Raw genomic sequence first — 228,703 nt, 5'->3', positions numbered from 1 at the left:
CATCCCGGCATGCCGATGGGCATGGCCGATGTCGCGACCGTGCTGTTCAGCGACTATCTGAAGTACGACCCGACCGACCCCAAATGGGCCGACCGCGACCGCTTCGTGCTGTCGGCAGGCCACGGCTCGATGCTGATCTATTCGCTGCTGCACCTGACCGGCTATGCCCGTCCGACGCTCGACGACATCCGCAACTTCCGCAAGGTCGGGTCGCCCTGCGCCGGGCACCCCGAGAATTTCGAGCTGCCCGGGATCGAATGCACCACCGGCCCGCTCGGTCAGGGCCTCGCCATGGCGGTCGGCATGGCGCTCGCCGAGCGTCACCTCAACGCCGTATTCGATGACTCGATCGTTGATCACCGCACCTGGGTGATCGCGGGTGACGGCTGCCTGATGGAGGGCATCAACCACGAGGCGATCGGCCTTGCCGGGCATCTCAAGCTCGGTCGCCTGATCGTGCTGTGGGACGACAACGACATCACCATCGACGGCAAGGTGTCGCTGTCGTCGAGCGAGAATATCCCCGCCCGCTACGAAGCGACCGGCTGGCATGTCGTCGCCTGCGACGGGCACGATCCGGCCAGCATCGCTGCGGCGTTCGACGCCGCGCTCGCCGACCCGCGCCCCTCGCTGGTCCGCTGCAAGACGGTGATCGGCAAGGGCGCCCCGAACAAGGGCGGGACCAGCAAGGTTCACGGCTCGCCGCTGGGTGCCGAGGAAGTTGCCGCCGCCCGCGAAGCGCTCGGCTGGAACCACGCTCCGTTTGAAATTCCCGCCGACATTGCAGCCGCGTGGCTCGACGCGGGCAAGCGCGCCGCTGCGCCCAAGGCCGAGTGGACCGCACGCCTCGCCGCCCATGCCGACCGCGCCGAGTTCGAGCGCCGCATGGCGGGCGACCTCCCGGCCTTCAACCTAGACAGCTACATTGCCGATCTGCTCGCCAACCCGCCCAAGGTCGCGACGCGCAAGTCGAGCGAAATGGCGCTCGAACCGCTGACCGAAAACCTGCCCGAAACTGATCGGGGGCTCGGCCGACCTCACCGGCTCCAACAACACCAAGACCAAGGCGACCGGCCCGCTCACCGCCGAAAACTATGCTGGCCGCTATGTCTATTACGGCATCCGCGAATTCGGCATGGCCGCCGCGATGAACGGCATGGCGCTGCATGGCGGTATCATCCCCTATGGCGGCACCTTCCTCGTCTTCTCCGACTATGCGCGCGGCGCGATCCGCCTGTCGGCACTCCAGCGCGCGCGCGTCGTCTATGTCATGACGCATGACAGCATCGGCCTCGGCGAAGACGGCCCGACGCACCAGCCGATCGAGCATCTGCAGAGCCTGCGCGCGATGCCCAATCTCAACGTCTGGCGTCCGTGCGACGCGGTCGAAACTGCCGCCGCCTGGCACCTGTCGCTGCGCACCACCGATGGCCCGTCGATGCTGGTCCTCACTCGCCAGAATCTCCGTCCGCTTGTCGCTGAGGGGCAGGTCGCCCAGATCGCCAACGGTGCCTATCGCCTCGAGGCAGCGCAGGCCGAGCGCAAGGTCATCCTGCTCGCCACCGGTTCGGAAGTCGAGATTGCGGTCGATATCCGCGCCGCGCTTGAAGCGCAGGGGATCGGTGCCGATGTCGTCTCGATGCCCTGCACCGAGGCGTTTGACGCGATGCCCGCCGCCTATCGCGACGACATCCTGCCCCGCAACGTGCTCCGCGTCTCGATCGAGGCGGGCAGCACTTTTGGCTGGCAGCGTTACACCGGCATCCACGGTCTCAATTTCGGCATCGACGGCTTTGGCGCGTCGGGTCCGGCCGAGGATCTTTACCGCCATTTCGGGCTGACCGCCGACGCGATCGTGCCCCAGATTATCGAACGGCTTGCCGTCTAACTTGCCGTCTAAGGAGAGACGAATGACGAAGGTTGCGATCAACGGATTCGGACGCATTGGCCGTCTGGTGGCGCGCGCCATTCTGGAGCGCCCCGACAGCGGTCTGGAACTGGTGACGATCAACGACCTGGCGGACGCCAAGTCGAACGCCTGGCTGTTCAGCCGTGATAGCGTGCACGGCAAATATCCCGGCACCGTGAGCGCGGACGGCGATGACCTGATCATCGACGGCAAGCGCGTGAAGGTGACCAAGGAGCGCGATCCCGCGAACCTGCCGCACGCCGCCAATGGCGTCGACCTCGTCCTCGAATGCACCGGCTTCTTCACCGACCGCGCGTCGGCCCAGAAGCATATCGATGCCGGCGCGAAGAAGGTGCTGATCTCGGCCCCGGGCAAGAATGTCGACCTGACCGTCGTCTATGGCGTCAACCACGACAAGCTCGAGGCCGGCCACACGATCGTGTCGAACGCATCGTGCACCACCAACTGCCTCGCGCCGGTGGCCAAGGTGCTGAACGACAGCATCGGCATCGAACGTGGCCTGATGACCACGATCCACGCCTACACCAACGATCAGAAGATCCTCGACCAGATCCATGACGACATGCGCCGCGCCCGCGCTGCGGCGATGAGCATGATTCCGACCACCACCGGCGCCGCGCGCGCGCCGTGGGTGAGGTGCTTCCGGAGCTGAAGGGCAAGCTCGACGGCTCGTCGGTGCGCGTCCCCGTGCCGGACGGCTCGCTGATCGACCTGACCTTCACGCCGAAGCGCGACACGACCAAGGAAGAGGTCAACGCGATCCTCAAGGCCGCGTCGGAAAGCGGCCCGCTGGTCGGCGTGCTCGCATTCAGCGACGAGCCGCTGGTGTCGATCGACATCGTCCACAACCCGGCATCGTCGACCATCGACAGCCTCGAAACCGCAGTCATCGACGGCAAGCTGGTCCGCGTGGTCAGTTGGTACGACAATGAATGGGGCTTCTCGAACCGCATGGTCGATACCGCCAGCACCATGGCGAAGCTGGGCTGAACCCGACAACCACACTGCCGCAAGCGGTAGGGCGCAACATGCTCCCCTCCCGCTTGCGGGAGGGGCTGGGGGAGGGCCTGTCACCCCGCTGAACCATCGGATTGGCAGGCGGCCGCTTTCCTACAGCCGCCCCTTTCGGTTAGGGTCGAACCATGACGCACAGTCACTCCCTCCCGACCCCGACCGGCAGCGCCACGTGTCAGCCTGACACGCGCATACACATGGCGAAAAACGTCAGACTTGTCAGGAACGGGTATGAAATTACCCGCTCAACCGGAGCGATCGCATGACCGGCCGGATTGCAGGCATTGCCCGCCACGCCATCCCAAAGGGGCCGATGGAGACCATCGACCACGCCACCGTCACGCTCGAAGGCGGTATCGGCGGCGATTTTCGCGGCGCGATGAAGGGCCAGCCCTACAAGCGCCAGGTCAGCCTGATCGAGGCGAACGACTGGGACGCCGCGATGGCTCAGGTCGGCCACTCGATCCCGTGGGAACAGCGTCGCGCCAACCTGCTGGTCGAGAATTTCGACCTGCCCCAGACCCCCGGTACCCGCATCCGCATCGGCGCGGACGTCGTCCTCGAAATCACCTGCGAGACCGAACCCTGTGAGCGGATGGAGGCGCTGGCCGATGGGCTGCGTGCCGCGCTCACCCCCGATTGGCGCGGCGGCGCGCTCACCAAAGTCATCACGCCCGGCAGCATTGCCGTCGGCGACAGCATCAGGATCGAAGAATGACCCGAGCCTTCAAGACCCTCGACGATATGGGCGACGTTACCGGCAAGCGTGTGCTGGTGCGCGAAGACCTGAACGTCCCGATGGCCGATGGTGCGGTCACCGACGACAACCGCTTCCGCGCGGCTGTCCAGACCGTCGCCGAACTCGCCGATCGCGGCGCAATCGTGCTGATTCTCGCCCATTTCGGCCGCCCCAAGGTGCCGAGCCCCGAACTCTCGACGGCTCAGCTTGCCCGTCCGTTCAGCCAGGTGCTGGGTCGCCCGGTGCGGTACATCGACTGGGAGGGCGACGCCGAGTCGGTCGCCACGCTTCAGCCCGGCGATATCGGCCTGCTCGAAAACACCCGCTTCTTCGGCGGCGAGGAGAAGAACGACCCGGCGACGGTCGACCGCTTCGCCGCGCTCGGCGATCTCTACGTCAACGACGCCTTCTCCGCCGCGCACCGCGCCCATGCCTCGACCGAGGGGCTGGCGCACCGCCTGCCCGCATTCGCCGGCCGCCAGATGGAGGCCGAACTCGACGCACTCGACAAGGCGCTCGGCAACCCCGACCACCCCGTCGCGGCAGTGGTCGGCGGGGCCAAGGTCTCGACCAAGCTCGACGTGCTCAAGGCCATGGTGGGGAAGGTCGATCACCTCATCATCGGCGGCGGCATGGCCAACACCTTCCTCGCCGCGCGCGGCGTCGATGTCGGCAAGTCGCTGTGCGAGCATGAGCTGGCCGGCACTGCGGATGAGATCTTCGACGCCGCCGACAAGGCCAATTGCACGATCCATCTGCCCTATGACGTGATGGTGTCGAAGGAATTCGCCGCCAACCCGCCGTCGCTGCGCACCTGCAACGTCCATGAAGTCGCCGCCGACGAGATGATCCTGGACATCGGCCCGGCGGCGAGCGAGGCGCTGGCGGACGTGCTCAAGAATTGCCGCACGCTGGTCTGGAACGGCCCGCTCGGCGCGTTCGAGACCAAGCCGTTCGACACCGCCACCATGGCGCTCGCCCACACCGTCGCCGCGCTGACCAAGGAAGGGTCCTTGGTCTCGGTCGCCGGGGGCGGGGACACCGTCGCCGCGCTCAACCAGGCCGGCGTCGCGGGCGACATGAGCTTCGTCTCCACCGCCGGCGGCGCGTTCCTCGAGTGGATGGAGGGCAAGGAACTGCCCGGGGTCGCGGCGCTGACGCGCTGACGGCATTTTTTCGGTCGCTTGGCTATCGTTGTCAGGCTTTTCAGCCGCTTGTCGCGCTGCAATAGGCCGCGCAACAAAGTGTCGGAACAGGGATGCCAGCGATGAACACCGCCGAAATGACCGCCAAGATCGCCGAAGGTAGTGGCTTCATCGCCGCGCTCGATCAGTCGGGCGGTTCGACGCCCAAGGCGCTGGCCGGTTACGGCGTTTCGGACGACGCCTGGTCGACCGAAGAGGAGATGTTCGGCCTGATCCACGCGATGCGCAGCCGCATCATCACCTCGCCCGCCTTTTCGGGTGACAAGGTGATCGGCGCGATCCTGTTCGAACGCACGATGGACGGCCAGGTTGATGGCAAGCCGACCCCGGCAGCGTTGATCGAGCGCGGCGTTGTCCCGTTCATCAAGATCGACAAGGGGCTGGAGGGCGAGGCGAACGGCGTTCAGCTGATGAAGCCGATGCCCGATCTCGACGCGCTGCTGACCAAGGCCAAGGGGCTCGGCGTGTTCGGCACCAAGGAGCGCTCGGTGGTCAACCTCGCCAACCGCGAGGGGATCGCTGCGGTGGTGAAGCAGCAGTTCGAGATCGGCGCACAGGTGCTCGGACACGGCATGATGCCGATCATCGAGCCAGAAGTGAACATCAAGTCGCCCGAGCGCGCTGAAGCCGACGCAATCCTCCGCGACGAAATCCTCAAGGCGCTCGACGCACTCCCCGAGGGGCAGCAGGTGATGCCTAAGCTGTCGATCCCCGCGACCCCCGGCCTGTTCGACCCGCTGGTCGACCATCCCAAGGTGCTGCGCGTCGTCGCCTTGTCCGGTGGCTACAAGCGCCCCGAAGCCTGTGCCGAGCTTGCCAAGAACCGGGGCATGATCGCCAGCTTCAGCCGCGCGCTGCTCGAGGATCTGCGCCATGGCATGAACGACACCCAGTTCGATGCGTCGCTCGCCCGCGCGATTTTCGATATCCACCGCGCCTCGACCAGCAAGGCGGTCGCCGCCTGAGCGCAGGGGGCGTGAAACGGACGCTTCCCGTCGCCCGTTTCGCGCCCTATCAGCGGCGGCATGATGATCGACGATGACGACCTGCCCCCGCTCGGCCCCGAATTCGCCGCCCAGTTCAAGCGCGACGACAAACGGCCGCCCTGCCAGCTCTATCTGATTTCTCCTCTCGACGTCGGCGGTACCTTCCCCGACAGGCTGGCGCGGGCACTCGACGCCGGGCCGGTCGCGGCCTTCCAGTTCCGCGTCAAGGACGTCGATCAGCACGAAGCGGCGCGCCTCGCGGATCCTTTGCTGCGGATCTGCGCAGACCGTGAGGTCGCGTTCATCGTCAACGACAGCATCAGCCTGGCCAAGCGCCTTGGCGCCGATGGCGTGCATCTGGGCCAGGGCGATGGCGATCCCCGCGAAGCCCGCGCCGTGCTCGGTCCGGCCGCGCAGATCGGCGTCACCTGTCACGACAGCCGCCATCTGGCGATGGAGGCCGGGGAGGCCGGGGCCGACTATGTCGCCTTCGGTGCCTTCTATCCCACCACGACCAAGCCGACGACGCACCGCCCTGACCCGGCGATCCTGTCGTGGTGGACGACGGTGTTCGAAATCCCGTGCGTGGCGATCGGCGGAATCACCCCCGCCAATGCCCTGCCCTTGATAAGCGCAGGCGCGGACTTCATTGCGGTGTCGAGCGCGGTGTGGGCGGGGGACGAGGCTGCGGCGGTGCGGGACTTCGCTCCGCTTCTTGGCGGCTGACCGGCAGGCGCGGAAACCGCTGCGCCGTTGCGCCGTTCTACCCCCGAACCGGTAGGAGAATTTGCGTGGGCAAGGGTGTTGCAGGATTGGTCGGAGCAGTCGCCCTCGCGATTGGCGGTGCGGTGGCGGTGCATGCGCAGAACAGTCCCGCGGAGAAAGCTGCACCCGCAATGCCTGGGCTGAGCCGCGATATCCTCCATGTCCAGGTGATCCTCGACCATCTCGGCTTTCCACCCGGCCCGCTCGACGGGCGTGAGGGACAGGGGCTGACTGCGGCGCTCAAGGCGTTCCAGATCACGCGCCAGATCCCGGTCACCGGCAAGACCGATGCGCGCACCTTGCAGGCGCTGCACGCGCACCGCGCGATCCGGCCGACCCGGATCGTCCGGCTCACCGCCGACATGCTTGCGGGTCCGTTCGTCCGCCCCTGGCCGCGCGACCCGCAGGCGCAGGCGAAGCTCAAGACGATGGGCTATCGCTCGGCGCTGGAAAAGCTGGCCGAGATGTTCCACACCACGCCGCAGGTGCTGATCGAACTGAACAGCGCGGACACCAGGCTCGCCGTCGGGGTGCCGGTCGAGGTGCCGAACGCGATTCCGCAATCGCGCGACTATCCCGCCGACCTCAAGCCCGAATGGCGCAAGACGCTGACCGACCTCAATGTTAACGCGGTCCAGCCCAGGGCGAACCGCGTCGTGGTCGACAAGTCCGACAAGGTGCTGCGTGTATTCGATGCCAAGGGGATGCTCGCGGCGCAATTCAACGTCACGGTCGGGAGCAAGCGCGACCCGTTGCCGATCGGCAGCTGGAAGATCAACGGCGTCGCGACCAATCCGGAGTTCCACTACAATCCCAAGCTGTTCTGGGACGTTAGCGACAAGAAGCCCGACGCCTTGCTCCCGCCCGGCCCCAACAGCCCGGTGGGCGTGGTATGGATCGACCTCAGCAAGCCGCATTACGGCATCCATGGCACGCCCGAACCGCATCTGATCGGGCGGAGCGAGAGCCATGGCTGCATCCGCCTGACCAATTGGGACGCGGCGCGGCTGGCGCTGATGGTGACACCGGGGACGCCGGTGGTGTTTCAGGAATGAGCCGGCTGCGGATCGTTTTGTGGCTGCTGGGAGGTTGCGCGGTCGCCCTGATCGCTTTCCTCGCCGCGACGATCCGGGTGGTCGAGCCGAGTGCCGCCGACGCCCGCCCATCGCAGATTGCGAAGCCGACACCAGCCCCCGCCCCGGTCGTCGCTCACGGCCCCGGTCTGATCGTTCCTGTCTATGGCGTCCCGCGCAGCGTTGCGCGGCAATTGGGGTGAGGCGCGCGGCGGGGGGACGCGGGCGCACCAGGGGATCGACATCATGGCATCGGCGAACACCCCGGTGATCGCTGCGGCCGACGGGCGGGTGGAGAAGCTGTTCTACTCGAACGGCGGCGGGGGCATCACCCTCTACCAGCGCTCAACCGATGGCGGGTGGATGTATTATTATGCCCACCTTGCCGGCTATGCGGAGGGAATCGCCGAGGGGCGGGTGCTGCGCGCGGGCGAGACGTTGGGCTATGTCGGCGACACCGGCAATGCCGGGGCGGGCAATTACCACCTACATTTCGGCATCGCGCGCATGGCACCGGGCGAGCGCTGGCATCAGGGGACGCCGGTGGACCCGTATCCGCTGCTTGCCGGATCGCGCGTAGATCGCTAAGGGCCGCGCCTGTTCTTTCTCAGCACTGTAGGCGATCCCCATGAAGATCAGCGGCGTGGACATCCGTCCCGGCAACATCATCGAATATGAAAACGGCATCTGGCGCGCGGTGAAAATCCAGCACACCCAGCCGGGCAAGGGCGGCGCCTATATGCAGGTCGAGCTCAAGAACCTGCGCGACGGGCGCAAGAACAACGTCCGCTTCCGCTCCGCCGAGACGGTCGAGCGCGTGCGCCTCGACACCAAGGATTTCCAGTTCCTCTACCCCGAGGGCGACGGCCTCGTCTTCATGGACAAGGAAACCTATGATCAGGTGACGCTGCCCCGCGACCTGCTCGGCGACGCTGCGGCGTTTCTGCAGGACGGAATGGACGTCGTCATGGAGCTGTATGACGAGGAAGCGATCAGCGTCCAGCTGCCCGACACCATCGAAGCGACGATCGTCGAGGCCGACGCGGTGGTGAAGGGGCAGACGGCATCGTCGTCCTACAAGCCCGCGATCCTCGACAATGGCGTGCGCATCATGGTCCCGCCGCACATCGCGAGCGGCACGCGCATCGTCGTCGATGTGTACGAGCAGACCTACGTCCGCCGGGCGGACTAAAGGCCCTCTCCCTTTGGGAGAGGGTTGGGTGAGGGTGGCTTGAGACCAACCTCACCCTCACCCTCCCATCGCTGACGCGATGGGCCCCTCCCTCTCCCAAAGGGAGAGGGGTATTGGAGCGTTTATGGTTTCCCATTCCGGCCTCATCACCGTCATCGAGCGTGCCGCGCGCAAGGCGGGGCCGCGGCTGCGGCGTGACTTCAACGAAGTCCAGCAGCTGCAGGTCAGCCGCAAGGGGCCGGCGGACTTCGTGTCGATGGCCGACAAGCGCGCCGAGGACTCGCTGATCGAGGAACTGCGCAAGGCGCGGCCCGACTGGGGGTTCCTGGTCGAGGAGCGCGGCGTGATTGCTGGCGATCCGGACAAGCCGCGCTGGATCATCGATCCGCTCGACGGCACCACCAACTTCCTGCACGGCATCCCCCATTTCTGCATGTCGATCGCGGTCGAGGATCCGCATGGGCCGCAGGGCAAGCCCGAAATCACGCATGGCTATGTCTATCAGCCGATCACCGATGAAAGCTTCTGGGCCGAAAAGGGCCGAGGCGCGTGGTTGCAGGGCCAGCGGCTGCGCGTTTCGTCACGCCGCGACCTCGCCGATGCGCTGATCGCCACCGGAATCCCGTTCCTGGGCCATGGCAATTTCGCGGAGTGGAGCCGCATCTTTGGCGCGGTCGCCCCCGAAGTCGCCGGCATCCGCCGCTTCGGCTCGGCCGCGCTCGACCTCGCCTGGGTTGCCGCCGGTCGCTATGACGGCTTCTGGGAAAGCGGCCTCAAGCCCTGGGATACCGCAGCGGGCATCCTGCTGGTCAAGGAGGCTGGCGGCTTCGTCACCGATTTCCGTGGCACCGACAATGCCCATGCGAAGGGCGAGATTCTCGCCGCGACCGACGCGATCCATTCGAAGCTGCACAAGCTGCTCGCCGGATCGCTGCGGTGATCCGCGCGGGGGCGTGGCTGCTGGCGCTGGGCGCTGCGGCGGATGCCCCCATGACGGTCTATTCCGCACCACCCCAGCACCGGTTGGTCGAGGGGGTTGCGACCGATGGCGAGACCATCTGGCTGTCGAGCGTACTGGATCGCAAAATCCTGATCCGCCGCGCGGGTGCCGATGCCAGGATGGCGATGCCTGCGGGCACGCTGCACCCGATGGGGCTGGCCTGGGATGCGCGCCGCAAATGGCTGTGGATCGCGACCGACTGCCCCGATCTTCCCGATGTCGCGAAATGCGAGTCCGGCGCTCTGGTCGCGGTGGATCGCAAGGGACGGCTCAAGGCGAAAGTCTCGCGCGGACCGGGCTTCCATCCCGGCGACGTCTCGGCCGCGAATGGCGAGGTGTTCGTGTCGGACGGCCTGAACGGCGCGGTCTATCGGCTGCGCGGCGGCGAGCTCGACCCGCTGATCGCCCCCGGCGTGGCCCGTTCGGCCCAGGGAACCGCGCTCACCGCCGATGGCACGCAGCTGGTAATCGCCGACTATGGCCGGGGCATTGCCACCGTCGACCTCAGCACCAAAGCGCGGACCTTGCTTCCGATGGCGGGGGACAAGCCACTGCGCGGGCTCGACGGTCTGGTCCGCGTCGGCGAGGATTATTACGCGATCCATAATGGCAGCACTCCCGGTTCGCTGATCCGCTTTCGGATCAACGGGGCGCAGATCGAGGTGACCGTCGCGCATCGCGGCGCGCCGCTTGTCGACCCGACTCAGCTCGCCCGCGACGGCAACCGATTGCTCATCGTCGCTGATGCCGGGTGGCCGGGTGCGAGCAAACCGGACCAGCCGCCGCGCGGGTCGGACACATTGGTCGCATTTTCCCTCCGCTAGTCGGTTAGTTGCGAATGATTCTCAAGGGTTTCCGCCCTTGATGCCCCCCAGTCATCGGCCTAAAGCGACCCCAAGATTCCGCAACCGCGAGGGCCGTCTTGGTCGACCTGTCCGAATATCTGCCGATCCTGCTGTTCCTGGGTGTGGCGCTGGTGCTGTCGAGCGCCTTCGTCTTTCTGCCCATGATCGCGGCCCGCTTCACCGGCGCGCATCAGCCGACGCCCGAAAAGCTCACCGAATATGAATGCGGCTTCCCCGCGTTCGAGGATTCGCGCAGCCAGTTCGACGTGCGCTTTTACCTCGTCGCGATCCTGTTCATCATCTTCGATCTTGAAGCGGCGTTCCTGTTCCCCTGGGCGGTGACGGTGTTCGATCTTGGGTGGGCTGCGTGGATTTCCATGATGATCTTCATCGCCGAACTCGGCCTGGGCCTCGCTTATGCGTGGAAGGTCGGGGCGCTGGATTGGGAATGAGTAACGTGAACCAGACTTCTCCGATCCTGAACGCGCAGGGGCAGCCGATGGCGGGCGGCGCGATCGTTCAACCCGATCAGTCGTTCTTCAACGACCTGAATGGCGAGCTCAACGACAAGGGCTTCCTCGTCACCTCGACCGAAGATCTGTTCCAGTGGGCGCGCACCGGCAGCCTGTGGTGGATGACCTTCGGCCTTGCCTGCTGCGCGGTCGAGATGATCCATGTCAATATGCCGCGCTATGACATGGAGCGGTTCGGCGCCGCCCCGCGCGCATCCCCGCGCCAGTCGGACGTGATGATCGTCGCGGGTACGTTGTGCAACAAGATGGCCCCGGCGCTGCGCCGCGTCTACGACCAGATGTCGGAGCCGAAATACGTTATCTCGATGGGCAGCTGCGCCAATGGCGGCGGCTATTATCATTATAGCTACAGCGTCGTGCGCGGGTGTGACCGGATCGTGCCGGTCGACATCTATGTCCCCGGTTGCCCGCCGACTGCCGAGGCTCTGCTGTACGGCGTGATGCAGCTTCAGCGGAAGATCCGCCGCATCGGCACGGTGACGCGGTGAAGGCCCCGGCTCCGAAATACGCCGCCAATGACGGCGTGATCGCGGCTGCGCAGGCGGCGCTGGGCGACATGCTGGTCGAGGCGACCGATCTGGTCGGTGAGGTCAATCTGACCGTCGATCGCGCGCGGTTGCCGGAGGCGATGATCGCGCTGCGCGACGGCGCGGGGCTGCACTATCAGGCGCTGATGGAGGTTGCCGGGGTCGATTATCCCGAGCGCGCCGAGCGGTTCGACGTCTGCTACATGCTGCTCAGCTACACCCGCAACCACCGCATCCGCGTCCGCGTGACGACGGACGAGGTTCAGCCGGTGCCGTCGGTCACCTCGATCTGGCCGGTCGCCGGCTGGCTCGAGCGCGAAGTGTACGACATGTACGGCGTGCTGTTCGAAGGGAATTCGGACCTGCGCCGCATCCTTACCGATTACGGGTTCCGCGGCCATCCGCAGCGCAAGGACTTCCCGCTCTCCGGGTTTGTCGAGCTGCGTTACTCCGAAGCCGACAAGCGCGTGGTCTATGAGCCGGTTCAGCTGGCGCAGGACTTCCGCAATTTCGACTTCATGAGTCCGTGGGAAGGGGCGGAATATATCCTGCCCGGCGACGAGAAGTACGTCGCGCCGCCACCGCCGCCCGCTCCCCCCGCGCCGCCGCCCGCCGTCAAGGTCGAGGAAAAGCCTGCCGCCGCGCCCGCAGCCAAGGGTGCGCCGACTCCTGCAACCGCCGATGCGGTCGCCAAGTCGGATGCTGCCGACAAGCCGGTCAAGGCGCGCGTGCGCAAGCCCAAGACCAGCGACGGTCCGCAGGACACCGGCATCGGCAAGGCGTCGCCCGGTGCCGGCCCGGCGCCCGCAAATCCCGATGTTGTGAAGAAGCCCCGCAAGCCCGCCAAGCCGCGCGCGAAGAAGGGGGATGAGGCATAATGGCCGAATATCTCGACGAAATCGCGGGTCGCACCGATGCGGGCGATCCCAGCACGGGCGACACGGCGATCGCCAACTACACGATCAACTTCGGGCCGCAGCACCCGGCGGCGCACGGCGTGTTGCGCCTCGTCACCGAACTGGATGGCGAGATTATCGAGCGGATCGATCCGCATGTCGGCCTGCTCCATCGCGGCACCGAAAAGCTGATCGAGTACAAGACCTATACCCAGGCGCTCCCGTACATGGATCGCCTCGACTATTGCTCGCCGCTGGCGATGGAGCACAGCTTCGTGCTCGCGGTCGAAAAGCTGCTCGACCTGGAAGTACCGGTGCGTGCGCAATATCTGCGCGTGTTCTTTGCCGAGCTGACCCGCATCTGCAACCACATGCTCAACCTCGGCGCGCACGTGATGGACGTCGGCGCGATGACGCCGAACCTGTGGATGTTCGAGCTGCGCGAGGACTGCCTCAATTTCTTCGAGCGCATGTCCGGCGCGCGCATGCACCATAATTACCTGCGTCCCGGCGGCGTGCATCAGGACGTGCCGCTCAAGCTGCTGACCGATATCGGCGACTGGCTCGACACGCGCCTGCCGCAGCTGTTCGGCGACGCGATCAGCCTGGTGGCGGAGAACCGCATCTTCAAGCAGCGCAATGTCGACATCGCGATCGTCAATCGCGACGACGCGGTCAAATGGGGCTTTTCCGGCCCGATGATCCGCGCCGCCGGTATTCCGTGGGATCTGCGCAAGTCGCAGCCCTATGACGTGTATGACCGCATGGATTTCGAAATCCCGGTCGGCACGCGCGGCGATTGCTATGACCGCTTCATGGTCCGCGTCGAGGAAGTGTACCAGTCCGCGCGCATCATGAAGCAGTGCCTGAACGATATGCCGTCGGGCCCGATCGCATCGCTCGACCGCAAGGTGGTGCCGCCCAAGCGCGCCGAGATGAAGCAGTCGATGGAAGCGCTGATCCATCACTTCAAACTCTATACCGAGGGTTTCCACGTCCCCGCAGGCGAAGTGTACGTCGCGACCGAAAGCCCCAAGGGCGAGTTCGGCATCTACATGGTCAGCGACGGGTCGAACAAACCCTATCGCTGCAAAAATCCGCCCGACCGCATTCAGCCACTTGCAGGCAATGGACTTCATGTCGCGCGGGCACATGTTGGCGGACATCACCGCGATTCTGGGCGCGATGGATATCGTGTTCGGGGAGTGTGACCGGTGATTGCGCGGCTAGCAGAGTGGTTGGATGAGCGGGGGGACCTCCTGAGCGCCGCCAATCTCATTTTTCTGATCGGACCTGCAGCGGCGGTTGCGCTCTTTGCTGTGGTGATTTGGCGCGAAGTCTCTCAGGGCGCCGCGTTTTGGTCCGTACTTGTGACCGGGTTGGTTGTTGGCGCAGGATACTATGCCGCGTTGATGCGCGCTGTCGCTCGCCAAGGCGAGCGTCGGTATCAGAAGGACGTGCGGGAAAGTCTTTCTTCGGAATACAAAAATGGCTGACACCCTCACCCTCCACGACGCGGCCGTGAGCACCCGCATCGCGACCGCGCACGAAATGATCGCGCATTACAACGCGCAGGATGCCGACGCCTATGTCGCGCTGATGACCGACGATGCCTGTGAAGCGGGCTATCGCGGTGCGGTGCTGCGTGAAGGCAAGGAAGGCGTCCGCGCGGGGCTGAAGGCGATGTTCGCCCAGTTCCCGCACAACCGCGCCGACATCCTCGCCAGCTATGAGCTGGGCGAGACGGTGCTGCTCCACGAAACGGTCTCGCGCGCGCCCGATGGCGAGCAGTTCGAGGTCATGTCCATCTACACCTTCAGCGGCGACAAGGTGAGCCGCGTGGAGTTCATCCGGTGAGCGTTCTCGCAATTCTTTTGCTATGGCGGCGAATGGCCCATCTGAATCGGTGCGGATCCGTATCAGCCATCAGTTTATCGCTGCCGTAGCGAAAGATCGCGATCCGGTCGCCACCGGCGTGGTCCAGGCGCTGACGGCCGAGCAGGCGGCACAGTTGAAGGCGTTCAAGTCGTGCAAGCCTGCTGTGCTGTCTCAGCCCCGCGCACCGAACCTCTCGTCAATCCTTTGGAGGTGTCGGGAGGATCGCAAGGAGGTGATGTGGGTGACCGAACTTCTGTTCGACGGGTCAAAAGTTGTCTCGATCGAGATTTTCCCTGCCTCCTCGCGGCCGGGCATAGGTTGAACTGGTATGGCTGACGCAAACGCAATCGAAGACACGCCGGAACTCCGCGCACGCTGGGGCGGGTTCGCCTGGACGGCGGAGAACGCCAAAAAGGCGGCGACCATCCGCGCGCGCTATCCCGAGGGGCGGCAGATGAGCTGCACCATCCCCTATCTCGACCTCGCCCAGCGTCAGGTCGGGGCGGAGACGGATACGCAGGGCTGGCTGCCGATCCCGGTGATCGAATTCGTCGCGCGTGAGCTCGACATGGCGGTGATCCGCGTGCTCGAGGTCGCGACTTTCTACACCATGTTCAATCTGCAACCGGTCGGCAAATATCATGTGCAGGTGTGCGGCACGACGCCGTGCTGGCTGCGCGGATCGGACGAGGTGTTCGCCGCGTGCAAGAACCGCGGCATGGCCAAGGGCAAGACCACGCCCGACGGCTTGTTCACGCTGACCGAGGTCGAGTGCATGGGCAATTGCGCCTCCGCGCCGATGGTCCAGATCAACGACGATAATTTCGAGGATCTGAACTACGACCGCACCGTCGCGATCCTCGACGCGCTGGCGCAGGGCAAGAGCCCCAAGGCGGGCACGCAGGAGCCCGGCCGCCACACCGTCGAGCCGCTTGGCGGCCCGACCACGCTGACCGCAATGGTGTCCGAAAACCACGATTACAGGAGCGAATGGTGAGCAAGAACACGATCTTCACGATCCTCGCCATCATCGGTGGCATCGTCGTCGCAATCTGGGCGCTGAAGCTCGCCGCGAAGCTGTTCGTGCCGCTGCTCGTCATCGGCGCGGGCGTCGCGATCTATCTCGCGGTCAAGGACAACAAGCGTATCGGGGGGGCCGCGCTAAGATGCTCGCGGACAAGGACCGGATTTTCACCAACCTCTACGGCTATCAGCCGTGGACCCTGGACGCTGCGATCAAACGCGGCGCGTGGGACAATACCAAGAAGCTGCTCGAACTCGGCCCCGACACGATCATCGAGAAGATCAAGGCGTCGGGCCTGCGCGGGCGCGGCGGGGCGGGGTTCCCGACCGGCATGAAGTGGAGCTTCATGCCCAAGAACCCGACGCCCGAGCGGCCGAGCTTCCTGGTCATCAATGCCGACGAATCCGAACCGGGTTCGTGCAAGGACCGCGAGATCATCCGCCACGACCCGCATTTGCTGCTCGAAGGCGCGCTGGTCGCGGGCTTCGCGATGCGCGCGCGTGCGGCCTATATCTATATTCGCGGCGAATATATCCGCGAGGCCGAGACGCTGTTCAAGGCGATCGAGGAAGCCTACGCCAAGGGCCTGCTGGGCAAGAATGCCTGCGGTTCGGGCTATGATTTCGACGTCTTCTGCCATCGCGGCGCGGGCGCCTATATCTGCGGCGAAGAGACCGCGATGATCGAGAGCCTGGAGGGCAAGAAGGGCCAGCCGCGCCTCAAGCCGCCCTTCCCGGCGGGCGCGGGCCTTTATGGCTGCCCGACCACGGTCAACAATGTGGAATCGATCGCGGTTGCGCCCACGATCCTGCGCCGCAGCCCCGAATGGTTCGCGAGCTTTGGCCGTGAGAACAACAAGGGCACCAAGCTGTTCCAGATCAGCGGGCACGTCGAAAAGCCGTGCGTGGTCGAGGAAAGCATGTCGATCCCGTTCCGCGAGCTGATCGAAAAGCATTGCGGCGGCATTCGTGGCGGCTGGGACAACCTGCTCGCCGTGATCCCTGGCGGATCGTCGGTGCCGCTGGTTCCGGCGGCGGAGATCATGGACGCGCCGATGGATTTCGACGGCCTGCGCTCGCTCGGATCGGGCCTGGGCACCGCCGCCGTGATCGTGATGGACAAGTCCACCGACATCGTCGCCGCGATCAGCCGCATCAGCTATTTCTACAAGCATGAGAGCTGCGGCCAGTGCACCCCGTGCCGTGAGGGCACCGGCTGGATGTGGCGCGTGATGGAGCGGATGCGCACCGGCGACGCCGACATCAGCGAGATCGACACGCTGTTCAACGTCACCAAGCAGGTCGAAGGCCACACCATCTGCGCGCTCGGCGACGCGGCGGCATGGCCGATCCAGGGGCTGATCAAGCATTTCCGGCCCGAAATGGAGCGCCGGATCATCGAAAAGCAGGGCGGGGGACTTTCGCCAATGCAAGAGGCAGCGGAATAATGCCCAAGCTGACCGTAGACGGGATCGAAGTCGAAGTCCCCGCAGGTGCCACCGTGCTCCAGGCGTGCGAGGCTGCGGGCAAGGAAATCCCGCGTTTCTGCTATCACGAGCGCCTCAGCATCGCGGGCAATTGCCGCATGTGCCTGGTCGAGGTGAAGCCCGGGCCGCCCAAGCCGCAGGCGTCGTGCGCGCTGCCCGCCGCCGACAATCAGGACGTCCGCACCGACAGCGCGATGGTGAAGGCCGCGCGCGAAGGCGTGATGGAGTTCCTGCTGATCAACCACCCGCTCGATTGCCCGATCTGCGATCAGGGCGGCGAGTGCGATCTGCAGGACCAGTCGATCGCGTACGGGCGCGGGCACAGCCGCTACACCGAGAACAAGCGCGCGGTGACCGAGAAGTACATGGGCCCCATCGTCAAGACGGTGATGACCCGCTGCATCCAGTGCACCCGCTGCGTCCGCTTTGCCGAAGAGGTCGCGGGCGTGGAGGAGATCGGCGCGATCTATCGCGGCGAGAATATGCAGATCACGTCGTATCTGGAGAAGGCGGTCACGTCCGAACTGTCGGGCAATGTCGTCGACCTGTGCCCGGTCGGCGCGCTGACGTCGAAGCCCTATGCGTTCGAAGCGCGGCCGTGGGAGCTGAAGAAGACGCTGGCGATCGACGTGATGGACGCGGTCGGCACCAATATCCGCATCGACAGCCGCGGTCGCGGCGTGCTGCGCGTCCTCCCGCGCATCAACGAAGACGTGAACGAGGAATGGGCGCACGACAAGACGCGCCACCATGTCGACGGCCTCAGCTTCCGCCGGCTCGACAAGCCCTATGTCCGCAAGGACGGCAGACTGGTCGAAGCGACATGGGACGAGGCGTTCGCGGCGATCGCCGTCGCGGCCAAGGGTGCGGGCGACAAGGTTGCCGCGATCCATGGCGACCTGCTCGATTGCGAGACGATCTTCGCCGCCAAGAAGCTGGTCCAGTCGTTCGGCTCGACCCTGCTCGAAGGGCGTCAGACCGGCATGGCGTATGACACGTCGTCGTTGTCGGCGGTAAATTTCAACACCACGATCGCGGGTGTCGAAACGGCGGACGTGATCCTGCTGGTCGGAACGAACCTGCGCTGGGAAGCGCCGCTGGTGAACACCCGCGTGCGCAAGGCGATCAAGCGCGGCGCCAAGGTCTTCGCAATCGGGCCGGAAACCGACCTGACCTACAAAACGACGTGGCTCGGCAACGATCTCGGCCTGCTCGGCAAGCTGCCCAAGGCGGCGGCGGATGCGTTCAAGGATGCGGCACGCCCGATGGTGATCGTCGGCGGCGCGGCGCTCAAGAACGGGCATGGCGCGGCATTGGCGCTGGCGAAGAAGCTGAACCTTGTGCGCGAAGGCTGGAACGGCTTCAACGTGCTGCACATGGCGGCGAGCCGCATGGGCGGCTTGATGCTCGGTTTCGCGTCGAAGGGCGGCATTGCCGACATCGTCGCGGCAAGCCCCAAGCTGACCTTCTTCCTCGGCGCGGACGAAGTGGATTTCTCCAACTTCGCCAACAGCTTCAACGTCTATATCGGCCATCATGGCGACAAGGGTGCACATGCGGCGGACGTGATCCTGCCGGGCGCGAGCTATGCCGAGAAGCATGGCACCTATGTCAACCTGGAAGGCCGGGTCCAGCGCAGCGAGAAGGCGGTTTCGGCCCCCGGCGACGCGCGTGAGGATTGGACGATCCTGCGCGCCCTGTCCGAAGTGATGGGCAAGACGCTGCCGTTCGACAGCTTTGGCGAACTGCGCGCGGCAATGGCCGCCGAAGTGCCGGCGCTGGGCAGCGAAGGGCTCGCCAGCTTTGGCTGGAACCCGCCCGCGCTGGATGCGAAGGGGGAATGGGCCAAGGGAGAAGAGGAAATCGCTTACCCGATCGCCGACTTCTACCTGACCAATGCCATCTGCCGCGCATCGCCGACGATGCAGCGCTGCTCGGCCGAACTGATCCACGGCGAGGATTTCGCGGAGGCGGCGGAGTGATGCGCTCCTCATTCGTCACCCCAGCGAAAGCTGGGGTCTTGTGCCGCAAGCGCGCGCTCTATTCTCTTGAGACCCCAGCTTTCGCTGGGGTGACGGGTATGTTCGCATGACCGACTTTTTCCAGAACACCCTCGGCATGTCCTTCGAATGGGCGTGGTTCGTCGCGACGATCGCGGGCATCCTGCTGATCGCGCTGCCGCTGATGCTGGCGGTGGCGATGATCATCTATGCCGATCGCAAGATCTGGGCGGCGATCGCGCTGCGGCGCGGTCCGAACGTCGTCGGCCCGCTCGGCCTGCTCCAGTCGTTCGCGGACGGGCTCAAGGTCTTTCTTCAGGAAACCATCATCCCGTCGAGCGCGAACAAGGGGCTGTTCCTGCTCGCGCCGATCATCACCTTCACCGTCGCGCTGATCGTGTGGGCGGTGATCCCGTTCCAGGCGGGCGTGGTGCTGTCGAACATCAATGTCGGCCTGCTCTACATCCTCGCGGCGTCGTCGCTCGGCGTGTACGGCGTGATCCTGGCGGGCTGGTCGTCCAACTCGAAATATCCCTTCTATTCCGCGGTGCGCGCCGCGGCGCAGATGGTCAGCTATGAAGTCTCGATCGGTTTCGTGCTGATCGCGGTGGTGCTGTGGGCGGGGACGTTCAACCTGACCGGGATTGTCGAGGGGCAGCGCGGCCATGTCCTTGGCCTGTTCAACGGCTATGGCTTCAACCCGCTGCTGTTCCCGATGGCGGTGGTGTTCCTGATCTCCGCCCTCGCCGAAACTGCGCGCGCGCCGTTCGACCTGACCGAGGCGGAGGCGGAGCTGGTCGCCGGCTACCAGACCGAATATTCGTCGATGAGCTTCGCGCTGTTCTGGCTGGGCGAATATGCCAACGTCATCCTGATGTGCACGCTCAACGCGGTGCTGTTCTGGGGTGGCTATTTGCCGCCGATCGACTGGGCGCCGCTCTATGCGGTGCCGGGCATCATCTGGCTGTTCGCCAAGATCCTGTTCTTCTTCTTCGTCTTCTCGTGGATCAAGGCGACCGTTCCGCGCTACCGCTATGACCAACTGATGCGCCTGGGCTGGAAAATCTTCCTCCCGCTGTCGCTGTTCTTCGTATTCCTGGTTTCCGGCTATCTGATGCTGGACCGCGTTGGAGTTCCCGCATGAGCGTCGCCCAACTCGTCCGTTCGTTCACCCTGTGGGAGTTCGTGAAGGCGCATGCCCTCACGCTGAGGTATCTCTTCAAGCCCAAGGCGACGATCAACTACCCGTATGAGAAGAACCCGCTCTCGCCCCGCTTTCGCGGCGAGCATGCGCTGCGCCGTTATCCGAACGGCGAAGAGCGCTGCATCGCGTGCAAGCTGTGCGAGGCGATCTGCCCTGCGCTGGCGATCACGATCGAGGCCGAGCCGCGCGAGGACGGCAGCCGCCGCACCACGCGCTACGACATCGACATGACCAAGTGCATCTATTGCGGGCTGTGCGCCGAGGCATGCCCGGTCGATGCGATCGTCGAGGGCCCCAATTTCGAATTCGCGACCGAAACGCGCGAGGAGTTGATCTATCACAAGGAAAAGCTGCTCGCGAACGGCGACCGCTGGGAACGCGCAATCGCCGCGAACCTTGCCGCCGATGCACCCTATCGTTAAGCGCGCGGCACCAAAGGGGCACATGATTCCGTGATTCAAGCAATCGCCTTCTATCTCTTCGCCGGGGTGGTAATCCTCTCCGCCGCGATGACGATTACCGCCCGCAATCCCGTTCATTCGGTGCTGTGGCTGATCCTGGCGTTCTTCAACGCCGCCGGGCTGATGGTACTCGCAGGCGCCGAGTTTATCGCGATGCTGCTGGTCATCGTCTATGTCGGCGCGGTCGCGGTGCTGTTCCTGTTCGTCGTGATGATGCTCGACATCGACTTTGCCGAGCTGCGCGCCGGGTTCGTGCGCTACGCCATGTTCGGCCTCGCCATCGCGGTTGCGCTGGCGGCGGAGATCGTCATCGGCACCTTTGCGTGGAGCGCGGGCAAGATCGATCTGGCCAAGCGCGTCGCCCCGATCGACCCCGACACTGCACTCGGCCAGGTGTCGAATATCGAAGCGGTCGGCATGCTGCTCTACACCCGCTATCTGTATCTGTTCGAGGCTGCCGGCTTCATCCTGCTCGTCGCCATGGTCGGCGCGATCGTGCTGACCCACCGCCAGCGCGGCGGGGTGATGAAGCAGAATGTCTGGCGCCAGATCAACCGGCGTCAGAAGGACGCGACCCGCAACGTCAACCAGCCCGTCGGGCAGGGGGTGGAGCTGTGATCGGAATCACCCATTATCTCGTCGTCAGCGCGATCCTGTTCACCATGGGCGTGCTGGGCATCTTCATGAACCGCAAGAACCTCATCGTCATCCTGATGGCGATCGAGCTGATCCTGCTCAGCGTGAACCTCAACCTCGTCGCCTTCTCGTCGTACCTTGGCGACATGGTGGGTCAGGTGTTCGCCATGTTCGTGCTGACCGTTGCGGCGGGTGAGGCCGCGATCGGTCTCGCCATCCTCGTCATCTATTTCCGCGGCCGCGGCACGATCTCGGTCGACGACGTCAATCGGATGAAGGGCTGATGCGCGTGAAGAAGCTCGTCATGCCAGCGAAAGCTGGCATCTCCCTCCTCCAGCGTGCGCCCTCGTGGCACGAGACCCCAGCTTTCGCTGGGGTGACGGGGTTGTTTTGATGTCTTCGATCCATTTCATCGTTTTCCTGCCGCTGCTGGCAGCGATCGTCGCGGGGTTCAGCAATCGCGCGTTCGGGACAGTGTTCCCGAAGATCGTCACCACCGGCGCGCTGCTGATCGCGGCGGGGCTGAGCTGGCCCGTGTTCATCGGGTTCATGACCGGCGCGAACGAGCCGCAGGTGGTTCAGGTGCTGACCTGGATGCGCTCTGGCGATCTCGACGTCAGTTGGGCACTCCGCGTCGACAGCTTGACCGCCGTCATGCTGGTCGTGGTCACCAGCGTCTCGGCGCTCGTCCACCTGTATAGCTGGGGCTATATGGAAGAGGACCCGGATCAGCCGCGCTTCTTCGCGTATCTCTCGCTGTTCACCTTCGCCATGCTGATGCTGGTGACCGCCGATAACCTGCTGCAGATGTTCTTCGGCTGGGAAGGCGTCGGTCTCGCCAGCTATCTGCTGATCGGCTTCTGGTTCAAGAAGCCGTCGGCCAACGCCGCCGCGATCAAGGCGTTCGTGGTCAACCGTGTCGGCGATCTCGGCTTCATGCTCGGCATCTTTGGCGTGTTCCTGGTGTTCGGCACCATCTCGATCCCCGAAATCCTCGAAGCTGCGCCCGGCATGGCGGGCAGCACGATCGGCTTCCTGGGCTATCGCGTCGACACGCTGACCGTGCTCTGCCTGCTGCTGTTCGTCGGCGCGATGGGCAAGTCGGCGCAGCTTGGCCTGCACACTTGGTTGCCCGACGCGATGGAAGGCCCGACCCCGGTTTCGGCGCTGATCCACGCGGCGACGATGGTCACCGCGGGCGTGTTCATGGTCTGCCGCCTGTCGCCGCTGTTCGAACAGGCGCCGATCGCACTCGGCTTCGTCACCTTTATCGGTGCGGCGACCTGCCTGTTCGCCGCGACGGTCGGCACGACGCAGACCGACATCAAGCGCGTCATCGCCTATTCGACCTGTTCGCAGCTCGGATACATGTTCTTCGCTGCGGGCGTCGGCATGTATGGCGCGGCGATGTTCCACCTGTTCACCCACGCCTTCTTCAAGGCGCTGCTGTTCCTGGGTGCCGGCTCGGTGATCCACGCGATGCACCATGAGCAGGACATGCGTTACTATGGCGGCCTGCGGAAGCACATCCCGGTCACCTTCTGGACGATGATGGCGGGCACGCTCGCGATCACCGGCGTCGGCATCTACTGGCTCCATGCCGGGTTCGCGGGCTTCCACTCCAAGGACGCGATCCTCGAGGCGGCATACGCATCGGGCTGGGGCCAGGGCGCGTTCTGGGTCGGCGTGTTCGCCGCACTGCTGACGAGTTTCTACTCGTGGCGCCTGATGTTCCTCACCTTCTTCGGCAAGCCGCGCTGGACCCAGTCGGAGCATATCCAGCACGCGCTGCATGACTCGCACGGCCATGACCACGCGCATGACGAGGCGCATGGCCACGCGGTCGCGCATGCGGAGAACCCGCCGGCGCAGGAAGATGCGGGTCACGAGCCGCATGCCCATGCGCATGGCGCACATGAGACGGCGGACGGGACCGGCGGCTATCATCCGCACGAAAGCCCGCTGCCGATGATGATCCCGCTGCTGGTGCTCAGCCTCGGCGCGGTGTTCGCGGGCTTCGCGTTCAACAAGTTCTTCATCCAGCCCGAGGCTGGCGAGATCTTCTGGAAGGGCGCGGTCGCGTTCGACGAGCATCTGGCGAACGCGATGCACGAAGTGCCGTTGTGGGTGAAGCTGTCGGCCAGCATCGTCATGCTGCTCGGCCTGTTCGGGGCATGGGTCGCGTACATCAAGTCGCCGACCATCCCGGCGCGCTTCACCGCGACCTTCTCGCTCCTCTACAAGTTCCTGCTGAACAAGTGGTATTTCGACGAGCTGTACAATGTGCTGTTCGTGAAGCCCGCCTTCTGGTTCGGTCGCCTGTTCTGGAAGCGGGGCGACGAGGGGCTGATCGACCGGTTCGGCCCCAACGGCTCCGCTGCGGCGGTCAGGTTCGCGGGTGTGTGGAGCGGCCGCCTCCAGTCCGGATATGTCTATAGCTATGCGTTCGTCATGCTGATCGGCCTGACCGCAGCCGTTACCTGGGTGATCACGCGATGAGCGGCATTCTCTCCATCATGCTGATCGTGCCGCTGGTTGCGGCGGTCGCATGCCTGTTCACCACCGCGAACAATGCGCGCTGGATCGCGCTGACTGCGACGCTGATCGACCTGGTGCTCGGCGGCGTGCTGTGGGCGAATTTCGAGATTGGCGGGCCGCAGTGGCAGTTCGTCGAATATACGCCGATCTTCGGGCGCTTCGCCTGGGCGCTGGGCATCGACGGCTTCGCGCTGCTGCTGATCATGCTCAGCGTGTTCCTGATGCCGATCTGCATCGGCGCCAGCTGGACCGCGATCGAAAAGCGCGTGCCGGAATATATGGCGGCTTTCCTGATCACCGAAGTGCTGATGATCGGTACCTTCGCGGCGCAGGACATTTTCCTGTTCTACATGTTCTTCGAAGCCGGCCTGATCCCGATGTTCCTGATCATCGGCATCTGGGGCGGCGCGAACCGCATCTACGCGTCGTACAAGTTTTTCCTCTACACGCTGCTCGGCTCGCTGCTGATGCTGATCGCGATGATGTACATGAGCATCACCGCGGACACGACGTCGATCCCCGAACTGATGGCGTATGACTTCCCGGTCGATGTCCAGACCTGGCTGTGGCTGGCCTTCTTCGCGTCGTTCGCGGTGAAGATGCCGATGTGGCCGGTCCATACCTGGCTTCCCGACGCGCACGTGCAGGCGCCGACCGCCGGTTCGGTGATCCTGGCGGGCGTGCTGCTGAAGCTTGGCGGATACGGCTTCCTGCGGTTCAGCCTGCCGATGTTCCCGGAGGCTTCGGCGCAGCTGATCTGGCTGGTGTTCGGCCTGTCGTGCATCGCGGTCGTCGTGACCTCGCTGATCGCTCTGGTGCAGAACGACATGAAGAAGCTGATCGCCTATTCGTCGGTCGCGCACATGGCGATCGTGACCTTGGGCCTGTTCACCTTCAACCGTCAGGGGATCGAGGGCGCGATGATGGTCATGCTGGGCCACGGCCTGGTATCGGGCGCCCTGTTCCTGTGCGTCGGCGTGATCTACGACCGCCTGCATACGCGCGAGATCGACCGGTATGGCGGCCTTGCGATCAACATGCCGAAATATGCGATCCTGTTCATGCTGTTCACGATGGCGTCGGTCGGCCTGCCGGGCACGAGCAACTTCGTCGGCGAACTGCTGGCGCTGATGGGTACCTACCAGGTGTCGACGCTCGCGACGCTGATCGCGACGACCGGCATTATCCTCGGTGCTGCGTACATGCTGTACGTCTATCGCCGCGTCGTGTTCGGTGACCTCACCAAGGACGACGTCAAGGCAATGCCGGACCTCAACAAGCGCGAGATGGCGCTGCTCGCCCCGATCGCGGCGGCGGTGCTGTGGATGGGCGTGTACCCGGAAAGCTTCCTCGCGCCGATGCGCGCCGATGTCGCGACGCTGCTTGCCCGGATCGAGCGCGCACGTCCGGCGGGTGACAGCCTTCCGACCCCCGGCAATCCCGCAGCGGCCAGGGCCGCGCATGCCGAAGACCATAAATCGGCCGAGCACGGAGCGGCACACTGATGGACTACGCCGCACAAGTTTCGATGGTCCTGCCCGAGATCGTCCTGTCGGTCGGGGCGCTCGCGCTGCTGATGGTCGCCGCATGGGGCGGTCAGGCGGTGACGCGCGCGGTGAGCTGGGTGTCCGTCGCCGTGCTGATCGGTGCGGGCATCGCGCTGACCGGCCCCGCGTCGTCGGGCGGCACCGCGTTTGATGGCCTGTACCGCGCCGACCTGTTCTCCGCCTATGCCAAGGCGCTGATCTTCTTCGCTGCGGCGGTCTCGATCGTCATTGCCCCGCGCTTTTTCGCGCGCACCAGTGGCGAGGATCTGCGCCCCGAATATCCGATCCTGATCCTGTTCGCGACCGCGGGCATGGGCATGATGGTGTCGGCGAACGACCTGCTGACGCTGTATATCGGGCTCGAGCTCAACAGCCTTGCCTCCTACGTGCTCGCCAGCTTCATGCGCCGCGACGAGCGTTCGGCCGAAGCTGGCCTGAAATATTTCATCCTCGGTTCGCTCGCGTCGGGCATCCTGCTCTACGGAATCAGCCTGGTGTACGGGTTCAGCGGGACCACGGTGTTCGGCGACATCGCGTCGGCTTACGCTGCGGGTGAGAGTATGGGGCTGCTGTTCGGCCTGGTGTTCGTCTTCGCTGGCCTAGCGTTCAAGATGTCGGCGGTACCGTTCCACATGTGGACGCCGGACGTGTATGAGGGTGCACCGACGCCGGTGACCACCTTCTTCGCCAGCGCGCCCAAGGTTGCGGCCATGGCGCTGTCGGTCCGCGTCGCGATCGAAGCGATGGGTCCGGTCACCAGCGACTGGCGCCAGATTGTGATCTTTGCGGCGCTTGCCTCGATCGTGCTCGGCGCGGTCGCGGCGATCGGCCAGCAGAATATCAAGCGCTTGCTTGCCTACTCCTCGATCAACAATGTCGGCTTCGCGCTGATCGGTCTGGCCGCCGGTACTGCCGAGGGCGTGGCGGGCGTGCTGACCTATCTCACCATCTATGTGGTGATGACGCTGGGCAGCTTCCTCGTCGTGCTCCAGATGCGCGACGCGGATGGCCAGCCGGTCGAGACGATTGCCAGCCTGTCGGGCCTGTCGCGCACGCGCCCGGCATTGGCGGCGGCGCTCGCGATCTTCATGTTCAGCCTGGCGGGCATCCCGCCGCTGTTCGGCTTCTGGGCGAAGTTCGCAGTGTTCGAGGCGGCGGTGCGCGCCGACCTGTTCTGGCTTGCGGCGATCGGTATCGCTGCGTCGGTGATCGGCGCCTTCTATTACCTCAAGATCGTCAAGACGATGTACTTCGACGAGCCTGCCCCGGCCTATGCCAAGGGTGACAGTGCGCTCGAAGGCGGGCTGATCGCCGCTGCGGCGATCTTCGTCTCGCCGCTCGGTTATCTGCTGATCCCGGTGCTCGGCGCATGGTCGATTGCGGCGGCGCGGACGCTCTTCTGATCCGCGTCGTAGCCGAAACCGGTTCGACCAACGCCGACATGCTGGCGCTCGCTGCGGCGGGCGCGAGCGAGGGATCGTGGTTGCGCGCCGAACGCCAGACTGCGGGCAAGGGGCGTCAGGGCCGGGCTTGGGAATCGCCGGTCGGCAATTTCTACGGCAGCACCCTCGTGCGCGTGCGTCTGACCGACCCGCCGGCGTCGGCGCTCGCGCTGGTCACGGTCGTTGCACTCGAAGAAGCAGTGCGCGTCTTCCTGCCCACCGGCGCGACGATCAAATGGCCCAACGACCTGCTGATCGACGGCGCAAAGTTGTCGGGCGTGCTGTTGGAGCGCGCGAGTGACGCCGTAGTCGTCGGCATCGGCGTCAACCTGGCGCATTACCCTGAACTATCCGATCGCCCTGCCACCAGCCTCGCCGCGCAGGGTGTGGCGGTCGACGCCGCGAGCTTTGCCGATATGCTCGCCGACAGCTTCGCCCGCTGGCTGTCGCGGTGGCGCGGCGAGGGGCTGGAGCCGGTTCGCCAACGCTGGCTCGACCGCGCGCATCGCAAAGGGACAGCACTCACCGCGCGGCTCCCTGATGGCACCAGCCATGACGGCCTGTTCGACGGTCTCACAACCGATGGCGCTCTGATCCTGCGCTTGGCCGATGGGTCGCGGCATGTCATTCATGCCGGTGACGTCTTCCTGATCTGAAGGACAAATCCATGCTGCTCGCGATCGACGCCGGCAACACCAATGTCGTCTTCGCCCTGGTCGAGGGACGGGAGGTCAAAGCGCGCTGGCGCATCGCCACCGATCCGCGTCGCACGGCCGACGAATATGCCGTGTGGCTGAGCCAGTTGCTTGCGCTGGAGGACTATGAGCGCGGCGTCGTCAGCGGCGTCATCATCGGCACGGTGGTCCCGCGCGCCCTCCACAATCTGGAGGTGCTGGCGCAGAAATATTTCGGCTGCACGCCACTGGTGGCGGGCCGCGACGGGTGGCCGATCGCGCTGGATGTCGAGGAGCCGCAGAGCGTCGGTGCGGACCGCGCGCTCAACATCATTGCCGCGCATGAAAATCACCCCGGGGACCTGATCGTCGTCGACTTCGGTACCGCCGCAACCTTCGACGTCGCCGACTATACCGGGGCGTACAAGGGCGGAATCATCGCGCCGGGCATCAACCTGTCGCTCGACGCACTGGTTACCGCCGCCGCCAAGCTGCCCCGCATCGCGATCGAGGCCCCCGCAAACACAAGCGTCATCGGCCGCAACACGGTCGATCAGATGCATATCGGCATCTATTGGGGCTATATCGCGATGATCGAGGGGCTGGTCGCGCGGATGAAGGCCGAAATCGGCCGCCCGGTGAAGGTGATCGCCACCGGCGGGCTTGCGGTGCTTTTCGAGAAGCAGACCGATGTGTTCGACGTGATCGAACCCGACCTGACGATTCAGGGCTTGGCGATGCTGTGGGAGCGGAAAGGCACCTAGCCACGAAGTCGCTCGGCCCGGCCCCTTCGACTACCTGCAAGGCAGACGCTCAGGACATGCTTGTGCCGGGGTCCACTTGTCCCTACGCCCGGCCCTTGAGCCTCTAGCTTCGCGCTTGCCTCCCCCGTCGTGGACCCCGGCACAAGGCCGGGGTGACGACGGTAGTGGATAACGAAAGATCAGATGACCCCCGGTAAAGAACTCCTCTTCCTCGCGCTCGGTGGCTCGGGCGAGATCGGCATGAACGTCAATCTCTATGGCTGCCACGGCAAATGGATCATGGTCGATTGCGGCGTGATCTTTGGCACGCCGGACTATCCCGGCATCGACCTGATCCTGCCCGACCTGCAGTTTATCGAGGAGCGGCTGGACGATCTGCTCGGCATCGTGCTGACCCATGGGCATGAGGATCATATCGGTGCGCTGCCGTACCTTGCGGGCGAGCTGGACGTGCCGCTCTATGCGACACCGTTCACCGCGGGCCTGATCCACGGCAAGTTGGACGAAGAGGGGATCGCCGACCGCGTCGAGCTGAACGTGGTGCGCGAGGAAGAGCCGTTCCAGATCGGCCCGTTCGGCATCCGCTATGTCCCGCTGGCGCATTCGATCCCCGAGGGGAATGCGGTGCTGATCGATACGCCCTATGGCCGCGTGTTCCACACGGGTGACTGGAAGATCGACGAGACCCCGGTGATGGGTTCCCCCTCGACCGCCGAGGAACTGACCGCAGTCGGCGACGAGGGCGTGCTGGCGCTGGTCTGCGATTCGACCAACGTCTTCAACCCGGAAGCATCAGGCTCCGAGTCCGCGGTTCGGGAGGGGCTCGACGAAGTCATCGCGGGCATCAAGGGTCGGGTGCTCGTCACCACCTTCGCCTCCAACGCCGCGCGGCTTCAGACGCTGGGCGAGGTCGCCAAGGACACCGGTCGCGCGATGTGCGTCGCGGGGCGGTCGCTCGACCGCATCCTGCGCGTCGCCAAGGCGACCGGCTATCTCCGCGATTTCCCCGAGACGGTCGATTTCGAGACGGCGATGAAGCTGCCGCGCGACAAGGTGATGATCATCGCCACCGGCGGACAGGGCGAACCGCGCGCCGCCCTGGCGCGCATCGCCGACGAGACACATCAGCTGAAGCTCGAATCCGGCGATACCGTCGTCTTCTCGTCCAAGCAGATCCCCGGCAATGAAATGGCGATCGGGCGGATCATGAACGTGCTGGCGGGCAAGGGGGTCGAGATGATCACCGACCGTCAGGCGTTCGTGCACGTTTCCGGCCACCCCGGTCGCCCCGAGCTGGCGGCGATGTATGACTGGATCCGCCCCGAAATCCTCGTGCCCGTCCATGGCGAGATGCGCCATATCGCCGAACAGGCGCGGTTCGGGCGCGCGCATGGAATCCCCCATGCGGTCGTGCAGAATAATGGCGAGATCGTTCGCCTGGCGCCCGGCAAGCCCAAAAGGTCGGCAATGCGATTGCGGGCCGGCTCGTCCTCGATGGCGACGTCATCCTGCCCGCCGACGGCACCACCATCAACGAACGGCGCAAGCTGGGTCTTTACGGCCAGATGTCCGTCGCGGTCGCGATCAAGGCTAATGGCAAGCTCGCCGGCCGGCCCGAGGTCCGCATCCAGGGCGTTCCCGCGGAAGAGGATCGCGACGCGCTGATCGCCGATGCCAGCGACGCTGCGGCCAAGGCCGTCACCGAAGCGCGCGGCGGCGACCGTGAGAAATTGCGCGAGGCGATCCGGCTGGCGGCCCGGCGGGTCGCAGTGCGCTACACCGGCAAGAAACCGGTGATGGACGTGATGCTGATCGAGGTGTGATGCAATGAACTGGTTCAGCGCGCTCGCTATCTATTTCCTGTTCTGGTTTCTGGCGCTTTTCCTGGTGCTGCCGTTCTTCGCGCGCACCGGGGTCGAGGCGGGCGAGCCGCTGGTCAAGGGCCAGGCGGAAAGCGCGCCCCAGCGCTTTCAGGCGGGGGCAATCGCCAAATGGACGACGATCGTCGGTACCGCGCTCTTCGCCGCCTTTTACCTCAATTATGTCAACGGCTGGATCACGGCCGACATGCTCGATTACTGGAACTGAGCGAAAAACTCAGTTCTTCGTCTGCGTCATCCGGTCGACCCAGGCGATGCCGATCGCCGATGCAATGAAGGCCATGTGGATCACCGTCTGCCAGATAACCGCCTGCTCGGTGATCCGCCCGTTCGGCTGACCCAGCGCCCCCGCCTCGATGAAGGTGCGCAGCAGATGGATCGACGAGATGCCGATGATCGCCATCGCCAGCTTGACCTTCAGCACGCCAGCATTGACGTGGCTCAGCCATTCGGGCTGGTCGGGATGCCCCTTCAGGCCGAGACGCGACACGAAGGTTTCATAGCCGCCGACGATCACCATCACGAGCAGGTTGGAGATCATCACCACGTCGATCAGGCCAAGCACGACCAGCATGATCTGCTGCTCGCTGAACTCCCATGCGTGCTGGACGAGGTGGATCAGTTCCTTGATGAACAGGAACACATAGACGCACTGCGCGACGATCAGCCCGACATAGAGCGGCAGCTGGAGCCAGCGCGAGCTGAAGATCAGCAGCGGCAGCGGCTTGAGGCGGACAGGAACGTCGCTGGGCGAGGGGAATTCGGTGCTCATGGTGCGCTGCAATAGGGCAGGCTGCCGGGTACGATCAAGCGGTGGTTAGGTCGAGTGCGTAGAAGCGGTTGAAGTCGGTTTCGACATAGTCGGCAAAGGGCGGGCAGGGGGTAAAGCCATAGCGGCGATACAGCGCATGTGCCGCGTCGAACAAAGGACCGGTACCGGTTTCCAGCTTCAGCGCGGTATAGCCCCGATCACGAGCGAGACCGACGATATGGTCGAGCAGCGCAAACCCCACGCCGCGCCCGCGCGCTGCTTCGCTCGCCCGCATCGATTTGACCTCACCGGTGGTCGTATCGATCTGCTTGAGCGCGCCCACACCGAGCAGCATGTCGCCATCCCATGCGCTCAGGAAGGTGATGTCCGGGGTCTTGAGCCCGGACAGGTCGAGGAAATGACAGGTCCCCGGCGGCGAATGATCCGACATCTCGCGCGCATGCAGGTCGAGCAGGGCGATTACCTGCCGATCGTCAAGGTCGCCCTCGTGGATGATCATCGCCCTAGATCTCGTCGATCATGCCCGCGAGCGTGTCGAGGCATGCATGCGCCAGCGCCTTGCATCGCTCTGGCGACCAGCCGAACTCGGCGTCGGGGCTGGGGTCATGGTCCTTGAACGGCATTTCCAGCGTCATCGACACCGCGCCGAACCGCTCGGCGAGCTGGTTGGTCGACATCGACAGGTTCGCCTGACCCGGGGCAGACTTGTCATAGCCTTGTTCGAGCTGGAACAGCGGCGTCGCGGCGGCGAGGCGGCGGCCGAACTCGTAGAATTTCTCACCGAGGTTGTCGGTCCACGACGGAATTCCCTCAAACCCCGCCAGGAAGTTCGCCGGGATCGCCTCGTCGCCATGCACGTCCATGGCGAAATCGACGCCCGTTTCGTCCATCGCCCCACGCACGAGGAAGACCTCGGGGCTCTGCGCCATCGTCGGGGAATGCCATTCGCGATTGAGGTTCACCCCCGCCGCATTGGTGCGCAGATGGCCGCGGAAGCTTCCGTCCGGGTTCATGTTGGGGACGATGTGGAACGTCGCCTTGGCCCGCAATGCCTGCGCGATCGCATCGTCCGGGTCGGTCAGCTTCTCCAGCGCCCCCTCGGCCCACCATTCCGCCATCGATTCGCCGGGGTGCTGGCGGGCATAGAGCCACACCTGTTTCGGTCCCGTGCCGAGCGTCAGCAGGTCCATCGCCCGCCCGTCGAGCGTCTGCCCCAGCTCGCGATGTGTCACGCCGGGCTTGGCCGCCATCCGCGCGATCAGGTCGGCGTGGCGCTCCATGCTGTACGGCGCGAAATAGGCGAACCACGCGACATCGCTGTCGAAGCTGTGGGTGAAACTGAACACGCCATCGGCATAGCTGCCATCGGTCAGGCGCCAGGTTGTGCGGTCCGTGCTGACGCGAGCGCGGTAGCCGGGCCAGCCGAACGCATAGGCGGCCTTGCCCGCATTGGTGATGCGGAACGTCAGCGTCCGCCCCTTCGCGCCCGCGACGCGGAAGTGGAACCACTGGAAGAAGTCGGACTTGTGGTCGGCGACGATCTCGACATCGACGGTGTCTCCATCGATGTCGATCAGTCGGATGTTGCCGCTGTCGAACGCGGCGTTCAGTTGGATGCTCATTTCACCGTGATAGTGATACCCGACTGCCCCGGAAAGCCCTTGAACAGCGCATTGGACAGCTTGGTCGCGGTGTCGGTCGGCTGGGTGCCGTCGGCGGCGCCGAGCGTCTCGGTCATCGCCTTGCCCTCCCAGATCACGGTGTTGTCGCCGCGGCGACGCAGCTGGACCGAGAGCTCGGAGGCATAGACCGTCCTGGTCTTGCTGCCGATTCCGACGCTGCCGCCTGCGCCGACGCCAACGTTGCCGCCATAGCTGCCCCCGCCGATGCCGATCGTCACCGGCGGACGGGTGCGCACCTGCCCGCGATCGGTGCGGCGGAAATCGACCGTGGCGAGATAATCCGATTTCGCCGAATCGGGGGCCGCCGCGAACCCCATACTGCCCATCGTCGCGGCGACCGCGTCGAGATACAGCTGTGCCTCCGGCCCCGTCGCGTTGCCGCTCACCGGCTGCACCGACACGGTGCCTGCCGGAATCGGTTGGGAAAGATGGTATCGGGTTACATCGACCGGTGCGGAGCCGCCCATCCTGGTGGAGCACCCGGCCAGAGTGGCGGCGGAAAGGGCGAGGGCAAGCACAGCACGGGTGTTCATCGGACACATCCTCCTGCCGTGCACGCGCCACGGCTCTACGGTTCAACATCGTTACGGGGATGTCGGTTCCGTTGCCAAGCTTTCCTTGACTTGACGGCCCGTCCCGACTAGGCGAGCGCCTCTTTTCCGGCACCCGCCATAATTCGAGATAGTAGAGAATCGGTCATGAAGATCGTGAACAGCCTGAAGTCGCTCAAGGATCGTCATCGCGACAACCGCGTGATCCGTCGTCGTGGCCGCGTGTACGTCATCAACAAGACGCAGCGTCGCTTCAAGGCCCGCCAGGGCTGATCCCGGCGCAGGCAAGAGGGCCATGCGCGCCGTTATCTTCGATATCGGCAACGTCCTCTTCACCTGGCATCCGCGCTATCTTTACGAGCGCCTGATCGGAGACGATCGGGCGCTCGAAGCGTTTGTGCGCGACGTCGTCACGCTCGACTGGCATTTCCAGCATGATGCGGGGCGCAATTTCGCAGACACCGCGGCCGAACTGACCGCGCTGTTTCCGCAGCACGCCGAACTGATCGCCGCCTGGGGCCCGCGCTTCAACGAAAGCGTCGGCGGGCCGGTACCGGGAATGCACGAACTGGCTGCAGAGCTTGACGTGGCGGGCGTGCCGCTGTTCGCGATCACCAATTTCAGCCACGAATTCTGGCCGCCCTTCCGTGCGGAATGGCCGCAGCTGTTCGATCGCTTCCGCGATGTGGTTGTCTCGGGCGAAGAGAAGCTGGTAAAGCCCGATCCCGCAATCTACCACCTCGCGCTCGCCCGCTTCGGGCTCGAGCCGGGCGAGGCTGTGTTCATCGACGACAATGCCGCCAATGTGGCGGGGGCAGAGGCGCTCGGAATCCGGTCGGTGTTGTTCACCGACGTGACGGACGCCCGGCGCGAACTGATCGGCGCCGGGCTGCTGAGCGCTTAGCTCCGCCCCTTAAGCTCGTCCCCGACCAAAGTCACCACGTGCAGCACGTTGGTCGAACCCGGCGTGCCGAACGGGACGCCGGCGCACACCACGACGCGGTCGCCCCCCTTGGCGATACCGTGGCGCATCGCCATGCGCTTCGCCTTGGCGACCATGTCCTCGAACGAATCGACATCGCGGGTGTGGACTGCGTGGGTACCCCACAGGAGGCCCATGCGGCGTGCAGTCTCGGCCTTCGGCGTCAGCACCAGGATCGGCACCGACGGGCGCTCGCGGGCGATGCGGCGGGCGGTGGATCCTGACATGGTGAAGCAGATGATCGCGCTGGCCGACACGTTCGCCGCGATCGACTTGGCGGCCTCCGCCAGCGCGTCGGCGGTGGTGGGATCGGGCTTCATCACGGTGAAGTGGACGCGGTCGCCATGCGCCGGGTCACGCTCCACCGAATCGGCGATGGCGTCCATCATCGTGACCGACTCGATCGGCCACTGACCGGCCGCGCTCTCCGCCGACAGCATGATCGCATCGGCGCCGTCATAGACTGCGGTCGCAACGTCCGAGACCTCTGCGCGCGTGGGGGATGGCGAGGTGATCATCGATTCGAGCATCTGCGTCGCCACGATCACCGGGCGGCCCATGCGGCGCGAGGTTTCGACGATCCGCTTCTGCATCGGCGGCAGGTTCTGCGGCGGCAGTTCGACGCCCAGGTCGCCGCGCGCGACCATCACGCCGTCGCACGCCTCGACGATTTCGTCGAGCCGCGCGACCGCGCTCGGTTTCTCGATCTTGGCGAGCAGGGCAGGGCCGTCGCGCCCGATCAGGCGGCGCGCCTCGGCCAGATCCTCGGGCCGCTGGACGAATGACAGCGCGATCCAGTCAACCTTCTGCTCGACCGCAAAGGCAAGGTCGCTGCGGTCCTTTTCGGTGAGGGCGGCGAGCGGCAGGACCATGTCGGGGACGTTCAGCCCTTTTGAGTTCGACAGCGTGCCGCCAACTTCGACCCGCGTGTCGATCCAGCCGTCGCCATAGCCGATCACGCGCAGCACCATTTTCCCGTCGTCGAGCAGCAGGCGCGCACCTTCGGTCACCGCCTCGAAAATCTCGCGATGAGGCAGTTCCACGCGGGTTGCGTCACCCGGTGTCTTGTCACGGTCGAGGCGGAAGGTTGCACCCGTCTCCAGCATCACCTTGCCTTCGGCGAACTTGCCGACGCGCAGCTTCGGCCCCTGAAGATCGGCGAGGATCGTGGTCGGGCGGCCGGTTGATTTTTCCAGCGCGCGGATCGCCTGGATTACCGGCACCTTCGATTCCTGATCACCATGGCTCATGTTGATGCGAAAGGCATCGGCACCGGCGGCGTGAAGCGCGGCGATCATTTCCGGCGTGTTGCTGGCGGGGCCGAGCGTCGCCAGGACGCGCACCTTGCGTGACCGCGGTGCCATTGCCTTCGTCATCGCCGAATTCTCCATCCCTTGTCTGTGCCGGTCCCTAACGCCAAATGCGCACTATTCAACTGCGGAGGCGCAATCGTGACAACGTTAGACAATATCGACGACCGCATTGCCGCACAGGCCTTTCGCAAGCTGGTCCGCCATCTGCGCCACCGCACCGACGCCGAGAATATCGAACTGATGGGCCTTGCGGGCTTTTGCCGCAACTGCCTTGCCGACTGGGTGAGCGAGGCGAGCGGCGGCGAGCTCGACCGCGAAGCTGCGCGTGAGGCGGTGTACGGCATGCCCTATGCGACGTGGAAAGCGCAGCATCAGAGCGAGGCAACCCCTGAGCAGATCGCCCGGATGGAGGCGAGCGTCGCGCGCAACAAGCAGGAAGCCGAACTGGACGCGGAACTCAACGACAGCTTCCCGGCCAGCGATCCGCCCTCGATCACGATGCGCGGAGGCTAGTCAGTATCCCATGTTACCGCCTAGGCTGCGGTAAACAGGGAGAGACTGATGCACCGAATCGCCGCCGCCACGCTTGCGCTGCTCGTCGCCACGCCGCTTGCAGCCCAGACCGCAGCTCCAGCGAAGGTCCAGTATATCCACGCCGGCACACTGCTCGCCAAACCCGGCGAAGCCCCGCGCGGGGCGAGCACGATCGTGGTGCGCGACGGCAAGGTGGTCGAGATCCGCGACGGCTTCGTCGCGCCGGAGGGCGGGGCCGAGCTTATCGACCTCAAGGACCGCTATGTCCTGCCCGGTCTGATCGACATGCATGTCCATTTCTATTCCTCGGGCTATCCGCTCCAGTCGCGGATGGAGGGCAATACCAAGGATCTGGAGGACCAGTTCGTCGGTGCGGCTGGGCGTGCGCGCGCAACGCTGGAGGCCGGGTTTACCACCGTCCGGGACCTGGGCGGCGAGGCGCGCGGGGTGCGTGCGCTGCGCGACGCGATCAACCGCGGTGAGCTGGCCGGGCCGACGATCATCAATGCCGGGCGGATGATCTCGGTCCATGCCGGGCATGGTGACGCCAATGGCCTGAATCGCGAAGTTGCGCATCTCGAGCGCGAGGAAGCGAACCATCTGTGCAACGGCGCCGACGATTGCCGCCGCGCGACCCGCGACCAGATCTTCACCGGGGCGGAGGTGATCAAGTTCGCCGCCTCGGGCGGGGTCGGATCGAACATCGCGGGCGGGCTGGAGGCGCAGATGACCTTCGACGAGATGAAGGCGATCGTCGACACCGCGCACGCATTCGGCCGCAAGGTCACTGCCCACGCGCACGGCAAGTCGGGGATCGACATGGCGATCCGCGCGGGCGTCGATTCGATCGAGCATGGCAGCTTCATCGACGATGAGACGGTGAAGCTGTTCAAGGACAAGGGCGTCTATCTGGTGCCCACCATCCACGCCTTTGAAAGCGTGATCCGTCAGGCGCGCGCGGGCGAACGCCCTCCGGCCAGCGCGGCGAAGGCGGAGGAAGTGTCGAAGGTGGTCAAGCAGAGCCACCGACGAGCGATCGCGGGCGGGGTCAAGATCGCGTTCGGCACCGATTCCGGCGTCGGCCCGCACGGCACCAACGCTCTCGAATTCACGTACATGAACCAGGTCGGGCTGGCCCCGGTCGCGGCGATCCGCGCGGCGACTGTCGATGCCGCTGCGGCGTTGGGGCAGAGCAACCGCATCGGTGCGCTCGCCCCGGGCATGGACGCTGACATCATCGCGGTCGCCAGCGACCCTGTCGCCGATCTGCGCCAGATGGAAAAGGTCCAGTTCGTGATGCGGCGCGGCGTGGTGTTCAAGGCAAACGGGAAGCGGACGGCGTTCCCGGGAGAGTAAGGCTCAGCCCGAACAGGCGGGGCAGCCGGGGTCCTTGGGCAAGGTCAGCGTACGGAAGCGGAGTGCCAGCGTGTCGGCGAGCAGAAGCTTGCCCGCGCTGTCCTCCCCAAACGGATGGATCGCGCGGATCACCTCCAGTGCCGCGAGGCTGCCCATGATCCCGGTCAGCGCGCCGAGCACGCCCTGTTCGGCGCAGTTGATCCCTGCCGTTTCCGGATCGGCGCCGACGAAGCAGCGATAGCAGGGCTTGTCCGCCTCCCAGCCGCGGAACACGCCGAGTTGTCCCTCGAACCGCCCGACGGCGGCGCTGACCAGCGGCACGCGGTGGCGGAGCGCCGCGTCGGTGACGAGCAGGCGCGTCTCGAAATTGTCGGTGCCGTCGAGGACAACGTCGCTGCCAAAGATATGCTTGTCGACATTCCCGCCTTCGAGGCGGAGTTGCCAGGCACGTATCTCGACATGCGGGTTGATCGCCTTGGCACGTGCCACCGCCGCGACCGCCTTGGGTTGGCCAGCATCTTCCGTCCCAAAAATCGTCTGTCGCTGCAGGTTGGACAGGTCCACGCGATCGTCATCGATCACTGCAATCTGCCCGATCCCCGCTGCCGCCAGATACTGGATCGCCGGCGATCCGATCCCGCCGGCCCCCACTACCAGCACCCGCGCCGCCTTCAGCTCCGCTTGGCCCGCGCCGCCGATTTCGGGCAGCACGATATGGCGGGCATAGCGTTCGAGTTCGGCGTCGGAAAAACTCATTGCCGCCAGGCGAAGGTCACCGTCGCGCGGTACCATGCGGTGCCGGGCGCGGCGGTGCGCTGGGTCAGGTTGTTGCGGGAGAAGCCCGCGACCAGTCCCGCGGCATATTGCTCGATCGTCGGACAGCCGATCGCGCGCGGCACGGTGGTGCGCACGCCTTCCTCATCGACCAGTACCGCTACCTCGACCCGTACCGCAGGGCGGCCATCGACCAGTCGGCGCGCGCGACATTTGCGTGCGCGCACCTGTCCGCGCGCCCAGTCATGCATCGCCGGGGTCATGTTTGGCGGTTCGCGATAGGGCACGGCCGGCAGGCTCTCCCAGTCGATCGTCGCCGGCGCGGGTGCGGCCTGCGTCGCCGTGGGATCGCCCTGCGCGCCGGCGAGCGCGAGAAGTGCGGGGAGGATCACCGACCCGTCGATCCAAATCCGCCGCCGCCCCGTGCGGTCTCGTCGAGGCTCGCGACCTCATCGAACGTCGCGCGCTGGACCGGGGCGGGGACAAGCTGTGCGATGCGCTCGCCGCGCACCACGGCAAAGGGCTGATCGCCGAGATTGGCGAGGATCACCTTCACCTCGCCGCGATAATCCTCGTCGATCGTGCCGGGCGTGTTGAGGCAGGTGATGCCGTGCTTGAGCGCGAGGCCGGAGCGCGGACGAACCTGCACCTCGAACCCCGGCGGGATCGCGATGGCGAACCCGGTGGCGACCGCGTGGCGCGCACCTGGGGCGAGGACCAGATCCTCCGCCGCGACGACGTCCATACCTGCGGCACCGGTGGTGGCATAAGCGGGCAGGGGCAGACCCTCGCCATGGGTCAGGCGCATCAGGCGAATCGTGATCGGTGCGGACATCAGTTGCGCCTCGGCAATGCGGCGGCGAGGCGGCGGGCAGCCTCGATCACCTGCGGGTCGTCAAGCACCGGGGCGGTGCGGTCCGGAATGATGCGGAAATCGGTGGCGATGCCGCGCAGGCTCAGCGCCTCGGCATAGCTGCGCGAGAAGCGCGCTGGGACGCGCGTGTCGGCACCACCGATCAGGATTGCGGCGCGCAGTCCCGGCTGGATTCCGCCCGCGGTCTGCAACGGGTCAAGGCTGACCAACTTTTCCTTCCAGCGCGCTTCGCTCGGCTCAAGCCCCGCGCGGTATTTTCGCCACTCGGGCAAGGCGCAGGGGCAGGAGACCAGGACGATTCCGTCGACCAGCCCTGGCCGCAGTCCCGCAAGGTTCGCGACCACGATCGCACCGCCTGCTTCGCCGATCGCGACCACACGCGCACGGCGATAGCGGTTGCGCAGTGCGGCGATCGTGTCGCCGACAGCGGCGATCCGCTCCGCACTATAGTCGTCGGTGCTGCTCGCGCCGCGCGTGCCGGGTGACTGGCCGCCTGCGCCGTCGGAATAGCCGGGGCGCAGGAGCCGGACGACAGCGCTGCCCGGCTCGGTCGCCGCCAGCGTCCGGGCAAAGCCGTCGGTGTTGATCGCCGTTCGCACGCCATCGCCATGGACAACGACATACAGCGTCGGTGCCATGCCCGGCTTCGCGCCATAGCCTTGAGTGAACAGCTTCGGCGCAGCGGGCGTGCTCGCGCGGTCAGCGGCGCAGCCCGCGATCAGCAGCGGCAGCAGGGCAAGCGACAGGTTAAAGCGCATCGGCGATCCGCTCCGCCAGCCGTCGCGCCACATCGGCCTTTGCAAGTCGTTCCCAGCTTTCGACGCCCGACGCCGTGACAAGATGTACAAGATTGGCATCGCCCCCCATCACATCGCCCGAAACATCATTGGCGACAATCCAGTCTGCGCCCTTCCGCGCGCGTTTAGCGACCGCATGTTCGACCACCCGTTCGGTTTCGGCGGCGAAACCGATCAGCAGGCTCGGGCGGCGGTCGCTCTTGGCCAGCCCTGCAAGAATGTCGGGGTTCTCGACCAGCGCCAGCGCCGGGGCGGCTTCGCCCTTCTTGATCTTCTGCTCGGCCGCATCGCCCGCGCGCCAGTCGGCCACGGCGGCGACCATCACTGCGGCATCAACGGGCAGCACAGCGTCGACTGCCGCCGCCATTTGCTGTGCGGTCTCGACATCGACGCGGTCCACGTCCGCCGGGGTGGGGAGCATCACCGGGCCGGACACCAAGGTCACCCGAGCGCCCAGCGCCGCGAGCGCTCCGGCAATCGCGAAGCCCTGTTTCCCCGACGACCGGTTGGCGATGTAGCGAACCGGATCGATCGGCTCATGCGTCGGCCCTGCGGTGACCAAGATATGCTTGCCCTTGAGACGCCCGGAGGACGGTGCGAGCGCGTTCTCGATCGCGCGCAGTATCGCTTCGGGCTCGGGCAGGCGGCCGGGGCCGAACTCGCCACACGCCATCGGGCCCTCATCGGGCCCCAGCACGGTCACGCCGTCGTCCCGCAATGTCGCGACATTGCGGCGGGTCGCGGCGTGCTGCCACATCCGCACATTCATCGCGGGCGCGGCGAGCACCGGCTTGTCGGTGGCGAGCAGCAAAGTGGTGGCGAGATCGTCGGCGATGCCCGCCGCCATCTTCGCCATCAGGTCGGCGGTGGCAGGGGCCACCACCACGAGATCGGCGGCGCGGCTGAGCTGGATATGCCCCATCTCCGCCTCGTCCTTGAGGTCCCACAGCGTGGTATAGACCTGGTTCTCGGACAGGGCGGCGAGCGTCATCGGCGTCACGAAATGCTGACCACCCGCAGTGACGACGCAGGTAACCGAATGTCCCGCCTTACGGATCAGCCGGACCAGCTCGCACGCCTTGTACGCCGCAATGCCGCCGCCGACGATGAGGAGAATGCGCTTCATCACGAAACCTTTGTCACGATGACCCGCCGCCTGTCGAGGGCACGGACCCACAGGTCGCGCAGCCCGTCGGGGGCGAATGCCAGGCCGATCAGGAAAGCGGGAGCGATGATCAGCCCCCAGTAGAAGGTGTCGAGCCGCGCGAACAGGCTGATGACCAGCGCATAGGCGCTAAAGGTGGCGAGCGCGCGCAACGCCAGCGGATCGCGCCAGCTCGCCCAGCCGACCAATGCCAGTGCGACGAGGATCGCGGCGAGCGCGGGGGGAGCAGTTGCACCCCCGTCGCCAACGTCATCGCCCGAACGAACAGGCCAAAGCCGTTGAGCCCTGCCCAGCCCGGCGAGGCAGCATCGAGCGGCCCGGTGACGCCGTGGACCGCCACCGCATGCGCGATCAATGCCACCGTGAACAACCCGAGCGCTGCGGCCCACCCCGCTGCCTCGCGCTTGTGTCCCTCGGCAAAGGCGAGCGCGGCCATCACCACAACATAAAGCGCCGCCGTCTCGCGGATCAGCATCGCCAGCGCGCCGATCGCCGCCGCCTCGACCCAGCGGCCGGGGCGGCGCAGCGCGAGGCTGAGCGCGACGAGAAGCCCCGCCCAAATCTCGTGAAACGCGACCAGTGCGGACTGGACAAAGGCCAACATCCCCGCGGCAAGCAGCCCCAAAGCCACCGCGCGCGCGGGCCAGCGCGGCAGGGCTTCGGCGATGCGGCGATACCAGCTCCACGCGGTCGCGGCGGCGAGCGCATAGAGCAAAGCGATGATCGCGAGCGCGGGCAATGCGCCCTGCACCACCGCCAGTCCCGGCATGCGAAAGGTCAGGAACGGCCGCAGCGGATAGCTGCCCGCGCGCAACGCATCGGCGGCGGAGCGGTAATAATCCTCGCCATGCGCCACCGCCGCGACGATCGATTCATACAGCGCGACATCGCCCTGCCGGTCGGCTCCCGCCCCGGTCGCGCCGGGGGCGGGTACCGGCACGAACAGCACGGTGAGCGCGCCAAGGATCAGCAACGCGACGCCCGCCGCAACCAGCCGCGCCCGCGCTACCGGCAAAGCGGCGAAGCGGCTGGGGGTGGAGAGCCAGAGCGGGGCGCGGGTCATGCGGTCTCCCTAGCGGGCCGGGTGACTTTTGTCAGGCAAACAGCAATGTCGCCGCGACGCCTGCCCCCGCCGCGAGCAGCGCGACCACGCCGTACCGCCAGCCGCCGCCGACCCGCACCACCTCGATCTCGCGCAGCGGTGGGGCAGGGGGCGCGCCGCCCGGGTCGGGGAAGTGGCGTTCGATATTGCGGATCAGCTTGGGCAGCCGCGCGAGCGTCTTCAAATCCTCCGAAATCCGGTCGGCAAGGAATGCTTCCGGCCCCAATTCGGTGCGGATCCATTCGCGCACGAACGGTGCGGCGCTGTCCCATAGATTGATGTCGGGGTGGATGCGGGTTGCGACGCCCTCGACCATCACCATCGTCTTTTGCAGCAACAGCAAATGCGGCTGGGTCTGCATGTCGAAATCGCGGGTGATGTTGAACAGGCTGTCGAGCATCATGCCGACGCTCATGTCCTTGACCGGCAGCCCGCGCATCGGCTCGCCCACCGCGCGCAGCGCGGTCGCGAACTCGGCGACATTGTGGTGCGCGGGGACATAGCCCGCCTCGAAATGAATCTCCGCGACCCGGCGGTAATTGCCGGTGATCAGGCCGTAGAGGATCTCCGCCAGCCACACCCGCGCGCGCCGGTCGATCCGCCCCATGATGCCGAAATCGATCGCCGCGATCCGGTCGCCGGGCAGGGCGAACAGATTGCCCTGATGCATGTCGGCGTGGAAGAACCCCTCCGAAATCGCCTGGCGCAGGAATGCGCGGACCAATGTGTTCGCCAGCCGCTCGGTATCGTGTCCCGCCGCGATCAGCGCGTCGCGGTCGGACAGCTTGATGCCGTCGATCCACTCCAGCGTCATCACCCGCCCGGTGGTGCGCTGCCAGTCGATCGCGGGAACGGTGAAGTCGGGCTCCGCCTCCATCGATTCGGACAGTTCCGACGCTGACGCCGCCTCGCGCCGCAGGTCCAACTCGCGCGCCGTCCAGCGCTTGAAGGTTTCGATGACGAGACGCGGGCGCAGCCGCGCGGCTTCACCGCCCATGCCCTCGACCTGAGCTGCGGCCCATTCATAGGTCTCGATTGCGCGTGCGAACTCGCCTTCGATGCCCGGCCGCAGCACCTTCACCGCGACCTGGTGGCCGTCGGTGGTGATCGCGCGATGGACCTGCGCGATCGACGCGGCGCCGATCGGCACTTCCTCGATGGACGCGAACAGGTCGGTGATCGGGCGACCAAAGCTCGCCTCCATCGCCGCGCGGATGACCGCAAAGGGGACGGGGGGCAGGGCGTCCTGCAGGCGCAGCAGGTCATGCGCCGCCGCCTCGCCGATTAGATCGGGCCGGGTGGCGAGCGTCTGGCCGAGCTTGATCGCCGCCGGGCCGATCGCCTGCAGTGCATCGGCATAGCGCGGCACTTCGGGAACGCGCGCGCCGAACCGGGCGATGCGCGCCATGCGGCGCACCGGGCGTGGCGTATTGCGGTCGCGCTCGATCCCGCGCAGCGCGCCGTGACGCGCCAGCGTGCGGCCCCACTTGAGGAGGCGCCACAGATGAACGACGGGAGCGGTCAAATCTTCCAGCCGCTATGAATGGCGACCAGCCCGCCCAGCATCGGTTCGACCCGCGTCTGCACGAAGCCGGCGTCTTTGATCATCTGCTCGAACGTCGGCATGTCGGGGAATCGCCGGATCGATTCGACCAGGTAGCGATAGCTGTCGGCATCGCCCGCGAGCAACTCGCCGAGCTTCGGCACCAGATGGTGCGAATAGGCGTTGTACACGTCCGCAAACCCGGGCCACAGCGTGGTCGAGAATTCGAGCACGAAGAACCGCCCGCCCCGGCGCAGCACGCGACGCGCCTCGCGCAGCGCGGCGGGGATGTCGGTCACGTTCCGAATCCCGAACGCGATCGTGTAGGCGTCGAAGAAGCGGTCGGGCCATTGCAGTGTCTCGGCATTCGCCTCGCTCCACACCAGTCCGTCGATGCCGCGCTTGGCCGCGCGGTCGATGCCGACCGCCAGCATGTCCGGGTTGATGTCGGCGACGGTCACCGCCGCGCCATGTTCGGCCATGCGGAACGCGATGTCGCCGGTGCCGCCGGCCATGTCGAGGATCGCCTCGCCCTCGCGCGGCTTTACGCGGCGGACGAATACGTCCTTCCAGATGCGGTGCAGCCCGCCCGACATCGCGTCGTTCATGATGTCGTAGCGCGACGCCACGCTGGAGAACACGCCGCCGACGCGGCGGGTCTTCTCGTCGGGCGCAACCTCTTCATAGCCAAAGGAGACGGTGTCGGTCATGGCCAAGCCCTTAGCCGCCCTTGTGGGCGCGGCAAAGCCCGCTTAGCTGGACAAAATGCCCGAGCTTCCCGAAGTCGAAACCACCGTTCGCGGCCTGACTCCCGCATTGCAGGGGCAGCGGATTGCGCGCGTCCAACTGCGACGCCCCGATCTGCGCCGTCCGATGCCGGTCGATCTGGGCCAGCGGCTGACCGGCGCGACCGTCACGGCACTCGGGCGGCGTGCCAAATACGGCCTGATCGACACCGATCGCGGCGACACGATGATCTTCCACCTCGGCATGTCCGGGCGCTGGCGAATCGATCCCGCGGAGTTGCTGACCCACGACCATTTGCTGATCGAGACAGAGGCGGGACGTCGGCTGGCGCTCAACGACGCGCGGCGATTCGGGTCAGTCGATCTGGTCGAGACGGCAGATGTCGGCGCGTGGCCGCCCTTTGCCGCACTGGGGCCGGAGCCGCTCGGGCCGCACTTCACCGCCGATCATCTGCTTCAGGCGCTTGCAGGGCGCACCGCGTCGATCAAGCTGCTGCTCCTCGACCAGCGCATCGTCGCCGGGCTGGGCAATATCTATGTGTGCGAGGCGCTGCACGATTCGCGCATCTCGCCCAGGCGCAGCGGCGGATCGCTGACCCGGCCTCAGCTTCAGCGGCTGGTCGGTGCGGTTCACGCGGTACTCAGAATCGGCGATCGCGGCGGGTGGATCGACCCTGCGCGATTATGCCCAGCCGGACGGCGAGCTTGGCTATTTCTCGAAGCAGTTCAACGTGTATGGCCGTGAGGGCGAGCCATGCGCGTGCGGCGGCACCGTCGCGCGGTATGCCGAGGGCGGACGTTCGACCTTCTGGTGTCCGAAATGCCAGAAATAGGAGGAGGTCGCGGGGCGTTCCAGCCCGTTACCGGTTGACCGAATCGTCCACCGCCGCTAAGGGGCGCGCTTTCCCGAGGCGTGGGACGGAAATCCGCGCCTCTTTTCGCATTGAAAACAGGAACGAAGATTCATGGCGAACACGCCGCAAGCCAAGAAGCGCATCCGCCGCAACGCCAACCGCGCCGAAGTAAACGGTGCCCGCGTCGGCCGCATCCGCACCTTCATCAAGAAGGTCGAAAGCGCGCTGACCAGCGGCGACAAGGCCGCGGCGGAAACCGCGCTCAAGGCGATGCAGCCGGAGCTGGCACGTGGCGTGGCCAAGGGCGTGGTTCACAAGAACACCGCTTCGCGGAAGTTCTCGCGCCTGACCAAGCGTCTCGCCGCACTCGGCTGAGCCCTCGGGCAGCATGAAGTGATCGCCCTGCCGGCCCCGTGCCGGCGGGGTTTTTTCTTTTGTCACCAGACCAATTTCATACGCACCGCACGCAGATCGCGGAATTGCAACGAGTCGCGGTGTCACGGCGATGTAACGATTCAAAAAAACCGCAGTAAAACAGCATGTTAAAACTGAAATAACGCATTTCCGGGGCTGACAGTGAGTCAACCCTACTTATTTCAGATTCTTTACATGCCCCCCTCTTGATCGACTCAGAAATGCGTCCCTAAAACGGACTTCCACCGCGGCGTTCACGTCGGTGGAATCAGCTTAGGCGCCAACCAAGTGCGGATGTGATTCCGGCTGCGGGAGGCTGTTGCCTGAGCGAGATGCGTGCGGGGTGAACCTTGCGCGCGCGGGGGGATGGCATGTGCGCGGCGCGCACCTGCAGGTGTTGGCAATTGAGGGGCAGCGACGAACTATGGATCAAGCCAAGGCCTGGACACGCGTGCGCGGCAATCTGCGGCTTTCCGCAGGCCAACGATTGTTCGACCAGTGGCTGAAGCCGATCGTCCTGATTCCCGGCGACGACGCAGAGACGGTCCGGCTCGGCCTTCCGTCCGCGTTCATGACCAACTGGGTCAAGAATCACTACGCCGACCGTCTGATGATGGAATTCCGCGCGCAGCTTCCGGGCGTGCGCACGGTTTCGATCGAGACGGTCGATGCGCGTTCGAATCGCGAACTCGCCGCAGCGGCCCCGGTGGCTGAAGCGGCGGTGCCCGCCACGCCCTCGGCCCAGGCCGGAGCGGGCGGTCAAGCGATCGGGCGTCCCAATCTCGATTCTGCGCTTCACCTTCGATCGGTTCGTCGTCGACACGACCAACCGCGTCGCGTTCAACGCCGCCAAGGCGCTGGCCGAGCCGGGCAAGCCGCGCTTCAGCCCGCTCTACCTTCACAGTAACACCGGCCAGGGCAAGACGCACCTGATGCATGCGATCGGCCATGCGTTTCTCGACGCCTGCCCCGATGCGTCCGCGATCTACATGCCCGCCGAGCGCTTCATGTTCGAATTCGTCCGTGCGGTACGTGAGCGCGACACCTATGCCTTCAAGGCGCGACTGCGCGGCGTCGATCTGCTGATGATCGACGATCTACAGTTCATCGCGGGCAAGGAATCGACCCAGGAGGAATTCTTCCACACAGTCGACGAATTCATGCGTGAGGGCAAAAGGCTGGTGATCGCCGCCGACCGCAGCCCGCTGGCGCTCGAGGGGATCGAAACCCGTCTTGCCTCGCGCCTCGGGTCGGGCCTCGCCGCCGATATCAAGCCCGCCGAGCTGGGCCTGCGCCGCACGATCCTCGACCGCAAGCTGGAAGACATGGCGGGCGCAACGGTGCCGTCCGAGGTGCTTGACCTGCTCGCAGCGCGGATCAGCTCGTCGGTGCGTGAGCTGGAAGGTGCGCTCAACCGCCTCGTCGCCTATGCGCAGCTCAACAGCGAGGTCGTGACGATCGCGTTCGCCGAGAGCGTGCTGGGCGAAGCGCTGCGCGGCAGCCAGCGCCGCGTCACGATCGACGAGATCCAGAAGGCAGTGTCGTCCCATTTCGACGTCAAGCAGCTCGACCTGGTGTCACAGCGCCGCGCGGTGGCGATCGCGCGCCCGCGCCAGATCGCCATGTATCTGGCCAAGCGCCTGACCACACGCTCGCTTCCCGAAATCGGCCGCAAGTTCGGCAACCGCGACCATTCGACCGTCATCCACGCCGTCCGCCGCATCGAGGAACTGCGCGGCACCGACAGCGAAATCGACGGCGCAGTACGCAGCCTGATGCGGCAGCTAGAGGCTTGAAGCTCAGCGTCCCCGTCCTGGGGACGCCGGGGTGGGGGGTAATCCCCCGGAACATCTACCCTCCACCCCAAGCTTTGTCGCCGATGGCGAGGCGGGAGCGTGGGTGCCGTATGCTGACGATTCTAGCGCGGCAATTCATCCAGAAACGCCGCGACGTCCGCCAGATCGACCTGCTTGTCGAGATAGGTCTGCCCGATCCCGCGCGCGAGCAGGGAAGGGCAGGGTGCCGGCGTCCATCTTCTTGTCGTGCAGCATATGGCCGACCAACGTCTCGCCCGATGCGGTGATCCCGGCACTGGCCAGATCGTGCGGCATGTTCATTTCCCGCAGATGCGCAGCGACCCGTTCGGCGTCCTGCCCCGGACACAGGCCGCGCCGCGCCGAATAGGCAAAGGCCAGCGCCATGCCTGCCGCGACACCCTCGCCATGCAGCAGCGCGTCCGAAAAGCCGGTCTCGGCCTCCAGCGCATGGCCGAACGTATGGCCGAGGTTGAGCAACGCGCGCACGCCCGACGTCTCGCGCTCGTCCGCCGCCACGATCCGCGCCTTGGCGGCCACCGAATGCGCTATGGCATATTCGCGCGCCGCCGGATCGCCGGACAGCAAGGTCGCGCCATTGGCCTCGCACCATTCGAAGAACGCGAAATCGTCGATCAGCCCGTATTTCACGACCTCGGCATAGCCCGCGCGCAGGTCGCGTAACGGCAGCGTGTCGAGCAGATCGGGGTCGATCAGTACCAGCGACGGTTGGTGGAACGCGCCGATCAGATTCTTGCCTGCACGGCTGTTGATCGCGGTCTTGCCGCCGACCGAGCTGTCGACCTGCGCCAGCAAGGTCGTCGGGATCTGCACGAACTTGCAGCCGCGCTTCAGGATCGATGTAGCGAAACCGACCAGGTCGCCGATCACCCCGCCACCGAACGCGACGACATGATCGCCCCGCTCGATCCCGCGCTCCAGCAGTCCGTCGGTCAGCGCTTCGAGCTGCGCCCAGCTCTTGGTCGCCTCGCCGGCGGGCAGGACGATGATGTCACTCGTCAGACCGCCATTGTGCAGCAACGCCGAAAGGCGCGCGGCGTGCGGCGCGACATTGGCGTCGGTCACGATGACGAACGGGCGACCCCGTGACAGCAGAGCGAGCTGTTCGGCGGCCTGCGTCAGCAGCCCGCTGGCGATCCGAACCTCATAGCTGCGCGCACCCAGCGCGACCGGAACGATCTTCATCGGCCCAGTTCCGCCAGAATTGCGGACACGGTTGCCTCATGCGGCGCCGCCTTGCTCACCACATGGATCGGGGCGAGCGCATAGATCGGGTTGCGGATGGCGGCGAGTTCGGTGAGCACCTGTAACGGATCCTTTCCGCGCAGCAGCGGGCGATGGTCGCGCTTGGCGACCCGCTCCGCCAAGACCTTGGGGGCGGCGTCCAGCCAGATCGCGGTTGCCTGGTCAAGGATCAGCGCGCGGGTTTCGTCATTGAGGAACGCGCCGCCGCCGGTCGCGATAACCTTGGGTTCGCCATCGATCAGCCGCGCGATCACGCGCCGCTCGCCGTCGCGGAAGTGCGGTTCGCCGAATCGCTCGAAGATTTCCGCGACGGTCATTCCCGCCGCTGTCTCGATCTCTGCATCGGCGTCGACAAAGGGGAGTTTGAGCCGTTGGGCGAGGCGGCGGCCCACCGTGGTCTTGCCCACGCCCATCAGTCCGATCAGCACGATCGGGCGGGTCAGCGGCTCGGTGGGCGACGGACGGGTTTGCAGCATGGTCGCGGGGGCTATACAGCGAGCATCGCGCTCGGGCAAAAGGCCCGTCGCCTGCATATAGAACCGCTTTGAGGGGGTCGATGTCCCGTTCGCTCATCATTGTCATCATTGTCGCTATCCTGTTGATCGGAGGACTGTTTTTCCTCGCCGGGCGCGATACGGAGAAACAGCCGGTGCGCGTCGAGAAGGTCGTCCCGCTTGACAATCTCTCGAACTAAGACCGCGCTCGCCGCGGTTCTGGTGGTCGCTGCCGGCGTCGGAATTCCCGCGCTGGGGCAGGATCGACCCGAATCGCTGCTACCCCCCGGCTTCGACGATCCGGTTCCGGCACCCGCGCCTGCGCCTGCGCCCGCCCCCGCACCGGCCCCGGCACCCGCCACCGGGCCGACGACCGCGCCACGCACGGATGCGGTCGCTGCGCCTGCGGGTGAGGCCGGCAACGGTACGGCTGCCGCCGGCGGGGTCGCGCCTGAGGCGACCGGTGAGATCGATTACGCAACGATCGCGCGTTACGAGCTTCCCGATTTCGCCAAGCGCTCGCTGGCACAGGTCGGGCCGTCTTCGCCCGCGAGTGATGGACTGTCCGTCACCGCATTCGGCACTGCCGATGGCGGCTTCCTCCAGACACTGATGCGCCGCACCGATGCGCCGGTCGCGTCGCGCTGGCTGTCGATTGCGCTGCGCCGCGCACTGCTGTCGCGCGTGAATACGCCACGCGGCCTCAACGGGGCAGATTTCGCGGCCGAGCGTGCCTGGCTGCTGATCCGCATGGGGGAGGCGGATGCCGCCCGTGCGCTGGTCCAGTCGGTCGATGTCGCCAACTATACGCCCAAGATGTTCCAGGTGGCGATGCAGGCGATGCTCGCCACCGCCGATCCGGGCGGCATGTGCCCGATGGTCAGACCCGCGCTGGACTCCGCGCCCGACCGCAACTGGCGGCTGGTCGAGGCAATTTGCGCTGGTCTCGACGGCGATCCCAGCAAGGCGGGCCCGCTGATCGACGCGAGCCGCCGCCGCATGGGTACCTCGGTCGATGTGCTGCTCGCCGAGAAACTCGTCGGCATGGGCGTGTCCGGCCGCCGCGCGGTGACGATCGAGTGGGATGCGGTCGACCGGATCAGTGCGTGGCGCTGGGGCCTCGCGGTCGCGTCGGACACCGATGTTCCCGAACGGCTCTATGGCACCGCCGGGCCGCAGCTGCGTTACTGGCGCGCGACCGCGCCGATGCTCGGTCTGCGCGACCGTGCCGCTGCGGCCGAAGCGGCGGCGAGCCAGGGCGTGTTCTCGAGCCAGGCGTTGACCGACCTCTATGGGGAGATCGAGGCGCAGGAAGATGCGTCGATCGCCGAGGTCGCGGTCGCGCGCGACCTGCGCGCCGCCTTCACCGCCGCCACTGCCGCCGACCGCGTCGAGCGGATGCGGCAGCTTTGGGACGAGGCACAGGGGCCGCGCGCCACTTATAGCCGGTTGATCCTCACCGCCCGCGCCGCCGCGCGCCTGACCCCGTCCGCCGAGCATAGCGCCGACGCCGATCGCCTGATCGCATCCATGCTAAGCGCGGGACTCGACCGTGCCGCATTGCGCTGGAAGGAAATCGCTCCGCGCGGCAGCGATGGCTGGGGCATGCTGCTGCTCGCGGAGCCGGGGCGCGCGGTCGCGGTCGACGATGTCGAGGCGTATCGCAACAGGGTCGACTCCACCAATGGCGCGATGCTGATCGCCGCGATGGCTGGCATGGGCCGCATCCCGACGGGAGACGGCGAGCGGCTGATGCGTGCATCGGGCGTCGAGTTCGGTGCCGCAAACGCATGGACCCGGGCCATTGCGCAGGCAGCGGATGCGAACCAGCCAGGCACGGTGGTGCTGCTCGCCGCGGTGGGGATGCAGAGCCGCGTGTGGGAAGGGGTCTCGCCCGAGGCGTTGTACCACATCACCCGCGCGCTGACCCAGGTCGGGCTCGACGGCTATGCGCGGATGATCGCCGTCGAGGCGATCATCCGGCTTTGAACGCGATCCGCCCCGGGGACGACCCGGCGCTGATCGAGCGCTTTCTGGAGATGCTGGCGGCCGAAGCCGGGGCCTCGGCCAACACCATTGCGGCCTATGGCACCGATTTGCGGTTGGCGTCGGAGGCGCTCGACGGTGGGCTGGCGTCGGCGGATCGCGCGGCGATCGAGCGGCTGGCGGAAGAGTGGCGCGACCTTGCCCGCGCCACGGTGGCGCGCAAATCCGCCGCGCTGCGCCGCTTCTACGGCTTCCTGCTCGACGAAAAGCTGCGCGCCGACGATCCGGGCAGCGCGCTGCCCCGGCCCGGAACCGGGCGCGGTCTCCCGAAAACCCTGTCCAGCGCCGATGTCGAAGCGATCTTCGCGGCGATTCAGGCGCGGATCGATCGCGTGCCGCCCGATCCCCGCGACCTGCGTATGCTCGCGCTGATCGAGCTTCTCTACGGATCGGGACTGCGTGCGAGCGAGCTGGTGTCGCTTCCGCGCGGCGCGGTTCAGCCCGACAAGCCCTATCTGATCTTGCGCGGCAAGGGCGGGAAGGAGCGGCTGGTCCCGCTCTCGGATCGCGCCCGCGCGGCAGTGGCGGCGTGGCGCGACCATGTCGATCCGGCGCGGCCCTGGCTGTTCCCTTCAGGCAAGGGGCATTTGAGCCGAATCCGCCTCTACCAGATGGTGCGGGAGATCGCGGGCATGGCGGGCATCCCGCCCGACCGGATCAGCCCCCACGTCCTGCGCCACGCCTTTGCCACGCATCTGCTGGAGGGCGGGGCCGATCTGCGCGCGCTGCAGGCGATGCTGGGCCATGCCGATATCGCGACCACCGAAATCTACACCCATGTCGACAGCGCCCGGCTGGTGAGCTTGGTCAACGAACGCCACCCGCTTGCCGATGCCCGCCGCGTTGACGCGAAGCGCGACCGGGAATAGTGCCGCGTCGATGGCTAGTTTTCTTGAATTCGAAAAGCCGATCGCGGAGCTTCAGGCCCGGATCGACGAATTGCGCGACGCGGCGGCGGGCGGCGAGGTGGATATCGAGGCCGAGGTCGCCAAGCTCCAGACCAAATCCGACCGCTTCCTCAAGGACGCCTATGCCAAGCTGACCCCGTGGCAGAAGACGCTCGTCGCGCGCCACCCGGAGCGCCCGCACTTCAAGCACTATGTCGCGCGGCTGATCACCGACTTCATGCCGCTGGGCGGGGACCGCGCCTTCGCCGACGATCAGGCGATTCAGGGCGGGCTGGGCCGGTTCCGTGGCCAGCGCGTGATGGTGATCGGCCATGAAAAGGGCGACGACACCACCAGCCGCCTGCGCCACAATTTCGGAATGGGCAAGCCCGAGGGCTATCGCAAGGCGATCCGGCTGGTCGAGCTTGCCGACAAGTTCGGCATCCCCGTAGTAACGCTGGTCGATACGTCCGGCGCATTCCCCGGAATGGAGGCGGAAGAACGCGGGCAGGCCGAGGCGATCGCCCGTTCCACCGAGGCATGCCTAAATCTCGGCGTGCCGATGGTCGCCTCGATCCTGGGTGAGGGCGGTTCGGGCGGCGCAGTCGCGCTCGCAGCGGGCAACCGCGTGCTGATGATGGAACACGCCGTCTATTCGGTGATCTCGCCCGAGGGCTGCGCGTCGATCCTGTGGCGCACCGCCGACAAGGCCGCCGACGCAGCCGAGGCGATGAAGGTCACCGCACAGCACCTCAAGGAACTGGGCGTGATCGACACGATCGTGACCGAGCCGCTGGGCGGCGCGCACCGCGATCACGCAGCAGCGATCGACTCGCTGGGCGACGCAATCGAGTCGGCGCTCGAGGAGTTGTCGGGCCAGAGCGCCACCGCGCTGCGTCAGGGTCGTCGCGCCAAGTTCCTGGCGATGGGCCGGGCGTAACCTTCGGCTTGCGGCACCGGCCCGCTCCACCACCCGGCCTCCCGCCGACAGTTATTTTGGGTGGCCGGGCGGGGGAGCGGGCCGGTGCCGCGCTGGCGCAGCCAGCCTACAAACAAAGGGCGGCGGACCTGTTGGTCCGCCGCCCCCTGTTCAGTCGTTTCGAGACGAAGGGTCTTACGACGCCTTCATGTTCGACGAAACGTTGGTGAAGGTCGTCTTGAGCTGGTTGCCCAGGCCCTGCATCGCGGCAATCGCGGCGACGGCGATCAGAGCGGCGATCAGGCCGTACTCAATGGCGGTCGCGCCCTTCTTGTTGCCGAAAATCTTGCGGATCGTGTTCATACCGGTCTCCATCCTGTTCGAAGCTTCAGTTTTCCCGGCTGCCCCCGGAGAGCCCGGTTTCAGCGACCCGAAATTAAGTGACGGAAGTTAACAAAGGCCTTAGGCCGCACGGCGTGGACGCCGAAAAGATCAGCCGGGGTTCTGGACCTTGTTGCTGACATTGTTCCACATGCCGGTGGTACCGCTGGCCAGCTCGCTCAGTGCGGCGATCATGACGAGGACGATCAGGGCGAGAATGAATCCATATTCGACCGCCGTCGCGCCGCGAGTGCAGCGCGATAGCCGGGTCAGCAATGAATTCACTGGACGCATCGTGCGACCTTCCCCTGTGGACGTAACGGAATCTACGGAAACAAGATTAACGAAATGCTGAAATCGGACGCTGGAGCATCGGGAAAGCCCATTTTGACCGTCGTGGCTGCAGCTATGCTGGATAGCGACAGCCGCGTGCTGGTGCAGCAGCGTCCACCGGGCACGTCGATGGCGGGACTATGGGAGTTTCCCGGCGGCAAGGTGGAGCCGGGCGAGCTGCCCGAATCCGCCCTGTGCCGCGAACTGCAAGAGGAACTCGGTATCTGCGTCGATCCAGCGCAGCTGGCACCCGCGACTTTCGCCAGCGAGTCGCTCGGCGAGCGGCACCTGCTCCTCCTTCTCTACACGCTGCGCGACTGGAGCGGGGTTCCTGCAGCGCATCACGCCACTGCGCTGCGCTGGGTTGCCCCGCTCGATCTGCACAGCCTCGACATGCCGCCTGCGGACAAGCCGCTGATCGACCTGCTCGCGGCGATCCTCTAGCCGGACGTCGTCGCCGCTTTCCCCATCGTGCGGCGATGGGTGAATCAGGTGTCGGTCGCGAGCGTGCGCTTCCAGTGGCCGGCCAGCCGGTCCTTGACTGCGAGCTTCAGCTTCTTGAGCCGCAGCAGGCGGAACCCGTCCGGATTGCGCCGCCGCGCCTCGCGCCGGATTTCCTCGTCCAGCTTCCGGTGAACAACGCTCAAACGGTACAACATGCCACTCATCATAATGCCTCCTGTCGATCTGCAATCGATCGGATGGCCGTCAGCGGGTGGAAGCGGTCGTAATAAGCCCAGCCTGCATCGGATCATCCGATGCGGTCCGACATCGCGATCTGCTCGATCGCCAGAGGGGCCCGGTCCGCACCCTCAGTATTGGATCGACCGGGCGTCGCGTCAAGAGATCAGGGTTTCGGGCGCAATGCGTCGGCGAGCGAGGCGCTGGCGGACCCGCGCCGCGCGGGCTTGGGCTGGCTGGGGTCGGGTGCCCAGCCTGTGACGAAAATTGCATCAAACCGCTCGCTGGTTCGCCCCTCACCATCGGCGCGCGCGGCAAATGCCTCGGCCGCCCGAGCGACAGTCGCGCGGGTCAGCGGCGCGGGATCGCGCAGCAGGCTGGCCGCCCCCATGCCGCGCAGATCGCGGACCAGATCGAACAGGCTGGCGTAGCGCACCTCCAGCGTCTCGACGTCGGCCACCGGCAGCGCAAAGCCCGCGCGCACGAGCAAATCGCCCGCCGCGCGCACATCGACCTGCGGATGCACCCGCGCTGCGGGTCGGTCCCCCTCGGCCTCCAGCATCACGCTGCGTAGCGTCGACAGCGTCGATCCGCCCAGGAACGCGCCCATGAACAGCCCGTCCGGGCGCAGCGAGCGGCGGATCAGCGCCAGCGCCCCGGGGAGATCGTTGACGCTGTCGAGCACCCCTGCCGATACGACCAGGTCATAGGCACCCTCGGGCGAATGCGGTCGATCCTCATCGGCCTGTACGCCGCCGGACAGTGCGGCAAAGCGTGCACCCGCATCGATGCGGGTGACCACAGCTCCGGGTGGCGGCACGAATGCGCCGTCGAAGCTGCCAAGGTCGAGCACGTCGCGAAACTCGCGCCGCACCGCGTCCAGCCGCTCGGCGATCCCGTCGAGCATCCATGCGCGGATGAAGTCGAACCCGGCAAAACCGGGAGCGGCGCGGTCGCGGCGCAGGCGGCGGCGGTTGCGGTCGAAAATCTCGGGCGGGGTCGGGGCAGGGGACACGGCGCGGCTTGTGCCGCGTCCCGCGCCGCGCGACAAGTGGCGCATGGGGCTGCGCGAACCGTTGCTCGACCTGATCGGCCTGGCGCTGCCCCCCGCGCTGCCCGGGCTGCGGCGATGTGGTCGATGCCGATCATCGCTTCTGTGCAATCTGCTGGGGCGGCATGCGGCTGATCGCACCGCCCTGGTGTGCGACCTGCAACCTGCCGTTCGAGCATGACCGTGGCGCGGCGGCGCAATGCGGCGCATGCCTGTCCGACCCGCCGGTGCATGACGGGGTGCGCGCGGCGGTCGCCTATGGTCCGGCGGCGCGGCATCTCGCGCTGCGGCTCAAATATGGCGGGCGGACAGGCTTCGCGGTCACCGCCGCGCGCGCGATGACACGGCTGATGCCCGAGGATGCCGAACTGCTGGTGCCGGTACCGCTTCACCGCTGGCGCATCTGGGGACGTAGGTTCAATCAGGCGCTGCTGATCGCGCGCGCGCTGGGGAAGGACGCGAACGTCCCGGTTGCCCCCGACCTGCTTCGCCGCGTCAAGTCCACTCCCTCCTGCGCGGTCTCGGCCCGCGCGGACGCGCCAAGGCGGTTGCGGGTGCCTTCGCGCTCGCCCCGGAAGCAAAGGACGCGATCCGCGGCAAGGCGGTCATCCTGGTTGACGACGTCCACACCAGCGGAGCCACGACCACTGCCTGCGCGCGCATCCTCAAGCGCGCCGGCGCGCACAGCGTGACGATCCTGTGCTGGGCGCGGGTGGTCGACGACGCGGACGCGGATTGACAAGCGGGGTCGCGAACCACAACTCGGAATCATCATGGCCAAGATCGAAATCTATACCAAGGCATTTTGCGGTTACTGCCACCGCGCCAAGGCGCTGCTCGACAGCAAGGGCGCGGACTATGAGGAGCTCGACCTCACAATGGGCGGGCCGAAGCGCGCCGAGATGATCCAGCGCGCCAATGGCGGCACCACCGTGCCCCAGATTTTCATCGACGACGTGCATATCGGCGGCTCGGACGATCTGATGGCGCTGGAGCGAGAGGGCAGGCTGGACGCGCTGCTCGGCACCTGATTGATGCGCGCCGCGATCCTTCAAATGACCAGCGGGATCGACCCGCTCGCCAATGCGCGCACGCTGACCGACGCGGTCGCAGCGGCGGCGGGGGAGGGCGCGGCGATGTTGTTCACCCCCGAAATGTCGGGCCTGCTCGACCGGGATCGCAAGCGCGGCGCGGCCTCGATCATGGCGGAGACGGACGACCCCGTCCTCGCCGCCGTCCGCGACGCCGCGGCGCGACACGGCATCTGGGTTCATCTCGGTTCGCTCGCCCTGCGCGGCGAGGATGGCCGCTTCGTCAATCGCGGATTCGCGATCGACGCCAGCGGGACGATCCGCGCCTCCTACGACAAGCTGCATCTGTTCGATGTCGACCTCCCAACCGGCGAGCGCTGGCGCGAATCCGACGCCTATGTGCGGGGCGACCGCGCGGTCGTGGTGGACACGCCGCTCGGCCCGCTTGGCCTGTCGATCTGCTACGATATCCGTTTCCCCGACCTCTACCGCGCGCTCACCGATGCCGGGGCGACCCTGCTCGCCGTACCTGCCGCCTTCACCCGCCCGACCGGCGCCGCGCACTGGCATACATTGCTCCGCGCCCGCGCGATCGAAGCGGGGGTGCATGTCATCGCCGCAGCCCAGACCGGCACGCATGAGGACGGCCGCACCACTTTTGGTCACAGCCTCGCGATCGATCCCTGGGGCGAAGTGCTGCTCGACATGGGCGAACCGGCGGGCCTCGGCTTCGCGGAAATCGACCCTGCGCGCGTCACCGACGTGCGCAGCCGCGTCCCCGCGATCGACCATCGCCGCGCCACCCCGCCGGTGACCCGCGCATGATCGTCTTCGACCTGAAATGCGCCCGGACCCATGTGTTCGAGGCATGGTTCGGGTCGAGCGCCGATTATGAGGACCAGCGCACCCGCGGCCTGCTGTCGTGCCCGATCTGCGGCGACGCGCACATCGCCAAGGCGGTGATGGCCCCCAATGTCGCCGCCAAGGGCAACCGTGCCGCCGCTGCCCCTGCCGCGTCGCCCGACCCCAAGGCGCTGATGGCTGCGCTCGCCCAGGTCCAGGCGACGATGCTGGAGGGCTCGCAATGGGTCGGCATGTCCTTCGCCGACAAGGCGCGCGCGATGCACGCCGGCGAGGAAACCGTCGCCCCGATCCACGGCCAGGCCAGCCTTTCCGAGGCGAAGGCGCTGATCGACGACGGCGTCCCCGTCGCCCCGCTCCCGCTCCCGGTGATCCCGCCCGACCAGCGCAATTGACCCCGCCGCCCCGTGCTTCTAACCAGCCGCACGGCGTCCCGGTAGCTCAGCAGGATAGAGCAACGGTTTCCTAAACCGCAGGTCGGAGGTTCGAATCCTCTCCGGGACACCAGGCGCTCAGATCAGCGACAGCTGTTCGGCGCGCCCGCCTCGAGATCCAGGCACCGCCCGTCGATCTCCTTGGGATCGATCTTCAGCCCGATCACGCTCGCCAGCGTCGGGAGAATGTCCACCGTCTCCACACCGTTGGGCTGGTCGAATGGCGTCACGCCCTTGCGCCAGAACAGGATCGGCACGCGGCGGTCATAGTCCCAGATGCTGCCATGCGTCGCGACCGATCCGCCCGGTACCGGGATCGGCGTAATCCGCGGCTTGAGCGCGACGTAGAGGTCGCCCGAGCGACCGGGATAAAAGGATGCACGCACGCGCTGGATCAGCGTCCAGCTTTCCGGCGGCCCGTTCGGGCTGGGGGTCGCCATGATCTCGTCGCCGGTGAACACCGCCGCCACCTGCGGGTGCGCGCGATACTGCGCCACTGCCTCCGCCAGCACCTTCGCGCGCAGCTTGGGTGCGAGCTTCGGGTCGACATAGATGTCGCCGAAATTGCCGCCCCATAGTACGCGCCGATCGCCCAGCTTCAGCTTCGCCGCGACCTTGTCGCTCATCGGCTTGGACGACAGCCCGCTCTGCGCGCGCGCGGCGTCGGTGATGCCGTGCAGCACGTTGCGCTCGGGCAGGTCATGCCCGCCATGATCGGCGGTCAGCACCACCTGATAATCGACCCCGCTCTTGTCGAGCACGTCAAAGAAGGCGCCGAGATCGCGGTCGAGGCTGGTGAGTTGCAGGCACATCTCGGTGCCCTCGGTGCCATAGCCATGGCCGACATAGTCGGTCGCCGACGCCCCGACGATCAGCACGTCGGTCGTCGCGCCGCGCCCCAGTTGCATGTCCTCGAAAAACGCGGCGGCCAGCGCCAGCGTCGCGCCGTCCATCTCCGGGGAAGCGCGAAAGGCGCGGCTGTCGCCCGCCTCGCGCGCGAAGCGCCCGGTGCCCACCGTCCGGCTGCCCGCCGTCACCGCAACATCGCGCGGCTTGCAGTATTCGGGCAGCTCCAGCGCGGGCTGTGCCTTGGCGATCTGGGCGGTGATCGCGGCGTTCGCCCGCGCCACCACCGGTGCTTCGGCAGTGCCGGTGTAGCTGACGAAGCCCTTGCCACCCCACCAGTAGGTGTGATCGGCGGTCCTGCCGCCCATCATCACCGCCGCGCGATCCTTGCCGGCGACCGACACCACGCGGGTGCCGGGGGCGACTGCCTTCAGCCGATCGCCCAATGTCGGCACCAGCAGATGCACCGGGGACACCGTGTATTTGTCCGACGTGCTGCCCGGGACACTCTCGTCCTCGGCGCAATAGATCGTCTTGTCCTCGCGCGCGGTCTTCAGGTCCACCCAGTCATTCGCGACGATCCCGTTTCGCGCGGGCCGCGCTCCGGTCAGGATCGTCGAATGGCCCGGGCAGGTCTCGGTCGCCGCATGGCTCTGATAGCCCGAAAACACCACGCCCCGCGCCAGCCGCGCCAGCCCGCCGGTGAAATAGGGCCGATAGCCCGCGAACAGATCCGCCGAGAACTGGTCCACGGAAATGGTGACGATCAACTTGGGCGGCGGCGCGGTGGGTGCCGGGGCAGGGGCGGCTTCCTGCGCCGCCACCGGAACGGCGACGAGCATGGCAGTGGCGAGCAATCGAGCGAGCATGGTCCCTCCGGCATGGCAAATCAGGCCGCGCCCGCTATGTTCGCAAGACTTCGGCACGGCAAGGGCTCGCAATGCGCAGATCCGGTTTCGCTTTGGTGACATTGTTGTTGGCGTTGATCGCGGTTCCTGTCGCCGCCCAGCCCGCCGGACAGGATAACCTCAAGGTCGACCTGATTGCGGAGAGCGACGCCCCCGCGCCGGGGAGCGAGGTCACGATCGCCTTCGTCGTCAAGCCCAATCCTGGCTGGCACGGATATTGGAAGAACCCGGGCGATGCGGGCCTCGACACGCGGCTCGACTGGACGCTGCCCCAGGGGGTGACGGCCGGTGAGCTGCGCTATCCCGTGCCGACGCGGCTGATGATCGCCGGGATCATGAACTATATCTACAAGGGCAATTACACCCAGTTCGCGACGCTGAAGATCCCCGCGGGCCTGACCCCCGGCACGAAGCTCCCGATCGCGGTTCGCGCCGATTACCTGATCTGCACCGACGAAATCTGCGTCCCTGAAACCGAAAACCTGACCCTCAACCTCACCGTCGGCGACGGCACCATCACCCCCGACCGCCGCGCGCAGTTCGACGAGTGGCGCCGCCTGCTGCCAAAGCCATTGGGCAGTGAGGCAAAGTTTCAGGTGACCGATGGCACGCTCCGCATCGCGATCCCGTTCCCGGCACCGGTCGATCTGTGGAAGGACGCCTATTTCTTCGCCCAGACCCCCCGATGCAGTGACCTATTCCGCGCCGCAGACGGTCACCCGCGACGGCGACACGGTGATCGTCACGGTCAAGGCCGGGTCGAAGGTGCCCACACGCCTCGACGGCATCCTCGCCACCGGCGAGCGCGACGGCTTCGAACTCGTCGCCGTCCCCGGCACCGTCGCCGCCGAAGCTGCACCGCAAACCGCGATCGACTGGTCCGCAGCCCTGTTCGCGCTGGGCGGCGCATTGCTCGGCGGGCTGATCCTCAACATCATGCCCTGCGTCTTCCCGATCCTCAGTCTCAAGGCGCTGAGCCTCGCCAAGAGCGGGACCAGCGAAGCGCATGCCCGTGCCGAGGGGCTCGCCTACACCGCTGGCGTCGTCCTCGTCGTCCTCGCGCTCGGCGGGCTCATGCTCGGCCTGCGCGCGGCGGGGGGCGAGCGTCGGCTGGGCGTTCCAGCTCACCGACCCGCGTGTCATTCTGCTGCTCCTGCTCCTCGTCCTCGGCATCGCGCTCAACCTGGCCGGTCTGTTCGAGCTGATGACCCCGAAGTTCGCCGGTCGCCTCGCCAGCGGAGGCAGTGGCGGCGCATTCATGACCGGCGCGCTCGCTGCATTCATCGCCACCCCCTGCACCGGCCCGTTCATGGGCGCAGCGCTCGGCGCGGCGCTCGTCCTGCCCTGGTATATCGCGCTCATCATCTTCCTCGGCCTCGGCCTCGGCCTCGCGCTGCCATTTCTGCTGCTCGGCTTCGTCCCCGCATTGCGCCGGATGCTGCCCAGGCCCGGCGCGTGGATGGATACCTTCCGCAAGATCCTGTCGGTCCCGATGTTCCTCACCGCGATCGCGCTCGCCTGGGTGCTCGGCGGGCTGACCGGGGTAAACGGCATGGCCACTGGCCTGATCGTCGCGCTCGCGCTCGGCGTGGTGCTGTGGGCGCTCGGGCGGCGACAGGCGCGCGGGGCCGGGAACGGCATCGCCTGGGCGATGAGCCTCGCGATCCTGATCGGCGGCATGTGGCTGGTCGGTCGCATCGAAAAGCCCGCCGCCGCCGCAGTCGCCGCGTCGGGCGCACAACCGTTCAGCGAAGCCAAGCTCGCCGATCTGCGCGGGCAGGGCAAACCCGTCTTCGCCTATTTCACCGCCGACTGGTGCGTCACCTGCAAGGTCAATGAAAAGGCCGCGATCGAGACCGACGCTGTCCGCGATGCCTTCGCCAAGGGCGGCGTGACCGTCCTTGTCGGCGACTGGACCGATGGCGACCCCGCGCTAGGTCGCTTCATCGAACGCCACAACCGCGCCGGCGTGCCGCTCTACCTCTGGTACCCCGCTGGCGCGACCGAGCCACAGGTCTTGCCCCAATTGCTGACTCAAGGCATGTTGACCGGACTGACGGGGGGCAAATGAAACCGCAGATCAAGGAGATGAGCCGATGAACCGACTGATCCCATTCGCTGCCGCTGCCCTCGCGGCGCTCGCCATTCCGGCCGCCGCCGAACAGACGACGGGGCAAAAGGCGACCGATTTCAAACTGACCGACGCCAGCGGCAAGACCGTCCAGCTCAGCGACTTCAAGGGCAAGACCGTGGTGCTGGAGTGGAACAACCCCGGCTGCCCGTTCGTGCAACGCCATTACGAAGGCAATATGCAAAGACCCAGGCCGCGGCGAAGGCTGGCGGCGTGGTGTGGCTGACGATCAACTCGAGCGCGCCGGGCAAGCAGGGCCATATGGACGGTGCCGGCGCCAAGAAATGGGTCGGTGAGAAGAAGGCCGCTCCCGCCCATTACCTGCTCGACCCCAAGGGGATCGTCGGCAAGGGCTATGCCGCCAAGACCACCCCGCACATGTACATCATCGACGGCGCGGGCGTGCTCCGCTTCCAGGGCGGCATCGACGACAAGCCCGCTGCGCGGGTCGAGGAAATGGGCGCGGCCCGCAACCACGTCCTCGCGGCGCTGGGTGAGTTGAAGGCGGGCAAGCCCGTCTCGGTCGCCCAGACCACGCCCTATGGCTGCTCGGTCAAATACGCCGAGTGATGGGCTTTCCTTCCCTGTGATAGGGGGCAGGGGAAGGAGAGAAGGCCGGGGGAAACCCCGGCCTTTTTTGTTCCTCCCCCTCCCGGGGAGGATTTAAAGTAAGGCCCCACCTGCACTTCACTTAGCCCCTCCCGCTTGCGGGAGGGGTTGGGGAGGGTCTTCTTCTTCTTCTTTCTCTTTTCTTCTGCGGCCGCCTCAGCCGCCCGAAGGCAAGAAAAAGACCCTCGCCCACCCCTCTCCCGCAAGTGGGAGAGGGATAGAAGGCGACCGCCGACAAACCAAATCGTCACCCCGGCCCCCGGGCCGGGGTCCACCCCACTCCCACGCGCAGCGACCAAGCATCAACTCCCCCACGCCAGCCTCCCGGTGGACCCCGGCACAAGGCCGGGGTGACGGGACGGGCTGGAATTGGGTGGAAATCGGACATTGAGAAGGGGCGAGAGGAGAGTATCGTGGCACCTCGTTCGCTCGGGGGACCTATGAAGCTTTTATCTGTTGCAGCCGCTCTACTCGCTGCCACGGGGCTGTCCGGTCAGGCTTCGTCTCCCAAGTATGTAGAGGGGCATGTGTGGGAATACCGCACGCGACCGCAGGATGCTGGGTCGTTACTCAAGGTGCAGCGCGTCGAGATGATGGGTGCCGAGAAGGTCTATCACATCAGCGTCGTCGGCGTTCACTTCGCAACGCCGGGTATCGCGGGCATTTTGCCGCACATTCCCGTTTCCGAGGAGACGCTCGACGCTAGTGTTACGAAGCTATCAGCCGAAAAGCGCGAATTCCCTACTTCCGCCTTGGACGAGGGTATCGAGGAATGGCGTAAGGCACAGGGCGGCGTTTTCACCATCCCAATATCTCAAATTGTCGGCATCATCGACGATCAAATGGCGACGGCGCAGATGCAAGCACCGGCAAACCCGTAAGGCTCGTAACGTCCGCAACGGGGTCGTTAGCAGTCAGGCAGCTTACTCCAGAGTCCGCGTGCTAGCTTGATTCAACAGCCGGCCCCTTCAATCCCGGTGGAGGCGGCGCATCGTCTCCGTCCGGATCGCGGCCCTGTTGACGGTCCAGCATCCGCATGATCGGTGTCACGGTCAGGCCGTGCAGCAGGATTGAGAGCAACGCAACTAGACCGATGATCGCCCACAGCCGTTCGGCTTCGGCAAAGGGGGCATGGTTCAGGGCGTAGGCCAGATAGTAGAACGATCCGACGCCGCGGATTCCGAAGAAGGCAAGGGTGAGCTTCTCTGAACGGTCAGCCGGGAAGCGGGTGAGGCCGATCAGTCCTGCGACGGGACGAACGACCAGGATGATCGCCACTGCGGCCACAGCATCCTGCCATTGCAAGGTGCGCAGCATGCCGCTCACCAGCGCCCCCCGAACAGGATCAGCAGCACCATCATCGCCAAGCGCTCCACCTGTTCAGTAATGTCGTGCATATCATGATGAAAGTCGTGGTGATGATGCGACCGGCGCAGGGTCAGCGCGGTGACGAACACCGCAAGGAAGCCGTAGCAATCCAGCATTTCGGTTAGACCGTAGGAGACAAAGGTTGCCGCAATCGCGATGAGTCCGTCGCCGGTCTTTGCCAGCTTGGTTTCGGATGGGACCTTGAAGGTGAGCCAACCGAAAATCCAGCCGATCGCCCAGCCGCCCGCGATACCGATGCCGATCTCCCATAGCACGCTATGAGTGAGCCAATCCTGAAACCATGCCTCCCCCGTGCTTGCCGAGATGGCCAGCGCAATCGCCAGATTGACGAACGGAAAGGCTAGGCCGTCATTGAGACCTGCTTCCGAGGTCAGACCAAAACGCACCTCGTCCTCTTCGCCGGTCTTGGGTGGACCAACCTGCACATCTGCCGCCAGCACGGGATCGGTCGGTGCAAGGCAGGCGCCGAGCAGCAGCGCCGCGATCCAGCTCAACCCGAGAAACCAGCCGCCGATCGCCGTGATCGCGGCGATGGACAGTGGCATGGTGATGGCGAGGAGCCGCCACGTCACGCTCCATCGTCGCCAGCTGAACAGCCGATCGAGTTTGAGGCCTGCCCCCATCAACGCGATGATCACCACGAACTCGGCAAAGCGCTCGGTAATTTCCGGGTAGCTAAGAGGCAAAGGCCGCAGCGAGACGGACGGAAGCAGGAAGATTGCGACACCGATGGCGATGCAAAGGATAGGCAGCGAGAGCGGTAGCCGCTTGAGCGCCAGTGGCAGCCAGGCGACCAGTGCGATCAACACCCCTGTAAGCGTCAGCCCGATGATGTAGGGCTCAGGGCTGGCGAGTGCAGGCATCGAAGCTCAACTCAGAAATGACGCACATAGTTCACGTGATCAGTCGCGACGTCGGCAGACTGCCGTATGAGTCAGTAATGCGCGCCAAGATCGGACATTCAGGGCTTGACCGCAGCTCCCACAAACCGATTGCTCGCTTTCGCGAGTTGCGGTGGGTGTGGATGTCAGGAAGTGGGTGGAAAGCGGTCGTACCAAATTAAGCGGGAGCAATAGCAACGAGTACATCGCCATCTTCACGATGCTGAACTTCACAGTGCACAATCGTTCCGGGTGGATAGCGCCAGATTTCATCATCAGACACTGGCCCGACAACTTCGAACCGGCCATCTGCAAGTAATACAGAACTAACAGGGGACCATATGTCCGCTCCCGCTTTCTGCATTGGTATCAGAATGGCGGGCAAGTCGACGAAACCCTCTTCCCAATGGTCATGGTCCAAAGCGTATTTTCCGATCTCAAAGCCGGCTGGATAATCTCGAAACCCGGGTTGGGACGAGAGCCGATCAATCGCGAGCTTCGCACTGGCTTCGCTTCGGTAAACGCCAATGAGCTTCGCATCATCTCCATATTCATCGTCTTCGCGAATGTGGTGCAGAAGATACACGTGTTCCATAGACACAGCCTACCAAGCACGTCTGCAAATGCCAGCGTTTGCTCCGACGGTAATGGGGTCGTTTGCTGCCATCCATCGGAGAGCCGTTGGCCCTGCACTTTGTTGGATACAAGTTGGAATTTTCATGATCTGTTCCGATCGTGAATCTGACGCGTGCTCCCTCACTATTCGATATTCTCGTCAGGGAGACGCGCGGGCGTCGTCCCCGCGTCGCGTACCTGTCGCGTGGCTGTTGTCAGTCCGTCGTGCCACTGTCTCCGCCCGGTCGCGGCCCCGTCGCGCCAATGTCGCCCCGCAGTCGCCTCCCCGCTCCAAACCCGTCGCCTCCCAGTCGCCTCACCCCAAAACACCCCCCCTTATCGTCAGCTTCGTCGGAACACCCCGCACCTGACCCCCTTGTGCATCGCAGCAAAGCATTGCAGCATGGAACTTGTCCGACACCTGGGCACTATGGAGGCTTGATGGGGAAAGGCCGCGCGTTCGACGAAATCTGGGGGCAGGGAGGTCCGGCAAAGCCGCGACCCGAATTCGCCGAACTTGCCCGCTGGATGGCCGACACCCCGCATGCCGAACTCCACCGCCGCCAGCAATCGGCCGAAGCGACTTTTCGCCAGCTCGGCATCACCTTCGCCGTCTATGGCGACACCGATGCCAGTGAACGGATCATCCCCTTCGACATCGTGCCGCGCATCTTCATGCACGACGAATGGGCGCGGCTATCCGAAGGGCTGATCCAGCGGGTCGAGGCGATCAACGCCTTCCTCCAGGACATTTATGGCGAGCGCCGCATCCTGAAAGAGGGCGTGCTGCCCCCGAGCTGGTGCTGACCAACCCGCAATTCCGCCCCGAGGTCGCCGGCATCCGCCCGCCGCACGACGTGTGGGCGCATATTTGCGGCATCGATCTGGTCCGCACCGGTCCGGACGAATTCTTCGTGCTGGAGGATAATGCCCGCACCCCGTCGGGCGTGTCCTACATGCTCGAAAACCGTGAAGCGATGATCCGCCTCTGCCCCGAACTGTTCCGCGATTTCCGCGTCGCGGCGGTCGACAGCTACAGCGACATGCTGCGCGAAACCCTGGTCTCGGTCGCCCCCGAACGGCGGCGCGGGGGAGAGCCGGTCGCGGTCGTCCTGACCCCCGGCCATTTCAACTCGGCCTATTACGAACACAGCTTCCTCGCCGACACGATGGGTGTCGAACTGGTCGAGGCCGCCGACCTGCTGGTCGATGACGATGTCGTCTATATGCAAACCATCGCCGGGCGGGTCCGCGTCGATGTCATCTATCGCCGCATCGACGACGATTTCCTCGACCCGCTGGTGTTCCGGCCGGATTCGATGCTCGGCGTCCCCGGCATCATGTCCGCCTATCGCGCCGGAAATGTCGCGCTGGTCAACGCCCCGGGCAACGGCATCGCGGATGACAAGGCGATCTACAGCTACATGCCGGAGATCGTGAAATTCTACTCGGGCGGCGAAGCGAAGCTGCCCAATGTCGAAACCTGGCGCTGCCGCGAGCCCGATGCGCTCAAATACACGCTCGACCATCTTCACGAACTCGTGGTCAAGCTGGTCGACGGTTCCGGCGGATACGGCATGCTCGTCGGCCCGACCGCATCGAAGAAGGAGATCGAGGCGTTCCGCGCCGCGCTGGTCGCCGAACCGCACCGCTATATCGCCCAGCCGACCCTCGCGCTGTCGACCGTGCCGACGGTGACTGAGACCGGCCTTGCGCCGCGTCACGTCGATTTCCGCCCCTTCGTCCTCACCGGCTCCGACGGCGTCCGCGTCGTTCCCGGCGGCCTGACCCGCGTCGCGCTGAAAGAGGGGTCGCTGGTCGTTAATTCCAGCCAGGGCGGCGGGACCAAGGACAGTTTCGTGCTGATGCCCGACGGGCCGGTGCAGGGACAGGAACAGACGCAGGTGGTCGGCTGATGCGCATGCTCTCCCGCACCGCAGCGTCGCTCTACTGGCTCGGCCGTTATGTCGAGCGCGCGGACTTCATCGCCCGGCTGGTCGAGGCAACCGTGCGCCTCGACGCCCTGTCCGCCCGCCCGGCGGGGGAGGCCGCCTGGGCGAGTGCACTGCGCGTGACGTACACCGAAGAGGCGTTCGCCGTGGCGCATCATTCGGTCAGCCAGCAGCCGGTGGCGCATTTCCTGACCCTCGACATGAGCCATTCGGGGTCGATCGTCCGCTGCCTCGAACAGGCGCGCAACAATGCCCGCGCTGTCCGTACCGCACTGACCCGCGAGGCATGGACCGCGATCAACCGCCTGTGGCTGCTGTTCGCCAAGCGCGTCAGCCCGGGCGGCACCGCGACCACGCTGGCGCTGGTCGAGGGGGTGATGGCCGAAGCGCGCGGGTTCGAAGGCGCGATCCACCGGATGATGGGCAATGAAGCTACGATGCTGATCCAGCTCGGCGCCGCGATCGAGCGCGCCGACAACACCGCGCGGCTGCTCGACGTGAAGTACCACTTGCTGTTGCCCGAGGGCGAGGCGGTCGGCGGCGTCGTCGACCGCGATCAGTGGACGACGATCCTCCAGACCGTGTCGGCAGTCACCGCCTATCGCTGGCTCTACAGCGACGGCCTCCGGCCCTCGAACGTCATCGACCTGTTGATCACTCGCGCCGAACTGCCCCCGCAGCCTCGCCGGATGCGTCGAGGAAGTGGTCGAGCAGCTCAACGCGCTCGCCAAGCGCACCGGCCTTCAGGGTGAGGCCGACCGCATGGCCCGCGCGCGCATTGCCCGGATGCAGAAGACCCGCGCGCACGAAGTGATCGTCAGCGGCCTGCACGAATATCTTCAGGCATTCATCCGTGAGAATGCGTTGCTCGACGCCGCCATTGCGCGGCAGTTCAGGTTCATCTGATGCGGCTCGCGATCGACCACCACACCCGCTACCGCTTCAGCACGCCGCAGCAGCGGCTGGTCCAGACACTACGCCTGACGCCGGGCGACACCCACGACCAGACCGTGGTGGACTGGCGCATCGACGTCGATTGCGATGTCCGGCTGCGCGACGCGATCGACGGGTTCGGCAATCATGTCACCATGCTCTATGCCGAGGGGCCGATCGCGGAGATTGCGATCAACGTGGCCGGACAGGTGCTGACCGTCGAGGCGGAGGGGGTGGTGCGCGGAAGCAACGAGCCGCTGCCGCCGCAATTGTTTCAACGGACCACGCAGCGCACGACCCCAAATGCGGAGCTTGCCGCACTGGCGCGCGATGCAGCGGCCGGCGGCGCGGCGCTCGACCAGCTTCATCGCTGGAACCTCGCGCTCGCCGAGCGCTTTCCAGAGGCCAAGGATCTGCCCGACACCGGGGCGAGCGCCGCGGAGGCTCTGCTGGCCGAACCCAATGCCCGCGACCTTGCGCATATCTTCATCGCCGGCGCGGTCTCCCTCGGCCTCCCGGCGCGCTATGTCTCGGGCTATCGCCAGTGCGGCGAGGGGACCTGCCCCGCGCATGGCTGGGCGGAAGCCTGGGTCGAGGGGCTGGGCTGGGTCGGCTTCGACCCCTCGGCGGGCATCAGCCCTGACGCCAATTATGTCCGCATGGCCACCGCCCTCGACTTCAACGGCGCTGCGCCTGTGGCGGGCATCCGACAGGGCGCGGGGATCGAGGATTTGTCCGTCGAGCTGCAGGTCGAAGCGATGAACGGCGACGCCTAACGCTTCGATATCCGCCAATTCACCGCCACCTTCTCGCGAAAGATCTCGGTGTAGTTGGCGAATTCCCGCGCCGCTCCGGGGGTGAAGCCGGTGCTCCGTGCCAGCCGGTCGAGCGGGAAGGCAATGCTGGCCGTGATATGGGCGATCGCCTCGCCCTCCTTGCCCGGCATCTGGCTGAGGCAGCGGGCAAGGCCAAGGCTGGCGACCGCGCCAATCCAGCTGCGCCGGTCGAGCAAGGCGGCATAGGCCGGCCGCAACACCGGCTCCGCCTCGCCGCATCGCCCCAGCCGGGCGAGCAGCGCGCCGCGATTGACCGCGATCATCTGGCGGATCTGGTTGGTCTCGGTGAAATGCGCCCGGGCAATCCGGTCGGCGCGTTCGACCGTCCCAACCGCCTCGGCATTGCGCTTCTCGAGTGTGTAGACCATCGCGAGATCGCTCAGAACACCGACGATCGCGGGGTGATCGGCGCCGCCTACCGCTTCAATGACGGCGATGACCTCGCGATAGCCCGCAGTCGCCTCGGCATAGCGCCGGGCCACCACCCACGTGAGCGCGAGCTGAATTTGTCCCATCACCCGCAATTCGATGAGTGCGGGTTCGGCCGCCGCCGCGATCACCGCCTTGGCCGCCGCCTCGGCTTCGGCGGTACGCTGAAGGGTCAGCAGTAGCTGCACCCGCTCAACCTCGACCCGCAGTCTGACTGGCAGGGTTTCCGGGCCAAGCGCCGCATACATGTCGAGCGCCTCGCGAAACCCGCGTTCGGCTTCCTCGAAATTGCCCGCGCCATATTCCACCTTGGCGGCAACCCAGCGCACGCCGGCGGTCTCGACCGGGTCCTGCGCCGCCTGTGCCAGAACCAGCGCCCGCCGCGCCATGTCGCGCGCGGCATCGTAATCGCGGACCGCGACCAGGGTCATCGACAACATGCCGAGCAGCCCCAGACAACGCAGCGGATCGTCGCCGCCGGGGACGCAACGTTCGATATAGGGGCGGGCCGTGCGCGTCATTTCGCGCGGGTCCTGTAACCGGATCGCGCGCTGCACCTCCTCGGGAAAGGTCGCGAGCACCGCCGCGATGGCATCTGCCTCGCTCACCACCTGGGGTTGCGGGGACGCATCCACCTGACCCGGAGCAAGTCCGGCCATCGCAGCCAGAATGACGAAAGACGACGCCATCACCCGTCCCCCCTCACTGCGCAGCGTGAAGCAGTGGGTTGGTCAGCGCAAGCGACGAGTCAGGTCAGGCGAAGGCGCGCAGCTTGAGCGACTGGGGCGCGGCGGGAGCCTCGGGCACCGTCGCGGAGGCATCTTCGGGCATCGGCGACCAGCCGTTCGGGCCGAGCACCTCCATCGGACGATAGCGCGTCTTGTACGCCATCCGCTCGCTGCCCTTCACCCAATAGCCGAGATAGACATAGGGCAGCCCGGCGCTGCGCGCGCGGACGATGTGGTCCATGATGATGAGATTGCCCAGACCCTGGCGCTCGGGATGGTCGGCGGCAAAGAAGCTGTAGATCATCGACAGGCCGTCGGCCTGCTGGTCGGTGATGCACGCGCCGACCAATGCGCCGCCCAGCTCCTCGGGCTCGCGATACTCGATGACATAGGTGCTGACCGGCGACTGCTCGACCATGTCGGCATAGTCGGTCTCATCCATCATCGTCATGCCGCCGCCGGGATGGCGCGCGCTGAGGTAGCGGCGCAGCAGCGCATATTGCTCCTCGGTCGCCCAGGGGCGGCAGGCGGTGACCGACAGGTCCGAATGACGGCGGATCAGCTTGCGCTGGGTCGCGTTGGGGCGGAATTGATCGGTGACGACGCGGACCGAGAGGCAGGCGTTGCACCCGACGCAACTCGGCCGATAGGCGACCGACTGGCTGCGGCGAAACCCGATCCGGCCCAGCGCGTCGTTCAGTTCGCCGGCATGCGGGCCATTGAGCTCGGTGAAGATTTTCCGCTCCTGCCGACCGGGAAGGTACGGGCAGGTCGAGGGGCTGGTCACGAAAAACCGTGGGAACCGGGTCAGTGCGGTCACGAATTTCAGCCCCTTCTTCGCCGATGTTCCAACTGGAACGGGGGCCATTATGAAGCGGTCGATTCGTCCTGAAAAGCGGATTTACCATGAAAATGGGTTAACGCCGCGCAAGTGATCTTAATGGGTTGCGCGGCCGCAGGACGTGCCACCGCTCCGTTATAGGCCAGCCGCGACTCGGCGGGAAAGGGCGCGCCGACTCGCTTCGCCGCACGTGCGATTCAATTCGTCCCTTTGTCGTGGATAAATGTCAGTCGAGTTCGACCATGCTGACCGCATAGCCAGCCGCCCGCAGCGCCGCCATCAGCCGGTCGAGATGCGCGCCGTCGCGGGTCTCGCACTCGATATCGGTGATCAGCCCCTTGGCGGGAAGCGAGGTGAATACGCGCTGGTGGTACACCTCGATGATGTTGACGCCCTGTTCGTGGAAAATGCGGCTGACATGGAACAGCGCGCCGGGGCGATCCTGCAACCGGATGCGCAGCCGCGCCAGGCGACCCGAGCGCGCGAGATCGCGCAGGAGCACGTTCGCCAGTAAACGCGTGTCGATATTGCCGCCGCACAGCACGACGCCGATGGTCTTGCCCGCGAACCGCTCCGGGTTCGACAGCAACGCAGCAAGTCCCGCCGCGCCTGCGCCCTCGACCACGGTCTTTTCGATCTGGAGCAACAGGCTGACCGATTCCTCCAGCTTGCGCTCGCTGACCAGCACGATGTCGTCGACCAGGGCCTCGACCACTTTCATGGTCAGGCCGCCCGGTTCGCGCACCGCGATCCCCTCGGCCAGCGTATCGCCACCGATCGGAAGGTCGGTGCCCTTGATCCGGTTGTACGCGGGCGGGAACAGCTCGGCTTCGACCCCGACCACCTCGATCGCGCGATCCGCTGCCTTGGCGACGGTCGCCATGCCGGAGATCAGCCCGCCGCCGCCGATCGGCACGATCAGCGTGTCGATGGCGGGCGCGTCGGCCAGCATCTCCAACGCCACCGTGCCCTGACCAGCCATGATCCGCGGATCGTCGAACGGATGGACGAAGGTATAGCCGTTCTTCGCCTCCAGCTGGCGCGCATGGGCATAGGCCTCGTCGAACGTCTCGCCCTCCAGGATCACGCTCGCGCCATGCCCCTCGGTCTGGGTGACCTTCACCGTCGGGGTCGGCTTGGGCATCACGATCGTGACCGGGATGCCCAGGCGGTTGCCGTGATAAGCCAGCCCCTGCGCGTGGTTGCCCGCCGACGCCGCGATCACGCCCTTTGCGCGCGCCGCATCGTCCAACTGCAACAGCGTGTTGAGCGCGCCGCGCTCCTTGTACGCCGCAGTGAACTGAAGGTTCTCGAACTTTAAATAGACCGTAGCGCCGGTCAGGTCCGACAGCGTCTTGCTGTGCAGCGTCGGCGTGCGCACGATCGACCCGCCAATCCGCTCCGCCGCCATCTGCACATCGGCCAGAGCGAGGGGAAGGGGAGTGGGGTCGGACGCAGCCTGAGTTGCCATTGTGAAACTTTCGCAATCCCGGAAACGCCGCCGGGCCGGTGGCGCGGCCCTAGACCATCTGGCGCGACGGGGGAACACCGCCTATTCGAAAGTCCCGCGAAGGCCAGCTTCACCTCGGCCCCGCATCGGAGACCCATGTGCGCCTTCCCGTTTCGCTCGCCCTGATCGCCGCGCTGCTCCTGCCATCCCCCGCACTCGCCGACGCGCTGGTCGACAATGTCGATGGCATGACGCTGAATGAGGAGGGGGAGGTGGTGCGCTTCACCGGCATCGTCATGTCGCCGGATGGCAAGGTCGTGAAGCTGCTCAAGCGCGGCGAGAAGCGGCCCGAACGTCCCGACTGGCGCGCCGACCTGAAGGGGCGCGTGGTCATCCCGGGCATGGTCGACGCGCATGGCCATGTCATGAGCCTCGGCTTCCGTGCGCTCGCACTCGACTTGTCGGCGACCAAGTCGCTGGCGGAGGCACAGGACGCGATCCGCCGCTATGCTGCCGAGAATACGACCCGCCGCTGGATCACCGGGGGGCGGGTGGAATCAGGAAGTGTGGGGCCTGGGCCGTTTCCCGACTGCAGCCGAGCTGGACGCCGCGACCGGCGAAGTCCCGACCTGGCTGGTCCGCGCCGACGGTCATGCCGGCTGGGCCAATAGCGCCGCGATGAAGGCGGCCGGGATTACCGCCGCGACCAAATCGCCCGCAGGTGGCCGGATCGAGCTGGTCGCGGGCAAGCCCGGCGGCGTGTTCGTCGATGCGGCGATGGAGCTGATTGAAAAGGCGCTGCCCCAGCCGACGCCGCGCGACCGCAACGCCGCCTTCGTCAAGGCGCAGGAGATCCTGTTGTCGATGGGCGTCACGGCCAGCGCGGACATGGGCACCAGCATCGACGATTGGCTGACCTATCGCCGGATGGGCGATCGCGGGCTGCTGCGGATGCGGATCATGTCCTATTCGGACGGGGTCGAAACCGCGCTGCGCGTCGGCGGCAGCGGCCCGACGCCGTGGCTGTATGACGACAAGCTGCGGATGGGCGGGATCAAGCTCTACACCGACGGTGCGCTCGGCTCGCGCGGGGCGTGGCTCAAGGCGCCGTATTCCGATGCACCGGGCAATAGCGGGCTGCCGTTCCTCACCGATGCGCAACTGTCGAACCTGATCGTGCGCGGCGCGATGGACGGGTTCCAGTTCGCGATCCACGCGATCGGCGACCGTGCGAACCAGCAGGTGCTCGACGCGATTGCCGAGGTCAGCGACACCTATAAGGGCGACCGCCGCTGGCGGATCGAGCATGCCCAGGTGGTCGATCCTGCCGACCTCGCCCGCTTCGCCAGGCTGGGCGTGATCGCGTCGATGCAGCCGGTCCACCAGAGCAGCGACCGCACGATGGCCGAGGCGCGGGTCGGCCTGGCGCGACTGGCCGGGGCCTATGCGTGGAAGTCGATGCTGACCAACGGCACGCGGATCGCGTTTGGCTCCGACTATCCGGTCGAAAGCCCGAATCCGTTCGAGGGTTGGGCGACCGGCTTCACCCGCCAAGACGCACAGGGCCAGCCGTTCGGCGGCTGGCGACCGGAGGAAGCGTTGACCCGCGAACGCAGCTGGCGCGCCTTCACGCTCGACGCGGCCTATGCCGGTTTCGCGGAAACGAAGTTCGGGCATCTCGCGCCCGGCATGCGTGCGGACTTCATCGTCATTGATCGCGATCCGCTGTTGGCTTCGCCGTCCGAGCTGCGCAAGGCCGTCGTGATCGAAACATGGGTTGGCGGCGAGCAGGTCTATCGGCGCGCGGGCAGCGACGCTTCTGGCGGGCGGTGAGCTAGTTACGCCAAAACCATTCGGCCCGCCCATCCGCCGCGCGACCTCGAGGGAGAGGGTCGCGCGACGAAGGGCGGGCCATTCGCGCTCTGGGATGGAAGCGCGAAAGGGGTAGGCGGCTATGCGGCCAGGTTCAGCGGGGCTGCCACGTGGCTTGCACCCGACACCGGTTGGAACGCGCTCGCATGCTCGGCAAGGCGGTCGGCCTCGGCGCTCAACGTGCGGGCGGCGGCAGAGGTTTCCTCGACCATCGCAGCATTCTGCTGCGTCGCGCTGTCGAGCGACTGGATTGCGCCCGATACTTCGCTGACCGCCGTCGCCTGCGACCGGCTGCCCTCGGCCATCGTGCCGAGCAGGCTGTTGACCTCCTCCACATCGGTGGCGATGCCGACCAGAGCGGAGTCGACGCGGCGCACCGCCTCGACCGCACCTTCGATATCGACCTGGGTTGCGGTCAGCTGTTCGCGGGCTTGCTTCGATTCCTCCTCGGCGCGCATCGCGAGCGCGGAGACGAGATCGGCGACGACCGCGAAGCCACGGCCTGCCTCGCCCGCGCGACCCGCCTCGACGGCGGCGTTCATCGCGAGGACGCGGGTCTGGAAGGCGATCTTGTCGAGGCCCTCGATGACGTCGTCGATGCCCTTGGCGCTGTCGGAGACGCGGGTCATTGCCTGCATCGCTTCCTCGGCGACCGAACGGCCCGAGACGACCGCGCCATGCGCGCGATCTGCGCGGGTGACGGTGTCGCCGGCTGCGACCGAAGCGGCGCGGACGCTGCCGTCGATCTGGGTGACGGCTGCAGCGGTTTCCTCGATCGACGCAGCGTTGCTCTCGGTGCGGCGGGCAAGGTCGTTGGTGGCGCTGGCGATTTCACTGGTTCCGGTGCGGATCGCCTCGACACTCTGGCTGACCGCATGGACCAGGTTGCGCAGACCCGCGATCGCGCTGTTATAGTCGTCGCGCAGGCCGCGATAGGCCGGAGCGACATCGGCGTCGATGCTGTGCGATACGTCACCCGCCGACAGCCGCTTGAGCGCGCCGCTCAGCAGGTCCACGATCTGCTTCTGCGCAGCATCGTTGGCGCGCTTGGCAACGTCGGCGGCTTCCTTGGCGATGGCCGCGTCGCGGAAGACGTGAAGCGCGCGGCCCATGTCGCCGATCTCGTCGCGGCGGTCGCCGGTCTCGGCTTCGACCGCATGATCGCCGGCGGCGAGGCGGCCCATCTTGCCGACCATGTCGGCCACCGGCTTCGCAATCGACCGGTTGAGCAGAAAGGCGAGCCCGCCCGACAGCGCCAGCATGATCGCGATGCCCAGGCCCAAGGTCCAGCGGACCCCGGCCCGCAGGCTCGCCTCTTGCGCATCGGCGGCTTCGACGCGCGCCTTCTGCGCGGCATCGAGTGCCTTGATCGCATCGCGGATGCGGGTGAGCTGCTTCTTGCCTGCCAGTTCCTGCGCCTCCACGCGGGTCGCCGGGTTGCGGGCCAGCGCAATTGTCGGCTCCAGCTTGTCCTTCTGCCACTCGGCGGTCGCGGCGGCATATTCGTCGATCAAGCCGTTGAAATCATGACCCTGCGACACGGTGCGGATTTCGTCCACTGCCACATTCACCTTGTCGCGATTTTCGACATAGGTCTCGTAAAACGCCGGCTGGCCCAGGATAGTGAAGCCGCGCACGGCGTTCATCTGTTCCAGCGTCAGATAGAGCAGGGTCTGGCTGGCGCGGGCGCCGGTATGGGCATTCGCTTTTTCGGTCTGCGCCGTCTCGAGTCCACCGATAGCGTTGACGATCAGCGCGCTGACGCCGCCAAAGGTGAGGAGGAGGACGAGGAAGGAAGCGGCGAGTTTGCGCCAGATCGGCCAGTTCTGCATCGGATTTCGTGCCTTTGATGGTGTCGCGGGGGGGATCGTCGAAGCGGTCCCGTGTCCACCCAATATAGACCCGGCCCGGCCCTTTCGGTCGGCATGTGCCCCGGAATCACGTGCTTAGGGGGCGCGGGGATTCCCGCTGCGGCGGCTTAACACCCTGCTAACCATCAATTTTGCCTGCTCGCGACCGGATCGGTGTCCGACCTCCCAAAATGCAAGGGCGGACCGCGCTGTGCGGGCCGTCGCTGGGCCTGCGTCTAGGACCTGGCTGCAGAAGCGGCCACTCTTTCCAGAAGGAATATGATCATGGGCTTTTCCGTTAACACCAACGTTGGCGCAATGGCGGCTCTCCAGAGCCTGAATTCGACCAACAAGTCCCTGGCTACCACCCAGAGCCGCATCAACACCGGCATGAACGTCGCGTCGACCAAGGACGACTCGGCCACCTTCGCAATCGCTCAGACGCTTCGCGGCGACATGGGCGGCCTGAAGGCGGTTGGTTCGTCGCTCAACCGTGCGAAGAGCACTGTTGACGTCGCGGTGGCCGGCGCCGAGCAGATCTCCGACCTCGTCAACCAGATGAAGTCGAAGGCTATCGAGGCGTCGGATGCGGGTCTGGATGCAAACAGCCGCACCGCACTGGCGAATGATTTCAATGGCCTCAAGGATCAGATCAACACTGTGATCGATTCCAGCGAGTTCAACGGAACCAATCTGCTCAAGGCGGCTGGCGGCACCGTCGCCGCGCTGCAGTCGACCGATATGGCCGCTGCGACGCTCGACGTTGCGAACCAGGACATGACTGCGGTCGTGACCGCGATCGGCGCCACCTTCACCGACGCCGCAACGGCGGAGACGATGGTCGGCACGCTCGAGACCCAGGCTGCTGCCATCAACACCAAGATGAGCACTCTGGGCGCTGCCTCGCGTAAGATCGAGGGCCAGCAGACGTTCGTCGGCAAGCTGTCGGACGTTATCGAGAGCGGCATCGGCAACCTCGTCGACGCCGATCTGGCGAAGGAATCGGCACGGCTCCAGGCGCTGCAGGTCAAGCAGCAGCTGGGCGTTCAGGCTCTGTCGATTGCCAACCAGGCGCCGCAGACGATCACGTCGCTGTTCCGTTAATATCATCTGCCCTGACAAAGGCGGGTCGGGATGCGCAAGCATTCCGGCCCGTTTTTTTGGTCTTGCCCCCACATGCCCACCGGCGGTGACCGATTCGTGCCTTTGATTTTTGCGACGAAATTCTCCGTATCTACACCCGTGTCAGTGATGACCTTTCTATAACATTCGCATGGTAACCAGCGCCCCCCGCATTCGTGAGATTATCGACGCCACCGGCATTCGCCTTCGTGTGACGATCGAAACCGGGGCACGCGGCCCGTCGATCCGTCTCGGCCGCCCCGACCTCGACGCCGAAGTCCGGCTCGACGTGCATGGCGCGGACCTGCTCTGCGGCTATCTGGTCGCCGCGCGTCTTGCGGGACGCCAGCAGCTTCCCGACGAAAGTTCGTTTGGTCCGCTGCCCGCGATCTTCAGCCTGACGCACGACCCGGTGGTCCGGATCGAGGTGCGCCGCCATCTGCTCGACGATGCGTTGCTGACCATCCCCGCGACGATGTGGGACCGGCTTTATGCCGAACTGTGCATCGTCGGTGCGCATGCCCGCGCGCTCGGTTGCCTGTCTGCGACCAGCGCCGCTGCCTGACCGGGGGCAGAAAAGACGCGCCCGCGCGACCGGAACCCACCCCGTATTACTACGATAGGTAATCGCGCAGTATTTCGCTCCGGCAACGAAACCGGCATTTGGTTAGCGAGATACTAGCGCTCGAGGACAGGGAACGAGCTGGATGGATCCGCGTGAAACGCACAAGCTGAAGAATGATCCTGACCGCCGCGCGTGGGGGATGGGTCCGCAGCCCGAGTTTCGTGTGTCTGTTACGCTGACGCTGTCCGACGCCGATCGCCTGTGGCACGCCGCGCGTGAGCGTCTGCTCGCTGCACCGGGCGGCTGCGAGGCGATGGTCGAGGAGACGATCGGTCCGGTCGAAGCGCCGCAGCTCGCCGATTGCGTCGCGCTGCTTTGTGCGCCCTCGTTGGTGCCGGGATGTTCGGTCGACGATTACTGGGTCGACGCGATGCCGGGTCTGCCCGGCCAGGACGCGATCGCGGCCTGACATGAAATTGGGGGCGTGCACATTGCACACCCCCCGCGATATCCCCCGAAGAAGGGGCCGGTGCGATCCCTCCGCCGGCCCCTTCGATCGTTTTGGATCAGCTGTGGTGCCAGACAGCTCCCTTTCTCGGCACGGCGGCCGGAGCAGGGAGCTGCTGCAACCTCGACCCTTATCCAGCCACCGGCCCGTCATAGGGGCGACGGGCATAGTAGCCGAAGCCCGCGATGACCGCGTAGCACAACGCCGGAAGCGCAAAGGCGATGGCCAGGCTTCCGGTCATATCGGCGATCGCGCCCGTGGCGAGCGGGATCACCGCACCGCCAAAGATCGCGATATTGATGATCCCCGACCCGTCCGCCGCACGGCTGCCCAGCCGTTCCGACGCCAGCGCGAAGATTGTCGGGAACATGATCGAGTTCATAAGGCCGACTGCGAGTAGGCTGTAGCCCGAGACGTTGCCGTCTGTATTGGTCGAGATCAAAATCAGTGCGACCGCGCCGATCGCACAGAATGCCAGCAGCTTGCCCGGGCTGATCACGCGCATCAGGCCCGATCCGATGAACCGCCCGACCATCGCGCCGCCCCAGTAAAAGCCGATCAGCTTTCCGGCGGCTTGCTCTGGCAACGCCATCACGCCCGGCTGCATCAGATAGTTGACGATCAGCGATCCGATCGACACCTCGGCACCGACATACAGGAAGATGCAGAGTGCGCCGAAGCCGAAGCGCGGGCGACCTAGCAGGTCCAATCCCGCAAGGCCCGCGCTGGCCTCGTGCCGCTCGCCCTTCAGGCGATTTCGGAACAGCCAGACTGCGCCCGCGACCACCGCGAGCGCGGCGGCGATGCCGAGATATCCGTGCATGATCGCCTTGCTTTCAGCGACGCGATAAGCCTCCAGATCGGAGCCCGACAGTTGATCGGCGGTAACCGTGGCAAGGCTGCCCAGGATCAGGATCGACCCGACGATCGGAAAAATCGTGGTGCCCAGTGAGTTGAACGCCTGAGCGAAGGTCAGACGGCTATGCGCCGTTTCCGGCTTGCCCAACAGCGAGATCAGCGGATTTGCGACGACCTGAACGATCACCACCCCGCTCGCCAGCACGAACAGCGCGCCGAGGAACAGGCCATAGGTCGCGGTCTGCGACGCGGGAATGAACAGCAGGCAGCCGACCATCATGATGACCAGCCCCGCCACTGCGCCGCGCATATAGCCCAGCTTCTTGACCAGCTTGGCGCCCGGAATGCCGATCACCAGATAGGCGGTGAAGAAGCAGAACTGGATCAGCATCGCCTGGGTGTAGTTGAGCGTGAACAGCTCTTTCAGCTTGGGAATGATCACGTCGTTGAGCGATGTGATGCCGCCGAAGATGAAGAACAGCGCGAAGACGAAGACCTGAAGGTCCGGGGCATTGACCCCCTGTGTGCTCGCATCGCCCGGTTGCGGGTCGGTCGAGCTAATATCCATGATGGGTGCGGCCAATGGCCCTCTCCTGATAACGTTGTCAGCTGGCCGAGATGTTTAACGCGGCAAGCGCGAAAGGCGAGGGGAAACTGCTCTGCGCAACAGTCGAATGCGTCTTCAGGTGAGCACGACCGTCTGGCTCCCGTTGCCGATCACGCGGTGCTCGGCGTGCCAGCGGACGGCGCGGGAGAGCACCGATGCCTCCACCTCGCGGCCGATCGCGACCATCTCGTCGGCGGTTGTCGCGTGGCTGACGCGGCGCACGTCCTGCTCGATGATCGGGCCCTCGTCGAGGTCTGCGGTCACGTAATGCGCGGTCGCACCGATCAGCTTGACCCCACGCGCCTTGGCCTGGTGATAGGGCTTCGCGCCCTTGAAGCTGGGCAGAAAGCTGTGGTGGATGTTGATGCACCGTCCGTCGATGCGCGCCGCAAAATCGTCCGACAGAATCTGCATGTAGCGGGCAAGCACGGTCAGTTCGGCCCCGCTGTCACCGATGATATCGAGGAATCGCCGCTCCTGCGCCGCCTTGTCGGCGCGGTCGACGGGCAAGTGATGATAGGGGATTCCGTGCCATTCGACATAGTCGCGCTCCTGATCGTGGTTGGACACGACCCCGACGATGCGGATGGGCAGCGCGCCGATCTCGACCTTGTGAATCAGGTCGATCAGGCAATGGTTGAACTTCGACACCGCGATCAGCACCGGCATCGGTTCGGCGATGTCATGGACTTCCCAGTCCAGCGCCAGCGTCGCGATTACCGGGGCGAGGTGGAGGGACAGGTCGGCAATCACCGCCCGGTCACTCGCCAGTTCGGTCCGGACGAAGAAGATGCCGCTGTCAGGATCGCCATAGATCGCCGCTTCGCGAATGTCCCAGCCATTGGCCGCCAGCAGCGACGAGACGCCGGCAAGGATGCCCGGCTGGTCGGGACAGCGGAAGCGGAGCACGCAGCGTGTACAGTGTGCAAGGGTCATTGCGCCTTCCAGTCGCTACGCGCGATCAGTTCGAGCAGATAGGGCGCATAGCTCTGGTCGGCGATCAGCAGATAGGTGGGCGAGTCATCGGTGCGGACGAGGAATATGCCGATATCGCCGAAGCGGGTGCGAAGTGCGGAGCCCGTCGTCATGGCCGCATCGCGCAGATCGAGCGCGGTATAGGCAGCCAGGCAGGCGGTCGCCGCGGGTCCGTTCAGGCGGAATGCGATCACCCCATGGGTCAGGTCGAGACACAGCGCGGTCTGGTCGCACATTGTCGCTTGAATTCGGCTGAGGTGCGGTCCGGCCTCGCCGCTGCTGTCGGTCAGCAGCCATTCGCCGGGTGCGATGGACGCAAGAGCGACACTGTCCCTTGCGCTGAAGCAATTCCTGGCTGGAGCGGGCACGCCAAACAGTGCGGCAAGCCGAGCCTCTGCGTCAGGCGCGTCGCGAATCTGAATCTTGACCAGTGTCAGCGCGCGGTCGATCCGACACCATGCGGGCAGGATGGGATCAGACATCGAGCCGCGCTCCTTCGGGGTCGTAGCTGCAGACCGGCGCGATGCGGGCCTCGCGCCAATTGTCGAGATCCCAAATGCGGACGCTTTCGCCCATTCGCGCCTGTCCCCGCACTATCATTGCCAAGGCCAGCGGCTTGCCGAGCGTCGGCGACCGGATGCTCGATGTCACCCAGCCGTCACCGGGCTGTAACCGCGTCGCTCCCGCGGGCAGCACATGCGCGCCGATGGGAAGAGGTGCGGGGTTGTCGTCGCTCACGGTGAGGCCGACGAAGACGCGGCGATCGTCGCGCAGCCCGTCCGGGCGGTTTGCAGAGCGGCGGCCGACAAAGTCCGTCGGCTTGTTCCGCATGATCTCGCCAAAGCCGATATCCTGCGGCAGCGTCGTGCCGTCGGTGTCCGCCCCGATATGGAGATAGCCTTTCTCGATCCGCATGGTCATCAGCGCCTCGACCCCGAACGGAGTGATCCCCTCGGGGGCGCCAGCGGTCTCCAGTGCGTCCCACAGCACTGCTGCCTTGCGCCACGGGACCGCAAGCTCGAATGACAGTTCTCCTGTGAAGCTGACCCGCGCGATGCGGGCCGCAATGCCCCCAACAACACCCTGCTTTGCGGTCATGTGGGGAATCCCTCGCGCGACACATCCATGCCGCCCCCCAGCCGCTCCAGCACGGCGCGCGACCGGGGGCCGACGATGTTGGCGACCGCCCAGCAGGTGGTGACATTCTCGACCAGCACGCGCAGATGCGTCCATTCGCACTGCAGCCATTCGCGGAACAATTCGGTGACGGCGGCGGCGTGGCCGCTGGTGGTGCCGACCAGGAAATGATCCTCGGCGATCCGCGTCACCACGCCATCGTCGAACACCACCCCATTCTCGGTCAGCAGGATCGCATAGCGGCAGCGTCCGGGCTTCAGCGTGCCGATGCGGTTGACATACATACGGTCGAGAAATTCGGCGGCGTCGGGGCCTTTGACCTCGATCTTGCCCAGCGGCGAGGCTTCGAACAGCCCGACTCCGCTCCGCACATGCACCACCTCGCGGTGGACGGCATCGGCCTCGGTCTCGCCGGGGCGCAGATAGGCGGCGGGGCGCATCCAGCCGCCATATTCCTCGAACGCCGCGCCCTGCGCCGCGTGCCAGTCTCGCATCGCCAGATGGCGGCGGGGACGCAGGCCGTCTCCGATGCGGTGGCCGGCAAGGACGCCGAACGGGATCGGGTCATAGGGCGGGCGGAATTTGGTGGTGCCGATCGCCTCGATCGGCTTGCCCAGCAAATCGCTCAAAATGCCGATGCCGTTGACGTTGGACGTCTTGCCCTGATCGGATGCCATCCCGAGCGTGGTGTAGCGTTTGAGATGCTCGACCGACCGGAAATTCTCGCGCGCGGCGAGTGCGATATCGGCTGCGGTCACGTCGTTCTGGAAATCGACCCATGAAGCGTCGTCGGGAGTGTCGTGTTCGGAGATCGACCACAGGGGCGGATGGCGGGACTCCAGGGTGCGCTCCGCCTTCGTATTGCGCGCGGTGGCAACAGTTGCGTCGGTCTGGAGCTCGCCCGCCGCGCCACCGATGCTGAGCTGTGCGCTGGAGCGTTCGGGAACGAAGCTGTGGAGGCCGGGATCGAGCTTGAGCCGCCCGCCGCCCTGCGAATGCAGATGCACCGCCGGGCTCCATCCGCCCGACATCAGCAACAGGTCGCACGATAGCGTCACCGTCTCGCCGACGATCCGCCCGCCGGGAAAGACTCGCCCGAGCCGCACCGCGCGGACGGCGTTTCGCCCGATCGCTTCCGCCGGGGCAGTGCGCAGGTGGATGGCGATGCCCAGCGCCTCGGCGCGCGCGATCAGCGGCTGGGGAGGGGAGGGGCGTGAATCGAGAATGGCTGTGACCGTCGCACCCGCCCCGGCCAGATCGAACGCAGCGTGCCACGCGCTGTCGTTGGTTGTCGCCACGACGATCTCGCGCCCCGCCACCACGGCGTAGCGATGGAGATAGGCGCGGGCGGCACCTGCCAGCATGACGCCGGGGCGGTCATTCCCCCGGAACACCAGGGGCCGCTCGATCGCGCCCGTGGCCAGAATCAACCGGTCCGCGCGGACCCGCCACAGCCGCTGGCGCGGGCCGGTACGTTCGGCGATGGGCAAGTGATCGGTCAGCCGCTCGCACAGCGCGACGAGCCCGTGATCATAATGGCCGGTCGCCAGCGTGCGGTTCATCAGCGTGACGTTGGGCAGCGCGGCGAGCGTGCGCAGCGTCTCCGCGATCCACTCTTGCGCGGGTCGACCCTCGACGCTCTCGCGCGTGCCCGCCAGCCGCCCGCCCCAATGCGCGCCGCCGGTTACGAGCATCACAGACCGGCCCGATGCTGCGGCATGTTGCGCGGCGGCAAGCCCGGCAACGCCCCCGCCGACGATCAGCACGTCGGTATGCGCCGCGGCCTGCGCATAGCGGTCGGGGTCGGGGGTTTGCGGCGACGCGCCAAGGCCCGCAGCTTTGCGGATCAGCGGCTCGAACAGCCGCCAGCTCGGCCAGATGAAGGTCTTGTAATAGAAGGCCGCCGGAATGAAGCGCTTGAACGCGCCGTTCACCGCCATCAGGTCCAAGTGCAGACTGGGCCAGGCGTTGACAGGTGCGGCTTCCAGTCCGGCATACAGCTCCACATAGGGTGCCTTGAGGTTCGGGCTGGCCTGTGCGCCCTGTTCCAACTGGACGATGAAGTTGGGTTCGTCGAGCCCGGCGGCGATCAGTCCGCGGGGACGGTGATATTTGAAGCTGCGCCCCACCATCCGGACGCCCGATGCCAGCAATGCCGACGCAAGCGTGTCGCCGGCATAGCCGCTATAGCTCCGCCCTTCCCACCGGAAGTTTAGCGGACGGCTGCGGTCGATCGCACCGCCCTGCGCGAGGCGATAGCCGCTCATCGCTGCCCCTCCGGCACTGGGCGGGGATCGGTGATGCCGTACACGGCGGTGATGCGATGCGTCACCGTGTCGCGCGCGACGTTGAACCACAGGCCGCAGCCAAAGCGGTGGTGCCAGCGCTCGAAGCTCGCCCCCTGCGCATTGTCGCGGTGGAACAGATAGTCGGCCCAGTCCGCGTCGTCGGTCGCCTGCGGATCTTGCGGGCGCACGATCGGGCTTTCGCCACCGCAGCGAAATTCATGCTCCGCGCGCGGGCCGCACCAGGGACAGTCGATCAGCAGCATGGGACCCTCAATGCGCGATGCCGGATGCGGCGGATTCATCGATCAGCGCGCCCGTGCGGAAGCGATCGAGCGAAAAGGGGGCGGCCAGCGGATGCGCCGCGCCGGTCGCCATGTGGTGGGCGAGGCAATATCCGCCGCCGGGGATCGCCTTGAACCCGCCGGTCCCCCAGCCACAGTTGAGGTACAGACCCTTGATTGGGCTTTCGCCCAGGATCGGAGTCGAATCTGGCGTCACATCGACGATACCCGCCCATTGCCGCAGCAATCGGACGCGCGAGAAGTGCGGGAACAGGTCGATCAGCCCCGCCGCTGTATGCTCCAGCACCGGCAGACTGCCGCGCTGGGCATAGGAGGGGAACAGGTCGAGCGCGCTGCCGATCACCAACTCGCCCTTGTCAGACTGGCTGAGATAGGTCCCGGTCGACGGCGCGAGGACCACCGTGTCGAGCACGGGCTTCAGCGGTTCCGACACAAACGCCTGTAGCGCGTACGACACGATCGGCAGCCGAAACCCGGCGCGTTTCGCCAGCACGCTGCTGTGCCCCGCCACCGCCATGCCGACGCAATCGGTGGCGATGTCGCCTCGGCTGGTGCGCAGGCCGACGATCCGGCCTTCGCGCAGATCGAACCCGGTCACTTCGCAATTCTGGATGATGTCCACGCCAAGCGCGTCGGCGGCGCGGGCATAGCCCCACGCGACGGCATCGTGGCGGGCGGTGCCGCCACGCGGCTGGAACAGCCCGGCGACGATCGGAAAGCGGGGGGAGGGGTTCAGGCCGGGAACGCGCCCCTGGACCGCGTCGCTGGAATGAAGCTCGGCATCGACGCCGTTGAGCCGCATCGCGTTGACCGACCGGCGCAGCATCTCGACCCCATGCCGGTCATGGGCAAAGCTCCACATGCCGCGTTGCGAGAACATGATGTTGTAGTTGAGCGTGCGCGACAGTCCTTCGTACAGGCTCAGTGAGAAATCGTAGAAGCGCGCGCTTCCGGGGAAGAAATAGTTCGAGCGGATCACCGTGGTGTTGCGCCCGGTGTTGCCGCCGCCGATCCATCCGCGCTCGATCACCGCGACATCGCGAATGCCGTGATGGGCCGCGAGATAGTAAGCAGTCGCCAGCCCATGCCCGCCGCCGCCGATGATCACCGCCTGGTAGCGTTTGCGCGGCTCTGCGTCGCGCCATGCGGGCGTCCAGTTGCGTTGCCCTGTGAAGCCCGCGCGCAGGAGTGACCACGCCGAATATCGTGTCACTTGCGCTGCTCCCCCTGTTTTCCGCGAAGCCGACGCATAAATACACAAGTGTATTTATGCGTCGGGGCGATTGCCGATTTTTGCTGTCAGGCGGGGGCGACCTGCGGATTGGCGAGCCGCCGCGCGACCAGCGGCATGCACAGCGGGATAGTCAGGATGCAGCACAGAAAGCCGAGAATCCCCAACGTCGAATAGGAGCCGAAATCGGCGACCAGCCCGCCGATCGGCGCGCCGATGGCAAAGGCGAAGCGCTCCCAGCCGCCACCCATCGTCCCGGCGCGGCCCGACGGATCGATCGCTGCGGCGACGCCCAGAAAGACCGAATATTGGTACATGTAGAAGATCCAGTAGGTCAGCACCCCGATCGCGAACGTGACCGCCCCGGTCGCGAATCCCATCAGCAGGCACGAAATGCCGGTGCCGATCAGTCCGACCATCATCGACGCGATGCGCGGCGCGCGTCCGCCCAGCCATGCGGCAACGACCGTTCCCGCGATGCCGCAAAGCGCGCTCAACGACAGGATCGTGGCGGTGGTAGTGGGCGCGATCTCCAAACCCTTGGCGATCCGCTCGGCAAAGCTCCACAGCGCCCCGGTTCCGAGCGAATAGCCCGCCCACATCAGCATCAGCGCGAGGACCGCCGGCTGGCGGAGCAGGCCAGCGGCGTCGATCGCGGGCAGTTCTGCACGCGCACGGAATGCCAGCATCATCGGCATGGTGACGAGGATTGCGAGCGCGACAGCGAGGAAGGCACCCATCCGGCCCAGATAGATGCTCGCCATTGGCATCACGAACATCAGCGCGACGACATAGGCGACCGCGCCGCCATTGCCGATCGCATAGACCCGGTCGGGGTTAGCCGCAGTCGAGCCGCCGGTGATCGTCGCGGCGAAGACGAGCCCATATCCTGTCCCCGCCAGCGCAGCGAAGAACAGCAACAACGGGAAGGAGCCGGGCATGAAGTACATCGCCACGTGCGCGCCGAGCGCCAACGTCGCGCCGACCATTGCGACGGTCACCGATCGCGCGCGATGGATGAAGGGGGCCAGCGCGATCATCGACAGCGCCAGTGCGCCGATCTGAAAGAATCCGAACAACCCTGCCTCGCGCCCGTTCAGACCCAGATCCATCAGCGCGCCGACCTGAAGCGGCATGGTCGAGGTGCCGATATGCGCGATGCCGTTGCCGATCACGACGGCGGCGATCAATGCGAGGCTGTCGGTCTTGCGTGCCACCCTGTTCTCCCCGATCGCGCAGTTCGGCAGGCCAGCCACGCGAATTTCGAACAAGAAATACATCTATGTATTGACATGTCCAGCCTCTCCGCACAGCGGGCAGCGCGAACCGGAGGCGGCGATTGACCGTGCGCGTAGTTATCCGGCAATGAGGCACTATGGCTGAGAAGAAATCGACGGCGACCAAGACAGGGGCGGGTGCTGGAAAGACGGGGCGAACATGGCGTCGTACTCCGCCGCCCGAACATACGCCCTCAACTCAGGAATGGATCGATATCGCACGGCGCACCTTGATTGAGGACGGAATCGTAAGCGTGAAGATCGACCGGCTCGCCAAGACGGTTGGTGTGACCCGTGGCGGGTTTTACTGGCGGTTCAAGGATCACACCGAATTGCTGGGCGCGCTGCTCAAGGATTGGCGGGCGAGTAATACACAACCCATGCTAGACGTTCTTGCCGCGCCGGGAACGGTCGCAGAGCGCTTGTCGCGGTTGGCGCATCTGTACATCTCCGAGCAGGGATTTAGCCCGGCCTATGACCGGGCGGTGCGTGCCTGGGCCAATTTGTCCGCAGAGGTCGAGGAGGTCGTGCAGGAGGTCGACGCGATCCGCATCGACGCGATCCAGGCCGTATTCGCCGAGGGCGGGTATGACGAGGACGATGCGATGATCCGCGCGCGCATCGTCTATTTCCACCAGGTCGGATATTATGCGACGGGGCTCAAGGAATCGCTCGAGCAGCGGCAGGATCTCATTCGTCGCTACGTAAGGGTTTTCACGGGCGCAGACTGAACTAGACCCAACGCCCCGTCCCGGATTTCTGTTTCGCATCCGACTTGACTCCGACCACCGAACCGCTGAAACAATACACATCTGTATTGTTTGTCTTTGGGTGGTAAGATGCTCGGATCCGAACTGCGCGGCCTGTATCCGGAGATCGAACCCTATGCGAGCGGGATGCTCGACGTAGGTGACGGGCATCAGCTCTATTATGAGCGCGTCGGTACGCCTGGCGGCAAGCCGGCGGTGTTCCTGCATGGCGGACCGGGCGGCGGCTTTTCGCCTTCGCACCGCCGTCTGTTTGACCCCAGCCGCTACGATGTCCTGCTGTTCGATCAACGCGGGTGCGGACAATCCGCGCCGCATGCCGGCATCGACGCCAATACGACCTGGCATCTGGTTGCGGATATCGAGCGCCTGCGCGAGCTGGCCGGAGTGAAGAAGTGGCTGGTGTTCGGCGGATCATGGGGATCGACGCTGGGGCTGGCCTATGCGCAGACCCATCCGGATTGCGTCAGCGAACTGGTGCTGCGTGGGATCTTCACCGTGTCGCGGGCCGAGATCGACTGGTTCTACCGCTTCGGCGTGTCGGAGGTGTTTCCCGAGCAATTCGCGCGGCTTCAGGCACCGATCCCGGAGGCGGAGCGCGGCGATCTGGTCGCCGCCTATCGCCGCCGCCTGACCGGCGACGACGCGGCCGCGCAGGTCGCGGCAGCGCAGGCGTGGACGCGCTGGGAGTGCGAGACATCGACCCTGCTCCCCAGTGCGGCGATGGACGCGCTGTGGCGCGATGAGGCCTATGCACTCGCGTTCGCCCGGATCGAGAACCACTATTTCACCCATGGCGCCTGGCTGGAGGAGGGGCAGTTGCTGCGCGAGGCGCATCGGATACGCGACATCCCCGGCGTCATCGTGCACGGTCGCTACGACCTGCCATGCCCAGCGACCTATGCCTATGCGCTGCATAGCGTGTGGCCGGAGGCGGAGTTTCACCTGATCGACGGTGCCGGCCATGCCTATTCCGAGCCGGGGATTCTCGACCAGTTGATCCGCGCGACCGACCGCTTCGCCGATGCCGACGCAGCCGACTGGACGGATATCTGACGCGATGGTCGTGACATCGCCCGTTCGCCCGCGCGATACCCTGTGGGGTCATCCCAAGGGACTCGCCTATCTGGCCTTCGCCGAGGCGTGGGAGCGGTTTTCCTTCTACGGCATGTCCGCTCTGCTGCTGCTCTACATGCTCCAGCATATTCTGACGCCGGGAGTTGCGGAGAGCGTGCTCGGCTTCTCCGGGTTGCGCGCGGGGATTGAGGGGCTGACCGGCCCGCTGTCCAATCAGGCGTTCGCCAGCCAGATGTTCAGCCTCTATACCGGGCTGGTCTATTTCACCCCGATCTTCGGCGGATTGCTGGCGGATCGCTGGCTGGGTCAGCGGCGCACGGTGCTGCTCGGCGCGGTGCTGATGGCAATCGGTCATTTCCTGATGGCGTTCGAAGGCAGCTTCCTGTTCGCCATCGTGTTTCTGATCGCGGGGACCGGGTGCCTCAAGGGCAATATCTCGGTCCAGGTCGGCTTCCTCTACGGCGCCGATCAAGGCGCACAGCGGACGCGCGCCTTTGCGATCTTCTCGGCGGCGATCAATGTCGGCGCATTGCTCGGCCCGTTGCTGTGTGGCGTGCTGGCACAGCTCTATGGCTGGCATGTCGGGTTCGGCGCGGCGGGTGTGCTGATGCTGATCGCGCTGGCGACCTATCTCGGCGGCTGGCAGCATCTTCCCGCCGATCGCAGGCGGCAGCGGGATGTGTCGGCGCATGCCCCGCTCAGCGGCGACGATTGGCGACGCGTCGCTGCGTTGCTGTTCCTGGGCGCGATCAGCATCCCGGCCTGCGCCGCCTATTTTCAGGAGATGAATGCGGGCCTGTTGTTCATCGACGCATCGGTGAATCGGACCTTGTTTGGCTGGGCCGTGCCGACGGCGTCGTTCAATGCGCTCGACGGACTGTTCTGTATCCTGGCCGTGCCGGTGCTGATTGCGCTGTGGCGCTGGCAGGCGCGGCGCGGTGGTGAGGCGGGCGAGATGGCGAAGCTCGCCATCGGCTATTGCATCATCGCGGGCGCGAACCTGATGATGATGGTGCCCGCCGGCTGGGCTGATCGGGGCGAGAGTGTCGGGGCAATCTGGCCGGTGCTGCTCTACGGGCTAAACGCGGTTGGCTTCACCTTCTACTGGCCGACCCTGCTCGCGCTGTTCTCGCGCGCCGCGCCTAGCCAGATCAATTCGACGATGATGGGCACGGTGTTCCTGTCGGTGTTCCTCGGAAATCTGCTCGTCGGCCATGTCGCGACCTTGTGGGAAAGGATGCCGCATGCGCAGTTCTTCGCGCTGAACGCGGCGTTTGCGGGCGGGGCGTGCGTTGTCATGCTGCTCGTCGCCCGACCGATTTCGCGGCTGCTGACTGCCAGGATTTCCGCAGGGAATCGGTGAAATTTCGATGACGGTTTATTGACAATACATTGATGTATTGTAGAACGACTCACACGGGGGTTTGAGAGGACTCCAAAGGCGGCGGGGATCGTCAGGCTACAGGCACTGCAACTGCGCGGACACCGTTCGCGCGGACCGGACGATCTCGCCCGGACGTCATGATTACCGTTGCGTCGCAACGGCTTGTATCGGCTCAACAAGAGGAGGTTTGTGTGGCACTAAGGGGGTTATTGCGACCTTGGTCGCAGGCGTTTCGACGCTTGGCTTCGGTTCGGCAGCTGCCGCACAGGGATGCTCCGGTCGCGGCGAGCGAGGTCGAGGAAGTCGTCGTCACGGCCCGCTTTCGGCAGGAATCGGTTCAGGATATCGGCGGCAGCGTCACGGCGCTGGGCGGCGACGATCTGCAAAAGTCCGGCATCGTCGATTTCGAGGATCTGGCTGGCCGGGTCGCGGGCGTCGAGATGCTCGATCGCGGCCCGAATACCAACGAAATCAACATCCGCGGCGTGACCAACAGCACCCAGGTCTCCGGCAACGCGCTGCAGCCGCTGGTTTCGATCATGGTCGATGATGTTTCGGTCGCATCCTCCTCCGCGTCGCAGCGCGACTTCAACTTCTTCGACTTCGATCGCGTCGAAATTCTGCGCGGGCCACAGCCGACCTATTTCGGCGAAGGCGCAATGGGCGGCGTGATCCGCTATTTCGCTGCCGACCCCGATCTCGACGGCAAGACCTTCTCCGGAACGTGGAGCGGCGGCGCGAGCGTCACCGATCATGGCGGTTTCAACTATCGCGTCGAAAATGCGTCGAGCTTGATCCTCGTCCCAGGCAAGCTGGGGATCCGCGCGATCGGCTTCTACCGCAAGGATGACGGTTATATCGACAATCTGGGGCTCAACCAGAAGGACATGAACGATTTCGAGTCCTATGGCGGCCGCGCGATCATTCTGGCCAAGCCGACCGACGAACTCACCATCCGCCTCGCCGCGCATTTCGGTCGCGACGATATCGGCGAGTTGAACTTCATCAATCCGTCGACGATCGGCGACAGTGTCGGAAGTGAAGACCTGATCGCGCCGTCACTCAGCCTGATCGACGGGCTGAACCAGGACGATTTCGAGCTGTATAGCGGCAAGATCACCTACAATTCCGGCCCGATCACGCTTGAATCCATCACCGGTCTCTACCATCGCCGCCGTCAGGCCGAGACGTTCAGCTCGGCTTACACCTATGGGTTTCAGGGGTTCTTCAACGCCTTCCCGCCGTTCAACACGGCGAGCAACCTGTTGTCGTCAGACCTGACGGCGATCGCCCAGACGCGGAGCAGGGAGCGCGCCGTCTCGCAGGAGTTCCGCTTCGTCACGGATTTCGACTCGCCGCTGAATATTGTTGCGGGCGCGTATTTCCAGGACACCAGGTCGACCGCGACCGCGCTGGTTTCGGGTGACGGCTACGCCAACATCACCGACACCGGATCGACCGAGATCGAGCGCAGCACGACCCAGACCGACACCCGTCAGTTCTCGGGCTTTGTCGAGCTGAGTTATGCCGCTTCGGATCGTCTGCGGCTGTTTGCGGGTGCGCGCTACGTCAATGAGAAGGTAACTGCGACCCTGGTCGAGTCCTTCGTCATCGGCATTTTCTCGCCGATCTTCACCAACCCCGGTGACATCTTTGCGCCGGTCTATTTCCCGGTGCCCAATGATGTCGACGCACTGAACGCGCCGGGCGGCCCGGGCACCAGCTTCGATTTCAAGCTCAACACCTTTCTGCCGCGCGTTGCGGTCGAATATGACGTCAACGATGACGTCATGATCTATGGCACGCTGGCCCGCGGCGTGCGCAATGGCGGGCTCAACAGTCCATTCTCTGCACTCGGCTTTGGCCCGGTGGGGTCTCCGGCGTTCAACGACGCGCTGACCTATGACCAGGACGATGTGGTGACGGGGGAAATCGGCGTGAAGTCACGCCTGATGAACGGTGCCCTGACGCTCAACGTCGCGGCCTTCTATTCCGACTTCGACAATCCGCAGATCGGGATCAGCAACCCCGGCGCGCTGACCGCCAACGGGCCGCAGCTGCGGATCTACGGGATCGAGGTCGAGAGCAGCTACAAGGCCAGCCGCAACCTGTCGCTGTTCTTCAGCGGCAACCTGACCGAGGCCGGCTATAGCGAGGGAATGTCGGTGTTCGCCGTCGCCGGCGCGCCTGCCGACTATCAGGATCTCGCCAAGGGCAATCGTCCGCCCAACGTGCCAAAGGTGTCCTTCTCGACCGGCGCGGACTTCAACACGCCGCTGGACGGCGACGATCTGGCGCTGACCGGTCAGGTCGCGTTCCAATACATCGGCGAGCGCGAAACCTTCCCGCAGAATTTCGCGACCGGCAAGCTGGGGAGCATGGAAATGCTGAACCTGCGCGTCGGGCTGGAGCGGAAATGGTGGTCGTTGACCGCCTATGTCACCAATGTGCTCAACGATCTGGAGCTGCAGGCGACGACCATCCCGACCAGCTCGGCGCGACTGGTCAACGGAGTGCTCGACGGTCCGCTCTCCTCCGCCTTCATCAACCGACCACGCACGGCTGGCCTAACCTTCACCGTGCGCTACTAGGGATGCTCCTACTGGCGGCGGCCCGTGCTTGCGCGGGTCGCCGTTCCTTCTGACAGGCCGAGGATTGTATCGATGCTGTTCGATGTCGGGCGTAGTGTTGTGGTCGCAGTGATCGCAGTCGGCCTTGCCCTTACGCTCCCAGCGGCAGCGCAGACCGACGCTCCCGTAACCGCAGCCGATATCGAGCGCGCGTCGCAATTCTACCCCGCCAATGTCCGCAAGCTGGTGCGCAACGCCGCGCCGATGCCCAACTGGATCGGCCAAAGCGACCATTTCTGGTACCGGCATGAGGTTGAGGGCGGCGTCCGCTTCGTCACCGTCAACGCCGCGACCGGAAAGGCCGAGCCGTCGTTCGATCACGCGAGCGTGGCCGCGATGCTGTCGCGCGAACTGGGCCGCGCGGTCGCACCGATCCAGCTGCCGTTCGGCGCGATCAGCTACTCCGCTGACCTCAAGACCGTTACCTTCACCGCCGACAAGCGGACCTTCGCGTGCAACCGCGCGGCGACCCGATGCAGCGACACGTCCGCCGCTGCCACAGACCCCGCGACCGTAGCGTCGCCGGACGGGCGTCGGGCATTGTTCGAGCGCGACCATAATCTCTGGCTGCGCGACGTCACGACCGGCGCGGAACGGGCACTGACAAGCGATGGAAGCACCGACTTTCCCTATCGCTACACCGCCTACAAGACGACCTTTGTCGAGGAACGGCGCGGGCAGGCGCAGCCGGTCTATCCCGGTGCGACCTGGTCGCCCGACGGGCGTTATATCCTCGCCATCCGCACCGACGATCGCGGGGTGAAGACCGCACCCTATGTCACCGAATTTCTTCCCCCGGACGCGCCGCGCCCGATCGCGCACCAGATGCCGATGCCGACCCCGGCAGACGCGCCGGAGAAGCGCTATCACCTCGTGCTGATCGACCTCAAGGACGGTGGCACCGTGCCGGTCGATGGCGGGGCATTGGGGTTCAACGACTATGCCCCCTATTGGGCGCTGGTCGGCGAGCCGGGCTGGGATATCAGCGATAACACGCTCTACCTCGCCACATCGACGCGCGATTCCCGCGCACTCGGGCTGGTCGCGGTCGATCTCGATAGCGGCAAGAGCCGGACCGTGGTGGAAGAGCGTGACGCGCAGTTCCTCAACCTCAACCCGTTCGACTATCACGTCCCCAATGTCCGCCTGCTGGCGCAGCGCGATGAAATCCTGTGGTGGTCACAGCGCAGCGGGTGGGGGCATCTCTATCGCTATGACGCAAAGACCGGCGCGCTGAAGAATGCAGTGACCACCGGCGACTGGTCGGTGTTCGATATCGTCCATGTCGATGAGGCGGCGGGGCTGGTCTATTTCACAGCGGGCGGGCGCGAAGCGGGGCGCAATCCCTATTACCGCCACCTCTACCGCGTCGGGCTCGATGGCGGCACGCCGGAGCTGCTGACGCCCGAGGACGCCGATCACAGCTTCACCAACTATCCCGCGCGCGGCCTCAACGGCCACTGGGATACGCCCGCCGCGCGGATGTCGCCGAGCGGGCGCTACATCGTCGATACGCATTCGACGATCGCCGCACCCCCGGCGACGGTGATCCGCGCAGCGAATGGCCGGCTGGTCGCGAAGCTGGTCGAGGCGGACGCCAGCGCGCTGCTGGCGACCGGCTGGACGCCGCCCGAGCGGCTGGTCGCGAAGAGCACCGACGGCAAGCACGACATTTACGGCGTGCTGCTCAAGCCGACCAATTTCGATCCAACGAAGCGCTATCCGGTGATCGAGCAGATCTATGCCGGGCCACAAGTATCGTTCGCGCCACAGGGGTTCACCGACGCGCTCGCAGGTCGCGCCGCCTATATGCAGGCGCTCGCCGAACTCGGCTTCGTCATCATCGTCCAGGACGGGCGCGGCACGCCCCGGCGGTCGCGCGATTTCCATATGTCGCCGATGGCGGACGAGGATCCGATCGCGCTGTCCGATCATGTCGCGGGCATCCGCGCTGCGGCGCGCACCCGGCCCTATCTGGACCTCGACCGCGTCGGGATCACCGGCATCTCGTTCGGCGGCTATGCCTCGGCACGGGCGATGTTCCTGTTCCCTGATTTCTACAAGGCGGCGGTGTCCATCGCCGGGCCGCATGATTACCGCACGATGATTTCGTCGATTTCGCTCGAGCGATTCTTCGGCGTCCCGGGGGAGCCGGGCGACAGCTACACACGGGTCGACAATCTACACCTCGCCGACCGGCTTAAGGGCAAGCTAATGCTGGTCACAGGCGATATCGATCAGAATGTGCCGTTCAACCAGACCGTCGCGCTGGCGGATGCACTGAACAAGGCGGGTAAGGACTATGATCTGGTGCTGATGCCCAATGCCGCGCACGATGTCGGCTATCAACCCTATGTAGCGCGGCGGCTCGCGGGATATTTTCTGCGCCATCTCAAGGGGCAGGAACCGGTGCCGTTCGCGCAACCGTCGAAATAGATCTGGCCGATGGAGATTGACCCGTGACGATTGACCTAAACCGCCGCGGCATGATGAAACTCGCAGGCGGCGGGTTGTTCGTTGCGGCGACGGGAGCCCCGACCTCCGGATCGGCGACGCAGCCCGCCGCGGCTCCCTCCACCACCCCGATCGTCGTGGACGGGTGCAGCCCATCGGCACCGACCGCCCATTATCTGTCGCTGTTGCGCAAGGGCGGCGTGGACAGCTGGAGCGTCTCGATGCTCCCGACCTTGCTTCAGATGTCGGCGCTGCACGAATTCGTCGACAAGCATTCCAAGGAGGTTGGGATCGCAAAGACCGCAGGCGACATCCGGCGGTTGAAGGCGGAGGGTAAGATCTCGCTCACCATCGGGTGGCAGGAAGCCGATCTGTTCGCGATGAAGGGCGAGAGCGATTGGTGGTCGAAACCCCCCAAGACGACGATGCGGCTGTTCTACGAAGCCGGGCTGCGCGTCGTCGGGCTGATCTACAACCTCACCAACCAGTTCGCCGGGGGCTGTCTCGACCCGCATATCGGCCTGACCAAGGCGGGTCGGGTGATGGTCGCGGAGATGCAGAAGCTCGGCATCCTCGTCGATGTCGGCGGGCATATGGGCGAACAGTCGAGCCTCGACGTAATCGCGATGGCTGAGCGCCCGGTCGTCGCCACCCATTCCAACCTCGCCGCGCTCAACCCCAATCCGCGCAACACGTCGAATCGCGTGATCGAGGGGATCGCGAAGACCGGCGGCTTGTTCGGGGTCAGCGCGATTGACCCGTTCATGAGCTGGAGCAGCACGGACGCGGGCAAGCGCACCCAGCCCAGGGTCCGCGCCAATGTGAAGCGTTATGTCGACGAGCTGGACTATCTGAAGAAGCTGGTGGGCGTCGACCATATCGGCATCGGCGGTGACTTCACCGTCGGCTCGACCTCGAAAATTGTCCCCGACGAGTCCTTCGCCTTCCCGCCCGAAATGACCTATGTCCAGGACCCGATCCAGTATGCGCAGGGGTTCGAGGATATCTCGAAACTCCCCGCCGTGCGCGCCGAGATGGTCGCGCGCGGCTGGCGCAAGGAAGAGATCGACAAGGTGATGGGCGAGAACTGGATGCGCGTCTATGCGGCGACCATCGGTGCCTGACCTCCGCTGATGGCGCGCCCGCTCGACCGGCTGGACATCAGGATCATGGCCGCGCTGGAACGCGACGGGCGGATGACCAAAGCGCAGCTGTCGGAGGTGGTGGGTCTGTCACCCACACCATGCGGTGCGCGGGTCGCGAAGCTCGAAACGGCGGGGCATATTCGGGGCTATCACGCCGACGTCGCGGTCGAGCGGGTCACGGGACTCACGCGCTTCACCGTGATCGTCAGTATCCGGGAATGGACACCCGACGCTGCCCGGCGGTTCGAGGAACTGGTCGCGGCCATCCCGCAGATTGCCGAGTGCGATGCGGTGTTCGGGGCAGTCGATTTCGTGATGACCGCCTATGCCGCAGACGAGAGCGATTGCCGCGCGCTGCTCGCGCCACTCGATGCGATCGGGCTCGATTGCACGTTGTTGCCGGTATCGCGCGCGGTGCGTGCGCCGCACGACGTGTCGCTGACGACGCTGCTGGAATGACGACCCCGACCGACAGGCGAAGCTGCTGTTTCGGCGGGCTAATTCAGACGCAATTCCGGGGCGCTTTCCGCTAGCTGAGGTGGCGCGACCCATAGTCGAAATCGAGGAATGAAATGATCGAGCTGCGCAAACCCTATGTCCTGTTCGTCGGCGATGTCGTCAAACCGCTGCACGCCAAGACCGGTTTCGGTATCCGCGACTGGGCGCGCGACGCTTGTCTCGGCCAGTATCGGTTGAGCGATCAGGCCGCCGACCTGGGCCTGCCAGACCTCGATGTCGCGACTGCCGTCCGGAAGGGTGCGGGGTCGCTGGTCGTCGCGGTCGCGCCGGTCGGCGGACAGATCCCGGCGGCGTGGCACGCGGCGCTGGTGGCCGCGGCGCGCGGCGGGCTCGACATCGTGAGCGGAATGCACACCCGGCTTGCCGAAGTTCCCGGTCTCCCCAATGCGGCGCAGGCAGCGGGCGCGCGGCTGATCGACGTTCGCGTGCCGCCGGCCGATATCAAGACCGCCACCGGCCGCAAGCGCACCGGCAAGCGCATCCTCACTGTCGGAACCGATTGCGCGCTCGGCAAGAAATACACCGCGCTCGCGCTGACCCGGGCGTTGCGCGACGCCGGTGCGGATGTTGATTTCCGTGCGACCGGCCAGACCGGGATCATCATTGCGGGCGCGGGCATTCCGATGGACGCGGTGGTTTCCGACTTCATCGCGGGTGCCGCCGAAGCTCTGTCGCCCGACGCCGCCGACGATCATTGGGACGTGATCGAGGGGCAGGGGCGATCCATCACCCCGCCTTTGCCGGGGTGACGTTGGGCATCATTCACGGGTCGCAGCCCGACGTGCTGGTGCTGTGCCATGAGCCGGGCCGCACGCATTTCCATTCGATGACCGACTTCCCGGTGCGTTCGCTGACCGAGGTCGCCGAAACCTGCCTCGCCGCCGCGCGGGTGACCAATCCGGAGGCGCGGCTGGGCGCGGTCAGCCTGAACACGGCGAAGCTCGACGATGCCGCCTGCGCCGACGCACTGGCGCGCGCCAGCGACGAGATGGGCGTGCCTGCCTTCGATCCGATACGCACATCGATGGATCGCGCGGTCGCGTCGATCCTGGGGCGGCCCTATGACTAATCGGCGCTGCGCACTGCATATCGCAATCGAGCATTTCCCCTTCATCGCGCCGTTCCGCATCGCGGGCTATGAGTTCGACGGGCAGGACGTCGTCGTGGTCACGCTGACCGATGGCGAACATGTCGGACGCGGCGAGGCGTCGGGCGTCTATTATCTCGACGAAACCCCCGACCGGATGATCGCGCAGATCAACGCGCAGCGCGACCTGATCGAACGGGGGTCAGCCGCGAGGGGCTGCGCGCGGCGATGTCGCCGGGCGGCGCGCGCAACGCGGTCGATGCGGCGCTGTGGGATCTGGAGGCGAAGCGCAGCGGCCAGCCGGTGTGGCAGCTTGCCGGCCGTGCCGCACCCCGGCCCCTCGCCACCACCTTCACGCTCAGCGCGGACGACCCCGACGCAATGGCGGGCCGAGCCGCGTCCTATGCCGATGTCCCGCATATCAAGATCAAGCTGACCGGCGACCTGCCGCTCGATAGCGCCCGGGTGCGCGCGATCCGCGCGGCGCGGCCCGATGCGTGGCTGGGGGTCGATGGCAACCAGGGGTTTGTGCGGAAGGATCTGGTGCCGCTGATCCGCATGTTGGCAAAAGAGCGGGTCGCGCTCCTGGAACAGCCGGTGCGGCGCGGGCGCGAGGCCGATCTCGACGGCATCAAATGCGCGATTCCGGTCGCGGCGGACGAAAGCGTGCTGACGGCCGGGGACATCCCGCGCCTCGTCGGGCGGTTTAGCGTCGTCAATATCAAGCTCGACAAGTGCGGCGGCCTGACCGAGGCGTTGGCGATGGCTGATGCCGCCCGGCTGCATGGCCTCGACGTGATGGTCGGCAACATGGTCGGATCGAGCCTTGCAATGGCCCCGGCCTTCATCCTCGGGCAGCGCTGCGACATCGTCGATCTCGACGGCCCGATCTTTCTGGAGCGTGATCGCGAACCGTCGGTGAGCTATGTCGGCGGTCAGGCGTCGTGCCCACCCGAACTATGGGGCTGGCCAGCATGAAATGGTCGCGGTTCGCATGGGGTGGCGCGGCGATGCTGCTGCTCGGCGCGGCACCGGTCCCGGCCTATGACATCGTCATCCGGGGCGGGCGCGTACTCGACGGGGCGGGGAATCCCTGGGTCCGCGCCGATATCGGCATCAAGGACGGCAGGATCGCCCGGATCGGTCATATCGCCGCGCGGGGCGCAAAGGAGATCGATGCCACCGGTCGCTATGTTGCCCCCGGCTTTATCGACATGATGGACCAGTCGGGCAGCGTGCTGCTCATCCACGGCGCGGCGGAGAACAAGCTGCGCATGGGGGTGACCACGCTGATCGGCGGGGAAGGGGGCACACCGGTCCCGGCGGACGCGATCCCGCGCTATTTCGACGACCTCGCGACGCGCGGCATCGCGGTCAATTTCGGCACCTATTACAGCGCGACACAGGCGCGGGTCGCCGTGATGGGCGATGGCGCAGGCACCCCGACCCCGGCCCAGCTCGACGCGATGCGTGCGCTGGTCGATCGTGCGATGCGGGCCGGGGCGTTCGGAATCAGCACTGCGCTGATGTACCCGCCCGACCGTTTCCACGCGACCGAGGATTTGGTCGCGCTCGCCAAGGTCGCGGCGCGCTGCGGCGGCTTTTACGCGACCCACGTGCGCGACGAGAGCGCGCGTCTGCTGGACAGCGTCGACGAGGCGATCCGGATCGGAGAGGACAGCGGGGCCAAGGTCGAAATTTTCCATCTGAAGGCCGCCTATGCTCCCGGCTGGGGTACGCTGATGCCCCAAGCCATCGCTCGCATCGCCGCAGCGCGCGATCGGGGGTGGATGTCGCGGCCGACCTCTACCCCTACACCGCCGCCGGCACCGGGCTTGAGGGGACCGTGCCGGGCCATGTCTTTGCTGGAGGGTTCGAGGCGGGCCTCGCGAAACTGCGCGACCCCTCGCTGCGCGCCGGGTTGAAGCGCGATGCCGCTGCCGGATCGATCCCCAGCTGGTCGAGCCTGGTCGAGGCGGCGGGCGGGTGGCAGAACATCGTCCTTGCCAATTCGCATCAGCCGCAGACCGCTCGCTTTCACGGCAAGAACTTCGTCGAGATCGGCGCGGCGCTGAACAAGGATCCTGCGGACGCGGCATGGGACATCATGCTCGCCGCGCTGCCCGAACGCGCGTTCGCCCTCTACTTCGTGATGGATGAAACCGACATCGACGCCGCGATCCGTCAGCCCTGGATCAGCATCGGCAGCGACGGCGCGGCAGCCGCAGTGCTGGGCGAGCTTGACGGGATGGGCCTGCCGCATCCGCGCTCCTATGGCACCTTCGCCCGAGTGCTCGCCGATTATGTCCGGAAGCGGGGCGTGCTGTCGCTGGAGGATGCGGTGCGCAAAATGACCTCCTGGCCCGCGCTGCGCATGGGCCTGTCCGACCGTGGGCTGTTGCGCGAAGGGCTGCGCGCCGATGTGATCGTGTTCGATGCCGATGCGGTCGAGGATCATGCGAGCTGGACCGCGCCGATGCGACCCGCCACCGGCATCGCTGACGTCATCGTCAACGGTGTCCTGACGCTGGATCAGGGGCGGCATACCGGCGCACGGGCGGGGATGGTGCTGCGTCACCGGTGCGGGACATGAGATCCGAGCCGCTCGACTCGATCGACGTTCGGATTCTCGCGACGCTTGCGCGTGATGGCCGGATCAGCAAGGTCGACCTCGCAGCGGACATCGGCCTCTCGCCGACCCCCTGTGCGGTCCGGATCGAGAAGCTTGAAGCTGCAGGACATATTCGCGGCTATCATGCCGATCTCGACATCGAACGACTCGGCAATCTCAGCCAGTTCATCGTCATGGCCAGCGTCCGGGACTCCACGCCGGAAAAGACCGCGCAGTTTGAAGCGATTCTTGCCGCCACCCCGAACATCGTCTCCTGCGACGCCGTGTCCGGGGCAGCCGACTACATGATGCGGATCTTCGCACGCAACGTGCGCCATTATCACGAGACGATGGCACCGTTCCTCGCGATGGAGATCGATTATACGACCTATCCGGTTTCAAAGGCCGTCAAGGATCGCACCGGTCTCGATCTCCAGCAATTGCTCGGCGTTCAGTACTAGGATGTGTCGGTGCCGGTCAGCTGGGCCCTCGGAATCGTCCGATCAGTCTTCGTACTGGAGATATGCCAACGCCATTGTCGACAGCTCCGACTTCAAGGTGTTCCAGATCGCGTCGTCCGCCGATTCCGCCGTGGAGCCGAGGCCGAACTGGCGTGCGGCGGTGGCGAAGACGATGCGGAAGACCGAATGAGCACGGCGCTCGGGGTCCTTCGACCGGATCTCGTCGCGAAAGGTCAGGATCGCCCCTGCCGACAAGTCGGCCGATCGCTGTGCGGTTTCCTTGCCTGGCTCGGACACTGCCGGGTCGATTGATGCGCGTTGCATGATTGTTCGCAGCAACTGCGCGTGGTCCGACAGAAAGTCGCTATATCCGTCGACATAGCGTGGCATGAATTCGGACAGTGAGCTCGACTGGGCAAGAATCCCTTCGATCAGCTCACGTTCCTTCTCGACGATGGCCTGTAGTTCCTCTGCGATCACCGCATGGAGCAGCCGGTCCTTGCTCTCGAAGCGCAGATAGATCGAACCGATCGACACCGCGCCACGATCGCTGACGTCCTGCAAGGTGAAGTCCTCGCTCCCCCGCTCCAGCATCAGCGCCTTGGTGGCATCGAGCATTCGCCGGAACGAAGCAAGGCTGCGCCCCTGACGAGGCTGGCGGCTGAGCGCGCTCGCGGCGAGCGTTTCGGTGAGCGACGGGGTGGGACTTGACATGCCGGGCATAAGGGATATCAAAATAGGAACGTCAATTCTAATTTAGACAACAGCGAAGATTCTGATTCGCGGGGGAGAGGTCATGCGGTTCTCGGTGTTTCTCAATGCTCGGTCGATGCGCCCGGAAGACGACCGGAAGCTGATGCACGACCTGGAGCGGCACGCGACGCTGGCGCGTGATCTGGGCTTCGACGCGGTGTTCATGCCCGACCATCATTTCAACGGGTATATGCCGCTGGCGAGCGACAGCTTCATCTTCGCCGCCTATCTGGCCGCGAAGCTGCCCGAGCTGCATTACGGCTTTTCGGTGGTGTCGGTGCCGCTGCACCACCCGGTGCGGTTCGTGGAGCGGATCAATTTGCTCGACCAGTTGACCGACGGAAAGCTGCTCGTCGGTGTCGGCAGCGGAACGACGCCCGAGGAGATGATCGGCTTCGGCGTCAACTACAAGGATGCCGGCGCGATTTCGGAACGCAATCTTGCGCTCGCTGAGGAGCTCTGGGCGAAACGGATGGAGGATCCGGCGGTCGTGATCGACAATGGGCCGCACCAGGGCAAGGTGCTCCAGCGGATCGCGCCGGCATCCTACACGCCGGGTCATGCTCGGCTGATGCCGGTGGCGATGAAGGAATCGAGCGCACGGCGTGCGGCGACGCATGGCTGGCCGGCCTTCATCCCGGCCTTCACCCCGCCAAATATCGGCGGAACCGAGCCGTTCACCCATGTGAAGAAATATTTCGACGTCTATCGCGGGATGCTCGACGCAGCCGGGCACGATGCCGCGACGATCGCGTCGGCGCTCGACTGGACGACGCATACCTATCAGGCGGTGCATGTCGCCGAGACCGACGAGCAGGCGCGCGACGAGTTGATGGTGATCCTGCGCCACTATCAGGACGCGATCGAGCGCGAGGCCGAGTTCAACGCACGCGCCGAATCCGACGACGCCAACCGCAAGACTGATCGCACCCCCAACGCGCTGACCGACGACTGGATCGGCACCTGGTGCCTCTATGGATCGCCCGAAACGGTGATCGAGCATTTGAAGCCCTATGAGCAGCTCGGTATCGGCAACATCCTCTGCGGGACATTGACTGGCCCGCTGACCGATGAGCGACTGCGGCTGGGCAACCAGACGCTCGACCTGTTGTCGCGCAAGGTGATGCCGGCATTCGGCGGAGGCCGAAAGGCATGACCCGGGTCGTCGGCATTGGCGGGACGCTGCGTGAGGGCTCGTCGAGCGAGCGGCTGGTGCGCGCGACGCTCGATCGTTGCGCCGCGCGCGGGGCGCAGGTGCAGATGTTCGACGGCCCGTTCCTGGCACAGCTGCCGCATTATGATCCGGGCGCGCCGATCCGCAACCAGGCCGAGCGCGCGCTGGTCGATGGTGTCCGCACGGCGGACGCGCTCGTGATCGCGTCGCCCGGCTATCACGGCGGCATTTCCGGACTGGTCAAGAATGCCATCGATCTGCTGGAGGAACTGGCGCGCGACGACCGCCCTTATTTCGACGGACGTCCGGTCGGGTTGATCGTGTCGGCAGCGGGGTGGCAGGCGACCGGAGTGACGCTGTCGGCGTTGCGCGGCGTGGTGCATGCGATGCGCGGCTGGCCGACCCCGCTCGGCATCGCGGTGAACTCTGTCGAGCAGCGTCCGTTCGATGCTGACGGCGCGCTCGTCGACGCCGCCATCGCCGCTCAGATCGACATGCTTGCGGGCCAGTTGGTCGCCCCGGTCGGTGTCACCACGGCCGCTTGACTTCGTTTTTAAATGAATTAGAATACCAGTTCTATTTACTTCAGATGCGGGATCACCCGCGCAGAGTGAGGGAGGGGAATGATGCGTAAGCTCATGTTCAAGTCGTGCCTGTTTGCTGGAACCGCGATGATGGCCGTCGCGCCCGCTGCGGCCCAGGTCGTACAGACCGCCGAAGACGAAATCGTCGTTACCGCGCAGAACCGCAGCGAAAGCGTTCAGGACGTTCCGATCGCGATCAACGTCGTGTCGGGGGAGGCGCTGGCCGAAGCCGGTGTTACCGACCTGCGCGAGCTCGATCGCGTCGCTGCGGGCATCCAGATCACGCAGGATCAGCAGAACACCTATGTCGCGGTGCGCGGCATCGGCACCGCCAGCAATAACGAGACCCAGGACACTTCGGTCACGATCAACATCGACGGCGAGTACATCAACCGCACCACGGTGCTGAACGCCGCGATCTTCGACCTTGAGCGGGTCGAGGTGCTGCGCGGGCCGCAGGGCACGCTCTATGGCCGCAATGCTACCGCCGGCGCCGTGAACTTCATCACCCGCAAGCCGGGCAATGTGTTCGGCGCCAATGGCTCGGCCAGCTATGGCAATTACGATCAGGTCATCCTGAATGCCGGCGTCGACCTGCCGATTTCGGATGGGATCGCGATCCGCGCGTCGGGTATCTATTCCAACCGTGGCAAGGGCTATACCTTCCACCCCAACGCCGCCACGCTGCGCACCACCAACCCGCTGGCGGGCAAGCCGTTCGTGCCTAATTATCTCGACCGCAGCGGCGCGCAGGACATGAAGGCCGGGCGTCTTTCACTGCGGCTGGAGCCGACCAACAATCTGACGGTCGATGCGGCGGTCGAATATGTCGACTCCTACGCGCTGCTCGAAAACTATGTCTCGGTGAACCTGCTGGCCGCGGCCAACGCGCCTGGCGCGGGGTGCGCACTGAACGGGTTCGTCGATATTGCGCCGCTGATCGCGGGATCGCAGTGCTTCCCGCAGAACACCAACTTCCTCGCCAATGTCGATCGCCACAACTACAACGCGCCGAACTCCGGCGTCGGTTTTCAGTCGATGGAGTCGCTCGCGCTGCGTGGCCGCATCGCATATGACATGGGCCCGGCGACGCTGACCTATATCGGCGGCTATCGCTCCACCGACACGATCGACCAGCCCACGCTCCCGCCGAGCTATGTGTTCCTCGATTTCGGGACGAACGTCGAAACGCACAGCCACGAGCTGCGCCTGAACGGCGAAGCGGGCAAGATCCTCTATCAGGTCGGCGGCTTCTATTATCAGGAAGAGTTGAACACGACGCGCGGCCTGCACAGCCCGCTGATCGGTCCGCTCGGCGGCTATATCAACTTCTTCCGCCGCGCGCCGGTGCTCAGCAAGAGCTGGTCGGTGTTCGGCCAGGTCGATGTGCCGATCACCGATCAGCTGACCGTCCAGGGTGGCATCCGCTACACCAAGGGTGACCGCGAGGCCGTGTTCATCAACTATCCGTTCACCGCCAACGTCGGCCCGGTGCAGTTGACCACCACCCCGGCACCGACGGTCCTCAACCTCGCCCAGTCGGAAGACAATGTCAGCTGGCTGATCGGGCTGAACTACAAGCCCACTTCCGACATGCTGCTCTATGCAAAGGTCAGCACCGGCTTCAAGGGCGGTGGCTTCGACGCGGTCGGCGATTACGGTCCCGAGACCAACACCGCCTATGAGGCCGGCATGAAGCTCGACTTCGGCCCGAGCAGCCAGCATCGCTTCAACCTGTCGGCCTTCTATTACGACTATACCGGTCTGCAGAACGCGGTGTTGCTCGACAATGCGGTGGGCAGCCAGATCTTCAACGCAGGTAAGGCGACGATCTGGGGCGTCGAGGCGGAGTGGGACATCGAACTCAACAAGTTCAACCGCTTCTATGGCAGCTTCAACTATCTGAACGCCAAGTTCGACGACCTGCTCGCCGCCTATGCCGTGGTCTGCGTCGGCTGCACGGCAACCAGTGTTGGCGATATCGATCCGGTCACGCCCGGCATCCAGCAGCCGAACCTGTCGGGCAACACGCCGCCGATGTCGCCCGAAGTCGTGATCACGGTCGGTTACGACCACATCTTCGACCTGGGCGAGGCCGGTACGCTGACCGCGACCGCTTTCTCGCGGTTCAAGAGCAAGTATTTCCTGACGATCTTCAACGAGCGGGACCTGGCGCAGAAGGCGTTCACCCAGACCGACTTCTCGCTGACCTATCGTCCGGAAGACCGGAAATTCTCGGTCGCCGCGTTCGTCCAGAATATCGAGAATGAGCGGCCGATGGTGTTCGGTGCCTTCGTTGCGGCGGGGCCGGACCGCGTGCTCAACGCGGGCTTCTCGCGCCCGCGCACCTATGGTGTCCGGGTCGGGTTCGACTTCTGAGGCGATGATCGGGGGCGGTCCGTCAGGCCGCCCCTTTTTCTTGTACCGGGGAGCTGCCGTGACGCTTTTCACCTGTAGCGAATGGATCTTCGCTGACGCAACTGAACTGAAGGCGGTGTCCCTTGGCGTCTGAGGAAAAGGCGGGCGCCGCGCGCCTGTCGCTCACCGAGCGGCTGAGCTATGGCGCGGGCGATTTCGGGTACAGCCTCGCCTATAACATGGCGGGCGCGTTCCTGCTCTTCTACTATACCAATGTGGCGATGCTGCCCGCAGCGGCGGTGGGGACGATCTTCCTCGCCGCGCGGCTGCTCGACGCGGTCATCGACATCTTCGTCGGTATCGCGGTCGACAAGACGCGGACACGCTGGGGGCGCACGCGTCCCTATTTCCTGTTCACCGCCATTCCCTATGCGCTGGTGTTCATCCTCGTCTTCACGGTGCCCGACTGGTCGCAGAATGCGAAGCTGATCTACGCCTTCCTGACCTTCAAGGCGCTCGGCATCCTGATGTCCTTGGGGTCCATCCCTTATACCGCGTTGATGCCGATGATGACGACCGATACCCGCGAGCGGCTCAAGCTCGGCGGGATGCGGTCGATTGGCACATCGATTTCCGTGATCCTCGGCACCGCCGCGACGATGCCGCTGGTCGGCCTGTTCGGCGGCGGTGACATGCAGCGCGGCTTTCTGGCCACCGCGATCCTGTTTGCGGGCCTGTCGCTGATCGCGCTGTTCCTGCTGTTCCGCAACTGCAAGGAGCGGTACGAGGACAATGCCTCGCCGCGCTTCGCCGTCCTGCCCGCGATCGGCGAGATGGTGCGCAACCGCGCCTGGCTGGTCTGCTTCGGATTCACCCTGCTCTATTTCGTGCGGTTCGGGACGATGATCTCGCTCACCGCATTCTTCGCGATCGAGGTGCTGGGCCATCCCTGGATGATCTCCATCCTGCTGCCCGCCATTTCGGGCACCTTGCTGATCGCCGCGTTCATCGCGCCGCCGATCCTGGCGCGTACCGGCATCCGCAAGGGGTGTTTCGCCGCCTGCCTGATCGCGGTCGCACTGTTCCTGCTGCTGCCGCTGACCGAGGCGAGCCCACCGGCGTTCCTGGCGCTCTACATCACCGCGTCGGTCGTGACCTCGGTCACCATCACCGGCATCTTCACCATGGCGGCGGAGACGGTCGATTATCACGAGGCGCGGTTCGGCACGCGCAATGAAGGGCTGTTGTCCGCCGGGATCAGCCTGGCGACCAAGGTCGGTATGGCGGTCGGATCGGCGGCGATCGCCTATTCGCTCGGCGCGGCGGGCTATGTGCCGACCGCGGTGAGCGACACCGCGCGGGAGACGATCCGCTGGTCCTATTATGGCTGGCCGGTCGTCCTGCTCGCGCTGCAGGCGCTGGTCGTGCTCGCCTGGCCGATGGAGCGTACGCGCCAGCCCGCCACCGCCTGACCTTTTCCGGAGAGTTCATCCATGCGCGTCACGCCAGCCTTGCTCTGCACCGCCCTTATCGCCGTGGCGGCGTCCGCACAGACCGTTCCGGTCGCGGATATCCCGGTGACGGTGGACAATGTCCCCTATGCCCCGCCCGAGACGGTGCAGCGGGTCGCGACGCCCGCCAATCCGAAGGACGCGCGGCTCAAGGTGCTGATCATCAGCGGCCAGAACAGTTACGAGCATGACTGGACCGGGGTAAACAACCGTCTGCGCACCCAGCTCAAGGACACCGGTCGCTTCGATGTCCGCGTGACCGAGGATTTCGACGACGGCACGCTGGCGATGCTCAAGAAGTACGACGTCGTCGTCCTCAACTATTCCAGCCGCTGGAACTATGGCGACAAGGATCAGCACATCTGGTCCGAGGGAGCGTTCAAGGCGCTCTACACCTATGTCGCCGAGGGTGGGGGGCTGGTCGCCTATCACTCCTCCTTCACCTGGGGCCGCGACATTCCCGAATATCGCCGGCTGATCGGCGCGGTGATGGTGCCGGGCGTCAGCCGCCGCTCGCCCCCCGACGCGTTCAGCATCGAGATCGTCGATCGCGAGCATCCGATCACCGAGGGGCTGCGCCGCTATCATTGGAACTTCATGGAGGACAAATACACCAACATGGTGTTCGATCCCGCCGCCACGGTGCGCGTACTGGCGACGGCGATCGACGATCCGGCGGATTACGATCCCGAGCGCGCCGGACCCAAATACGACCCGAAGGCCTATGCGCCGGAACAGCTCAAGAAAATGGACGGCATGGGCAAGCCCAACCCGCAAATATGGGTGCAGGACTATGGCAAGGGCCGCGTCTTCTCGATCACGCTGGGCCACGGGCCGGACACGATCCAGTATGATGGCTTCAAGACGCTGTTCGCGCGCGGCACCGAATGGGCGGCGACGGGCAAGGTGACGATCAAGCCGTACGACAAGGCAGCCGGCTTCGCGGTCGCCAAATAGGCTTTCGCGCGGCATCCGCGCGAGAGGAGAGGGGGAGGGGGCGGACAACGGTCCGCCCCCCTTTTTGTCAGTAGGAGAAGGTCTCCGAGAAGGTCCGGTACGGCTCGGGCGGCCGCGCCTCCAGCGACTGGGCGGTGTCGGTGCGATAGGTGTTGTTGCGCACCGTCACGGGCTCGTCGGGCTTGGGCATGAACACCGGTTTCCCGTCATCGCCGACATACATCAGGTCGACGTTGAACGCATCGTCCTGCGCCGCTGCGGCAAAGGGGATCCAGCCCATCGAATAGGGCGCGCGGGCGGTTTCGAAGCAGTGGAAGTGCCAGATCTTCCACTCGCCGTCCTGCTTGATGAAGTCGATGCCGTATTTGAGATACACATTGTGCATCCACACCTTCTTGCCATCGACCTCGACATTCGGCTCGAACATCCATGCCGGCATGTTCTTGGCATGCTCGGGCTTGGTAAGGCCGGATTCGAGGCCGTTGACGATCCACAGGCCCTTGGCGGTCTGGCCGTCTTCGGCCACCTCGATCACCGGGGTCGTGACATAGTGCATCACCAGCTTCCCGATCGGCGACGGGCGGCCACGGTGATAGACCATGATGCTGTCCCAGGTCGTATATTTGCCGACATTCGAATATTGCGCGCTGATCCCGGGCGTGCCCTTCTTCGCCCAGAGCGGGATGATTTTCTCATCCTGGAATGCGTTGTGGAGGTACATGTAGCGCGAGAAGAGATTCTCCACCGCCGCGCGGTCGCGCGATGCGGTCGTCGCGCGTTCGAGCTTTTCCAGCTTGGCGGTGAGTTCGGCGATGCTCGGCTGCTGTGCCTGCGCCAGCGCCGGTGTGGTGCCCAGCATCGCGGCACTCGCCACGGCCAGCATCAGATGCTGCTTCAATACCCTCATCCCATATTCTCCTCTGGTTGAACTTGATTGCTGCGCGCCGCGGCGATGATCAGCACGGCGAGACCGGTAAGCACGGCATTCTGCGGCAATGCCGCGATTTCGCCGCGCAGGATGTGGACCAGCGCGGCGCCCGCCTGATTGGCGATTGCGTAGAGCGCGACTCCGGCGACGATGCGCCGCCGCTCGGGCCGGAACACGCCGAAGATCAGGAGCAATGCGGCGGCGAGCAGTTCACTGAGGCCGATCGCGCGGCCGAGGATATCGGGCAGGGCGGTGGTCCAGGCATGATGCTGCTCAAGCACTGCGCGCGGCGCGAAGCTCTTGAAATATCCGAAAAAACTGAATGCCGCAGCGAGCAGCAGCGCGGCGAGGCGTGCCAATATCCGAAGCCCGAACGCCATGCGGATCGATCCCCTCATTCAAATTCGGACTTGACCCGTCCGACTCTTTATAGAATGAAGGTTCTAATTCGGATACGCGGTGGACGCAAGCACCGCGCCGGATATAAAAGTGGGCGATGCCGCACTCGAGAAAAGCGAGAGGGTCTATGGGTACGATCAAGCGGGGCGTGAGCCTCTACAGCTATCAGAACGAGACGTTTCAGGGCAAAATGACCCTGGAGGATTGTATCCGGACCAGCGCCGAAATGGGTGCCAACGGCATCGAGGTCATCGGCGAGCAGAGCTTCTGGGGCTGGCCCGAGGTCGGCGTCGAGGACGCCGCGATTGAGAACTGGCACCAGTTGATCGCCAAATATGACTGCGTCCCCGTCAGCCACGACTTCATGCTCGACTACAAGCGCTACAAGGGCCGCGAGATGCCGTTCGACGAGCAGGTCGCGAGCGTGCGCAAGGACATCGATTTCGGTGCGCGCCTGGGGATGAAGTACATCCGCGCGCTCGTGTCGATCACCCCAGAAGTGCTGGTCGCCGCCGCGCCCTATGCCGAGGAAAAGGGGATCAAGATCCTGATCGAGGTGCACGCTCCGCTGCACTTCGACCATCCGTGGATCATCCGCCACGCCGAAGCTTTCGAGAAGAGCGGCTCCGACGCATTGGGCTTCCTGCCCGACATGGGCATGTTCCTGCACGCCTATCCGCCGGTGATGGTCGAGAAGTTCAAGCGGCTGGGCGTCCCCGCCCCCATCGCCGACTATATCGTCAAGGCATATGAAGACCGGATGCTCAGCGAGTATATCATCCTGAACGTCCAGCAGATGGGCGGTGTCGGTCCGGCGATCGCGATGGCCGAAGTGACGCGCCACAATTCGGCGTTCGAGCCGAAGCGGATGCTCGACTACATGCCGCGCATCCACAACATCCACGGCAAATTCTATCAGATGGACGCCGACTATGTCGAACCGTCGATCCCCTATGACAAGATCGTCGCGGTGCTGAAGCAGGGCGGCTACGACGGCTATATCTGTTCGGAATATGAAGGAAATCGCTGGATCGAGGACGCCGAAGAGCCCGACAGCGTGGAGCAGGTCCGCCGCCAGCAGGTGATGCTTGCGCAACTGATCGGCGAGCCGGCTCCGGCCGCTCTGGCCGTCGCATAAGGGAGGACCGGCACCATGATGGACAACAAGATGATCTGCACCGACGTCTTCGAGAATGTGATCGAAGATGGCGCGGCGGTGGGCTTCGCCTTTCTCGGGCGGCTGCCTTATTATCGCGGGCTTGGCCTGTCGATGATCGAGGATATCCAGGTCAGCGTCGATGGCGAGAAGATCGCGCGCGAGGACGTGCGCTTTTCGGTGCGCGGCAAGACCTACACGCTGGACGAGATGGAAACCGTCTATGACGACCGCTGGAATTTCGGTGAAAAGGCGCGGATCATCGCGCTGAAGCCGGGTGGTCTCGCGCCGGGCAACCACCGGATCGAGTTCGGGGTACGGATGCGGGTATCCTATCTGCCTTTCGTCCCGACGACGAAGGACAGCAAGGAACTGGCGCTCGCCGCCTGACCCCATGCGGGCGGCGCCGGGTAATTGCCCCGCCGCCCGCCTGCCGTGCGTCCGCGCACGGCGCAACGGATTGCATCCATGACAGATCTGACTCTCGATCAGGCCGCTTCGTTGACTGCGGGCGCCGCCATGTGGTCGTCGGTGGCGATCCCGCAAGCCGGGATCCCGAGCTTCGCCATGAGCGACGGGCCTATGGGCATCGCCAGCGGCAAGGTGGACGAGCGCGATATCGCGCGCCTCTCGCCCTGTGCCACCGCGCTGGGGGCGAGCTGGGACGTCGATCTTGCGCGCCGCATCGGGACTTTGGTGGGACAGGAAGCGGTCGGGCGCGGCGTCGACGCCGTACTCGCTCCAAACATCAACCTCGCGCGTAGCCCGCTCGCCGGGCGCGCCTTCGAGTATTTCTCGGAAGACCCGCTGCTCGCCGGCATCCTAGGCGCGAGTTGGATCGCCGGGCTGCAATCCACCGGCACCGCATCGGTCGCCAAGCACCTTGTCTGCAACGACAGCGAGACCGACCGCGATACCGTCGATGTCCGCGTCGATGAGCGGACGTTGCGCGAAGTCTATCTGCTGCCGTTCGAGTTCGCGGCGGAGGCCGGGTGCGCTGGCATGCTCGCCGCCTATAACCGCGTGAACGGGCTGCACTGCGCCGAGCAGCATCATGTGCTGACGACCGTCGTGAAGGGCGAGTGGGGCTATCGCGGCGCGATCATGAGCGACTGGTTCGGGACGCATTCGACCGAGCCGACGCTTAATGCCGGTCTCGACCTCGAAATGCCGGGCCCCGCGCGCTTTCTTGGAGCAAAGTCCGTTGTCGCAGTGGCTGCGGGGAAGGTCACACGCGCGCGGATCGACGATGCCGCGACGCGGGTCGCCGGTCTCGCGCGCCGTGCGACCGGCAAGAAACATTCGCCGCTGAGCGATGCCGATATCGACGCGCTGCTGGTCGAGGCGGCGGCGGCGGGCTTCGTCCTGCTGCGCAATCAGGACGGGCTGTTGCCGCTGGATTCAGCGAAGATCGGGACGCTGGCGGTGATCGGCCCCAACGCCGCCGCCCCCTGTTTCCAGGGCGGCACCTTCGCCAAGATTTCGGTCTCGCCCGACCTCGCTTCACCGGTCGACGCCATCCGAAAGCGCTTTGGCGGCGCGCGCGAGATCCTGTTCGAGCCGGGCGTCGATCCCGCGCCGCGCTTGCCCGGCATGCCGGTAAGCCCGGCGCGCGACCTGGGCGATGGCGCAAAACGCGGCATGACGGTGGAGTATTTCGAAAGCCGCGATTGCAGCGGCACGCCGCTGTCGAGCGAGACGCGCGATACCAACTCGTTGGTGTGGTTCGTCGGCGTGCATGAACAGGCGCGCTTCGCGGCGGGCGGATCGATCCGCGCGAGCGGCGTGTTCACGCCGGGGCGCGACGGCGTCCACCGCTTTCATCTCGGCGCGACCGGCGTGTCGCGGATGCAGGTTGATGGCAAGCAGATCGTCGCGACGACCGAATGTCCGCCAGGTGACGTGATGGGCGTGCTCAAGGCGGGGGATCCGGCGATTGCCGAACTCGCGCTGACCGCTGGCAAGCCGGTCGAAGTCGTGGTCGAATTCAGCTTCGACCCTGCGCGCGTCCACGGCCTGTGGTACGGCATCCGCGCACCGGGCAGCCGCGAGGAATTGCTCGCCGCCGCCGAGGCCGCCGCGCGTCGCGCCGATGCGGTGGTGCTGATGGTCGGCGAAACCTCCGATTCCAGCGTGGAGAGCAAGGACCGCCCCGACACGAAGCTCGCAGCCGACCAGATCGAGCTGATCGAACGGGTAACCGCAGCCAATCCTCGCACTGTCATCGTCGCCAATGTCGGTCATGCCTTCGACACGGCGTGGGAAGACCGCGCCGCTGCGTTGATCAGTGCCTGGTATCCGGGCGAGGGCTTTGCCGAAGCGATTGCTCAGGTGCTGGCGGGCGACCGCGAGCCGGGCGGGCGGATGCCGGTGGTGATCGCGCGCGATGAGGGGGATTATCCGGGCTATGCGCTGAAGCCCGACGCCGATGGGCAACTGCCCTATCGAGACGGCGTGCGTTTCGGCCATCGCGGGATCATCGCCGCTGGCCTGCGCGCGCGGCATACGCTGGGTGCGGGCATGGGCTATGCGACATTCGCGTGGAGCGATGCTGCAGTCGAGGGCGACACGATCGCCGTGACCGTGCGCAACACCGCCAATCGAGCGGGGAGCGACGTGGTCCAGCTCTATCGCGACACGCCGGAAGTGGCGCTGGTCGGCTTTGCCAAGGTCGCGCTGAAGCCGGGTGAGGCAAAGCGCGTACGCATCCCGCTGACCCGTCGCCGCTTCATGCGCTGGTCGGATCGGGCTGGACGGACATCGCTCCCCAAGTGCAGCTTCGCGTGGCGCGCGATGCCGAGGATCTGGGGGTAGCGCTAACGGTGAAGGTCGCGGAGCTGCCGCAGACCGGCCTGTAACGGGGGAGGCGGAATGCGACTGCGGATGGGGATGATCGGCGGCGGGCCGGGGGCGTTTATCGGTCCGATCCACCGCATCGCGGCGGAGCTGGATCGCGAGATCGAGCTGGTTGCGGGCGTGTTCAGCAGCGATGCCGGTCGCTCGCGCGCCGCTGCGACCGACTACCGCATCGACCCCGAGCGCGCCTATCCCGACCTCGCCACGATGTTCGCAGGCGAAGCGGCGCGTGACGACGGGATCGACTTCGTGTCGATCGTCAGTCCTAACCATCACCATCTGCCCGCAGCGCGCGCCGCGCTTGCCGCCGGAGTGGCGGTGATGAGCGACAAGCCGATGACCGCATCGCTCGCCGAGGCGCGTGAGCTGGCCGATCTCGTCGCACGGGCAGGGCGGCCCTATGGCCTGACCTATACCTATTCGGGCTATCCGCTGGTGCGCGAGGCGCGGGCGCGGGTCGCGGCGGGGGCGATCGGCACGGTGCGCAAGGTCGTGGTCGAATATCCGCAGGGCTGGCTCGCCGGTCCCGCCGAGGGCAAGCAGGCCGAATGGCGCGTCGATCCGGCGCGGTCGGGCGCGGGCGGATGCATCGGCGATATCGGCGTCCACGCCTTTCAGCTCGCCGAGTTCGTCACCGGGCTGCGCGTCACGCGGCTGCTTGCCGATCTGGCGGCGGTCGTGCCGGGCCGCGCGCTCGATGACGATTGCTCGATCCTGCTGCGCTTCGACAATGGCGCGCGTGGGGTGCTGCTCGCCTCGCAGATCGAGGTGGGCGAGCTCAACGGACTGCGCATCCGCGTCTATGGCGACCGGGGCGGGCTGGTGTGGCGGCAGGAAACGCCCAACGACCTGACGCTGCACCACCTCGACGGGCGCACCGAGATCGTCCGCGCGGGGACGCCGCTGTTGGGGGTGGATGCGCAGGCCCGCACGCGCACTCCCGGAGGGCATCCCGAGGGGTATCTTGAGGCCTTCGCCAACCTCTACCGCGACTTCGCGGCGCAACTGCGCGGCGAGGCCGCACCGTTGCTGCCCGATGTCGCCGAGGGGCTGCGCGGCATGGCATTCATCGAGACCGCAGTGACCGCCAGCCGCGACGAGGCTGGCTGGGTCGATCTGGTGATTTGAGGAGAGCGGAAGTGAAAACCATCAAGGGACCGGGCATCTTCCTCGCCCAATTCGCGGGCGACGCTGCGCCGTACAACTCGCTCGACAGCATCGCGGCGTGGGTCGCCTCGCTTGGCTACAAGGGCATCCAGATTCCTGAGCTGGGACAATCGCCTGTTCGACCTCGACCGTGCGGCGGAAAGCCAGGATTATTGCGACGAAGTGGCGGGCATCGCCGCGTCGCACGGCCTCGCCATCACCGAGCTGTCGACGCATCTTCAGGGCCAGCTGGTCGCGGTCCATCCGGCCTATGACGCGCAGTTCGACGGCTTTGCGGCCGAGCATGTGCGCGGCAACCCGGCGGCGCGGCAGGAATGGGCCGTCGATCAGGTCAAGAAGGCTGCAACCGCGAGCCGCCGCCTCGGCCTCAGCGCGCATGCCAGCTTCTCCGGCGCGCTCGCCTGGCCCTATGTCTATCCCTGGCCGCAGCGTCCCGCTGGACTGGTCGAGGATGCGTTCGACGAACTGGCGCGCCGCTGGCGCCCGATCCTCGACCATTTCGACAATGAGGGCGTCGATATCGGCTACGAGATCCATCCGGGCGAAGACCTGCACGATGGCGTGACGTTCGAGATGTTCCTCGAGCGCGTCGGCAACCATCCGCGCGCCAACATCCTCTACGACCCCAGCCACTTCGTGCTGCAGCAGCTCGACTATCTGGCGTTCATCGACATCTATCACGAGCGCATCAAATGCTTCCACGTCAAGGATGCCGAGTTCCGGCCGACCGGGCGGGCAGGGGTCTATGGCGGCTACCAAAGCTGGGTCGATCGTCCGGGCCGGTTCCGTTCGCTCGGCGACGGGCAGGTCGATTTCGGCGGCATCTTCTCCAAGATGGCGGCGTATGACTTTGCCGGCTGGGCGGTGCTCGAATGGGAATGCGCGCTCAAGCATCCCGAACAGGGCGCGGCCGAAGGGGCGCCGTTCATCGACCGCCACATCATCCGCGTCACTGAACACGCGTTCGACGATTTCGCCGCGGGCGGGGCGGATCGCGACCTGAACAAGCGCATCATGGGGATCAGCTGATGGCGGTGGCCGAGCGCGCGGGAACCTTGCCGCCGCTCGGCTGGCCGACCCGGTTCGCCTTCATGGCGTGCGCCATGCCGGAGCTGATCAAGAGCTTTGCATGGGACGCCTTCGTCCTGTTCTTCTACGCACAGGTGGTCGGGCTCGACGGCATGTTGCTGGGTGCCGCGCTGGCGATTATCCTCGTCTTCGATGCGGTGGCCGATCCCTATATCGGCGCGTTGTCCGACCGGATGGACCGCGCTCCGCTCGGGCGTCGTCATACGCTGATGGCCGCCGCCGTGGTGCCGTTCGCGGTCGGGATCGCGATGGTGTTCCGCGTGCCCGCCGGAATGGAGCAATGGCAGATCTTCGCCTGGCTGCTCGGCTTCGGGCTGCTCGCGCGGGTCGGCATCTCGTTCTGGACCGTGCCGGCCTATGCGATGGGCGGGGAGCTGACGCGCGAGAGCGGGGAGCGCAACATCGTCGCGGTGATGCGCAACATGGGCAATCAGCTCGCGATCCTGACCGTGCCCTACGCCGCCTTTGCCTGGTTCTTCGTACGCGGCGGCGGGTTCAGCAAGCCGCAGCTCAACCCGGCACCCTATCCCGATTTCGGTCTGTTCATTGCCCTATGCGGCGCGGTGCTGATGGTGATCGGCCTGCTCGGCACGCGCGCACGGATGCGGGCGGTGGAGCAGCTCGACCGGAGCGTGGCGAGCGAAGCGCCCGAAACGCTGCCGCAGCTGTTCCGGCGGCTGGTCGCGGCGATCCGCACGACCCCCAATGTCGGGCTGTTGCTGCTCGTCGCCTTGCTGGTGCTGTTCACGAACTCGGTGGTGAACCAGCTGACATTGCACCTCGCCACCTATTTCTGGCAGCTCGACGGCAGCTGGACGCCGCGCCTGCTGATCGCCGGGGTGATCGGGTCGCTCGTCGCCATGTTCCTTGCGCCCGCCTGGATGAAGCTGGTGGGCACGCGCACGGCGATGATCTCGGGACTCGCAGTATTCTTCATACTGCAGGCGGGGGCGGTGCTGCTGCCGCTGCTCGGCCTGTCGCCGCTGCCCGCAAGCGCTGCGATCGGGGCGTTCGTGTTCGCGTTCCGCGTGCTCGGCGGCGTCGCCTATGGCCTTTATGTGGTGCCGTTCAACACCGTCACCTATGACATTGGCGACGAGCATGAGGCGAATACCGGCAAGCCGCAACAGGGGCTGGTCGCCAGCTTCATGTTCATCGGGCTTCAGGTCGGCAGCGGGCTGGTCGCGCTGTTCGCCGGGTCATTCCTCGGCATCATCGATTTCCCCGTCGGGCTGCCGGTCGACCAGATGCCGCAGGACAAGGTGCGCGCGCTCGCCTGGTTCGTCACCGCGCTGATCGTGATCGCGGGCGCGGCGATGGCCTGGTTGGTCGGGCGGTTCGACGTGTCGGCGGAAAAACAGGCCCGCATCCGCGCCCAGCTGGCGCAGACGCGGGCAGGGGGAGCTAGTCGGCGTCGGCAAATCCTGCACCGGCGCCATAGAAACGGATCGTCCCGTCGTTGTCGGGAGCGCTCACCCCAACGCAGAGCTGGACCCCGAAGCGCAGCCGCAGCAGCGGATCGAACGGGATCGTCGTCAGTCGCCGCGCCGATGCGGGGTAGAATTGACGCCATTGTTCGGGTGGATCGAACGGCACCGCCTCGCTGTCCGGCACGGTCTCCCGCTCGGTCAGCGGAATGCGGTCCATCCCGCCATGCTGCAGCACCAGCCAATGGATTCTGCGCGCCGTCGGCGACTTCCCACATCAGCGAGACCTCGGCGAGCGCTTGCGCCCGCCCGTCGCGCAGCACCGGGGTGGGGGAGGGGGAAGTGGAACCAAGCGTCCCGCCCGGCACGTAGGCGGAAGCTGGAGAAGAAGCCGCGGTGCCAGCCGAACCCCTCCGACCAGTCCGCACCGTCGACCGGCGCGAAGAATTCCGGGCCGCGCTCCTGCGGCACCACCGCAGCGGACGGGAGCCAGATGCGATCGGTGATCACGCCCATGTGGGCGAGTTCCCCTCAAGCCACTTGATCGAACACCCCGCGCTGGGCCGTTGCGGCTGCGGCGGTGCCTCGCCCCCAAGCAGCGCTGCGGCGGCGCGGCGCATATCCTCGCCGGTCACCGGCAGGTCGGTGCGCAACGGCGGAAGGCCCGGCACCGGCGGGCGGTTGATCTTCGGGCGGCTGGCATCGAACTGGCCCGCGTAGAACAACCGCAGATCGGAATCGAACATGAAGAAGTCCGGCGTGCAGATCGCCTCATAGGCGATCGCGACCTGCTGGTCGGCATCGTAGAGATAGGGGAAGGGGAAGCCGCGCTCGGCCGCGAAGACCTTCATATGGTCGTAATCATCCTCGGGAAATTCGACGATGTCGTTGGACGAGATTGCGACTACGCCGATGCCCTTCGCCTGATATTCCCGGGCGAATGCGACGAAATCGTCGATCAGGTGGAGCACGAACGGGCAATGGTTGCAGATGAAGGCGACGACCAGCCCGTTCGGTCCGGCGACATCCTCCAGACGCACCGTCCGCCCCTGGGTATCGGGGAGCGCGAAGGCTGGCGCCGGGGTGCCAATCTCCATCATGCGCGATAGTCTGAGCATCCGACACCTCTCCGCTAGAAATAGAATATACATTCTGATATCAGCCTGAGTCAGCGTCGGCAAGGACCGGCGAGGAGAGGGCGTTTTATGGGTCAGGCGGGCTGGACACGGCGTGAATTCGGCGGGGGCGTGGCGTTGCTCGCGGCGGTGGTGGGGATGCCCGCAGTCGTCGCGACGCTGTCGAAGCAGGATGAAGGCGACGCGCCGAGCGACCGCCAGCGCGCGATGATCCGCGACATCAGCCAGCTGGTCATTCCGCGCACCGGCACCCCGGGCGCGGGGGAAGTGGGAGTGGGGGACTTCGTGATCCTCGCGCTCGCGCACGGCCTCGACAAGAGCCGCGCTCCGGTCGCGGCGGACGCCCTGCCAGCCAGCCTCCACGCCTATCGTCGCAGCGACGGCAGTCTGCGCCATCTCGACTGGCTGGAGGCCGAACTCGACCGCGCCGCCAATGGCGACTGGATGGGCAAGCCCGTGGCGCGCCGCGCTGCAATCCTTACGCGACTGGACGCCGATGCCTATGCCGCGAAGGACCATCCCTGGAAGACGGTGAAGGGATTGATCCTGACCGGCTATTATACCTCGCAAACCGGCGGCGCGCAGGAACTGCGCTACGAGTTGACCCCCGGGCGGTTCGACCCCGCGGTCGCGGTCAAGCCGGGCGAGCGTGCCTTCTCCAGTGACTGGACCGCGGTGGATTTCGGCTGATGGCGGACAATATGCATTTCGACGCGATCGTGGTCGGCTCCGGCATCACCGGCGGCTGGGCGGCCAAGGAACTGACCGAGGCGGGGCTGAAGGTTCTGATGCTCGAGCGCGGGCCGATGATCGCGCACCAGACCGGATATGTGAACGAGACCAAGGCGCCATGGGACATGCCGTTTCGCGGGATCGGCGACGCCGAGAAATATGCCCGCGACTATCCGGTCCAGCGCGGCAATCGCCATTTCACCGAGTTCACCGAGCCGCATTTCGTCAACGACGCCGACAACCCCTATGCGACCGAGGACGGCACCGCGTTCAACTGGTATCGCAGCTATAATCTGGGCGGACGCTCGCTGACCTGGGGGCGGCAGTCCTATCGCTGGTCGGACTATGATTTCGACGCCAACCGGCGCGATGGCAACGGCACCGACTGGCCGATCCGTTATGCGGACATTGCCCCCTGGTACGACAAGGTCGAGGAGTTCATCGGCGTCTCCGGCGCGGCGGAGGGGCTGGCCCAGCTGCCCGACGGGCGCTTTCAGCCGCCGATGGCGCTCAACGTGGTCGAACAGGCGGTGCGCGAGAGAATCTCTGCGCGCTGGCCCGACCGGCGGCTGACGATCGGGCGCACCGCCAATCTGACTCAGGCGAAGGACGGGCGCGGCGAATGCCAGCGCCGATCGATCTGCGCACGCGGCTGTTCCTATGGCGCCTATTTCTCGACCCAGTCGTCCACGCTGCCCGCTGCGCAAAAGACCGGCAACCTGACCCTGGTCACCGATGCGGTCGTCGAGAAGATCGACTATGACGCGGCGACGCGGCGCGTGACCGGCGTGCGCTGGATCGACGGCAAGACCAAGGCGCGTGGGCAGGCGACCGCGCGGATGGTGTTCCTCAATGCCGGGGCGTTCAACTCGGTCCATCTGCTGCTAAATTCGGCGATCGACGCGATGCCGAACGGCCTCGGCAATTCCAGCGGCGTACTCGGCACGCACATCATGGACCATGCCAGCACCCTGTCGGCGATCGCGCTGTTTCCGGGATTCGAGCAATGGACGACCTTCGGCAATCGCCCGACCGGTATCGTCATTCCGCGCTTCCGCAATCTCGATGCGATCGACGGCGCGGGGCACAGTCGGGGCTTCTCGTTCCAGGGCGGCGCGCTGCAATCGGGCTGGACGCGCGGCAAGCGCGAGGCGGGGATTGGTGCTGCGTACAAGGATGCGCTGCAGCCGCCCGGCATGTGGCGGATGGTGCTGGTCGGCTTTGCCGATTGCGTGCCGCGTGCGTCGAACCGCATCACGCTCGACGCGAAGCGCACCGATGCCAATAGCTTGCCGATCCTGAAGGTCGAATTCGCGTTCGGCGCGGAGGAACATGCCGCGCTGGCGCAGGCCAAGGCCGATGCGGCCGACATGCTGACCCATGCCGGCGGCAAGGTCATCATGGGCTTCGACCGACCCAATCCGGGCGGCAGCGCGATCCACGAAATGGGCGGCGCGCGGATGGGCGCGGACCCGGCGACGTCGGTGCTCAACAAATGGAGCCAGGCGCATGACGTCGCGAACCTGTTCGTCACCGATGGCGCGCAGATGAGCTCATCCGCCTGCCAGAACCCCTCGCTCACCTATATGGCGCTCACCGCACGCGCGGCGGTGCATGCCGTCGAGCTTTTGAAGGAGGGCGCGCTCTAGTAAGAGCCGTGCTTGCGGATCGCGGCGATGTCGCTCGCCGAGAGTGGGCGGATCGCGATGTCGCTGAACCAGATCTCGGCATGCTCGAATTCGAGCGCGATCCGGCCCCGCGTCAGCGGCGTGGACGCACCCTGCGCGCCTGGGCCGATCATCTTGAACAGCGTGTTGACGATGCGTCCGTTGACCAGATGCGCGGCCTGATCGCCGAATGCGATGAGGTCGAGCGTGTTCCATCCGTCGAGATTGGCGAATGCGCCCGAATGGCGGAACCATTGCCGCGCGATCCCGCCGGCGCGCACCGGCTCAACATACTCTTGCGGCATGGACGGGAAGTAGTTGGGCCAGAGCGGCGTACCGCCCAGCAGCGGGCCGTGCAGCGCGCGCGTATCGATCATGATCGCGTCGCCGACATCGCCTTCCTCGACCTGAAACTCGACCCCGGGCGGGAAGAGCCGGTCGGTCGCCGGACCCATATGATAGAGGATGCCGCTGTTGCGCCGCTGCAGCTTGCGCGGGACGAACCGCGCGCTTCCCCAGCGAAAACGCAGCCGCAGATGATAGTCGCCATGTTCCGCCAGCGTCGAGATATGCCCCGGCGCGGTCCCGTCGCCACGATAGCGCGGGCCGAGAAAGCGGAGCATCCCGCGCTCGATCGCGACTGCGCCGTCACGATCCGTGTCACCCGCGCCCTGCTGGTGAAAGCGCCAGCCATTAAGCGTCCGGCCATCGAACAGCGGTCGCCATGCCGCATCGCGTGCATTGGCGAGCGCGACCGCAATCCCCGGCGACAGCAGCGCCGCGCCCGCGCCGACGGTCAGAAGGTCGCGGCGGTTCACTTCTCGGCCGCGCGCAGCATCCCGATCGCGCCCAGCCAGCGGTGGAACGTCGCGATCCACCCCGCCGATGCGGTGCCCTCGCGACCCAGCCCGAAGCCGTGGCCACCATTGGCGAGCAGGTGGAATTCGATCGGCTTGCCCGCCGCGCGATAGCTGTCGAGCAGGGGCAGGCCGGTCTCTCGGGTGAGCAGGAAATCGTCCGCCGCGATCAGCACGAACATCGGTGGCGCGTTCGCCGGCACGGTCATCGCCGACATGTTGGGATAGATCGGCGCGACAAAGGCGGGCATCGCCGCGCCGCTATTCTCGACTACCGACCGGGTCAGGAAGCCACCAGCCGAAAAGCCCATGAAGCCGATTCTGCTTCGGGTCCACGCCATAGCGCGCAGCATTGTCGCGGACATGCGCCAGCGCGGCGAGGCCGTCGGCCAGCGCTTCGGGCGGCGTGTCCTTGGGCGGTGCGAAGCCGACCGTCTGCCCCGCGATCATCCGATTGAACTTGTCCTCCCACTCCGCATTGTCGCGCGGCGTCGGCAGCACGCGATATTTGAGGACGAAGGCGGCGATGCCGTGGTTGGCGAGCCAGCGCGCGACCTGCCACCCCTCGGCATCCATTGACAGGCCCAGGAATCCGCCGCCCGGTGCGACGATCACCGCTGCGCCGGTCGATGGACCGGCGGGGAGCACCGGGGTCAAGGTCGCGTGCGACACATTGCGCACCCCGATCGACCCGTTCTGCGTCATCCATTGTTCGCGATCCGGCGCGCCCTTGGAGGCGGTCGGCAGCGGCACCGCGCCCGGCTGGAGCGGTGCCTCGATCACCTCATACCGAAAACGCGGTGGCCCCTGAGCGGCTGCAGACGAAATGGCGAGGAGTGCCGCGATGGCGCTCAGCAAAGGTCGGATCATGGGATGCCTCATGCAGCTGCGGGTTGAAGCGCCGGGCGACGGTCGATCACCAGCCAGGTGACGATTCCGCCGACGATGCCGACAATGCCGGCAATCAGGAACGCGCCCTGCATCGTTCCGACCTGCGCGCGCACCACGCTGACCAGCAGCGGCGAAACGAACTGACCGAAGAAGAAGCAGGCGGTCCACACCCCCATACCGCGCCCGCGATGGGCATAGGGCAGCTTGCGCTGCGCCCAGGCGATCAGCGTGACCACGCCCATTCCCGCGCCGGTCTGCTGCACCATCATGCCGAGGATCATCATCCGCCAGTCGCTGGCGAGGCCGATGATCGCGAGACCGGTGCCGAGCGTGACGAGCAGCGCGAAGAGCTGGCCGCGCGAGCTGACCTGCCAGCGCCCGAGCAGCCAGAACACGCCCGCGCCGACCAGGATGAACAGGCTGGGCAATGCGGTGATCCGCCCGATCTTGCCCGGATCCTTGACCCCCAGTTCCTGCCAGACCAGCCCGCCATTGATGATGAAGACATAATAGAGGACCGACACGAACAGGGTCACGCCGCCGATTGTCGCGAACACGCCCCACGGAATCCCGCCATCGGTGGTCTCGCCCTCGACCCGCGCGGGTGCGACCTCACGCTGCGGCTCGTACATGTAGCGCAGCATCGCGAGGAATATCGGGAAGGCGAGCAGGTAGAGCAGGAAGATGCCGTTCCAGCGCCAGGCGGTGAGCGCCCCGGCAAAGAAGATCATCACCGACGACAGCGCGGGACCGACCAACCCCTGCATCGTCAGCCAGTTGCGGCGGCTCCGATCGTTCCAATAGTCGGCGATCAACGTGTTGAGCGTGGTCAGGATCGCCGCTTCGCTAACGCCCAGCAACAGCCGCGAGGCATAGATGGCGTCGAGCGATTCGAGCAGGAACGGCGCGGAGCCGAACACGCCGTAGAGCAAGGTCGATCCGAGCAGCAGGCGTCGGCGCCCGAAGCGATCGACCATCAGACCGACGAACAGCGCGGTGATCGCAATGGTCAGACCGGGGGCGGAGACCATCGCCGGCACCTTCCAGCTGGCGTTCGGATCGGCCCCGAAATGCGCGATCATCGCCGGCACCGCCGGGAACATCGATACGATCGCCATGATCGGCAGGAACCCCGCGATGATGACGGTGAACCCCTGAGCCGGGCCTGGCACCCGCGTCGAGCCTGAATCCTGCAACGCCTTTACTCCCCTCCGCGCAGCCGCACACCACCGGCGACCGCCTCACAATAGCGGTCGTCGATCGCCGCTTCGGCTTGACGCTACGCGAAAGCGGATCATAATAGAAGCATCATTTTAATTAGGGCTGGGCAGCAAGTGCGCCGCCCGGAGTTTTCGGGACGATAGGCGAATGGAGCGAGGGGCAAGCGTGCCGCAGGGCGGCGGCGCGGCGGAGCAGTTGACCGACCGCCAGCGCATGCTGGCGTTCGTGACGGTCCTGATTGCCTTCGTGCTTGAGGTCGCCGACACGACGATCGTCAACACCGCGCTGCCCGAGATTCGGCGCATGCTGGATGCCTCGTCGGCCGCGATGCAGTGGATCGTCGCGGGCTATCTGCTGGTGCTCGGCGCGCTGCTGCTGCTCGGAGGGCGGCTGGGCGATGCGTTCGGATATCGGCGGATGTTCCTGATCGGCGTCGCGGCGTTCATCGCAACATCGGCGCTATGCGGATTGGCGCAGACGCCCGAGCAATTGGTGGTGGGGCGCCTGCTTCAGGGGGCAGCGGGCGCGGTGATGGGGCCACAGGTGATGGCGATCGTCCAAACCCTGTTCTCGCCGCTGGAGCGGGTCGCGCGGCTCGCCTGGTTCGGGGTGATCGGCGGCCTCGCCGCGATCCTCGGGCCGATCCTTGGCGGGTTGCTGATCGAATGGAACTGGTTCGGCCTGGGCTGGCGGCTGATCTTCCTGATCAACCTGCCGATCGGGCTGGTCGCGCTGTGGATGGGCGCGCGGACGATCCCCCGTCGCGATGCGGGACACCAGCTGCGGATCGACCTGCTCGGCGCGGCGCTGTTCGCCATCGGCTTCGCGGCGTTGCTGTTCGCGCTGATCGACGGGTCGGAACGGGGCTGGCCGGTCTGGGCCATTCCCTGCGCGCTCGCCGGGGTCGGGGCGATCGGTGCAGGCTGGGCACGTGCGGTGGCGCGGCGGCGCAGCGGGCTGGCGGCGATCATCGAGCCCGCGCTGTTCCGCCTGACAACGTTCCGCTGGGGTCTGGTCGCGGTGCTTGCCTTTTCCGCCGGAGCGACCGGGTTCCTGCTGGTGCTCGCGGTCGCGCTGCAACAGGGGCTGGGCAAGTCGCCGCTCGATACCGCGCTGGCGCATGTCCCCTTTGGCCTTGGCGTGATGGCGGGGATCAGCCTGATCGGGAAGAAATATCTCCCCCGCTTTGGTCGCTGGCTGCTGATCGGCGGCGCGCTGGTGATGATCGTTGGGGCGAGCGGGGCGCTGGTGCTGATCGGAAACGGGATCGGTGCTGGTCCAGGACTGATCGCGCTGCTTGCGCTGGCGGGGACGGGCATGGGGATGCTTGCCGGGCCGCTGCCCCCAGTGGTGGTCGCCGATGTCGACCGCGTCTTCGCGGGTACCGCCAGCGCTACGCTGCGCACTGCACAGCAATTGGGTGGCGCGATCGGGATCGCGGTGATCGGTTCGGCCTATTTCGCAGCTGCGGGGAATGGCACCGGGCATCTCGCCGGTCTGCCGATGGCGGGCGCGATGTTCGTCGCGCTCCTCCTCCTCGCCATTGTCGCGGCCTTGCGATTGCCGGCGGATATTTTCGGCGTGCATCGCTAGAAAGCGCGTTGATGTGACCGGGAGAGACCCGTCACCGGCGCGCTCGGAAGAGGCGGGTCAGACATTGCGGCGCAAGAGCGGGAAACCGCCGAAAAAGGTGGTGCCGGTTGCAGGAATCGAACCCGCGACCTTCGGTTTACAAAACCGCTGCTCTACCAGCTGAGCTAAACCGGCGCGGCGGGCCGTGGCCCGCATCTGGATGCTGCCCCTTTGCGTCAAGCGATGCCGAACGTCCAGCCCTCTGCGCGCGCAATTGCAGGCGTCATCGCTCTCGGCTGCCACAGCGCGGGGTCGTGAGCCGCGCGCCGCAGCCATGCGGCGGTCAGCAGCGCATCGGTCGCATCGTCGTTGTAAACGGTGAGCGGCGCGTGCGGCTGAGTTCCCAGCGCGGCCAGCGCCTTGTCGAGCGCGCGCGCATCGCGAATTTTCGATCGTCCCTTGCGCGCACCCGCCGCGCGCGCCGCGATCGCGGTGTAGATCTCGACCACGCACGCGCCGCGTTTGGGCATGGGGTCGAAGGGCCATAGCGGTACACGTCCGTTCAACCGGTGGAGCAGCCGCATTCCCGCGAAACTCGCCTTGGATACCTGCGCCGCGCCGATTGCGTCGAACACGGTGGAGGGCTTGGTGCTGCCGTCATGCGCGATTTCGCACGCGCGCCAGTGGAGGAAGTCTGCCTTGGCCCCGTCCGCGGCACCCAGGTAGAAATGCGTGCCCCGCCGAGCGTCGATGAACCCGGCCGCGCCCAGATCCGGATCGTCGCTCGCGGCCTCGACATGCGCCCACAGCGCGCGGGCGTCGTCGCCTTCGGTCTCGCCCGGCAAATGCGCGCCGCGCGCGACGAACGGCGCGGAAAAGCTGAAGTCGAACCCGATCAGGATCGGCTCGTCGGCAAGCGCCATTACCCAATCCAGCACCTCGCCGCGCGCCCATGCACGGCCGGGTGGGGGAATCAACTCCGGCGCGGCGTCCCCCGCCTCGCACAATGCGACCGCGATTCCGGGATGGCGCGCGCCCTTTGCCCCCGACCAATCGATCGCGGCGAATCGGGTGAAATGATGATCTGCGGCCAAAGCCGGCTCAGCCCGGCGTCTCGATCCCCGCGAGCACCGCCAGCCTGATCGCCTCGGCAAAGCTCGACACATCGAGCTTGAGCATGATCCGCGCCCGATGCGATTCGACGGTCCGGACGCTCAGCCCGAGCTTCTCGGCAACTTCGCGGTTGGTCAGTCCATCGACCAGCAACGCCAGGATCTCCACCTCGCGCTCGCTCAACGTTGCCAGCCGCTCGCGGTCGCGGTCGGAACGGCTCCCTTCGGCCAGATTTCGGTCGAGGAGTTCGAACGCGACCTTGAGCGGTCCGAGCAGTTTTTCGAGCGTAAACGGTTTTTCGATGAAATCGATCGCGCCACGCTTGAGCGATTCGACTGCCGAGGTGATCTGCCCCTGTCCCGACACGATGATCGCCGGAAAACGACTATGGTCGAGCGCGCGCAGCGCTTCGTTCCCCGACAGGCCGGGCATGTTGAGGTCAAGCAGCACGACCCCCGGTGCGGCACCGTCCTGCGCTGCGGTCAGAAATGCTTCCGCAGATTCCCAAGCGTTGACGCTCACCCCGGGCAAGGTCGCCACAAGGCTGGAGATTACATCGCGGGCAAGATCATCGTCGTCAACGACATGAACGGTTCTTGGCATCTTCATTCGCTACCCCGGAGCGGAACGCGCCTGATAAACGCTCTGCTCCACAAGTCCATCCGGTTCGGATTGTAACTACTCAAACCGCATCTTTCTGTGAACTCGATTCGATCCTCTCGAGCAGCGCGCGTGCGAGAGCGATGCGCTGTTCGGGACGGGCGTCGATCATTGCGCGCTCGGTCTCGCGCGCCATGTCTCCAGTTGCGGTGTCGCCGAAATGCCCGGCGGTCCCGGCCAGCTTGTGGATATCCGAGAGCAGCGCGGCGATCGACCGCGCGTCGTCTGCGGCCGGCAGGTCAAACGCGCGCAACGCCTCGGCCAGCGCCGTCCGCCGCTCGACATAGCGTTTGACCAGCGCAGGGGGCAGCGGTTCGGCGGGGGGAGGCGTCGTCGGCAGGGCGGGACGCAACCCGTTGCCCGGTCGTTGCCGCGCCCAAGTCGCGATCGCCTGTTCCAGTGCTTCGCGCCGCACCGGCTTGGCCAAATGCGCCTGCATTCCCGCCGCGAAACAGGCGTCGATGTCATTCTGATAGACATTGGCCGACAGTGCGACGATCGGCAGAGTCTGTGCGCTGAACCCCATGCTGCGCAGCCGCTGGGTCGCGCCGATGCCGTCCAGCACCGGCATCTGGATGTCCATCAGGATGAGGTCATAGGGTGCCCCTGCCTGTGCTGCAACCTCGGCCCGAACCACTGCGTCGGATCCATTGCTGGCGACATCGAGATCCAGTCCCAGCCGCGCCGCGGTCGCGCGGATCAGCGCCTGGTTGATCTCATTGTCCTCGGCCAGCAGGACACGGGTCGCCGCGACGTCCGGTATTTTGCGCACGGGTGCGGCGTCGTCGGCGGCGGCCTTCGGCTCGTCGTCCTCGAGCGATGCCGGGATGCATGGCAGGGTGAAATGAAAGCTGCTGCCTTCGCCCACCCGGCTGTTGACCTTCAGCGCACCGCCCATCAGTCGCACCAGCGAACTGGAAATGGTGAGGCCGAGCCCGGTGCCGCCGGTGCGCCCGACCGGATCGAGCTGTACGAAGGACTTGAAGATATCCGACAGCCGGTCGGGCGGGATGCCCGGTCCGGAATCGACCACGGCGAAGCGCATCAGGTCGCCGATCCGGCTGACTTCCAGCCGCACGAAGCCCTGCTGCGTGAACTTGACCGCATTGCCGAGCAAATTGAGCAGTACCTGGCGTAGCCGCAGCTTGTCGCCGCGAACGATTGGCGGCAACGCCGGGTCGATCTGCACCTCCAGCCATACCTGGCGGCGGCGGACGCTGGGCATCAGCATGCGGATCGCCGAATTGGCCAGTTCCTCGAGCGCGACCGGCTCGTCGGCCAGGTCCATATGCCCCGCCTCGATCTTTGACAGGTCGAGCACGTCGTTGAGCAACGACATCATATTCGTGCCCGATCGACGATGATCTGGGCATAGTTGCGCTGTTCGGCGGCCAGCCTGGATTCGAGCAGCAATTCGGCGAATCCGATCACGCCGTTCATCGGCGTTCGGATCTCGTGACTCAGATTGGCGAGGAACGATCCGCGAATCTGGGCCTCGCGCTGTGCCGCATCGCGTGCCTTCAGCAACTGTGCACGCACCCGCGTCTCGTTGGTGACATCCTGAATCACGCCGAACAGGGCGCCGGGCTTGCCGTCCGGTCCCGGCTCGGCACGCCCGACATAGGACAGGTGCCGAAGCTCGCCATCGTCGCCGCGCCGGATCCGCACTTTGAGGGCAAAGGGGGCCTGGTCGCGAACCGAATGCAGCAACGCTTCCCAGGTCCGGCCCTTGTCTTCAGGGTGCAGATAGTCGAGCCCTTCGTCGCGGGTGATCGGCCGGTCCCGGTCGCGCCCGTGGATGCGATAGACTTCTTCCGACCAGAACAGCGTTCCTTCGGCGATGTCGTAGCGCCAGTGGCCGACATGGGTGGTTGCCTCGGTCATCAGCAACAGGCGATTGGCCTCGGACAGTTCGCTGGTCGCGCGTTCCACCTCGCGGGTCACCACTGCCTCACGCCGCGCCACCACCGCCAGCACTGCGGCAAGGGCCAGGTTGATGGTAAGCCCGGTGAGCAGGACCAGTAGCGGCTCGACGCTACCCATTCGCGCCTCGAACGCAGCCGTGCTGCGCCATTCCAGCAACCAGACGCGACCGGCCACGTCGAACTGACGGGATATCACATGTTCAGGGTCATGCGCCGCCTTGGTCTGGCCGGACAGGGTGTCGAACACGGTCGTCCAGCGATTGGCCTCGTCCTGCGCCTGGATACGAAGCTCGAAGTCATGCCCTTGTCCCTGGGTTAGACCCTTGAAGAATCGCTGGGCGGAGAAGGGGTGATACACCCAGCCGAAAAGCGTGCGCCTGCGCTCAGCGACATCGCGCGGCGGAATCTGCGTCGCATAGACTGGACGCATGATCGTGAATCCGTAGCCGGGGCCGCGATACTGGACGAAGTCAAGCGGTCGGGTGGCGACCGCAGCGCCACTATCCCGTGCCTGATCTGCGGCATTGCGGCGCTTCGGGTCGAACGTGATATCCATCCCCAGCACACCCCGGTTTTTTTCCAGGGGGTGGATATAGGTCACCACATAATGGTCGCCCGTGGGTGGCGCGCGGGTTATGCGCTCGATGGGCAGACCGTTGCGTCGGGTTTCCGACAGGAACGCGGCAACATCGGCGCGCCGGACCCGCCGGATAAAGCCGATATCCCGGACACCCGGATAGCTGTTTTCGATATCGATGACCCTGGAATAGGCAACCCATTCGGCCCAGGTGACGCGCTCGCCCGCCGTGAATAGTGCCGAGGCCGCGTCGAGGCTCTGTGCGGTGCGGTTGAGGCGTGCGCGCAACGCCTGCTCGCTCTCGGTCGCCAGCACGGTGAAGCTCGCCTGGCTGCTGTCATGCACCCTGGCCCTCGCGTTGATCCACGCGAACATCGTCAGCGCCAGTCCAAGGCCACAGCCCAGCGCGATATAGCCGAACAGCCCGCGGATCGGCGCACCACGCCACTCGGCCCGGAACCGGCGCCGCTCCCCGATCATCGCAAACGGCGCGACCGACAGGATCCCCAGGATATCGCCCAGCGCCCAGGTCGCCATGCTTCCAGGCACCCCCTCCACTGGAAAGTCGCGCAACGCCATCAGCGCAAGGTGTCCGATCGAGGCAGAAACCAGCGCCGGAATCACGACCGCCAGGGCAATTGCTGCAGCGACGTCGCGTGCGCGCGTCAATTCGACATGATCGCCAAACCGGCGGCGCAAAAGGGTATCCGCGATCAGCGCCTGCAGCATCGCACCCGTCGCTGTCCACACCGCCAGCTCGCCGGCACGCAGCACCGTCGATCCCATCGACACGCCCAGGATCAGGTTCAACGAAATCGAGCCGATGAACACCGCAGGCAGCAACCAGCGCCCGTAAAGCAGAACTGCGCCAACCGCGACGCCCGAGGGCAGCCACAACATCGTCACGTTGGCGGGCGGTACGGCAAGTTGCTTGGCCACCCATCCGCTCGCGATGAACAAGAGGATCAGGATCAGCCCAAGCCGCAACCGTGTCTGAACGGATAGGTGGGTTTCGCCGGGCGCATGTGCACCGGTAACGGCTCTTTCCGGGGCAGGGGCGTCGGTCGCGGGCTCCACACGGCGATCTATAGCAAGCCGCGCGCCGCTTGCATCCCTTGCATTGCCCATCGCGCATCGCGGGGTTCAGGGGAGACCTATGATGGAGTTGCGAAGGCGGAAGGTCAGGCCTGCGGCCTGCATCCCCTGTCCGGAAATAAATTGGTCGGGGCGACAGGATTCGAACCTGCGACCCCCACACCCCCAGTGTGATGCGCTACCAGGCTGCGCTACGCCCCGACCGAAGGCGGCCCCTCTAGGCGGGTGCGGCGGGGGATGCAAGTGGCATTGGGGAAGCGGGTCGGAGGCGCATGCAAAACAGCCGCAGTTGCACCTGCGCAACACAAGTGGTAGCCCGCGCCGCTTGAACCGGGGGGCTTGGCTCCCCACCATTCAGGCCCAACCTTCTGGCCCCGGGAACCTCATGATCATCACCCCAGCATTCGCACAGGCCGCAGGCAGCGCGGCAGGCCAGGGCGGCGCCGCCGCCTCGTTCCTCTCGATCGCGCCGCTCGTCCTGATCTTCGTCGCCTTCTACTTCCTGATGATTCGCCCACAGCAAAAGCGGATGAAGACGCTCCAGGCGTCGATCGGGTCAATGAAGAAGAACGACACCGTCGTCACCGCGGGCGGTCTGGTGGGCAAGGTGGTGTCGGTCGACGACGTCTATGCCAATGTCGAGATCGCGACCGGCGTGAAGGTCAAGGTGGTCAAGGCGACCATCGTCGAGGTCCAGCCGCTCGGCGGCAAGCCCGCGAACGACTGACGCCATGCTCGATTTTCCCAAGTGGAAGGTCTGGGCGGTCTGGCTCAGCATCGCCGTCTGCGTCTTGCTGGCGATCCCAAGCTTCGTGCCGGAAAGCGCGCGCGAACGCTGGCCGTCCTGGATTCCCCAGCCGTCGATCAACCTCGGCCTCGACCTCGCCGGCGGCAGTTCGATCCTGCTTGAGGCGGACGTCAACGAACTCGCCCGCACGCGACTCGCCGCCAAGCGCGACGAGATCGAGACCGAGTTCCGTCGTCAGGACCCGCGGATCGAGATCGGTGACATTTCGACCCGCGACAATCGCATCACCTTCATGGTGCGCGACGTGGCGCAGGTCGATGCCGCGCGCGAACGGCTACTCCAGCTGACCGGCAGCGGCGTCGGCATGTCGGGCCAGCGCGAGTGGACGATCGAGGTGCGCGACAGCACCCGCTTTATCGTCAGCCAGACCAGCGCCGGGCTCGACCAGGCGGTGACTCAGGCTATGTCCGACGCGCGCGAGGTCGTCGACCGTCGCATCAATGCGCTCGGCACGCTCGAACCGACGATCATTCTTGAAGGGCGCAACCGCATCCTGGTCGAGGTGCCGGGGATCAAGGATCCCGAGGCGCTGAAGCGCACCATCGGTACGACCGCGCGGCTTGAGTTCAAGCTGGTCGATACGACCGCAAATCCGGCCGAGATTGCTGCAGGTCGCCCGCCGATCGGCAGTGAGGTGGCTCCTTATCCGGACGCGCCGGGGGGAATGCCCTATGTCGCCTATCCGACAAAGGAGGGCGAGGTCGCCAAGATCGCGCTCAAGCGCCAGATCATCGTCAGCGGCGACCAGCTGATAGACGCCAAGCAGGAATACGACCAGGACCAGCGCGTCGTGGTCGGCTTCACCTTCGATACCCAGGGCGGTCGCCGCTTTGCGCAGGCGACACAGGCCAATACCGGCAAGCCGTTCGCGATCATCGTCGACGGCCAAGTCATCTCCGCGCCGAACATCAACGAACCGATCCTTGGCGGTCGGGGCCAGATTTCGGGCGGCTTTACGGTCGAAAGCGCCAACGAACTCGCCATCGCCCTGCGCTCGGGCAAGCTCCCCGTCGCGCTCAAGGTGGTCGAGGAGCGGACTGTTTCCGCGGAACTGGGTCAGGAATCGATCGAGAAGGGCATCCTTGCCGGGATTGTCGGTACGATCGCGTTGATCGGCTTCATGCTGTTCACCTATCTGCGCTTCGGTATCTATACAGCCGCTGCGCTGCTGGTGAACGCGGTCATGGTGCTCGGTGTGATGGCGTTCTTCGGAGCGACGCTGACGTTGCCCGGCATTGCCGGCTTTGTGTTGACGATCGGTGCCGCAGTCGACGCCAACGTGCTGATCAACGAACGCATCCGTGAGGAACAGCGCATCCGCGGTCGCGCCGCGGTCGCTTCGGTCGAGTTCGGCTACAAGGAAGCAAGCCGCGCGATTTTCGACGCGAACATCACCAATGTCATCTCGGCGGCGATCATGTTCATGTTCGGATCCGGCCCGATCCGCGGCTTCGCGGTCGTGCTCGCCATCGGCATCATCACCTCGGTCTTCACCGGCGTCACCTTCACCCGTCTGCTCGTCGCGGACTGGTTGAAGCGGAACCGGCCGAAGACGATCAATATTTAAGGGCCGCCGGAAATGCGTCCGCTCAAACTCGTCCCCGACAACACCAACATTCCGTTCCTGAAATGGCGGAACGTGGCAATGGCGCTGTCGATGCTGCTCATCATCGGCTCGATCGTGCTGTGCGTCGTCAAGGGCTTCAACCTCGGCATCGACTTCGTCGGTGGCCAGCAGACCCGGGTGACCTTCAGCCAGCCGGTCGATATCGAAACGTTGCGCCAGCGGGTCGAAAGGCTCGGCTATGGCGAGGCGACGATCCAGCGCAGCGGCTCGACGAACGAATATTCGGTCCGCACCCCGCTGCCCGAGGGGGGTGAGGAAGCGGCGAACAAGGCGGCGTCGGCAATCCGCGCCACGATCCAGCAGGGCTATCCCGGCGCCCAGGTCGAAGGCGCGCAGAGCGTGTCGGGCAAGGTGTCCGAAGAGCTGTTCCGCAACGGGGCGATCAGCTTGACGCTCGCGATGATCGCCATCGCGCTCTATGTCTGGTTCCGCTTCGAATGGCAGTTCGGCGTCGGCGCGTTGTTCGCGCTGTTCCACGACGTGGCGCTGACATTGGGCTTCTTCGCGCTGACTCAGCTTGAGTTCGACCTCAACATCGTCGCGGCGATCCTCACGATCATCGGCTACTCGTTGAACGACACCATCGTCGTCTATGACCGTATTCGTGAGAACATGCGCAAATACCGCAAGATGGAGATGGGCGAGCTGCTCGACCTGTCGATCAACGAAACGCTGTCGCGCACCGTGGTGACCTCGCTGTCGATCGGCATCGTACTCACCACGCTGCTGGTCCTGGGTCCGGATGTCATCTTCGGCTTCACCGCCGCGATGCTCCTCGGCATCGTGATCGGTACCTTCTCGTCGGTCTATGTCTCCGCCGCGATCCTGTTGTGGCTGCGCCTCAAGCCCGACAGCTTCCTTCCCAAGGAAGCGACCGGGCCGAAGGGCGCGGAAGGTGCCGAGCGGGTCGATTTCAAGGACATGCCCTGATGCGGGTCGACCGGACCCGCATCGAGGGGCCGGTCGTCTCGGGGTTCAGCGGCCGCGGCTTTCGCGTCGATGACGGCGTGTATGAGGGGCTGATCCTCACGCCTAGTCGCGCAGACGGCTGGAACCCGCCGCCGATCGACGCGCTGACGGTGGACGATTTCGCGCCCTTTCTGGCGATGGACCGACTTCCCGAATTCGTCCTGCTCGGCACGGGCAGCACGCTGCGCCGCCCGTCGCCCGCGCTGGAGGCGGCGTTGCCGTTCGGCATCGACGTCATGGACAGCCGCGCCGCCGCGCGCGCCTGGGGCGTGCTGCGCGCCGAGCTGCGCTGGATCGGTGCGGCGCTCTATCCGCTCGACTAAGGCTCCATACCCGATCTTCCAATTTGATCCCAACTGCGGCATGTTTCCCCAATAACAGGGGAGAGAACCATGCTGACCGCCGCCATCGCCTATGCTGCCGCTCAAGCTGCTGCGCCCGTGCCCGCCGACTATCGCGATACAGCGAACTGGCTGTGCCGCCCGGGTCGGGAGGATAGCTGCACCGTCAATCTTGACGCGACCGTTGTCGCGCCCGACGGCTCGCGCACCGTCGAGAAATTCACTCCTGCGGCAAACCCGAAATTCGATTGCTTCTATGTCTATCCCACCGTCTCGACCGACGAGACGCCGAACAGCGACCTCAGCATCGACCAGGCCGAACGCCGCGTCGCGATGATTCAGGCGGCGCGCTTTCGCAGCGTGTGCCGCGTCTTTGCGCCGATGTACCGCCAGGTGACGCTCAAGGCATTGCGTGCAGTGATGACCGGCCAGCCTTCGGGCGCCGATCCCGCGCTGGGCTATGCCGACGTCAAGGCCGCGTTCGACGACTATATGAAGCACGACAATCAGGGTCGCGGTGTCGTGCTGATCGGCCATAGTCAGGGCGCGCGGATGCTCTCGCAGCTGCTCGAACGCGAGTTCGACGGCAAGCCGGACAAGATGAAGCCGATCATCTCCGCGATGCCGATCGGCTTCAACCTCGACGTGGCGGCCGGCCAGCGCACCGGCACGCTCAAGACGATCCCGACCTGCGCCAGCGCGAGCGACACCGGCTGCGTCGTCACCTATGTGAGCTTCCGCGCGACCGTCCCGCCGCCCGCCAAATCGCGTTTCGCCCGTTCGAGCACGGCGGGGATGCAGGTCGCGTGCACCAACCCGGCGGCGCTCGGCGGTGGAAGCGCGTCGCTCGACGCCTATCTCCCCACCGGATCGCTGATCGGCTCGTCACCGGCCTTCGCATGGAGCAAGGGCGGAGCTCCAGTCACCACCAACTTCGTCAAGCTCCCCGGCATGCTCTCCGGCGCGTGCGTGGTGAATGATGGCGCGAGCTACTTTGAGGTGACACTGAAGCCCGACCCGAGCGACGCGCGCACCGACGACATTCCCGGCGACGTGATGGTCGGCCCCCAGCGGCTCGACGATTGGGGGCTGCACCTGATCGACATGAATTTGGCGCTGGGCGATCTGGTGAAGCTGGCGGAGAGTCAGGCTGAGGCTTGGGCGAAGAAGAAGTGAACTAGCTGCTTTGCGCTCCCGCCTTCGCAGGGGCGCAGGAAGTTAGCGGCGCACTAGCCCCGCCAGATGCGCGTACAGCGCGTCGCGGTTCGCCTCCCAGGTGAACCCGGCCGCGCCCGCACGCACTGCGTCGGGTGGGGGAGGGGCCGCCAAAATCGCCCCGATCGCCTCGGCAAACGCCGCTGCGTTCCGCGCAACGATCCGCCCATGCTCGGGTGCCGTCACCAGCTCACGCGCGCCGCCGGCATCGGGGATCACGACGGGCGTCCCGCTCGCCAGCGCCTCGACCCATGCATTCGCGAGCCCTTCGGACGAGGACGCCAGCGCCATCACGTCCGCCGCCGCGAGCAATCCGGGCAGTTCGCCATGCGCGATGCTGCCCATCAGCGTTACCCGGTCACCCAGCCCCAGCCGGGCAATCTGTCCCGCCAGCTTCGGTCGCTCCGGCCCTTCGCCTGCGATCATCAGCCGCACGCCGGGCAGCGCCGCGACCGCGTCGATGACGATTTCATGCCCCTTGCGCGGGATCAGCGCACCGACGCTGGCGACCAGCGGCCCGGCGACGCCCAGCGCGGCCTTGGCTGCCATCCGGTCGCGCGGGGCAAAGCGGTCGAGGTCGACTCCGGTGCGATGAACGCGGATCTTGTCCGCATCCATCCCCAGCGCGGCCATGTCGTCGCGCATCGAGCCCGCGACCGCGAGCAGCCCGTCGGCGTTCCGCCCTGCGTTGAGCACCTGTGCGGCGGTGGCTGGGGCGCGCCCCCAATGGTGGATGTCCGCCCCCCCGCGCCTTGATCGACACCGGGATGCCAAACGACCGGCCCAGTTCGACCGCCGCGACGCCGTCGGGAAAAAGAAGCTCGCGTCGATCACGTCGAATGCGAAGTCGCGCCGGATCGCGCGCAACATCGGCTTGAGCCGCGCCACCAGCGTCGCGGCATGAAAACGTCCGCCGGTCCCCGGCAGATTGACGAAACGTGGTCGCCAGGTCTCGACGCCCTTCCAATGTTCATGGCGGGGCAGGGCGGAGAGCCCCGCATAGCGCCCGAGCCGCGACAGCGGCCAGGGCGGAAGTCCCAACGGCGCGATCAGCTTCAGCTCGACATCGTGATGCGCGACCAGTCCCAATGTTTGCCGCTCGACGAACACGCCGAAATTCGGGCGTGTCGCATCGGGAAACAAGGATGAAAGGGTGAGCACGCGCAGCATCAGCCACGCGCACTACACGTTTCGGGTTAAATTTGCGCCACCGGCGTCAACGGCAACGGACCTCGCCCTTGTCGACCGAGGCGCCGATTGCCGCGCCACCGGCCGCGCCGATGATCGTACCCAGCGTCTTGGATCCGCCCGGAGCAATAATGTTGCCCAGCACGCCGCCCGCGATCCCGCCGACGATCAGGCCCGCCGTGCCGTCCTCGCGGCGGCAGTAATATCGCCCGTCGCGCCCGACATAGACATTGTCGCCACGGCTCAGGCGCCGTTCCTGATAACGGTCGCCGCTGCGGTAATAGCGTGCGGCATCCCATTCGCCGCCGCTCGCATAGCCGGGCCGGTCATAGCCATATTGCGTGCAGGCACCGGTCAGACCCATCGCCGCTGCGCTCAGTGCGATCATGCCGGTGCGAAGTGAACTAGTCATCGGGCATCTCCCTGTCGTTGATGCCCCCCGCGATGTCCTGCCAACGAAACGGGGCGCGGAAATATCCCGCGCCCCGATCATTTGTTCGCGATGTTGCGAGGTTAGCGACAGCGCTTGCGGCTGCCGCTGCGTTCGATCTCGCGACCCGCCACTGCGCCGGCGGCTGCACCGAGCAGCGTACCGACCGTGCGGTCGCCGCGGGTGTCGATCGAACGGCCCACCAGTGCACCGGCGACGCCACCGATGACCAGACCGGTCGTGCCATCGGGCTTGCGGCAATAGCGGCGGCCGTCACGGCCCTTCCACTCGCGATAGCTGTAGCGCTTCTTGCTGCTCTGCGCCTGCGCGTCGCTCGACGTCACCGGCAGCATCGAAGTGGCCGGGACGGCCAGCGAAGCGGCGCCCAGCGCCAGCATCAGATTACGCATCATATTTCTCCATCTCTACCTGAACTCTGTCCGCCAAGAACGCCGGGGTTTCGGACAGGGTTTCATGAACGCAACATTTCGGGCAGTTCATCTGGCATGCAGGAAGCCCGCAACCTCATCGAACGCCTCGATCTCGCACCCCATCCGGAGGGCGCTTGGTATCGGGAAACTTGGCGTTCTCAATCACTTGTGGATGGCGGTCGCTCACCCGGCACGGCAATCCTGTTCCTGCTGGAACAGGGTCAGCGGTCACACTGGCACCGGGTCGATGCCGACGAACTGTGGCTGTGGCACGCCGGATCGCCGCTCGACCTGATGATTGCACACGAGCGCGATGCCAATCCGGAGACCATCCTGCTTGGCGGCGATGTGGTCGCTGGCTACCAGCCCCAGGCGCGGGTGCCGATGAATCGCTGGCAGGCGGCCGACGCGCATCGCGGCTGGGCGCTGGTCAGCTGCGTCGTTGTCCCCGGCTTCGAATTTGCGGGATTCGAGCTTGCCCCGCCCCGGTGGTCGCCCTCCAGCCGCTAACCATTCCCGCGATCCACGTTATCCACAGGTGGTAACGGTCGATCTGCGCTTCGTCCGACTCGCAAATCGTGACAGCATCACTGGGCGGGCAGATGAGGACGCGGCGGGAAACCAAGGCAGAATCAACTGCTTGTCACGGCTCGATTGTCGCAGGTGCCTTCGGGAAACCACGAAGATCGGGACGGGGACGCCACCCCGGGAAACCGTGAAGGCGATGTTCGCATCGGCTTTGCGGGAACGAAACGGACAGGCGTCCGATGGCATCCTTCGGCCTCGTGCCGGGGATGACAGGCGGAAGGGACGGGACCAATGCCCTCGGGCGGCGGGAACAGACCGGAAGCCCGGACGCAAAGCCCGTCTTCGGACCGGGTGGAGCGGGTTGCAGCGGAGCGACAGTGCCTTCGGGCAAGGTCGGGAAGATGCAGCCAAAGCCGCGACGGAAACGAAGCCTTCGGGCAACAGGACCGACGCGAGGCCATCGAGCGAAACGACCCTTCGGGATCCTATTGTCTTGATGACCGGATCGCGATGCCGGAGCGCCGCAAGGCAGGATGGGATCGCAAGGACATCGAGGCGGGAACGCAGCTCTTCGGAGCCGCCCCCGTCCCGGTGACCGGCCAACGGACGCCTGGCGGACGTTGGGACGCACGGCTCCACGTCCCTTGCCGGTAGTGGAACCATGCTTGCCGCCGCTGCGGCGCACCCGTCTCCCGGATGGGCAGCGAGCGGATGGCGACACCGGGGGCTGGCGGAAACGCCGGCCCCCTTTTGGTTTTGGGGTGCGGAGTGCGCACAGTGCGGTTGCGTTCCGCTCCCTCTCTCCGCTTGCGGGGAGAGGGGGATTCGCCCATTGGCGACGCGCCCGAGGCGACAGGCTCCTCTCCCAACTTCCGCAAGCGAAGAGAGAGCAATACCCTCCCGCAACGCCCCGTCACTCCGGCCCTCGTGTCGGCGTCCACGCCGCCGCACTTCCGACGCTATCGCCTCCTGCTTCCCGGTGGACCCCGGAACAAGTCCGGGGTGACGAAGAAAGGGGGCTGGACTGCGCCAACGTGGTCGTTACGCCTCTATTCCGATGGCCTTCGACACCCTCCACGTCGCCCTTGCCGCCGCGATGTTCTTCGGCGCGTTGCTCTATTCCACCGTCGGCCATGGCGGGGCGTCATCGTACATCGCGCTGATGGCGCTGTTCAGCGTACCGGTCGCGACGATGCGGCCCACCGCGCTGGTCCTCAACCTGATCGTCGCGAGCCTCGGATCGATCCGCTACACTCGCGCCGGGCTGTTCCGTTGGCGCACGCTCTGGCCTTTCCTTGTCGGTGCGTTACCTGCGGCATTCGTCGGCGGGATGATCGAGATCGCCCCCGAACTCTACCAGCCTTCGATCGGCGTGATCCTGCTCTTTGCCGCAGCACGGATGCTGTGGCCGGGCGACATGAAGGCCGAGCGCGAATGGCATGATCCGCCGATCTGGCTCGCGATCCTCGCCGGCGTTGGTCTCGGTCTGCTCGCGGGGTTGACCGGCACCGGCGGCGGCATCTTCCTCTCGCCGCTGCTGCTGTTCTGCGCCTGGTCCGCACCCAAGCCGGCGTCGGGCGTGGTCGCGATATTCATCCTGGCCAATTCCGCCGCAGGACTTGCCGGCAATTTCGCGTCGGTCGGCAGCCTGCCCCCCGAACTCCCGCTCTACGGCGTCGCGGTCCTCGCGGGCGGCCTGATCGGCACCACGCTCGGCATCAAGCTACCGCAAAAGTGGATCCTGCGCGCCTTGGGCGTCGTCCTGCTGGTCGCCAGCGCGAAGCTGTTCGGGGTGTATTGAGCACGGGAGCGTCGGCTCAACGCTTTCGCAGGGTGCAGGCGATTTTCGGCGTGGGATTGCTCGCCTTGCATGCCGCGAGCTCGCGCGGGCTACGGCATTTGCGAACGCGCGGCGTTTGCCGGTCCGCGCCGCGCACGACCGGGCAGGTCTGAACGAGCGTCTTTGATCCCTTCTCGACCGGCTTGAGCGCCACGGACTTGCCTGATGAGGCGCTGGATTGGCTTGCGACGGCGGTCGCGGTTCCTGCCACGATCAGCAGTGTCGCGATCGTCGTCCGCATTGCTACAGCCTCCCGTGCGATCGGGCGTTCAGCCCCCCCACTGCCTTCTTCAGCTTGTCGAAGAACCCGGTCGAGATCGGGCATTCCTCGCCCGTCTCCAGCGCGCGGAACTGTTCGAGCAGTGCGCGTTGTTCGCCCGACAGCTTGGTCGGGATCTCGACCTCGATCCGCACCACCAGGTCGCCGCGACCGCGTCCCTGTAGCACGGGCATGCCTGCGCCGCGCTGGCGCACCTCGCGCCCGCTCTGCGTGCCGGGGTGGAGGTGGACCTTGTGCAGCTCGCCGTCCGGCCCCGGAATCTCGATCTCGCCGCCCAGCGCCGCCGTGGTGAAGCTGATCGGCGCGCGCGCGAACAGGGTCGTGCCCTCACGTTCGAAGATCGCATGCGGCTTGACGTGCAGGAAGATGTAGAGGTCGCCCGGAGGCGCACCGCGCGCGCCCGCCTCGCCCTGACCTGCCATGCGGATGCGGGTGCCTTCGTCGACGCCCGGCGGGATGTTGACGTTCAGCGTCACCGTCTTGTCGACGCGACCCTCGCCGCGGCAGTTGCGGCACGGATCGGCGATCGTCTGTCCCGCGCCGTGGCACGACGGACAGGTCCGCTCGACCACGAAAAAGCCCTGCTGCGCGCGCACCTTGCCGTGTCCGGCACAGGTGGTGCAGCGCTTGGCCATCGTCCCCGGCGACGCGCCGGTGCCGCCGCATGGCTCGCACGGGCCAGACACGTCAATGGTGATGTCGGTCGCCTTGCCGTGGAAGGCGTCTTCCAGGCTGATTTCCATGTCGTAGCGCAGGTCGGCGCCGCGCGCCTGGCGCTGGCCACCGCCACCGCCGCGCCCGCCCATGAACTCGCCGAACATGGATCTGAAGATATCGGAAAAGGCGTCGAAGCCCTGTCCGCCACCGCCGCCCATGCCGCCCGGCCCGGCATGGCCGAACCGGTCATAGGCCGCGCGCTTCTGCGGGTCCTTCAGGCAGTCATAGGCTTCGTTGATCGCCTTGAACTTGGCTTCCTGATCCTTGCACCCGCCATGCTTGTCGGGGTGGCACTGGATCGCCAGCTTGCGAAACGCCGATTTGATCGTCGCATCGTCTGCATCGCGCGAAACGCCGAGCAGTTCGTAATAGTCAATCTGGGTGGTCATTCACGCGGCCCCCGCCCGTTCCCCCGCCGCCTTTCCTTGGGAGTGAAAGGGGCGGGGGCGAGCACAAATTACGCCTTGTTGTCGTCCACCTCGGAGAATTCGGCGTCGACGACTTCTTCGCCGTCCGCCGCATTCGCCGCACCAGCATCGGCCGCAGGCGAAGCCTCCGACTGCTGCTGCTTCTCGTAGATCGCCTGACCCAGCTTCATCGCGACCTGCGCGAGGGCCTGGCTCTTCTCGTTCATCGCGTCCGCGTCGCCGCTCTCGACTGCCGCCTTGGCCGCGTCGATCGCCGACTGGATTTCGCCCTTCAGAGCGTCGTCGACCTTGTCGCCATTTTCGGCGAGCTGGCGTTCGGTGGTGTGGATCAGCGATTCGGCATTGTTCTTCGCCTCGGCGGCGGCGCGACGCGCCTTGTCCTCCTCGGCGAACTTCTCGGCGTCGCGCACCATCTGGTCGATGTCGCTGTCCGACAGGCCACCGCTGGCCTGGATGCGGATCTGCTGCTCCTTGCCGGTGCCCTTGTCCTTGGCCGACACGTTGACCAGGCCGTTGGCGTCGATATCGAAAATCACCTCGATCTGCGGCACGCCGCGCGGGGCGGGGGGATGCCGACCAGGTCGAACTGACCCAGCAGCTTGTTGTCCGCCGCCATTTCGCGCTCGCCCTGGAAGACGCGGATCGTCACCGCCTGCTGATTGTCATCGGCAGTCGAATAGACCTGGCTCTTCTTGGTCGGGATCGTCGTGTTGCGGTCGATCATGCGGGTGAACACGCCACCCAGCGTCTCGATGCCCAGCGACAGCGGGGTCACGTCGAGCAGCAGCACGTCCTTGACGTCGCCCTGCAGCACGCCGGCCTGGATCGCCGCGCCGATCGCCACCACCTCATCGGGGTTGACGCCGGTATGCGGCTCCTTGCCGAAGAATTCCTTCACGACCTGGCGCACCTTGGGCATGCGGGTCATGCCGCCGACCAGCACCACTTCGTCGATCTGCGCAGCCTTCACGCCCGCGTCCGACATCGCCTTGCGGCACGGGTCGAGCGTGCGGGTGATCAGCTCGTCGACCAGCCGCTCCAGCTCCGCGCGCGACAGCGTCTTGACGAGGTGCTTGGGGCCATTCTGATCGGCGGTGATGAAGGGCAGGTTGACCTCGGTCGTCTGCGCCGACGACAGCTCGATCTTCGCCTTCTCGGCCGCTTCCTTCAGACGCTGGAGCGCCAGCTTGTCCTTGGTCAGGTCGATGCCTTCGGCCTTCTTGAACTCGTCGGCGAAATACTGGACCAGCTTGGAATCGAAATCCTCGCCGCCCAGGAAGGTGTCGCCATTGGTCGCCTTCACCTCGAACACGCCGTCGCCGATCTCGAGAATCGAGATGTCGAACGTGCCGCCGCCAAGGTCATAGACCGCGATGGTCTTGTTGTTGTCCTTCTCGAGGCCATAGGCGAGCGCCGCCGCGGTCGGCTCGTTGATGATGCGCAGCACTTCCAGGCCCGCGATCTTGCCCGCGTCCTTGGTCGCCTGACGCTGGGCGTCGTTGAAGTAAGCCGGGACGGTGATGACGGCCTGCGTCACGGTCTCGCCGAGGTAGGATTCGGCGGTTTCCTTCATCTTCTGCAGGATGAAGGCGCTGATCTGGCTGGGCGAATAATCCTCGCCGCCCGCCTTGACCCATGCGTCGCCGTTCGCACCCTTCACGATCGTGTAGGGGACCAGCTCGGTGTCCTTCTTGGTAATGGGATCGTCAAAGCGGCGGCCGATCAGGCGCTTGACCGCAAAGACGGTGTTGTCGGGGTTCGTGACCGCCTGGCGCTTGGCCGGCTGGCCGATCAGTCGCTCGCCATCCTTGGCGAATGCGACGATGGACGGCGTGGTGCGTGCGCCTTCCGCATTCTCGATCACCTTGGGCTTGCCGCCCTCCATCACTGCCACGCAGCTGTTGGTCGTGCCGAGATCGATTCCGATAACCTTACCCATGAGTCCTCTAAGGCCCCCGTATGCTAAATCATGTTAAACCAGTGCGTTACCGCGCCCCTGAAGCGGCAACGCGGCCTTCGCTAGGCGGGATATAGGAGTGCCGCGCCTTGCCGCAAGAGCGTGGCGCACCTAGGAATTTCACGGATGTTCCCGAATCGGGAGAAGGAGTTTCGACGATGCGGTCTTTGGTGACGGTCATGGCGGCGGCGGTGGCGCTGGCGGGATGTGAGCAGGCACAACTTGGCGTCGAGGACGCCTGGGTCCGCCTGCCCGCGGTGTCGAGCCGTCCGGGCGCGGCCTATTTCACGGTCAAGGGCGGGAATGAGGCGACCAGCCTGCTCGGCGTTTCTTCCCCTGCGGCGGTGCGGACCGAGCTGCACGAAATGAAGCATGAGGGCGGCATGATGACGATGGCCCCGATCAAGGACGTTGCCATCCCCGCCGGCGGCACGGTCAAGTTCGAACCGGGCGGCAAGCATGTCATGCTCTACGACCTCTCGCCCGAAATCCGCGCCGGCGGCAAGATCCCGCTGCGCCTCGCTTTCGCCAATGGCAAGACGGTCGAGGTCGAAGCCGAACTGCGCGCGCCCGGGCAGGAGAAGTAATCGGGCGGCGGGTGCCTTAATTGTCTATCTAATTGTCCAGGGTCAGGAGCGGCGCAGCCAGCCGCGCAGAAAGGTCAGCACGGGGAGGGCGAGCAGGAGCGACGCGGCGATGTCGCGCCATCCGTCGCCGGTAAGGCCCAGGACGAGGCCAGCCAGGCTCGTGACGAGCAGAAACACCGGGGCTGCCAGCACGCTGCCCGCTCCACGCGGTCCGATGCGGCGCGACGCGCTCACAGCGCCGATCCGGCATGAACGATTTCGTCCACCGCCCGCTCGGTGTTCCGCGCGCCCTTGCCCAACCACAATTGCAGCCCGGTCCACAGCACCCAGATCGTCGCCAGCGTCAGGATCGCCCACAGCATCTTGAGCGCGATCCCGCCATAGTCGCCGAAATGCAGCGGCTTGGACAGCATCAGCGCCTGGTTGAGCGCAGGCATTGCCGCGGTGTCGGTCAGCGTGCCGGTTTCGGCATCGACCAGCGCGGGGGTCAGCACATGGCTGGTCAGCGGCGTATCGCCCTGAAAGAAGATCGCATAATGCCGCCCGCTGCTCCATGCGCCGCCGGGAAAGCCGATAAACTGCGGCGACACGCCGGGCAAAGCCGCCTTGGCGGCCGTCATCGCCTTGTCGACCGATCCGTAGTCAGCGGGGGTGAGCGGCTGGTCCGCACCGCGCGCGGCGACCATCGCCTTCAGCTCGCCCTCGCGCCAGCTGTCGGTCAGCGGGTCGGCAAAGGCATTGATCACCCCGGTCAGTCCGACCACCAGCGCCCAACCCAGCGTCACCACGCCGAGCAGGTTATGCGTGTCGAGCCGCCGCACCCGCGCGCTCCGCGACTTGCGCAGCGTTCCGAACGGCAACCGCCGCATGAACGGGACGTAGAGGACCACACCCGACGCGATCGCGAGGATGAACAGTCCGCCCATCACGCCCAGAAACAACATCCCCGGCAGCCCCAGGAACATATCGGTATGTAGCTGCAGCAGGAAGTGCATCACGCCCTCTTCCTTGATCTCCCCCGCGCTCGCACCGGTGGTGCGGTCGTACGAGAATAGCCGCATCGCCGATCCCGGCGCATCGGGCGTCGGTCCGACGGTCACGGTGATGATCGGATTGTCCTGGCTGAACCCGATGAACAACGGCACCCCACCGCCCTGCGCCACCGCCTTGGCGATCAGGCTGTCGAGCGGCACGCCGCCCTGCGCCGACGGCATGCCCTGCATCGCCGTGGCCGCATCGCGTTCAGTCAGCGCCTCGATCTCGTCGTGAAAGATCAGCGGCAGTCCGGTGACGCACAGCATCAGCAGGAACGCCGTCGACACGATGCTGCTCCACTTGTGGATCAGGAACCAGGTCTTGATCGTCGAGCGGGTCACGGAGAGCGGCGATCCTGGGAGGGCGTGGAGGAAGCAAGCGCCTAACCCGCGCCACGCTGCACGTCAATGCGAGGCATTCGCAATTGCAATCCGCTTACGCGCTTCGCCATGTCCCCGGCGCGACGTCATCCAGCGTCCAGTCGCCCACGCGCCAGCGCACCAGCCGCAACGTCGGATGGCCGACCGCTGCGGTCATGCGCCGCACCTGCCGGTTACGCCCTTCGGCGATGGTCAGCGCGATCCAGCAATCGGGGACGCTCTTGCGGAACCGCACCGGCGGGTCGCGCGGCCAGATCGCGGGCGGGTCGATCCGCTCGGCCAGCGCCGGGCGGGTCATCCCGTCCTTCAATCGCACTCCGCTGCGCAGCGCCGCCAGCGCGGCGTCATCCGGCTCGCCCTCGACCTGCGCCCAATAGGTTTTGGCCACCTTGTGCTTCGGGTCGGCGATCCGCGCCTGCAACCGCCCGTCATCGGTCAGCAGCAACAACCCTTCGCTGTCGCGATCCAGCCGCCCGGCGGGATATACCCCCGGCACGTCGATATAGTCCGCCAGCGTCGGATGCCCGCTCCCCTCGTCGGTGAATTGCGAGAGCACGCCCCAGGGCTTGTTGAACAGGATCAGCATGGGGAGGGTCTAGACATAACCGTCCCCACGTTCCACCTCAGCCGCGATGACCCATCGCCGCCCGCTCACCCCCGGAGAGATCGCCTTGGCGCGCAGCATCTTCGGCGATGCGATCGACTATGCCGCCGCCGCCATCGCCAATCGCAAATGGATCTTCTTTCAGCCGCGCGGCGTCACCATGGCCCCGCGCGGTTGCATCCATTTCCATCCCAGGGGCGGCAATTACCGCGACGATTTCGCGAGCGCCCCCCTCTCGCTCCAGGGCCATTTCATCCATGAGATGACCCATGTCTGGCAGCATCAGCAGGGCATCTTCCTGCCCCTGCGCCGCCACCCGTTCTGCCGCTACGATTACGCGCTCAAGCCCGGCTGGACGCTCGACCGCTACGGGATCGAGCAGCAGGCAGAGATCGTCCGCCACGTCTTCCTGCTCGGTCGCGGCGCGACCATCCCCGGCGCGCCGCCCGCCGCGCACTATCGCGGTATCCTGCCCTTCACGCCGGACTGAGCCGAATTATTGCGGTCGTTCGGCCGCATTGTCGCTGGGCAGGCGTACCGGCTCGGTCGGCCGCGTCGGTGCCGGCGGCGGCGGCGGCGGTGGCGGTGGAGGTGCGACCCGAACCGGGGGCGGCGCGGCCTGCGGGCGCTGTGGCGGGGTATATTGCGGGCGCGGCTGGGGTTGAGCCTGAGGCTGGGATTGAGGCTGCGGTTGCGGTTGCGGTCGCCATTGCGGGCGCGGCTGGGGCTGGGCCTGAGGCTGCGGCTGCGGTCGCCATTGCGGGCGCGGCTGGGGCTGGGCCTGAGGCTGCGGCTGCGGTCGCCATTGCGGGCGCGGCTGGGGCGAAGTTTGCGGCACCGTGCCGGGCTGCGGCGTGATGCGGACCGGACCCTGCGGGCCACTTTCCCGCGGCACCGCACCCTCGGGCATCCGGCGACGCCACTGGCCGGGGCGATCGCCTTCGGGTCGCCCGGCACCGGGGCGGGGCGGACGCGGTGTCGCAACGGGTGGCGGGGCAGGGGTTGGGGCAGGTTGCACCGCGACCGGCGGCACCGGCGCGGGAGTCGGCGCCGGCGATGGGGTCATGCCCGGCCGCCCTCCGTCCGGCCGCTGTCCGCCGGGACGTCCCGCGCCAGTCTGGCCACCCTCGGGCCGTCCACCACCCGGACGTCCGGCACCGGGCCGACCAGCCTCGGGCCGACCACCGCCGGGACGTCCCGCGCCACTCTGGCCGCCCTCCGGCCGCCCGCCCGGGCGTCCAACTCCGGGCCGTCCACTCTCCGGCCGCCCGCCGCCGGGTCGACCGGCTCCCGGTCGGCCATCGCGGTCGCGCCATGGCGGACGCACGCCCAGCCCGGGACGACCCGGTCGACCCGGTCCGTCAAAGCGCGGCGGGGCCCCACGAAAATCGTCGCGCTGCCAGCGGCGAAAGCGATCGCCGTCCAGCCGCCGCCGCTCGCGCTCGCGCTCCAGCCGCAAGCGCCAGCGCACGCCGTCCGCCCCGCTGCGCCAGCGCTGCCAGCCCGGATGCCGCATCCGCCCGGTTTCCCAGCGCAGCCGCCATTCGATCACCGTCGCGATCTGGCCCGCCCACCATCCGGCGTCGACCGCGTCCCATTGCTCCTCGCCGTCCGCAGCCTCGCGCAGATCGATGCCGCGCTCATACAATTCGGCGGCCCGATCGTCCCACATGTCGCTCTCGCGCGGGGACAAGGCCGCACCGCCGCTGTCATAGACCAGCGCCAGCCGCTGCCCCTGATAGGCGAATGAGCGCCGCGCCTCCTGCACCAGGAACGGTGCATCCGCATCCGGCTCGAAATAATAATAGCGCATCGCGCCATCCTCGTCGGTCTCAGCCAGCACCAGATGCCCGGTCTGCAACTCCCAGCCCCACGCATCCCCGCGCCCGAAGCCAAAGGTGAAGTCCGGCGGCGCATCGCCGATCGCCTCCAGCAAGCCATCGGCGGCGTCGATCCAGTAATAATCGCCAGCATCCGCCCGCCATCCGGCCTGCGCGGCGGGGGAAGGGGCATTGGCGGCGGGAGCAGGCGCACCCGCCGTCGAAGCCGAACCGACACCCCCACCCGCCAGCACCAGCGCCATCGCCGCCAGGCTCACTCCACGCACACGCCGCATCGTTCCGCTCCCAAAGTCCATGCCGCGATAGTCGGCGAGTCGGTATGAACGGCGGGTGGATGGAATTGGGGGATGGACGCCAACTGAAAATGTAAGAAGACCGCCCTGACCCAGTCTGTGAAGCCGGAACCGTAGGCCCGTTGCACCCGCGCTCTCACCCCGGCTTGCGCGTCACCAGGCCAATGAACCCCGAACGCACATCAACCAGCTTTGCTGGTGCCCCCCTCGCAACCCGCCGCCCGCGCCCCTATCTCCCCCCTAGCTTCCCCTCAAGAACAAAGCTAGAACTCCCGGCATGGCACTGACTCACATTTCCGTCCGCGGCGCGCGCGAGCATAACCTCAAGGGCGTGGACATCGACATTCCGCGCGACACGCTGACGGTCATCACCGGCCTGTCGGGCAGCGGCAAATCCAGCCTCGCCTTCGATACCATCTATGCCGAGGGGCAGCGGCGCTATGTCGAGAGCCTGAGCGCCTATGCGCGCCAGTTCCTCGAGATGATGCAGAAGCCCGATGTCGAGCATATCGATGGCCTCAGCCCCGCGATCAGCATCGAGCAGAAGACGACCAGCCGCAACCCGCGCTCGACCGTCGCGACGGTGACCGAGATCTACGATTATATGCGCCTGCTGTGGGCGCGCGTCGGCATCCCCTACAGCCCCGCCACCGGTCTGCCCATCGCGGCGCAGACTGTCAGCCAGATGGTCGACCGCGTCCTCGCGCTCCCCGAAGGCACCCGCCTGCTGCTCCTCGCCCCCCGTCGTGCGCGGCCGCAAGGGCGAGTATCGCAAGGAACTCGCCGAGTGGCAAAAGGCCGGTTTCCAGCGCGTCCGCATCGACGGCGAAACCTATCTGATCGAGGAAGCCCCCGCGCTCGACAAGAAGTACAAGCATGACATCGAGGTGGTCGTGGACCGCCTGGTGGTCCGCGACGACATCGCCACGCGCCTCGCGGAGAGCTTCGAGACGGCGCTGAAGCTGGCGGACGGGCTGGCCTTCGTCGATCTGGTGGACACCACGGTCGACGCGCTCGCCAACAACCGCGTAAACGAAGCGCCGCAGAGCTTCACCCACGACGTCGCCCCAGCGAAAGCTGGGGCCTCCAGCGAAGGCGCGCTGCCGTCAGAGACCCCGGCTTTCGCCGGGGTGACGGATGGCAAGATGAAGGGCACCGGTCTGCCGCCCAACCGCATCGTCTTCTCCGAACGCTTCGCCTGTCCTGTCAGCGGCTTCACCATCGCCGAGATCGAACCGCGCCTGTTCTCCTTCAACGCCCCGCAGGGCGCGTGCCCGGCGTGCGACGGCCTCGGCGAAAAGCTGGTGTTCGACGAAGACCTCGTCGTCCCCAACCATGAGCTGAGCATCAAGAAGGGTGCGGTCGTCCCCTGGGCCAAGTCCAATCCGCCCAGCCCCTATTACATGCAGGTGCTCGGCAGCCTCGCCCGCGAATTCGGCTTCTCCCTCGACACCCCGTGGAAGGACCTGCCCGGCGAGGTCCAGCTGATCATCCTCCACGGCACCGGCGGGCGTCCGGTCACGCTCACCTTCATCGACGGCCGCAAGAGCTACGACGTGAAGAAGCCGTTCGAGGGCGTCATCGGCAACCTCAACCGCCGCATGCTCCAGACCGAAAGCGCCTGGATGCGCGAGGAACTGTCCAAATACCAGGCCGCGCACCCGTGCGAGACCTGCCACGGCGCGCGCCTCAAGCCGGAGGCGCTGGCGGTCAAGATCGCGGGCCGCGACATCTCCAGCGTCACCCGCCTGTCGGTCGCCGACGCGGTCCCGTTCTTCCAGACGCTTCCCGCCGCGCTCACCGGCCAGCAGCAGGAGATCGCCCGCGCGATCCTCAAGGAAATCGACGAACGCCTCGGCTTCCTCAACAATGTCGGCCTCGATTACCTCAACCTCGATCGCACCAGCGGCACGCTGTCGGGCGGGGAGAGCCAGCGCATCCGCCTCGCGTCACAGATCGGCAGCGGCCTGTCCGGCGTCCTCTACGTCCTCGACGAACCCAGCATCGGCCTGCATCAGCGCGACAACGACATGCTGCTCGTCACCCTCCGGCGGCTCCGCGATCTCGGCAACACCGTGCTGGTGGTCGAACATGACGAGGACGCGATCCGCAGCGCCGATTACGTCATCGACATGGGGCCGGGCGCGGGCGTCCATGGCGGCGAGGTCGTCGCACAGGGGACGTTCGAACAGGTGCTCGCCTGCACCGACTCCATCACCGCCGACTATCTCGCCGGCCGCCGCGAAGTCCCGCTCCCCGCCAAGCGCCGCAAGGGCAATGGCAAGAAGCTGACCGTCCACAACGCCACCGCCAACAACCTCACCGGCGTCACCGCGTCGATCCCGCTCGGCACCTTCACCTGCATCACCGGCGTGTCCGGCTCGGGCAAGTCGAGCTTCACCATCGACACGCTCTACGCCGCCGCCGCGCGTCACCTCAACGGCGCGCGCATGCTCGCGGGCAAGCATGACCGGATCACCGGCCTCGATCATCTCGACAAGGTGATCGACATCGATCAGTCGCCGATCGGCCGCACCCCGCGCTCCAACCCCGCGACCTATACCGGCGCCTTCACCAACATCCGCGACTGGTTCGCCGGGCTGCCCGAGGCTCAGGTGCGCGGCTACAAGCCCGGCCGGTTCAGCTTCAACGTCAAGGGCGGGCGGTGCGAGGCCTGCACCGGCGACGGCCTGCTCAAGATCGAAATGCACTTCCTGCCCGACGTCTACGTCACCTGCGACGTATGCCACGGCCAGCGCTACAACCGCGAAACGCTGGAGGTGAAGTTCAAGGGGCGCAGCATCGCCGACGTGCTCGACATGACGGTCGAGGATGCGGTGGAGTTCTTCAAGGCCGTCCCCCCGATCCGCGACAAGATGGCGATGCTGGCCGAAGTCGGCCTCGGCTATATCAAGGTCGGCCAACAGGCCACGACCCTGTCCGGCGGCGAAGCCCAGCGCGTCAAACTCGCCAAGGAACTCAGCCGCCGCGCCACCGGCCAGACGCTCTACATCCTCGACGAACCCACCACGGGTCTGCATTTCGAGGACGTCCGCAAGCTGCTGGAGGTGCTCCACGCGCTGGTCGAACAGGGCAACACCGTGGTGGTGATCGAACATAACCTCGATGTCATCAAGACCGCCGACTGGATCCTCGACCTCGGCCCCGAAGGCGGCGTCAAGGGCGGCGAGATCGTCGCCGAGGGCACGCCGGAGGCAGTGGCGAAGGAGCCGCGCAGCTATACGGGGAAGTATCTTGCGCCGTTGCTGGAGCGGGGTGGGGTGAAGGAGCGGGCTGAGGTGGCGGCGGAGTAGAGAGGTATGGGTGCGAACCGCTCACACCACTATGTTCCTAAGTGCTATCTACGCAACTTCGCTGAGAGCGCTGGGCAGAAGACGATCAGTCTCTTCAATATCAGGCAGCGAAAGGTGATAAAGGGCGCTCCGATCAAAAGCCAATGCGCTCGAGATTTCCTCTATGGCCGTGATGAACTCGAGTTTCATTTGAGTGAAATTGAAGGGCGATACGCTGAGTGGATTACCCGTGGCATACTCGCTTGCCCTCCCCGACTTATCGAAGGCATCGACGTATTTTGTAGGTTTTTCGCGATCATCCAATACATGCGAACCGAAGCTCATGCGGCGCGCATGCGGGCTCACTTCTCACTAACGACCGCTCTCGCGGATATTCCTATCGACAGTGAGTTTCTGGCTGGCATGGATATGTCGGATACGGCCTTGGCACGCGATGGCATCAATTTTGCGCTTCAACTTAGACCGCACCTTGATGATCTGAAATTCGTCTTGCTCGATAACAGATCGTCTGAGAATTTTTTGACCTGTGACGATCCAGTGGTGATGACCAATCGCCTATATTTTCTGCGCGTTGGCGATAGCAACTTCGGGTTAGGCAGCGCAGGGACGATCTTCTCTCTCCCGTTGTCACCCAAAGTCGCGATGCTGCTTTATGACGGCGACGTTTATGCTCCGCGTAAACGCAGTCCACAGTGGGTCACATGCAGCCAAGTATCTGATGTTAGAGCCTTCAACGATTTGATCTTTCTGAAAGCCCGAGAAAACGTTTACTTCTGCTCGCCAGATGATTTCTCGCACGATCATTTTCAGCAAGTCGAAAGCGCGCGGATAGCCCACTGGGAACGAGGTAAAGTCCTAGGGTCGGGACCCATAAACGGGATTCCCTTGGCGGCTGGGATGTGATTCATGCGCTGCGCCAGCAGGAGCGTGGATTTGAGCGAGTTTTGGTTGAGTGAAGCCCAGTTCGAGCGGCTTCGTCCGCTGCTGCCGGACAAGGTGCGCGGTGTGGCGCGGGTCGATGATCGGCGGGTGATCAGCGGCATCATTCATGTGGTGAAGTCGGGCGGGCGCTGGGTCGACGCGCCGGCCTGCTACGGGCCGAGGAAGACGCTCTACAACCGGTTCGTGCGCTGGGCGGCAAAGGGTGTGTGGCAGGAGCTGTTCGTCACGCTCGCGGCAGCAGGCGGGCCGCCCGCCGAGGTCCTGATCGACAGCACGCATATGAAGGCGCACCGCTCCGCGGGCGGTGGAAAAGGGGGCGCTCGTCCAGGCGATCGGGATCAGCCGGGGCGGCCGCAACAGCAAGCTCCACGCGCTCACCGACGGCGAAGGTCGGCCGCTCCGCTTCCTGCTGACCGGTGGCCAGGTCGCCGACTGCCGCGCAGCCGATGTGTTGCTCGATGATCTCGCGCCGCGCACCATCGTGCTCGCGGACAAGGCTTACGACAGCAATGCGATCCGCGACCTGATCGAGCGGCAGGGTGCCGTTCCGAACATCCCCTCCAAGACGAACCGCCGCTGGAAAAGCTGCTTCTCCAAGACGCTCTACAAGGGCCGCAACGCCGTCGAGCGCATGTTCTGCCGCCTCAAGGATTATCGCCGCATCGCCACCCGCTACGACAAGCTCGCCACCAACTTCCTCAGCGCCATCTACCTCGCCGCAGCCGTCACATGGTGGTTATGAGTCCCGACCCTAGTGCAGGTAGACGAGAATGAGCATGGTCGGATATTCCGAGAGTCGGATGAACTTTTACCTGACGGAGCGTCCGTCATCTGGACATCGCAGCAGCATCCCCGTCCGTTGCGTTGGCCGAAATTGCTCCCCTTCAAGACACCAGCTTTCGGTTACAGCAATGGCTCGGGTATGGGGTACATGCGTCGCGCTACGGTGCCGCCAGAGGCAGGGGGCGTAATGCGCCGACGGGTGTAGCCTGACATACCGTTTCATAGCTTATCGAGCTTCGATAAAGCGTTCGCGGTTACTGAGTAGCGTCTGGATCTGGCTCCACCGCGGCTCCAGCCAAGCCACCAGTGCCCGATTGCTCGCATTCCCACACCTCAGCCATAGAAACGCGAACCGATCCGGCAGCCGCAGCGTCACGAAGTCTTCGTCTTTGCTGACCAGCACGGCACCGTCCGCTTCCGCCCGCGCCGCGATCTCAACATCGCTCGCCGCGATCATGCCGATCTCGGCCACATGAACCGCTTCATGCCCACGAGCGCGCAGCCACCCGCCCAAGGCGGGCGGCAATTGCGCATCGATCAGGAACTTCATTCGGCGGCGAGCACTACCGGATGGTCCGCCTGCGCCGCCGCATAGGCCAGCACAGCGCGCACATCATCCTCGCTCAGATAGGGGAAGTCGGCAGCGATCTCCGCCGGGGTCGCGCCGCCCGCCAGCATCTCCAACACGTCCTTCACCCGAACGCGCGTTCCGGTTACCACCGGACGCCCGCCACAGACCAGCGGGTCCACCGAGATGCGCGAGAAGCCTGCGAGCGTCATCACATCAAGATGTGCCGAATATGCGAAAATCGCAAGTTCTGCCGCTCTGGCATCCCATACCTCGCCAAGCTAACCTTTCCCCATGCCCCACCTCGAAACCCAATTCGCCCATCTCGGCCTAAACGCCACCGCCACCGTCGAACCCCCCTTCGACGGCATGGCCTGGTACGCCGGCTACGAACAACGCCACGCCGCCGACGGGATCGAGGGCCGCCTCGTCTCGCAATACAGCTTCACCGAAAGCTGGACCTCCTGGGAAGTCCACCCGCACGGTGCGGAGCTGGTCATCTGCACCGCAGGGGAAATGACGCTGGTGCAGGAACTGCCCGATGGCACCACCACCCGCGAAACCCTCACCCCCGGCGACTATGCGATCAACCCGCCCGGCGTGTGGCACACGGCGGACGTGCCCCCCGGCACCACCGCCACCGCGATCTTCATCACCCCCGGCGCCGGCACCGACCACCGCCCGCGCTGATCCGCGCCCTTGCGCCGCACGCCGCGCTACGCTCTCATCGCCGCACAAGGAGGGAAGGGGGACCCTGATGACCGACCTGCTCGCACTGCTGATCATCCTCGGCGGCATCGCCTTCCCGTTCATCGCCATGCCCCTGCTGTGGCGCCGCATGAAGCGCGTGCGCGACGCCAGCTATCGTGAGGCAAGGGCAAAGGAGCGCCCCCACACCGCGTGGGAGGAAAGCGCGCCGCGCGCCGACGGCCTTTCCACCACGCGCCGCCACGATCCCAACGAAGCGCTGATCGACCTCGGCGACCGCGCCCGCCACAGCCGCTGGCCGCTCAACAACGAATAGGGGCTGCTCGCCACGCCACGCTTTACTAGAGTATCAATCTAGACTATCACTCCAATCATCACGATCTGGAGTCGCCCCCCATGCCCCATATCCGTTCCCGCAAGTCCAGCATTGCCGCCACCCTCGCGGTCCTGCTCGCCACCGCAGTCCCCGCCGCCGCCGCCTGGTACATCAAGTTCGACGGCGTCGATGGCAGCGCCGCCGGCGGTGAGCACAAGGAGTGGATCGAGATCGCCTCGGTCAGCCTCGCGACCGCCAGGGGTGCTGCTGGCGACCGCCGCATCGCCAGCGGCAGCGACCCCGTCCCCGCCGGCCTGCTGCTTCCCGCCGTTCAGAAGGCGCGAGTGCTGACCGCCGCCGTTCCCGCCTGGCGCGGGTGCAAGGTCGGCCAGCGGCTCCCCCGCCTGCCGATCCGCAACGACAAGACCGGTCGTACCGGCGCGATCCTCGACGCCACGGTCACCGATTGCGGCGCCGAACAGATCAGCCTCAACTTCTCTAAGATCGAGATGCGCTGAAACGGCGGGGAGGGGGGCTTTCCTACAGCCCCCGTTCCGACATATCTGGATGGTCCTCTCGTCATCGAAGGGACCGCCCATGATCCAGCCGCATCGCTGCGCCCGACCCGCCGGTCGCGTGCCCGTCGTTCGAGTGTCGCACAGGTGTCGCGTCGCTTGTGTCAGCCAGTCGCGTCGCGATCGCGCGCCAGTCGCGCCCTTGTCGGCCCTGTGTCGCCCCTGCGTCGCGCAGGTGTCGCGACGCTGGCGCAAACCCGTCCCGTCGCGGTCGCATTCCGGTCGTTTCGCCCCGAAACACCCCCCATGTTCGTCAGCTTGGTCGGAAGCCTGTCACCCCGCGAAACCGGCAATCCGGGGAGGCAGGGGTGCCGCCGCCTGCCATTCCGCGGCCTGCCCTTGTAAATTCCGGGCATTGGGCGCATATGGGGGCTGCTACAGTCGCAAATCGACGGTCTTCGGTGCTTTGCGGCCCCTTCTTCCTTCTTTCCCTGCCTCCGCAGCGCGAGGTCCGCCCACACGGGGCGCGCCGATAGCAGAAGGAAGTATCCAATGAGCATCAACGGCACCGTCAAATTCTTCAATGCGGACAAGGGCTATGGCTTCATCGCCCCCGACAACGGCGGCGGCGACGCTTTCGTGCACATCTCCGCGGTTGAGCGCGCCGGCATGGCGACGCTGAACCAGGATCAGCGCGTCAGCTACGAGCTGGAGCAGGACAAGCGCGGCAAGATGGCTGCGGTGAACCTCCAGGCTGTCGACTAATTCGTGCCGGGCGGCGCGCGCCGGGCGTGCGCCGCCCGAAACTACCAGCAAAAAGGAGGTGCCGGATGGCTGCCCAGACGCTGACCTATCGTGACAATGCGGCGAAATGCCGCGCCGATGCCGATTCCGCGACGCTCGACAATGTCCGTGAGCGCAATTTGCGCGCCGAGGCTGCATGGCTCGCCATGGCCGATCGCCAGGAACGCACCGACACTGCCCGCGCCGTGCGCGAGGCGAATGTAACACCCAGACAGGATACCCAGTGAAGTCGATTTTTTCGCTAAGTACCAGACTCTTACCCATCATCAGCGGTCGGCGCGTCCGCCGCTCACCTTCCTCGCCCGGCGCACCGCCGACGACCTCCGCGCCGCCGCAGTGGCCCGCGCCGCCGTCCTCGAAGTGATCGGCTAGAACAGCTCGGCAATCCCCGCGGTTAGCAGCAACAGGCTGACCGCCGCCAGCAACACCGCATTGGTCCGCCGTCCGTTGACCCGCAGCAGCACCAGCAGCAGGATCAGCACGCCGAGCGAGGCCAGCACCTCCACCGCGTCCCCGGTCCCGGAGAATGTCTCCTCCGGCGACGCCACGACGAATTCCAGCCCGATCGACCCGATCCAGCTGCCGACATTCGCCGCCAGCAACCCGCCGATCACCATCCGGTTCTGCCGGTCGTACCACAGGTCGAAATCGGGCCAGTCGGCCGGCTCATCCGGAAAGATCAGCGACGCCGCGAGATAATAGATCCCGACGATCGCCAGCACGCTGACCAAAGTCAGGTAATTCGCCCCGATCTGCGGCTGCGCCTCCCAGGCCAGCAGCCAGAATGAGGTGAGGTCCAGGATGACGACGATGCCCAGCAACGGCGTCAGCCACCCGACCCGCACCGCCTTCCCGCCGCGCTTGAGCTTCAGCACCCGGGCAAATCCGCCCAGAACCTCGGCAATGGCGAGCCCCAGCAACAATCCATAGACCGCGAATACCAGCTCGAACGGTGTCATCGCTGCGCTCTCCTAATTGTCGGGACCAGCTTAACCCGCTCAACCCAAAAGAAAACCGCCGCCCCGGTTGCCCGGGACGGCGGTGTTTCCAGTCAGCTGTGGGCGTCGATCAGAAGCCGACGACCAGCGAGCCCATGACCGTCCGCGGATAACCGATCTGAACGAACGGAGCGCTCGACGAGGTGATCGCCTGGGTCGTTGCGTTGAACCCGATGCTCGACAGGTTGCCGGAGAAGCCACCGACATAGAGTTCGTCAAACAGGTTCATGACGTTGAACTGGAAGTAGGTCTTCTCACCGAGACCGGCCCAGTCCATCTTCACCCGCGCATGCAGGTCGACCAGCGTGTAGGCCGGGGTCTTTGCCGGATAGATCTGGACGCGGCTGTCAACACCGGCCGACGTGATCTGGCCCGTCGTGATCGCCGTATTGTCGTCGAACACGTAACGCGAACCAGTGCGCTTCACGTTCGCGCCGAACGCCACCGGACCGGCATCGGCATTGAAGCCGGCACCGAAGGTGTAGGTCGGGGCACCCGCTTCACGCTTGCCGGCGGTCGGAGCAAAGACCTGCGTCCCGTTGGTGCGGGTCGCGAGCAGGACATTGTCCTTGATCTCCGATTCGAGCAGCGAACCAAAGGCATAGACGCTCAGTGCGGAAATCGGCTGCCAGCTGATGTTGGCGTCGATGCCGTACTTCTTCACAGTGCCAAGGTTGCGATAGACGGTACGGTCCAGCTCGGGGTCGTAGGCCGAAGCCAGACGATCGGTGTAGTTGGTGTACCAGCCGACGACCTGGGCGTGGACCTTCGACGAGCGATAGCGCATGCCGAGGTCGAAATTGTCGGTCTTTTCCGGACGCGGTTGCGCCTGGTCGGCCGTCGTCGGGAAGTAGAAGCTGTTGTACAGATTGTCCGTACCCGGCGCCTGCAGACCCTGCGAGAAATTGCCGAACGCCGAGATGTTCGACGTCAGGTCATAGACGAGACCGATGTTGGGCAGCACCTTCTTGTAGTTGAAGATGCGCTGCTGCGGACCTTGGGTCGGGAACGTGCCCACGCCCGGAACCGTCTGGGTCGGGCGGAACGCGAGCCACGCGGTCTGGGCTGCCGTGTCGCCGGTAAAGCACTCGACAAAACCCGACGCCGACGACGTGGCGCAATAGTTGGTCAGGTTGCGGCGCATGAACGGCAGGCGCAGGCCGACATTGACGGTCAGGTCACCGAACTCGCCGCGATACTCACCCGCGATCTGGTGCAGGATCGCGAACGACAGGCGGTCGCGCTTCTGCAGAACGCGATCGTTGCGGTCGAGCAGAGGGTCGTTGATCGGGAACGGATCGGCGGTGGCACCATTGGCCTGCAGCATGTTGGTCTCGCCCGTCTGACGGTGACGCGCACGGTCATACGAATAGGCGAGGCGGAAGATGTTGCTGTCGTCCATCTCCCAACGCAGCGAGCTGATCACGCCAATACGCTGGGTCTGGGTCTGGCTGGGCGCGAGGACGCGGACCTGATCGAGCAGGTCGCCGTCACCGTTGAGGTCGCGACCATAATAGGGCGAACCGCCGATATAGCCGACGATCTGGGTGCCGCCGGCATTGAACGTGCCTTCACGCGCGGTCGCAGTGCCGCCGCCATTCGCCTTCACCACCTGGAACGACGGATCGATGCTCAGCACCAGATTGTCAGCCAGAGTGAAGCGCGATGCGCCGCGAATGTTGCCGGTGTTCGACGGGTTGATGCGGCGATCGAATTCCGAACCGCAGCTATTCGCCGTGTCGGCGATCCCGGGGCGACCGACTGCGATGAGGCAGGGTGCGATCGAGTAGAAACGCTCGGCCTTCGACTGCGGGAACCGCGCCGGGGTCGGCGTGGCGAGATCGTTGCGCAGCGCGACCGAGCCGAAGAAATTCTTGCGGTTCACGTCATAGGTGCCGGCGATCGAGATGAAGTCGCCATTGTCGCCGAGCGGCTGATACAGACGCGCGTTATACTGCTGACGGTCGATCTTGCCTTCGCGGTAGAAGGTCGTCGTGCTGGTCAGGTTGCTGGCAGAGATGAACGCGCGCAGACCCGACGAGGTCAAATTGCCCGAATCGACCATCCCGAACACGCGGAAGAAGCCATATTCGCCGACCGAACCGACCAGCTTGGCACCGAACTCTTCGCCCGGGACGCGCGTGCGGTAGTTGACGGTCGAACCGGTTGCCGCCGCAGTCGGCGAGTCGACGTCGGTGGTGCCGAGGTTGACGCTGACTCGCTCGATCAGCTCGATATCCATCTGCTGGCTGAAATAGAGCGCATAGTTGCCCGAATCGTTCAGCGGAATACCATCGACGGTCTGGCTGATGCGGGTCGAATCGAAGCCGCGGATGGTCATCGTGCCGCCGGCCGAACCGAAGGCGTCATTGTTCTGGAAGCTGACGCCCGGCAGGCGGTTGATCACTTCGTTGATCGACTGGCCCGGAACCGACTGCTGAATCGCTTCGGCGCTCAGCTCGGCCTTCGCCTTGGACGTGTCGGGAACGATGATACCGGCGACGCCCGACGAGACGCTCGAGCCGGTGATGACGATTTCCTGTTCTTCGAAATCGACCGAACCGGTCGACTGCGCGAACGCCGTAGCCGGGAAGGAAAGCGCAGCAACAGCCGCGCCGATCAGCAGATGGTTTCGCATTTTGGTCCCCTTAGGATGGGCTGTTCAAAGCCTGCGCGAGCGGTGTCGTTCACCGTCTTGCGATGCCCCATGGGGACCGTTCTTTGCGGTATTGTTACAATCGTATCAAGTGAATTGTGCGTTGCAAAAAGCATCACCTCGCCGCAGCAAAAATCGCATTCCAGGCTGCTTCGTCGATCACCGAAATCCCCAGTTCTGCGGCCTTTTTCAGCTTCGATCCGGCCCCTGGACCGGCCACGATCAGGTCGGTTTTCGACGACACCGATCCGGAAACCCGTGCGCCCAACGACTCGGCCTGCGCCTTTGCCTCGTCGCGACTCAGCGTCTCGAGCGATCCGGTGAACACGATCGTCTTGCCCGACACTTCCGATTCTGCGCGCCTCGACGACGAAGGGGGCGGGGCGACCTCGGCGAGCAGATCGTCCCACACCGCGCGGTTGTGCGGCTCGTGGAAGAAGTCGGCGAGCGCATGGCCGACGGCGGCGCCGACATTCTCGATCCCGATATGCTCGGCAATCGCCTTGTCCCGGCGTGCGTGGAACTTCGTTTCCTGCTCGCCCAGCGCCGGCGTGAACGACGCCCGCAGCGCGATGATCTCGTCGGCGAGCGCGGCGAGGGCAGGGAGGGTGGTCAGCCGCTTCATCAGGTCTCGCGCGGTGATGCTGCCGATGTGACGGATGCCCAGCCCGAACAGCAGCCGCGCGGCATCCGGCGCCCGCTTCGCCTCGATCGCGGCGAGCAAATTGTCGACCGATCTCTCCTTCCACCCCTCGCGCCCGAGCAGCGCGTCGCGGTGCTGGCTGAGGCGGAAGATATCGGCGGGCTCGGTGATCCAGCCGAGTTCCAGAAACTCGAAAATCGTCTTCTCGCCCAGCCCCTCGATATCAAGCGCGCCGCGGCTGACGAAATGCTTGAGCCGTTCCAGTCGCTGGGCCGGACAGATCAGCCCGCCGGTGCAGCGGACATCGACCTCGCCCTCCTCGCGCGTCGCCTCGGACTGGCAGATCGGACAATGGGTCGGGAACAGAAACGCCGGGCGCTCGACCTCGCGCGTCAGATTTTCGACGATCTGCGGGATAACGTCGCCCGCCCGCTGAAGCACGACGCGGTCGCCCGGACGCACGCCCAGCCGAGCGATCTCGTCGGCGTTGTGCAGCGTCGCGTTGGTGACGACCACGCCACCCACGGTCACCGGCTCCAGCCGCGCGACCGGGGTCAGTTTGCCCGTCCGCCCGACCTGGATGTCGATCGCATTGAGCGTGGTCTCGGCGCGCTCGGCGGGGAATTTGTGCGCAATCGCCCAGCGCGGCGCACGCCCGACGCTGCCCAGTCGCTCCTGCCAGTCGATCCGGTCGACCTTGTACACCACCCCGTCGATGTCGAACGGCAGGTCGGCGCGCAGTTTCTCGATCTTGCGATATTGCGCCAGCGCCGGCTCGACCTGCACGCATTCGACGAAGAGCGGGTGGACCGGAAAGCCCCAGCCTTCGATCGCCTTTATCACAGCAAACTGGGTTTCACCCGGCAGCGCGCTGGTCTCGCCCCAGCCATGCGCCAGAAAGCGCAACGGCCGCGCAGCGGTCACCACCGCATCCTTTTGCCGCAGCGATCCGGCGGCGGCGTTGCGCGGATTGGCGAACTGGCGCGCCTCCTTACCACTCTCCTCGGCCTCTGCCGCGAGGCGGGCGTTGAGCGCAAGGAAATCGTCCTTCGCCATGTAAACCTCGCCGCGCACCTCGAACACATCGGGCGCGCCTTCCGGCAACTCTGTCGGAATGTCGTCGATCGTCAATGCATTGGCGGTGACGTTCTCGCCCATCTGCCCATCGCCGCGCGTCGCGGCGAGCACCAGCCTGCGGTTCTCATAGCGCAGCGAACAGGACAGACCGTCGATCTTCGGCTCCGCGGTCAGCGCGACCCTGTCGCCCTCGCCCAGCTTGAGGAACCGCCGCACGCGCACGACGAACTCGATCACCTCATCGTCGCTGAACGCATTGTCCAGGCTCATCATCGCCTGCGCATGCCGCACCTTGGCGAGATGCCCGGCCGGTGCTGCGCCGACCGACTTCGATGGCGAATCCGCGCGCACCAGATGCGGAAACGCCGCCTCGATCGCGGCATTGCGCCGCACCAGCGCGTCATAGGCCGCGTCGCTGATCTCCGGCGAATCCTCGGTGTGATACAGCGCATTGTGCCGCGCAATCTCGGCGGCGAGCGCCTCCAGTTCGGCGGCGGCTTCGATCTCGGTGGCGGGGAGCTTGTCCATGGCTCCCCGCTACCGCCCGATCACTTGACCTTCAACTGGTCCAGCGCAAACGCCAGATATTCGGCCTGTTCCTTGAACCGCTCGAACCGCCCCGACTTGCCGCCATGCCCGGCCGACATGTTGGTGCGGAACAGCAGCGGGTTGGCGTCGGTCTTCTTCGCGCGCAGCCGGGCGACGTACTTGGCCGGCTCATAATATTGCACCTGGCTGTCCCACAGGCCGGTGCCGACGAAGATCGGCGGGTATGCCTTGGCCTCGATCTGGTCATAGGGCGAGTAGCTGAGCATATAGTCATAGCTCGCCTTGCCCTCGGGGTTCCCCCATTCGTCATATTCACCGGTGGTCAGCGGGATGGTGGGATCGAGCATCGTCGTCACGACATCGACGAACGGCACCAGATTGACGATCGCGCCATAATCCTGCGGCGCCATGTTGCTGATCGCGCCCATCAATAGCCCGCCTGCGCTGCCACCCATCGCCGCGACGCGGCCTTTCTTCGCGTAGCCCTGATCGACGAGGAACCGGGTCACGTCGATGAAGTCGGTGAAGCTGTTCTTCTTGTTGAACATCCGCCCCTGATCATACCAGGCGCGGCCCATTTCCTGCCCGCCACGGATATGCGCGATGGCATAGACCATGCCGCGGTCGAGCAGACTGGGCAGCATCGGCGAGAAGCCCGGATCGGTCGAATAGCCATAGCTGCCATAGGCATATTGAAAGAGCGGCGCGGTGCCGTCCTTCTTGAACCCCTTGGCATAGACCAGGCTCACCGGAACCTTCGTCCCGTCACGTGCGGTCGCCCACACCCGCTCGGTGACGTACTTGCTCGCGTCGTATCCCGGCACCGGGGTGACCTTCAGCGTCTTGCGCTCGCCGGTCTTCATATTCGCCTCGATCACCGTCGAGGGCGTGGTCAGAGAGTTGTAAGTGTACCGGACCCAGTCGGTCGCGGTCTCGGCATTGGTGCTCAGCCCCATCGCATAGGCGGGCTCGTCCGCCGCCACAAAGCTCGATTTGCCGTCATTGCCGAGCAGGCGGAGCCGCTTGTTCCCGCCCGACCGCTCCTCGATCGCCAGATATTTGTCGAACGGCTGCACCCCCTCGATGAACACGTCCGCGCTGTGCGGCACCAGATCCTTCCACCCAGCCTTGCCCGCGCCGGTCGCACTGTCGGCGACAGTCATCAGCCGATAATTGGGCGCGTTCCAGTTGGTGCGGATCACCCAGCGATTGCCGACATGGTCCGCGCCATAGAGGAAGTCGCGCTCGCGCGGCGCGATCACGGTGAAATTGGTCGGATTGGCAACCGGTGCGCAGCGCTGCTCGTCGCTCACCGTCTTGCCCGAATAGATACAGATGAACTTCTCCGAACTCGTCGTGCCGAGGCCGAGCGAATAGGTGTCGTCCTGCTCCTCATAGACCAGTCGGTCCGCGCTGGCGGGCGCGCCCAGCACATGCGCCTTGACCCGCTTGCCGAGCAGCGTGACCGGATCCTTCTCGATATAGAAGATGGTCTTGTTATCGCCCGCCCAGGCAAACCCCGCCTGCACGTTGGGGATCGCATCCTCGAACGTCTTGCCGGTGGTCAGGTCCTTGACCTTCAGCACGAACTGCCGCCGTCCGACCTTGTCCTCGGCATAGGCGAGCAGGCGGTTGTCGGGGCTGACCTGCCGCGACCCGATCTGAAAGAAATTCGCGCCCTTCGCCATTTCGGGCTGGTTGAGGATGATCTCCTCGGGCGCATCCATGCTGCCCTTGCGCCGCGCGACGATCGGATAGTCGCCGCCGGTCTCGAAGCGGGTGTAATACCAATATCCGTTGTCGAGATAGGGGACGGTGCTGTCGTCCTGCTTGATCCGCCCGGTGATCTCCTTGAACAACGCCTCCTGCATCGGTTTGGTCGGCGCCAGCACCGCATCGGCATAAGCGTTTTCAGCGTTGAGATAGGCGAGCATCTCCGGATTCTTCCGTGTGTCGTCGCGCAGCCAGTAATATTCGTCCTCGCGCACCGCGCCGAACGGAGCCTTGACCTGATGCGGCTTTTTCACCGCGACCGGCGGCTTGGGCGCGTCCTGCGCGGCAATCGGCGTGGCAGCGATGATCAGGCCGACCATGACAGCGCGGCGGAGCGGAAGATGCATGCGAATCCCCTTGAAATCGTTGCCCGGACCCTGCGGCAAAGCCTGTCCGGCATCAACCTGTCCCACTTTAGGTAGTTTCCGCAATGTGACCGCTTGAGCCGCGCTGCCGCGCAATGTTATGGCTTCCGCACCGGGGAGGGGTTTTCGGTGAATGATCATGCGATGCGCGCATCCGCGCCGCATTACGACACGACACTCGACCGTGCGGGTTTTGCGCTCGCGCTGGGCGGCGCGTTGGGCGGGCTTGTCGTCCTGCTGCTCGTCATTGCTGCGGGCCAGCGAGAGGCGATGCCGCTGGTCGCGTCGTGGCTTCTTGGCACCGTCTTCACCGCGCTCGGTATCGCCGGGGTCGGCGGGCCCCTCTGGCTGATGCTCCACCTCGCCGGCTATCGCCGCGCCTGGCACGCCGCCGCGCTCGGCGCGCTCATCTCGCTGGTGCTGTTCGTCGGCGCGCAAACCTATGGTTTCGGTTTCCTCGCCGCCCCGGCGAGCGACATGCGTACCGCATTGTTCCGCTGGATCAGCGCGCTCGGCACCAGCGCGCTGCTCGCGATCGTCGCCGCCGGCATCGCGCTGGCGATGTGGCGCGTGGCGTATCGCCGCGTGATGTGAGCCCTGTAATCCTCCCCCGCCAGGGGAGGTGGCGCAGAAGGCGACGGAGGGGGAGGACGGCTGTGTCCTCTAGCCTCTCGCCCCATATCTCCGCCGACGTGCCTCCCCCTCCGTCACGCTGCGCGTGCCACTCCCCCTGGCGGGGGAGGATAGATAGAAAACTGCCCCTAAGCCTTCGTCCCCGGACACTCGCCCACGCGCTTGCCGCTGGTCTTCGCCTTGATCTTCATCGTCTGGGCGCCGCCAGGCATGGTCGTTTCCATGTCATTGTCGATCGCGAACGCCGTATCGCTGAACGTCCCGCTGATCTTCATCGTCATCTTCCCGCCATCGGCGTCGCACACCATCGTCCCGTCGATCTTGCCACCCGCCATGGTGAATTTCTCGTAGGTGCAGCGGCCCTTGCTCTGCGCCAGTACCTCGGCAGGAGGCGACTTGGCCTGTTCCGGAGTCACGCAATTCTTGGTCACCTGCTGCTTTTGCAGCATCATCTTCGTCATCTCGTCCTTCATTGGTCCCGCAAGGCCCGGGATGTCGATCGACACCGTCTCAACCGTCGTCTCCCACTCCCCCGGATTGAACCGCGCGCCACCTGCCGCATCGACCTTGGCGGCGACCTCCTCGGGGGAGGCGTTGGTGACGGCTACGTCCGACCCGCCGCAGGCGGTGAGAGCAAGGGCAGCGATGGGGGTGAGAAGCGAAACGGGACAGCGCATGGCGGGTCTCCTGATGGTCTCTGTGAAAGGCGTCGACCAATTCTACGTGGAAGGCAATTGGAAATATGTTCTTGATATGTTCCGCCAATGTCCTATGTATTGGCTGGGGAGACGTGCATGACGGCGCAGCGAAGTGGAGTGTTGGCGGTTTCTGCATTCAGCATATGGATGCGAACGGGGCGGCGGCCTTTGGAAGTCAAGTTCAACCCTTGGCACGATCCCGAGGACGGGCGGTTCACCTTTATCGGTCAGGGAAACTACTTCCCGCGTCGTGGATCGATCCAGGATCCGTTTCGGGCGCGGGGCGTATATGGGCGCGGGCCTTGGGCTACTGAAACTGATGCGGAGCGGAGTTCTCGCGAGGATGATCCGCGTAATCCGCGCAACTACTCGGTCCATCATGTGCAAAGCGGGGAGTCCCTCACGTCGATTGCACGGCGCAGAAAGGGTTTGCGGGTTTCGGATCTCGTCTGGCTTAACGGTCTCGACCCGAAGAAGCCGCTTCAGATCGGGCAGCGGATCATGCTGCCGCACCAGCAGTTCCTCGATGCCAGGCGTGATGCGCGGAACAAGTTTCTGGCGCTCGCCTATTACCAGGACACGCACGGAGGGCGGTTGCCACCGAATCCGGCGAACCCACCTTCTCTGGAAAGCCAGATCCTCGACAGCAATTGGCGAAGGGGGACGCTGAATGGCTATGACTTCCAGATCGACGTTATCGGGCGAACCCGGATCACTTATGGACAGGTGTCATCTACGGACAGACCAAGGCGTTCCCGGCGTCATCAGTCGGAAGCGGGCGGCACTGATCGTCGTCCCACTGACGACGGTGGGCATTTCTGGGCTGCTCGCTTTGACGGTCCCCGCGCTGGCATCAACCACTTTGCCCAGGACGCCAATTTCAACCGCGGGGCGTATCGAGTTATGGAAGACGCATGGGTGGCTCATCAACGCGCGGGTCGATCGGTGTTTGCCCGGATCCAACCGCATTACAGAGGCACGTCAAGGCGACCCTATCGGATCGTCGTATCTTGGTCCGTTAATGGTGGCCCCGTTCAAATTGAGCAGTTCGACAATGAGCCGAAAGGTAAGCGACATGGAGGCAGATAGCTATCAAACGGTCGGACCGCTTTTGAGCGAATTGGGGCAGGAACTCGCCGCCATCGTCGGAGGGGAACCAGACGGAATTTTTTTTACGTAGAGATAGGCGAGGGGTGGCTGAGTCCGAGCCTCTTTCGATTGGAAGGCGATATTGTGCGCTTCTATCCGCCCGACGATCCTGTCCTGTCCGACATCCTGTTCGACATCTGGCATGCGGAGCCGGATGAAGCCAAGCGCTGGTCAGCGATGGAATATGTCGTCGAGGACGGTAAGTTTCGCGCCGAGTACAAGTACCCCGATGAGGTCGACGTAACCAAACCTGATATCGAGCGGCGCGAGGCTGCGTTGCGCGCCCATTTCGGCAATCGGAAGGTTGTCTATCCGCCGATTGAGGGCATGACCGAGTGGAAGCCGTCGCCGACAACCTGATTTTTGTCAGGTTCGTCGGAACAGCGGAGAGCGACGATCCATTTGCACCCCCGTCCGAAGGCACCATATTCCCCACCATGGCGATCCAGATCCGTACCAGCCTTGCCGAGCCCGAAACCGGACCCGGTTTCGTCCCCCACCGGCCGCAACGCCCCGAAAAGAGCGAGGGCGGGCGGCCGTTCAAGCTCGTCAGCGATTATCAGCCCGCCGGAGACCAGCCGACCGCGATCAAGGAACTGACCGAAGCGGCATTGGCGGGGGAGCGTGATCAGGTGCTGCTCGGCGTCACCGGCTCGGGCAAGACCTTCACGATGGCGAGCGTCATCAACAACCTCCAGCGCCCCGCGCTGATCCTTGCCCCCAACAAGATCCTCGCCGCGCAGCTCTATGGCGAGTTCAAAAGCTTCTTCCCCGAGAATGCGGTCGAGTATTTCGTCAGCTATTACGACTATTACCAGCCCGAGGCGTACGTGCCGCGCAGCGACACGTACATCGAGAAGGAAAGCTCGGTGAACGAGGCGATCGACCGGATGCGCCACTCGGCCACCCGCTCGCTGCTCGAACGCGACGACGTCATCATCGTCGCCTCGGTGTCCTGCCTCTACGGTATCGGCTCGGTCGAAACCTATTCGGCGATGATCTTCGACCTCAAGAAAGGGCAGGTCGCCGACCAGCGTGAGATCATCCGCAAACTCGTCGCGCTCCAGTACAAGCGCAACGACGCCGCCTTCGCGCGCGGCAATTTCCGGGTCCGCGGCGACAGCCTGGAGATCTTCCCGTCGCACTATGAGGACACCGCCTGGCGGATCAGCTTCTTCGGCGACGATATCGAGGAGATTACCGAATTCGATCCCCTTACGGGCTCGAAAGTGGCGTCGCTCGATTACATCCGCGTCTACGCCAATTCGCACCACGTTACCCCCGGCCCGACGCTCAAACAGGCGATGGAGGCGATCAAGCATGAGCTCGCCGAGCGGCTCAAGGAGCTGCATATCGAGGGCAAGCTGCTCGAAGCCCAGCGGCTGGAACAGCGCACCAATTTCGACCTCGAGATGATCGCCGCGACCGGCAGCTGCGCGGGGATCGAGAATTACAGCCGCTTCCTCACCGGTCGCCTGCCCGGCGAACCGCCGCCGACGCTGTTCGAATATATCCCCGAAAACGCATTACTGTTCGTCGACGAAAGCCACCAGACCGTGCCGCAGATCGGCGCGATGGCGCGCGGCGATCATCGTCGCAAGATCACGCTCGCCGAATATGGCTTCCGCCTGCCGAGCTGCATCGACAACCGCCCTTTGCGCTTCAACGAATGGGACGCGATGCGCCCGCAGACCGTCAGCGTCTCGGCGACGCCGGGCGGCTGGGAGATGGAACAGACCGGTGGCGTGTTCAGCGAGCAGGTGATCCGTCCTACCGGATTGATCGATCCGCCGGTCGAGATCAAGCCGGTCGAGGAACAGGTCCAGGATCTGATCGTCGAGTGTCGCAAGACCGCCGAGATGGGCTACCGCACGCTGGTGACGACCCTCACCAAGCGGATGGCGGAAGACCTGACCGAATATATGCATGAGGCGGGGATCAAGGTCCGCTACATGCACAGCGATGTCGAGACGCTGGAGCGTATCGAGCTGATCCGCGACCTGCGCATGGGCGTGTACGATGTTCTGATCGGTATCAACCTGCTGCGCGAAGGCCTTGATATTCCTGAGTGCGGGCTGGTCGCGATCCTCGACGCCGACAAGGAAGGGTTCCTGCGTTCGGAAACCTCGTTGATCCAGACGATCGGTCGCGCCGCGCGCAACGTCGATGGCCGCGTGATCCTCTATGCCGACCGCATCACCGGCAGCATGGAGCGCGCGCTCAACGAAACCGCCCGCCGCCGTGAGAAGCAGGAGGCGTATAACCGCGAACACGGCATCACCCCGACCACGATCAAGCGCAACATCGGCGACATCATCGCGCATGTCGCATCGAAGGATCAGGTGACCGTCGAGATCGAGGACGGCCCGGCGCACATGGTCGGCCACAACCTGCGCGCCTATATCGAGGAACTCGAAAAGAAGATGCGCAATGCCGCCGCGAACCTCGAGTTCGAGGATGCCGGCCGCCTCCGCGACGAAATCCGCGCGCTCGAAGCCGAGGAACTGGGCCTTCCCACCGGCGACCGCAAGGCCCCGGTGATGGGCCGCAGCAACGAGGGCAAGCCGGGGACGCGCAAGACCCGCTACGGCAAGGTGCAGCGCAAATGGGGCGGGGGAAGCGGTGAGCCGGTTGAGCCCCGCGCGACGTTCCCCCATAAGGTCGGTCATGCGTTTTATCCCTGTCCTCGCCGCGCTTGCCGGCCTTGCTGCCTGCGCCCCGGTCATCCCGCCCGCGCCGACCCCCGCACCGCCAGTTCCGGTTCCCGCGTCGCCGCCTCCACCGGCTCCAGCTCCCGCCCCGCCCCCTCCGGCGAGCAGCGACTGGCGCGACTGGGCGGCATCGGCGGGCAATTGGACCTATCGGCAGGAGGGGCAGGGGACGATTGCTTTGTTCGGACTACGCGCTGATCAGCCCGAACTCTCGCTGCGCTGCGACCGGGCAACGCGCCAGGTTCAGATCGTACGCCGTGGCGAGACAGCCGGGGCTGTGACGATTCGCACGTCGACCACCGCTCGCGCATTCACCGCGCGCCCGACCCCGGGATTGCAGCCCTATATGGCGGTGACGCTGGCCGCGACCGATCCGATCTTGGACGCCATGGGGTACAGCCGGGGCCGCTTCGTGGTGGAGATGCCGCCGCTCGCGCCACTGGTCGTCCCGACCTGGGCGGAAGTGCAGCGTGTGGTTGAGGATTGTCGACGCTGACCCTGCCGGGTTTCATGCGCCAGAAAGACGAAGGTCGCGCAAATCGAAGATCATTACAAGTCTTGTTCTGTTCGCCGACTTGATTCACATTCGTCCTCGTACCCGGGCTGCGGTACGACGTTTCAACAAGCGAAAGGAGGTGATCCGATGTCTCATGGTTCAGCAGTGAGGTCGGTTCAGTTCGTTCGGGGAGACGCGGCGCTAAGCTTCTGCAGCGGATGGAAGCCCTCCATCCGACATGGCGATCGGGAGGTATTCTCCTCCAATCAACGACGCCGCAGATGCGAAAGTGGTCCGCATGGTCTCCCGGGCTGGAGCTCTCCGGCCGCTGACCATGTCGGAGGTCACCGGGTGCCAGGGATGGCCCCGGTGGCCTCTTTCATTTCAGAGCAGGTAGATCACCAGGTAGCGCGCAACGAGCGCTCCCATCACCGCGATGCTCAGCCGCTTGCCCCGCACCAGCATCGCCGCGATCATCAGCGCCGCCAGCACGATCGTCAGGACGATCGCCAGCGGATTGCGCAGCGCCGGGGCGAGTTCAGGTACCGACAGATAATAGCCGAGCTGGCAGAGCAGCAGCGCCAGCATCACCCCCAGGACAATCCGCCGCACGCGAAAGAAATGGCTGTCGAGCTCTTCATGCTCCGTCGGATCTCGCGGAAAGACTAGATGCGCGGCAAGATAATAGGCGCTGGCGAAGAGCGTAACCGCCATCAGCGAGTTGCCGGATACACTTACGACATCGCGGCTGACCCACGCCGCCTGCCAGAAGGAGAGCAGGTCAAGCAATACGAACACGCCGAGCAACGGCGTGAGCCACCCGATCCGCACCGTCGCGCCCGGTCGCAACCGTGCCTCGATTGCGCGGGCGAGGCCGCCCAGCACTTCGACGATCGACAGGCCGAGCAGCAGCCCAAACAGGGCGAAGATGAATTCGAACGCGCTCATGGATTTTCCCCCGCCGCCCACTATCCATGGCATTGCCGACCTGTCGAGCGAAAGGCCAACCAATCATGTCCGACCGCATCCTTGTCCTCTACGGTTCCTATCGCCGCGACCGCGTGGGTATCCGCCTCGCCCGCTGGCTGACCGCACAGCTCGCCGCGCGCGGGTGCGATGCTGAGCTGATCGATGCGATGACGGTCGGTCTCCCGATGCTTGACCGGATGTACAAGGAATATCCCAAGGGTGAGGCGCCCGAGGCGATGGAAACGCTGGCGGAGAAGATCAAGGCAGCTGACGGTTTCCTGTTCGTCACCGGCGAATATAATTGGGGGATGCAGCCGGGCCTCAAGAACCTGACCGATCATTTCCTTGAGGAATGGTTCTGGCGGCCCGCAGCGATTGCCAGCTATTCAGCGGGGCGTCTGGCCGGGGCGCGGAGCAATTCGTTGTGGCACCCGACATTGAGCGAGATGGGGATGGTGGTCATATCCTCGACGTTGACGGTCGGGCAGATCGGCCAGGCGATTGACGCCGACGACCGGCCACAGGGGGAGGGCGGGGCGTCGCTCGCCCGGGCGTTCCCGCGTTTTGCCGATGATTTCCAGTGGTGGATCGAGGCCGCGAAGGGACAGCGGGCGCGGCGCGATCCGCCCTATTGAGGGTTCAGATCAGCCACCAGATCAGCAGCGCGACCAGCAGCAGCGGGGTAGCGAGGATCAGTCCGATGACCAGCATGACTTCGGCCGCGCGACGCGATCCGAAACCCTCGCGCGCGCTGGCATGGATGACCTGCATCAGACCCCAGAACCCGTTGTTGCGCATCATGCGTCACCCAATGCCTTGAGCCGGTAGAGCGCGTCCAGTGCTTCGCGCGGGCTGAGCGCATCCACGTCGAGCGCCGCCAGTTCCGCGCGCAACGCATCCACCGGCGCTTCCTCCTCGGCCACCATCGCGGCGAACAGCGGCAGGTCGTCCAGCCCCGCGGCGATCCCGCCGGTCTTCTCGCGCCCGGCCTCCAGCTTTGCCAGCACCGCCTTGGCGCGGCTGATCGTGACTGGCGGCAGACCCGCGAGCCGCGCGACGGCGAGGCCATAGCTGCGGTCCGCCGGTCCCTCCGCCACTTCGTGCAGCAGCACCAGATCGCCCTTCCATTCGCGCGCGCGCACATGGTGCAGGGATAGCGCCTCGCACCGCTCGGCCAGCCGGGTCAGTTCATGATAATGCGTCGCGAACAGGCAGCGGCAACGATTATCCTCATGGATCGCCTCGACCACGGCCCAGGCGATGGCGAGGCCGTCATAGGTCGATGTACCGCGCCCGACCTCGTCGAGGATGACAAAGCTGCGCGGGGTTGCCTGTGCCAGGATCGCGGCGGTCTCGACCATCTCGACCATGAAGGTGGAGCGACCGCGCGCGAGATTGTCGGCCGCGCCGACGCGGCTGAACAACCGGTCGACGAGGCCCAGCTTCGCGCGCGCCGCCGGGACATAGGCCCCCGCCTGCGCCAGCACCGCGATCAGCGCATTCTGGCGCAGAAACGTCGACTTGCCGCCCATGTTCGGCCCGGTGACCAGCCACAGCCGGCTCGATTCCTGACAGCACGCAATCATTGGCAACGAAGCGTTCTCCGCTCTTTGCCAGCGCGGCCTCGACCACCGGATGCCGCCCGCCCTCGACCTCGAAGCAGGCGTGATCGACCAAAGCGGGGCGGGTCCATCCGCCCTCTGCCGCGCGTTCGGCCAAGCCCGCCGCGACGTCGAGCCGGGCGAGCGCATCTGAGGTTGCTGCGATGGCTTCGCGCGTTGCCAGCGCGGCGGCGGTCAGGTCCTCGAGATGCGCCGCCTCCGCCGCCAGCGCATGCGCGCCGGCCTGCGTCACCTTGAGCGCGATCTCGTGCAGTTCGGGCGCATTGAATCGCACCACGCCCGCCAGCGTCTGGCGATGGGTGAAGCCGCTTTCCGCCACCATCAGCGCGTCGGCATGCTTCGCAGCCACCTCGATATGATAGCCGACCACGCCATTATGCTTGATCTTGAGCGCTGCGATGCCGGTGCGGTCGCGATACTGCGCCTCCAGCGCGGCGATGGCGCGTCGACCGCCCGCCCCCGCATCGCGCAGATCATCGAGCGCGGCGTCATATCCCTCGGCGATATAGCCGCCATGCGCCGCGTCGATCGGCGGGGCGGGGACGAGCGCGCGCTGGAACAGGCCGATCAGCGCGCCATGCCCGCGAAGCTGCGGCGCGAGATCGGCAAGCATCGCGGGCAGATCGGGCAGCTTGCCCAGCTTTTCCCCCAACCGCCATGCGCCATCGAGGCCATCGCGTAGCTGACCCAGATCGCGCGGCGACCCGCGCCCGGCGGCAATGCGGCCCAGCGCGCGCCCGATATCGGGGAGGCTGCGCAGCGTCGCGCGAACCTCGTCGCGCAGTCCGGGTTCGTCATGAAAGCGCTGCACCAGGTCGAGCCGCGCTTCGATGGCGCCCATATCCATCAGCGGCGCGGCAAGGTCCTGCGCCAGCAGCCGTGCCCCCGCGCCGGTCACCGTCCGGTCGACTGCGTCGAGCAGGCTACCCTTGCGCGTCCCGGACTGGCTTTGGGTCAGCTCCAGGCTCTCGCGCGTCGCCGCGTCGACCGCCATGCAGGCATCGGATCGGGTGATGCGTGGCGGGCGCAGGAACGGCAGTGAACCCTTGGCGGTATGATCGAGATAGGCGACCAGACCGCCCGCCGCCGCCAGCGCGGCGCGACTGAACTGGCCGAAGCCGTCGAGCGTCGCCACGTCGAACAGCGCCTTGATCCGCGCCTCGCCCCGACTGCTGTCGAACTCTCCGCGCGGGCGGGTGGTGGTCGCGAGCAGTTCCGCAGTGCTGCCCTCTGCGACTACGATCTCGGCCGGGTTGAGCTGGGCGAGCACTGCGCCTACTGCGTCCGCGCTGCATTCGAGCAGTTCGAACCGACCGGTGGAAATGTCGGCGGCTGCAATCGCCACCTCACCGCCCGCTTCGCCGACTGCGGCGCACCAATTGGCGCTGCGGCTGTCGAGCAACGCTTCCTCGGTCAGCGTGCCGGCCGTGACGACGCGGATGATCGCGCGCGCGACCAGCGCCTTTGACCCGCCGCGTTTCTTCGCCTCCTCGGGCGTCTCGATCTGGTCCGCGATGGCGACGCGATGCCCGGCCTTGATCAGCCGTGCCAGATAGCCTTCCGCCGAATGCGCGGGCACGCCGCACATCGGAATCTTGTCGCCGTCATGTTCGCCCCGCGCAGTCAGCGCGATGTCCAGCACATTGCTCGCGACCTTCGCATCGTCGAAGAACAGCTCGAAGAAATCGCCCATGCGGTAGAAGAGCAGACAGTCCTGCGCCTCCGCCTTCAGCGCCAGATATTGCGCCATCATCGGGGTGGGGGCCGCGGTCATCGCGACCGGGTAGCCGACCTCTCGCGACGCAGCAACAATCCGCAAACGCCGAATTCCCGATTCGTGTGGATCGCGCGATTGTGTGGAAATACGCACGTTGTCCGTGATCAAGCAGGCCAATCCACGTGCAATGACAGCATTCCCCAGCGTCAACGCGCGTTGCAATCCGCGCCCGCTCGCCCCTAAAGGGAAGCCGACCGGGAGAGCGAAATGTCCGAAGAAGCCAATGTCCAGTTTTCCGAGCGCGAGGCGCTGCTGTTCCACTCGGAAGGCCGACCCGGCAAGATCGAGATCGTCGCGTCCAAGCCGCTGACGACTCAGCGCGACCTGGCGCTCGCTTACTCGCCCGGCGTGGCGGTTCCGGTCCAGGCAATCGCCGACGATCCCGCTACCGCCTATGACTATACCGCCAAGGGCAACCTCGTCGCGGTCATCTCCAACGGAACTGCTATTCTCGGCATGGGCAATTTGGGTGCGCTTGCTTCCAAACCCGTGATGGAAGGCAAGGCGGTGCTGTTCAAGCGGTTCGCCGATGTCGATTCTGATCGATATCGAGTTGAAGACCGAGGATGTCGACCGCTTCATCGACGCGGTCGAGCTGATGGAGCCGAGCTTTGGCGGGATCAACCTTGAGGACATCAAGGCACCCGAATGCTTCATCATCGAACAGACGCTGCGCGAACGGATGAACATTCCGGTCTTCCATGACGACCAGCACGGCACCGCGATCATCACCGCCGCAGGTCTCATCAACGCCTGCCTGCTCACCGGCCGCAGCCTTGGCGACATCCGGGTCGTCGTAAACGGGGCAGGGGCCGCGGCAATCGCGTGTACCGAGTTGATCAAGGCGATGGGCGTCCGGCAGGACAATGTCCTGATGTGCGACCGCAAGGGCGTTATCACCAAGGATCGTGAGGGTGTAAATCAGTGGCAGTCGGCGCACGCCGTCGCGACGGACCGCACCACGCTGACGGAGGCACTGGTCGGAGCGGACGTGTTCCTGGGCCTGTCGGCCGCAGGCGCGCTGAAGCCCGAAATGGTCAAGGACATGGCCCCCGCGCCGATCATCTTCGCCATGGCCAATCCCGAACCCGAAATTCGGCCCGAGCTGGCCAAGGAGGCGCGTCCCGACGCGATCGTCGCGACTGGCCGCTCTGACTATCCCAACCAGGTCAACAACGTCCTCGGCTTCCCGTTCATCTTCCGCGGCGCGCTCGACGTGCGCGCGACGGCGGTGAACGAGGAAATGAAGATCGCCGCTGCCCGCGCCATCGCTGAACTCGCGCGCGAGCAGGTGCCTGAGGAAGTGGCGCTGGCCTATGGCAAGGCGCACAGCTTCGGGCCCGAATATATCATTCCTGCGCCGTTCGACCCACGCCTGATGGAAGTCGTGTCGATGGCGGTCGCCAAGGCGGCAATGGATTCGGGCGTCGCGACCAAGCCGATCCTCGACATGGCCGCCTATCGCCACACGCTGCGCGGTCGTCTCAACCCGACGACCTCGGTGCTGACTTTGGCCTATGAGGGCGCGCGCGCGCATCCCAAGCGGGTGATCTTTGCCGAAGCGGAAGAGGAAGTGGTGCTGCGCGCCGCCATCGCATTCCGCGACGGCGGTTACGGCACGCCGGTGCTGGTCGGTCGCGACGACGTTCCCGAACGACTCCGCGCGCTCGGCGTCAGCGATCCGGACAGTTTCGAGCTGCACAACAGCCGCAACTCGCCGCTGGTCCCGGCGATGGTCGACTTCCTGTACAAGCGCCTCCAGCGCCGGGGATATCTGCGCCGCGATTGCGAGCGGATGGTCAATCAGGACCGCAACATCTTCGGCTCGCTGCTGCTCCAGTTGGGCGAGGGCGATGCGATGATCACCGGCGTCACGCGCACCTACTCACAGACGCTGCGCGAAGTCCGGCGCGTGATCGACGTCACCGAAGGCCGCACCGCGTTCGGCATGCACATCATGGTCGGCCAGTCGCATACCGTGTTCATCGCCGACACCACGGTCAATGAACGGCCCAGCGCGGAGGAACTCGCCGACATCGCCGAGCAGACCGCGCATCTCGCCCGCCGCATGGGGCATGAGCCGCGCGTCGCGTTCCTCAGCTACTCCAACTTCGGCAATCCGAAGGGCGCGTTCCTCGAGAATATCCGCGACGCGGTGAAGGTGCTCGACGGGCGCGGGGTCGGCTTCGAATATGAAGGCGAAATGGCCCCCGACGTGGCGCTCAACCCGCGTCAGCTCGCCAATTATCCCTTCGCGCGCCTGTCTGGCCCCGCCAACATCCTGATCATGCCCGGCCTGCAATCGGCGCACATCTCCGCCAAGTTGCTGCGCGAGCTGGGTGGCGACAGCATGATCGGCCCGGTGCTGGTCGGCATGGAAAAGCCCGTCCAGGTCGCACCGATGACCAGCAGCGCGGGCGATCTGGTGACGCTGGCGGTGCTGGCGGCGGGGGGGGATTGCGCGCTAGGTCGTCGGTCGCGAGCCGACAGGAAACGTACGTGTCGCGTGAACGCTTGGGTAATAGCATCAACGGATGGAGATGAGTCGATTTCTGGTCGCCTGTGCCCCCTTCCTGCTGATCGCTCAGCCGGCGCTGGCCCGTGATCGGTGGCAGGTTGGGAGTGCGGCGACCGAGGCATTCCAGAGCGGCGACTATGGTGCGGCGCTGGCCGCATTGCGGAATGAACTCGAACAGTGCGAAAAGGCTAAGCCGCGTGCGGACGAATGCGTCGGCCTGCTGCTCGCCTTGTCGAACGTGGCAGCTTCGAACGGCGATGCGGAGGCGGCGGAAGCCTATGCACGCCGAGCGCTGAAATTAGCTGAGCATACTCTCCCCCGATGGACATCCGGATATCGCGACGAGCATCGCCCACATTGCCATGCATCGGAGCGCCCAGATGCAGCTTGCGGAAGCAGAAGCACTACACCGCAAAGCGTTGGCACTGCGCGAGGCCGCTTTGCCAGTGGGGCATCCCTCCATCATTCAGAGTTATCACAACCTTGGGCGCAATCTGACGGCACAGGAACGTCATGCGGAAGCTGAGATCCTGTACCGCAAGATATTGTTGCTGAGGAAAGCGGCGCATCCGGTGGAGCATCTGGGGGTTGCGCAAGCCTATGACAGCCTTGCGCTTAACTTGAACGCGCAGCGCCGTTTTGGCGAAGCGGAGCCACTACTCCGTCACGCATTGTTACTCCATGAGGCTGAGCTGCCCGTAGGACACCCGTACATTGCGATGAGTCTGCACAACCTCGCATTCAATCTGAACGACCAACGACGCTATGCGGAAGCGGAGCCGTTGCTCCGTCGGGCATTGGCACTTCAAGAGGCAGTGCTACCGGCGGGGCATCAGTCCATCGCGCTGGTCCTCCACTCACTAGCATTCAACCTCAACGCGCAGAGTCAATATGAGGAAGCCGAGCCGCTCTACCGTAGGGTTTTGGCGATGCGATCCACCCTAAATATTGAAGACCCGCGTCGGATTGACGCATCTTGGGGAATGGCAGTGTTTATTCAGCAGCGTTATCCTGAATCTTCAGCGACATGGTTCTTCTATCGTGAGGCGGAGCGTGGGGCGCTCGCGCGAGTACGGTCATTTGCCGCCTTTGACCGGGCGGCGCAGCACGAAATCCGCAAGTACCGACCGGTCTTCACCGGCATAATTCGCGTGGCGTGGGAGCTGTCTGCTGGGCGATAATATGCGCGCGATAGCGTCGGGCCTACATCGCCCACGCCGTCACTCGGACAGGAAGGCCACGCCCGGTATTTCTACCCCGCGTATCGGCTTGCCGAGCTTGCCGTTTTGCTGCACGCGCAGAACAGCGACATTGCCTGATCGCTCATTGGCAACGAGCAGCTCCCCACGATCCTCGCGTAGCAGGAACAGCCGTGGCCAATGCCCGCCGCAGCTGACATGCTGCAACAGGCTCGGCCCGCCGTCGCGCGCGATGGCGAATACTGCGATGCTGTCGTGGCCGCGATTGGACAGATACAGCCGCGTCCCCGCGCGGTTGACCGCGATATGCGCGCCGGATGAAGGGCCGTCGAACCCGGCTGGCAGGGTCGCTAGCGTCTCACCACCGGTAAAGCTGCCGTCGCGGTCCGCGCGCAGAAGGGTGACAGTGTTTGCCAGCTCGGCGAACAGATAGGCGATCGGCAGTCGTGGGTGCCAGGCGAGATGACGTGGCCCCGATCCGGGCGCGGCGCGATAGGCGGTCGTGCTTTCTGTCACACGTCCGGTCGCGAGATTCACCCGATGCGCGAACACCGCATCCGCGCCAAGATCGACCGCGTGCAGTACGCGCCCGCCCTGAGCGAAGCCGACCCAATGCGCATGCGGTTCGGTCTGTCGTCGCTGGTTCGGCCCGCTGCCCTGATGGGCGATCTTCTGCGCTTCGCCGACCGGGAGGCCGGTCTTGCCGTCGAGCCGCCACAGCGTGACGCTGCCGCTGGAATAATTGGCGATCGCGAGGGTGCGTCCATCGGGGCTGAGCGCGGCGTGGCACGGGTCTGCGCCGAGCGTGGAGACGCTGCCCAGCAACTGCATGGCCGCGCCGTAAATGCCGAGCTTCCCCTCGGTCTGCTCCTCGAGCAGATAGCGTACCCCATTAGGCGCGCGAACGCCGAACGACGCATTACGGATCGCGTCCAGTGGAGCCTGTGCCGTCCAGCCTTCCGGCGTCGCGATCATCGGCACCAGCCCAGGCCCCTTGCGGCTGGCATAGGTGCCGGCGATCAGGCGATCCGGCTTCCGGCTCACGGCAGCAGCCGGGCTGCTGGCGAGGACGAGGCTGCCGGCGACGAAGGCGCGGCGCGATGGCGCGAACGGAGACGATGTCATTGCCACTTGAAACCCGTCCGTGCCCGCCGCGTCAACCGATGGCACGCTTGCGCGATGCATAAGGCGCATGGCGGGGACCCGCTGGCGGTGCAGTGCGTTGCGCGATAGGGTCGGGGGCGGGCATCAATCCACCACTACGTCCCACGCACTGTCTGGAGCCTATCACCGCATGACGACCCCATCGGATTCGACCGCCAGCGACTTGCCGACGATTGGCCGGGTCGCGACGATCACCGTCACGATCCTGGCGATTGTCGGCTTTGCATGGATGCTGCTCGAGCTGTCGGGCTTCCTCATGCTGATTTTCGCGGCGCTGGTGCTTGCCGCGATTTTCGATGCGATCACCCGGTCGGTCAGCCGCTTTGCCCGCATCGGACGCGGGCCGGCGCTGGGGGTCTCGGTCGTGCTGATCCTCGCCATATTCGGCGGTGCCTTCACGCTGTTCGGGTCGCAGCTTGCCGGCGAGTTCGAGACGATCCGTAACAGCATCCCGCCCGCGATCGACCAGGTCCGCGCGTTCCTTGAGCGTGCAGGGTTGAGCGAGTCGGTGCGCAACATGGTCGAACAGGGCAGCAGCGACGTGTCGCGCCTTGCCAGCAGGGCGGGAGGATATGTCCTCACTGCAACCAACGGGATCGCCAATTTCGTTCTCGTTTTTGTTGCAGCGATCTTTCTGGCCAGCGATCCGGCGGTGTATCGGCGCGGCTTGCTGCTGTTGATGCCGCACAAGGCTGAACCGACGGTCGCGGCGGCGCTCGACGATGCATCGCGCGGGTTGCGGGGATGGATGGTCGGGCAGGCCGTGTCGTCGTTGGTTGTCGCTGCCTTCACCTGGGCCGGCCTTGAGCTGTTGGGGGTGCCGGCTGCGGGCGGATTGGGCCTGATCGCCGGGCTGCTCGACGTCATCCCGATGATCGGCCCGATCATTGCGGGAGTTCCCGCAGTCTTGCTCGCTTTCACCGTGTCGCCGATGACTGCGCTGTGGACGGTGGTGCTCTTCCTGGTCATCCAGCAGATTCAGGGCAATTTCCTCCAGCCGATGATCCAGAAGCAGGCGGTCGACGTGCCGCCGGCGATCCTGCTCTTTGCCGTGGTCGCGGCGGGGCTGTTGTTCGGCTTCCTTGGCGTCCTGCTCGCCGCCCCGCTGACCGTCGTTGTCTATGTGCTGGTCCAGCGCATCTATGTCCGCACTTTGCTGGGCAAGGACATCAAGATCGCCGGTCAGACCGAGGACGCCGATTAGGCGTCGATGCTCACACCCAGCGAGGCGTTGACCAGTCCGCCATCGACCACCAGCGTGTCGCCGACGACATAGTCCGACGCGCGGCTGGCAAGGAAGATCGCGGCGCCCGCCATGTCCTCGGGCGTGCCAATGCGGCGCATCGGGATGCGTTTGGCGACTTCGTCACCATGGTCGCGGGCGGCGCGGTTCATTTCGCTGGCGAAGGCGCCGGGCGCGAGGCTTGTGACGATGATACCGTCGCGGATCAGCCGCGCGGCCATGCGCTTGGTGAGGTAGATCAGCGCCGCCTTCGACGCGTGATAGCTGTACGTCTCCCATGGATTGAGCCGCAGCCCGTCGATCGAGGTGATGTTGATCACCTTCGATGGTGCGTCATGGCTCGCGCGCGCCTTGAGCAGGCCGTGCAGCGCCTGCGTCAGGAAGAAGGGCGATTTAACGTTGAGGTCCATCACCTTGTCCCAGCCGCTCTCGGGGGAAGTCCGCGAACTCGACGCCCCATGCCGCGCCTGCATTGTTGACGAGGATGTCCAGATGCGGCTCGCGCTCCGCCAGTGCGGCGGCGAGCGCCTTGCACCCATCGACCGTCGAGACGTCCATCGGGATCGGGATACAGTTCGGGCCGAGTTCGGCGGCGGTCTCCTCGCACGCCGGGGCTTTTCGCGAGGAGATATAGACCTTCGCCCCCTGCGCGATAAAGCCCTCGGCGATCATCTTGCCGATGCCGCGGCTGCCGCCGGTGACGAGCGCGACCTTGCCGGTCAGGTCGAAGAATTTGCTGGTATCCATTTGCCTCTCCCAAAACTGTTCCCCTCCCGCAAGCGGGAGGGGAGAAGTGTTACCCACCCCGTTTGATCGTCTCGCGCGCGATGATCAGCTGCTGGATTTGGCTGGTGCCTTCGTAGATGCGGAACAGGCGGACGTCGCGGTAGAGTCGCTCGATCCCGTAATCGGCGATATAGCCCGCGCCGCCGAAGATCTGCACCGCGCGGTCCGCGACGCGGCCGACCATTTCGGTCGCGAACAGCTTTGCCGCGGCGGATTCCATCACCACGTCCTTGCCGGCGTCCTTGGCCGCAGCGGTTTCGAGGACGAGGGCGCGGGCGGCCAGCGCTTCAGTCTTGCTGTCGGCGATCATCGCCTGGATCAGCTGATGCTCTGCGATTGGCTTGCCGAACTGCTTGCGTTCGGTGGCGTAGGCGACGCAGTCGGCGATCAGCCGTTCGGCCACGCCGACGCTGACTGCGCTGATATGGAGGCGGCCGCGGTCGAGCACGCGCATCGCGATCTTGAAGCCCTCGCCCTCTTCGCCGAGGCGATTGGCGGCGGGGACGGGGACATCGTCGAAGATCACGTCGGCGACCTTTGCGCCCTTTTGCCCCATTTTCTTCTCAGGCTCGCCGATGCTCACGCCGGGCAAGTCGCGGGGGACGAGAAAGGCGGAGACGCCGCGCGCACCGGGTTCGTCGCCTGTGCGCGCCATCACGGTGAACAGCGATGCCTTGTCGGCATTGGTGATGTAGCGTTTGGTGCCGGAGAGGCGATAGACGTCGCCGTAGCGGACGGCGCGGGCCTTTACCGCGCCGCTGTCGCTGCCGACATCGGGTTCGGTGAGGGCAAAGCTGGTGACGATCTCTCCGGTCGCGATCCTGGGCAGCCATTCGGCCTTCTGCTCGGGGGTGCCGGCCATGACGAGACCCTGTGAGCCGATCCCGACATTGGTGCCGAAGGTCGAGCGGAAGGCGGGGGTGGTGCGCCCGAGTTCGAGCGCGACGCGGCATTCCTCGACCATGGTCAGGCCCAGCCCGCCATATTCCTCGGCGATCGACAGGCCGAACAGGCCCATCGCCTTCATCTCATCGACGATGTGCTGCGGGATCGCGTCGGCCTCTTCGACCTCCGCCTCCAGCGGGCGGAGGCGTTCGGCGACGAAGCGGCGTACCATGTCGATCAATGCGTCGAACGTCTCGGCGTCCAAGCTCATATCCGGCGATCCTGCTCCATACCCTGTTTTCGAATCGAGGGATTAGCAGCGCGAAATCGCGGACGCAAATGCCCGCCGGTCGAGCCGGCGGGCATCGCTCCATCACCCGGGGGATATGTCAGCCGAGGCGGCCGAGGCGGTGATAGAGGTTGGCAAACTGGACCGAGCGCGGGTCGTCGGCGATCTTGCGGGTGTAGTCGGCGACCGCTTCCTTGAGCAGGGCGAAGTCGGCGGTCGAGAAGACCGGACGGGCAGTCGCGGGTTCGGGGGTCTTCATGGGCTTGCTCCTGTAAATAGTCGTGCATCCTGTATGACTCTCGAATGGCGATGCTGACAATTCCGATAGGGTGTCAGCGCGGTCATGGTGTAGTTCGCGCATGACAAGCTGGTGGATGTTATGTAAATAATTGACATCGGTGATTTCCTGAGAACATACCAGGAACGGAGGCTGTAGGACATGGCGGAGCGGAAATTGTTCGCGGGACACGCCGTGCGGCGGTTGCGGCGGGGGCAGGGCCTGACGCAGGCGGCGATGGCCGAGATGCTCGGCGTTTCGGCCAGCTATCTCAACCTGGTCGAGCGTAACCAGCGGCCGCTGTCGGCGACGCTGATGCTGAGCCTGGCGCAGGTGTTCGACTTCGATCCGCGCACGCTGGCAGCGGGCGAGCCGGGCGGGGGCGAAGAGGCGATGCGTCGCCGCCTTGCCGACCCGTTGTTCGCCGATATCGAGGTCGATCGGACCGAGCTGACCGAATGGCTGGCCGGTGCACCGGGCGGGGCAGAGGCGTTCGCGCGCGCCTATGACCGGATCGGCGCCGGCGGCACGGTGGCCAGCGGCGAGATCGAGGATCCTGGCGCTGCGGTGCGGCGGGAGGTCGAGCGCTGGCGCAACCATTTCGCCGATCTCGACGCCGCCGCCGAAACGCTGGCCGACGAGCTGCGCATCGCGTCGAGCGATCCGTTCGGCGCAATGGCCGAGCGGTTGCGGGTCAAGCACCAGCTGGCGATCCGGGTGCTGCCGATCGAGGTCTTGTCGGGGCTGCGCGTGCGGCTCGACCTGCACGCGCGCCAGCTGCAACTGTCCGAGGCGCTCGATCCGCCGAGCCGGGTGTTCGCGCTCGCCCGCCAGCTGGCGAGCGAGGCGCGGACCGAGATCGAGGCTCTGGTGCGCGGCGCTGGCTTTCCCGACCGCGTTGCCGAGCGGCTTTATCGCCGTCATCTCGCCGGTTACTTCGCGGCGGCAGTGATGATGCCCTACGCCCGCTTTCTGCGCGCGTGCGAGGCGACTGGATATGACCTCGAACTGCTCCGCCGCCGCTTTGGGGCGAGCGCGGAACAGGTAGCGCATCGGCTGACCACGCTGCAGCGTGTCGGCGCACGCGGGCTCCCCTTCTTCATGCTGCGCATCGACCGGGCGGGGCAGGTGTCGAAACGGTTCGCCGGGGCCAGCGCGTCGCCGCTGGTGGAATCGGCGGTGCCATGCCCGTTGCTCGATGCCTATGCCGCCTTTGCGCGTCCCGATGAGCGGATCGTCCAGCTGGTCGAGCTGGAGGACAGATCGCGCTGGTTTACCAGCTCACGCTGCGTCGCCCCGCCGGGCGGCTGGGCGGGAGCAGTGCGCGCGCGGTTCGTGGTCACGCTGGGGCTTGCGGCGGAGGCGGCGACGGGACTGGCGGCGGCGCGAGGACTGGATTTCGGCGGAGAGGCGGCTCCAGTCGGACTCGGCTGTCGCGCCTGCACGCGCGAATGCCCCCAGCGCAGCGCTGCCCCTGCGGGTCGTGCGATGCTGGTCAGCGAACGCGAGGCAGGGGTGTCTCCGTTCGGGTTCGCTGCAGACTGACCAGCGAGTTGCGATTGGAAACGCAGCGTTTCTTCAATGGCGCGATAATGCCTGACACACTTTTGCGACAAATTGGTTGGAATAGTTGATGTTCCCCCGGTTGGTGTAGCGCGCTCTCCATGCGAATGATTCTTGTTCTGGCTGCTTCGGCTGCAATCCTTGCCTCGTGCGGCGGGGGCGATGCCGCGCAGAAAAAGGGGCGCGAGGCGCCCCTGGTGACGCTTGCCGCGGTTCAGTCCGCGCGTTTTGTCGAGCGAATTGACGCGGTCGGCACCGCGCGCGCGAACGAACAGGTGACGCTCACTGCCCCGGTTACCGAACGAATTCTGCGCCTCAACTTCGAGGACGGGGCCTATGTCGGGCGGGGTCAGGTGATCGCGGTGCTGGCACAGGGCCAGGAAAATGCGCAGCTTGCCCAGGCCAATGCGCGGGCGCGTGAGGCGCAGCAGCAACTCGCCCGGCTCGAAGAGTTGAGAAACCGTGGCTTCGCGACGCGCAGCGCGGTGGACGCGCAACAGGCGCTGGCGAGCCAGGCATCGGGGCAGGCTGCCGAAGCGCGCGCATCGATCGGCGACCGTGTGGTGCGTGCGCCGTTCGGCGGCTGGGTATCGCTGCGCAACATTTCCGCCGGTGCGGTGGTAGGCGCGGGGACCGAAATCGCGACGGTGAGCGACATCAGCCGGATCAAGCTCGATTTCGCCGTGCCCGAAACGCTGCTGGCGCAGATTCAGCCGGGCCAGGCGATTGTCGCCACCGCCGCTGCCTATCCCGATCAGCCATTTCGCGGCACGATCGCAACGATCGACCCGGTGCTGAACCCCCAGACCCGCGCCGCCACCGTGCGTGCGGTGCTCGCCAATGGCGACCGCAAGCTCAAACCCGGCATGCTGTTGACGGTGACGATCGAGGCGCAGGCGCGCACCAGCGTAGCGGTGCCGGAACTCGCGGTGGTAGGCGAGGGCGACCAGAGCTTTGTCTTCACGATCGAGAACGGGAAAGCGAAGCGGGTGCCGATCCGCACCGGGCTGCGTCAGAACGGGCTGGTCGAGGTGACGCAGGGTCTGAAGCCCGGCCAGCGTGTCGTGACCGAGGGCGTGGTCAAGATTGCCGAGGGGCAGCAGGTCCGCACTGGCGGCCCCGGCAATGCCGCGCCCAAGGGTATCGGCCAGGCCAAGGGTAACTGATGCAGATTTCCGACCTCTCGGTTCGCAGGCCGGTTTTTGCGGCGGTGATGGCGATCCTGCTGACGATTATCGGGGTCGTCGGATTCTTGAGCCTGTCGGTGCGTGAATATCCCGACACCGACCCGCCGGTGGTGTCGGTCGAAACATCCTATACCGGTGCCGCTGCGAGCGTGATCGAAGCGCGGATCACCCAGCCGATCGAAGAGGCGCTGTCGGGGATTGAGGGGATCCAGACGATCACATCCCGCTCGCGTGACGGCGTGTCGGATGTTTCGATCGAGTTCCGCCCCGGTCGCGACATCGATTCCGCAGCCAACGACGTGCGCGATCGGATCGGCAGCGTTGTCGAAGACCTGCCGGAAGAAGTGATCGCGCCGGAAGTGCGAAAGGTGGATGCCGACAGCTCGCCGATCCTGTTCCTCGTCATCTCGCGCCCGGGCTGGTCGCGGCTGGAACTGTCGGATTATGTCGATCGCACGTTGGTCGATCGGTTCAGCACGATCGACGGCGTCGCGCGGGTGTTTGTCGCGGGCGATGCGCGGCCGTCGATGCGCGTATGGCTGGATGCGACGCGCCTGGCCGCCTATTCGCTGACCCCGGCAGATGTCGAGACCGCACTGCGCAGCCAGAATGTCGAACTGCCCGCCGGCCGCCTCGAATCGCAGCAGCAGAACCGCACGCTGCGCGTCGATCGCCCGTTCGCGACGGCTGGCGATTTCTCGAACCTGGTCGTGGGTCGCGGCGCGGACGGATATCTGGTCCGGCTGGGCGATGTCGCGCGGGTCGAGCAGTCGGCGGAGAATCCGTACAACGCCTTTCGCATGAATGGCCAGTCGGCGGTGGGCCTGGGCATCGTCCGTCAATCGGGTGCCAACACGCTGGAGGTCGCGGAAACGGCCAAGGCGACGGCGGAAGCGGTCAAGGCTGACCTGCCCGAGGGAATGACGATCACGGTCGGATCCGACGATTCGCTGTTCATCGGTCGCGCGATCGAAAAGGTGTGGCAGACGCTGGCCGAAGCGGCTGTGCTGGTCGTCCTCGTCATCTTCCTGTTCCTGGGATCGTGGCGGGCGACGCTGATCCCGGCAGTGACAGTGCCGATCTGCCTGCTTGGCGCATTCGCGGTGCTATGGCTGGCGGGATTCTCGATCAACCTGCTGACCCTTCTCGCGCTCGTGCTCGCAATCGGTCTGGTCGTCGATGACGCGATCGTCGTGCTCGAGAATGTCTATCACCGGATCGAGGAGGGCGAGCCACCGCTTGTCGCCGCGTTCAAGGGGACGCGGCAGGTCGGTTTCGCGGTGGTGTCGACGACGCTGGTGGTGTGCGCCGTGTTCGTGCCGATCTGTTTCCTCGCCGGGCAGACCGGGTTGTTGTTCCGCGAGCTGGCCGTCGCAATGATCGGCGCGATCGCCTTTTCCGGCTTCCTTGCGCTCAGCCTGACGCCGATGCTGTGTTCCAAGATGCTGCGCAAGGAAAAGCGCGGTCGCTTCACCGGCTGGGTCGACGACAAGTTCCAGCGGCTCGAGGGATTTTACAGCCGCCAGCTTTCGCGCGCGATCGACAAGCCCGTGATCCCGCTGATCGGCGTACTCGCCTTTCTGTTCGCTGCGGGCGGCGCGTTCGTGACGCTTCAGTCCGAGCTGGTCCCGGCCGAGGATCAGGGTGTCGCGCAGGTGCAGATCAGCGCGCCCGAGGGCACGAGCTTCGACCAGATGGACCGGTATATGCTGGGCACGCAGGAGAAGTTGCTCCCGCTGCTCGATCAGGGTGCGGTGCGGACGATCATCACCCGCACGCCGGGCGGATTTGGTGCGGGCGACGATTTCAACAGCGGCACATTCATCGTCTTTCTGAAGACCTGGGAAGAGCGCGACACGTCGACGCAGGCGGTCGCGCAGCAGATCAACCGTATCCTCGCCAACGAACCGGCGGTGCGCGGCAACGCGCAGGTGCGGTCGGCTCTGGGGCGCGGGCGCGGGCAGCCGATCAACTTCGTTCTGGCGGGCAACACCTATGAGGGGCTGGTCGCTGCCCGCAACCGCATCGTTGCGGCGGCGGCGCAGAACCCGGGGATCGTAAACCTCGATTCCGACTACAAGGAAACCAAGCCGCAGATGCGGATCGAGGTCGACACGACCCGCGCCGGCGATCTGGGCGTGTCGGTCAATGCGGTCAGCCAGGCGCTGCAGACATTGCTCGGGTCGCGCCGCGTTTCGACCTATCTCGACCGGGGCGAGGAGTATCGGGTGATTGTTCAGGCGGATGCCGAAAACCGCTCGACGCTTGCCAACCTCGCCCAGATCCATGTCCGCGCGCGTGACGGGTCGCTGGTGCCGTTGTCCAACCTCGTCACCACGCGCGAAATGTCGGGGCCGCGCGATCTTGGCCGCTACAACAAGCTGCGCGCGATCACCCTGTCTGGCGGCGTCGCGCCAGGCTATTCGCTGGGGCAGGCGCTGACCTTCCTTCAGGAACAGGCAGCGGAATCGCCCGAAGTGCTGGCGGTCGGCTATCGCGGCGAAAGCCAGGCGTTCGTCGAGACCGGCGGGTCGATCCTGCTGGTGTTCGGCCTCACCATCCTCGTCGTCTATCTGCTGCTCGCCGCGCAGTTCGAGAGCTTCGTGCATCCCGGCGTGATCATCATGACCGTACCGCTCGCCGTCGCAGGCGGGATGCTCGGGCTATTCTTCTTCGGCAAGACACTCAATCTCTACAGTCAGATCGGCATCGTCATGCTCGTCGGATTGGCGGCGAAGAACGGCATCCTGATCGTCGAATTCGCCAACCAGCTGCGCGACGAGGGCAAGAGCATCGCCGACGCGATCCGCATGGCTTCGGCACGGCGTCTGCGCGCGATCCTGATGACGTCGATTGCGACCGCGGCGGGCGCGGTGCCGCTGATGCTGGCGAGCGGCGCGGGCGCGGGCGCGCGATCGGCGATCGGCGTGGTGATCGTGTTCGGCGTGCTGCTCGCGACGCTCATCACCTTGTTCCTCATCCCGATCCTGTATAGCAGGCTTGCCAAGTGGACCGGTTCGCCCCAAGCCGTGAGCCGGGAGCTTGATGCGGCGATGGCACAGCCGCAACCGGCCGAATAAGCCGGGTCAAAAGGACTGGGGAGCGGTAATGGAGATTGCGTCCAAGGGACAGTTGCGGCTTGCGTTTCTGCGCTGGGCGGTGGTCACCGTCCCGTTCATCCTGTTGCTCGGCTTTACCTCGGCCCGCATCGCTCCGACCGGCGCTGAAAACCTGTGGTACCAGATGCTGGAAAAGCCGCCGCAGACCCCGCCCGACTGGGCGTTTCCGGTCGCGTGGACGGTCATCTATGTCCTGATGGGCCTGGCGCTGGCGATGATCATCAATGCGCGCGGGTCGAAGCTGCGCGGCCCGGCGCTGGTGCTGTTCGCGGTGCAGATGGGCGCGAACCTCGCCTGGTCGCCCTTGTTCTTTGGCATGCATCAGGTGTTCTGGGCGTTCGTGCTGATCGGGGTGATCCTGGTGCTGGCACTCGCCACGACGATCCTGTTCGGGCGGATCCGCACCGGTGCGGCGATCCTGATGATCCCCTATCTGGGCTGGCTGTGCTTCGCGGGATGGCTGTGCTTCCAGATCGACCAGCTCAATCCCAACGCCGAAACCCTTGTCCCGGCGCAGTCCGCGCCCCAAATGGCTATTTGAGTTTGGTTCAGCTGGGCTGAACGTGCGGCACCGGCCCGCTCCCCCCACCCGGCCACCCATAGGCTACTAAAGTTGGGTGGCCGGGTGCGGGTAGCCCCGCAAAGTATTACTTTGCGGGGACCCCGTGGGGGAGCGGGCCGGTGCCGCCCAGGAGATAAACAATGCAGAGCGACAACCGCATTTTCGACGATTTCGTGAAGTTCGTGAACGGCGCGGCCGGCACGATGGCCGGCATGGCGCGTGAGGGCGAGAGCGCAGCGCGTGAGCGGTTCAAGAGCTTTGTCGGGGGCATGGATTTCGTCGCGCGCGACGAGTTCGAGGCGGTGAAGGCGATGGCCGCTGCGGCACGCGACGAGAATGATGCGCTGCGTGCGCGGATCGAGGCGCTGGAGGCGAAGCTGGCCGGAACTGCCGCAGCTGCGAAGCCCAGCAAGCCCAGAAAGCCGGGCGCGGGCCTCTAAAACCCGTTTTTCCACATCTATTTCCGCCGCGTTTACGCTATGCTGCTTGTGCGGCGCGGCGAGGATTGGCACCAACTGCGCCAGGCAAGGGCCGGGCGGAGGACGACCGGAATGCTCGATGAGAGCGAATATGAGCGCGACGATGACGCCGCGCCGATCGACATGCTGGAAAGCTATTTCGCGGCGCATGGCTGGAGCCATACGCGCGAAGAGGATGAGGTCGTTGCCAAGGTAAAGGGCAGCTGGACCGAGTACGAGCTGCGCGCCATCTGGCGCGAGGACGATGGCGTGCTCCAGTTTCTGGCGTTCCCGGATGTGCGCATCCCGGACGAGCGCCGCGCGGCGATCTATGAGACGATCGGGCTGGTCAACGAACAGCTCTGGGTCGGCCATTTCGAACTTTGGTCGTCGAGCGGGATCCTGCTCTACCGCAACGCCGCGATGATCCCTGGCGAGGACGGCGGATCGATTACGCTGCAGCACACCGAATTGCTGGTCGAAAGCGCGATCGACGAATGCGAGCGCTTCTACCCGGTGTTCCAGTTCGTCCTGTGGGGCGGCAAGTCGCCGAAGGAAGCGATCGCCGCCGCGCTGATCGAGACGCAGGGCGAGGCGTAAGCGCAAGCAATAGTCCCGTCGCCCCGTGCTCGACGCGGGGCCGGGCTTCTTTGACCGGCCTGGGCAGCCCCGCACCGTCAAGCCTGCGCCTCAGCAGCCATAGTCCTGGAGGCCGTGAACCCACAAACGACCGCTTTCAGCGAGATGGCTGGACGGCTGAAATTGGGTGGGAAGCTGCCAGCCTACTTTGCGGGCAAGTCCGCGCATAGCTGACGTCCGTTTCGGTCACTTTTGACTGAAACTGCCTCGACCCGGATCGCGTTTTCTTCGCCATCTTCCTTCAATGGAGGGTCGCGGAAATGGCGCGCCTGCACCTCGTAAGAAGTAGCACCACAGACCTCTACAATCAGCTGATCGTCACTTTCCCAGTGTAGGCCCACACGATTAGAATTAGCCGCAGATACTACCACCTGCCCGGCCGAAGGCGATCCCGCGCTCCGTTGGATCAAGACGATGCGGCGATGATCGCTATTGGAAGCTGGTGCGCCCTTATATTCAGCCACAGCAACATACTGGTGATCGGGAGACATTGCTTCGCTGGTTCGCTCCCACTCAGCATGTTTGCATCCAGCCAGCGCAAAAATGACCAAGCCGGAGGTTAGAAGCGGTCGCATTCTACGACGTTAGCAAAGGCGCCGACGACCGCAATCAGGAAGCGGAAAACAGATAGCGAAGGCCCGCTATGGGGTCGTTAGCAGCCCGTCCGCTTTATGAGACTACGGCCTATTGGGTGACGCGAGGCGCGCCGTTGTGGGCGCGCCCTTGCCCCATCAACTTGCCGGCCCGATCGTCTTCACCACCTTGCCCTTGTCGTCGAGGAAGTCGATCGCTGCGCCGCCGTCGGGGGCGACCTTGAGCATCAGGCGGGGCTTGCCGGTGGCGTCCTGAAGCATCACCACCGATGCCTTGTCGCGCGACTTGCCGACGAACAGGCGCGCGGCGCCGGGCTCGCCATCGGTGCGCATCACCGCCTTGCCATCGACCTTGGCGAACATACTGCCCGCCGGGCGATCGGAGATGATCAGCGCGGCGCTGTCGCGGTTGCCGCTGTCGGTCTGGAGCAATTGCAGCGTCTGGTCATTCTCGAACCGGTCGAAGGTCAGGCTGGCCCCGGCATTGAGATTGTCGCCATCCTTCTTGCCGGCCCAGATCAGGCCACCGCTTTCGGTGCCTTCGTCGTTGAGCATCAGCATACCGGCGGCAAAGGCGCGGTCGGGGCGCGCGATCTCGTCACCCTTGTAGAAGGCACCGGGGAAGCGGCCCTTGCTGGCGATCACCAGCCGCAGCGTGCCGTCCGGCTCGCGGACATTGATCCGCTCGACATCGATCGTCCCGAATTTCTGCGGCTTCGTCGCTGCCACCAATGTCACCGCCGCGATGGTCACCGCTGCACCCGTCACCAAACCCTGCCAATACGCCATTTTAGTCCCCGAAAGTTGCGGACGCGGAACGTACTGGCGGGCGAAGCGGGGTCAACCGCGCGCGGCGTGTTTTCTGGGGGCTTGACCCGACGCCGCGCTTCTTCGACGGGCGGTAAAGGCAATGGAGCTGTGGCAATGACGACCCCCAAGACCCTGTGGCTGATCGGTTGCGGCAATATGGCCGGGGCGATGTTGCGGCGCTGGATCGCGGCGGGGACCGTGCGCGGGGAGGATGTGTTTGTCCTCAATCGCGGCGACTGCGACCTGCCCCAAGGCGTGCGGCAGGGGCGGGTGCTGCCCGAGGGCGCGCTGCCCGACGCAGTCATGCTGGGGGTCAAGCCGCAGCAGCTGGACGGAATTGCGGATCAGATTGCGGCCCGGATCGCGGGCGTGCCGATGCTGGTGTCGATCCTTGCCGGGGTCGAGGAGGCGGCGCTGGCGGCGCGGTTCGATGCCGGGGCGATCGTGCGTGCGATGCCCAACCTGCCGGTCGAGATCGGCAAGGGTGTGGTCGCGCTGCATAGCGACAGTGCGGATGCCGAAGCGCGGGCCGGGGCCGAGGTGCTGATGGCCCCGCTCGGCCTCGTCGAATGGGTCGATGCCGCGCGGTTCGACGCGGTGACCGCGCTCGCGGGCAGCGGCCCTGCGTTCGTCTATCGCTTCGTCGACGCGTTGGCGGCGGCTGGCGCGGCGGTCGGCATTCCCGCAGATCAGGCGCTGCGGCTTGCGCTGGCGACGGTCGAGGGCGGGGCGTTGCTGGCCGCCCGATCCTCCGAGACGCCTGCGACGCTCGCCGACAAGGTCGCGAGCCCCGGTGGATCGACCCGCAAGGGACTGGATGTACTCGATACCGATTCCGCGCTGGTGAAGCTGTTGACCGCCACGCTCGAAGCGTCCGAGCGGCGCAACGCCGAAATGGCCGCCGCCGCGCACGGCTGAACGGAACGTCCAACCCGCTGAAAACGTTGTCGCGCCACATTCCAAGTCATGGAGGCGATGATGGCGACCAAGGCGCAGAGCAGAGCGAAGCAGGCAGACAATCAGGCCCGGGACAGCCAGGGCCGGTTCAAGGAAGAAGGCGGCTGGGGCGGCAGCTTCGGCAAGATCGCTGGCGCGACTGCGGCGGGCGCGGCGCTGGGTGTGCTGGCGATGCTGGGCCGCAAGGCGGCGGTGCAATCGCCGACCCTGCTGGCGGGCGACTGGATGGACGGGCTGATCGCCGAGCATCAGGCGGTGCTCAAACTGCTCGACGCGATCGAGGCGACCGACGATAGCGCAACCGCGCGGCGCACGATGATGCTGACCCAGCTCAAGCACGCGCTGGCCAAGCATGCGATCGAGGAAGAAAATGTGATCTATCCCGCGCTGCGTGAGGCCGGGAAGGTCGAGGCGGCGGACGAGCTCAACAACGAGCATGGCTATGTGAAGCAGCATTTGTACGAGCTGGACAATATGCCCGCCGCGAGCCCGCAATTCCTCGCGACGATCCGCAAGCTGCGCAGCGAACTGGAGGAGCATATGCAGGATGAGGAGGAGCGGCTGTTCCCGCAGCTGCGCGCCAGCCTGTCGGAAGAAAAGAACGCCGCGCTCACCAAGGCGATGAACCGCGAGGGGTTCAAGGTGGCCTAGCGCCCCAGGTCCGATACCCGCTTGCGCTCGTCGGCGGGGATCAGCCCCTCAAGCACTGCCCAGAACCCCCCGACCGCCGCCTGTCCCGCCGAGGAATAGGCGGCGGTCATCTTTTCGCGGAGTGCGTCGAACAGTTCCGCTTCCAATTTCGTGCCCTCGGGCGTCAGCCGCAGCAGGCGTTGGCGGCGATCTTCGCGCCCCGGCCGCGTCTCGATCAGGCCGCGTTCGGTCAGGTCGGTCAGCACGCGCCCAAGCGACTGCTTGGTGATTGCGAGCAGCGAGATCAGCTCGCCCACCGTGATGTCGGGCTGGCGCGCGACGAAGTAGAGCGACCGGTGATGCGCGCGGCCCAGCCCCTGCGCCGCCAGCCCCTCGTCGATCGAGCGGGTGAGGTGGCTGTAGCCGAAATAGAGCATTTCGACGCCGCGCCGGATCTCGGCTTCGCGCAGGAATAGCGGGGACGCAGTTGGGACAGCCATGTTGACCTGTTTTGCCATCGGCCTTAGGCGTGCGCAACGGTAGATTCCGGGTCAATTCGGGAGAGTGATGTGAGCAGCCTGTTCCACGTTGAAGCCAATCCGGCTCCGGTCGATGCGAACGAGCGGACGCGCCTCCTTGCCGATCCGGGCTTCGGAAAGCTGTTCACCGATCATATGGCGATGATCCGCTGGTCGGACGCAAAGGGTTGGCACGACGCGAAAATCACCGCGCGCGCACCCCTGACGCTCGATCCCGCAACCGCCGTGCTGCACTATGCGCAGGAGATTTTCGAGGGGCTCAAGGCCTATCGCCTCGGCGATGGCGGGACCGCGCTGTTCCGCCCCGAGGAGAATGCCCGCCGCTTCCGCGAATCGGCGCGGCGCATGGCGATGCCCGAACTGCCCGACGAGCTGTTCATCGGCTCGCTCGAGGCGCTGGTCGCCGCCGACCGCGACTGGATTCCGACGCTTGAGGGCGGGTCGCTCTATCTGCGCCCGTTCATGTTCGCGAGCGAGGTGTTCCTGGGGGTGAAGCCCGCGAGCGAATATCTCTACCTCGTCATCGCATCGCCCGCCGGTGCCTATTTCAAGAGCGGGGCGAAGGCGGTGACGATCTGGGTCTCCGACCATTACACCCGCGCCGCGCCGGGCGGTACGGGGGCGGCCAAGTGTGGTGGCAACTATGCCGCCAGCCTGGTCGCGCAGGCCGAGGCGATCAAGCAGGGCTGCGACCAGGTCGTGTTCCTCGACGCGGCTGAGCGCCGCTGGGTGGAGGAACTGGGCGGCATGAACCTGTTCTTCGTGTTCGACGATGGCAGCATCGTCACCCCGCCGCTGACCGGCACGATCCTGCCCGGAATCACGCGCGAGTCGATCATCGCGCTGGCGCGGGAGCAGGGGATCACGGTGCGTGAGGAGCCCTATGCGATCGACCAGTGGGAGGCGGATGCGAACAGCGGTCGGCTGGTCGAAACCTTTGCCTGCGGCACCGCGGCGGTGGTCACCCCGGTCGGCCAGGTGAAGAGCCGCGACGGCGGCTTCACCATCGGCAGCGGCGGCCCGGGACAGGTGACCGAAGCGCTCAAGGCACGCCTGACCGCGATCCAGCGCGGCGAAGCGCCCGACCCGCATGGCTGGGTGCATCGGTTCGGTTAAATCCTCTTTTCAGCGGCGGCGCGGCGCTCTAAGGGCGTCGCTTCCGCGACATGTTGGGGCGTAGCCAAGCGGTAAGGCAGCGGTTTTTGGTACCGCCATGCGCTGGTTCGAATCCAGCCGCCCCAGCCATTCCCACCCGATCGATCTAGGGGCGGCCCGTGATGACGGTCGGTGTCTCGATCAGCAGCGTCCAGGGCGTCGGCAGGTAATCGAGCGACATATAGAAATAGAAGGCGCAGGAACCGTCGCGGCGGAACGTTGCGCCCTTGACGATTCCGAACGCGGCCGTTCCGCTGAACACCGGACCGCCGCTGTCGCCCTGTTTGCACGTCGGCCCCGCCACAGCGACCCAGGTGGGAAGGCAGAACCCGCCGCACAGCTCGCCCGATGGGGCGAAATCGAGCAGGGTCACTTCGGCGCAGCTGTACCCCGTGCTCTCGCCGCGATGGCAGACAAAGTCGCCCGCGCGGGTGCTCGGCTTGGTCCGCTGCACCTCGACCGGGCGCGCCACCGTCCGTGCGGTGTCGGCGAAGAACAGCGGGCGGGCGGGGGCGGGGCCGGCATGGATCTGAACGTCGTGATAGCCCCAGCCCCATTGCCCGACAAAGGCGAGCGGGGTCGCCTGGCGCTGCGGATCGATATAGCTGAGGTCGTCGAGGCAGTGGGCGGCGGTGGTGATGCCGGTGCGCGTGCCGTCGCCGACCAGAAAGCCGCTGGTGCAGCGATAGCGCTTGCCGCTGACCGGATCGGTCCCGTCGAGCCGCCCGCCGCCCTGTGGGCCGAGGTTGCGGTCCACATGATCGAGCGCGCGGACCCGGACCGGGACGCCGGTCAATTGTGTCAGCCGTGCGTCGAGCATCGCGGCTCCCCTGCCTTCTCGACTGCGGCATTGCCCGCGATCACCACCAGCTCACCGGTACGCGGGTCGATGCCCATGGCGGGATAGCTGCCCAGCGCCGCGCGGATCGCGGCCTGGTGATGGGACAGCGCCCAAACCACGCGGTCGCGGCTAACCTTTGCTCCGGTGCGAAACTGAACCTGAACCCGCGTCGTCCCCGCCGTGATCCAGCGCGTGGGGACCGGCTGGTCGCCCGTCAGATAGACGATGAAGCGGTAGTCGGGACGATGCTGGACCGAGATTCCGGCGAGACGGTCGCGGTAGCGGTCGGCGATCGCGTCGATGACGGGAACGCTGTCCTGCTGCGCCGCGAGCCGCCGCACCGCTTCGGGCTGCGTAACGCCATAGGCGCGGGCATATTCGGCACCGTCCTGCGCCAGCGCGTCGTCGCGCGTCTGGGCGGTCTGCGCGGCTGCCGGGGTTGCGGCCAGCATCAGCGCGGCGGGCAGGAACAGGCGCGATGAGGTCGGGCGCATGGCTTCGCCTACATGAGCTGGGCGGCGGTGAGAAGCGGTTCAGCCGTCAGCGGATATGCCGGGGACCGCTTCGCGACCTCCCGGATTTCAAGGAACGCCCCGACCACTTGCGATCCATTGTTGGCGATGATAGCCGATCCATTCATGGCAATCGATTGCAGGTCGCAAGTCACTTCGCTCGCGGCCCTGTGACGGGAACGTTTTTCGGGAGGGGCGCGATGAGATTCTGGGTTGAACGGAGGCGGTACCGCGCTGCTACTGGGTGCATTGTCGCTGATGTTCGCATCGACCGCGCAGGCCGGGGATCGCTGGATCAGCGCCTGGGGAACTGCGCAGCAGCTCGCACCCATGCCGCCGCCCCGGATGCCCCCGCGACCCGAAGGCGAGACGCGTCCCGCGCCCCCGCCATCGGCACCGTCGCCGGTCCTTCCTACGCCCCAACGGCTGCACGACCAGACCGTGCGGATGATCGTGCGCCCCACGATCGGCGGCAGCGTCTTGCGCGTCCAGTTCTCCAACGCATCCGGGGGCGAGCCAGTCAGGATCGGACGGGCCGCGATCGCCAAGAGTGCCGGCGCCTCTGCGATCGTTGCCGGCACGTCGCGGGCGCTCAGCTTTGCGGGGCAAGCGGATGTGACGATCCAGCCCGGCGCGGTTGCGACCAGTGATCCCGTCAGCATCGACCTGGCGGCGTTCGAGCAGCTCGCGGTTTCGATCCATCTGCCTGCGGATACCGCCGTCAACACGCTTCATCCGCTGGGACTGCGTACCACCTACATCGTCAAGGGTGACCGAACCGGCGACACGGCGCTGAGCGGATCCGATACCAACCGATCCTATCTCTGGCTAACCGGCGTCGTGGTGGAGGCAGCCCCCGAGGCGGGGACGATCGTCGCGTTCGGGGATTCTGATCACCGATGGCTATGGAACGACCCCGGACACGGGCCGCGCCTGGCCCGACCTGCTTGCCGATCGGCTGCAAAAAGATGCGCGAACCCGGCATCTCTCGGTCGTCAATATGGGCATTTCCGGCAATCGCGTGCGGCGCGACGGCGCTGGCCTGTCGGCACTGGCGCGCTTTGACCGCGACGTGCTGGCGCGGCCAGGGGTGCGATGGGTGATCCTGCTGGAAGGGATCAACGACATCAACTTCGCGGCGATACCGGGCATGCCGTCGAGTGAGGCGGTCACGGCGGAAGAACTGATCGCCGCCTATGCGCAGTTCATCGATCGGGCGCATCTGCACGGTATCAAGGTGATGGGCGCGACGATCGCGCCGACCGAGGGGCTGTGGCTGTACAGCGAGAAGACCGAGGCGCTGCGCGAGGCGGTCAACAGCTGGATCCGCACCAGCGGAAGGTTCGACGCGGTGGTCGATTTCGACGCCACGCTGCGCGACCCCGCGCGTCCGACGCGGCTGAACCCGGCCTATGACCCCGGCGATCATGTCCATCCGAACGACGCCGGCAATGCCGCGATGGCGGCGGCAGTGGACGTCGCGCGGTTCCTGAAGCCTTAGTTTGCAACCGGACATGCGCTTGTTGCAAAGGGGGCACGGCAACCCTATCCCCTTGGCGTGCGGGGGAGGCGGAATTTGACGCGCAAGATCAAGACCATCTACGACCTCGCCGAACTTGCCGGGGTGTCGGCCGCGACCGTGTCGCGCGCGCTGGCCGGCAAGACGATGGTCAATTCAAAGACGTCGGAACGCATTCGCAAGCTCGCGGAAAAGCACGATTTCCGTCCCAGCGCGCTCGCCCGCAATTTGCGGACCAAGCAGCGCGGCGCGATCGGCGTTGTCGTGCCGCTGGGCCATGATCGCGGACAGCATCTGTCCGATCCGTTCTTCATGACGCTGATCGGCTATCTCGCCGACGAGTTGAGCGAGCGCGGGTTCGACCTGATGCTGTCGCGTGTCATTCCCAACCAGGACAATTGGCTGTCCCGGCTGATCGATGCCGACCGCGTCGACGGCTTCATCATCGTCGGCCAGTCGGATCAGTCGCAGGTGCTCGACCGGATCGCCGCCGACTATCTGCCGCTGGTCGCATGGGGCGGATTTGTCCAGGGGCAGATCCATTGTTCGGTGGGCACCGACAATTTCCTGGGCGGACGGCTGGCGACCCAGCATCTGATCGACCGCGGATGCCGCAAGATCGCGTTCTTGGGCAATACCCAGGCGATCGAACCGTCGCTGCGGCTCCAAGGCGCAAAGGCCGCGATCGGAGCGCACAACGACATCGTGCTGGTCGATGCCCCGACCCATTTTGCTTCGGAAGTCAGCGGGTCGGACATCGACACGTTTCTCGACCAGTCAGCTATCCTGCCCGACGGCATTTTCGCCGCGTCCGATCTGATCGCGCTGACCGCGATTCAGGTGCTGGCGACACGCGGCCTTTCGGTGCCGGGGGATGTGAAGGTGGTCGGTTATGACGATCTCTACCTCGCCCGCACGAGCGCACCGCCACTGTCCACCGTGCGCCAGAACCTTGCCGCAGGTGCGGCGCATCTGGTCGACAGCCTGATGAAGCGCATCGCCGGCGATGCGACCGGATCGACGATCCTCAATCCCGAACTCATCGTCCGCGAGTCCAGCTGATTGTTGCCAGGCCGGGCGCCCTACGACTTTGGTCGAGTTGACTTGCAATCGATTGCTAATAGGGTGTCGACATAGTGGACCCGAGTCCGAAGCGACCGGAAAACGTGTGGGAGAGTGTGATGCGGGCAAGGATCTCGGCATTTTGCGGCGCGGCTTTGCTCGCGATGGCGCCGCCCGCTGCATCCGCGCAGCAAGCCCCGACGCCACCTCCGCTCACTGCCGAGGATGAAGCGAAGCTCGCGCCGATCGCGCCGGAGCTGCGCGCGGGCGCGCGGCTGGCGCTGGGATTCTCCAAGATGATGGGCACGATTGACGAGGCGATGGTGCTGGCGTCGCGAAAGCGCGGCGGTGGTCCCCCGATCCCCCCGCGTCACGCCGATATTCCCGTGGTCGAGAAGATGATTCCCGGCCCGGTCGGTGCGCCGCAGGTGAAGTTGTTCGTCATCAACGCCAAGCCGGGGACCAGCCGTCCCGGTATCGTCCATACCCATGGCGGCGGCTACATCCTCGGCACCGCCGCGACCGATGTCCGCCGTCTTCAGGACATGGCGCGCGAGCTCGATGCGGTGATCGTCAGCGTCGAATATCGCCTTGCACCGGAAACGACCTATCAGGGGTCGATCGAGGACAATTATGCGGGCCTCAGCTGGATGTATCGCAATGCCGCCGAACTGGGTCTGGACCGCAGCCGCATTGCGGTGACCGGCGAGAGCGCGGGCGGGGGGCATGCGGCTCTGTTGGCCATTACCGCGCGCGACCGCGGAGAAATCCCCATCGCGTTTCAGGCATTGGTCTATCCCATGCTGGACGACCGCACCGGCGGGGCGGTGAAGCTGCCTGGCCATATCGCCACCGTGGGGTGGAGCGGGTTGGAAAACCAATATGGCTGGAAGGCGTTCCTGGGCCAGGAACCCGGAACCGACAAGGTGCCGGCGCGCGCCGTTCCAGCGCGCACGCAAAACCTTGCGGGACTGCCGCCCGCCTTCATCCAGGTCGGCGGGGTCGATCTCTTCGTCAGCGAGGATATCGACTATGCCCGGCGGCTGAACGAGGCCGGGGTGCCGACCGAATTGCAGGTTATTCCGGGGGCCTATCACGGCTTCGACCAGCTGTCGGCTGACTCGCCGCAAGCGAGGCAGTTCAACCGCGCGAAGATCGAGGCGCTGCGTCGCGCCTTTGCGCGCCCCGCCAAATAGGAACGACCGCAAAGGCTTGGCAACCGTTTGAGTGGCAAACGATTGCATTAGTCGCCTGTTGATTGAATAGCTGGAGGAACGCACGGGTCGGGCCGCTCCTTGACGACGTCCTCCGGCCTATTTATGCAATCGATTGAAAAAATAACCGGGGAGAGGATAATGAAGCGTTTCTGCACGTCAGTCGCGGCCATTGCGGTCGCAAGCGTCTTGGGATCAGTGCCTGCCTTTGCGCAGAGCGACACAGGTCAGGAGGCCCGGGCACCCGCCGACGCCAGCTCGGACGAAGTGGTCGTCACCGCGCAAAGGGCGGCGCGCAGGCGCTTCAGGAAGTCCCCCTCGCGATCCAGGCGTTCGATGGCGAGGAGCTGAAGGAGCGCAACATCAGCACCATCGGTGACCTGGTGTCGAGCGTGCCGGGCGCGTTCGAGGGGTTCCGTCAGTCCAACGGATCGCGCTTCTACAATCTGCGCGGCAGCGTCACGCAGAATGGCGACTCGCCGATCGGCTATTATCTCGACGACGCGCCGTTCATCGTCACCAATTTCGGCATCGCCCCGCCCGTGCGCTTCCTCGACATCGATCGCGTCGAAGTGCTGCGCGGGCCGCAGGGCACGCTCTATGGCCAGGGCTCGTCGGGCGGCGTGTTCATCTTCCGCACGCGCGACCCGAACCTCAAGGAATTCGATTACGCGTTCGAGGCGGAGGCATCGCAGACACGCGGTGCCGATGGCCTCAACTATGGCGTGGCCGGCGCGATCTCGGTGCCGATCGTCAAGGACATGCTCGCGGTGCGCGTCAGCGGCGGTTTCTCGCGCGATGCCGGCTGGGCCGACGCCTATTATGGCGCCTTCGACGGCACGCCCGACGAGACGGGGGTCAATGTCGCCAAGAATGACGATATCCGCGTCGTCGCGCTGTTCCGCCCGGCGGACAACGTGAACATCCGCGCGCAGTACTGGAAATTCCGCCCGCGCCAGGGCTTCACCGGATTCACCGCGTCGGTCAGCCCGCCCTATTTCCAGAACACTGCGGGGCAGGACGGCTTTTCGAATGGCGATTTCACGCTGTACAGCCTGACCGCGACGGTCGATTTCGACGCCTTCTCGATCACCAGCGCGACCAGCCAGCTCGACGGCGTGTTCGGGATCAACATCCCGCTCTCGCCCTCCGGCTCATTCTCGAGCCAGTTCCTGCCGAGCATGTTCGCGCAGGAATTGCGGGTGAACTCCAACGGCAGCGGGCCGTTCAAATGGCTGCTCGGCGCGTCCTACCAGAACGGGTCGGGGCCGCAGGAAAATACGCTGACCCTTCCGGGCCTGGTCATCAACGCCGATAACGACACGCTGACCGAGAATTACGCATTCTTCGGCGAGGTCAGCTATGAGTTGTTCGACGGCAAGCTGGTCCCGCTGGTCGGGCTGCGGCAGTACCATGACGACCGCGCGTTCGCCGACGCGACCGAGACGCTGCCGACGACGAAGGACGTGACCACCTGGCGGGTCAATCTATCCTATCTGCCGAGCGACGATCTGACGATGTTCATCTCGGCGGCGACCGGCTTCCGTCCCGGCATCGTCCAGTCGCGCGTGCAGGTCCAGTCGGTCACCGGCGCGGGCGTGCCGACGGGCGTGACGCTGGAGCCGGAATCGTCGACCAACTATGAGTTCGGCGTGAAATGGCGCAGCGCCGACCGGTCGCTGAATATCGGCCTGAACCTGTATCAGCTCGAATATACCAACCTGCAGACGTCGGTCACCGGGTCGATCGCCAACGTCGACGGCTTTGCCAATTTCGGTGATGCGAAGACCAAGGGCGTCGATCTGGAGCTGCGCTGGAACACGCCGCTCAAGGGCTTCAATCTGGGCTTTGTCGGCAACTTCAACGACAGCAAATATACCCGCGTGAACCCGATCGTCGCGGCGGCCCAGCCACTGTTGCGGCCCGGCGCACGGCTGACCAACACGCTGTCGAACAACTTCCGTGTCGACCTGGGCTACAACGGCGACATTGCCAACAATGTGAACCTGTTCGGCAACCTCTCCTTGAGCCACAGCGGCGACCGGTTGCAGGGCAATGGGATCACCGCGCCGTCCTACAACGTGATGGCCCTGACGCTGGGCGTGCGGCACGGCCCGTATGAGCTGGCGCTGATCGGCAACAACCTGACCGACGAGCGTGGGCCGACCTTTGTCGGCACCAACGGCCCGTTGTCGGGGTCGGGGCCGACCCCGCGTACCATCGGCCTTCGTTTCCGGGTCACGCCCTGACCGGAAGCGGATTTGCGGGATGGGCGGGAGGCACTGCGCCTCCCGCTCTTTCCGTCGTACTACCTGTCGCATAACATGATGGATCGGAGAGCGGGATGAACGATCGGGCGGGACGCGACGGCGCGGCGACATTGCTCAAGGCGCTGGTCTTCCTGATGTTCGCGATGTTTGCGATGACCACCGACTCGGTCGGCACCGTCATCCCCGAGGTGATCCGCGAGTTTCAGCTGGGTCTGACCGCCGGCGGATCGTTCCAGTACGCGACCATGGCCGGGATCGGCATCTCCGCGATCGCGCTCGGTTTCCTGGCCGACCGGATCGGGCGCAAGGCGACGATCCTGATTGGCCTGGTCCTGTTCGGGGTCAGCTCGGCGCTGTTCGCCGCGGGACACAGCTTCCTGTTCTTCACCAGCCTGTTGTTCATGTCCGGCATCGGCATCGGCATTTTCAAGTCCGGCGCGCTGGCGCTGATCGGCGACCTGTCGCGCTCGACCGGCGAACATGCGCGGACGATGAATTTGATCGAGGGGTTTTTCGGCGTCGGCGCAATTATCGGGCCGGGCATCGTCGCCTATATGCTGCTCAACGGCGCGAGCTGGAAATGGGTGTACATCATCGCGGCGATGCTGTGCGCGCTGCTGGTGCTGGGATCGGCGGTTGCGCGTTTTCCAAGACCGATCATCACCCGTACCGAGCCGGTCCGCGCCAGCGAGGCGATCCGCATGGCCGGCGATCCGCCCGCGCGCTTCTTTGGCACTGCGCTGATGCTCTATGTCGGGGCGGAGGCGGCGATCTATGTCTGGGCGCCGACCTATCTCGCCGATTATTCGGGGTCGTGGCTGTGGCTGGCGGCCTATGTCGTGTCGATCTTCTTCGTGTTGCGCGCGGCAGGGCGGTTCCTCGGCGTATGGCTGCTCGCGCGCTATGACTGGGCAAGCGTGATCCTGGTGTGCAGCTCGGCGATGGCGGCGCTGTTCTGGATCGCGGTGATTGGCGGGCGGGAAGTGGCCATCTTTGCCCTGCCCGCGACCGGGCTGTTCATGTCGGTGCTGTATCCGACGATCAATTCGACCGGGATCAGCTGCTACGACAAGGGGCGGCATGGGTCGATCGCCGGGCTGCTGCTGTTCTTCACCTGTGTCAGCGCAGTGCTCGCGCCGCTCGCGATGGGCGCGCTTGGCGAGTGGTTGGCGGACAGCAGCTATGCGATCCTGCTGGGTGGTGTGTTCGCGACGCTGCTGGCGTTGCTGTGCGGCTGGAACAGGTCGCGCGCGCCGTTCGACGCGCTGCTCGCGCAGCGCGACGCCGACGATTATCGCGCCTAGGCCATATGGCGGTCGAGCCAGACGGCGAACAGCGCGGGCCAGTGGCTGACGGGCGTGTCGGGACGCCCAACGCCGAAGCCGTGATTGCCCGCTTCGAACAGATGCAGCTCGACCGGGCGGTTCGCCGCCTGCAGCGCGCGCAGCATGATCATGCTGTTCTCGGCCGGAACCGCCTTGTCGTCCAGCGCGTGGACGAGGAACACCGGCGGCGTCTGCACGGTGACATGTTGGGCGGGCGAGCGTTTGAAAATCAGCTCGGCGGAGGGCGTCGTTCCAAGCAGCCGCATCGCGGACTCGCCATGCGTTTCGGGCGCGGTGACGCTGATAACGGGATAGATCAGTGCCATTGCCGCGGGTCGGGCGTCGAGCGCATCGGTCGCGTCGCGCGGCGCATAGACCTGTTCTGCAAAGCCTGTGGCCAGCGTCGCGCCGAGATGCCCGCCGGCCGAAAATCCGACTGCGGCGACCTTGGCCGGGTCATAGCCATAGCGCGCGGCGTTGGCGCGGATCACGCGGATCGCGCGCTGTGCATCCTGCAACGGAACGTCTTCGCGCTTCGCCCAGCCTTCGTCGGGCAGGCGATAGGTGAGCACGAACACCGTATAGCCACGCGCGCTCATCGCGCGCGCGACATCGACGCCTTCGTTGAGGATCGACACGAACGTGTAGGCCCCGCCGGGGATCGACAGCAATGCGCGGCCATTCGACTTTTCCGGGCGGAACACGCGCAGCATCGGGGTTTCGATGTTGCGGACCATGATGTCGGGCCAATCGGTGGGGACCGCGCGGGCGGTGTAGCCGCCGCCGGGAGCGCCGTTCGGCCAGAGCGGAATCTGTTCGGCATCGATCCAGGCGCGGGGCATCGGTGGGAGCTTGGGGAATTGCGCCGCCGCCGCGCCGTTTGCTTTGGCACCCAGCGCCGCGAGGCTGGTGGCTCCGGCGATGAATCCGCGTCGTCCGATGGGTCCGATCTTCACCTGCTTGCATCCTCCCGATCCGGGCAACGTATTTGCTTCTCCGGTCGCGCGATAGAAGCGCTTCGAGCCGGGGGTTGCAAGCTGTATTCACAATCGATTGCGAAACACATCCGAACACGTCAAGGAAGTTGCGTGGGCAAGAGACAGGGAGAGTGGAATTGATCCGGCAAGCTGATGTGGATTGCCCGACCGGGCGTGCCGGAGACGCCGCCATTCGCCCCGCGTGCCGTGGGCGGGCCGTCCGTTGAGCACGGCCGATACCACCCCGGTCGAGTTGACGGCCAAGCCGGTCGGAGCGGCGCTTTGGAGCCCCGACCATATCCGCGTACTCGCTGGACGTCGCCACGAGAGCGCGCCGCTGATCGGCGACGCGGATGTGGTGCGAATCGCGCCCGATCTAGACATCTGGGATGCCTGGCCGGTGCAGGACGCCGATGGGACGCCCTCCGCGCTGCCCGGTGGACAGACGCTATGGATGGCGCTCGGCGCGCCGCGTTTTCCCGATCCCGACGCGCGGCACGGCCATGCCCGGATCCACCTGATCCTGCGTGACGCAATGGGCTGGCGTTCGCTGGGCCCGGCAATGCCGGACAAGTTCGCGCCGGGAAGCCGCGAGTGGTCCGGCTCCGCGCTGCTTGCCCCGGATCGCCGCACCCTGACGCTGTTCTTCACCGCCACCGGGCGGCGCGGCGAGGCGGTGACGACGTTCGAGCAACGCCTGTTCCGGGCGGATGCGACGTTGACGCAGGAGGGCGGCTATCGCCTCACCGATTGGCGCGACCTGAGCGAGTTCGTGATCCGCGATTCTGCTCATTATATGGCGAGCGATGCCGGGAGCGGTGCGGTCGGCACGATCAAGGCGTTTCGTGACCCCGCCTATTTCCGTGACCCCCGCGACGGGCGGCACCACGTATTCTTCGCCGCTTCGTTGGCGGGCTCAATCTCCGCCTTCAACGGGGCGATCGGATGGGCGAGCGCGCGCGATAGCTCGCTGGCGGAATGGGACATCCAATCGCCACTGGTCAGCGCCGACACGCTCAACAACGAGCTGGAGCGGCCGCACGCGATCTTCCATCAGGGGCTCTACTACCTCTTCTGGTCGACCCAGCGGCACGTGTTCAACCCCGATGGCCCGACCGGCCCCACCGGGCTGTACGGCATGGTGAGCGACCGGATCGACGGCGGCTGGCGTCCGCTCAACGGCACGGGGCTGGTCTTCGCAAACCCTGACGCTGCGCCCAAACAGGCCTATAGCTGGCTGGTATTGCCCGATCTTCAGGTGACCAGTTTCATCGACGCCTGGGGGAGCGATGGCAGCGACGCGAGCGCCCGGCGCTTTGGCGCGACCTTCGCGCCGATGCTGCGCTTGCGGTTGCAGGGCGATAGGGCTGGGCTGGAGGCGGATGGATGAGTGACGCGCCACGCTATGCGGGGATCGAGCTGGGCGGGACCAAGGCGATTGCCGTGCTGACACAGGGCGATGCGATCGTCGAGCGGCACAGCGTCGCCACAGGCGAGCCGATAGCCACGCTCGGCGCATTGCGCGCAATCCTCGATGGCTGGGCGGCAGCCGCGCCGCTCGCGGGCCTCGGCATCGCCAGTTTCGGCCCGATCCAGCTCGATCCGCGCGATCCGAGGTTGGGGCAGATCCTCGCTACGCCCAAGCCCGGCTGGACCGGCGCGCCAGTCGCGGCGCTGCTGAGCGAAGGACTGGCGTGTCCGATGGTGATCGACACCGACGTCAACGGAGCTGCGCTGGCCGAGTATCGCTGGGGCGCGGCGGTGGGGTGCGACAGCCTCTGCTATCTCACCATCGGGACCGGATTGGGCGGTGGGCTGCTGATCGGCGGCAAGCCCGTTCACGGCGCGATGCACCCTGAGATCGGGCACATCCGATTGCGGCGTGTCGCCGGCGATCTTTTCCCGGGTGCCTGCGACTTTCACGGCGATTGTGTAGAGGGACTGGTGTCGGGACCGGCACTCGCCGCGCGCTTCGGCATGGACCCGGCCACGGCGTCCGATGGCGACCCGATCTGGCGTCACGTCGCCGCCGATATCGCCGAGCTCTGCTGTGCGATCCTGCTGACAACGTCGGCCCGCCGCATATTGTTTGGCGGCAGCGTCGCCTTGTCACGTGCCTTCATTCTGCCCTGGGTGCGGGAGATCGTCGTGGCCCAACTCGAGAGCTATCTGCCCTTCGTCACCACGGAGGCAGTGGGCGAAATCATCCAGCCAGCGGGTCTCGGCACCGACGCCGGCCCACTCGGCGCGATCGCATTGGCGCAGGCCGCGTCGCGCTGAGCGACGCGGCCCAGCCGATCACTTCGCGTCGACCTTGTCGATCAGGTTGAGCAGCCCATTGACGATCGCGCTCTCGGCGCAGCCGGGCTTCAGCCGCGACGAAACGACCTCGAACGTATTGTACGCGAACGCCGCGTCGTTCGGGATATAGCCCGACTGCGCCATGCCGTTGGTGATCGTCGTCATCATGCTGTGCTTGAACGGCGATTCGCGCTTGAAGCGCTGGGCGATGGTCGTGAACACCTCGGCATCGACCCCGCCGATTACCGTGTCGCCGATCTTGAGCAGGCTGAGGCGGATGCTGACGGGGTCTGCGTCCTCATAGGTGCCGGGATAGCCCGCACGGCCCTTGTCCAATCGCTTGCGGCCGGGGCAGGTGACGCTGGTCTGCGCGCCCTGAATGGTTGCTTCGGCGACTGGACGCTCCAGGCTGGCGCGGCTGACGTGCAGCACTTCCTCGCCCAGCATCTGGCCCATCGACTTCACCATCTGCTTCTGCTGTTCCATCAGCATCGCCACGCGCGGATTGCTGCGGTTCATGCCGGTGCCGCCTGGCGGCATCGCGTTGCTGATATCTTCACCCCGCGCGGCATAGTCGGCGGTGCGGATCGCGCGCAGGTCATAGGTCTGGTTGAAATAGATCGGGTTCTGGTCCCCCGCCGCACCGTTCGAATAGACCGCGACCGCGTCACCGCCCAGCGATTGTTCGATATAGTTGGAGGCGGCACCGGGCAGGTCGGCGCTCACCAGATCGAGATTGCCGGTCAGCACGGCGTGGACGCCATAGTTGAAATAGACCGCGATCGGCGCGCCCTCCAGCGTCTCGAACCGCACCACCGCGACAGTCTTGTCCGACACGCCCTCGTAATTCGGCCCCTCCCACCAGCGACGGGTCTTGGGGTCGATGATGTTGCGGTTGACGTTGATGTAGGAAACGCCGGTGCCATAGGCCATGCGTGCAGGCCTGGTCGCCGCCGCGGCCTTGCGGATCGCGTCGAAGATCTGCGCCTCATAGGCCGGGCCCCGCATCCATGGTGCGCTATGGGTGTGGCTGGCCGTCAGCAGCAGCTGGCTGGTCGGGATCTTGAGTTCGCGCTCGACCCGCGCCGCGACATTGGCCCAGGTCTCGGTCATGATCGCCCCGGCGTCGACCGTCACCATCGCCGCCCGCGTCTTGCCGTCATCCACCACGATTGCGCGGACGTTCAGCGGGTCGAGCACGCCGAGCATGTTCTTCGGCAATTCCGCAGCCTTGGGGGTGATGTCGACTTTCGCCGCGCCCACTTTCAGCGCCTGGGCGGAGGCGGGCAGGGCGACGCAGAACAGGGTGGCGGCACAGGCCGCGCGAAGCTCAATCTTCATGGCAGGACATCCCGTTGGAGCCGAGGGCAGATGGCGGCGGAACGACAGGCAGACGCGCTTTCTGCATTATCCTCTCCGCCCGACGATCGCCTTATGCAATCGATTGCTAACCGTGTTAGGCATGGGCTGGACGAATGGCAACCCAAAAGGCGGCGGCCTAACCCGCTTCGCCTGGCTTCAGCGCCTCCGCCACCAGCGGTGTCACCCGCTCCACGATCCTCTCAAGCCCCTGGCGGTTGGGATGGATGCGATCGGGCAGCATCAGCGCCGGGTCGGTCACCACCTGATCCAGGAAGAATGGATACAGCACCGCGTCGTAGCGCTTCGCCAGATCGCCATAGATCGCGTTGAAGGCGTCGGCATAGTCGCGGCCCATGTTCGGCGCGGCGACCATGCCGGTCAGCATGATCGGGATGCCGCGCTTTTTCAGTTCCTCGCAGATCGCGGTCAGGTTCGCGCGGGTCTCGGCGGGGTCGATCCCGCGCAGCATATCGTTGCCGCCAAGGTTGACCATGACGAGGTCGGGTTTGCGATCCAGTCCGTCGAGCGTGAAGCCCAGCCGCCGCAGCCCCGCCGAGCTGGTGTCGCCGGAAACCCCAGCATTGCGCACGCTCGCCGCGATCCCGCGCGCGGCCAGCGCCTTTTCCAGCTGTGCCGGGAAACTCTCCTGCGGCAGGACGCCATAGCCGGCATAGAGGCTGTCGCCGAACGCGACGACCAACCGCGCATCGGCCTTCTGCGCACCCCCGCTGGCGACCGCCGAGGGGGTTGGCGGAGTCGCTAGCGACTGGTTCGCGGCATCATTTTCGCCCGAACATGCGCTCAGCCCTTGGAGGAGCAGCATCGCGCCCGCATATGGGGCAAGCTTTCTGATCAAGGACGTCATCTCCACCTATGTCGATCGAACCGGTGGCGGATATCGCAATCCGCGCGCGTAATGTCACCCTGACGCTTGGAACGCGCGAAGCGCCGACCGAAATTTTGAAGGGAATCGATGTCGATATCGCGCGCGGCAGCAGCGTCGCGATCCTCGGCCCGTCGGGGTCGGGCAAGTCGTCGCTGATGGCGATCCTGTCGGGCCTCGAACAGGCGAGTGGCGGGAGCGTGAGCGTCGCGGGCATCGCATACGACACGCTGGACGAGGATGGGCTGGCGCGCGCGCGGCGGGGAAGGGTCGGGATCGTGTTGCAGGCGTTTCACCTGCTGCCGACGATGACCGCGCTGGAGAATGTCGCGGTGCCGCTGGAGCTGGCGGGGTCGGAGGACGCCTTTGCGCGCGCCGGGGCGGAGCTGGAGGCGGTCGGCCTCGGCCATCGACTGACCCATTATCCGGTGCAGCTGTCGGGCGGCGAGCAGCAGCGCGTCGCCATTGCCCGCGCGGTGGCGGGGCGGCCCGAAATCATCTTTGCCGATGAGCCGACCGGCAATCTCGACGGCGCGACTAGTGGGGTGATCATCGACCTGTTGTTCGAGCGCCAGCGCGCAGCGGGGGCCACGCTGCTCATCATTACCCACGACCCCGCGCTCGCCAGCCGGTGCGACCGCGTGCTGACGATGCGCGACGGGCTGATCGTCGCGGACAGCGCCGCGTGAGCGCGCTGGGCTGGCGCGCGGCGTGGAGCATCGCGCGGCGCGACCTGCATTCGGGCTTTCGCGGGCTGCGGCTGTTGCTCGTCTGCCTGTTCCTCGGCGTGGCGACGCTCGCGACGATCGGCAGCCTGACCGCGTCGATCACCGGTGAGATTTCGGCACGGGGACAGGTGCTGCTCGGCGGCGATGTCGAGGTTGGGATGACCCAGCGCCAAGCATCGGCACAGGAACGGGCGGCGCTGACGCAGCTCGGCACCGTTAGCGACACGATCCGCACCCGCGCGATGGCGCGGCGCGCGACCCAATTGCCGGAGCGCCCGATGCGGTGCTGACCGAGCTCAAGGGTGTGGACGTCCGCTATCCGCTCTATGGCAGCCTGACGCTGACGCAGGGCCGCTACGCCCAGCTCGTACCCGACGCGATTCTGATCGGACGGGCGTTATCCGAACGGCTGCTGCTCAAGACCGGCGACCAGATCCGCTATGGCGATGCGACATTCCGCATTGTCGGCATGATCGCCGACGAACCCGACCGGGTGGGGGAGGGGTTCACGCTCGGCCCGGTCGCGATCGTCTCGCTCGACGGGCTGAAGCGCACCGGATTGCTTCAACCGGGCGCGTTGTACGAGACCAAATATCGCGTGCGTCTGAACCCCGGCGTGACCCCGGATGAGGCGGTGGACGGGCTCAAGGATCGGTTCCCGACTGCGGGCTTCGAATACAAGACCCGCGACCGCGCGGCGCCCGGCGCGGTGCGCTTTTTCGAGCGGATGGGACAGTTCCTGTCGCTGATCGGCCTCGCCGCTTTGGTGATCGCTGGCATCGGGGTGAGCAACGGCGTCGCCTCATACCTGGGGCAGAAGCGCGGCGGGATCGCGACGTTCAAGATCCTCGGCGCGACATCGGCGGATATCAGCCGCATCTATCTGCTTCAGATCGCGGCGGCTTCGGCGCTGGCGGTGGCGGCGGGGCTGATCGTCGGCGCGCTGCTGCCGATCGGGTTCGTCATGCTGGCGGGCGATCTGCTTCCGGTCGCACCGGGCTTTGCGGTCTATCCGATCCCGCTGCTGACCAGCGCAGCCTATGGCCTGCTGATCGCCTTTGCCTTCGCGATGCCGCCGCTCGCCCGCGCGCGTACCCATCCCGCCGCCGCGCAGCTGCGCAGCGGGGTCGAGGAGTCGCGCCGGATCGACCGGCGCAGCACGCTGATGGTCGCGCTGGCAGGCGCTCTGGTGGTGACGCTGGCGCTGGTCACTGCGCGCGAGCCGATCTTTGCCGGGGCGGTGCTCGGCGCGGTGGCGCTGGTGTTGCTTGTCCTGCTCGGCATCGGCGCGTTGATCCGGCGGGTCTCTGCGAAGCTGCCACGCCCGCGCCGCCCGCTGCTGCGGCTGGCCGTCGCGAACCTCCACCGGCCCGGCGCACAGACCGTCGCGCTGGTGATCGCGCTGGGCCTTGCGCTTACCCTGTTTGTCACGCTGGCCGCGATCCAGACCAGCCTGGATGCCGAGATCGAGCGTGCCGTGCCGCAACGCGCGCCGAGCCAGTTCGTGCTCGACATCCCGTCCGAAGCGCGTGGCGAGTTCACGGCATTGGTCAAGCGCGAAGCCCCGGAGGCGCAGCTCAACATCGTCCCCGCTCTCCGCGGCACGATCACCGCCTTTGGCAAGACGCGCGTCGCCGATCTAGAGACCCTGCCCGAGGGCGCGTGGTTCCTGCGCGGTGAGCGCGGCGTCACCTATTCCGACGTGCTGCCACAGGGCAGCGAGCTGGTCGCCGGGCAATGGTGGCACAAGGACTATGCTGGCCCGCCTTTGGTGTCGCTCGACCGTGAGGCGGCGACGCTGCTCAATGTCGGGGTCGGCGATACGATGACGGTCAGCATCCTCGGTCGCGAGATCGCGGCGCGGATCGCGTCGCTGCGTCAGGTCAACTGGGACACGATGGGGTTCAACTATATCCTCGTCTTCTCGCCCAACACGCTCGCCGCCGCGCCGCACAGCCTGACCGCGACAATCGACATGGATCGCGCCAATGAAGGCAAGGTGTCGCGCGCATTGCTCGGCGCATTCCCGTCGGCTTCGATCATCGCGGTGAGCGAGGTGGTGGGACAGGTGCGTACGATCCTTGACCAGATGGCGACGGCGATCCTGCTCTCGGCATCGGTCACGATCCTCGCCGGCATCGCCGTGCTGGTCGGCGCCATCGCCGCGTCGCGACAGGCGCGCAGCTATGACAGCGTCATCCTCAAGACCTTGGGCGCGACGCGGCGCCAGATTCTCGCGGCGCAGGCGCTCGAATATGCGCTGCTCGCGCTGACCCTCGCGGCGCTGGCGCTGGGGCTGGGCGGGCTGGCGGCGTGGTATGTCATTACCGGGGTGTTCGAGTTTGGCTGGGCACCCGACTGGACCATCGTCGGCGCGACGCTGGGGCTGGGCGCGTTGCTCACGCTCGGGATCGGGTTGCTCGGATCGCTGCCGGTGCTGTCGGTGCGTCCCGCTCAGGCATTGCGGAGGCTCTGAGCGGGCGGTGCCCGCTCAACCCCGCTTGAGATAGCCGTGCATCGTGATCCAGCTGACAAAGGCGTTGAACCAGCCGGTGCTGGTCGTCTCCTTGGGATACATGCCGAAACCATGTCCGCCCTGTTCGTAGAGGTGGAACTCGACGGGGCGCTTGGCGGTGCGCCAGGCGTTGATCAGGCCATAGTCGATATTGCCGAACAGCGGATCGTCCGCCGCCAGCGCGACGAATAGCGGCGGCGCATCGGCGGGGATCGTCATCGCCGAGAGCGGGCCATAGACATTGCCGATAAAGGCGGGCTTGGCATCGACCCCCCGCCACCGTGGTCGCCATCGTCAGCATCGCACCGGCGGAGAAACCGACCATGCCGACACGGGCGGGATCGACCTTCCACTCCGCCGCGCGCTTGCGCACCAGGGCGAAGGCGGCGCGGGCGTCGGTGATCTGCGGCGCGAGGCCAGCGAGCATCGCGTCAGGGGAGGGGCGTGCGGGGCGGGCGGCGCCGGAGAACATCTGGCGCATCGATGCCTCGAACCCGGCCATGTCCGCCGGGGTCTGGTTGAGGCGGTATTTGAGGACGAAGGCGGCGACCCCGCGATCGGCGAGCGCGCGGGCCACGGCCCAGCCCTCATTCTCCATCGACAGCGTGCGGAAGCCGCCGCCCGGCGCCACGATCACGGCAGTGCCGGTTGCCTTGGCGGGATCGGGCAGGAAGGGGGTCAGCGTCGCTTCGGTCACATTGCGCGCGAACACGCTGCCATATTGGCTGTGCCAGCTCTCCGGGTTGGTGCCGCCGGGCAGTGGGCCGGTGCCGAGCGGGATCGCACTCGGCTGTGCCGGAATGGCGATCGGGGTCATGCGGTCGTTCTGCGCCTGCGCGGCGGGCGCGGCGATGCAGAACAGGGCAGCTAGGGTGGTCGTGCGGAGCAGCATGGCAATCCTCCTGGAGAGTGGGATCAGCGGGTGGGTGGCGGTGCGGTCACGCCCGCATCGGTCTGGACGACGGGCAGCATGAGGCCGTCCGAATCATAGCGCAGATGCTCGACCGTCACCGCGCGGCGGCCGATCGCTCCCGCCTGATCGCCGATCACCAGCGTGGCGTTGTGCAGGAAGAGGTACCAGTTGCCCTTGAACTGCGCGATGCCGGGGTGGATGGTGAAGCTGTACTTGCCCGACCCGGTCAGCTCGCCACGATAGGTCCACGGTCCCGTGATCGACGGCGCGGTGGAGTAGGACACCCGCTCGTCGGTGTGCGTCTTGCGGTCGAGCGAGGCGTAAGTGAGGTAATAGAGCTTGCCGCGCTTGTGCAGCCATGGCCCTTCCTCGAAATGTGGCGGCGTGATCTCGGTGATCTCGCCGTCGATCTCGATCATGTTGGGCTTGAGCTTGGCGATGTACGCCTGGCGATTGCCCCAGGCGATCCACGTCGTGCCATCATCGTCAGTGAAGACGGTCGGGTCGATATCCTCCCAGCTGTGCGTACCCTTGGGCGTCATCTGGTTGGTGACGAGCGCGCTGCCCTTGGCATCGACGAACGGACCGGTCGGCTTGTCCGACACAGCGACGCCGATCGCCTTGCCCGGATGGGTGTCGTCATGCTCGACTGCTGTATAGAACCAGAACTTCCCGTTCTTCTCGATCGCCTGCGACGCCCAGGCGTCCTTCTTGGCCCATTTGAAATCGGCGACGTTCATGATCGGGCCGTGATCGGTCCAGGTGCGCATGTCGGTGGTCGAATAAACCAGCCATTCGCGCATGTTGAACATCTCGTCGCGCTTGGCCTCGTCATGACCGACATAGAGGTACAATCGGTCGCCGACGACCAGCGGCGCAGGGTCGGCCGTGAACTTGTCGCGGATGATCGGGTTGGACCCCGGTACCGGCGTCGTCTGGGTCAGTGCCAGCGCGGCGGCGATGACTGCGGCGCGGATCATTCAGCGTCTCCCTCGGCAACAGGCTTGGATCCCCACAGCGCGTACCAGAGCACGTAGAGCTCACACGCGGCGGTCAGCAGGAACGACATCTGCAGCCCGAAACCGTCGGCCAGCCAGCCCTGCACCGCGACCAGCGCGCCGCCGGCGATCGCCATGATCAGCAGCCCCGAGGCTTCCTCGGTGTAGCGGCCCAACCCCTTGATCCCCAGCGTGAAGATCGTCGGGAACATGATCGAATGGAACAGGCCGACCAGGATCAGCGACCACATCGCTACCGGTCCGTCGACGAATACGGTGACCAGCATGACGATGAACGCGCCGACGCTGAACGCCGCCAGCAGCGTCTCAGCCTTGATCCAGCGCATCGCGATCGCGCCCGCGAACCGTCCGACCATCATCCCGAGCCACATCAGCGTGAGGTAGCGACCCGCCTGCTCGGTGGTCAGATTGGCGATATCGGGCTGTGCGACGAAGTTCACGAACAGGTTGGCGACGCCGATCTCCGCGATCAGGTAGATGAAGATCGCCGGTACGCCCCAGACAAGATTGCGATGGCGCCACATTGGATGCCGCACGAAGCGCGTCCAGGCCGACCCGGTCCTGGCCATGCCGTCATTGATTCGCGCCGTCGCCTTGCCCATCGCTGGAAGCGGGAACCGCCCGATAATCACCGCCAGGACCACCAGCACCAGCGCGACGAGGCCGTAGGGCAGGATCACCGACTGTGCGTCCGCCAGCCGCTCCGCCTGGGTCAGGACGCGGCCGTGCTCCGCAGTGCCGCCGACCGACCGACCGAGAATCAGATAGGCCCCGAACAGCGGCGCGAGTACGGTGCCGAGCGAGTTGAACGCCTGCACCAGGTTTAGCCGCGACGAGGAGGTTTCCGGCGGACCGATGACGGCGACATAGGGGTTCGCCGCGACCTGCAGCAACGTGATCCCGCTGGCGATGACGAACAACATGGTCAGCGTGACGCCGTAGGATGGGATGCTCGCCGCCAGCATCATGCCGAGCGATCCGGCGGCCATGATCAGCAGTCCGGTGACCAGCGCCTTCTGATACCCGATCCGCTCGATCAGCATCGCCGATGGGATCGACGCGACGAAATAGGCAATAAACCACACGCTCTCGATCAGCGTCGTTTCGGTGTAGTTGAGGTCGAACACGCTGCGCAGATGCGGCAGCAGCGTGCCGTTGATGACGGTGATGAACCCCCACATGAAAAACAGGCTGGCGAGCAGGGTGAGCGCCGGGCGGTAGCTGCGCGCGCCACCCGTCTCACCCTGAAGAACCGCTCCGTCGACTGGTGACAGCGCCATCATTCTCTCCCTGCCCGGCAAATTGCTTGCCCGTTTTTTTGTCGGAGTATAAGCAAGCGCGGCGACGGTCAATCCGGGTAACGCGGGAACAGGGAGCGGATGATGAGGGCGATGATCTTCGGGGCGGTGCTGTGCGCCTGGACGGTCCCCGCAATGGCGGCGGATGCGGTGCGCAGCACGGCGGGCAAGCTGGCGGACGGAACGGTGGTCGAGGCGGTGACGCTGAAGAACGCGCGTGGCGTGTCGGCGCGGATCATCACCTATGGCGCGACCCTGCAATCGCTCGTCGCCCCGGACCGCGCGGGCAAGAAGGCGGAGATCACGCTCGGCTTCGACGATGCCGCCGATTACGAAAAGAAGCCCAATTATTTCGGCGTCACGGTCGGCCGATACGCCAACCGCATCGCGGGCGGACGTTTCACGCTCGACGGTCGCGCCTATCAACTGACGCAGAACGACAAGGCCAATTCGCTGCACGGTGGCACGCAGGGCTTCGACAAGCGCAACTGGCGCATCGTGTCGGTGGCGAGCGGGCCGACCGCGCGCGTCGTGATGGCGCTGACCAGCCCCGACGGTGACCAGGGCTATCCTGGCACGCTGGAGGTCAAGGTCACCTATGCGCTCGACGACAAGGGCGACCTGACGATCGAGTTCGACGCCGCAACCGACAAGCCGACCATCGTCAACATGACCAACCACGCGCTGTTCAACATGGCTGGCGACGGCGCGCCGGAAGGGACCTCGCGCCAGTTGCTGACCATCCCGGCGCGCACCTACACGCCGGTTGACGCGGCGCTGATTCCGACCGGTGAGCGCAAGGCGGTCGCGGGCGGGGTGTTTGATTTCCGCAAGCCCCGGCTGATCGCATTGGGGCTGCGCGACGGGCGCGATCCGCAGATCGTCGCCGGGCGCGGCTATGACCATAACTGGGCGCTGGACAAGGGCCAGACCGCGACCCCGCAGTTCGCCGCGCGGCTGGAGGACCCGGTGTCGGGCCGGGTGCTCGAAGTGCTGACCACAGAGCCGGGGATCCAGTTCTACAGCGGCAATTTCCTCGACGGCACGGTCGCGGGGCGCAGCGGGCGCATCTACCGCATGGGCGATGGCATCGCGCTCGAGCCGCAGAAATTCCCCGATGCGCCGAACAAACCGAACTTCGCCTCGGCGCGGGTCGATCCGGGCAAGCCGTATCGCCACGTCATGATCTACCGCCTCTCGACCCGCTGAGCAGTTTCGATGACCACCGACAAGTCCCTGCGCTCGCGCGCCTGGTTCGATAACCCCGACAATATCGACATGACCGCGCTCTATCTCGAGCGCTACCTGAACTTCGGCCTCAGCCTGGACGAGCTGCGATCGGGCAAGCCGATCATCGGGATCGCGCAGACCGGGTCGGACCTCAGCCCGTGCAACCGCCACCATCTGGTGCTGGCAGAACGGGTGCGGGAAGGGATCCGCGAGGCGGGCGGGATCGCGATCGAGTTTCCGGTCCATCCAATCCAGGAGACGGGAAAACGGCCCACTTGCAGGGCTCGACCGCAACCTCGCCTATCTGGCGCTGGTCGAGCTGCTCTATGGCTATCCGCTCGACGGCGTGGTGCTGACGATCGGCTGCGACAAGACGACGCCGGCGTGCCTGATGGCGGCGGCGACGGTGAACATCCCGGCCATCGCGCTGTCGGTCGGGCCGATGCTCAATGGCTGGCACAAGGGCGAGCGCACCGGATCGGGGACGATCGTGTGGAAGGCGCGCGAGATGATGGCTGCGGGGGAGATCGACGCGGACGAGTTCATCCGCCTCGTCGCCTCCTCCGCACCCTCGACCGGCTATTGCAACACGATGGGAACGGCGACGACGATGAACAGCCTTGCCGAGGCGCTCGGCATGTCGCTGCCCGGATCGGCGGCGATCCCCGCGCCGTATCGCGACCGGCAGGAGGTCGCCTATCGCACCGGCCTGCGCATCGTCGAGATGGTGGAGGAGGATTTGAAGCCGTCCCAGCTGCTGACGCGGGAGGCGTTCCACAATGCGATCCGGGTCAACAGCGCGATCGGCGGGTCGACAAATGCGCCGATCCACCTTGCCGCGATTGCGCGCCATATCGGGGTCGATCTTCCCATCGACGATTGGCAGAGTGTCGGCCGCGACGTGCCGCTGCTGGTCAACCTCCAGCCCGCCGGCGAGTATCTCGGCGAAGACTATTACCGCGCCGGCGGCGTCCCGGCGGTGGTCGCTCAGCTGATGCGGCACGGGCTGATCCATGAAGACGCACTGACCGCCAATGGCCGCACCATCGGCGAGAATTGCGGCGCAGCGACGATCGAGGATGAGCGGGTGATCCGCCCGTTCGAGGACCCGATCCTGACCGCCGCCGGCTTCCTGGTGCTGCGCGGAAACTTGTTCGATTCGGCGATCATGAAGACCAGCGTGATCTCCGACGAGTTCCGCGCCCGCTATTTGTCCAACCCCGACGATCCCGATGCGTTCGAGGGGCCGGTGGTCGTGTTCGACGGGCCGGAGGATTATCACCACCGCATCGACGATCCTGCCCTTGGCATCACCGCAGAAACGCTGCTGATCATGCGCGGGGCGGGGCCGATCGGCTATCCCGGCGCGGCAGAGGTCGTGAACATGCGGCCGCCCGATTACCTCATCACCAATGGCGTGCGCAGCCTGCCGTGCCTGGGCGACGGGCGACAGTCGGGGACGAGCGGCAGCCCGTCGATCCTCAATGCCTCGCCCGAGGCAGCGGCAATGGGCGGGCTTGCCCTGCTGCGCGATGGCGACCGGGTGCGCATCGACCTCAAGGTGGGGACCGCCAACATGCTCGTCCCCGATGCAGAGCTGGCCGAACGCCGCCACGCGCTCGAGGCGGCCGGGGGCTATCCCTATCCGCCGTCGCAAACCCCTTGGCAGGAAATCCAGCGCGCACTGGTCGGCCAGATGGAGGGCGGGGCGATCCTGGAGGGCAGCGAACGCTACCAGAAAATCGCCCAGACCCGCGGCCTGCCGCGCGACAATCACTGACCGAACGAACCGGATGGAGAGGATGATGAAGCACTTTATCCTGGCAGGATCGCTCCTCGCCAGCGCGACGTTCGCGCTGCCCGCGCTGGCGCAGGAGGCTCCGGTGACGGTCACCGTTCAGACGGACAAGCCGGGGCCAAAGATCAACCGCCACATCTTCGGCCAGTTCGCCGAGCATCTCGGCACCGGCATCTATGGAGGTGTGTGGGTCGGGCCGGACTCCAAAATCCCCAATGTCCGCGGCATTCGCAGCGACGTGGTGGCGGCGCTGAAGCAGATCAGCGTGCCCAATGTGCGCTGGCCGGGCGGGTGCTTCGCCGACGAATATCACTGGCGCGACGGGATCGGCGATCCGGCCAAGCGGCGCGTCACCGTCAACTCCAACTGGGGCGGAGCGATCGAGAACAATGCATTCGGCACGCACGAATTTTTCGACTTCATCGAACAGATTGGGGCCGAGGCGTTCGTGTCGATCAATGTCGGATCGGGCAGCTACAAGGAGGCCGCCGACTGGGTCGCCTACATCACCGCCGACACGCGCAACACGGCGGGGCAGGAGCGCGCCGCCAACGGGCGAACTGAGCCGTGGAAGATCCGGTTCCTCGGCATCGGCAACGAAAACTGGGGCTGTGGCGGCAATATGCGGCCCGAATATTATACCGATGAGCTGAAGCGCTACGCGCGCTTCACGCGCAACTACAACCCGGCGCAACAGGCCTTTCCGAACCCGGCCAACCCGTCGGCTCCGCTGCCGAACCCGGACCAGATGCTGCGCGTCGCGGTGGGGCCGAGCGACGACGACACCAGCTATACCGAAGGGGTGATGAAGGCGTGGAAGGGTCGCGACTGGAGCTGGAGCATGGAGGGGCTGTCGCTGCACAGCTACACCGTGGTGAAGTGGCCGCCCGCCTATGACTCGGTCAATTTCGCCGAAAAGGAATATGCCGAGCTGATCCAGTCCACGCTGCTGATGGACAAGCGGCTGCGCACCCATTCGGCGATCATGGACAAGTACGATCCCGACAAGAAGGTGCCGCTGATCGTCGACGAATGGGGCGTGTGGCTGGCCAAGCTGCCCGGATCGCCCGAGGGCTTCCTGCAGCAGCAGAACTCGCTGCGCGACGGCATCATCGCCGCGCTCAACTTCAACATCTTCGCGCGCCATGCCGATCGCGTGCAGGGCGCCAACATCGCGCAGATGGTCAACGTGCTTCAGGCGTTGATCCTGACCGATGGGCCAAAGATGGTGCTGACCCCGACCTATCACATCCACAAGATGTACCGCCCGTTCCAGGACGCAACGCTGGTGCCGGTGACGTTCGATGCGGGCGAGTATCGGGAGGGCGCAGTGACGCTCCCGCGCGTCGACGCGGTCGCGGTGCGCGCGAGCGACGGGAAATTGTGGCTGTCGCTGGTCAATCTCGATCCGGCCAAGTCCGCCGAGATGCGACTGGCGATCCCCGGCGTGAAGGCGAAGTCCGCCGCAGGCACCGTGCTGACGGCGGCGAAGGTCAACAGCATCAACAGCTTCGACGCCCCCGAAGCGGTGAAGCCCCAGCCGATTGCCGGCCGGGTCGCGGGCGGCGCGGTGAGCGTGCGCCTGCCGGCCAAGTCGGTGACGATGCTGGAGATCGTGGAGTAGGGCGGCGTCCGTCGCTCCCGAAGGGGAGGGGCGGGTGCGGTTGAAACTGACGAAGTTACGGGCAACGCGCGCGATTCTGTCAGCTTTGGGCGGGATGCGTGTTGCGGGTTGAAGGTAGAGGAGGGCGTCCGGGTTCGGCATCGGACAGTTGAGATATGCCGGATCGGGGTTTGTAGGAAAGGGCAATTATTCACTTCACCCGTGTGAGATCGAACGGCGGGTATTGGGTGGATTGCTGACCGGCGCCTTTCGGGTGCGATAGTTTGTCAGGGCACATGAACAGACTCGATTTCTAGGGTCGGGACCCATAAACGGGATTCCCTTGGCGGCTGGGATGTGATTCATGCGCTGCGCCAGCAGGAGCGTGGATTTGAGCGAGTTTTGGTTGAGTGAAGCCCAGTTCGAGCGGCTGCGTCCGCTGCTGCCGGACAAGGTGCGCGGTGTGGCGCGGGTCGATGATCGGCGGGTGATCAGCGGCATCATTCATGTGGTGAAGTCGGGCGGGCGCTGGGTCGACGCGCCGGCCTGCTACGGGCCGAGGAAGACGCTCTACAACCGGTTCGTGCGCTGGGCGGCAAAGGGTGTGTGGCAGGAGCTGTTCGTCACGCTCGCGGCAGCAGGCGGGCCGCCCGCCGAGGTCCTGATCGACAGCACGCATATGAAGGCGCACCGCTCCGCGGGCGGTGGAAAAGGGGGCGCTCGTCCAGGCGATCGGGATCAGCCGGGGCGGCCGCAACAGCAAGCTCCACGCGCTCACCGACGGCGAAGGTCGGCCGCTCCGCTTCCTGCTGACCGGTGGCCAGGTCGCCGACTGCCGCGCAGCCGATGTGTTGCTCGATGATCTCGCGCCGCGCACCATCGTGCTCGCGGACAAGGCTTACGACAGCAATGCGATCCGCGACCTGATCGAGCGGCAGGGTGCCGTTCCGAACATCCCCTCCAAGACGAACCGCCGCTGGAAAAGCTGCTTCTCCAAGACGCTCTACAAGGGCCGCAACGCCGTCGAGCGCATGTTCTGCCGCCTCAAGGATTATCGCCGCATCGCCACCCGCTACGACAAGCTCGCCACCAACTTCCTCAGCGCCATCTACCTCGCCGCAGCCGTCACATGGTGGTTATGAGTCCCGACCCTAGTGTCGGTGGTTCTGCGTCGTAGAGCTTGGCATGAAGCGTCAGGTCGCTCACTTCCTCGCTCTGCGTCGTCAGGTCGATCAACACCTGGCAATAGTCGCCCATCCAGCGATAAAGTGCGTGATCCCATGTAGACGGGTTCAAGGGTGCCAAGCAGTCGCCATACGCCGAGATGCTAGTGGCAATCGACTCTGCCGTTGAAGGAGCGACTGCGCTCACGCCACCAATGGCGTGACTACGCAGGAGGTAATCTCCGGCCGCGAAGGCATCGGCGATTTTGTGAAATGTGGCATGCAACTCGGGCGGCACGGGATGCTCGTCATCGTCCTTCGCAAGCATACCCTACGTGTTCCTTCGCCAACTTTCGGCGAACGTGCATTGCCCTCTAAATGTCCGCAAGGGGTTCGTTCGCCGAAAGGCCGCTCTCCTCGCTAGCACCAGCTGATCCGCGGGTGCCACGATGCTGGCGATCTTGAGGGAGCGGGACCTGATCCTCCCCCTGGCGGGGGAGGATTTGCGCGCCTCACTCCTCGAACGGATCGGTCGGCAGGTGCCGCCCGCGCAAAAACGCGTCGGCGACAAGGCGGAAGGGCGCAGTGTCGAGGTCGCTCGCGCCCGTCGCGATCAGCCGCGCGAACTGCGCGTAGAGCGCGGGATATTCGCGATCCTCGCCGGGGCGGGTGCCGTCGGGCAGGGTCAGCTCGGCCCCGCCGCGTGCCAGCCGCAGGGTGCCGGCGTCGGTCTCGATCTCGATGTCCCAGCTTTGCGGCCCGGTCTGGCGGAAGTCGAAATCCGCCGCGATCGGCGCACCGCAGCCGGTTTCCAGCGTCAGCCGCGCGGCGATGGGGGCGTGGCGGTTGCTCGGCACCTCCAGCTCGGCGTCGCGCAGCAGCAGCGTGCCGGGCAAGATCTCCGTCACGATCGACAGTGCGTTGATCCCCGGATCGAACACGCCGAGCCCGCCGGGCTGCCAGATCCATTGCTGGCCGGGGTGCCACACGCGCACATCCTCACGCCAGGTGATCGTGCCGCGCGTGATTTTGCGCTCCGCCAGCCATGCGCGCGCCTCCGCCACCCCGGCGGCGCAGCGCGAGTGCCAGGTGGCGAACACCGTGACCTTGGCGTCGTCCGCCAGCGCCGCGAGCGCCGCGGCTTCGGTCAGGCTGGCGGCGGGGGCTTTTCGAGCAGGACATGCAGCCCGTGGCGCAATGCCGTGGCGGCGACGCGGTGGCGCACTTGCGGCGGAGTGCACACCGCGACCGCATCCACCGCGATCCCGCTCGCCAGCAATGCCTCGAGGCTGTCGAAGCCGGGGACACCGCCCAGCACCGCGCCATCCGCGCTGGCGGTCGCAACCAGCGTGAAGTTCGGATCAGCAGCGATGGCGGGCAAATGCTGGTCATGCGCGATCTTGCCCAGCCCGATCAGCGCGATGCGGATCGTCACAGCGCCTGCACCGTCACTGCCTCAGGCTCGGCGCGGACCAGCGGGTTGCGCAGCGGGAGGGTGAACGGTGCAGCCTCGATCTCGAACACGTCGCCCGGCTGCGTCTGCACGCCATCGCTGAACGACAAGGTCGCGGTGCCGAAGAAATGGACATGGACATCGCCGGGACGCCGGAACGCGGCATATTTGAAGTGGTGATGCTCCAGATTGTCGATGCTGTGCGACATATTGGCCTCGCCCGACAGGAACGGCTTTTCCCACAGCACCGCGCCATCGCGCACGATCCGGCTTGCCCCGCGCACATCGGCGGGCAGGTCGCCGACCAGCAGTTCGGGGCCGAGCGCCGCCGGGCGCAGCTTCGAATGGGCGAGCCACAGATAATTGTGCCGCTCGGTCACATGGTCACTGAATTCATTGGCGAGGCAGAAACCGATGCGGTGCGGCGTCCCATCGGGGCCGATCAGGTAGATGCCGGCCAGCTCCGGCTCCTCGCCGCCATCCTGCGCGAAGGCAGGCATGGCCAGCGGCGCGCCGGTGCCGACCAGATGCGCGCCATCGCCCTTGTAGAACCATTCCGGCTGTTGCCCGACCGCGCCCGGGGCGGGCTTGCCGCCCTCCAGCCCCTCAAGGAACATGCGCATGGAATCGGTCAGCTGCTCACCCGCAGCGGCGGCGCGGTGCATCTTGTCGCGCCCCTCGGCCGAGCCGAGATGGGTGAGGCCGGTGCCGGTCACGACGACATGTGCGGGATCGGCATGGTCGATCGGCGCGAGCAGTTCGCCCGCCGCAGCCGCTTGGGCAATGTCGATCTCCCCGTCATAGCCCGCTTGCTCGACGAGGGCCGCCAGACCGATGCCGCGCGCGATCGCCGCCTCCGCAAGGCCGCGCGTATCCGCGTAACCCCGCACGAACCGCGCTGCGCCGTCCTGCGACGCAATCACCCGCCGGGTGCCGTCAGACGCGCGGTGCTGGAGCAGCGTGAACATCGAATATCCTCCCCAATTTCGCCGGTTATTAGTCCTACAAAATAAGGAAGGAAAGATCGCTGGCCGGGCTGGGTCAAAATTCCTCGGTGTCGATCTCCGCCTGGGTCGCCGCCGGATAGCGCGGACCCGCAATCGCGTCGGGCGCGAAGATGCGGTCGAGTTCGGCCAGCACATCGGCAGGCAGCGGCACGACCGGCGTTGCGGCGTTTTCGACGAGGTGGTCGGGCGAGGTGGTACCGGGAATGGCGGCGACATGCGCGCCCTGCGCGAACACCCATTGCAGGCAGAGCTGGGCGGGGGTCACGCCACGCTGCTCGGCAATGCCGCGCAACGCCGCGAGCAGGGCCAGGTTGCGCGCGAAATTCTCAGGGCTGAAGCGCGGCATCATGCGCCGGATGTCACGTTCTTCCAGCGCATCGGGCGAGGTGAGCGCGCCGGCGAGGAAGCCGCGCGCGACCGGGGAGAAGGCGACCAAGGTGGTGCCCAGTTCCGCGCACGCCTCCAGCACGCCGAGTTCGACGTTGCGCGACCAGAGCGAATATTCGTTCTGCACCGCCGCGATCGGATGAATCGCATGCGCGCGGCGCAGGGTCGCGGCGGACACTTCGCTGAGGCCGATCGCGCCGATCTTGCCCGCTTCGACCAGCCGCGCGAGTTCGCCGACCGACTCCTCGATCGGCACCGATTTGTCCCAGCGGTGGAGATAATAGAGGTCGACCCGGTCGGTGCGCAGCCGGGTCAGCGACTGGTCGATGGTGGCGCGAAGCGTCTCGGGCCGGCCGTCGATCACCCGCTTCCCGTCCACGCCGGTCATCCCGCATTTCGAGGCGAGGAAATATTCGTCGCGGCGGTGCGCGATAGCTTCGCCGATCAGCGTCTCGTTCGCGCCAAAGCCGTAGAGCGCGGCGGTGTCGAGATGGTCGTAGCCAAGGTCGAGCGCCTGATTGAGCAGCCGGATCGCATCCTCCCGCGCGGGCGGGGTGCCATAGGCATGGCTGAGCGACATGCAGCCGAGGCCGACCGGGTTGACGGTGGAGGATGCAAGGCGGCGCTTCATGGGACACTCCGATACTGACTGCCGCCGCTCACTGACCCGCCCGCTGCCCGCTGGCAAGCCTCAGTCGCGCCGTGCGGCGTAGGCGGTGACCGGTCCCTCCAGAAATGCGGCGATCTGGCGATCGACCGCGTCGCCGTCGCTCGCCTCGCGGTTGTAATTGTCGAGGTCGAGGCTCAGCACCGGCACTCCGGCACGGCGCAGTGCCCGCAGTACGAACGGGTCCGCGTCGCTGAGCGCTACCGCGCCGTCCACCGCATGGCTCTTCGCCTCGCGGACGTGCCAGGCGCCCGCCCAGGTCGGCATGCGCAGCTCGTCGCCCATCGTTACAAATCGCGCGGCGAGCGCACGCATCGGATCCTGCCCGGGGGCGGTGCGGCGGATGTAACCGTCGGCGGCGAGTGATAGGTACATCGACCAGACGAACACCGCGGCATGGCTCTCCTCCCAGCGCTGGGTGAAGCCCATGTCGCTCCACATGCCGCGCCCGACCCACATCAGGCGGAGCTTCTCGTTCGGGCAGGCCGCCTCGCCCGCATCGTGGCGTGCCTTGACCTCGTGATAGAAGTCCCGCGCCGCGTCGCGTGCCCATTCGGTCCCGCGATGCCATTGCGGGACCATCGTCGCGGGCATGGTGTCGCTGATCGATACCGGGGCGGGGTGTGCGCCCGCAATCAGGTCGCGGGTGCGGCGGTAACAATCCTCCTGCTCGTTCACCAGATCCATGATGTGCGCGAAGCGGTCGGGGTCGAAGCGGCGGTCGGTCACGGCCTCGATCCGCGCGATTACGGCGTGGAGTTCGGCGGTCATCAGGTCGAGTCGTTCGGGCTCGATCGCGCTGTCCCAATCGTCGTGCAGCCGGTCCCACCAGTCGATCGGAAAATCGATGCGGCTTTCGATGCTGCGTTCGAACAGGAACGGGTCCGCGCCGGTTTCGCGTGCCCAGTGATCGAAGATGCGCGGCGTGGCGTCGGTGCCGATCGGGGCCTGAACGAAGGCCGGGCGGGGGAGGCCGCCCCAGGGTGCCTGCTCGGCATCGGTGTCGAACATCGCGGCGATGCCCTGCGCGCTATATGCCTCGGCGTCGCTGGGATAGCCATGGTCGCGCAGCAGCTGGAAGTAGCGCGGCGATTGCTGTTTGGCGGCGGCGATCGACGCCCACCATTGGTTGACGACGAAGGGGACGCCCATCGCGCGCAGGATTTCCTGTGGCGAATTGGCGTTGACCAGCGCCAGCGGCGCACCCGCCGCGACTTCGGCGCGCACGGACTTGAACCAGTCGCGCTGATAGACGCCGAAGCTGGCGATCGAGGCCAGCGACTTGCGGCTGCGGCGACCGTCCTGCGCGCGCGGGGTGGGACGGGGTGTGTCGGATGCCGGTGCCGGGAGCGGTGGCGCGCCGATCCGCTCGACCGCGAAGCCGGCGGCGTCGAGAGTGCGCACGAAATAGCCCGCGTCCCATGCCGCCGCCTCGTCGCCGACGGACTCGACGAACACCGCGCGCGCGATGCCGAGTGCGGTCATCCGCGCGATGACCGCGGCGGCGCGGTCTGCGGCGGGGATCAGCTTGCGTGGCGTCAGCCGGCCCGGATCGGCGAGCGCGTCGAGCGTCGCGGGGCTGTCGGCCCACGCGGCGACCAGCGGGTCGCCCCAGTCCTGATCGTTGGCGCGCGCATCGAGCCCGCGCGCTGCGAGATCGCGGGCACGTGCGGTCGAGAACTGCGGGGAGCCGAGGACGAACACCGGTTCTCCGGCGGGGTCGGCTGCGGTCTGGCGAACCAGCCCCAGCCATTCTGTCGGGGGCAATGCATGCGCTGCGCCGATCGCTGCGATGCGCAGTACGCCGGCCAGGTGCGCCATCGCGGCGGGACGCGCGCGCTCTTCGCTGGCGCATGCGGCAAGTCGGTCAACCTCCACCCCGCCCAGCCAAGCGACCAATTGCGCGATCCGCGCGGCGTTGTACGCCCGGCTGGACTCGCGCGGCTGATGGCCAAGGTCGAGCATATGGATCGGACGCGCCGGGATATCGCCCTCATGGATCAGGTCGCGGACCGTCGCGAACAGTTGCGGCAGCTCGGTATCGGCATGGGTGAACAGCAGGGGCGTGCCGCTGGTGTCGGCTACAATCTGTTGCAGCAGCGACCGGCCGCGCTGCGACAGCGTGCCGTCGCCTGCCAGTTCATCGGCATCGGGCGTCGGGCCGGGGCGCGGGACGAGGCGCACTGGCGCGCGTCCGGCGGCGCGCAGCAGCGCATAGGGCGCATCCTGCCCGAGCACGCGGATCACTGGCTGTCCTTCGCCCACCAGCCGCGCCGCCACCGCACCCGGATCGTCGCACGCCGCGATCAGCAGCGCCGCTGCATCGCTCATCAGATCACGCCCCGGTCGCGCAGTTGCGCGATCCGCTCGGCGTCATAGCCCAGAGTCGCCGCCAGCACGCGGTCGTTATGTTCGCCGACCTGGATCGGGGTGACATCGTCGAACCCGGTGTCGGCACCCGAAAAGACGATCGGGATGCCGGCGGTGCGCAGATCGACCTGCGACCCATAGCTCGGATGCGCGACCGGCACAGCTTCGTGGCGGGGAGACGACGCGGGGGTCGATCAGCGCGTCCTCGGGATGGCGGACGGGCGCGACGGGGACCCCCTGCGCCTCCAGCGCGGCGACCACGGCATCGACCGCAAGCTCGCGCGACCAGCCATTGATCGTCTCCTCCAGCACCACCGCATTGGCGACACGGCTGTCGCGATTGGCGAAGCGTGGATCGTCCGACAGCTCGGGCTGCCCCATCGCGCGGAACAGGCCCTGCGCCAGCTTCTCATGCACCGCCACCACCGCAACATAGCCGTCGGCGCATTCGAAGACGCCGAACGGCGAGAGGCGCTGCACGGTCAGGCCGGTGCGCGCCTGCATCCCCGCCGCCGCCATCGCCGACCAGTTCTCGATTGCGACAAAGCTGGTCAGCGCGCCGAGCATAGACACATCGATATGCTGGCCGACACCGGTGCGGTGGCGCTGCTCCAGCGCCGAGAGGATGCCGATCACCGAAAAGACCGGGGCGAGCATGTCGGCGATCGGGATGCCGATGCGCACTGGCGGTTCGCCCGGCCCACCGCTGGCATACATCGCGCCCGACAATGCCTGGATGATGATGTCCATCGCCTTGCCGCCTTCGGGCGCAGTCGCGCCGAAGCCGGAGAGCGAGCAATAGATGATGCGCGGGTTCGCGGCCTTTGCCGCTTCATAGCCGACGCCGAGCCGGTCGGCGGTGCCGGCGGTGAAATTCTCGACCACGATATCGGCGGTGCGGACGAGGTCGAGGAACACCTCTTTCGCCTCGGGCGACTTGAGGTTCAATGACACGCCGAGCTTGCCGCGCGCGCGGGTCAGGTGGCTGATCGAGACATCGTCGTCATGCTTGCGCTCGACGGTGATGCCGTCGCGGCCGACATAGGGGCTGTTCTCGCGCGCCAGATCGCCACCCTTGGGGTCCTCGACCTTGATCACCTCCGCCCCCCAGCCCGGCGAGCAGCAATGTCGCATAGGGTCCGGCAAGCGCGCGGGTCAGGTCGATGACGCGC

Annotated in this window: 197 protein-coding genes, 4 tRNA genes and 25 pseudogenes (2 of these 226 cut by a window edge); 137 read left to right on the top strand and 89 right to left on the bottom strand. The window is 65.8% G+C overall.

The genetic code is table 11. From position 1 onward, the window contains the following. From tkt to LRS12_RS19575, 33 genes and pseudogenes are all read left to right on the top strand, one after another. Positions 1–1,888 (top strand): annotated as a pseudogene (gene tkt / locus LRS12_RS19735) (transketolase); it begins 78 nt to the left of the window's first position. A 22-nt stretch (positions 1,889–1,910) separates the two neighbouring features. After that, positions 1,911–2,920: pseudogene (gene gap / locus LRS12_RS19730) on the top strand (type I glyceraldehyde-3-phosphate dehydrogenase). 286 nt (positions 2,921–3,206) lie between these two features. Continuing rightward, positions 3,207–3,662: an MOSC domain-containing protein gene (locus tag LRS12_RS19725; RefSeq protein WP_257846155.1), complete on the top strand. Its 456-nt coding sequence runs from the start codon at positions 3,207–3,209 to the stop codon at positions 3,660–3,662. Next, entirely contained in the window at positions 3,659–4,849 is a 1,191-nt protein-coding gene (gene pgk, locus LRS12_RS19720; RefSeq protein WP_257846154.1) for a phosphoglycerate kinase, read from the top strand. The genes LRS12_RS19725 and pgk overlap by 4 nt, the downstream gene beginning before the upstream one ends. A 101-nt stretch (positions 4,850–4,950) precedes the next feature. Continuing rightward, a complete protein-coding gene (locus LRS12_RS19715) occupies positions 4,951–5,853 on the top strand; it encodes a fructose bisphosphate aldolase (protein WP_257846153.1) in 903 nt (300 codons plus the stop codon). Between the two features lie 60 nt (positions 5,854–5,913). Further along, positions 5,914–6,600, top strand: coding sequence for a thiamine phosphate synthase (gene thiE / locus LRS12_RS19710; RefSeq protein ID WP_374581677.1), 687 nt, complete (start codon positions 5,914–5,916; stop codon positions 6,598–6,600). A 170-nt stretch (positions 6,601–6,770) separates the two neighbouring features. Then, positions 6,771–7,694, top strand: a complete 924-nt coding sequence (locus tag LRS12_RS19705; protein WP_257846203.1) for a L,D-transpeptidase family protein — start codon at positions 6,771–6,773, stop codon at positions 7,692–7,694. Continuing rightward, entirely contained in the window at positions 7,691–7,915 is a 225-nt protein-coding gene (locus LRS12_RS19700; RefSeq protein ID WP_257846152.1) for a hypothetical protein, read from the top strand. The genes LRS12_RS19705 and LRS12_RS19700 overlap by 4 nt, the downstream gene beginning before the upstream one ends. Next, positions 7,878–8,300 carry a M23 family metallopeptidase gene (locus tag LRS12_RS19695; protein ID WP_257846150.1) on the top strand — a complete coding sequence of 141 codons (423 nt, stop codon included), beginning with the start codon at positions 7,878–7,880 and terminating at the stop codon, positions 8,298–8,300. The genes LRS12_RS19700 and LRS12_RS19695 overlap by 38 nt, the downstream gene beginning before the upstream one ends. A gap of 40 nt (positions 8,301–8,340) precedes the next feature. Next, complete coding sequence (gene efp / locus LRS12_RS19690) at positions 8,341–8,904, top strand: elongation factor P (protein ID WP_257846149.1); 564 nt, start codon at positions 8,341–8,343, stop codon at positions 8,902–8,904. A gap of 124 nt (positions 8,905–9,028) precedes the next feature. Continuing rightward, entirely contained in the window at positions 9,029–9,844 is an 816-nt protein-coding gene (locus tag LRS12_RS19685; RefSeq protein WP_257846148.1) for an inositol monophosphatase family protein, read from the top strand. Further along, positions 9,841–10,728 (top strand): hypothetical protein, encoded by an 888-nt coding sequence (locus tag LRS12_RS19680; RefSeq protein ID WP_257846147.1) that lies wholly within the window; start codon positions 9,841–9,843, stop codon positions 10,726–10,728. The genes LRS12_RS19685 and LRS12_RS19680 overlap by 4 nt, the downstream gene beginning before the upstream one ends. Before the next feature lie 98 nt (positions 10,729–10,826). Beyond that, positions 10,827–11,201, top strand: a complete 375-nt coding sequence (ndhC, locus tag LRS12_RS19675) for an NADH-quinone oxidoreductase subunit A (protein WP_257846146.1) — start codon at positions 10,827–10,829, stop codon at positions 11,199–11,201. 47 nt (positions 11,202–11,248) lie between these two features. Continuing rightward, entirely contained in the window at positions 11,249–11,770 is a 522-nt protein-coding gene (locus tag LRS12_RS19670) for an NADH-quinone oxidoreductase subunit B family protein (protein ID WP_257846202.1), read from the top strand. Then, positions 11,767–12,687 (top strand): NADH-quinone oxidoreductase subunit C, encoded by a 921-nt coding sequence (locus LRS12_RS19665; protein ID WP_257846145.1) that lies wholly within the window; start codon positions 11,767–11,769, stop codon positions 12,685–12,687. The genes LRS12_RS19670 and LRS12_RS19665 overlap by 4 nt, the downstream gene beginning before the upstream one ends. Further along, positions 12,687–13,923, top strand: a pseudogene (locus LRS12_RS19660) (NADH-quinone oxidoreductase subunit D). The gene LRS12_RS19665 and the pseudogene LRS12_RS19660 overlap by 1 nt, the downstream one beginning before the upstream one ends. Then, positions 13,920–14,201 carry a hypothetical protein gene (locus LRS12_RS19655; protein WP_257846144.1) on the top strand — a complete coding sequence of 94 codons (282 nt, stop codon included), beginning with the start codon at positions 13,920–13,922 and terminating at the stop codon, positions 14,199–14,201. The pseudogene LRS12_RS19660 and the gene LRS12_RS19655 overlap by 4 nt, the downstream one beginning before the upstream one ends. Next, positions 14,194–14,562 carry a nuclear transport factor 2 family protein gene (locus LRS12_RS19650; RefSeq protein ID WP_257846143.1) on the top strand — a complete coding sequence of 123 codons (369 nt, stop codon included), beginning with the start codon at positions 14,194–14,196 and terminating at the stop codon, positions 14,560–14,562. Before LRS12_RS19655 ends, LRS12_RS19650 begins: the two co-directional genes overlap by 8 nt. A gap of 22 nt (positions 14,563–14,584) precedes the next feature. Beyond that, entirely contained in the window at positions 14,585–14,905 is a 321-nt protein-coding gene (locus tag LRS12_RS19645; protein ID WP_257846142.1) for a hypothetical protein, read from the top strand. 6 nt (positions 14,906–14,911) lie between these two features. Further along, on the top strand, positions 14,912–15,580 hold the full coding sequence (locus LRS12_RS19640; RefSeq protein WP_257846141.1) for an NAD(P)H-dependent oxidoreductase subunit E: 669 nt from the start codon (positions 14,912–14,914) through the stop codon (positions 15,578–15,580). A 169-nt stretch (positions 15,581–15,749) separates the two neighbouring features. After that, positions 15,750–17,054: an NADH-quinone oxidoreductase subunit NuoF gene (gene nuoF / locus LRS12_RS19635; RefSeq protein WP_257846140.1), complete on the top strand. Its 1,305-nt coding sequence runs from the start codon at positions 15,750–15,752 to the stop codon at positions 17,052–17,054. Beyond that, positions 17,054–19,075, top strand: a complete 2,022-nt coding sequence (gene nuoG, locus LRS12_RS19630) for an NADH-quinone oxidoreductase subunit NuoG (protein ID WP_257846139.1) — start codon at positions 17,054–17,056, stop codon at positions 19,073–19,075. The genes nuoF and nuoG overlap by 1 nt, the downstream gene beginning before the upstream one ends. Positions 19,076–19,181: 106 nt before the next feature. Beyond that, entirely contained in the window at positions 19,182–20,237 is a 1,056-nt protein-coding gene (gene nuoH / locus LRS12_RS19625) for an NADH-quinone oxidoreductase subunit NuoH (protein WP_257846138.1), read from the top strand. Beyond that, a complete protein-coding gene (gene nuoI, locus LRS12_RS19620; protein WP_257846137.1) occupies positions 20,234–20,719 on the top strand; it encodes an NADH-quinone oxidoreductase subunit NuoI in 486 nt (161 codons plus the stop codon). The genes nuoH and nuoI overlap by 4 nt, the downstream gene beginning before the upstream one ends. Positions 20,720–20,749: 30 nt before the next feature. Beyond that, on the top strand, positions 20,750–21,376 hold the full coding sequence (locus tag LRS12_RS19615; protein ID WP_257846136.1) for an NADH-quinone oxidoreductase subunit J: 627 nt from the start codon (positions 20,750–20,752) through the stop codon (positions 21,374–21,376). After that, the gene (gene nuoK, locus LRS12_RS19610; RefSeq protein WP_257846135.1) at positions 21,373–21,678 is read left to right on the top strand and encodes an NADH-quinone oxidoreductase subunit NuoK; all 306 of its coding nucleotides are present in this window, start codon (positions 21,373–21,375) and stop codon (positions 21,676–21,678) included. The genes LRS12_RS19615 and nuoK overlap by 4 nt, the downstream gene beginning before the upstream one ends. A 109-nt stretch (positions 21,679–21,787) precedes the next feature. Further along, positions 21,788–23,893, top strand: coding sequence for an NADH-quinone oxidoreductase subunit L (gene nuoL, locus LRS12_RS19605; RefSeq protein WP_257846134.1), 2,106 nt, complete (start codon positions 21,788–21,790; stop codon positions 23,891–23,893). After that, positions 23,890–25,437 carry an NADH-quinone oxidoreductase subunit M gene (locus LRS12_RS19600; RefSeq protein WP_257846133.1) on the top strand — a complete coding sequence of 516 codons (1,548 nt, stop codon included), beginning with the start codon at positions 23,890–23,892 and terminating at the stop codon, positions 25,435–25,437. Before nuoL ends, LRS12_RS19600 begins: the two co-directional genes overlap by 4 nt. Then, on the top strand, positions 25,437–26,882 hold the full coding sequence (nuoN, locus tag LRS12_RS19595) for an NADH-quinone oxidoreductase subunit NuoN (RefSeq protein ID WP_257846132.1): 1,446 nt from the start codon (positions 25,437–25,439) through the stop codon (positions 26,880–26,882). Before LRS12_RS19600 ends, nuoN begins: the two co-directional genes overlap by 1 nt. After that, positions 26,849–27,577: a biotin--[acetyl-CoA-carboxylase] ligase gene (locus LRS12_RS19590; RefSeq protein ID WP_257846131.1), complete on the top strand. Its 729-nt coding sequence runs from the start codon at positions 26,849–26,851 to the stop codon at positions 27,575–27,577. Before nuoN ends, LRS12_RS19590 begins: the two co-directional genes overlap by 34 nt. A gap of 11 nt (positions 27,578–27,588) precedes the next feature. Continuing rightward, the gene (locus LRS12_RS19585; RefSeq protein WP_257846130.1) at positions 27,589–28,359 is read left to right on the top strand and encodes a type III pantothenate kinase; all 771 of its coding nucleotides are present in this window, start codon (positions 27,589–27,591) and stop codon (positions 28,357–28,359) included. Between the two features lie 183 nt (positions 28,360–28,542). Then, positions 28,543–30,182 (top strand): annotated as a pseudogene (locus tag LRS12_RS19580) (ribonuclease J). A 4-nt stretch (positions 30,183–30,186) separates the two neighbouring features. Further along, positions 30,187–30,447, top strand: a complete 261-nt coding sequence (locus LRS12_RS19575) for a DUF1467 family protein (protein WP_257846129.1) — start codon at positions 30,187–30,189, stop codon at positions 30,445–30,447. A gap of 9 nt (positions 30,448–30,456) precedes the next feature. On the opposite strand, the gene LRS12_RS19570 is transcribed toward LRS12_RS19575, so the two are convergent. The 4 genes from LRS12_RS19570 to LRS12_RS19555 are packed head-to-tail and all read right to left on the bottom strand — an operon-like array spanning position 30,457 to position 33,226. Next, a complete protein-coding gene (locus LRS12_RS19570) occupies positions 30,457–31,011 on the bottom strand; it encodes a TIGR00645 family protein (protein ID WP_257846128.1) in 555 nt (184 codons plus the stop codon). A 34-nt stretch (positions 31,012–31,045) separates the two neighbouring features. Further along, on the bottom strand, positions 31,046–31,510 hold the full coding sequence (locus tag LRS12_RS19565) for a GNAT family N-acetyltransferase (protein WP_257846127.1): 465 nt from the start codon (positions 31,508–31,510) through the stop codon (positions 31,046–31,048). A 4-nt stretch (positions 31,511–31,514) separates the two neighbouring features. Next, positions 31,515–32,633, bottom strand: a complete 1,119-nt coding sequence (locus LRS12_RS19560; RefSeq protein WP_257846126.1) for a M14-type cytosolic carboxypeptidase — start codon at positions 32,631–32,633, stop codon at positions 31,515–31,517. Then, positions 32,630–33,226 (bottom strand): DUF4136 domain-containing protein, encoded by a 597-nt coding sequence (locus tag LRS12_RS19555; RefSeq protein WP_257846125.1) that lies wholly within the window; start codon positions 33,224–33,226, stop codon positions 32,630–32,632. Before LRS12_RS19555 ends, LRS12_RS19560 begins: the two co-directional genes overlap by 4 nt. Positions 33,227–33,391: 165 nt before the next feature. Between LRS12_RS19555 and ykgO the strand changes: the two genes are divergently transcribed. Together ykgO and LRS12_RS19545 are read left to right on the top strand one after the other, a co-directional pair. Continuing rightward, complete coding sequence (ykgO, locus tag LRS12_RS19550) at positions 33,392–33,517, top strand: type B 50S ribosomal protein L36 (protein ID WP_066663252.1); 126 nt, start codon at positions 33,392–33,394, stop codon at positions 33,515–33,517. Between the two features lie 22 nt (positions 33,518–33,539). Next, positions 33,540–34,148, top strand: a complete 609-nt coding sequence (locus tag LRS12_RS19545) for an HAD family phosphatase (protein ID WP_257846124.1) — start codon at positions 33,540–33,542, stop codon at positions 34,146–34,148. Here LRS12_RS19545 and pyk read toward each other — a convergent pair. Further along, the gene (gene pyk, locus LRS12_RS19540; protein WP_257846123.1) at positions 34,145–35,602 is read right to left on the bottom strand and encodes a pyruvate kinase; all 1,458 of its coding nucleotides are present in this window, start codon (positions 35,600–35,602) and stop codon (positions 34,145–34,147) included. The two genes, LRS12_RS19545 and pyk, sit on opposite strands and share 4 nt — an antisense overlap. A gap of 75 nt (positions 35,603–35,677) precedes the next feature. On the opposite strand from pyk, the gene LRS12_RS19535 reads away from it, so the two are divergent. Both LRS12_RS19535 and LRS12_RS19530 read left to right on the top strand, forming a co-directional pair. Continuing rightward, complete coding sequence (locus LRS12_RS19535; protein WP_257846122.1) at positions 35,678–36,052, top strand: DUF1244 domain-containing protein; 375 nt, start codon at positions 35,678–35,680, stop codon at positions 36,050–36,052. 48 nt (positions 36,053–36,100) lie between these two features. After that, positions 36,101–37,429 carry an amidohydrolase family protein gene (locus tag LRS12_RS19530; protein WP_257846121.1) on the top strand — a complete coding sequence of 443 codons (1,329 nt, stop codon included), beginning with the start codon at positions 36,101–36,103 and terminating at the stop codon, positions 37,427–37,429. Positions 37,430–37,432: 3 nt separating this feature from the next. Here LRS12_RS19530 and LRS12_RS19525 read toward each other — a convergent pair whose 3' ends face one another. The 8 genes from LRS12_RS19525 to LRS12_RS19490 all read right to left on the bottom strand — a co-directional run bounded on the left by LRS12_RS19525 (position 37,433) and on the right by LRS12_RS19490 (position 44,394). Further along, positions 37,433–38,185 carry a molybdopterin-synthase adenylyltransferase MoeB gene (locus LRS12_RS19525; RefSeq protein ID WP_257846120.1) on the bottom strand — a complete coding sequence of 251 codons (753 nt, stop codon included), beginning with the start codon at positions 38,183–38,185 and terminating at the stop codon, positions 37,433–37,435. Continuing rightward, positions 38,182–38,595, bottom strand: coding sequence for a hypothetical protein (locus tag LRS12_RS19520; RefSeq protein ID WP_257846119.1), 414 nt, complete (start codon positions 38,593–38,595; stop codon positions 38,182–38,184). Before LRS12_RS19520 ends, LRS12_RS19525 begins: the two co-directional genes overlap by 4 nt. Beyond that, positions 38,592–39,038: a dUTP diphosphatase gene (gene dut / locus LRS12_RS19515; RefSeq protein ID WP_257846118.1), complete on the bottom strand. Its 447-nt coding sequence runs from the start codon at positions 39,036–39,038 to the stop codon at positions 38,592–38,594. Before dut ends, LRS12_RS19520 begins: the two co-directional genes overlap by 4 nt. Beyond that, complete coding sequence (locus tag LRS12_RS19510; RefSeq protein WP_257846117.1) at positions 39,038–39,835, bottom strand: S9 family peptidase; 798 nt, start codon at positions 39,833–39,835, stop codon at positions 39,038–39,040. The genes dut and LRS12_RS19510 overlap by 1 nt, the downstream gene beginning before the upstream one ends. Beyond that, positions 39,825–41,000, bottom strand: a complete 1,176-nt coding sequence (gene coaBC / locus LRS12_RS19505) for a bifunctional phosphopantothenoylcysteine decarboxylase/phosphopantothenate--cysteine ligase CoaBC (RefSeq protein ID WP_257846116.1) — start codon at positions 40,998–41,000, stop codon at positions 39,825–39,827. Before coaBC ends, LRS12_RS19510 begins: the two co-directional genes overlap by 11 nt. Positions 41,001–41,109: 109 nt before the next feature. Further along, a complete protein-coding gene (locus tag LRS12_RS19500; protein WP_257846115.1) occupies positions 41,110–42,102 on the bottom strand; it encodes a hypothetical protein in 993 nt (330 codons plus the stop codon). A 31-nt stretch (positions 42,103–42,133) separates the two neighbouring features. Continuing rightward, entirely contained in the window at positions 42,134–43,666 is a 1,533-nt protein-coding gene (ubiB, locus tag LRS12_RS19495) for a 2-polyprenylphenol 6-hydroxylase (protein ID WP_257846114.1), read from the bottom strand. Next, on the bottom strand, positions 43,663–44,394 hold the full coding sequence (locus tag LRS12_RS19490; protein WP_257846112.1) for a class I SAM-dependent methyltransferase: 732 nt from the start codon (positions 44,392–44,394) through the stop codon (positions 43,663–43,665). The genes ubiB and LRS12_RS19490 overlap by 4 nt, the downstream gene beginning before the upstream one ends. 55 nt (positions 44,395–44,449) lie before the next feature. Between LRS12_RS19490 and mutM the strand changes: the two are divergent. The 3 genes and pseudogenes from mutM (at position 44,450) to dnaA (ending at position 47,494) form a co-directional block, all read left to right on the top strand. Continuing rightward, positions 44,450–45,263: pseudogene (mutM, locus tag LRS12_RS19485) on the top strand (bifunctional DNA-formamidopyrimidine glycosylase/DNA-(apurinic or apyrimidinic site) lyase). 132 nt (positions 45,264–45,395) lie between these two features. Continuing rightward, the gene (gene rpsT / locus LRS12_RS19480; RefSeq protein ID WP_257846111.1) at positions 45,396–45,659 is read left to right on the top strand and encodes a 30S ribosomal protein S20; all 264 of its coding nucleotides are present in this window, start codon (positions 45,396–45,398) and stop codon (positions 45,657–45,659) included. 463 nt (positions 45,660–46,122) lie between these two features. Continuing rightward, positions 46,123–47,494 (top strand): annotated as a pseudogene (gene dnaA, locus LRS12_RS19470) (chromosomal replication initiator protein DnaA). 122 nt (positions 47,495–47,616) lie between these two features. Here dnaA and aroB read toward each other — a convergent pair. Together aroB and LRS12_RS19460 are read right to left on the bottom strand one after the other, a co-directional pair. Further along, positions 47,617–48,718, bottom strand: a pseudogene (gene aroB, locus LRS12_RS19465) (3-dehydroquinate synthase). Beyond that, positions 48,715–49,254 carry a shikimate kinase gene (locus LRS12_RS19460; RefSeq protein WP_257846109.1) on the bottom strand — a complete coding sequence of 180 codons (540 nt, stop codon included), beginning with the start codon at positions 49,252–49,254 and terminating at the stop codon, positions 48,715–48,717. The pseudogene aroB and the gene LRS12_RS19460 overlap by 4 nt, the downstream one beginning before the upstream one ends. An 80-nt stretch (positions 49,255–49,334) precedes the next feature. Here LRS12_RS19460 and LRS12_RS19455 point away from each other — a divergent pair, with 80 nt between their 5' ends. The 4 genes from LRS12_RS19455 to LRS12_RS19440 are packed head-to-tail and all read left to right on the top strand — an operon-like array spanning position 49,335 to position 53,145. After that, entirely contained in the window at positions 49,335–49,472 is a 138-nt protein-coding gene (locus LRS12_RS19455; RefSeq protein ID WP_257846108.1) for a hypothetical protein, read from the top strand. 22 nt (positions 49,473–49,494) lie between these two features. After that, on the top strand, positions 49,495–51,261 hold the full coding sequence (locus tag LRS12_RS19450; protein ID WP_257846107.1) for a hypothetical protein: 1,767 nt from the start codon (positions 49,495–49,497) through the stop codon (positions 51,259–51,261). After that, on the top strand, positions 51,258–52,187 hold the full coding sequence (locus LRS12_RS19445) for a tyrosine recombinase (protein WP_257846106.1): 930 nt from the start codon (positions 51,258–51,260) through the stop codon (positions 52,185–52,187). The genes LRS12_RS19450 and LRS12_RS19445 overlap by 4 nt, the downstream gene beginning before the upstream one ends. Positions 52,188–52,197: 10 nt before the next feature. Continuing rightward, on the top strand, positions 52,198–53,145 hold the full coding sequence (locus tag LRS12_RS19440; RefSeq protein ID WP_257846105.1) for an acetyl-CoA carboxylase carboxyltransferase subunit alpha: 948 nt from the start codon (positions 52,198–52,200) through the stop codon (positions 53,143–53,145). A gap of 174 nt (positions 53,146–53,319) precedes the next feature. Here the strand turns inward: LRS12_RS19440 and LRS12_RS19435 are convergent, their stop codons facing one another. Together LRS12_RS19435 and LRS12_RS19430 are read right to left on the bottom strand one after the other, a co-directional pair. Continuing rightward, positions 53,320–53,487 (bottom strand): Flp family type IVb pilin, encoded by a 168-nt coding sequence (locus LRS12_RS19435; RefSeq protein ID WP_066665303.1) that lies wholly within the window; start codon positions 53,485–53,487, stop codon positions 53,320–53,322. Between the two features lie 129 nt (positions 53,488–53,616). Then, positions 53,617–53,799 (bottom strand): Flp family type IVb pilin, encoded by a 183-nt coding sequence (locus LRS12_RS19430; protein ID WP_257846104.1) that lies wholly within the window; start codon positions 53,797–53,799, stop codon positions 53,617–53,619. 54 nt (positions 53,800–53,853) lie between these two features. On the opposite strand from LRS12_RS19430, the gene LRS12_RS19425 reads away from it, so the two are divergent. Beyond that, positions 53,854–54,282: a (deoxy)nucleoside triphosphate pyrophosphohydrolase gene (locus tag LRS12_RS19425; RefSeq protein ID WP_257846103.1), complete on the top strand. Its 429-nt coding sequence runs from the start codon at positions 53,854–53,856 to the stop codon at positions 54,280–54,282. 44 nt (positions 54,283–54,326) lie between these two features. Here the strand turns inward: LRS12_RS19425 and LRS12_RS19420 are convergent, their stop codons facing one another. Together LRS12_RS19420 and LRS12_RS19415 are read right to left on the bottom strand one after the other, a co-directional pair. Further along, complete coding sequence (locus tag LRS12_RS19420; RefSeq protein ID WP_374581654.1) at positions 54,327–54,497, bottom strand: DUF465 domain-containing protein; 171 nt, start codon at positions 54,495–54,497, stop codon at positions 54,327–54,329. A gap of 188 nt (positions 54,498–54,685) precedes the next feature. Then, positions 54,686–55,570, bottom strand: a complete 885-nt coding sequence (locus LRS12_RS19415; protein WP_374581706.1) for a methyltransferase domain-containing protein — start codon at positions 55,568–55,570, stop codon at positions 54,686–54,688. A 7-nt stretch (positions 55,571–55,577) separates the two neighbouring features. On the opposite strand from LRS12_RS19415, the pseudogene LRS12_RS20505 reads away from it, so the two are divergent. From LRS12_RS20505 to LRS12_RS19390, 5 genes and pseudogenes are all read left to right on the top strand, one after another. Then, positions 55,578–56,309 (top strand): annotated as a pseudogene (locus LRS12_RS20505) (ComF family protein). 34 nt (positions 56,310–56,343) lie between these two features. After that, positions 56,344–56,601 carry a glutaredoxin 3 gene (grxC, locus tag LRS12_RS19405; protein WP_257846100.1) on the top strand — a complete coding sequence of 86 codons (258 nt, stop codon included), beginning with the start codon at positions 56,344–56,346 and terminating at the stop codon, positions 56,599–56,601. 3 nt (positions 56,602–56,604) lie between these two features. Further along, positions 56,605–57,426, top strand: coding sequence for a carbon-nitrogen hydrolase family protein (locus LRS12_RS19400; RefSeq protein WP_257846099.1), 822 nt, complete (start codon positions 56,605–56,607; stop codon positions 57,424–57,426). After that, the gene (locus tag LRS12_RS19395) at positions 57,423–57,857 is read left to right on the top strand and encodes a DUF1178 family protein (protein ID WP_257846098.1); all 435 of its coding nucleotides are present in this window, start codon (positions 57,423–57,425) and stop codon (positions 57,855–57,857) included. The genes LRS12_RS19400 and LRS12_RS19395 overlap by 4 nt, the downstream gene beginning before the upstream one ends. 35 nt (positions 57,858–57,892) lie before the next feature. Continuing rightward, positions 57,893–57,969: transfer RNA gene (locus LRS12_RS19390), tRNA-Arg, on the top strand. A 10-nt stretch (positions 57,970–57,979) separates the two neighbouring features. On the opposite strand, the gene LRS12_RS19385 is transcribed toward LRS12_RS19390, so the two are convergent. Then, entirely contained in the window at positions 57,980–59,611 is a 1,632-nt protein-coding gene (locus LRS12_RS19385) for an alkaline phosphatase family protein (RefSeq protein ID WP_257846097.1), read from the bottom strand. 71 nt (positions 59,612–59,682) lie between these two features. Between LRS12_RS19385 and LRS12_RS20500 the strand changes: the two are divergent. The 4 genes and pseudogenes from LRS12_RS20500 to LRS12_RS19365 all read left to right on the top strand — a co-directional run bounded on the left by LRS12_RS20500 (position 59,683) and on the right by LRS12_RS19365 (position 63,271). After that, positions 59,683–61,721 (top strand): annotated as a pseudogene (locus LRS12_RS20500) (protein-disulfide reductase DsbD family protein). A 25-nt stretch (positions 61,722–61,746) separates the two neighbouring features. After that, entirely contained in the window at positions 61,747–62,007 is a 261-nt protein-coding gene (locus LRS12_RS19375; RefSeq protein WP_257846096.1) for a redoxin domain-containing protein, read from the top strand. Continuing rightward, positions 61,995–62,351, top strand: a complete 357-nt coding sequence (locus LRS12_RS19370) for a hypothetical protein (RefSeq protein ID WP_257846095.1) — start codon at positions 61,995–61,997, stop codon at positions 62,349–62,351. The genes LRS12_RS19375 and LRS12_RS19370 overlap by 13 nt, the downstream gene beginning before the upstream one ends. 452 nt (positions 62,352–62,803) lie before the next feature. Further along, entirely contained in the window at positions 62,804–63,271 is a 468-nt protein-coding gene (locus tag LRS12_RS19365) for a hypothetical protein (protein WP_257846094.1), read from the top strand. A 61-nt stretch (positions 63,272–63,332) separates the two neighbouring features. Here the strand turns inward: LRS12_RS19365 and LRS12_RS19360 are convergent. Together LRS12_RS19360 and LRS12_RS19355 are read right to left on the bottom strand one after the other, a co-directional pair. After that, a pseudogene (locus LRS12_RS19360) lies at positions 63,333–64,642 on the bottom strand (cation:proton antiporter). A 196-nt stretch (positions 64,643–64,838) separates the two neighbouring features. Then, positions 64,839–65,255 (bottom strand): hypothetical protein, encoded by a 417-nt coding sequence (locus LRS12_RS19355; protein ID WP_257846093.1) that lies wholly within the window; start codon positions 65,253–65,255, stop codon positions 64,839–64,841. A 461-nt stretch (positions 65,256–65,716) separates the two neighbouring features. Here LRS12_RS19355 and LRS12_RS19350 point away from each other — a divergent pair. From LRS12_RS19350 to LRS12_RS19340, 3 genes and pseudogenes are all read left to right on the top strand, one after another. Next, positions 65,717–67,191, top strand: a pseudogene (locus LRS12_RS19350) (circularly permuted type 2 ATP-grasp protein). A 5-nt stretch (positions 67,192–67,196) separates the two neighbouring features. Then, a pseudogene (locus LRS12_RS19345) lies at positions 67,197–68,133 on the top strand (alpha-E domain-containing protein). After that, the gene (locus tag LRS12_RS19340) at positions 68,133–68,936 is read left to right on the top strand and encodes a transglutaminase N-terminal domain-containing protein (RefSeq protein ID WP_257846092.1); all 804 of its coding nucleotides are present in this window, start codon (positions 68,133–68,135) and stop codon (positions 68,934–68,936) included. Before LRS12_RS19345 ends, LRS12_RS19340 begins: the two are co-directional and overlap by 1 nt. Here LRS12_RS19340 and LRS12_RS19335 read toward each other — a convergent pair. From LRS12_RS19335 to LRS12_RS19325, 3 genes are all read right to left on the bottom strand, one after another. Beyond that, on the bottom strand, positions 68,933–70,114 hold the full coding sequence (locus LRS12_RS19335) for a tetratricopeptide repeat protein (RefSeq protein WP_257846091.1): 1,182 nt from the start codon (positions 70,112–70,114) through the stop codon (positions 68,933–68,935). The genes LRS12_RS19340 and LRS12_RS19335 overlap by 4 nt on opposite strands. Before the next feature lie 64 nt (positions 70,115–70,178). Beyond that, complete coding sequence (locus LRS12_RS19330) at positions 70,179–70,973, bottom strand: arginyltransferase (protein ID WP_257846090.1); 795 nt, start codon at positions 70,971–70,973, stop codon at positions 70,179–70,181. Positions 70,974–71,220: 247 nt separating this feature from the next. Further along, a complete protein-coding gene (locus tag LRS12_RS19325) occupies positions 71,221–72,465 on the bottom strand; it encodes a threonine ammonia-lyase (RefSeq protein ID WP_257846089.1) in 1,245 nt (414 codons plus the stop codon). 137 nt (positions 72,466–72,602) lie between these two features. Here LRS12_RS19325 and LRS12_RS19320 point away from each other — a divergent pair. After that, positions 72,603–74,277, top strand: a pseudogene (locus tag LRS12_RS19320) (amidohydrolase). A 119-nt stretch (positions 74,278–74,396) separates the two neighbouring features. On the opposite strand, the gene LRS12_RS19315 reads toward LRS12_RS19320, so the two are convergent. Next, positions 74,397–76,148: a methyl-accepting chemotaxis protein gene (locus LRS12_RS19315; RefSeq protein ID WP_257846088.1), complete on the bottom strand. Its 1,752-nt coding sequence runs from the start codon at positions 76,146–76,148 to the stop codon at positions 74,397–74,399. A 303-nt stretch (positions 76,149–76,451) separates the two neighbouring features. Between LRS12_RS19315 and LRS12_RS19310 the strand changes: the two genes are divergently transcribed. The 3 genes from LRS12_RS19310 to LRS12_RS19300 all read left to right on the top strand — a co-directional run bounded on the left by LRS12_RS19310 (position 76,452) and on the right by LRS12_RS19300 (position 78,322). Next, positions 76,452–77,270, top strand: coding sequence for a flagellin (locus tag LRS12_RS19310; protein ID WP_257846200.1), 819 nt, complete (start codon positions 76,452–76,454; stop codon positions 77,268–77,270). A gap of 169 nt (positions 77,271–77,439) precedes the next feature. Continuing rightward, the gene (locus LRS12_RS19305; protein WP_257846087.1) at positions 77,440–77,853 is read left to right on the top strand and encodes a hypothetical protein; all 414 of its coding nucleotides are present in this window, start codon (positions 77,440–77,442) and stop codon (positions 77,851–77,853) included. A gap of 142 nt (positions 77,854–77,995) precedes the next feature. Next, on the top strand, positions 77,996–78,322 hold the full coding sequence (locus LRS12_RS19300) for a hypothetical protein (protein ID WP_257846086.1): 327 nt from the start codon (positions 77,996–77,998) through the stop codon (positions 78,320–78,322). A gap of 169 nt (positions 78,323–78,491) precedes the next feature. Here LRS12_RS19300 and LRS12_RS19295 read toward each other — a convergent pair whose 3' ends face one another. The 8 genes from LRS12_RS19295 to LRS12_RS19260 form a co-directional block, all read right to left on the bottom strand. Next, the gene (locus LRS12_RS19295; protein WP_257846199.1) at positions 78,492–79,787 is read right to left on the bottom strand and encodes a sugar MFS transporter; all 1,296 of its coding nucleotides are present in this window, start codon (positions 79,785–79,787) and stop codon (positions 78,492–78,494) included. Positions 79,788–79,901: 114 nt separating this feature from the next. Next, a complete protein-coding gene (purU, locus tag LRS12_RS19290) occupies positions 79,902–80,762 on the bottom strand; it encodes a formyltetrahydrofolate deformylase (protein ID WP_257846085.1) in 861 nt (286 codons plus the stop codon). Further along, the gene (locus LRS12_RS19285) at positions 80,759–81,283 is read right to left on the bottom strand and encodes a sarcosine oxidase subunit gamma (protein ID WP_257846084.1); all 525 of its coding nucleotides are present in this window, start codon (positions 81,281–81,283) and stop codon (positions 80,759–80,761) included. Before LRS12_RS19285 ends, purU begins: the two co-directional genes overlap by 4 nt. After that, positions 81,276–81,899 (bottom strand): glycine cleavage T C-terminal barrel domain-containing protein, encoded by a 624-nt coding sequence (locus LRS12_RS19280; protein WP_257846083.1) that lies wholly within the window; start codon positions 81,897–81,899, stop codon positions 81,276–81,278. Before LRS12_RS19280 ends, LRS12_RS19285 begins: the two co-directional genes overlap by 8 nt. Beyond that, on the bottom strand, positions 81,896–84,205 hold the full coding sequence (locus LRS12_RS19275) for a 2Fe-2S iron-sulfur cluster-binding protein (RefSeq protein WP_257846082.1): 2,310 nt from the start codon (positions 84,203–84,205) through the stop codon (positions 81,896–81,898). The genes LRS12_RS19280 and LRS12_RS19275 overlap by 4 nt, the downstream gene beginning before the upstream one ends. After that, positions 84,202–84,489 carry a sarcosine oxidase subunit delta gene (locus tag LRS12_RS19270; RefSeq protein WP_257846081.1) on the bottom strand — a complete coding sequence of 96 codons (288 nt, stop codon included), beginning with the start codon at positions 84,487–84,489 and terminating at the stop codon, positions 84,202–84,204. The genes LRS12_RS19275 and LRS12_RS19270 overlap by 4 nt, the downstream gene beginning before the upstream one ends. A gap of 7 nt (positions 84,490–84,496) precedes the next feature. Further along, positions 84,497–85,741, bottom strand: coding sequence for a sarcosine oxidase subunit beta family protein (locus tag LRS12_RS19265; protein WP_257846078.1), 1,245 nt, complete (start codon positions 85,739–85,741; stop codon positions 84,497–84,499). 86 nt (positions 85,742–85,827) lie between these two features. Further along, a complete protein-coding gene (locus tag LRS12_RS19260) occupies positions 85,828–86,976 on the bottom strand; it encodes an MFS transporter (protein ID WP_257846077.1) in 1,149 nt (382 codons plus the stop codon). Positions 86,977–87,134: 158 nt separating this feature from the next. Here LRS12_RS19260 and LRS12_RS19255 point away from each other — a divergent pair, with 158 nt between their 5' ends. The 12 genes and pseudogenes from LRS12_RS19255 (at position 87,135) to LRS12_RS19195 (ending at position 101,171) form a co-directional block, all read left to right on the top strand. Further along, a complete protein-coding gene (locus tag LRS12_RS19255) occupies positions 87,135–87,767 on the top strand; it encodes a TetR/AcrR family transcriptional regulator (RefSeq protein WP_257846076.1) in 633 nt (210 codons plus the stop codon). Positions 87,768–87,875: 108 nt separating this feature from the next. Next, positions 87,876–88,859, top strand: coding sequence for a prolyl aminopeptidase (gene pip, locus LRS12_RS19250; protein WP_257846075.1), 984 nt, complete (start codon positions 87,876–87,878; stop codon positions 88,857–88,859). Then, on the top strand, positions 88,828–90,243 hold the full coding sequence (locus tag LRS12_RS19245; protein WP_257846074.1) for a peptide MFS transporter: 1,416 nt from the start codon (positions 88,828–88,830) through the stop codon (positions 90,241–90,243). The genes pip and LRS12_RS19245 overlap by 32 nt, the downstream gene beginning before the upstream one ends. A gap of 260 nt (positions 90,244–90,503) precedes the next feature. Continuing rightward, a complete protein-coding gene (locus LRS12_RS19240) occupies positions 90,504–92,855 on the top strand; it encodes a TonB-dependent receptor (protein ID WP_257846073.1) in 2,352 nt (783 codons plus the stop codon). Between the two features lie 72 nt (positions 92,856–92,927). Further along, positions 92,928–95,330: a S9 family peptidase gene (locus tag LRS12_RS19235; protein WP_257846072.1), complete on the top strand. Its 2,403-nt coding sequence runs from the start codon at positions 92,928–92,930 to the stop codon at positions 95,328–95,330. Positions 95,331–95,383: 53 nt separating this feature from the next. Beyond that, positions 95,384–96,472, top strand: a complete 1,089-nt coding sequence (locus LRS12_RS19230; RefSeq protein WP_257846071.1) for a dipeptidase — start codon at positions 95,384–95,386, stop codon at positions 96,470–96,472. 9 nt (positions 96,473–96,481) lie between these two features. After that, a complete protein-coding gene (locus LRS12_RS19225) occupies positions 96,482–96,952 on the top strand; it encodes an Lrp/AsnC family transcriptional regulator (RefSeq protein ID WP_257846070.1) in 471 nt (156 codons plus the stop codon). 113 nt (positions 96,953–97,065) lie between these two features. Then, a pseudogene (locus LRS12_RS19220) lies at positions 97,066–98,081 on the top strand (DUF1611 domain-containing protein). 246 nt (positions 98,082–98,327) lie between these two features. Next, on the top strand, positions 98,328–99,077 hold the full coding sequence (locus LRS12_RS19210) for a dipeptide epimerase (protein ID WP_308223061.1): 750 nt from the start codon (positions 98,328–98,330) through the stop codon (positions 99,075–99,077). Next, positions 99,044–100,024 carry an amidohydrolase family protein gene (locus LRS12_RS19205; protein WP_257846067.1) on the top strand — a complete coding sequence of 327 codons (981 nt, stop codon included), beginning with the start codon at positions 99,044–99,046 and terminating at the stop codon, positions 100,022–100,024. The genes LRS12_RS19210 and LRS12_RS19205 overlap by 34 nt, the downstream gene beginning before the upstream one ends. Continuing rightward, positions 100,021–100,692 (top strand): amidohydrolase family protein, encoded by a 672-nt coding sequence (locus LRS12_RS19200; protein ID WP_257846066.1) that lies wholly within the window; start codon positions 100,021–100,023, stop codon positions 100,690–100,692. The genes LRS12_RS19205 and LRS12_RS19200 overlap by 4 nt, the downstream gene beginning before the upstream one ends. Continuing rightward, a complete protein-coding gene (locus LRS12_RS19195; RefSeq protein WP_257846065.1) occupies positions 100,689–101,171 on the top strand; it encodes an Lrp/AsnC family transcriptional regulator in 483 nt (160 codons plus the stop codon). The genes LRS12_RS19200 and LRS12_RS19195 overlap by 4 nt, the downstream gene beginning before the upstream one ends. Before the next feature lie 42 nt (positions 101,172–101,213). Here LRS12_RS19195 and LRS12_RS19190 read toward each other — a convergent pair whose 3' ends face one another. Next, a complete protein-coding gene (locus LRS12_RS19190; protein WP_257846064.1) occupies positions 101,214–101,885 on the bottom strand; it encodes a TetR/AcrR family transcriptional regulator in 672 nt (223 codons plus the stop codon). A gap of 82 nt (positions 101,886–101,967) precedes the next feature. Between LRS12_RS19190 and LRS12_RS19185 the strand changes: the two genes are divergently transcribed. From LRS12_RS19185 to LRS12_RS19165, 5 genes are all read left to right on the top strand, one after another. Continuing rightward, entirely contained in the window at positions 101,968–103,080 is a 1,113-nt protein-coding gene (locus tag LRS12_RS19185; RefSeq protein WP_257846063.1) for an LLM class flavin-dependent oxidoreductase, read from the top strand. Then, positions 103,077–103,643 carry an NADPH-dependent FMN reductase gene (locus LRS12_RS19180; RefSeq protein ID WP_257846062.1) on the top strand — a complete coding sequence of 189 codons (567 nt, stop codon included), beginning with the start codon at positions 103,077–103,079 and terminating at the stop codon, positions 103,641–103,643. The genes LRS12_RS19185 and LRS12_RS19180 overlap by 4 nt, the downstream gene beginning before the upstream one ends. Before the next feature lie 81 nt (positions 103,644–103,724). After that, positions 103,725–106,061 carry a TonB-dependent receptor gene (locus LRS12_RS19175; RefSeq protein ID WP_257846061.1) on the top strand — a complete coding sequence of 779 codons (2,337 nt, stop codon included), beginning with the start codon at positions 103,725–103,727 and terminating at the stop codon, positions 106,059–106,061. Positions 106,062–106,183: 122 nt separating this feature from the next. Next, positions 106,184–107,512: an MFS transporter gene (locus tag LRS12_RS19170; protein WP_257846060.1), complete on the top strand. Its 1,329-nt coding sequence runs from the start codon at positions 106,184–106,186 to the stop codon at positions 107,510–107,512. Between the two features lie 21 nt (positions 107,513–107,533). Beyond that, a complete protein-coding gene (locus LRS12_RS19165) occupies positions 107,534–108,508 on the top strand; it encodes a ThuA domain-containing protein (protein ID WP_257846059.1) in 975 nt (324 codons plus the stop codon). 67 nt (positions 108,509–108,575) lie between these two features. Here LRS12_RS19165 and LRS12_RS19160 read toward each other — a convergent pair whose 3' ends face one another. Next, positions 108,576–109,415 carry a nuclear transport factor 2 family protein gene (locus LRS12_RS19160; RefSeq protein WP_257846058.1) on the bottom strand — a complete coding sequence of 280 codons (840 nt, stop codon included), beginning with the start codon at positions 109,413–109,415 and terminating at the stop codon, positions 108,576–108,578. Next, complete coding sequence (locus LRS12_RS19155; RefSeq protein WP_257846057.1) at positions 109,412–109,816, bottom strand: DoxX family protein; 405 nt, start codon at positions 109,814–109,816, stop codon at positions 109,412–109,414. The genes LRS12_RS19160 and LRS12_RS19155 overlap by 4 nt, the downstream gene beginning before the upstream one ends. Before the next feature lie 146 nt (positions 109,817–109,962). Here LRS12_RS19155 and LRS12_RS19150 point away from each other — a divergent pair, with 146 nt between their 5' ends. From LRS12_RS19150 to LRS12_RS19125, 6 genes and pseudogenes are all read left to right on the top strand, one after another. Next, a complete protein-coding gene (locus LRS12_RS19150) occupies positions 109,963–110,973 on the top strand; it encodes a sugar phosphate isomerase/epimerase (RefSeq protein WP_257846056.1) in 1,011 nt (336 codons plus the stop codon). Positions 110,974–110,988: 15 nt separating this feature from the next. After that, positions 110,989–111,381 (top strand): DUF6379 domain-containing protein, encoded by a 393-nt coding sequence (locus LRS12_RS19145; protein ID WP_257846055.1) that lies wholly within the window; start codon positions 110,989–110,991, stop codon positions 111,379–111,381. 78 nt (positions 111,382–111,459) lie between these two features. Next, complete coding sequence (locus LRS12_RS19140; protein WP_257846054.1) at positions 111,460–113,805, top strand: glycoside hydrolase family 3 protein; 2,346 nt, start codon at positions 111,460–111,462, stop codon at positions 113,803–113,805. Between the two features lie 57 nt (positions 113,806–113,862). Further along, entirely contained in the window at positions 113,863–114,975 is a 1,113-nt protein-coding gene (locus LRS12_RS19135) for a Gfo/Idh/MocA family protein (RefSeq protein WP_257846053.1), read from the top strand. Positions 114,976–114,986: 11 nt separating this feature from the next. Then, positions 114,987–116,043: pseudogene (locus tag LRS12_RS19130) on the top strand (sugar phosphate isomerase/epimerase family protein). Continuing rightward, positions 116,043–117,902, top strand: coding sequence for an MFS transporter (locus tag LRS12_RS19125; protein WP_257846052.1), 1,860 nt, complete (start codon positions 116,043–116,045; stop codon positions 117,900–117,902). Before LRS12_RS19130 ends, LRS12_RS19125 begins: the two are co-directional and overlap by 1 nt. 134 nt (positions 117,903–118,036) lie before the next feature. Here LRS12_RS19125 and LRS12_RS19120 read toward each other — a convergent pair whose 3' ends face one another. Beyond that, positions 118,037–118,648, bottom strand: coding sequence for a thioredoxin family protein (locus tag LRS12_RS19120; RefSeq protein ID WP_257846051.1), 612 nt, complete (start codon positions 118,646–118,648; stop codon positions 118,037–118,039). 87 nt (positions 118,649–118,735) lie between these two features. Here LRS12_RS19120 and LRS12_RS19115 point away from each other — a divergent pair, with 87 nt between their 5' ends. Both LRS12_RS19115 and LRS12_RS19110 read left to right on the top strand, forming a co-directional pair. After that, positions 118,736–119,356, top strand: coding sequence for a gluconate 2-dehydrogenase subunit 3 family protein (locus tag LRS12_RS19115; protein ID WP_257846050.1), 621 nt, complete (start codon positions 118,736–118,738; stop codon positions 119,354–119,356). Then, positions 119,356–121,047, top strand: coding sequence for an FAD-dependent oxidoreductase (locus LRS12_RS19110; protein ID WP_257846049.1), 1,692 nt, complete (start codon positions 119,356–119,358; stop codon positions 121,045–121,047). The genes LRS12_RS19115 and LRS12_RS19110 overlap by 1 nt, the downstream gene beginning before the upstream one ends. On the opposite strand, the gene LRS12_RS19105 is transcribed toward LRS12_RS19110, so the two are convergent. The 4 genes from LRS12_RS19105 to LRS12_RS19090 are packed head-to-tail and all read right to left on the bottom strand — an operon-like array spanning position 121,044 to position 124,009. After that, positions 121,044–121,883 carry a DUF1080 domain-containing protein gene (locus LRS12_RS19105; protein WP_257846048.1) on the bottom strand — a complete coding sequence of 280 codons (840 nt, stop codon included), beginning with the start codon at positions 121,881–121,883 and terminating at the stop codon, positions 121,044–121,046. The two genes, LRS12_RS19110 and LRS12_RS19105, sit on opposite strands and share 4 nt — an antisense overlap. Then, complete coding sequence (locus LRS12_RS19100) at positions 121,880–122,233, bottom strand: alpha/beta hydrolase (RefSeq protein ID WP_257846047.1); 354 nt, start codon at positions 122,231–122,233, stop codon at positions 121,880–121,882. The genes LRS12_RS19105 and LRS12_RS19100 overlap by 4 nt, the downstream gene beginning before the upstream one ends. Beyond that, positions 122,184–122,792: a hypothetical protein gene (locus LRS12_RS19095; protein WP_257846046.1), complete on the bottom strand. Its 609-nt coding sequence runs from the start codon at positions 122,790–122,792 to the stop codon at positions 122,184–122,186. Before LRS12_RS19095 ends, LRS12_RS19100 begins: the two co-directional genes overlap by 50 nt. Before the next feature lie 8 nt (positions 122,793–122,800). After that, positions 122,801–124,009 (bottom strand): MFS transporter, encoded by a 1,209-nt coding sequence (locus LRS12_RS19090; RefSeq protein WP_257846045.1) that lies wholly within the window; start codon positions 124,007–124,009, stop codon positions 122,801–122,803. A 172-nt stretch (positions 124,010–124,181) separates the two neighbouring features. Here LRS12_RS19090 and LRS12_RS19085 point away from each other — a divergent pair, with 172 nt between their 5' ends. After that, the gene (locus LRS12_RS19085; protein ID WP_257846044.1) at positions 124,182–125,627 is read left to right on the top strand and encodes an MFS transporter; all 1,446 of its coding nucleotides are present in this window, start codon (positions 124,182–124,184) and stop codon (positions 125,625–125,627) included. Positions 125,628–125,725: 98 nt separating this feature from the next. On the opposite strand, the gene LRS12_RS19080 is transcribed toward LRS12_RS19085, so the two are convergent. From LRS12_RS19080 to LRS12_RS19055, 6 genes are all read right to left on the bottom strand, one after another. Further along, positions 125,726–125,801 (bottom strand) — tRNA-Thr (locus tag LRS12_RS19080). Between the two features lie 41 nt (positions 125,802–125,842). Then, on the bottom strand, positions 125,843–126,700 hold the full coding sequence (locus LRS12_RS19075) for a hypothetical protein (protein WP_257846043.1): 858 nt from the start codon (positions 126,698–126,700) through the stop codon (positions 125,843–125,845). 7 nt (positions 126,701–126,707) lie between these two features. After that, positions 126,708–127,328, bottom strand: a complete 621-nt coding sequence (locus LRS12_RS19070) for a response regulator transcription factor (RefSeq protein ID WP_257846042.1) — start codon at positions 127,326–127,328, stop codon at positions 126,708–126,710. A gap of 73 nt (positions 127,329–127,401) precedes the next feature. Beyond that, entirely contained in the window at positions 127,402–128,718 is a 1,317-nt protein-coding gene (locus LRS12_RS19065) for an ATP-binding protein (RefSeq protein ID WP_257846041.1), read from the bottom strand. After that, positions 128,718–131,009 (bottom strand): CHASE domain-containing protein, encoded by a 2,292-nt coding sequence (locus tag LRS12_RS19060; protein ID WP_257846040.1) that lies wholly within the window; start codon positions 131,007–131,009, stop codon positions 128,718–128,720. The genes LRS12_RS19065 and LRS12_RS19060 overlap by 1 nt, the downstream gene beginning before the upstream one ends. Positions 131,010–131,100: 91 nt before the next feature. Further along, positions 131,101–131,177 (bottom strand) — tRNA-Pro (locus LRS12_RS19055). 184 nt (positions 131,178–131,361) lie between these two features. Here LRS12_RS19055 and yajC point away from each other — a divergent pair. The 5 genes from yajC to LRS12_RS19030 all read left to right on the top strand — a co-directional run bounded on the left by yajC (position 131,362) and on the right by LRS12_RS19030 (position 135,897). Next, positions 131,362–131,703 (top strand): preprotein translocase subunit YajC, encoded by a 342-nt coding sequence (gene yajC, locus LRS12_RS19050; RefSeq protein ID WP_257846039.1) that lies wholly within the window; start codon positions 131,362–131,364, stop codon positions 131,701–131,703. A gap of 4 nt (positions 131,704–131,707) precedes the next feature. Next, on the top strand, positions 131,708–133,351 hold the full coding sequence (secD, locus tag LRS12_RS19045) for a protein translocase subunit SecD (protein WP_257846038.1): 1,644 nt from the start codon (positions 131,708–131,710) through the stop codon (positions 133,349–133,351). Positions 133,352–133,363: 12 nt separating this feature from the next. After that, positions 133,364–134,341, top strand: a complete 978-nt coding sequence (gene secF, locus LRS12_RS19040; RefSeq protein ID WP_257846037.1) for a protein translocase subunit SecF — start codon at positions 133,364–133,366, stop codon at positions 134,339–134,341. Further along, a complete protein-coding gene (locus LRS12_RS19035) occupies positions 134,341–134,703 on the top strand; it encodes an MTH938/NDUFAF3 family protein (protein ID WP_257846036.1) in 363 nt (120 codons plus the stop codon). Before secF ends, LRS12_RS19035 begins: the two co-directional genes overlap by 1 nt. A gap of 69 nt (positions 134,704–134,772) precedes the next feature. Then, positions 134,773–135,897 carry a DUF3089 domain-containing protein gene (locus LRS12_RS19030; RefSeq protein WP_257846035.1) on the top strand — a complete coding sequence of 375 codons (1,125 nt, stop codon included), beginning with the start codon at positions 134,773–134,775 and terminating at the stop codon, positions 135,895–135,897. A 42-nt stretch (positions 135,898–135,939) separates the two neighbouring features. Here the strand turns inward: LRS12_RS19030 and LRS12_RS19025 are convergent, their stop codons facing one another. The 3 genes from LRS12_RS19025 to LRS12_RS19015 all read right to left on the bottom strand — a co-directional run bounded on the left by LRS12_RS19025 (position 135,940) and on the right by LRS12_RS19015 (position 137,964). Beyond that, on the bottom strand, positions 135,940–137,106 hold the full coding sequence (locus tag LRS12_RS19025) for a glycosyltransferase (protein WP_257846033.1): 1,167 nt from the start codon (positions 137,104–137,106) through the stop codon (positions 135,940–135,942). Between the two features lie 46 nt (positions 137,107–137,152). Beyond that, on the bottom strand, positions 137,153–137,536 hold the full coding sequence (locus tag LRS12_RS19020) for a glycine zipper 2TM domain-containing protein (protein ID WP_374581620.1): 384 nt from the start codon (positions 137,534–137,536) through the stop codon (positions 137,153–137,155). A 101-nt stretch (positions 137,537–137,637) separates the two neighbouring features. After that, a complete protein-coding gene (locus LRS12_RS19015) occupies positions 137,638–137,964 on the bottom strand; it encodes a glycine zipper 2TM domain-containing protein (protein WP_257846032.1) in 327 nt (108 codons plus the stop codon). A 96-nt stretch (positions 137,965–138,060) separates the two neighbouring features. Here LRS12_RS19015 and LRS12_RS19010 point away from each other — a divergent pair, with 96 nt between their 5' ends. Together LRS12_RS19010 and LRS12_RS19005 are read left to right on the top strand one after the other, a co-directional pair. Beyond that, complete coding sequence (locus tag LRS12_RS19010; protein ID WP_257846031.1) at positions 138,061–138,495, top strand: cupin domain-containing protein; 435 nt, start codon at positions 138,061–138,063, stop codon at positions 138,493–138,495. A 1,075-nt stretch (positions 138,496–139,570) separates the two neighbouring features. Then, positions 139,571–140,314: a sulfite exporter TauE/SafE family protein gene (locus LRS12_RS19005; protein ID WP_257846030.1), complete on the top strand. Its 744-nt coding sequence runs from the start codon at positions 139,571–139,573 to the stop codon at positions 140,312–140,314. Positions 140,315–140,330: 16 nt separating this feature from the next. Here the strand turns inward: LRS12_RS19005 and LRS12_RS19000 are convergent, their stop codons facing one another. The 3 genes and pseudogenes from LRS12_RS19000 to dnaK all read right to left on the bottom strand — a co-directional run bounded on the left by LRS12_RS19000 (position 140,331) and on the right by dnaK (position 143,717). Continuing rightward, a complete protein-coding gene (locus tag LRS12_RS19000; protein ID WP_257846029.1) occupies positions 140,331–140,594 on the bottom strand; it encodes a hypothetical protein in 264 nt (87 codons plus the stop codon). Positions 140,595–140,596: 2 nt separating this feature from the next. Continuing rightward, positions 140,597–141,739, bottom strand: a complete 1,143-nt coding sequence (gene dnaJ, locus LRS12_RS18995) for a molecular chaperone DnaJ (RefSeq protein ID WP_257846028.1) — start codon at positions 141,737–141,739, stop codon at positions 140,597–140,599. Between the two features lie 68 nt (positions 141,740–141,807). Further along, a pseudogene (gene dnaK, locus LRS12_RS18990) lies at positions 141,808–143,717 on the bottom strand (molecular chaperone DnaK). Positions 143,718–143,893: 176 nt separating this feature from the next. Between dnaK and LRS12_RS18985 the strand changes: the two are divergent. Further along, on the top strand, positions 143,894–144,322 hold the full coding sequence (locus LRS12_RS18985) for a copper chaperone PCu(A)C (RefSeq protein WP_257846027.1): 429 nt from the start codon (positions 143,894–143,896) through the stop codon (positions 144,320–144,322). A gap of 42 nt (positions 144,323–144,364) precedes the next feature. Here LRS12_RS18985 and LRS12_RS18980 read toward each other — a convergent pair whose 3' ends face one another. The 3 genes from LRS12_RS18980 to LRS12_RS18970 form a co-directional block, all read right to left on the bottom strand. Continuing rightward, positions 144,365–144,556, bottom strand: coding sequence for a hypothetical protein (locus tag LRS12_RS18980; protein ID WP_257846026.1), 192 nt, complete (start codon positions 144,554–144,556; stop codon positions 144,365–144,367). Continuing rightward, positions 144,553–145,698: a PepSY domain-containing protein gene (locus LRS12_RS18975; RefSeq protein WP_257846025.1), complete on the bottom strand. Its 1,146-nt coding sequence runs from the start codon at positions 145,696–145,698 to the stop codon at positions 144,553–144,555. The genes LRS12_RS18980 and LRS12_RS18975 overlap by 4 nt, the downstream gene beginning before the upstream one ends. A 94-nt stretch (positions 145,699–145,792) precedes the next feature. Next, positions 145,793–146,323, bottom strand: coding sequence for an rRNA large subunit pseudouridine synthase E (locus tag LRS12_RS18970; protein ID WP_257846024.1), 531 nt, complete (start codon positions 146,321–146,323; stop codon positions 145,793–145,795). Between the two features lie 46 nt (positions 146,324–146,369). On the opposite strand from LRS12_RS18970, the gene LRS12_RS18965 reads away from it, so the two are divergent. Then, positions 146,370–146,831, top strand: coding sequence for a vgr related protein (locus LRS12_RS18965; RefSeq protein WP_257846023.1), 462 nt, complete (start codon positions 146,370–146,372; stop codon positions 146,829–146,831). 6 nt (positions 146,832–146,837) lie between these two features. Here LRS12_RS18965 and LRS12_RS18960 read toward each other — a convergent pair whose 3' ends face one another. Continuing rightward, complete coding sequence (locus LRS12_RS18960) at positions 146,838–148,457, bottom strand: hypothetical protein (RefSeq protein ID WP_257846022.1); 1,620 nt, start codon at positions 148,455–148,457, stop codon at positions 146,838–146,840. A 295-nt stretch (positions 148,458–148,752) separates the two neighbouring features. Here LRS12_RS18960 and LRS12_RS20495 point away from each other — a divergent pair. The 4 genes and pseudogenes from LRS12_RS20495 to LRS12_RS18945 all read left to right on the top strand — a co-directional run. Next, positions 148,753–149,211 (top strand): annotated as a pseudogene (locus LRS12_RS20495) (excinuclease ABC subunit A); the annotation flags it as partial. 10 nt (positions 149,212–149,221) lie between these two features. Continuing rightward, a complete protein-coding gene (gene uvrA / locus LRS12_RS18955) occupies positions 149,222–151,789 on the top strand; it encodes an excinuclease ABC subunit UvrA (protein ID WP_374581614.1) in 2,568 nt (855 codons plus the stop codon). A gap of 6 nt (positions 151,790–151,795) precedes the next feature. Further along, on the top strand, positions 151,796–152,692 hold the full coding sequence (locus LRS12_RS18950; protein WP_257846021.1) for a DUF4238 domain-containing protein: 897 nt from the start codon (positions 151,796–151,798) through the stop codon (positions 152,690–152,692). 3 nt (positions 152,693–152,695) lie between these two features. Then, a protein-coding gene (locus LRS12_RS18945; RefSeq protein ID WP_374579991.1) for an IS5 family transposase occupies positions 152,696–153,473 on the top strand; the annotation gives its coding sequence in 2 pieces (ribosomal slippage) (positions 152,696–153,057 and positions 153,056–153,473; 780 coding nt in all). 267 nt (positions 153,474–153,740) lie between these two features. Here LRS12_RS18945 and LRS12_RS18940 read toward each other — a convergent pair. Further along, positions 153,741–154,064 (bottom strand): DUF5615 family PIN-like protein, encoded by a 324-nt coding sequence (locus tag LRS12_RS18940; protein WP_257846020.1) that lies wholly within the window; start codon positions 154,062–154,064, stop codon positions 153,741–153,743. Further along, complete coding sequence (locus LRS12_RS18935; RefSeq protein WP_257846019.1) at positions 154,061–154,294, bottom strand: DUF433 domain-containing protein; 234 nt, start codon at positions 154,292–154,294, stop codon at positions 154,061–154,063. Before LRS12_RS18935 ends, LRS12_RS18940 begins: the two co-directional genes overlap by 4 nt. An 82-nt stretch (positions 154,295–154,376) precedes the next feature. Between LRS12_RS18935 and LRS12_RS18930 the strand changes: the two genes are divergently transcribed. The 5 genes from LRS12_RS18930 (at position 154,377) to LRS12_RS18910 (ending at position 156,652) form a co-directional block, all read left to right on the top strand. Further along, on the top strand, positions 154,377–154,772 hold the full coding sequence (locus tag LRS12_RS18930) for a cupin domain-containing protein (protein ID WP_257846018.1): 396 nt from the start codon (positions 154,377–154,379) through the stop codon (positions 154,770–154,772). Positions 154,773–154,839: 67 nt separating this feature from the next. Then, entirely contained in the window at positions 154,840–155,106 is a 267-nt protein-coding gene (locus tag LRS12_RS18925; RefSeq protein ID WP_257846017.1) for a hypothetical protein, read from the top strand. Positions 155,107–155,186: 80 nt separating this feature from the next. After that, positions 155,187–155,624, top strand: a complete 438-nt coding sequence (locus tag LRS12_RS18920; RefSeq protein WP_257846016.1) for a type VI secretion system tube protein Hcp — start codon at positions 155,187–155,189, stop codon at positions 155,622–155,624. Between the two features lie 549 nt (positions 155,625–156,173). Next, positions 156,174–156,386 (top strand): cold-shock protein, encoded by a 213-nt coding sequence (locus tag LRS12_RS18915; protein WP_257846015.1) that lies wholly within the window; start codon positions 156,174–156,176, stop codon positions 156,384–156,386. Positions 156,387–156,451: 65 nt separating this feature from the next. Continuing rightward, complete coding sequence (locus LRS12_RS18910) at positions 156,452–156,652, top strand: hypothetical protein (RefSeq protein ID WP_257846014.1); 201 nt, start codon at positions 156,452–156,454, stop codon at positions 156,650–156,652. A gap of 141 nt (positions 156,653–156,793) precedes the next feature. On the opposite strand, the gene LRS12_RS18905 is transcribed toward LRS12_RS18910, so the two are convergent. From LRS12_RS18905 to LRS12_RS18890, 4 genes are all read right to left on the bottom strand, one after another. Next, complete coding sequence (locus tag LRS12_RS18905) at positions 156,794–157,384, bottom strand: hypothetical protein (protein ID WP_257846013.1); 591 nt, start codon at positions 157,382–157,384, stop codon at positions 156,794–156,796. Between the two features lie 109 nt (positions 157,385–157,493). Continuing rightward, positions 157,494–160,061: a TonB-dependent receptor gene (locus LRS12_RS18900; RefSeq protein WP_257846012.1), complete on the bottom strand. Its 2,568-nt coding sequence runs from the start codon at positions 160,059–160,061 to the stop codon at positions 157,494–157,496. Between the two features lie 133 nt (positions 160,062–160,194). Further along, positions 160,195–162,327, bottom strand: a complete 2,133-nt coding sequence (gene ligA, locus LRS12_RS18895) for an NAD-dependent DNA ligase LigA (protein ID WP_257846011.1) — start codon at positions 162,325–162,327, stop codon at positions 160,195–160,197. Between the two features lie 20 nt (positions 162,328–162,347). Beyond that, positions 162,348–164,468, bottom strand: a complete 2,121-nt coding sequence (locus tag LRS12_RS18890; protein ID WP_257846010.1) for a S9 family peptidase — start codon at positions 164,466–164,468, stop codon at positions 162,348–162,350. Positions 164,469–164,561: 93 nt separating this feature from the next. On the opposite strand from LRS12_RS18890, the gene LRS12_RS18885 reads away from it, so the two are divergent. Further along, on the top strand, positions 164,562–165,080 hold the full coding sequence (locus LRS12_RS18885; protein WP_257846009.1) for a hypothetical protein: 519 nt from the start codon (positions 164,562–164,564) through the stop codon (positions 165,078–165,080). A gap of 167 nt (positions 165,081–165,247) precedes the next feature. On the opposite strand, the gene LRS12_RS18880 is transcribed toward LRS12_RS18885, so the two are convergent. Continuing rightward, positions 165,248–165,796, bottom strand: coding sequence for a DUF3617 domain-containing protein (locus LRS12_RS18880; RefSeq protein ID WP_257846008.1), 549 nt, complete (start codon positions 165,794–165,796; stop codon positions 165,248–165,250). Between the two features lie 189 nt (positions 165,797–165,985). On the opposite strand from LRS12_RS18880, the gene LRS12_RS18875 reads away from it, so the two are divergent. The 4 genes and pseudogenes from LRS12_RS18875 (at position 165,986) to LRS12_RS18860 (ending at position 170,173) form a co-directional block, all read left to right on the top strand. Then, positions 165,986–166,906 carry a DNA/RNA non-specific endonuclease gene (locus tag LRS12_RS18875; RefSeq protein ID WP_257846007.1) on the top strand — a complete coding sequence of 307 codons (921 nt, stop codon included), beginning with the start codon at positions 165,986–165,988 and terminating at the stop codon, positions 166,904–166,906. 144 nt (positions 166,907–167,050) lie between these two features. Next, complete coding sequence (locus LRS12_RS20175; protein WP_308223060.1) at positions 167,051–167,326, top strand: hypothetical protein; 276 nt, start codon at positions 167,051–167,053, stop codon at positions 167,324–167,326. Positions 167,327–167,403: 77 nt separating this feature from the next. After that, positions 167,404–169,578, top strand: a pseudogene (gene uvrB, locus LRS12_RS18865) (excinuclease ABC subunit UvrB); the annotation flags it as partial. A gap of 376 nt (positions 169,579–169,954) precedes the next feature. Next, positions 169,955–170,173, top strand: coding sequence for a hypothetical protein (locus LRS12_RS18860; protein WP_257846006.1), 219 nt, complete (start codon positions 169,955–169,957; stop codon positions 170,171–170,173). A 384-nt stretch (positions 170,174–170,557) separates the two neighbouring features. On the opposite strand, the gene LRS12_RS18855 is transcribed toward LRS12_RS18860, so the two are convergent. Next, positions 170,558–171,121 (bottom strand): hypothetical protein, encoded by a 564-nt coding sequence (locus LRS12_RS18855; protein ID WP_257846005.1) that lies wholly within the window; start codon positions 171,119–171,121, stop codon positions 170,558–170,560. Between the two features lie 65 nt (positions 171,122–171,186). On the opposite strand from LRS12_RS18855, the gene LRS12_RS18850 reads away from it, so the two are divergent. Then, entirely contained in the window at positions 171,187–171,777 is a 591-nt protein-coding gene (locus tag LRS12_RS18850) for an NADPH-dependent FMN reductase (RefSeq protein WP_257846004.1), read from the top strand. A gap of 4 nt (positions 171,778–171,781) precedes the next feature. On the opposite strand, the gene LRS12_RS18845 is transcribed toward LRS12_RS18850, so the two are convergent. Both LRS12_RS18845 and mutS read right to left on the bottom strand, forming a co-directional pair. Further along, positions 171,782–171,943, bottom strand: coding sequence for a hypothetical protein (locus LRS12_RS18845; RefSeq protein ID WP_257846003.1), 162 nt, complete (start codon positions 171,941–171,943; stop codon positions 171,782–171,784). Further along, a pseudogene (gene mutS / locus LRS12_RS18840) lies at positions 171,940–174,517 on the bottom strand (DNA mismatch repair protein MutS). Before mutS ends, LRS12_RS18845 begins: the two are co-directional and overlap by 4 nt. A 231-nt stretch (positions 174,518–174,748) precedes the next feature. Between mutS and LRS12_RS18830 the strand changes: the two are divergent. Then, positions 174,749–176,996 (top strand): annotated as a pseudogene (locus tag LRS12_RS18830) (NADP-dependent malic enzyme); the annotation flags it as partial. Between the two features lie 365 nt (positions 176,997–177,361). After that, positions 177,362–178,240 (top strand): tetratricopeptide repeat protein, encoded by an 879-nt coding sequence (locus tag LRS12_RS18825; RefSeq protein ID WP_308223073.1) that lies wholly within the window; start codon positions 177,362–177,364, stop codon positions 178,238–178,240. A 39-nt stretch (positions 178,241–178,279) separates the two neighbouring features. On the opposite strand, the gene LRS12_RS18820 is transcribed toward LRS12_RS18825, so the two are convergent. Continuing rightward, positions 178,280–179,383: a lactonase family protein gene (locus LRS12_RS18820; RefSeq protein ID WP_257845999.1), complete on the bottom strand. Its 1,104-nt coding sequence runs from the start codon at positions 179,381–179,383 to the stop codon at positions 178,280–178,282. 169 nt (positions 179,384–179,552) lie between these two features. Between LRS12_RS18820 and LRS12_RS18815 the strand changes: the two genes are divergently transcribed. Beyond that, positions 179,553–180,626: an AI-2E family transporter gene (locus LRS12_RS18815; RefSeq protein WP_257845998.1), complete on the top strand. Its 1,074-nt coding sequence runs from the start codon at positions 179,553–179,555 to the stop codon at positions 180,624–180,626. Here LRS12_RS18815 and LRS12_RS18810 read toward each other — a convergent pair. The 3 genes and pseudogenes from LRS12_RS18810 to LRS12_RS18800 all read right to left on the bottom strand — a co-directional run bounded on the left by LRS12_RS18810 (position 180,623) and on the right by LRS12_RS18800 (position 182,884). Further along, positions 180,623–181,412, bottom strand: a pseudogene (locus tag LRS12_RS18810) (SDR family oxidoreductase). The gene LRS12_RS18815 and the pseudogene LRS12_RS18810 sit on opposite strands and share 4 nt — an antisense overlap. A 49-nt stretch (positions 181,413–181,461) precedes the next feature. Further along, positions 181,462–182,607: an acyl-CoA dehydrogenase family protein gene (locus tag LRS12_RS18805; protein ID WP_257845997.1), complete on the bottom strand. Its 1,146-nt coding sequence runs from the start codon at positions 182,605–182,607 to the stop codon at positions 181,462–181,464. A gap of 118 nt (positions 182,608–182,725) precedes the next feature. Further along, positions 182,726–182,884, bottom strand: coding sequence for a hypothetical protein (locus tag LRS12_RS18800; RefSeq protein WP_186456931.1), 159 nt, complete (start codon positions 182,882–182,884; stop codon positions 182,726–182,728). 180 nt (positions 182,885–183,064) lie between these two features. On the opposite strand from LRS12_RS18800, the gene LRS12_RS18795 reads away from it, so the two are divergent. The 6 genes from LRS12_RS18795 to LRS12_RS18770 all read left to right on the top strand — a co-directional run bounded on the left by LRS12_RS18795 (position 183,065) and on the right by LRS12_RS18770 (position 190,391). After that, positions 183,065–184,447, top strand: a complete 1,383-nt coding sequence (locus LRS12_RS18795; protein ID WP_257845996.1) for a short-chain fatty acyl-CoA regulator family protein — start codon at positions 183,065–183,067, stop codon at positions 184,445–184,447. 119 nt (positions 184,448–184,566) lie between these two features. Further along, positions 184,567–185,631 (top strand): efflux RND transporter periplasmic adaptor subunit, encoded by a 1,065-nt coding sequence (locus LRS12_RS18790; RefSeq protein WP_257845995.1) that lies wholly within the window; start codon positions 184,567–184,569, stop codon positions 185,629–185,631. Further along, positions 185,631–188,732 carry an efflux RND transporter permease subunit gene (locus tag LRS12_RS18785; protein ID WP_257845994.1) on the top strand — a complete coding sequence of 1,034 codons (3,102 nt, stop codon included), beginning with the start codon at positions 185,631–185,633 and terminating at the stop codon, positions 188,730–188,732. Before LRS12_RS18790 ends, LRS12_RS18785 begins: the two co-directional genes overlap by 1 nt. Before the next feature lie 28 nt (positions 188,733–188,760). Next, a complete protein-coding gene (locus tag LRS12_RS18780) occupies positions 188,761–189,312 on the top strand; it encodes a TspO/MBR family protein (protein WP_257845993.1) in 552 nt (183 codons plus the stop codon). Between the two features lie 161 nt (positions 189,313–189,473). Beyond that, positions 189,474–189,773, top strand: coding sequence for an accessory factor UbiK family protein (locus tag LRS12_RS18775; RefSeq protein ID WP_257845992.1), 300 nt, complete (start codon positions 189,474–189,476; stop codon positions 189,771–189,773). Between the two features lie 111 nt (positions 189,774–189,884). Next, positions 189,885–190,391 (top strand): YbjN domain-containing protein, encoded by a 507-nt coding sequence (locus tag LRS12_RS18770; RefSeq protein WP_257845991.1) that lies wholly within the window; start codon positions 189,885–189,887, stop codon positions 190,389–190,391. Positions 190,392–191,161: 770 nt separating this feature from the next. On the opposite strand, the gene LRS12_RS18765 is transcribed toward LRS12_RS18770, so the two are convergent. Further along, positions 191,162–191,791, bottom strand: a complete 630-nt coding sequence (locus LRS12_RS18765; protein WP_257845990.1) for a hypothetical protein — start codon at positions 191,789–191,791, stop codon at positions 191,162–191,164. Positions 191,792–191,947: 156 nt separating this feature from the next. On the opposite strand from LRS12_RS18765, the gene proC reads away from it, so the two are divergent. Then, entirely contained in the window at positions 191,948–192,751 is an 804-nt protein-coding gene (gene proC / locus LRS12_RS18760; RefSeq protein ID WP_257845989.1) for a pyrroline-5-carboxylate reductase, read from the top strand. 60 nt (positions 192,752–192,811) lie between these two features. Beyond that, positions 192,812–193,441: a hemerythrin domain-containing protein gene (locus tag LRS12_RS18755; RefSeq protein ID WP_257845987.1), complete on the top strand. Its 630-nt coding sequence runs from the start codon at positions 192,812–192,814 to the stop codon at positions 193,439–193,441. Here LRS12_RS18755 and LRS12_RS18750 read toward each other — a convergent pair. Next, positions 193,438–193,920: a MarR family winged helix-turn-helix transcriptional regulator gene (locus tag LRS12_RS18750; protein WP_257845986.1), complete on the bottom strand. Its 483-nt coding sequence runs from the start codon at positions 193,918–193,920 to the stop codon at positions 193,438–193,440. The genes LRS12_RS18755 and LRS12_RS18750 overlap by 4 nt on opposite strands. A gap of 78 nt (positions 193,921–193,998) precedes the next feature. Between LRS12_RS18750 and LRS12_RS18745 the strand changes: the two genes are divergently transcribed. Further along, positions 193,999–195,075 carry a branched-chain amino acid aminotransferase gene (locus LRS12_RS18745; protein ID WP_257846196.1) on the top strand — a complete coding sequence of 359 codons (1,077 nt, stop codon included), beginning with the start codon at positions 193,999–194,001 and terminating at the stop codon, positions 195,073–195,075. Between the two features lie 54 nt (positions 195,076–195,129). Continuing rightward, positions 195,130–195,204, top strand: a tRNA-Gln gene (locus LRS12_RS18740). Between the two features lie 16 nt (positions 195,205–195,220). Here LRS12_RS18740 and LRS12_RS18735 read toward each other — a convergent pair. Both LRS12_RS18735 and LRS12_RS18730 read right to left on the bottom strand, forming a co-directional pair. Beyond that, a complete protein-coding gene (locus LRS12_RS18735) occupies positions 195,221–195,934 on the bottom strand; it encodes a S1 family peptidase (protein ID WP_257845985.1) in 714 nt (237 codons plus the stop codon). Beyond that, a complete protein-coding gene (locus tag LRS12_RS18730; protein ID WP_257845984.1) occupies positions 195,916–196,449 on the bottom strand; it encodes a hypothetical protein in 534 nt (177 codons plus the stop codon). The genes LRS12_RS18735 and LRS12_RS18730 overlap by 19 nt, the downstream gene beginning before the upstream one ends. Before the next feature lie 904 nt (positions 196,450–197,353). Here LRS12_RS18730 and LRS12_RS18725 point away from each other — a divergent pair. The 5 genes from LRS12_RS18725 to LRS12_RS18705 all read left to right on the top strand — a co-directional run bounded on the left by LRS12_RS18725 (position 197,354) and on the right by LRS12_RS18705 (position 203,836). Continuing rightward, entirely contained in the window at positions 197,354–197,968 is a 615-nt protein-coding gene (locus LRS12_RS18725; protein WP_308223072.1) for an SGNH/GDSL hydrolase family protein, read from the top strand. Between the two features lie 75 nt (positions 197,969–198,043). After that, positions 198,044–199,048, top strand: a complete 1,005-nt coding sequence (locus LRS12_RS18720) for a LacI family DNA-binding transcriptional regulator (protein ID WP_257845983.1) — start codon at positions 198,044–198,046, stop codon at positions 199,046–199,048. 119 nt (positions 199,049–199,167) lie between these two features. After that, the gene (locus LRS12_RS18715) at positions 199,168–200,244 is read left to right on the top strand and encodes an alpha/beta hydrolase (protein WP_257845982.1); all 1,077 of its coding nucleotides are present in this window, start codon (positions 199,168–199,170) and stop codon (positions 200,242–200,244) included. Between the two features lie 170 nt (positions 200,245–200,414). Further along, positions 200,415–202,511 carry a TonB-dependent receptor domain-containing protein gene (locus LRS12_RS18710; protein WP_308223071.1) on the top strand — a complete coding sequence of 699 codons (2,097 nt, stop codon included), beginning with the start codon at positions 200,415–200,417 and terminating at the stop codon, positions 202,509–202,511. 95 nt (positions 202,512–202,606) lie between these two features. After that, positions 202,607–203,836, top strand: a complete 1,230-nt coding sequence (locus LRS12_RS18705; RefSeq protein ID WP_257845980.1) for an MFS transporter — start codon at positions 202,607–202,609, stop codon at positions 203,834–203,836. Here the strand turns inward: LRS12_RS18705 and LRS12_RS18700 are convergent. Next, positions 203,833–204,813, bottom strand: coding sequence for an alpha/beta hydrolase (locus LRS12_RS18700; RefSeq protein ID WP_257845979.1), 981 nt, complete (start codon positions 204,811–204,813; stop codon positions 203,833–203,835). The genes LRS12_RS18705 and LRS12_RS18700 overlap by 4 nt on opposite strands. Before the next feature lie 244 nt (positions 204,814–205,057). Between LRS12_RS18700 and LRS12_RS18695 the strand changes: the two genes are divergently transcribed. After that, the gene (locus LRS12_RS18695; protein WP_257845978.1) at positions 205,058–206,224 is read left to right on the top strand and encodes a glycoside hydrolase family 68 protein; all 1,167 of its coding nucleotides are present in this window, start codon (positions 205,058–205,060) and stop codon (positions 206,222–206,224) included. Beyond that, the gene (locus LRS12_RS18690) at positions 206,221–207,114 is read left to right on the top strand and encodes an ROK family protein (protein ID WP_257845977.1); all 894 of its coding nucleotides are present in this window, start codon (positions 206,221–206,223) and stop codon (positions 207,112–207,114) included. The genes LRS12_RS18695 and LRS12_RS18690 overlap by 4 nt, the downstream gene beginning before the upstream one ends. Positions 207,115–207,132: 18 nt before the next feature. On the opposite strand, the gene LRS12_RS18685 is transcribed toward LRS12_RS18690, so the two are convergent. Both LRS12_RS18685 and LRS12_RS18680 read right to left on the bottom strand, forming a co-directional pair. After that, positions 207,133–208,476 (bottom strand): neutral/alkaline non-lysosomal ceramidase N-terminal domain-containing protein, encoded by a 1,344-nt coding sequence (locus tag LRS12_RS18685; protein WP_257845976.1) that lies wholly within the window; start codon positions 208,474–208,476, stop codon positions 207,133–207,135. Positions 208,477–208,633: 157 nt separating this feature from the next. Further along, the gene (locus LRS12_RS18680; protein ID WP_257845975.1) at positions 208,634–209,320 is read right to left on the bottom strand and encodes an arylesterase; all 687 of its coding nucleotides are present in this window, start codon (positions 209,318–209,320) and stop codon (positions 208,634–208,636) included. Between the two features lie 50 nt (positions 209,321–209,370). Here LRS12_RS18680 and LRS12_RS18675 point away from each other — a divergent pair, with 50 nt between their 5' ends. After that, entirely contained in the window at positions 209,371–210,069 is a 699-nt protein-coding gene (locus tag LRS12_RS18675) for an ABC transporter ATP-binding protein (protein ID WP_257845973.1), read from the top strand. Next, a pseudogene (locus tag LRS12_RS18670) lies at positions 210,066–212,584 on the top strand (ABC transporter permease). Before LRS12_RS18675 ends, LRS12_RS18670 begins: the two are co-directional and overlap by 4 nt. A 15-nt stretch (positions 212,585–212,599) precedes the next feature. Here LRS12_RS18670 and LRS12_RS18665 read toward each other — a convergent pair. The 3 genes and pseudogenes from LRS12_RS18665 to LRS12_RS18655 form a co-directional block, all read right to left on the bottom strand. After that, positions 212,600–213,515: pseudogene (locus tag LRS12_RS18665) on the bottom strand (alpha/beta hydrolase). Positions 213,516–213,538: 23 nt separating this feature from the next. Further along, entirely contained in the window at positions 213,539–214,516 is a 978-nt protein-coding gene (locus tag LRS12_RS18660) for a glycoside hydrolase family 43 protein (RefSeq protein ID WP_257845971.1), read from the bottom strand. Next, positions 214,513–215,835, bottom strand: a complete 1,323-nt coding sequence (locus LRS12_RS18655) for a sugar MFS transporter (protein WP_257845970.1) — start codon at positions 215,833–215,835, stop codon at positions 214,513–214,515. Before LRS12_RS18655 ends, LRS12_RS18660 begins: the two co-directional genes overlap by 4 nt. 102 nt (positions 215,836–215,937) lie before the next feature. Between LRS12_RS18655 and LRS12_RS18650 the strand changes: the two genes are divergently transcribed. From LRS12_RS18650 to LRS12_RS18635, 4 genes and pseudogenes are all read left to right on the top strand, one after another. Beyond that, positions 215,938–217,062, top strand: a complete 1,125-nt coding sequence (locus tag LRS12_RS18650) for an aldose epimerase family protein (RefSeq protein WP_257845969.1) — start codon at positions 215,938–215,940, stop codon at positions 217,060–217,062. Positions 217,063–217,071: 9 nt separating this feature from the next. Further along, positions 217,072–218,863 (top strand): annotated as a pseudogene (locus LRS12_RS18645) (IlvD/Edd family dehydratase). Positions 218,864–218,888: 25 nt separating this feature from the next. After that, positions 218,889–220,505, top strand: a complete 1,617-nt coding sequence (locus tag LRS12_RS18640; protein ID WP_257845968.1) for an alpha-N-arabinofuranosidase — start codon at positions 218,889–218,891, stop codon at positions 220,503–220,505. A 343-nt stretch (positions 220,506–220,848) separates the two neighbouring features. Continuing rightward, positions 220,849–221,626, top strand: a protein-coding gene (locus tag LRS12_RS18635; protein WP_374579991.1) for an IS5 family transposase whose coding sequence is annotated in 2 segments (ribosomal slippage) — positions 220,849–221,210 and positions 221,209–221,626 — 780 coding nt in all. Because the reading frame shifts where the segments join, the coding sequence is not laid out codon by codon here. Here LRS12_RS18635 and LRS12_RS18630 read toward each other — a convergent pair. From LRS12_RS18630 to LRS12_RS20490, 7 genes and pseudogenes are all read right to left on the bottom strand, one after another. Beyond that, on the bottom strand, positions 221,610–221,975 hold the full coding sequence (locus LRS12_RS18630; protein WP_257845967.1) for a hypothetical protein: 366 nt from the start codon (positions 221,973–221,975) through the stop codon (positions 221,610–221,612). The two genes, LRS12_RS18635 and LRS12_RS18630, sit on opposite strands and share 17 nt — an antisense overlap. Before the next feature lie 184 nt (positions 221,976–222,159). Beyond that, positions 222,160–223,082, bottom strand: a pseudogene (locus LRS12_RS18625) (Gfo/Idh/MocA family protein). Next, entirely contained in the window at positions 223,079–224,068 is a 990-nt protein-coding gene (gene araD1 / locus LRS12_RS18620; RefSeq protein WP_257845966.1) for an AraD1 family protein, read from the bottom strand. Before araD1 ends, LRS12_RS18625 begins: the two are co-directional and overlap by 4 nt. Positions 224,069–224,141: 73 nt before the next feature. Continuing rightward, positions 224,142–225,125, bottom strand: a complete 984-nt coding sequence (locus LRS12_RS18615; RefSeq protein WP_257845965.1) for an aldo/keto reductase — start codon at positions 225,123–225,125, stop codon at positions 224,142–224,144. 60 nt (positions 225,126–225,185) lie between these two features. After that, entirely contained in the window at positions 225,186–227,492 is a 2,307-nt protein-coding gene (locus LRS12_RS18610; protein WP_257845964.1) for a 2-hydroxyacyl-CoA dehydratase family protein, read from the bottom strand. 75 nt (positions 227,493–227,567) lie between these two features. Then, entirely contained in the window at positions 227,568–228,629 is a 1,062-nt protein-coding gene (locus tag LRS12_RS18605) for a CaiB/BaiF CoA transferase family protein (protein ID WP_374581586.1), read from the bottom strand. Then, on the bottom strand, positions 228,535–228,703 hold the 3' portion of the coding sequence (locus LRS12_RS20490; RefSeq protein WP_374581584.1) for a CoA transferase. It continues 38 nt past the right edge of the window; 169 of the gene's 207 nt are visible here — the last part of the coding sequence; its start codon lies off the right edge, out of view — the gene reads right to left on this strand; the stop codon is at positions 228,535–228,537. The genes LRS12_RS18605 and LRS12_RS20490 overlap by 95 nt, the downstream gene beginning before the upstream one ends.

The sequence above is a fragment of the Sphingomonas sp. J344 genome, assembly GCF_024700005.1.
In the GTDB taxonomy this organism is placed as follows: domain Bacteria; phylum Pseudomonadota; class Alphaproteobacteria; order Sphingomonadales; family Sphingomonadaceae; genus Sphingomonas.
The sequence above is the reverse complement of the archived record's forward strand: the minus strand, read 5'-3'. Positions and strand labels throughout refer to the sequence as shown.

What these genes read in the sequence shown, in the direction of transcription:
- LRS12_RS19725 (WP_257846155.1), top strand. Translation starts at nt 3,207, where the DNA reads ATGACCGGCCGGATTGCAGGCATTGCCCGCCACGCCATCCCAAAGGGG.
- pgk (WP_257846154.1), top strand. Translation starts at nt 3,659, where the DNA reads ATGACCCGAGCCTTCAAGACCCTCGACGATATGGGCGACGTTACCGGC.
- LRS12_RS19715 (WP_257846153.1), top strand. Translation starts at nt 4,951, where the DNA reads ATGAACACCGCCGAAATGACCGCCAAGATCGCCGAAGGTAGTGGCTTC.
- thiE (WP_374581677.1), top strand. Translation starts at nt 5,914, where the DNA reads ATGATGATCGACGATGACGACCTGCCCCCGCTCGGCCCCGAATTCGCC.
- LRS12_RS19705 (WP_257846203.1), top strand. Translation starts at nt 6,771, where the DNA reads ATGCCTGGGCTGAGCCGCGATATCCTCCATGTCCAGGTGATCCTCGAC.
- LRS12_RS19700 (WP_257846152.1), top strand. Translation starts at nt 7,691, where the DNA reads ATGAGCCGGCTGCGGATCGTTTTGTGGCTGCTGGGAGGTTGCGCGGTC.
- LRS12_RS19695 (WP_257846150.1), top strand. Translation starts at nt 7,878, where the DNA reads ATGGCGTCCCGCGCAGCGTTGCGCGGCAATTGGGGTGAGGCGCGCGGC.
- efp (WP_257846149.1), top strand. Translation starts at nt 8,341, where the DNA reads ATGAAGATCAGCGGCGTGGACATCCGTCCCGGCAACATCATCGAATAT.
- LRS12_RS19685 (WP_257846148.1), top strand. Translation starts at nt 9,029, where the DNA reads ATGGTTTCCCATTCCGGCCTCATCACCGTCATCGAGCGTGCCGCGCGC.
- LRS12_RS19670 (WP_257846202.1), top strand. Translation starts at nt 11,249, where the DNA reads ATGGCGGGCGGCGCGATCGTTCAACCCGATCAGTCGTTCTTCAACGAC.
- LRS12_RS19650 (WP_257846143.1), top strand. Translation starts at nt 14,194, where the DNA reads ATGGCTGACACCCTCACCCTCCACGACGCGGCCGTGAGCACCCGCATC.
- LRS12_RS19645 (WP_257846142.1), top strand. Translation starts at nt 14,585, where the DNA reads ATGGCGGCGAATGGCCCATCTGAATCGGTGCGGATCCGTATCAGCCAT.
- LRS12_RS19640 (WP_257846141.1), top strand. Translation starts at nt 14,912, where the DNA reads ATGGCTGACGCAAACGCAATCGAAGACACGCCGGAACTCCGCGCACGC.
- nuoF (WP_257846140.1), top strand. Translation starts at nt 15,750, where the DNA reads ATGCTCGCGGACAAGGACCGGATTTTCACCAACCTCTACGGCTATCAG.
- nuoG (WP_257846139.1), top strand. Translation starts at nt 17,054, where the DNA reads ATGCCCAAGCTGACCGTAGACGGGATCGAAGTCGAAGTCCCCGCAGGT.
- nuoH (WP_257846138.1), top strand. Translation starts at nt 19,182, where the DNA reads ATGACCGACTTTTTCCAGAACACCCTCGGCATGTCCTTCGAATGGGCG.
- nuoI (WP_257846137.1), top strand. Translation starts at nt 20,234, where the DNA reads ATGAGCGTCGCCCAACTCGTCCGTTCGTTCACCCTGTGGGAGTTCGTG.
- nuoL (WP_257846134.1), top strand. Translation starts at nt 21,788, where the DNA reads ATGTCTTCGATCCATTTCATCGTTTTCCTGCCGCTGCTGGCAGCGATC.
- LRS12_RS19600 (WP_257846133.1), top strand. Translation starts at nt 23,890, where the DNA reads ATGAGCGGCATTCTCTCCATCATGCTGATCGTGCCGCTGGTTGCGGCG.
- nuoN (WP_257846132.1), top strand. Translation starts at nt 25,437, where the DNA reads ATGGACTACGCCGCACAAGTTTCGATGGTCCTGCCCGAGATCGTCCTG.
- LRS12_RS19590 (WP_257846131.1), top strand. Translation starts at nt 26,849, where the DNA reads ATGGTCGATTGCGGCGGCGCGGACGCTCTTCTGATCCGCGTCGTAGCC.
- LRS12_RS19585 (WP_257846130.1), top strand. Translation starts at nt 27,589, where the DNA reads ATGCTGCTCGCGATCGACGCCGGCAACACCAATGTCGTCTTCGCCCTG.
- LRS12_RS19575 (WP_257846129.1), top strand. Translation starts at nt 30,187, where the DNA reads ATGAACTGGTTCAGCGCGCTCGCTATCTATTTCCTGTTCTGGTTTCTG.
- LRS12_RS19570 (WP_257846128.1), bottom strand. Translation starts at nt 31,011, where the DNA reads ATGAGCACCGAATTCCCCTCGCCCAGCGACGTTCCTGTCCGCCTCAAG.
- LRS12_RS19565 (WP_257846127.1), bottom strand. Translation starts at nt 31,510, where the DNA reads ATGATCATCCACGAGGGCGACCTTGACGATCGGCAGGTAATCGCCCTG.
- LRS12_RS19560 (WP_257846126.1), bottom strand. Translation starts at nt 32,633, where the DNA reads ATGAGCATCCAACTGAACGCCGCGTTCGACAGCGGCAACATCCGACTG.
- LRS12_RS19555 (WP_257846125.1), bottom strand. Translation starts at nt 33,226, where the DNA reads ATGAACACCCGTGCTGTGCTTGCCCTCGCCCTTTCCGCCGCCACTCTG.
- ykgO (WP_066663252.1), top strand. Translation starts at nt 33,392, where the DNA reads ATGAAGATCGTGAACAGCCTGAAGTCGCTCAAGGATCGTCATCGCGAC.
- LRS12_RS19545 (WP_257846124.1), top strand. Translation starts at nt 33,540, where the DNA reads ATGCGCGCCGTTATCTTCGATATCGGCAACGTCCTCTTCACCTGGCAT.
- pyk (WP_257846123.1), bottom strand. Translation starts at nt 35,602, where the DNA reads ATGACGAAGGCAATGGCACCGCGGTCACGCAAGGTGCGCGTCCTGGCG.
- LRS12_RS19530 (WP_257846121.1), top strand. Translation starts at nt 36,101, where the DNA reads ATGCACCGAATCGCCGCCGCCACGCTTGCGCTGCTCGTCGCCACGCCG.
- LRS12_RS19525 (WP_257846120.1), bottom strand. Translation starts at nt 38,185, where the DNA reads ATGAGTTTTTCCGACGCCGAACTCGAACGCTATGCCCGCCATATCGTG.
- dut (WP_257846118.1), bottom strand. Translation starts at nt 39,038, where the DNA reads ATGTCCGCACCGATCACGATTCGCCTGATGCGCCTGACCCATGGCGAG.
- LRS12_RS19510 (WP_257846117.1), bottom strand. Translation starts at nt 39,835, where the DNA reads ATGCGCTTTAACCTGTCGCTTGCCCTGCTGCCGCTGCTGATCGCGGGC.
- coaBC (WP_257846116.1), bottom strand. Translation starts at nt 41,000, where the DNA reads ATGAAGCGCATTCTCCTCATCGTCGGCGGCGGCATTGCGGCGTACAAG.
- LRS12_RS19500 (WP_257846115.1), bottom strand. Translation starts at nt 42,102, where the DNA reads ATGACCCGCGCCCCGCTCTGGCTCTCCACCCCCAGCCGCTTCGCCGCT.
- LRS12_RS19490 (WP_257846112.1), bottom strand. Translation starts at nt 44,394, where the DNA reads ATGACCGACACCGTCTCCTTTGGCTATGAAGAGGTTGCGCCCGACGAG.
- rpsT (WP_257846111.1), top strand. Translation starts at nt 45,396, where the DNA reads ATGGCGAACACGCCGCAAGCCAAGAAGCGCATCCGCCGCAACGCCAAC.
- LRS12_RS19460 (WP_257846109.1), bottom strand. Translation starts at nt 49,254, where the DNA reads ATGCTGCAAACCCGTCCGTCGCCCACCGAGCCGCTGACCCGCCCGATC.
- LRS12_RS19455 (WP_257846108.1), top strand. Translation starts at nt 49,335, where the DNA reads ATGTCCCGTTCGCTCATCATTGTCATCATTGTCGCTATCCTGTTGATC.
- LRS12_RS19440 (WP_257846105.1), top strand. Translation starts at nt 52,198, where the DNA reads ATGGCTAGTTTTCTTGAATTCGAAAAGCCGATCGCGGAGCTTCAGGCC.
- LRS12_RS19435 (WP_066665303.1), bottom strand. Translation starts at nt 53,487, where the DNA reads ATGAACACGATCCGCAAGATTTTCGGCAACAAGAAGGGCGCGACCGCC.
- LRS12_RS19430 (WP_257846104.1), bottom strand. Translation starts at nt 53,799, where the DNA reads ATGCGTCCAGTGAATTCATTGCTGACCCGGCTATCGCGCTGCACTCGC.
- LRS12_RS19425 (WP_257846103.1), top strand. Translation starts at nt 53,854, where the DNA reads ATGCTGAAATCGGACGCTGGAGCATCGGGAAAGCCCATTTTGACCGTC.
- LRS12_RS19420 (WP_374581654.1), bottom strand. Translation starts at nt 54,497, where the DNA reads ATGTTGTACCGTTTGAGCGTTGTTCACCGGAAGCTGGACGAGGAAATC.
- grxC (WP_257846100.1), top strand. Translation starts at nt 56,344, where the DNA reads ATGGCCAAGATCGAAATCTATACCAAGGCATTTTGCGGTTACTGCCAC.
- LRS12_RS19400 (WP_257846099.1), top strand. Translation starts at nt 56,605, where the DNA reads ATGCGCGCCGCGATCCTTCAAATGACCAGCGGGATCGACCCGCTCGCC.
- LRS12_RS19395 (WP_257846098.1), top strand. Translation starts at nt 57,423, where the DNA reads ATGATCGTCTTCGACCTGAAATGCGCCCGGACCCATGTGTTCGAGGCA.
- LRS12_RS19385 (WP_257846097.1), bottom strand. Translation starts at nt 59,611, where the DNA reads ATGCTCGCTCGATTGCTCGCCACTGCCATGCTCGTCGCCGTTCCGGTG.
- LRS12_RS19375 (WP_257846096.1), top strand. Translation starts at nt 61,747, where the DNA reads ATGAACCGACTGATCCCATTCGCTGCCGCTGCCCTCGCGGCGCTCGCC.
- LRS12_RS19355 (WP_257846093.1), bottom strand. Translation starts at nt 65,255, where the DNA reads ATGGAACACGTGTATCTTCTGCACCACATTCGCGAAGACGATGAATAT.
- LRS12_RS19340 (WP_257846092.1), top strand. Translation starts at nt 68,133, where the DNA reads ATGCGGCTCGCGATCGACCACCACACCCGCTACCGCTTCAGCACGCCG.
- LRS12_RS19335 (WP_257846091.1), bottom strand. Translation starts at nt 70,114, where the DNA reads ATGGCGTCGTCTTTCGTCATTCTGGCTGCGATGGCCGGACTTGCTCCG.
- LRS12_RS19325 (WP_257846089.1), bottom strand. Translation starts at nt 72,465, where the DNA reads ATGGCAACTCAGGCTGCGTCCGACCCCACTCCCCTTCCCCTCGCTCTG.
- LRS12_RS19315 (WP_257846088.1), bottom strand. Translation starts at nt 76,148, where the DNA reads ATGCAGAACTGGCCGATCTGGCGCAAACTCGCCGCTTCCTTCCTCGTC.
- LRS12_RS19310 (WP_257846200.1), top strand. Translation starts at nt 76,452, where the DNA reads ATGGGCTTTTCCGTTAACACCAACGTTGGCGCAATGGCGGCTCTCCAG.
- LRS12_RS19305 (WP_257846087.1), top strand. Translation starts at nt 77,440, where the DNA reads ATGGTAACCAGCGCCCCCCGCATTCGTGAGATTATCGACGCCACCGGC.
- LRS12_RS19300 (WP_257846086.1), top strand. Translation starts at nt 77,996, where the DNA reads ATGGATCCGCGTGAAACGCACAAGCTGAAGAATGATCCTGACCGCCGC.
- LRS12_RS19295 (WP_257846199.1), bottom strand. Translation starts at nt 79,787, where the DNA reads ATGGATATTAGCTCGACCGACCCGCAACCGGGCGATGCGAGCACACAG.
- purU (WP_257846085.1), bottom strand. Translation starts at nt 80,762, where the DNA reads ATGACCCTTGCACACTGTACACGCTGCGTGCTCCGCTTCCGCTGTCCC.
- LRS12_RS19285 (WP_257846084.1), bottom strand. Translation starts at nt 81,283, where the DNA reads ATGTCTGATCCCATCCTGCCCGCATGGTGTCGGATCGACCGCGCGCTG.
- LRS12_RS19280 (WP_257846083.1), bottom strand. Translation starts at nt 81,899, where the DNA reads ATGACCGCAAAGCAGGGTGTTGTTGGGGGCATTGCGGCCCGCATCGCG.
- LRS12_RS19275 (WP_257846082.1), bottom strand. Translation starts at nt 84,205, where the DNA reads ATGAGCGGCTATCGCCTCGCGCAGGGCGGTGCGATCGACCGCAGCCGT.
- LRS12_RS19270 (WP_257846081.1), bottom strand. Translation starts at nt 84,489, where the DNA reads ATGCTGCTGATCGACTGTCCCTGGTGCGGCCCGCGCGCGGAGCATGAA.
- LRS12_RS19255 (WP_257846076.1), top strand. Translation starts at nt 87,135, where the DNA reads ATGGCTGAGAAGAAATCGACGGCGACCAAGACAGGGGCGGGTGCTGGA.
- pip (WP_257846075.1), top strand. Translation starts at nt 87,876, where the DNA reads ATGCTCGGATCCGAACTGCGCGGCCTGTATCCGGAGATCGAACCCTAT.
- LRS12_RS19245 (WP_257846074.1), top strand. Translation starts at nt 88,828, where the DNA reads ATGCCGACGCAGCCGACTGGACGGATATCTGACGCGATGGTCGTGACA.
- LRS12_RS19235 (WP_257846072.1), top strand. Translation starts at nt 92,928, where the DNA reads ATGCTGTTCGATGTCGGGCGTAGTGTTGTGGTCGCAGTGATCGCAGTC.
- LRS12_RS19230 (WP_257846071.1), top strand. Translation starts at nt 95,384, where the DNA reads ATGAAACTCGCAGGCGGCGGGTTGTTCGTTGCGGCGACGGGAGCCCCG.
- LRS12_RS19225 (WP_257846070.1), top strand. Translation starts at nt 96,482, where the DNA reads ATGGCGCGCCCGCTCGACCGGCTGGACATCAGGATCATGGCCGCGCTG.
- LRS12_RS19210 (WP_308223061.1), top strand. Translation starts at nt 98,328, where the DNA reads ATGTCGCCGGGCGGCGCGCGCAACGCGGTCGATGCGGCGCTGTGGGAT.
- LRS12_RS19195 (WP_257846065.1), top strand. Translation starts at nt 100,689, where the DNA reads ATGAGATCCGAGCCGCTCGACTCGATCGACGTTCGGATTCTCGCGACG.
- LRS12_RS19190 (WP_257846064.1), bottom strand. Translation starts at nt 101,885, where the DNA reads ATGTCAAGTCCCACCCCGTCGCTCACCGAAACGCTCGCCGCGAGCGCG.
- LRS12_RS19185 (WP_257846063.1), top strand. Translation starts at nt 101,968, where the DNA reads ATGCGGTTCTCGGTGTTTCTCAATGCTCGGTCGATGCGCCCGGAAGAC.
- LRS12_RS19180 (WP_257846062.1), top strand. Translation starts at nt 103,077, where the DNA reads ATGACCCGGGTCGTCGGCATTGGCGGGACGCTGCGTGAGGGCTCGTCG.
- LRS12_RS19175 (WP_257846061.1), top strand. Translation starts at nt 103,725, where the DNA reads ATGCGTAAGCTCATGTTCAAGTCGTGCCTGTTTGCTGGAACCGCGATG.
- LRS12_RS19165 (WP_257846059.1), top strand. Translation starts at nt 107,534, where the DNA reads ATGCGCGTCACGCCAGCCTTGCTCTGCACCGCCCTTATCGCCGTGGCG.
- LRS12_RS19160 (WP_257846058.1), bottom strand. Translation starts at nt 109,415, where the DNA reads ATGAGGGTATTGAAGCAGCATCTGATGCTGGCCGTGGCGAGTGCCGCG.
- LRS12_RS19155 (WP_257846057.1), bottom strand. Translation starts at nt 109,816, where the DNA reads ATGGCGTTCGGGCTTCGGATATTGGCACGCCTCGCCGCGCTGCTGCTC.
- LRS12_RS19150 (WP_257846056.1), top strand. Translation starts at nt 109,963, where the DNA reads ATGGGTACGATCAAGCGGGGCGTGAGCCTCTACAGCTATCAGAACGAG.
- LRS12_RS19145 (WP_257846055.1), top strand. Translation starts at nt 110,989, where the DNA reads ATGATGGACAACAAGATGATCTGCACCGACGTCTTCGAGAATGTGATC.
- LRS12_RS19140 (WP_257846054.1), top strand. Translation starts at nt 111,460, where the DNA reads ATGACAGATCTGACTCTCGATCAGGCCGCTTCGTTGACTGCGGGCGCC.
- LRS12_RS19135 (WP_257846053.1), top strand. Translation starts at nt 113,863, where the DNA reads ATGCGACTGCGGATGGGGATGATCGGCGGCGGGCCGGGGGCGTTTATC.
- LRS12_RS19125 (WP_257846052.1), top strand. Translation starts at nt 116,043, where the DNA reads ATGGCGGTGGCCGAGCGCGCGGGAACCTTGCCGCCGCTCGGCTGGCCG.
- LRS12_RS19120 (WP_257846051.1), bottom strand. Translation starts at nt 118,648, where the DNA reads ATGCTCAGACTATCGCGCATGATGGAGATTGGCACCCCGGCGCCAGCC.
- LRS12_RS19115 (WP_257846050.1), top strand. Translation starts at nt 118,736, where the DNA reads ATGGGTCAGGCGGGCTGGACACGGCGTGAATTCGGCGGGGGCGTGGCG.
- LRS12_RS19110 (WP_257846049.1), top strand. Translation starts at nt 119,356, where the DNA reads ATGGCGGACAATATGCATTTCGACGCGATCGTGGTCGGCTCCGGCATC.
- LRS12_RS19100 (WP_257846047.1), bottom strand. Translation starts at nt 122,233, where the DNA reads ATGGGCTTTTCGGCTGGTGGCTTCCTGACCCGGTCGGTAGTCGAGAAT.
- LRS12_RS19095 (WP_257846046.1), bottom strand. Translation starts at nt 122,792, where the DNA reads ATGATCCGACCTTTGCTGAGCGCCATCGCGGCACTCCTCGCCATTTCG.
- LRS12_RS19085 (WP_257846044.1), top strand. Translation starts at nt 124,182, where the DNA reads ATGGAGCGAGGGGCAAGCGTGCCGCAGGGCGGCGGCGCGGCGGAGCAG.
- LRS12_RS19070 (WP_257846042.1), bottom strand. Translation starts at nt 127,328, where the DNA reads ATGAAGATGCCAAGAACCGTTCATGTCGTTGACGACGATGATCTTGCC.
- LRS12_RS19065 (WP_257846041.1), bottom strand. Translation starts at nt 128,718, where the DNA reads ATGTCGTTGCTCAACGACGTGCTCGACCTGTCAAAGATCGAGGCGGGG.
- LRS12_RS19060 (WP_257846040.1), bottom strand. Translation starts at nt 131,009, where the DNA reads ATGGGCAATGCAAGGGATGCAAGCGGCGCGCGGCTTGCTATAGATCGC.
- yajC (WP_257846039.1), top strand. Translation starts at nt 131,362, where the DNA reads ATGATCATCACCCCAGCATTCGCACAGGCCGCAGGCAGCGCGGCAGGC.
- secD (WP_257846038.1), top strand. Translation starts at nt 131,708, where the DNA reads ATGCTCGATTTTCCCAAGTGGAAGGTCTGGGCGGTCTGGCTCAGCATC.
- secF (WP_257846037.1), top strand. Translation starts at nt 133,364, where the DNA reads ATGCGTCCGCTCAAACTCGTCCCCGACAACACCAACATTCCGTTCCTG.
- LRS12_RS19035 (WP_257846036.1), top strand. Translation starts at nt 134,341, where the DNA reads ATGCGGGTCGACCGGACCCGCATCGAGGGGCCGGTCGTCTCGGGGTTC.
- LRS12_RS19030 (WP_257846035.1), top strand. Translation starts at nt 134,773, where the DNA reads ATGCTGACCGCCGCCATCGCCTATGCTGCCGCTCAAGCTGCTGCGCCC.
- LRS12_RS19025 (WP_257846033.1), bottom strand. Translation starts at nt 137,106, where the DNA reads ATGCTGCGCGTGCTCACCCTTTCATCCTTGTTTCCCGATGCGACACGC.
- LRS12_RS19020 (WP_374581620.1), bottom strand. Translation starts at nt 137,536, where the DNA reads ATGACTAGTTCACTTCGCACCGGCATGATCGCACTGAGCGCAGCGGCG.
- LRS12_RS19015 (WP_257846032.1), bottom strand. Translation starts at nt 137,964, where the DNA reads ATGCGTAATCTGATGCTGGCGCTGGGCGCCGCTTCGCTGGCCGTCCCG.
- LRS12_RS19010 (WP_257846031.1), top strand. Translation starts at nt 138,061, where the DNA reads ATGCAGGAAGCCCGCAACCTCATCGAACGCCTCGATCTCGCACCCCAT.
- LRS12_RS19005 (WP_257846030.1), top strand. Translation starts at nt 139,571, where the DNA reads ATGGCCTTCGACACCCTCCACGTCGCCCTTGCCGCCGCGATGTTCTTC.
- LRS12_RS19000 (WP_257846029.1), bottom strand. Translation starts at nt 140,594, where the DNA reads ATGCGGACGACGATCGCGACACTGCTGATCGTGGCAGGAACCGCGACC.
- dnaJ (WP_257846028.1), bottom strand. Translation starts at nt 141,739, where the DNA reads ATGACCACCCAGATTGACTATTACGAACTGCTCGGCGTTTCGCGCGAT.
- LRS12_RS18985 (WP_257846027.1), top strand. Translation starts at nt 143,894, where the DNA reads ATGCGGTCTTTGGTGACGGTCATGGCGGCGGCGGTGGCGCTGGCGGGA.
- LRS12_RS18970 (WP_257846024.1), bottom strand. Translation starts at nt 146,323, where the DNA reads ATGCTGATCCTGTTCAACAAGCCCTGGGGCGTGCTCTCGCAATTCACC.
- LRS12_RS18965 (WP_257846023.1), top strand. Translation starts at nt 146,370, where the DNA reads ATGACCCATCGCCGCCCGCTCACCCCCGGAGAGATCGCCTTGGCGCGC.
- LRS12_RS18960 (WP_257846022.1), bottom strand. Translation starts at nt 148,457, where the DNA reads ATGCGGCGTGTGCGTGGAGTGAGCCTGGCGGCGATGGCGCTGGTGCTG.
- LRS12_RS18950 (WP_257846021.1), top strand. Translation starts at nt 151,796, where the DNA reads ATGGGTGCGAACCGCTCACACCACTATGTTCCTAAGTGCTATCTACGC.
- LRS12_RS18940 (WP_257846020.1), bottom strand. Translation starts at nt 154,064, where the DNA reads ATGAAGTTCCTGATCGATGCGCAATTGCCGCCCGCCTTGGGCGGGTGG.
- LRS12_RS18935 (WP_257846019.1), bottom strand. Translation starts at nt 154,294, where the DNA reads ATGACGCTCGCAGGCTTCTCGCGCATCTCGGTGGACCCGCTGGTCTGT.
- LRS12_RS18930 (WP_257846018.1), top strand. Translation starts at nt 154,377, where the DNA reads ATGCCCCACCTCGAAACCCAATTCGCCCATCTCGGCCTAAACGCCACC.
- LRS12_RS18925 (WP_257846017.1), top strand. Translation starts at nt 154,840, where the DNA reads ATGACCGACCTGCTCGCACTGCTGATCATCCTCGGCGGCATCGCCTTC.
- LRS12_RS18920 (WP_257846016.1), top strand. Translation starts at nt 155,187, where the DNA reads ATGCCCCATATCCGTTCCCGCAAGTCCAGCATTGCCGCCACCCTCGCG.
- LRS12_RS18915 (WP_257846015.1), top strand. Translation starts at nt 156,174, where the DNA reads ATGAGCATCAACGGCACCGTCAAATTCTTCAATGCGGACAAGGGCTAT.
- LRS12_RS18910 (WP_257846014.1), top strand. Translation starts at nt 156,452, where the DNA reads ATGGCTGCCCAGACGCTGACCTATCGTGACAATGCGGCGAAATGCCGC.
- LRS12_RS18905 (WP_257846013.1), bottom strand. Translation starts at nt 157,384, where the DNA reads ATGACACCGTTCGAGCTGGTATTCGCGGTCTATGGATTGTTGCTGGGG.
- LRS12_RS18900 (WP_257846012.1), bottom strand. Translation starts at nt 160,061, where the DNA reads ATGCGAAACCATCTGCTGATCGGCGCGGCTGTTGCTGCGCTTTCCTTC.
- ligA (WP_257846011.1), bottom strand. Translation starts at nt 162,327, where the DNA reads ATGGACAAGCTCCCCGCCACCGAGATCGAAGCCGCCGCCGAACTGGAG.
- LRS12_RS18890 (WP_257846010.1), bottom strand. Translation starts at nt 164,468, where the DNA reads ATGCATCTTCCGCTCCGCCGCGCTGTCATGGTCGGCCTGATCATCGCT.
- LRS12_RS18880 (WP_257846008.1), bottom strand. Translation starts at nt 165,796, where the DNA reads ATGCGCTGTCCCGTTTCGCTTCTCACCCCCATCGCTGCCCTTGCTCTC.
- LRS12_RS18855 (WP_257846005.1), bottom strand. Translation starts at nt 171,121, where the DNA reads ATGAGCGCGTTCGAATTCATCTTCGCCCTGTTTGGGCTGCTGCTCGGC.
- LRS12_RS18850 (WP_257846004.1), top strand. Translation starts at nt 171,187, where the DNA reads ATGTCCGACCGCATCCTTGTCCTCTACGGTTCCTATCGCCGCGACCGC.
- LRS12_RS18845 (WP_257846003.1), bottom strand. Translation starts at nt 171,943, where the DNA reads ATGATGCGCAACAACGGGTTCTGGGGTCTGATGCAGGTCATCCATGCC.
- LRS12_RS18820 (WP_257845999.1), bottom strand. Translation starts at nt 179,383, where the DNA reads ATGACATCGTCTCCGTTCGCGCCATCGCGCCGCGCCTTCGTCGCCGGC.
- LRS12_RS18815 (WP_257845998.1), top strand. Translation starts at nt 179,553, where the DNA reads ATGACGACCCCATCGGATTCGACCGCCAGCGACTTGCCGACGATTGGC.
- LRS12_RS18805 (WP_257845997.1), bottom strand. Translation starts at nt 182,607, where the DNA reads ATGAGCTTGGACGCCGAGACGTTCGACGCATTGATCGACATGGTACGC.
- LRS12_RS18800 (WP_186456931.1), bottom strand. Translation starts at nt 182,884, where the DNA reads ATGAAGACCCCCGAACCCGCGACTGCCCGTCCGGTCTTCTCGACCGCC.
- LRS12_RS18795 (WP_257845996.1), top strand. Translation starts at nt 183,065, where the DNA reads ATGGCGGAGCGGAAATTGTTCGCGGGACACGCCGTGCGGCGGTTGCGG.
- LRS12_RS18790 (WP_257845995.1), top strand. Translation starts at nt 184,567, where the DNA reads ATGCGAATGATTCTTGTTCTGGCTGCTTCGGCTGCAATCCTTGCCTCG.
- LRS12_RS18785 (WP_257845994.1), top strand. Translation starts at nt 185,631, where the DNA reads ATGCAGATTTCCGACCTCTCGGTTCGCAGGCCGGTTTTTGCGGCGGTG.
- LRS12_RS18780 (WP_257845993.1), top strand. Translation starts at nt 188,761, where the DNA reads ATGGAGATTGCGTCCAAGGGACAGTTGCGGCTTGCGTTTCTGCGCTGG.
- LRS12_RS18775 (WP_257845992.1), top strand. Translation starts at nt 189,474, where the DNA reads ATGCAGAGCGACAACCGCATTTTCGACGATTTCGTGAAGTTCGTGAAC.
- LRS12_RS18770 (WP_257845991.1), top strand. Translation starts at nt 189,885, where the DNA reads ATGCTCGATGAGAGCGAATATGAGCGCGACGATGACGCCGCGCCGATC.
- proC (WP_257845989.1), top strand. Translation starts at nt 191,948, where the DNA reads ATGACGACCCCCAAGACCCTGTGGCTGATCGGTTGCGGCAATATGGCC.
- LRS12_RS18755 (WP_257845987.1), top strand. Translation starts at nt 192,812, where the DNA reads ATGGCGACCAAGGCGCAGAGCAGAGCGAAGCAGGCAGACAATCAGGCC.
- LRS12_RS18750 (WP_257845986.1), bottom strand. Translation starts at nt 193,920, where the DNA reads ATGGCTGTCCCAACTGCGTCCCCGCTATTCCTGCGCGAAGCCGAGATC.
- LRS12_RS18735 (WP_257845985.1), bottom strand. Translation starts at nt 195,934, where the DNA reads ATGCTCGACGCACGGCTGACACAATTGACCGGCGTCCCGGTCCGGGTC.
- LRS12_RS18730 (WP_257845984.1), bottom strand. Translation starts at nt 196,449, where the DNA reads ATGCGCCCGACCTCATCGCGCCTGTTCCTGCCCGCCGCGCTGATGCTG.
- LRS12_RS18715 (WP_257845982.1), top strand. Translation starts at nt 199,168, where the DNA reads ATGCGGGCAAGGATCTCGGCATTTTGCGGCGCGGCTTTGCTCGCGATG.
- LRS12_RS18705 (WP_257845980.1), top strand. Translation starts at nt 202,607, where the DNA reads ATGAACGATCGGGCGGGACGCGACGGCGCGGCGACATTGCTCAAGGCG.
- LRS12_RS18690 (WP_257845977.1), top strand. Translation starts at nt 206,221, where the DNA reads ATGAGTGACGCGCCACGCTATGCGGGGATCGAGCTGGGCGGGACCAAG.
- LRS12_RS18685 (WP_257845976.1), bottom strand. Translation starts at nt 208,476, where the DNA reads ATGAAGATTGAGCTTCGCGCGGCCTGTGCCGCCACCCTGTTCTGCGTC.
- LRS12_RS18680 (WP_257845975.1), bottom strand. Translation starts at nt 209,320, where the DNA reads ATGCTGCTCCTCCAAGGGCTGAGCGCATGTTCGGGCGAAAATGATGCC.
- LRS12_RS18675 (WP_257845973.1), top strand. Translation starts at nt 209,371, where the DNA reads ATGTCGATCGAACCGGTGGCGGATATCGCAATCCGCGCGCGTAATGTC.
- LRS12_RS18660 (WP_257845971.1), bottom strand. Translation starts at nt 214,516, where the DNA reads ATGATCCGCGCCGCAGTCATCGCCGCCGCGCTGGCACTGACCCAGACG.
- LRS12_RS18655 (WP_257845970.1), bottom strand. Translation starts at nt 215,835, where the DNA reads ATGGCGCTGTCACCAGTCGACGGAGCGGTTCTTCAGGGTGAGACGGGT.
- LRS12_RS18650 (WP_257845969.1), top strand. Translation starts at nt 215,938, where the DNA reads ATGAGGGCGATGATCTTCGGGGCGGTGCTGTGCGCCTGGACGGTCCCC.
- LRS12_RS18640 (WP_257845968.1), top strand. Translation starts at nt 218,889, where the DNA reads ATGAAGCACTTTATCCTGGCAGGATCGCTCCTCGCCAGCGCGACGTTC.
- LRS12_RS18630 (WP_257845967.1), bottom strand. Translation starts at nt 221,975, where the DNA reads ATGCTTGCGAAGGACGATGACGAGCATCCCGTGCCGCCCGAGTTGCAT.
- araD1 (WP_257845966.1), bottom strand. Translation starts at nt 224,068, where the DNA reads ATGTTCACGCTGCTCCAGCACCGCGCGTCTGACGGCACCCGGCGGGTG.
- LRS12_RS18615 (WP_257845965.1), bottom strand. Translation starts at nt 225,125, where the DNA reads ATGAAGCGCCGCCTTGCATCCTCCACCGTCAACCCGGTCGGCCTCGGC.
- LRS12_RS18610 (WP_257845964.1), bottom strand. Translation starts at nt 227,492, where the DNA reads ATGAGCGATGCAGCGGCGCTGCTGATCGCGGCGTGCGACGATCCGGGT.